The 230,686-nt window shown below is 57.5% G+C and carries 225 protein-coding genes, 2 tRNA genes, 1 other RNA gene, 2 pseudogenes and 1 riboswitch (1 of these 231 cut by a window edge); of the genes and pseudogenes, 25 read left to right on the forward strand and 205 right to left on the reverse strand.

The genetic code is table 11. The features are described from left to right. Positions 1-24: 24 nt before the first annotated feature. The 6 genes from Q8Q08_02690 to smpB all read right to left on the reverse strand — a co-directional run bounded on the left by Q8Q08_02690 (position 25) and on the right by smpB (position 4,551). Positions 25-786 (reverse strand): pseudouridine synthase, encoded by a 762-nt coding sequence (locus Q8Q08_02690; GenBank protein ID MDP2652920.1) that lies wholly within the window; start codon positions 784-786, stop codon positions 25-27. A 184-nt stretch (positions 787-970) separates the two neighbouring features. Beyond that, the gene (locus Q8Q08_02695) at positions 971-1,657 is read right to left on the reverse strand and encodes a PEP-CTERM sorting domain-containing protein (GenBank protein ID MDP2652921.1); all 687 of its coding nucleotides are present in this window, start codon (positions 1,655-1,657) and stop codon (positions 971-973) included. Between the two features lie 114 nt (positions 1,658-1,771). Further along, positions 1,772-1,960, reverse strand: coding sequence for an excisionase family DNA-binding protein (locus Q8Q08_02700; protein MDP2652922.1), 189 nt, complete (start codon positions 1,958-1,960; stop codon positions 1,772-1,774). A gap of 337 nt (positions 1,961-2,297) precedes the next feature. Next, a complete protein-coding gene (locus Q8Q08_02705) occupies positions 2,298-3,077 on the reverse strand; it encodes a hypothetical protein (protein ID MDP2652923.1) in 780 nt (259 codons plus the stop codon). Between the two features lie 524 nt (positions 3,078-3,601). After that, positions 3,602-3,987: a transfer-messenger RNA gene (gene ssrA / locus Q8Q08_02710) on the reverse strand. Between the two features lie 105 nt (positions 3,988-4,092). Further along, positions 4,093-4,551, reverse strand: a complete 459-nt coding sequence (gene smpB, locus Q8Q08_02715) for an SsrA-binding protein SmpB (protein MDP2652924.1) — start codon at positions 4,549-4,551, stop codon at positions 4,093-4,095. Positions 4,552-4,860: 309 nt separating this feature from the next. Here smpB and Q8Q08_02720 point away from each other — a divergent pair. The 5 genes from Q8Q08_02720 (at position 4,861) to lpdA (ending at position 11,540) form a co-directional block, all read left to right on the forward strand. Beyond that, positions 4,861-4,942: transfer RNA gene (locus tag Q8Q08_02720), tRNA-Leu, on the forward strand. 421 nt (positions 4,943-5,363) lie between these two features. Next, on the forward strand, positions 5,364-5,801 hold the full coding sequence (locus Q8Q08_02725; GenBank protein ID MDP2652925.1) for a hypothetical protein: 438 nt from the start codon (positions 5,364-5,366) through the stop codon (positions 5,799-5,801). 274 nt (positions 5,802-6,075) lie between these two features. Then, positions 6,076-8,754, forward strand: coding sequence for a pyruvate dehydrogenase (acetyl-transferring), homodimeric type (gene aceE / locus Q8Q08_02730; protein ID MDP2652926.1), 2,679 nt, complete (start codon positions 6,076-6,078; stop codon positions 8,752-8,754). Between the two features lie 90 nt (positions 8,755-8,844). Then, entirely contained in the window at positions 8,845-10,116 is a 1,272-nt protein-coding gene (locus Q8Q08_02735) for a 2-oxo acid dehydrogenase subunit E2 (protein MDP2652927.1), read from the forward strand. Continuing rightward, positions 10,116-11,540, forward strand: a complete 1,425-nt coding sequence (lpdA, locus tag Q8Q08_02740; GenBank protein MDP2652928.1) for a dihydrolipoyl dehydrogenase — start codon at positions 10,116-10,118, stop codon at positions 11,538-11,540. Before Q8Q08_02735 ends, lpdA begins: the two co-directional genes overlap by 1 nt. A gap of 150 nt (positions 11,541-11,690) precedes the next feature. On the opposite strand, the gene Q8Q08_02745 is transcribed toward lpdA, so the two are convergent. From Q8Q08_02745 to pyrE, 3 genes are read right to left on the reverse strand one after another with little or no spacing between them, the layout of a single operon-like run. Then, a complete protein-coding gene (locus tag Q8Q08_02745; protein MDP2652929.1) occupies positions 11,691-12,140 on the reverse strand; it encodes a DUF192 domain-containing protein in 450 nt (149 codons plus the stop codon). Beyond that, entirely contained in the window at positions 12,140-13,489 is a 1,350-nt protein-coding gene (locus Q8Q08_02750) for a Maf family nucleotide pyrophosphatase (protein ID MDP2652930.1), read from the reverse strand. The genes Q8Q08_02745 and Q8Q08_02750 overlap by 1 nt, the downstream gene beginning before the upstream one ends. A 6-nt stretch (positions 13,490-13,495) precedes the next feature. Continuing rightward, complete coding sequence (gene pyrE / locus Q8Q08_02755; protein MDP2652931.1) at positions 13,496-14,059, reverse strand: orotate phosphoribosyltransferase; 564 nt, start codon at positions 14,057-14,059, stop codon at positions 13,496-13,498. 163 nt (positions 14,060-14,222) lie between these two features. Here pyrE and Q8Q08_02760 point away from each other — a divergent pair, with 163 nt between their 5' ends. The 4 genes from Q8Q08_02760 to Q8Q08_02775 all read left to right on the forward strand — a co-directional run bounded on the left by Q8Q08_02760 (position 14,223) and on the right by Q8Q08_02775 (position 19,073). Further along, the gene (locus tag Q8Q08_02760; protein MDP2652932.1) at positions 14,223-14,984 is read left to right on the forward strand and encodes a ComF family protein; all 762 of its coding nucleotides are present in this window, start codon (positions 14,223-14,225) and stop codon (positions 14,982-14,984) included. Beyond that, on the forward strand, positions 14,981-16,072 hold the full coding sequence (locus Q8Q08_02765) for an LptF/LptG family permease (GenBank protein MDP2652933.1): 1,092 nt from the start codon (positions 14,981-14,983) through the stop codon (positions 16,070-16,072). Before Q8Q08_02760 ends, Q8Q08_02765 begins: the two co-directional genes overlap by 4 nt. A gap of 18 nt (positions 16,073-16,090) precedes the next feature. Further along, complete coding sequence (locus Q8Q08_02770) at positions 16,091-17,194, forward strand: LptF/LptG family permease (protein MDP2652934.1); 1,104 nt, start codon at positions 16,091-16,093, stop codon at positions 17,192-17,194. Between the two features lie 211 nt (positions 17,195-17,405). After that, positions 17,406-19,073, forward strand: coding sequence for a putative transporter (locus Q8Q08_02775; protein MDP2652935.1), 1,668 nt, complete (start codon positions 17,406-17,408; stop codon positions 19,071-19,073). A gap of 155 nt (positions 19,074-19,228) precedes the next feature. Here Q8Q08_02775 and Q8Q08_02780 read toward each other — a convergent pair whose 3' ends face one another. From Q8Q08_02780 to hisG, 46 genes are all read right to left on the reverse strand, one after another. After that, positions 19,229-19,657 carry an arsenate reductase ArsC gene (locus Q8Q08_02780; GenBank protein ID MDP2652936.1) on the reverse strand — a complete coding sequence of 143 codons (429 nt, stop codon included), beginning with the start codon at positions 19,655-19,657 and terminating at the stop codon, positions 19,229-19,231. Beyond that, positions 19,650-20,729, reverse strand: a complete 1,080-nt coding sequence (gene arsB / locus Q8Q08_02785; GenBank protein MDP2652937.1) for an ACR3 family arsenite efflux transporter — start codon at positions 20,727-20,729, stop codon at positions 19,650-19,652. The genes Q8Q08_02780 and arsB overlap by 8 nt, the downstream gene beginning before the upstream one ends. After that, entirely contained in the window at positions 20,696-21,001 is a 306-nt protein-coding gene (locus tag Q8Q08_02790) for a DUF134 domain-containing protein (protein ID MDP2652938.1), read from the reverse strand. The genes arsB and Q8Q08_02790 overlap by 34 nt, the downstream gene beginning before the upstream one ends. Before the next feature lie 91 nt (positions 21,002-21,092). Continuing rightward, positions 21,093-22,274 carry an alanine racemase gene (gene alr / locus Q8Q08_02795; GenBank protein ID MDP2652939.1) on the reverse strand — a complete coding sequence of 394 codons (1,182 nt, stop codon included), beginning with the start codon at positions 22,272-22,274 and terminating at the stop codon, positions 21,093-21,095. Continuing rightward, entirely contained in the window at positions 22,271-22,996 is a 726-nt protein-coding gene (gene tsaB, locus Q8Q08_02800) for a tRNA (adenosine(37)-N6)-threonylcarbamoyltransferase complex dimerization subunit type 1 TsaB (protein MDP2652940.1), read from the reverse strand. The genes alr and tsaB overlap by 4 nt, the downstream gene beginning before the upstream one ends. Beyond that, a complete protein-coding gene (tsaE, locus tag Q8Q08_02805) occupies positions 22,993-23,454 on the reverse strand; it encodes a tRNA (adenosine(37)-N6)-threonylcarbamoyltransferase complex ATPase subunit type 1 TsaE (protein MDP2652941.1) in 462 nt (153 codons plus the stop codon). Before tsaE ends, tsaB begins: the two co-directional genes overlap by 4 nt. Before the next feature lies 1 nt (position 23,455). Beyond that, positions 23,456-24,355: a thiamine-phosphate kinase gene (locus Q8Q08_02810; GenBank protein ID MDP2652942.1), complete on the reverse strand. Its 900-nt coding sequence runs from the start codon at positions 24,353-24,355 to the stop codon at positions 23,456-23,458. Between the two features lie 69 nt (positions 24,356-24,424). Then, a complete protein-coding gene (mtnA, locus tag Q8Q08_02815; protein MDP2652943.1) occupies positions 24,425-25,465 on the reverse strand; it encodes an S-methyl-5-thioribose-1-phosphate isomerase in 1,041 nt (346 codons plus the stop codon). Between the two features lie 88 nt (positions 25,466-25,553). After that, positions 25,554-27,086, reverse strand: a complete 1,533-nt coding sequence (gene metG, locus Q8Q08_02820) for a methionine--tRNA ligase (GenBank protein MDP2652944.1) — start codon at positions 27,084-27,086, stop codon at positions 25,554-25,556. Positions 27,087-27,113: 27 nt separating this feature from the next. After that, positions 27,114-27,923, reverse strand: coding sequence for a stage 0 sporulation family protein (locus Q8Q08_02825; GenBank protein ID MDP2652945.1), 810 nt, complete (start codon positions 27,921-27,923; stop codon positions 27,114-27,116). After that, the gene (locus Q8Q08_02830) at positions 27,908-28,891 is read right to left on the reverse strand and encodes a DNA polymerase III subunit (protein MDP2652946.1); all 984 of its coding nucleotides are present in this window, start codon (positions 28,889-28,891) and stop codon (positions 27,908-27,910) included. The genes Q8Q08_02825 and Q8Q08_02830 overlap by 16 nt, the downstream gene beginning before the upstream one ends. Before the next feature lie 6 nt (positions 28,892-28,897). Then, positions 28,898-29,524, reverse strand: a complete 627-nt coding sequence (gene tmk / locus Q8Q08_02835) for a dTMP kinase (GenBank protein MDP2652947.1) — start codon at positions 29,522-29,524, stop codon at positions 28,898-28,900. After that, a complete protein-coding gene (gene cysS / locus Q8Q08_02840) occupies positions 29,521-30,921 on the reverse strand; it encodes a cysteine--tRNA ligase (GenBank protein ID MDP2652948.1) in 1,401 nt (466 codons plus the stop codon). The genes tmk and cysS overlap by 4 nt, the downstream gene beginning before the upstream one ends. Positions 30,922-30,985: 64 nt before the next feature. Then, positions 30,986-31,684 carry a serine O-acetyltransferase EpsC gene (gene epsC, locus Q8Q08_02845; protein MDP2652949.1) on the reverse strand — a complete coding sequence of 233 codons (699 nt, stop codon included), beginning with the start codon at positions 31,682-31,684 and terminating at the stop codon, positions 30,986-30,988. 9 nt (positions 31,685-31,693) lie between these two features. Then, entirely contained in the window at positions 31,694-32,179 is a 486-nt protein-coding gene (gene ispF / locus Q8Q08_02850) for a 2-C-methyl-D-erythritol 2,4-cyclodiphosphate synthase (GenBank protein ID MDP2652950.1), read from the reverse strand. Then, positions 32,176-32,874, reverse strand: a complete 699-nt coding sequence (ispD, locus tag Q8Q08_02855; protein MDP2652951.1) for a 2-C-methyl-D-erythritol 4-phosphate cytidylyltransferase — start codon at positions 32,872-32,874, stop codon at positions 32,176-32,178. The genes ispF and ispD overlap by 4 nt, the downstream gene beginning before the upstream one ends. Before the next feature lie 3 nt (positions 32,875-32,877). Beyond that, positions 32,878-33,858 (reverse strand): hypothetical protein, encoded by a 981-nt coding sequence (locus Q8Q08_02860; GenBank protein ID MDP2652952.1) that lies wholly within the window; start codon positions 33,856-33,858, stop codon positions 32,878-32,880. Positions 33,859-34,124: 266 nt separating this feature from the next. After that, entirely contained in the window at positions 34,125-35,486 is a 1,362-nt protein-coding gene (gene radA / locus Q8Q08_02865) for a DNA repair protein RadA (GenBank protein ID MDP2652953.1), read from the reverse strand. After that, positions 35,483-36,457 carry a hypothetical protein gene (locus Q8Q08_02870; GenBank protein MDP2652954.1) on the reverse strand — a complete coding sequence of 325 codons (975 nt, stop codon included), beginning with the start codon at positions 36,455-36,457 and terminating at the stop codon, positions 35,483-35,485. Before Q8Q08_02870 ends, radA begins: the two co-directional genes overlap by 4 nt. Before the next feature lie 59 nt (positions 36,458-36,516). Continuing rightward, positions 36,517-38,955, reverse strand: a complete 2,439-nt coding sequence (locus tag Q8Q08_02875) for an ATP-dependent Clp protease ATP-binding subunit (GenBank protein ID MDP2652955.1) — start codon at positions 38,953-38,955, stop codon at positions 36,517-36,519. A 33-nt stretch (positions 38,956-38,988) separates the two neighbouring features. Further along, complete coding sequence (locus tag Q8Q08_02880) at positions 38,989-40,041, reverse strand: protein arginine kinase (protein MDP2652956.1); 1,053 nt, start codon at positions 40,039-40,041, stop codon at positions 38,989-38,991. Positions 40,042-40,057: 16 nt separating this feature from the next. Then, the gene (locus tag Q8Q08_02885; protein MDP2652957.1) at positions 40,058-40,564 is read right to left on the reverse strand and encodes a UvrB/UvrC motif-containing protein; all 507 of its coding nucleotides are present in this window, start codon (positions 40,562-40,564) and stop codon (positions 40,058-40,060) included. A gap of 16 nt (positions 40,565-40,580) precedes the next feature. Then, on the reverse strand, positions 40,581-41,444 hold the full coding sequence (ilvE, locus tag Q8Q08_02890; GenBank protein ID MDP2652958.1) for a branched-chain-amino-acid transaminase: 864 nt from the start codon (positions 41,442-41,444) through the stop codon (positions 40,581-40,583). 54 nt (positions 41,445-41,498) lie between these two features. Next, positions 41,499-42,188: an ABC transporter ATP-binding protein gene (locus Q8Q08_02895; protein ID MDP2652959.1), complete on the reverse strand. Its 690-nt coding sequence runs from the start codon at positions 42,186-42,188 to the stop codon at positions 41,499-41,501. Positions 42,189-42,282: 94 nt separating this feature from the next. Further along, positions 42,283-43,476, reverse strand: coding sequence for an ABC transporter permease (locus Q8Q08_02900; protein ID MDP2652960.1), 1,194 nt, complete (start codon positions 43,474-43,476; stop codon positions 42,283-42,285). Between the two features lie 94 nt (positions 43,477-43,570). Beyond that, entirely contained in the window at positions 43,571-45,037 is a 1,467-nt protein-coding gene (gene lysS / locus Q8Q08_02905) for a lysine--tRNA ligase (protein ID MDP2652961.1), read from the reverse strand. 135 nt (positions 45,038-45,172) lie between these two features. Then, on the reverse strand, positions 45,173-45,982 hold the full coding sequence (gene lpxI / locus Q8Q08_02910) for a UDP-2,3-diacylglucosamine diphosphatase LpxI (GenBank protein MDP2652962.1): 810 nt from the start codon (positions 45,980-45,982) through the stop codon (positions 45,173-45,175). 117 nt (positions 45,983-46,099) lie between these two features. After that, complete coding sequence (gene lpxA / locus Q8Q08_02915) at positions 46,100-46,885, reverse strand: acyl-ACP--UDP-N-acetylglucosamine O-acyltransferase (GenBank protein MDP2652963.1); 786 nt, start codon at positions 46,883-46,885, stop codon at positions 46,100-46,102. A gap of 103 nt (positions 46,886-46,988) precedes the next feature. After that, positions 46,989-48,356, reverse strand: coding sequence for a UDP-3-O-acyl-N-acetylglucosamine deacetylase (gene lpxC, locus Q8Q08_02920; protein ID MDP2652964.1), 1,368 nt, complete (start codon positions 48,354-48,356; stop codon positions 46,989-46,991). Continuing rightward, a complete protein-coding gene (lpxD, locus tag Q8Q08_02925) occupies positions 48,353-49,417 on the reverse strand; it encodes a UDP-3-O-(3-hydroxymyristoyl)glucosamine N-acyltransferase (GenBank protein MDP2652965.1) in 1,065 nt (354 codons plus the stop codon). The genes lpxC and lpxD overlap by 4 nt, the downstream gene beginning before the upstream one ends. A gap of 102 nt (positions 49,418-49,519) precedes the next feature. Beyond that, positions 49,520-50,038, reverse strand: coding sequence for an OmpH family outer membrane protein (locus tag Q8Q08_02930; protein ID MDP2652966.1), 519 nt, complete (start codon positions 50,036-50,038; stop codon positions 49,520-49,522). Positions 50,039-50,141: 103 nt separating this feature from the next. Then, entirely contained in the window at positions 50,142-52,451 is a 2,310-nt protein-coding gene (gene bamA / locus Q8Q08_02935; GenBank protein MDP2652967.1) for an outer membrane protein assembly factor BamA, read from the reverse strand. Between the two features lie 124 nt (positions 52,452-52,575). Continuing rightward, positions 52,576-53,907 (reverse strand): replicative DNA helicase, encoded by a 1,332-nt coding sequence (dnaB, locus tag Q8Q08_02940; protein MDP2652968.1) that lies wholly within the window; start codon positions 53,905-53,907, stop codon positions 52,576-52,578. Then, complete coding sequence (gene rplI / locus Q8Q08_02945; GenBank protein ID MDP2652969.1) at positions 53,889-54,332, reverse strand: 50S ribosomal protein L9; 444 nt, start codon at positions 54,330-54,332, stop codon at positions 53,889-53,891. The genes dnaB and rplI overlap by 19 nt, the downstream gene beginning before the upstream one ends. Before the next feature lie 122 nt (positions 54,333-54,454). Continuing rightward, a complete protein-coding gene (gene rpsR, locus Q8Q08_02950; GenBank protein MDP2652970.1) occupies positions 54,455-54,757 on the reverse strand; it encodes a 30S ribosomal protein S18 in 303 nt (100 codons plus the stop codon). 38 nt (positions 54,758-54,795) lie between these two features. Further along, complete coding sequence (ssb, locus tag Q8Q08_02955) at positions 54,796-55,257, reverse strand: single-stranded DNA-binding protein (GenBank protein MDP2652971.1); 462 nt, start codon at positions 55,255-55,257, stop codon at positions 54,796-54,798. Positions 55,258-55,337: 80 nt separating this feature from the next. Next, complete coding sequence (gene rpsF / locus Q8Q08_02960) at positions 55,338-55,625, reverse strand: 30S ribosomal protein S6 (protein ID MDP2652972.1); 288 nt, start codon at positions 55,623-55,625, stop codon at positions 55,338-55,340. Beyond that, complete coding sequence (gene pth, locus Q8Q08_02965) at positions 55,618-56,199, reverse strand: aminoacyl-tRNA hydrolase (protein ID MDP2652973.1); 582 nt, start codon at positions 56,197-56,199, stop codon at positions 55,618-55,620. Before pth ends, rpsF begins: the two co-directional genes overlap by 8 nt. 68 nt (positions 56,200-56,267) lie before the next feature. Then, entirely contained in the window at positions 56,268-56,993 is a 726-nt protein-coding gene (locus Q8Q08_02970) for a 50S ribosomal protein L25 (protein ID MDP2652974.1), read from the reverse strand. Positions 56,994-57,098: 105 nt separating this feature from the next. Continuing rightward, positions 57,099-58,058, reverse strand: a complete 960-nt coding sequence (locus tag Q8Q08_02975) for a ribose-phosphate pyrophosphokinase (GenBank protein ID MDP2652975.1) — start codon at positions 58,056-58,058, stop codon at positions 57,099-57,101. Positions 58,059-58,085: 27 nt separating this feature from the next. Further along, entirely contained in the window at positions 58,086-59,330 is a 1,245-nt protein-coding gene (locus tag Q8Q08_02980) for an NTP transferase domain-containing protein (protein ID MDP2652976.1), read from the reverse strand. Between the two features lie 205 nt (positions 59,331-59,535). After that, positions 59,536-59,607: transfer RNA gene (locus Q8Q08_02985), tRNA-Gln, on the reverse strand. A 102-nt stretch (positions 59,608-59,709) separates the two neighbouring features. Next, positions 59,710-60,129, reverse strand: coding sequence for a septation protein SpoVG family protein (locus tag Q8Q08_02990; protein MDP2652977.1), 420 nt, complete (start codon positions 60,127-60,129; stop codon positions 59,710-59,712). A 126-nt stretch (positions 60,130-60,255) separates the two neighbouring features. After that, the gene (ispE, locus tag Q8Q08_02995; GenBank protein MDP2652978.1) at positions 60,256-61,113 is read right to left on the reverse strand and encodes a 4-(cytidine 5'-diphospho)-2-C-methyl-D-erythritol kinase; all 858 of its coding nucleotides are present in this window, start codon (positions 61,111-61,113) and stop codon (positions 60,256-60,258) included. 40 nt (positions 61,114-61,153) lie between these two features. Beyond that, a complete protein-coding gene (locus Q8Q08_03000; GenBank protein ID MDP2652979.1) occupies positions 61,154-62,167 on the reverse strand; it encodes a tetratricopeptide repeat protein in 1,014 nt (337 codons plus the stop codon). Positions 62,168-62,599: 432 nt separating this feature from the next. After that, positions 62,600-63,475: an ATP phosphoribosyltransferase gene (gene hisG, locus Q8Q08_03005; protein MDP2652980.1), complete on the reverse strand. Its 876-nt coding sequence runs from the start codon at positions 63,473-63,475 to the stop codon at positions 62,600-62,602. Positions 63,476-63,621: 146 nt separating this feature from the next. Between hisG and Q8Q08_03010 the strand changes: the two genes are divergently transcribed. Beyond that, the gene (locus Q8Q08_03010) at positions 63,622-65,124 is read left to right on the forward strand and encodes a peptidyl-prolyl cis-trans isomerase (GenBank protein ID MDP2652981.1); all 1,503 of its coding nucleotides are present in this window, start codon (positions 63,622-63,624) and stop codon (positions 65,122-65,124) included. Between the two features lie 56 nt (positions 65,125-65,180). Here the strand turns inward: Q8Q08_03010 and Q8Q08_03015 are convergent, their stop codons facing one another. The 5 genes from Q8Q08_03015 to dinB all read right to left on the reverse strand — a co-directional run bounded on the left by Q8Q08_03015 (position 65,181) and on the right by dinB (position 69,387). Next, a complete protein-coding gene (locus tag Q8Q08_03015; GenBank protein MDP2652982.1) occupies positions 65,181-65,714 on the reverse strand; it encodes a TlpA disulfide reductase family protein in 534 nt (177 codons plus the stop codon). 18 nt (positions 65,715-65,732) lie between these two features. Then, positions 65,733-66,065 (reverse strand): divalent-cation tolerance protein CutA, encoded by a 333-nt coding sequence (gene cutA, locus Q8Q08_03020; protein ID MDP2652983.1) that lies wholly within the window; start codon positions 66,063-66,065, stop codon positions 65,733-65,735. An 87-nt stretch (positions 66,066-66,152) separates the two neighbouring features. Then, on the reverse strand, positions 66,153-66,878 hold the full coding sequence (gene pgeF, locus Q8Q08_03025) for a peptidoglycan editing factor PgeF (protein MDP2652984.1): 726 nt from the start codon (positions 66,876-66,878) through the stop codon (positions 66,153-66,155). Then, complete coding sequence (gene rmuC / locus Q8Q08_03030) at positions 66,847-68,121, reverse strand: DNA recombination protein RmuC (protein ID MDP2652985.1); 1,275 nt, start codon at positions 68,119-68,121, stop codon at positions 66,847-66,849. The genes pgeF and rmuC overlap by 32 nt, the downstream gene beginning before the upstream one ends. A gap of 84 nt (positions 68,122-68,205) precedes the next feature. Next, positions 68,206-69,387, reverse strand: a complete 1,182-nt coding sequence (gene dinB / locus Q8Q08_03035) for a DNA polymerase IV (GenBank protein MDP2652986.1) — start codon at positions 69,385-69,387, stop codon at positions 68,206-68,208. Positions 69,388-69,614: 227 nt separating this feature from the next. Here dinB and Q8Q08_03040 point away from each other — a divergent pair, with 227 nt between their 5' ends. Further along, positions 69,615-70,142: a hypothetical protein gene (locus tag Q8Q08_03040; protein MDP2652987.1), complete on the forward strand. Its 528-nt coding sequence runs from the start codon at positions 69,615-69,617 to the stop codon at positions 70,140-70,142. Between the two features lie 9 nt (positions 70,143-70,151). Here Q8Q08_03040 and Q8Q08_03045 read toward each other — a convergent pair whose 3' ends face one another. The 27 genes from Q8Q08_03045 to Q8Q08_03175 all read right to left on the reverse strand — a co-directional run bounded on the left by Q8Q08_03045 (position 70,152) and on the right by Q8Q08_03175 (position 93,606). Beyond that, on the reverse strand, positions 70,152-70,838 hold the full coding sequence (locus tag Q8Q08_03045; protein ID MDP2652988.1) for an endonuclease III domain-containing protein: 687 nt from the start codon (positions 70,836-70,838) through the stop codon (positions 70,152-70,154). Positions 70,839-70,875: 37 nt separating this feature from the next. Beyond that, positions 70,876-71,169 (reverse strand): cupin domain-containing protein, encoded by a 294-nt coding sequence (locus tag Q8Q08_03050; GenBank protein ID MDP2652989.1) that lies wholly within the window; start codon positions 71,167-71,169, stop codon positions 70,876-70,878. Next, positions 71,141-71,581: a lipoprotein gene (locus Q8Q08_03055; GenBank protein MDP2652990.1), complete on the reverse strand. Its 441-nt coding sequence runs from the start codon at positions 71,579-71,581 to the stop codon at positions 71,141-71,143. The genes Q8Q08_03050 and Q8Q08_03055 overlap by 29 nt, the downstream gene beginning before the upstream one ends. 62 nt (positions 71,582-71,643) lie before the next feature. Next, positions 71,644-72,153, reverse strand: a complete 510-nt coding sequence (locus Q8Q08_03060) for a peptidylprolyl isomerase (GenBank protein MDP2652991.1) — start codon at positions 72,151-72,153, stop codon at positions 71,644-71,646. Between the two features lie 61 nt (positions 72,154-72,214). Continuing rightward, the gene (locus Q8Q08_03065; protein MDP2652992.1) at positions 72,215-74,158 is read right to left on the reverse strand and encodes an ATP-binding cassette domain-containing protein; all 1,944 of its coding nucleotides are present in this window, start codon (positions 74,156-74,158) and stop codon (positions 72,215-72,217) included. Between the two features lie 159 nt (positions 74,159-74,317). After that, positions 74,318-75,046 (reverse strand): pseudouridine synthase, encoded by a 729-nt coding sequence (locus Q8Q08_03070; protein ID MDP2652993.1) that lies wholly within the window; start codon positions 75,044-75,046, stop codon positions 74,318-74,320. Next, positions 75,003-75,803, reverse strand: coding sequence for an alpha/beta hydrolase-fold protein (locus tag Q8Q08_03075; protein ID MDP2652994.1), 801 nt, complete (start codon positions 75,801-75,803; stop codon positions 75,003-75,005). Before Q8Q08_03075 ends, Q8Q08_03070 begins: the two co-directional genes overlap by 44 nt. 111 nt (positions 75,804-75,914) lie before the next feature. After that, positions 75,915-76,721, reverse strand: coding sequence for an RNA methyltransferase (locus Q8Q08_03080; protein MDP2652995.1), 807 nt, complete (start codon positions 76,719-76,721; stop codon positions 75,915-75,917). Continuing rightward, positions 76,712-77,923: a glycoside hydrolase family 5 protein gene (locus Q8Q08_03085; GenBank protein MDP2652996.1), complete on the reverse strand. Its 1,212-nt coding sequence runs from the start codon at positions 77,921-77,923 to the stop codon at positions 76,712-76,714. Before Q8Q08_03085 ends, Q8Q08_03080 begins: the two co-directional genes overlap by 10 nt. Beyond that, the gene (locus Q8Q08_03090; GenBank protein ID MDP2652997.1) at positions 77,920-78,729 is read right to left on the reverse strand and encodes an alpha/beta hydrolase; all 810 of its coding nucleotides are present in this window, start codon (positions 78,727-78,729) and stop codon (positions 77,920-77,922) included. The genes Q8Q08_03085 and Q8Q08_03090 overlap by 4 nt, the downstream gene beginning before the upstream one ends. A 10-nt stretch (positions 78,730-78,739) precedes the next feature. After that, complete coding sequence (locus Q8Q08_03095; GenBank protein MDP2652998.1) at positions 78,740-79,153, reverse strand: response regulator; 414 nt, start codon at positions 79,151-79,153, stop codon at positions 78,740-78,742. A gap of 131 nt (positions 79,154-79,284) precedes the next feature. Next, positions 79,285-79,764 (reverse strand): cytidine/deoxycytidylate deaminase family protein, encoded by a 480-nt coding sequence (locus Q8Q08_03100; GenBank protein MDP2652999.1) that lies wholly within the window; start codon positions 79,762-79,764, stop codon positions 79,285-79,287. Between the two features lie 72 nt (positions 79,765-79,836). Next, positions 79,837-81,039, reverse strand: coding sequence for a pyridoxal phosphate-dependent aminotransferase (locus Q8Q08_03105; GenBank protein ID MDP2653000.1), 1,203 nt, complete (start codon positions 81,037-81,039; stop codon positions 79,837-79,839). 3 nt (positions 81,040-81,042) lie between these two features. Next, entirely contained in the window at positions 81,043-81,726 is a 684-nt protein-coding gene (locus Q8Q08_03110) for a hypothetical protein (protein MDP2653001.1), read from the reverse strand. A 73-nt stretch (positions 81,727-81,799) separates the two neighbouring features. Beyond that, positions 81,800-83,614 carry a tetratricopeptide repeat protein gene (locus Q8Q08_03115; protein ID MDP2653002.1) on the reverse strand — a complete coding sequence of 605 codons (1,815 nt, stop codon included), beginning with the start codon at positions 83,612-83,614 and terminating at the stop codon, positions 81,800-81,802. A gap of 67 nt (positions 83,615-83,681) precedes the next feature. Next, positions 83,682-84,704 carry a hypothetical protein gene (locus Q8Q08_03120; GenBank protein ID MDP2653003.1) on the reverse strand — a complete coding sequence of 341 codons (1,023 nt, stop codon included), beginning with the start codon at positions 84,702-84,704 and terminating at the stop codon, positions 83,682-83,684. 34 nt (positions 84,705-84,738) lie between these two features. Continuing rightward, a complete protein-coding gene (locus Q8Q08_03125; GenBank protein ID MDP2653004.1) occupies positions 84,739-85,095 on the reverse strand; it encodes an Hpt domain-containing protein in 357 nt (118 codons plus the stop codon). A gap of 20 nt (positions 85,096-85,115) precedes the next feature. Beyond that, complete coding sequence (locus tag Q8Q08_03130; GenBank protein MDP2653005.1) at positions 85,116-87,422, reverse strand: PAS domain S-box protein; 2,307 nt, start codon at positions 87,420-87,422, stop codon at positions 85,116-85,118. An 18-nt stretch (positions 87,423-87,440) separates the two neighbouring features. Further along, positions 87,441-87,734, reverse strand: coding sequence for a hypothetical protein (locus Q8Q08_03135; protein ID MDP2653006.1), 294 nt, complete (start codon positions 87,732-87,734; stop codon positions 87,441-87,443). A 152-nt stretch (positions 87,735-87,886) separates the two neighbouring features. Continuing rightward, positions 87,887-88,666, reverse strand: coding sequence for a M48 family metallopeptidase (locus tag Q8Q08_03140; protein ID MDP2653007.1), 780 nt, complete (start codon positions 88,664-88,666; stop codon positions 87,887-87,889). A 33-nt stretch (positions 88,667-88,699) separates the two neighbouring features. Next, complete coding sequence (locus tag Q8Q08_03145) at positions 88,700-89,314, reverse strand: HD domain-containing protein (protein MDP2653008.1); 615 nt, start codon at positions 89,312-89,314, stop codon at positions 88,700-88,702. Further along, on the reverse strand, positions 89,311-90,081 hold the full coding sequence (locus Q8Q08_03150) for an RNA methyltransferase (GenBank protein ID MDP2653009.1): 771 nt from the start codon (positions 90,079-90,081) through the stop codon (positions 89,311-89,313). The genes Q8Q08_03145 and Q8Q08_03150 overlap by 4 nt, the downstream gene beginning before the upstream one ends. After that, positions 90,078-90,362, reverse strand: a complete 285-nt coding sequence (locus Q8Q08_03155; protein ID MDP2653010.1) for a hypothetical protein — start codon at positions 90,360-90,362, stop codon at positions 90,078-90,080. The genes Q8Q08_03150 and Q8Q08_03155 overlap by 4 nt, the downstream gene beginning before the upstream one ends. Before the next feature lie 48 nt (positions 90,363-90,410). Next, positions 90,411-91,193 (reverse strand): hypothetical protein, encoded by a 783-nt coding sequence (locus Q8Q08_03160; GenBank protein MDP2653011.1) that lies wholly within the window; start codon positions 91,191-91,193, stop codon positions 90,411-90,413. A gap of 23 nt (positions 91,194-91,216) precedes the next feature. Then, positions 91,217-91,948 carry a glycosyltransferase family 2 protein gene (locus Q8Q08_03165; GenBank protein ID MDP2653012.1) on the reverse strand — a complete coding sequence of 244 codons (732 nt, stop codon included), beginning with the start codon at positions 91,946-91,948 and terminating at the stop codon, positions 91,217-91,219. 53 nt (positions 91,949-92,001) lie between these two features. After that, the gene (locus tag Q8Q08_03170) at positions 92,002-92,562 is read right to left on the reverse strand and encodes an acyltransferase (GenBank protein MDP2653013.1); all 561 of its coding nucleotides are present in this window, start codon (positions 92,560-92,562) and stop codon (positions 92,002-92,004) included. Between the two features lie 27 nt (positions 92,563-92,589). Next, positions 92,590-93,606 carry a Gfo/Idh/MocA family oxidoreductase gene (locus Q8Q08_03175; GenBank protein ID MDP2653014.1) on the reverse strand — a complete coding sequence of 339 codons (1,017 nt, stop codon included), beginning with the start codon at positions 93,604-93,606 and terminating at the stop codon, positions 92,590-92,592. Positions 93,607-93,810: 204 nt separating this feature from the next. Here Q8Q08_03175 and Q8Q08_03180 point away from each other — a divergent pair, with 204 nt between their 5' ends. Further along, the gene (locus Q8Q08_03180) at positions 93,811-94,287 is read left to right on the forward strand and encodes a hypothetical protein (GenBank protein ID MDP2653015.1); all 477 of its coding nucleotides are present in this window, start codon (positions 93,811-93,813) and stop codon (positions 94,285-94,287) included. Between the two features lie 9 nt (positions 94,288-94,296). Next, positions 94,297-95,652 (forward strand): hypothetical protein, encoded by a 1,356-nt coding sequence (locus Q8Q08_03185; protein ID MDP2653016.1) that lies wholly within the window; start codon positions 94,297-94,299, stop codon positions 95,650-95,652. A 114-nt stretch (positions 95,653-95,766) separates the two neighbouring features. On the opposite strand, the gene greA is transcribed toward Q8Q08_03185, so the two are convergent. The 39 genes from greA to Q8Q08_03380 form a co-directional block, all read right to left on the reverse strand. Beyond that, on the reverse strand, positions 95,767-96,243 hold the full coding sequence (gene greA, locus Q8Q08_03190; protein MDP2653017.1) for a transcription elongation factor GreA: 477 nt from the start codon (positions 96,241-96,243) through the stop codon (positions 95,767-95,769). 263 nt (positions 96,244-96,506) lie between these two features. After that, positions 96,507-98,519, reverse strand: coding sequence for a tetratricopeptide repeat protein (locus tag Q8Q08_03195; GenBank protein ID MDP2653018.1), 2,013 nt, complete (start codon positions 98,517-98,519; stop codon positions 96,507-96,509). Positions 98,520-98,543: 24 nt separating this feature from the next. After that, entirely contained in the window at positions 98,544-100,568 is a 2,025-nt protein-coding gene (locus Q8Q08_03200; protein MDP2653019.1) for a tetratricopeptide repeat protein, read from the reverse strand. Positions 100,569-100,656: 88 nt separating this feature from the next. Next, entirely contained in the window at positions 100,657-100,890 is a 234-nt protein-coding gene (locus tag Q8Q08_03205) for a hypothetical protein (GenBank protein ID MDP2653020.1), read from the reverse strand. A gap of 148 nt (positions 100,891-101,038) precedes the next feature. Further along, a complete protein-coding gene (locus Q8Q08_03210; protein MDP2653021.1) occupies positions 101,039-101,320 on the reverse strand; it encodes a YbaB/EbfC family nucleoid-associated protein in 282 nt (93 codons plus the stop codon). Between the two features lie 125 nt (positions 101,321-101,445). Then, positions 101,446-101,739 (reverse strand): YggT family protein, encoded by a 294-nt coding sequence (locus Q8Q08_03215; protein MDP2653022.1) that lies wholly within the window; start codon positions 101,737-101,739, stop codon positions 101,446-101,448. Between the two features lie 24 nt (positions 101,740-101,763). Beyond that, positions 101,764-102,858: a mechanosensitive ion channel family protein gene (locus Q8Q08_03220; GenBank protein MDP2653023.1), complete on the reverse strand. Its 1,095-nt coding sequence runs from the start codon at positions 102,856-102,858 to the stop codon at positions 101,764-101,766. 99 nt (positions 102,859-102,957) lie between these two features. Next, entirely contained in the window at positions 102,958-103,554 is a 597-nt protein-coding gene (locus tag Q8Q08_03225; GenBank protein MDP2653024.1) for an MCE family protein, read from the reverse strand. Between the two features lie 27 nt (positions 103,555-103,581). Next, positions 103,582-104,310, reverse strand: a complete 729-nt coding sequence (locus Q8Q08_03230; protein MDP2653025.1) for an ABC transporter ATP-binding protein — start codon at positions 104,308-104,310, stop codon at positions 103,582-103,584. Positions 104,311-104,321: 11 nt separating this feature from the next. Then, positions 104,322-104,642 (reverse strand): hypothetical protein, encoded by a 321-nt coding sequence (locus tag Q8Q08_03235; protein ID MDP2653026.1) that lies wholly within the window; start codon positions 104,640-104,642, stop codon positions 104,322-104,324. 144 nt (positions 104,643-104,786) lie between these two features. Next, a complete protein-coding gene (locus tag Q8Q08_03240) occupies positions 104,787-105,569 on the reverse strand; it encodes an ABC transporter permease (protein ID MDP2653027.1) in 783 nt (260 codons plus the stop codon). Continuing rightward, positions 105,569-106,051, reverse strand: coding sequence for an NYN domain-containing protein (locus Q8Q08_03245; protein ID MDP2653028.1), 483 nt, complete (start codon positions 106,049-106,051; stop codon positions 105,569-105,571). The genes Q8Q08_03240 and Q8Q08_03245 overlap by 1 nt, the downstream gene beginning before the upstream one ends. Before the next feature lie 4 nt (positions 106,052-106,055). Then, positions 106,056-107,045, reverse strand: a complete 990-nt coding sequence (locus tag Q8Q08_03250; GenBank protein MDP2653029.1) for a lysylphosphatidylglycerol synthase transmembrane domain-containing protein — start codon at positions 107,043-107,045, stop codon at positions 106,056-106,058. A 102-nt stretch (positions 107,046-107,147) separates the two neighbouring features. Beyond that, entirely contained in the window at positions 107,148-108,164 is a 1,017-nt protein-coding gene (gene lipA / locus Q8Q08_03255) for a lipoyl synthase (GenBank protein ID MDP2653030.1), read from the reverse strand. 2 nt (positions 108,165-108,166) lie between these two features. Further along, on the reverse strand, positions 108,167-108,664 hold the full coding sequence (gene def, locus Q8Q08_03260; GenBank protein ID MDP2653031.1) for a peptide deformylase: 498 nt from the start codon (positions 108,662-108,664) through the stop codon (positions 108,167-108,169). Between the two features lie 44 nt (positions 108,665-108,708). Then, on the reverse strand, positions 108,709-109,059 hold the full coding sequence (locus Q8Q08_03265) for an aspartate 1-decarboxylase (protein MDP2653032.1): 351 nt from the start codon (positions 109,057-109,059) through the stop codon (positions 108,709-108,711). Between the two features lie 26 nt (positions 109,060-109,085). Beyond that, complete coding sequence (gene trxA, locus Q8Q08_03270) at positions 109,086-109,406, reverse strand: thioredoxin (GenBank protein ID MDP2653033.1); 321 nt, start codon at positions 109,404-109,406, stop codon at positions 109,086-109,088. A gap of 139 nt (positions 109,407-109,545) precedes the next feature. Further along, entirely contained in the window at positions 109,546-110,319 is a 774-nt protein-coding gene (locus tag Q8Q08_03275) for an undecaprenyl-diphosphate phosphatase (GenBank protein MDP2653034.1), read from the reverse strand. 327 nt (positions 110,320-110,646) lie between these two features. Continuing rightward, complete coding sequence (locus Q8Q08_03280; protein ID MDP2653035.1) at positions 110,647-112,410, reverse strand: DUF2207 domain-containing protein; 1,764 nt, start codon at positions 112,408-112,410, stop codon at positions 110,647-110,649. Between the two features lie 148 nt (positions 112,411-112,558). After that, on the reverse strand, positions 112,559-113,104 hold the full coding sequence (locus tag Q8Q08_03285; protein ID MDP2653036.1) for a LemA family protein: 546 nt from the start codon (positions 113,102-113,104) through the stop codon (positions 112,559-112,561). Positions 113,105-113,245: 141 nt separating this feature from the next. Continuing rightward, complete coding sequence (locus tag Q8Q08_03290; protein ID MDP2653037.1) at positions 113,246-114,430, reverse strand: DUF819 family protein; 1,185 nt, start codon at positions 114,428-114,430, stop codon at positions 113,246-113,248. A 3-nt stretch (positions 114,431-114,433) separates the two neighbouring features. Further along, positions 114,434-115,504 (reverse strand): dipeptide epimerase, encoded by a 1,071-nt coding sequence (locus Q8Q08_03295; GenBank protein MDP2653038.1) that lies wholly within the window; start codon positions 115,502-115,504, stop codon positions 114,434-114,436. 222 nt (positions 115,505-115,726) lie between these two features. Next, positions 115,727-116,203 (reverse strand): hypothetical protein, encoded by a 477-nt coding sequence (locus Q8Q08_03300; protein MDP2653039.1) that lies wholly within the window; start codon positions 116,201-116,203, stop codon positions 115,727-115,729. Positions 116,204-116,218: 15 nt separating this feature from the next. Next, positions 116,219-117,598, reverse strand: coding sequence for an SH3 domain-containing protein (locus tag Q8Q08_03305; GenBank protein MDP2653040.1), 1,380 nt, complete (start codon positions 117,596-117,598; stop codon positions 116,219-116,221). A gap of 47 nt (positions 117,599-117,645) precedes the next feature. After that, a complete protein-coding gene (locus tag Q8Q08_03310) occupies positions 117,646-118,566 on the reverse strand; it encodes a magnesium transporter CorA family protein (GenBank protein ID MDP2653041.1) in 921 nt (306 codons plus the stop codon). Positions 118,567-118,760: 194 nt separating this feature from the next. Beyond that, a complete protein-coding gene (locus Q8Q08_03315) occupies positions 118,761-120,065 on the reverse strand; it encodes an O-acetylhomoserine aminocarboxypropyltransferase/cysteine synthase (protein MDP2653042.1) in 1,305 nt (434 codons plus the stop codon). A 28-nt stretch (positions 120,066-120,093) separates the two neighbouring features. Continuing rightward, entirely contained in the window at positions 120,094-121,458 is a 1,365-nt protein-coding gene (gene mgtE / locus Q8Q08_03320; protein MDP2653043.1) for a magnesium transporter, read from the reverse strand. Positions 121,459-121,572: 114 nt separating this feature from the next. Continuing rightward, on the reverse strand, positions 121,573-122,094 hold the full coding sequence (gene nuoB, locus Q8Q08_03325) for an NADH-quinone oxidoreductase subunit NuoB (protein MDP2653044.1): 522 nt from the start codon (positions 122,092-122,094) through the stop codon (positions 121,573-121,575). A gap of 3 nt (positions 122,095-122,097) precedes the next feature. Continuing rightward, positions 122,098-123,678 carry an NADH-quinone oxidoreductase subunit C gene (locus Q8Q08_03330; protein MDP2653045.1) on the reverse strand — a complete coding sequence of 527 codons (1,581 nt, stop codon included), beginning with the start codon at positions 123,676-123,678 and terminating at the stop codon, positions 122,098-122,100. Beyond that, complete coding sequence (locus Q8Q08_03335; GenBank protein ID MDP2653046.1) at positions 123,679-125,145, reverse strand: hydrogenase 4 subunit F; 1,467 nt, start codon at positions 125,143-125,145, stop codon at positions 123,679-123,681. 6 nt (positions 125,146-125,151) lie between these two features. Further along, positions 125,152-125,787 (reverse strand): hypothetical protein, encoded by a 636-nt coding sequence (locus Q8Q08_03340; GenBank protein MDP2653047.1) that lies wholly within the window; start codon positions 125,785-125,787, stop codon positions 125,152-125,154. A gap of 157 nt (positions 125,788-125,944) precedes the next feature. Further along, positions 125,945-126,865, reverse strand: coding sequence for an NADH-quinone oxidoreductase subunit H (locus Q8Q08_03345; protein ID MDP2653048.1), 921 nt, complete (start codon positions 126,863-126,865; stop codon positions 125,945-125,947). A gap of 1 nt (position 126,866) precedes the next feature. Then, positions 126,867-128,711: a proton-conducting transporter membrane subunit gene (locus tag Q8Q08_03350; protein MDP2653049.1), complete on the reverse strand. Its 1,845-nt coding sequence runs from the start codon at positions 128,709-128,711 to the stop codon at positions 126,867-126,869. 209 nt (positions 128,712-128,920) lie between these two features. After that, complete coding sequence (locus Q8Q08_03355) at positions 128,921-129,670, reverse strand: hypothetical protein (GenBank protein ID MDP2653050.1); 750 nt, start codon at positions 129,668-129,670, stop codon at positions 128,921-128,923. 25 nt (positions 129,671-129,695) lie between these two features. After that, on the reverse strand, positions 129,696-130,628 hold the full coding sequence (locus Q8Q08_03360) for a response regulator (protein MDP2653051.1): 933 nt from the start codon (positions 130,626-130,628) through the stop codon (positions 129,696-129,698). Positions 130,629-130,865: 237 nt separating this feature from the next. After that, on the reverse strand, positions 130,866-132,638 hold the full coding sequence (locus tag Q8Q08_03365) for a phosphoenolpyruvate carboxykinase (GTP) (protein ID MDP2653052.1): 1,773 nt from the start codon (positions 132,636-132,638) through the stop codon (positions 130,866-130,868). A gap of 193 nt (positions 132,639-132,831) precedes the next feature. Continuing rightward, the gene (locus Q8Q08_03370) at positions 132,832-133,236 is read right to left on the reverse strand and encodes a response regulator (GenBank protein ID MDP2653053.1); all 405 of its coding nucleotides are present in this window, start codon (positions 133,234-133,236) and stop codon (positions 132,832-132,834) included. A 17-nt stretch (positions 133,237-133,253) separates the two neighbouring features. Then, positions 133,254-135,785 carry a PAS domain S-box protein gene (locus Q8Q08_03375; GenBank protein ID MDP2653054.1) on the reverse strand — a complete coding sequence of 844 codons (2,532 nt, stop codon included), beginning with the start codon at positions 135,783-135,785 and terminating at the stop codon, positions 133,254-133,256. Positions 135,786-135,849: 64 nt separating this feature from the next. Beyond that, on the reverse strand, positions 135,850-137,751 hold the full coding sequence (locus tag Q8Q08_03380) for a PAS domain S-box protein (protein MDP2653055.1): 1,902 nt from the start codon (positions 137,749-137,751) through the stop codon (positions 135,850-135,852). A 329-nt stretch (positions 137,752-138,080) separates the two neighbouring features. Here Q8Q08_03380 and Q8Q08_03385 point away from each other — a divergent pair, with 329 nt between their 5' ends. From Q8Q08_03385 to Q8Q08_03405, 5 genes are all read left to right on the forward strand, one after another. Next, positions 138,081-139,616: an HD domain-containing protein gene (locus Q8Q08_03385; GenBank protein MDP2653056.1), complete on the forward strand. Its 1,536-nt coding sequence runs from the start codon at positions 138,081-138,083 to the stop codon at positions 139,614-139,616. A 10-nt stretch (positions 139,617-139,626) separates the two neighbouring features. After that, the gene (ppk1, locus tag Q8Q08_03390) at positions 139,627-141,669 is read left to right on the forward strand and encodes a polyphosphate kinase 1 (GenBank protein ID MDP2653057.1); all 2,043 of its coding nucleotides are present in this window, start codon (positions 139,627-139,629) and stop codon (positions 141,667-141,669) included. 78 nt (positions 141,670-141,747) lie between these two features. Continuing rightward, positions 141,748-142,587 carry a CHAD domain-containing protein gene (locus Q8Q08_03395; protein ID MDP2653058.1) on the forward strand — a complete coding sequence of 280 codons (840 nt, stop codon included), beginning with the start codon at positions 141,748-141,750 and terminating at the stop codon, positions 142,585-142,587. Then, the gene (locus Q8Q08_03400; GenBank protein MDP2653059.1) at positions 142,584-143,906 is read left to right on the forward strand and encodes a YfcE family phosphodiesterase; all 1,323 of its coding nucleotides are present in this window, start codon (positions 142,584-142,586) and stop codon (positions 143,904-143,906) included. Before Q8Q08_03395 ends, Q8Q08_03400 begins: the two co-directional genes overlap by 4 nt. Before the next feature lie 50 nt (positions 143,907-143,956). Then, entirely contained in the window at positions 143,957-145,309 is a 1,353-nt protein-coding gene (locus Q8Q08_03405; protein ID MDP2653060.1) for an ROK family protein, read from the forward strand. A gap of 199 nt (positions 145,310-145,508) precedes the next feature. On the opposite strand, the gene Q8Q08_03410 is transcribed toward Q8Q08_03405, so the two are convergent. From Q8Q08_03410 to Q8Q08_03710, 61 genes and pseudogenes are all read right to left on the reverse strand, one after another. Beyond that, positions 145,509-145,763, reverse strand: a complete 255-nt coding sequence (locus Q8Q08_03410; protein MDP2653061.1) for a hypothetical protein — start codon at positions 145,761-145,763, stop codon at positions 145,509-145,511. Positions 145,764-145,777: 14 nt separating this feature from the next. After that, positions 145,778-146,773, reverse strand: a complete 996-nt coding sequence (locus Q8Q08_03415; protein MDP2653062.1) for a hypothetical protein — start codon at positions 146,771-146,773, stop codon at positions 145,778-145,780. Between the two features lie 20 nt (positions 146,774-146,793). Further along, positions 146,794-147,621: a polyphosphate kinase 2 family protein gene (locus Q8Q08_03420; GenBank protein ID MDP2653063.1), complete on the reverse strand. Its 828-nt coding sequence runs from the start codon at positions 147,619-147,621 to the stop codon at positions 146,794-146,796. Further along, positions 147,618-148,589, reverse strand: a complete 972-nt coding sequence (locus Q8Q08_03425; protein ID MDP2653064.1) for a transglutaminase-like domain-containing protein — start codon at positions 148,587-148,589, stop codon at positions 147,618-147,620. The genes Q8Q08_03420 and Q8Q08_03425 overlap by 4 nt, the downstream gene beginning before the upstream one ends. Continuing rightward, positions 148,586-149,248 carry a hypothetical protein gene (locus Q8Q08_03430; protein MDP2653065.1) on the reverse strand — a complete coding sequence of 221 codons (663 nt, stop codon included), beginning with the start codon at positions 149,246-149,248 and terminating at the stop codon, positions 148,586-148,588. Before Q8Q08_03430 ends, Q8Q08_03425 begins: the two co-directional genes overlap by 4 nt. A gap of 422 nt (positions 149,249-149,670) precedes the next feature. Then, positions 149,671-150,342, reverse strand: coding sequence for an SGNH/GDSL hydrolase family protein (locus Q8Q08_03435; protein ID MDP2653066.1), 672 nt, complete (start codon positions 150,340-150,342; stop codon positions 149,671-149,673). Between the two features lie 433 nt (positions 150,343-150,775). Beyond that, entirely contained in the window at positions 150,776-151,057 is a 282-nt protein-coding gene (locus Q8Q08_03440) for a peptidylprolyl isomerase (protein MDP2653067.1), read from the reverse strand. Between the two features lie 19 nt (positions 151,058-151,076). Next, entirely contained in the window at positions 151,077-151,520 is a 444-nt protein-coding gene (locus tag Q8Q08_03445) for a GNAT family N-acetyltransferase (protein MDP2653068.1), read from the reverse strand. A 103-nt stretch (positions 151,521-151,623) separates the two neighbouring features. Further along, positions 151,624-152,700, reverse strand: a complete 1,077-nt coding sequence (locus Q8Q08_03450; protein ID MDP2653069.1) for a hypothetical protein — start codon at positions 152,698-152,700, stop codon at positions 151,624-151,626. 11 nt (positions 152,701-152,711) lie between these two features. Then, complete coding sequence (locus tag Q8Q08_03455) at positions 152,712-153,131, reverse strand: cupin domain-containing protein (GenBank protein MDP2653070.1); 420 nt, start codon at positions 153,129-153,131, stop codon at positions 152,712-152,714. A gap of 271 nt (positions 153,132-153,402) precedes the next feature. Then, complete coding sequence (locus Q8Q08_03460) at positions 153,403-154,446, reverse strand: fatty acid desaturase (protein ID MDP2653071.1); 1,044 nt, start codon at positions 154,444-154,446, stop codon at positions 153,403-153,405. Between the two features lie 194 nt (positions 154,447-154,640). After that, positions 154,641-155,126, reverse strand: coding sequence for a YaeQ family protein (locus Q8Q08_03465; protein ID MDP2653072.1), 486 nt, complete (start codon positions 155,124-155,126; stop codon positions 154,641-154,643). Positions 155,127-155,153: 27 nt separating this feature from the next. Next, the gene (locus tag Q8Q08_03470; GenBank protein ID MDP2653073.1) at positions 155,154-155,513 is read right to left on the reverse strand and encodes a hypothetical protein; all 360 of its coding nucleotides are present in this window, start codon (positions 155,511-155,513) and stop codon (positions 155,154-155,156) included. Between the two features lie 265 nt (positions 155,514-155,778). Next, complete coding sequence (locus Q8Q08_03475; GenBank protein ID MDP2653074.1) at positions 155,779-157,095, reverse strand: hypothetical protein; 1,317 nt, start codon at positions 157,093-157,095, stop codon at positions 155,779-155,781. After that, positions 157,088-159,019: a hypothetical protein gene (locus Q8Q08_03480; protein MDP2653075.1), complete on the reverse strand. Its 1,932-nt coding sequence runs from the start codon at positions 159,017-159,019 to the stop codon at positions 157,088-157,090. Before Q8Q08_03480 ends, Q8Q08_03475 begins: the two co-directional genes overlap by 8 nt. Before the next feature lie 32 nt (positions 159,020-159,051). Continuing rightward, the gene (locus tag Q8Q08_03485; GenBank protein ID MDP2653076.1) at positions 159,052-159,495 is read right to left on the reverse strand and encodes a prepilin-type N-terminal cleavage/methylation domain-containing protein; all 444 of its coding nucleotides are present in this window, start codon (positions 159,493-159,495) and stop codon (positions 159,052-159,054) included. Between the two features lie 46 nt (positions 159,496-159,541). Beyond that, the gene (locus Q8Q08_03490; protein MDP2653077.1) at positions 159,542-159,970 is read right to left on the reverse strand and encodes a single-stranded DNA-binding protein; all 429 of its coding nucleotides are present in this window, start codon (positions 159,968-159,970) and stop codon (positions 159,542-159,544) included. A 3-nt stretch (positions 159,971-159,973) separates the two neighbouring features. Continuing rightward, complete coding sequence (locus tag Q8Q08_03495; GenBank protein ID MDP2653078.1) at positions 159,974-160,315, reverse strand: hypothetical protein; 342 nt, start codon at positions 160,313-160,315, stop codon at positions 159,974-159,976. Between the two features lie 54 nt (positions 160,316-160,369). Then, complete coding sequence (locus Q8Q08_03500) at positions 160,370-161,935, reverse strand: SDR family oxidoreductase (protein ID MDP2653079.1); 1,566 nt, start codon at positions 161,933-161,935, stop codon at positions 160,370-160,372. A gap of 13 nt (positions 161,936-161,948) precedes the next feature. Further along, positions 161,949-162,212, reverse strand: coding sequence for a type II toxin-antitoxin system RelE/ParE family toxin (locus Q8Q08_03505; protein ID MDP2653080.1), 264 nt, complete (start codon positions 162,210-162,212; stop codon positions 161,949-161,951). Further along, a complete protein-coding gene (locus Q8Q08_03510) occupies positions 162,199-162,432 on the reverse strand; it encodes a CopG family transcriptional regulator (GenBank protein MDP2653081.1) in 234 nt (77 codons plus the stop codon). The genes Q8Q08_03505 and Q8Q08_03510 overlap by 14 nt, the downstream gene beginning before the upstream one ends. 88 nt (positions 162,433-162,520) lie before the next feature. Next, a complete protein-coding gene (locus tag Q8Q08_03515; GenBank protein ID MDP2653082.1) occupies positions 162,521-162,715 on the reverse strand; it encodes a hypothetical protein in 195 nt (64 codons plus the stop codon). 30 nt (positions 162,716-162,745) lie between these two features. Further along, complete coding sequence (locus Q8Q08_03520; protein ID MDP2653083.1) at positions 162,746-163,651, reverse strand: CsgG/HfaB family protein; 906 nt, start codon at positions 163,649-163,651, stop codon at positions 162,746-162,748. 22 nt (positions 163,652-163,673) lie between these two features. Then, a complete protein-coding gene (locus tag Q8Q08_03525) occupies positions 163,674-164,276 on the reverse strand; it encodes a hypothetical protein (protein MDP2653084.1) in 603 nt (200 codons plus the stop codon). Between the two features lie 97 nt (positions 164,277-164,373). Further along, positions 164,374-166,347, reverse strand: a complete 1,974-nt coding sequence (locus Q8Q08_03530) for a bifunctional aldolase/short-chain dehydrogenase (GenBank protein ID MDP2653085.1) — start codon at positions 166,345-166,347, stop codon at positions 164,374-164,376. Between the two features lie 64 nt (positions 166,348-166,411). Continuing rightward, positions 166,412-166,873 (reverse strand): phage holin family protein, encoded by a 462-nt coding sequence (locus Q8Q08_03535; protein MDP2653086.1) that lies wholly within the window; start codon positions 166,871-166,873, stop codon positions 166,412-166,414. 174 nt (positions 166,874-167,047) lie between these two features. Further along, positions 167,048-167,302, reverse strand: a complete 255-nt coding sequence (locus Q8Q08_03540; GenBank protein MDP2653087.1) for a Smr/MutS family protein — start codon at positions 167,300-167,302, stop codon at positions 167,048-167,050. A 36-nt stretch (positions 167,303-167,338) separates the two neighbouring features. Continuing rightward, positions 167,339-168,124 carry a YwiC-like family protein gene (locus Q8Q08_03545; protein ID MDP2653088.1) on the reverse strand — a complete coding sequence of 262 codons (786 nt, stop codon included), beginning with the start codon at positions 168,122-168,124 and terminating at the stop codon, positions 167,339-167,341. Next, positions 168,117-169,424, reverse strand: coding sequence for a glycosyltransferase family 87 protein (locus Q8Q08_03550; GenBank protein ID MDP2653089.1), 1,308 nt, complete (start codon positions 169,422-169,424; stop codon positions 168,117-168,119). The genes Q8Q08_03545 and Q8Q08_03550 overlap by 8 nt, the downstream gene beginning before the upstream one ends. A gap of 19 nt (positions 169,425-169,443) precedes the next feature. Then, positions 169,444-170,046 (reverse strand): MarC family protein, encoded by a 603-nt coding sequence (locus Q8Q08_03555; GenBank protein MDP2653090.1) that lies wholly within the window; start codon positions 170,044-170,046, stop codon positions 169,444-169,446. A 19-nt stretch (positions 170,047-170,065) separates the two neighbouring features. Then, positions 170,066-170,659, reverse strand: a complete 594-nt coding sequence (locus tag Q8Q08_03560; GenBank protein ID MDP2653091.1) for a mobile mystery protein B — start codon at positions 170,657-170,659, stop codon at positions 170,066-170,068. Then, positions 170,649-171,122, reverse strand: coding sequence for a mobile mystery protein A (locus tag Q8Q08_03565; protein MDP2653092.1), 474 nt, complete (start codon positions 171,120-171,122; stop codon positions 170,649-170,651). The genes Q8Q08_03560 and Q8Q08_03565 overlap by 11 nt, the downstream gene beginning before the upstream one ends. Before the next feature lie 161 nt (positions 171,123-171,283). Next, complete coding sequence (locus Q8Q08_03570) at positions 171,284-171,568, reverse strand: Fis family transcriptional regulator (protein ID MDP2653093.1); 285 nt, start codon at positions 171,566-171,568, stop codon at positions 171,284-171,286. Between the two features lie 4 nt (positions 171,569-171,572). After that, a complete protein-coding gene (locus Q8Q08_03575; GenBank protein MDP2653094.1) occupies positions 171,573-171,920 on the reverse strand; it encodes a type II toxin-antitoxin system RelE/ParE family toxin in 348 nt (115 codons plus the stop codon). A gap of 262 nt (positions 171,921-172,182) precedes the next feature. Continuing rightward, entirely contained in the window at positions 172,183-173,256 is a 1,074-nt protein-coding gene (locus Q8Q08_03580) for a DUF1016 N-terminal domain-containing protein (GenBank protein MDP2653095.1), read from the reverse strand. A gap of 47 nt (positions 173,257-173,303) precedes the next feature. Next, on the reverse strand, positions 173,304-174,443 hold the full coding sequence (locus Q8Q08_03585; protein ID MDP2653096.1) for a Fic family protein: 1,140 nt from the start codon (positions 174,441-174,443) through the stop codon (positions 173,304-173,306). A gap of 220 nt (positions 174,444-174,663) precedes the next feature. Beyond that, entirely contained in the window at positions 174,664-175,164 is a 501-nt protein-coding gene (locus tag Q8Q08_03590; GenBank protein MDP2653097.1) for a hypothetical protein, read from the reverse strand. 23 nt (positions 175,165-175,187) lie between these two features. Beyond that, positions 175,188-175,886 carry a hypothetical protein gene (locus Q8Q08_03595; protein ID MDP2653098.1) on the reverse strand — a complete coding sequence of 233 codons (699 nt, stop codon included), beginning with the start codon at positions 175,884-175,886 and terminating at the stop codon, positions 175,188-175,190. A gap of 12 nt (positions 175,887-175,898) precedes the next feature. After that, positions 175,899-176,432: a S24 family peptidase gene (locus Q8Q08_03600; GenBank protein ID MDP2653099.1), complete on the reverse strand. Its 534-nt coding sequence runs from the start codon at positions 176,430-176,432 to the stop codon at positions 175,899-175,901. Further along, positions 176,415-179,498, reverse strand: a pseudogene (locus Q8Q08_03605) (type I restriction endonuclease subunit R). Before Q8Q08_03605 ends, Q8Q08_03600 begins: the two are co-directional and overlap by 18 nt. A 232-nt stretch (positions 179,499-179,730) precedes the next feature. Next, positions 179,731-181,101, reverse strand: coding sequence for a hypothetical protein (locus tag Q8Q08_03610; GenBank protein MDP2653100.1), 1,371 nt, complete (start codon positions 181,099-181,101; stop codon positions 179,731-179,733). A gap of 172 nt (positions 181,102-181,273) precedes the next feature. Next, entirely contained in the window at positions 181,274-181,498 is a 225-nt protein-coding gene (locus Q8Q08_03615; protein ID MDP2653101.1) for a hypothetical protein, read from the reverse strand. Between the two features lie 77 nt (positions 181,499-181,575). Beyond that, positions 181,576-182,253 carry a hypothetical protein gene (locus Q8Q08_03620; protein MDP2653102.1) on the reverse strand — a complete coding sequence of 226 codons (678 nt, stop codon included), beginning with the start codon at positions 182,251-182,253 and terminating at the stop codon, positions 181,576-181,578. An 83-nt stretch (positions 182,254-182,336) separates the two neighbouring features. Further along, a pseudogene (locus Q8Q08_03625) lies at positions 182,337-182,731 on the reverse strand (four helix bundle protein). Positions 182,732-182,807: 76 nt separating this feature from the next. Beyond that, positions 182,808-183,584 (reverse strand): DUF2321 domain-containing protein, encoded by a 777-nt coding sequence (locus Q8Q08_03630; protein MDP2653103.1) that lies wholly within the window; start codon positions 183,582-183,584, stop codon positions 182,808-182,810. Position 183,585: 1 nt separating this feature from the next. Beyond that, complete coding sequence (locus Q8Q08_03635) at positions 183,586-184,743, reverse strand: restriction endonuclease subunit S (protein MDP2653104.1); 1,158 nt, start codon at positions 184,741-184,743, stop codon at positions 183,586-183,588. Further along, a complete protein-coding gene (locus Q8Q08_03640; GenBank protein MDP2653105.1) occupies positions 184,740-185,225 on the reverse strand; it encodes a hypothetical protein in 486 nt (161 codons plus the stop codon). The genes Q8Q08_03635 and Q8Q08_03640 overlap by 4 nt, the downstream gene beginning before the upstream one ends. 147 nt (positions 185,226-185,372) lie before the next feature. Then, a complete protein-coding gene (locus tag Q8Q08_03645) occupies positions 185,373-186,248 on the reverse strand; it encodes a TIR domain-containing protein (protein ID MDP2653106.1) in 876 nt (291 codons plus the stop codon). 179 nt (positions 186,249-186,427) lie between these two features. Next, the gene (locus Q8Q08_03650; protein MDP2653107.1) at positions 186,428-187,963 is read right to left on the reverse strand and encodes a class I SAM-dependent DNA methyltransferase; all 1,536 of its coding nucleotides are present in this window, start codon (positions 187,961-187,963) and stop codon (positions 186,428-186,430) included. Positions 187,964-188,378: 415 nt separating this feature from the next. Continuing rightward, the gene (locus tag Q8Q08_03655; GenBank protein MDP2653108.1) at positions 188,379-189,035 is read right to left on the reverse strand and encodes a hemolysin III family protein; all 657 of its coding nucleotides are present in this window, start codon (positions 189,033-189,035) and stop codon (positions 188,379-188,381) included. 271 nt (positions 189,036-189,306) lie between these two features. Then, the gene (locus tag Q8Q08_03660; GenBank protein ID MDP2653109.1) at positions 189,307-189,864 is read right to left on the reverse strand and encodes an ORF6N domain-containing protein; all 558 of its coding nucleotides are present in this window, start codon (positions 189,862-189,864) and stop codon (positions 189,307-189,309) included. Between the two features lie 212 nt (positions 189,865-190,076). After that, on the reverse strand, positions 190,077-191,048 hold the full coding sequence (locus tag Q8Q08_03665; GenBank protein MDP2653110.1) for a virulence protein RhuM/Fic/DOC family protein: 972 nt from the start codon (positions 191,046-191,048) through the stop codon (positions 190,077-190,079). Between the two features lie 120 nt (positions 191,049-191,168). Next, on the reverse strand, positions 191,169-191,642 hold the full coding sequence (locus Q8Q08_03670; protein ID MDP2653111.1) for a hypothetical protein: 474 nt from the start codon (positions 191,640-191,642) through the stop codon (positions 191,169-191,171). Continuing rightward, positions 191,632-192,198, reverse strand: coding sequence for a nucleotidyltransferase domain-containing protein (locus tag Q8Q08_03675; GenBank protein ID MDP2653112.1), 567 nt, complete (start codon positions 192,196-192,198; stop codon positions 191,632-191,634). The genes Q8Q08_03670 and Q8Q08_03675 overlap by 11 nt, the downstream gene beginning before the upstream one ends. A 294-nt stretch (positions 192,199-192,492) precedes the next feature. Continuing rightward, positions 192,493-192,945, reverse strand: a complete 453-nt coding sequence (locus tag Q8Q08_03680) for a hypothetical protein (protein ID MDP2653113.1) — start codon at positions 192,943-192,945, stop codon at positions 192,493-192,495. Positions 192,946-193,007: 62 nt separating this feature from the next. Then, positions 193,008-194,021 carry an NAD(P)-dependent alcohol dehydrogenase gene (locus tag Q8Q08_03685; GenBank protein MDP2653114.1) on the reverse strand — a complete coding sequence of 338 codons (1,014 nt, stop codon included), beginning with the start codon at positions 194,019-194,021 and terminating at the stop codon, positions 193,008-193,010. 269 nt (positions 194,022-194,290) lie between these two features. Continuing rightward, entirely contained in the window at positions 194,291-195,778 is a 1,488-nt protein-coding gene (locus Q8Q08_03690; protein MDP2653115.1) for a potassium/proton antiporter, read from the reverse strand. Positions 195,779-195,892: 114 nt separating this feature from the next. Next, entirely contained in the window at positions 195,893-196,996 is a 1,104-nt protein-coding gene (locus tag Q8Q08_03695) for a cation:proton antiporter (GenBank protein MDP2653116.1), read from the reverse strand. Positions 196,997-197,003: 7 nt separating this feature from the next. Further along, positions 197,004-197,612 (reverse strand): NADH:ubiquinone reductase (Na(+)-transporting) subunit E, encoded by a 609-nt coding sequence (gene nqrE, locus Q8Q08_03700; protein ID MDP2653117.1) that lies wholly within the window; start codon positions 197,610-197,612, stop codon positions 197,004-197,006. 258 nt (positions 197,613-197,870) lie between these two features. Continuing rightward, on the reverse strand, positions 197,871-200,033 hold the full coding sequence (locus Q8Q08_03705) for a cation:proton antiporter (protein ID MDP2653118.1): 2,163 nt from the start codon (positions 200,031-200,033) through the stop codon (positions 197,871-197,873). Positions 200,034-200,082: 49 nt separating this feature from the next. Further along, positions 200,083-200,267, reverse strand: a riboswitch (cyclic di-AMP (ydaO/yuaA leader). 90 nt (positions 200,268-200,357) lie between these two features. After that, positions 200,358-201,011 (reverse strand): hypothetical protein, encoded by a 654-nt coding sequence (locus Q8Q08_03710; protein MDP2653119.1) that lies wholly within the window; start codon positions 201,009-201,011, stop codon positions 200,358-200,360. A 184-nt stretch (positions 201,012-201,195) separates the two neighbouring features. Between Q8Q08_03710 and Q8Q08_03715 the strand changes: the two genes are divergently transcribed. The 5 genes from Q8Q08_03715 (at position 201,196) to Q8Q08_03735 (ending at position 206,525) form a co-directional block, all read left to right on the forward strand. Continuing rightward, positions 201,196-203,577, forward strand: coding sequence for a YfhO family protein (locus Q8Q08_03715; protein MDP2653120.1), 2,382 nt, complete (start codon positions 201,196-201,198; stop codon positions 203,575-203,577). Beyond that, on the forward strand, positions 203,555-204,511 hold the full coding sequence (locus Q8Q08_03720; GenBank protein ID MDP2653121.1) for a glycosyltransferase family 2 protein: 957 nt from the start codon (positions 203,555-203,557) through the stop codon (positions 204,509-204,511). The genes Q8Q08_03715 and Q8Q08_03720 overlap by 23 nt, the downstream gene beginning before the upstream one ends. Further along, positions 204,508-205,146 carry a class I SAM-dependent methyltransferase gene (locus Q8Q08_03725; protein MDP2653122.1) on the forward strand — a complete coding sequence of 213 codons (639 nt, stop codon included), beginning with the start codon at positions 204,508-204,510 and terminating at the stop codon, positions 205,144-205,146. The genes Q8Q08_03720 and Q8Q08_03725 overlap by 4 nt, the downstream gene beginning before the upstream one ends. Continuing rightward, complete coding sequence (locus Q8Q08_03730; protein MDP2653123.1) at positions 205,139-205,885, forward strand: methyltransferase domain-containing protein; 747 nt, start codon at positions 205,139-205,141, stop codon at positions 205,883-205,885. Before Q8Q08_03725 ends, Q8Q08_03730 begins: the two co-directional genes overlap by 8 nt. A gap of 97 nt (positions 205,886-205,982) precedes the next feature. Further along, positions 205,983-206,525, forward strand: coding sequence for a carbonic anhydrase (locus Q8Q08_03735; protein MDP2653124.1), 543 nt, complete (start codon positions 205,983-205,985; stop codon positions 206,523-206,525). Between the two features lie 15 nt (positions 206,526-206,540). Here Q8Q08_03735 and ppcA read toward each other — a convergent pair whose 3' ends face one another. The 5 genes from ppcA to Q8Q08_03760 all read right to left on the reverse strand — a co-directional run bounded on the left by ppcA (position 206,541) and on the right by Q8Q08_03760 (position 215,662). Further along, the gene (ppcA, locus tag Q8Q08_03740) at positions 206,541-208,025 is read right to left on the reverse strand and encodes a phosphoenolpyruvate carboxylase (GenBank protein ID MDP2653125.1); all 1,485 of its coding nucleotides are present in this window, start codon (positions 208,023-208,025) and stop codon (positions 206,541-206,543) included. Between the two features lie 224 nt (positions 208,026-208,249). Next, positions 208,250-212,767 (reverse strand): efflux RND transporter permease subunit, encoded by a 4,518-nt coding sequence (locus Q8Q08_03745; protein ID MDP2653126.1) that lies wholly within the window; start codon positions 212,765-212,767, stop codon positions 208,250-208,252. 247 nt (positions 212,768-213,014) lie between these two features. After that, entirely contained in the window at positions 213,015-214,079 is a 1,065-nt protein-coding gene (locus Q8Q08_03750; GenBank protein ID MDP2653127.1) for an efflux RND transporter periplasmic adaptor subunit, read from the reverse strand. 54 nt (positions 214,080-214,133) lie between these two features. Further along, positions 214,134-214,577 (reverse strand): MarR family transcriptional regulator, encoded by a 444-nt coding sequence (locus Q8Q08_03755; protein MDP2653128.1) that lies wholly within the window; start codon positions 214,575-214,577, stop codon positions 214,134-214,136. A 92-nt stretch (positions 214,578-214,669) separates the two neighbouring features. Then, positions 214,670-215,662, reverse strand: coding sequence for an alpha/beta fold hydrolase (locus Q8Q08_03760; GenBank protein ID MDP2653129.1), 993 nt, complete (start codon positions 215,660-215,662; stop codon positions 214,670-214,672). A gap of 164 nt (positions 215,663-215,826) precedes the next feature. On the opposite strand from Q8Q08_03760, the gene Q8Q08_03765 reads away from it, so the two are divergent. Beyond that, a complete protein-coding gene (locus tag Q8Q08_03765) occupies positions 215,827-217,344 on the forward strand; it encodes a radical SAM protein (GenBank protein MDP2653130.1) in 1,518 nt (505 codons plus the stop codon). Here the strand turns inward: Q8Q08_03765 and Q8Q08_03770 are convergent. Genes Q8Q08_03770 through Q8Q08_03780 form a run of 3 tightly spaced genes read right to left on the reverse strand, consistent with a single transcriptional unit; the run spans position 217,341 to position 220,268 of the window. Then, entirely contained in the window at positions 217,341-218,042 is a 702-nt protein-coding gene (locus Q8Q08_03770; protein MDP2653131.1) for a glycosyltransferase family 2 protein, read from the reverse strand. The two genes, Q8Q08_03765 and Q8Q08_03770, sit on opposite strands and share 4 nt — an antisense overlap. 1 nt (position 218,043) lies before the next feature. Then, positions 218,044-218,934 (reverse strand): methyltransferase domain-containing protein, encoded by an 891-nt coding sequence (locus Q8Q08_03775; GenBank protein MDP2653132.1) that lies wholly within the window; start codon positions 218,932-218,934, stop codon positions 218,044-218,046. Further along, positions 218,931-220,268: an FAD-dependent oxidoreductase gene (locus Q8Q08_03780; protein MDP2653133.1), complete on the reverse strand. Its 1,338-nt coding sequence runs from the start codon at positions 220,266-220,268 to the stop codon at positions 218,931-218,933. Before Q8Q08_03780 ends, Q8Q08_03775 begins: the two co-directional genes overlap by 4 nt. Before the next feature lie 52 nt (positions 220,269-220,320). Here Q8Q08_03780 and Q8Q08_03785 point away from each other — a divergent pair, with 52 nt between their 5' ends. Continuing rightward, the gene (locus Q8Q08_03785; protein ID MDP2653134.1) at positions 220,321-222,204 is read left to right on the forward strand and encodes a tetratricopeptide repeat protein; all 1,884 of its coding nucleotides are present in this window, start codon (positions 220,321-220,323) and stop codon (positions 222,202-222,204) included. Positions 222,205-222,293: 89 nt separating this feature from the next. On the opposite strand, the gene Q8Q08_03790 is transcribed toward Q8Q08_03785, so the two are convergent. The 10 genes in view from Q8Q08_03790 to Q8Q08_03835 are tightly spaced (at most 40 nt apart) and all read right to left on the reverse strand, a layout consistent with a single transcriptional unit that may run on beyond the window. Next, positions 222,294-223,103 (reverse strand): metallophosphoesterase family protein, encoded by an 810-nt coding sequence (locus Q8Q08_03790; protein ID MDP2653135.1) that lies wholly within the window; start codon positions 223,101-223,103, stop codon positions 222,294-222,296. A 24-nt stretch (positions 223,104-223,127) separates the two neighbouring features. After that, positions 223,128-223,697, reverse strand: a complete 570-nt coding sequence (locus Q8Q08_03795) for a response regulator (protein ID MDP2653136.1) — start codon at positions 223,695-223,697, stop codon at positions 223,128-223,130. Positions 223,698-223,737: 40 nt separating this feature from the next. Further along, positions 223,738-224,112 (reverse strand): response regulator, encoded by a 375-nt coding sequence (locus Q8Q08_03800; GenBank protein ID MDP2653137.1) that lies wholly within the window; start codon positions 224,110-224,112, stop codon positions 223,738-223,740. Between the two features lie 27 nt (positions 224,113-224,139). Next, positions 224,140-224,601, reverse strand: coding sequence for a hypothetical protein (locus Q8Q08_03805; protein ID MDP2653138.1), 462 nt, complete (start codon positions 224,599-224,601; stop codon positions 224,140-224,142). A gap of 31 nt (positions 224,602-224,632) precedes the next feature. After that, positions 224,633-225,199 carry a type 4a pilus biogenesis protein PilO gene (pilO, locus tag Q8Q08_03810; GenBank protein ID MDP2653139.1) on the reverse strand — a complete coding sequence of 189 codons (567 nt, stop codon included), beginning with the start codon at positions 225,197-225,199 and terminating at the stop codon, positions 224,633-224,635. Positions 225,200-225,235: 36 nt separating this feature from the next. Beyond that, entirely contained in the window at positions 225,236-225,775 is a 540-nt protein-coding gene (locus tag Q8Q08_03815) for a PilN domain-containing protein (GenBank protein MDP2653140.1), read from the reverse strand. A gap of 28 nt (positions 225,776-225,803) precedes the next feature. Further along, positions 225,804-226,952: a type IV pilus assembly protein PilM gene (gene pilM, locus Q8Q08_03820; GenBank protein MDP2653141.1), complete on the reverse strand. Its 1,149-nt coding sequence runs from the start codon at positions 226,950-226,952 to the stop codon at positions 225,804-225,806. An 18-nt stretch (positions 226,953-226,970) separates the two neighbouring features. After that, positions 226,971-228,653: an ATP-binding protein gene (locus Q8Q08_03825; protein ID MDP2653142.1), complete on the reverse strand. Its 1,683-nt coding sequence runs from the start codon at positions 228,651-228,653 to the stop codon at positions 226,971-226,973. Positions 228,654-228,671: 18 nt separating this feature from the next. Then, positions 228,672-230,000: a protein kinase gene (locus Q8Q08_03830; GenBank protein MDP2653143.1), complete on the reverse strand. Its 1,329-nt coding sequence runs from the start codon at positions 229,998-230,000 to the stop codon at positions 228,672-228,674. Beyond that, positions 230,000-230,686, reverse strand: partial view of a hypothetical protein gene (locus tag Q8Q08_03835; protein ID MDP2653144.1) — the 3' portion only. Its footprint extends 336 nt past the window's final position; 687 of the gene's 1,023 nt are visible here — the last part of the coding sequence; its start codon lies off the right edge, out of view — the gene reads right to left on this strand; it ends in the stop codon at positions 230,000-230,002. Before Q8Q08_03835 ends, Q8Q08_03830 begins: the two co-directional genes overlap by 1 nt.

Below are 230,686 nucleotides of genomic sequence, written 5' to 3' on the forward strand. Positions count from 1 at the left end.
TGTCCAACAACAAAACGATCAGGATCAATTTTTCCAGATATAGGCCGCTCCCGGAACGGCCAGGGAAATCTCCTCCTTCGAGACATCCCGAAACTGGCCGGGCGGCAAATCACCCAGCTCCAAACCGCCGAAGGCGACACGTTTCAGGTGCGTCACCTCATGCCCGAGAGATTCCAATAACCGCCGGATCTCCCGGTTCTTGCCTTCGGTCAATTCCACGATCAAATGGGATTCCTTGCGGCTGGACTTACGCAGCGTGATCTTGGACGGCTTCAACAATTCCCCTTGGTCCTGCACGCCGGCCTCCGCTCTGTGGATGTCTTCCGGCGTCACCTCCCCCTCGGCGGTCACGATATAAACGCGCGGAACGGCATGGGAGGGGTCCGTCAGGTATGCGGAAAGTTTGGTGTCATTGGTCAACAACAATAACCCGGTGCTGGCCATGTCCAGCCGGCCCACGGGGTGAAGATGCTTCAACTCCGCCGGTAGCAGATCGAAGACGGTCCGCCGGCCCTTTTCATCCGAAGCCGTTGTGACAACGGCTTTCGGTTTATACAGCAACAGCGTCCGCCACTCTTTTTTCTGCAGAGGCTCACCGTCTAAAACAAATTTGTCTTTTTCCGGAATCACCCGGGACAAAGGGTCCGTGACCGTTTTTCCATTGACCTGAAGGCGCCCGGCCAGCACCCACTCCCGCGTCTGGCTGCGGGAGGCCAGCCCCAGCTTGGATAACGCGCGCTCCAAAGGGACCTTGCCCGGGAATTTGTTCACAATATTTGACGGCATACTCACGACCCTTTTCAGAAAAGACAATGATCCGGCCGTCATAAAAAATCCGCCGGTTATCCATGAAGGCAACTCCCTGTGATATCACACCGGCATTCCCCTGTCAACGAAAAGCCCGCATGGCCAAAAAAAGGGCAGCCTGAAAATCAAGGCTACCCTTGGTAAAAAAACAATGTCAATCGGTTTAAAGGCTCTTCTTTTTCCGCATCACGGCCCCGCCAACCATCCCAGCCCCAAAAAGGATCATGGTTGCCGGCTCGGGAGCAACAGGATTCTCTCCAGGACCACCGGGGACTTTGTCACTTCCGTCATCTTCAAAACCGCGGAAGCGGGCCACAAAACTTTTGCGGCCTTGTCCGGCCCCAGGCCGTCTGGATAAAGTATTAAGGAAAGTTTCTTCCGTTAAGATGTCTAAGTGATGACCAGTTAAATCAAAAGTGAAACTTTCGGTATCCCCGACAGCAATCCCTTTAGATGGCTTCCCGCCTCCCTGAAAAGCCGATCCTGTGCTGGCGCCGATATCGAATTGGCCATACGGACGGCCGTTAACGCCATTCTGAAACGAAGAATCTTCACCTAACAAATTGAAATCCGGATCACTTGAACTGAAGGAAATATCGGTAATCCGGTTACGGGGATTGTTAAAAACAAAAGCGGTCAAATACCCCCCATTATCAGCCGGAGACGTATTCGTTAAAAAAATCTCAAGCTGGGCCGTCGTCGAATTTGTGAAGCTGTAATTCAACGACCCGCTATAGGACCCCAATAGCCCATCGCCCCCGATCAGCATTAATGCATGACTAACCGTCGGGTTAAAGACAACCATGCCCACGATGCTCAGCGCCAAGACCTGCAATTTTCCCATTTTCATATCCTCTCCTTGTTTTTCTTAGCCAAAACTATACGTTTTTTGTTTAAAAAATGCCATTTTCACGCTAAGACGTTTTTTATAAGAACCACCCGGTCTACAATCCCGCAACGCGGACTAATCATAGAGTTTTTCCAGCAGATCCTGCCTCTTGATCCGGTAATGCCCGCCCGGCGTCCGAATGGCCCGGATCTTCCCGATAACAATATACTTTTTTAACGTGGCTAAGCTGACATTCAAGAACTCAGCCGCCTGGGCTGAGGTCAGAAAGATCTTTTCGCGGTAAATCTGGCCCTCTGTGGACATCTGGCGCCCTTTCCAAGATCGCACAAAATCGTCTAAAACGCACAAATCCCCATCAATATCATGGGAATATTTATATAACAGCAAGAAACGTTCCAAATTACCGCAAATTCCCATAATGGGTTGGAGGATATAGAGTTATTGTTCAAGAGAAAATTCCCGGAAAAGCGACGGCAACGTTATTGTGTGGCATTCCTGCAACATGTTGATATTTTTCAACTGCAAGGTGATTAAGCAACCATCAACAAAAAAGGCAATCCTTTTGGGATTGCCTTTTTTGTTTCCTGCTTTCCGGAAGATCAAATCAACTATTGTGGAGTTCCCGTTGCCCTGCTGAAAATCACTTTTTCTGAACGATGAGAACGATCAACGGCCGGATCCCGCTGTCCAAATAAGCGAATGCGTCTTCGCAGCTCGGTTCCCGCTCCAAGTTTTGGTTTAATAATCTTCCTCTCTTAAATTGGCGTTCGCCGACAATCTTACCATCCTCGCAAAAACTGACAAAGGACCCGTCGGGCAAACCTTTCCGGAATTGTCCCATTCCTCTGACCTGGCCGCCCGGATAAAATTCCTTATAATCTCCATTTTTCAGCCGGCCGTTTTCGTCAAATTCCCGGAATTTCACTGTCCGCCCGTCCTTGCTCTTGACCAGATGATAGCGCAGCTGACCTTTTTCATAAAAACCTTCCGTGACGACCTGAACGCCCTTCCTGAAGGTAGCGACTGTCTTTGGCCTGCCATTCGGATAATAGATCTTAATGCTGTTATTCAGCAGGTTGCCCTGGGCATCAAATGTTTTGATAGCCACGGGCTTATGTCCTTTATAGATGATCTGAGATATCAGGCGGTCATTGTTGAGAAGCTGCCACTCAACAATCCTGCCCTTACGATACCGTTCCTTGATCTTTAAGGCGACAGGAACGGGCGCCTTGATGGGCGCACTCTGCGGTCCGGTTACTTTTTCCTGCGGCTGGCGCTCATCGTTCTTTGAATGTCGATCCCCGCCGTTGAGACCGGCAGGCTCCCCGTTCTTTCCCTCCGCTGTCTCCCTGATCGATTCCAGTAAAACATTCGCCTGGACAGGGCTTCCTGGATCACCGGGCGCACCGGGGTGTCCCATCGTGGAATCCGGGAGCTCGTTCCCAGGGAGACTGCCGGCCGTTTTCAAGGTTTCCTCTTGCGGGTCAGCATCGGCAGCTTGATCAATCGCCTCTTGGGCAATACAAAAAGGACAGAAAGATAGACTGACAATACACATAGAAAAAAATAATCTTTTAACCATTGCATTAACCTCCGGTTTCAAGGGCCCGATATTGTGCTGCCATCCTATTGATTAAAAAATAGCAAAATACAAATGAACGTGAGATGAAAATAAGATTAATTTTCCTCATCATGTCCCATGAATGACGGCTGAAAAACAAAAGACCTCCGCCCTTTCGGGTTCGGAGGTCTTTTTCGCTGCGGGAGATGGGGGACCCAGCAGGATCCCTCGGATCAAACTGCGGGGTACATAGCAAATGCTTCTAGATAAAAACCTTGGTGTCCTGCCTCGGACGGAGCCTCGCCAGGACACCATTCTTTCATCTCAATAGCACAAAACCTGCTCCCAAAGGGAAAGCAGGTTTTGTGCGCTGCGGTAAAGAATGGTGGAGGTGCCGGGGATCGAACCCGGGTCCTTGGGTGTTGCCCCATAAGCCTCTACATGCGTAGTTTGTCTTTTATATCTCATCCCGCCTTCCCTGGCAAACAAAGTATGGCGGGACCAGCTTCCAAAAGGTTCGCCCCGCGCCCGGAAGCGCTGCGCGGGACTATCCTGCTCATGACCTCGAAAAGGACCGCAGGAGTTTCCTCCCCGAGGGCCTCACTTAATTAATTAAGCGAGGACAGGCGCCTCGGCAAGAATCGCCTCGGCTTCAGCTACAGGGTTGTAGTCTGCTTTTATTGGTTGCTTGGATTGATAACGGGGCCGACCAAGCTTCCCCGGCATGCCACCTATAGACCAGCATCTCAAGTCGAGACCAATCACCCCCATATTTTAAAAGAACGGAAAAAATCCGGCAAGATCTTCGGATGCGCCCTTAAGTATAGCGGAAATCGGCGGGGAACGCAAATTCCAGCCGACGGAAAGCCGGGGGTCAACGCCGGCGGGTATTGACCGCGCGCTTGAGGTCGCGCTCGATGTCACGTTTCTTGATGTCTTCCCGTTTGTCGTACTGCTTCTTGCCCGTGGCCAGGGCGATCTCGACCTTGACAAAGCCGCGCTTGTTAAAATAAAGCCGCGTGGGAACGATGGCGAGTTTTTTCTGCTGGGCCAGGCCGATGATCTTCAGGAGCTCTTTCTTGTGCAAAAGGAGCTTGCGCTGCCGCAAAGGCTCTTCGTTCAGGTAACTGGCCTGGGCGTAGGGCACGATGTGGAGGTTGTGCAAAAACAGCTCCTCTCCCTTGATCCGAGCGAAACTGTCCGTGAAATTCACCCCGCCGGCGCGGATGGACTTGACCTCCCCGCCGGTCAGGACCAGGCCGCATTCCCACGTCTGCCCGAGGTGAAAATTATGGAAAGCCTTTTTATTGGTCGCGATATTCGGGTTGCTCATCGTAGCGAGATTATAGCAAGCCGGGAGATGGCCAGCAATCGAATTCTCCCCATTGACAGCTATTTCCTTTATCGCTATACTGACGGGTGCTTAAAAGGAATTTTTTGTCAGTGTTCTGCGTTAGAGGTAAATTGCCGATCCTGCGCCGGGCTCCACGTTCCGCTGCGCAGGATTCGGCTCGAACAGTTCTTTGCCTTATGAAAACTCTACCGATCCTGCTTCAAAACGTCCGACTTCACCTACGGTGAAGTCGGAACTTCAGCAGGATTCGGCTCGAGTTCTTCTAAATATAAAACCATGGAAACTCTCGCCGAAGTGGTGAAATTGGCATACACGCTACGTTCAGGGCGTAGTCCCGCAAGGGTTGGGGGTTCGACTCCCCCCTTCGGCATTTTAATTTAGAAAAGGGAGTCGAAGCCGACCCGAGCGCCACCGGTTCAAGCGAGGGCGGCCGGCTTCGGATGAGACCCGACGAATGTCGGGTCGAAGGAGAAGGACTCCCCCCTTCGGCATTTTAATTTAGAAAAGGGAGTCCCCCTGCTTTTCCCTGATGTTTTAAGGTAAGCTGGGTCCCACTTTCCTCTAATTTTTTGAAAAAATGGGAGAAGCCGACTAAGCGACCGAAGGGAGTCCCGAGTGAAATCGAGGGACGTCACCGGTTCGAGCGAAGGCGGCCGGCTTCGGATGAGACCCGACGAATGTCGGGTCGAAGGAGAAGGCCCCCCCTTCGGCATTTTTTTACCTTTGAACTACTCACTTTCTCTCCAGAAAGAAAAAATGCCTGTCCTCATTTCCTCAAATTTCTTAGAAAAATGAGGACGGCATTCATCGAGGTCAAAACCATGCCCCTAAATCTACCCCAAAAACTGATCCTCCCCCTGCTCCTATCAGCCGCTGTTCTTCTCTCGGCCACTCCCATCCTGGCCAAGAAAATGCCCAGCGAACGCAAGACCATCACCTCCAAACCCGAATGTCTGGCCAATGGCGGCAAGTGGGGCCTCCATGGAGAGCATGAAAAAGAATTTTGCATCCTTCCTGCCGGCGATGCCGGAAAGACCTGCCGCGACTCCGCGGAATGTGAAGGGTATTGCATCGCCAAACTGACCCCGGAAGAGGAAAAACTGCTCACCGGGGAACACGGGAAACATTCCCTCAAAAAAACCGGCGCCTGCAGCGAATGGCAGACCGAATTCGGCTGTTTTGCCATGGTAAACCGGGGCAAAGTCACCGGCATCATCTGCCACGACTGAACCGCAGGGCGATTTTCCGCTTGCGCGTCCCTTCGTTCCGTAATACAATAGTCAAACTCATTTCACAGTATTTCGATCAAGAAACCATGGCTTCAGAGGATCCATACCCTACTTCGCAACCGTTTGCTCGCAAGCTCGCTCACGCTCCGTAGGGTTAATGGTTTGGCCCTTCTAGGCCAAACCACCCTGGACAAAGTGAACGGGTTCGCGATGTGAGTTATGTCGCCCGGCAAACCATGGCTCCATAACTCACGCATTCATTAAGGAGCAATCTATGCCTGAAGGCGTACACCACTGGAACACCGAAATCGACGACATTGAGATCCAGGAATGGTTAAGTTCCCTGGACTATGTCCTTAAGCACGGCACCGAAGAAAAAGCTCGGAAGATCCTCCAGCAGTTACAGATCCGCGCCCAGGAAGCCGGCGTAACCCTCCCTTTTATCGCCAACACCCCCTACGTCAACACCCTTCCCGTTGAAAAACAACCGCCCTATCCAGGCAATCGCGAGATCGAGCGCCGGATCAAAAGCATCATCCGCTGGAACGCCATGGCCATGGTCATCCGCGCCAACAAGAACGAATCCGGCGTCGGCGGGCATATTTCTACTTACGCCTCCTCCGCCACCCTGCTGGAGGTCGGATTTAACCATTTCTTCCGCGCCCGGAACGAAAATTTTTGCGGGGATTTCGTCTATTTCCAGGGCCACGGCTCCCCCGGCGTTTACGCCCGGGCCTTTGTGGAAGGCCGTTTGACCGAAAAGAACCTCGAAAACTTCCGCCGCGAACTCAACCCGGGCGGAGGGCTCTCGTCCTATCCTCACCCCTGGCTGATGCCAACTTTCTGGCAGTTCCCGACCGTGTCTATGGGGCTGGGGCCCATCATGGGGATCTACCACGCGCGGTTCAACCGCTACCTGGAAGACCGTGGGCTGAAACCCAAGGATGACGCCAAGGTCTGGGTCTTCATGGGCGACGGCGAATGCGACGAGCCGGAATCCCTCGGCGCGATCCAGCTGGCCTCCCGCGAAAAACTGGATAATCTCATTTTCGTCATCAACTGCAACCTCCAGCGTCTGGACGGCCCGGTCCGGGGCAACGGCAAGATCATCCAGGAACTGGAAGCCCTGTTCCGCGGCGCGCGCTGGAACGTGGTCAAGGTCATCTGGGGCAACGACTGGGACCCCATCCTGGCCAAAGACACGGAGGGCCTGCTCGCCAAACGCATGGACGAGGTCGTCGACGGCCAATACCAGAAATATTCCGTCGAATCCGGAGAATACATCCGCAAAGACTTCTTCGGCGCCAACCCCAAACTGCTCGACATGGTCAAACATCTCTCCGATGACAACCTGCGCAAAATGAAACGCGGCGGGCATGACCCGGAAAAAGTTTACACCGCCTACAAAATGGCCGCGGGATTCAAGGGCGCGCCGAGCGTCATCCTCGCCAAGACCATCAAGGGCTACGGGCTGGGCGAAAGCGGCGAGGGCAAGAACATCACGCACCAGCAGAAAAAGATGAATGAAGACGAACTCAAGCAATTCCGCACGCGGTTCAACATCCCTCTTTCGGATGAGGAGGTCGTCAAGGCGCCCTTTTACCGTCCGCCGGAAGAGTCGGAAGAAATGAAATACCTGCGCGAACGCCGGACACAGCTGGGCGGCTACCTGCCCCAGCGGCATGAAAAAAGCACGCCGCTCACGACACCGTCCGAGGAACTTTTCGAAGAATTTTACAAAGGGACCGAAGGCCGAGAGGTGTCCTCGACCATGGTGTATGTCCGCATCCTGGCCAAACTCCTCAAAGACCCGGAACTGGGCAAATTGATCGTCCCGATCATCCCGGACGAGGCCCGGACCTTCGGCATGGAGGCCCTGTTCCGCCAGTGCGGGATCTATTCTCACGTGGGCCAGCTGTATGAACCTGTGGACAAGGACAGTCTCCTCTATTACAAGGAAGCGACCGACGGCCAGATCCTCGAAGAAGGCATCAACGAAGCGGGGTCCATGGCCTCCTTCATCGCCGCCGGAACGTCCTATTCGACCCAGGGCATCAACACCATCCCCTTCTACACCTATTATTCGATGTTCGGGCCGCAGCGCGTCGGTGACCTCATCTGGGCCGCCGCCGACCTGCGCTGCCGGGGCTTCCTGGCCGGGGCCACGTCCGGGCGCACCACGCTCAACGGCGAAGGGCTCCAGCACCAGGACGGGCACAGCCACCTCCTGTTGTCATCGGTGCCGACCTGTGTGGCCTACGACCCCGCGTTCGCCTATGAACTGGCGGTCATCATCCGCGACGGCATCCACCGGATGTATGAAAAACAGGAAAGCGTATTTTATTACCTGAGCATCGGCAATGAAAATTATGCCATGCCCCCCATGCCGGAAGGCGTCAAGGACGGCATCATCAAAGGCCTGTACCGGTTCAAGTCCTCCGAAATGAAGGACCGCTCCCTGCGCGCGCACCTGTTCGGCAGCGGGGCCATCATGAACCAGGTCATCGAGGCGCAGAAGATCCTTGAAGAAAAATATCACGTCGCGACCGATGTCTGGAGCGTCACCAGCTATAACGAGATCCGCCGGGACGCGCTGACCGCCGAGCGATGGAATGTGCTCAACCCGACGCAAACACCCAAAGTCCCTTACGTCACCCAGTGCCTGACCAAAGAAGACGGCGTGTTCGTGGCCGCCTCGGACTACATGAAGGCCCTGCCGGACGGGATCAGCAAATGGGTCCCCCGCCGGCTGGTGTCCCTGGGCACCGACGGGTTCGGCCGCAGCGAGATCCGCTCGGCCCTGAGGGATTTCTTTGAGGTGGACGCCCGCCATATCGCGTTCGCGGCCCTGGGCGCGCTCCTGCGCGAAGGCAAGATCAAGCAGGACGTCATTGACCGGGCCGCCAAGGAATTGCGGATCAACCCGCACAAAGCGAACCCGATGATATCTTAGCGAATAGCGGTTAGCGGCCAGCGTTCAGGACACAATCTTTTCTATCCGCCATACGCTCCACGCTAAACGCTATACGGAAAGGAATTAATCGTGCTGACCGAATTCAAACTTCCAGGATTAGGCGAAAATATCAAGGGCGGAACTGTGGTCAAGATCATCGTGAGCGTCGGCTCCGCGGTGAAAAAAGACCAGCCCGTTCTGGAACTTGAAACCGACAAGGCCACCATCGAAGTCCCCTCTCCCCTCGACGGGATTGTCAAGGAGATCCTGGTCAAGGAGGGGGCCGTGGCCAACGTCGGCCAGCTCGTGATGAAATTCGAGGCCGGAGCCGCGGCCGCCGAGCAACCGAAAGCCCCGGCCAAGGAAGAGAAGAAAGAAGCCCCCAAACCGGCAGAAAAATCTCACGCCCCGGCAGCCGGCCAGGCGGCTCGCGCCGCAACAGCTCCGGCCGCGGCAGCATCCCAACCGGGCAAAGAAGTCTCCGCCGCTCCGTCTGTACGCCGGTTCGCCCGCGAGATCGGCATTGACGTTACCCAGGTCCCCGGCTCAGGCCCGGGCGGACGGATCTCCGTTGATGACGTCAAGGCCTATTCCAAAGCCCTCAATACCGGGGCCGCCCGGACCGGATCAGGCCCGGCCGTTCAGCCCCTCCCCGATTTTACGCGCTGGGGACAGGTCGAGCGCAAGCCGATGAACAACATCCGGCGCAAAACCGCCGAACATTTGAGCCACGCCTGGCTCTCGATCCCGCACGTCACCCAGTTCGACAAAGCGGACATCACCAACCTGGAAAAACTGCGCAAACAGCTTTCGACCCCGGCCCGCAAACTGACCATCACGCCGTTCATCATGAAAGTCATGGCCGCGGCGCTCAAGCAGTTCCCCCAGTTCAATTCCAGCATCGACATGGCCCGCAGCGAGCTGGTCTACAAAAACTATTTTCACATCGGCGTGGCCGTGGACACGGACCGGGGACTGATCGTCCCGGTCATCCGCGACGTGGACCAGAAAAGCATTTACCAGCTGGCCGACGAACTCACCGGGGCGGCCGAACGCGCCCGCACCAAGAAAACCACCATCGAAGAGATGCAGGGCGGCTGCATGACCATCACCAACCTCGGCGGGATCGGGGGCGTCTTTTTCACGCCCATCGTGAACTGGCCGGAGGTGGCGATCCTGGGTGTTTCCCGCGCCCAGATGGAGCCGGGTTATGAGAACAATATCTGCTCTCCCCGGCTGATGCTTCCCCTCTCCCTTTCATACGACCACCGCGTCATTGACGGCGCCGACGGAGCGCGTTTCCTGCGCTGGGTCTGCAACGCCATCGAACAGCCGTTTCTGCTGAAATTGGAGGACAAATAATGTCCTCCGCGCATACACAGCTTGTCGTCATCGGCGGCGGTCCCGGCGGATATGCCGCGGCGTTCCTGGCCGCCGATCTGGGGATTGAAACCACGCTCGTGGATATGGACGTCAATCCCGGCGGGGTCTGCCTCTTTCGCGGCTGCATCCCGTCCAAAGCGCTTTTGCACGTGGCCCGCATCCTGTCGGAATCGAAAGACGCTGAAGAGCTCGGCATCAAGTTTGCCGAACCCGTCGTTGATATCGACAAGGTCCGCGCCTGGAAAGACAGCGTGGTATCACGATTGACCGGCGGCCTGGGACAGATGTGCAAACTGCGCAAGATCCGATTTGTCCAGGGCCGGGCCACGTTCCTCTCATCGGACAGCATCAAGGTCGCCAAGACAGACGGGGCCGAAGAAACCATCACCTTTGACCATGCCATCCTGGCCACCGGGTCTGTGCCGGTCAACCTCCCTTTTGCTCCCGCTTCTTCCCGGATCATGGATTCGACAGCGGCGCTGAATTTGGAAGATGTGCCGAAACGGCTTCTCGTGGTCGGCGGCGGATACATCGGGCTGGAGCTGGGGACGTTTTACTGCGAACTGGGCAGCAAGGTCACGGTGGTCGAGATGCTTCCCAATTTATTGATCAACACGGACCGCGACCTGGCCACGATCCTGGAGAAAAGGATTTCCACCCGCTTCGAGTCCATCAAGGTCAGCACCAAGGTGACCCAGATGGCTGATGCCGGGGACGGGGTCACCGTCACGTTCGAAGATAAAGACGGAAAAAGCTCTTCAGAAAAGTTTGACAAGGTGCTGGTGGCCATCGGCCGCAAGCCGGTCACCAAGAACCTGGGGCTTGAAAATACCAAGGTCGAGCTCACGGACCGCGGCTTTGTCAAGGTGGACGGGCAGCGGCGCACCACGGACCAGAAAATTTACGCGATCGGCGACATCGCCGGCGACCCGATGCTGGCGCACAAGGCCTCGCACGAGGGCCGCGTGGCGGTGGAGGCCATTGCCGGCCACAAGGTCGCGTTTGAGCCGCAGGCTATTCCCGCCGTTGTTTTCACCGACCCGGAGATCGCCTGGTGCGGGATCACGGAACTGGAAGCCAAGCAACAGAACCGTCCCGTGCAGGTCGTCAAATTTCCCTGGGGCGCGTCAGGCCGGGCCATCACCCTGAACCGCCCGGACGGGTTGACCAAGCTCATCGTGGACCCGGAATCCCAACGCATCCTGGGCGTGGCCATCGTCGGAGTCGGCGCCGGGGAACTCATCGCCGAAGGCGTTCTGGCCGTCGAGATGGGCTCGCTCGTCACCGACCTCAAGCTGAGCATCCATCCCCACCCGACCTTGAGCGAGACCTTCATGGAAACCGCCGAAAACTTCTTCGGCCAAAGCACGCACGTTTATAGGCCCAAACCTCGCCAAAATTAAGAATTTCTGTCAGATAAGTTTTGGCCTTATACTCGTTTCCATCCCTTTTCTTCCAGAAAACGAGTGCCGCCCCCCAAAAAGCTGAGCTTCGCCCCTTCTCAACCTCGGAGGTTGAATTTTTCAATCTCCGAGGTTTTTTCTTTTTTAAGCTTAATTTTTTAGATGGAATTGAAGATACTCGCCGATGTGCAGGCCGATGTCCTCGGCCTTATTGGCGTTGAGCTCCAGGACGTAGACCGCTGGCATCGGGGGGGAATAAACATCGCAGGGGTCTTCCTGGCAGGGCGGAATGTTGGACCCGATATGGACCACGCGCCGGGCCTGGTCCATCCAGATGATATCGAGCGGGATCAGAGTATCTTTCATCCAGAACGTATACGGGCGGGCCTCCGGAAAAATGAACAGCATTCCTTGGTTTTCCCCCAGAGAAGGGCGGCCTTGCAGTCCCCGGGTCCGGGTCTCATCATCCGCAGCGACTTCCACGTCAAAACAATAATCCCGGAAACACACCTGATCCAGGCCCATCGTTTTCCGGCAGCTGTAAAGCGACAATATCGCAAAAAAAACTAAACCGAGACAGGCGAACGTCCGGAGATTCATCAATACCCCCGCTCTTCGGTGCCGGTCAGGTTCAGATAGTCCCGGAATTCGATCTGGCCGTTGATCGCCTTGTTGGCGTTGGCGATACGCTCCGGCAGGTACGGGTGGGTCCGCCAGTAATTGACCTCAGACGGCGGGGCCTTGCGCTGTTCCTCCTCCAGCACCCGCAGAACTTCCGTCACCCCCCGGGGATCAAAACCCGCTTTTTTCATGTATTTCACGCCGAGGACGTCCGACTGAAACTCGTCCTGGCGGGCAAAGGACAAAAATACCGATGTGTAGACCGCGTTGACCCCTCGGGCCGCCGCTCCGCTCCCGGACTGGACGGCCAGGATCTGGGCCAGGATGTATCCGTAGGAAGCCTGCATGCGCTTGATCGCGTGCTTGGCCGTGATGTGTCCCAGTTCGTGGCCGATGACGCCGGCGAGCTGTTCGTCGGTCTTCAGCTTGTCCGTCAGGCCGCGGAACAGGTAAATATACCCGCCGGGAAGGCTGACCGCGTTGACCATATCGTCATCCAGAACCTTGATGGTGTAAACCAATTCCCTGCGGTCGCAAACCGCCACCAGCCGGTCGAAAATTCTCTGAACGCGCTCGTTGAGCTCCACGTCTGTGACGATTTTGTAATGGCTTTCGATCTGCTGGGCCACGGCATCCCCGATCTTGACCTCTTTCTCCGTGCCGTACATCAGGGTTTCCTGCTGGCCTGTGGCGAGGTTGTATTCGGTCGCGCACCCGCTGAACAGCGCCGCCGCAACCAGCGTCAAACCGAGAATATGGACCCCGAGTTTCTTGAGCATGATCCGAAGTTTGGCCATGGGAAGCCCGATCACGTTGGAATAACATCCCTCGATCCGGTTGATGAACAGCCCGCCCCGGCCTTCGATGTCGAAGCCTCCAGCCTTGTCCAGGGGGCTGGTCAGGCGGTGGTAGCGGTCGATTTCCTCATCCGAAAGATGATGCATGTAGACCTTCGTGCGCTCGTAGTCCACGACGGTCTTTCCTGTGGCGGCGTCGATAACCGCGACCCCGGTATAAACCCACTGCGGGCAGGAAAACAAAATCTTCAAAATCCGCTTGGCGTCCTTGAGGTCTTTGGGCTTCCCGATGATCCGGCCCTGGCCGGCGTAAACGATCGTGTCCGCGCCGACCACGATGCCGGCCTTGGCCCGGCGGGCGACCTCCTGCGCTTTGAGCAGGGCGTTGTGTTTGACCAAAGCGCTGCAGGAACCCTTGACGCTCGCGGCCTCCTCAACATGGCTGGGACGGACCGTGAACCGCAGGCCGGCCATTTGAAGCAATTTTTTCCTCTGGGCCGAAGCTGAGGCAAGGATGATATTTTTGATCATAGGGAATCAACTTTTCAGAAAATCGTCCGCGATGAAAATGGACACGAGCGGCAGGCCCTGTTTGGCCAGGGCGTCTTTGGCGCCTTCGCCCCGGTCCACGATGCACACCGCCTTGACCGGACGGATGTTGCTTTTTTTCAGGACCTCCAGGGATTCGAGAAAGGCCTTGCCCGTCGTGGCCACGTCGTCGATCAGGACCACGCGCGACCCTTCGGGCAAAAGCGGGCCTTCAATCTGCTGCTGTTTGCCATGGGCCTTGGGGGCCTTGCGGATGATAAACGTCTTGACCGGCCGGCCGTCCTGGTAACTCAGGACCGCCAGGGCGCCGACCAGGGGATCGGCGCCGAGCGTCGGGCCGCCGATGGCGTCATAGGTTTCGTTCTTGACGGTGTCCAGGATGATCTTGGCGCAAAAATACGCACCCTCGGCGGACAACGTCACCCGGCGGGCGTCGATGTAATAATCGCTTTCCTTGCCGGAAGACAGGGTGATCTTCTCCCTGAAGAACGCGTTCTTTTTCAAAATTTCAAACAAACGGGCCTTGTCGGATGCTGCGGTTGATGTCGGCATAAAAGAACCTTTCAGTGAAATGTTCCCTGGCAGGGCAATCCCCCCGCCAGAATCGAAGGTATTATACGTTCCTTGCCCCAAGGATTCAAGCGGTAAGGCGATCTCCTCCGCCCGCCCCAGGACAAGGTTGACACCGCCTGGCGGCTGGTGATATCATGTCCCCGTGCTCAAAAGTTTCCGGCAAGGTCTTCTGGACCTGATTTTTCCCCGCATCTGTCTCCTCTGCCGATTCCATGACCCCCTGATGTCCCCGAGGGACGCCGTCTGCCCGCGGTGCCTGCAATCGCTGTCCCGAAACCGCCCGCCGTTCTGCTTCCGGTGTTCCCGGCCCCTGGAATCACCTCGGAGGACCCACTGCAAAACATGCCGCAGGCACCCGCCGGTGTTTGACGAGGCCTGGACCGTCTTTCTTTACAGAGACTCTGTCCGGGAATTGATCCATTTCTTCAAATACCACCATAAAACAGGACTGCGATTTTTATTCAGCCGCCTTTTGAGTGAGTTTCTGGAATACTACCGGGTTTCTTTGGAAGGATATGATGCCGTTGTAGCGGTCCCCCTGCATCCATCCCGCAAACGTGAACGGGGTTACAACCAGGCCGGACTGCTGGCGGAGCTGGTCGCGGAGCACCTGGGCCTGCCGGTGCTGAAAAAAGAGTTGCGCAGAGTCCGGCCGACCCGCAGTCAGACGGAATTGAGCCGAAAAGAACGCTGGACAAACATATCCGGTGCTTTTAGAATAAAACATTCACAGACATTCAAAAGCAAGAAAGTCCTTCTGGTAGACGATCTTCTGACCACGGGAGCCACGGCCTCCGAAGCCGCCTGGGTCCTGAAAAATGCCGGGGCCCAGAGGGTGACCGTCCTCGCCCTGGCCGTCGCACCCGGGGACAATAAGCCCCGCACAAAGGACCGCGCAACATGAAGATCATCCGGACTTACATCCTGAAGGAATGCATCCTGCCGTTTTTTCTCGCGCTGACGGTCCTGACCTGCATCTTTCTGCTGGGCAACCTCATCCAGCTCACCCACCTCGTCATCAACAAGGGCGTAAGCATCGCCACCATCGGCAAGGTGTTCCTGCTGACCATCCCGGTCCTGCTGGGCTACACGATCCCGATCGCGTGCCTGGTCAGCGTGATCCTGGCGTTCAGCCGGCTTTCGGCGGACAACGAGATCCTGGCCATGCGCGTCAACGGAATTTACCTGAAAAGCCTGCTCATTCCCCTTTTTGTGGTCGGTGTCGTGTTAAGCCTCTTCTGTCTGATCCTGAACAGCAACATCGTCCCTTACGCCCACCACGAGCAGCGCAAGATGCTCAAGACCCTGGGCGCAAAAAACCCGACGGCGCTCCTGGAGCCAGGGGTCTTCATCCACGCCTTTGAAAAGCAGACCCTCTTCATCCACCGCATCGATGACAACCGGCTTTACAACGTCACGATCTGGCAGCCCCAGCCCGACGGCCGGCCGACCCGCACCATCATCGCCAAGCGGGGGGAGTTCACGCCCGTCCCGGGAGGCAGCCAGATCATCCTCAAGCTCATGAACGGAACTTCCGACGAGCCGGACCTGAAGAATCCGAACAATTTCTACAAGCTCAATTTCGACCAGTTCTTCATGACCCTGGACATCGCCAAGAACAACGCGAAGATCGACAAGAAGCCCAAAAGCATGACGCTCCGGGAACTGCGGGAGGAACGGAGCAAGAAGGAAATGCTGCTCGTGGAAACCGCGCGCCTGGACACGGAATTCTACCGCAAGGTCACCTGGTCGTTCGCGGTCCTGTTTTTCATCCTCCTGGGGTTCCCCCTGGCGGTCATCACCAACAAACGCGAAAAGACCGCCAACGTCGTCCTGGCAATTTTTTGCGCGGCCGTGTATTACCTGCTGTCGCTCGGCTGCGAGGCCCTGAGCATCGAGAGCGTTGTCCCGGCGGCCCTGATCATGTGGGTCCCCAACCTGCTCGCGGGGGCCGTGACGCTGTTCCTCAATGTCCGATTGTGTTCCTCTTAAGTCCAAAGGAGATCCATTTTGTGCATCCTTGACCGCTACATCAGCAAATCCGTCGTATCCATTTTCCTCGCGACGGTCTTTATCTTCTGTCTCCTTTACGTCCTGATCGATTCGGCGGCCAACCTCGACGAGTTCATCAGCCAGAAGATCACCCTGCAGATACTGGCGCAGTATTACGCGTCGTTCCTGCCCATCATGCTGGCCCAGACCGTGCCCATGGCCTTCCTCATCGCGGTCCTGCTGACCTACAGCCAGCTCAACCACCACAACGAGGTCATTGTCCTGCGCACCAGCGGACTCAATTTCTGGAACATCACGCGGCCGGCGATCGCCCTGGCCCTGATCGTCTCGGCGTTCATCTTTTATATGAACGAAAAGTTCGTTCCCCGGGCCGAGAACGAATCCCGGCGGATCAAGAACGAAAACTTCATCCTCGAAGTGGATAAAAAGAAAAAGAAAAGCGCCAAGATCAAGAACCTGACCTTTTACGGGCTCAAAAACCGGCTTTATTATATCGACAATTTCGACCCCAACTCCTTCGACATTGAGGGGCTGACCGTCATCGGGTTCGACGACCAGCAGAACATCAAGGAAAAGATCGTCGCCCTCAACGGCAAGTGGACCGGCATCGCCTGGAAGGCGTTCCAGTGCCACATCACGACCTTTTCCCAATCGGACGACATCCCCACCAAGGTGCGCGTCTATCCTGAAAAACTGCTCGACATCAAGGAGACCCCGGAGGATTTCCTGCGCCAGGGCGTGAACGTCAAGGCCATGAACATCCGCCAGCTCAAGGAATACATCGCCCGCTTCTCCAACAGCGGGGCCCAGAAAGCGATCAACAACCTTCTGGTCGACCTCCATTGGAAGATCGCGTACCCGGCGAGCAACCTGATCATCGTCCTCACCGCCATGCCCCTGGCCCTGCTGACCGGCCGGCGCAAGGCCTTCACCTTCACCTCGCTCGGCATCGCCATCGGCATCGGCTTTCTTTATCAGGTCTTCAATTCCGTGGGACTGGCCCTGGGCAAGGCCGAGATCCTCACCCCCCTCCTGTCCGCCTGGATGACGCCGATGATCTTCCTGGGCCTGGCGTTCTATCTTATTAAGACGAAATTTTAATGAGGGCTTGACTTACGGAACGTAGTGAACGTAAGTCAGTGCCCGAATTAACCCCGCAGCCTTGATTTGCGCCAGCAAATCATGCGGGGTACATGATTGTAACTGAACTTCGCGCAAACAATCCATTGACAATTTTTCGCGTTATGGTAAATCTATTGGAATAACTCAAGCGGCAAAGTAATGATTTTTCACAAAAACCGGTTCCTTCCCCATGACTTTCTTCACTGATCTCCTCACAGGCCATTCCGTTGCCCAAGCCGTCTTTGTCTACAGCCTGGTGATTGCCCTGGGGCTCGCCGTTGGCAGCGTCCCGGTCTTCGGTGTCCGCCTGGGTGTCGCCGGGGTCTTGTTTTCAGGGATCCTCTTCGGGCATTTCCAGATCAGCATCAACCCCGAAGTATTGGAATTCACCCGCGAACTGGGGCTGATCCTCTTTGTCTATTCCATCGGCCTGCAGGTCGGCCCGGGGTTCTTCCGGTCGTTCCGCCATCAGGGCGTCACTCTGAATCTCGTGGCCGCTTTTGTTGTCATCTTCGGCGCCGTGATCGCCCTGGGCCTGAGCTTTTTTGCCGGGATCCCTTTACCCGCGGCCCTGGGGCTGTTCTCCGGCGCCACGACCAACACCCCAAGTCTGGGCGCCACCCAGCAGGCCCTGAAAGAAATCCCGAATATTTCGCCGGACCTTCTCAATATGCCCGGCCTGGGATACGCGGTGGCCTACCCGTTCGGCATCATGGGCATTATCCTGGTCATGCTCATCACCCGGTTCGCCTTCCGTCTTAATCCCCACAAGGAAGCGGAATTCTTTGCCCAGTTGCACAGCAAAGGCGGCAAGCTGGAAACCTTGGAAGTCAGGGTGGATAACCCCAACCTCAACGGGCTGACAGTGGAGCAACTCCCTACGCTGAAAGATTCCGGGGTCGTTGTCTCACGCGTCATGCGCGACGGCAAGGTCCAGGTGGCGCTGGATGACACGAAAATTTTTACAGGGGACATCCTGCGGCTGGTGGGGGCCAAGAAGAACCTTCAGGACGCGCAGATCATCGTCGGATCAAAAGCCAAGATCGATATGAACGCCGCGTCCGGCGGCATCGAGGCGCGCCGGCTGGTGGTGACCAAGCACGACGTGGACGGGAAGACCATCGAGGATCTGGATACCCAAAACAAGTACGGAATCACCATCACCCGCGTCATGCGCGCGGAATTCGAGCTGGCCGCCACGGAAGACACGGAATTGCACCTGGCCGACGTGATCGTTGTGGTCGGTGACAAAGAAAATCTTAACCGCTTCGCCAAGGACGTCGGCAACGCGCCCAAACAACTCGACCACCCCCTGGTCATGCCGATCTTTGTCGGGATCGCCCTGGGCGTTTTGCTGGGCAGCTGGCCGCTCCATATCCCGGGTGTGCCCGTGCCGGTCAAGCTGGGACTGGCCGGAGGGCCGCTCCTGGTGGCGATCTTCCTAAGCTACGTCGGGCGCATCGGTAAACTGATATGGTATATGCCCAGCAGCGCCAATTTCATGCTGAGGGAAATCGGGATCGTGCTTTTTTTGGCCTGTGTCGGGATCAAATCCGGCGGGCAGTTCGTCCATACCCTGTTGCAGGGCGACGGGTTCTACTGGATGGGCTGCGCGACGATCATCACGGTCCTCCCGATCCTGGTCGCGGCGCTCTATCTGAAGCTCAGGCTGAAACTCAATTACCTGACCATCTGCGGGATCCTGGCCGGCAGCATGACCGATCCGCCGGCGCTGGCTTTTGCCAACAGCATGACGCAGTCCAACGCACCCTCCATCGCCTACGCCACAGTCTATCCTCTGGTCATGCTCCTGCGCGTGGTGAGCGCGCAGATCATCGTCATCTTCTTCATGCGGTAATTCCCGTCTAATCCGTGTCCTAACACAAAAGGGCTGGGCTGTAACCCCATGCTCAGACAGTCCTCACTCCTCGGCTTTCTCTAGAATCGCAAATGAAAGCCTCGGGCTGCGGAACTCGCCTGGGATACAGCCCAGCCGTCTCTTGAACCAAATAACTAAGAGATCTCTTTCAGCCAGTCCAGCAACTTCCTCTTGATCTCGTCTTTCACCGCGCACGTTTGCCGTAATTTTTCCTCAAATGTTCCTGCAAAACGGGACGGGTCCGGAAAACCCCAATGGATCCGTGTGTGCCGGCCCGGGAACGTGGGACACCGCTCCGCGCTGGTCTCGTCGCAAACCGTCACCACATAATCATACCTTGCCCCCCGCTGGATGAGATCGGCCACGGCGCGCGTCGCCTTGCCGGCGATGTCGATCCCTTCTTCTTTCAACACCTCGACGACAACCGGATTGAGCGCCCCCGGCTCGATCCCGGCGCTTTCGCATTCAAATCGTTCCGGCGCCATTTTGCGTAAAAGCTCCTCGGCCATCTGGCTCCGGGCGGAATTGTGGATGCAGACAAAAAGGATTTTCTTCCTATTCACGACGCCATCTCCTTTTCAGGTAAAGGGCCGCATTGACAAGCGCAATGAGAACAGGGACCTCCACAAGAGGCCCCACCACCGTGGCAAAGGCTTGAGGAGAATTGATCCCAAAGATCGCCACAGCCACGGCGATCGCGAGCTCAAAATCATTGCTCGCGGCGGTAAAAGACACAGCCACGGTCTGCGCGTAATTCGCCTTGAGCCGGACCGCCACAAAAAATGAAATTCCCCACATCAGCAGGAAATAGATCGCGAGCGGCACGGCGATCCGGACCACATCCAAGGGCAACTTCACGATGTATTCCCCCTTCAGAGAGAACATGACAAAAATCGTAAACAAAAGGGCGATCAATGTCAGGGGGCTGATCCTGGGAACAAAATATTTTTCATACCACTCCGGCCCTTTGACCCTCAGGAGAACGGTCCGGCTTAAGAAACCCGCGGCAAAGGGTATCCCCAAATAAAAGAAAACTGTCCTTGCCGATTCCGCCATGGAAACGTGGCAGTCCAACCCCTCGACCAATCCCAGAGCGTTCAGGCCGAACGTGATGAACACATAAATATAAACCGCATAAAAAAGGACCTGGAACACGGCATTGAACGCAACCAAACCCGCCGCCAACTCCCGGTCCCCCTCGGCCAGCTCGTTCCAGACAATCACCATGGCAATGCAACGCGCCAGCCCCACCAGAATCACCCCGATCATGTATTCCGGATAATGGCGCAAGAACAGGGCCGCCAAAACAAACATCAGCAGGGGTCCCGCCACCCAATTCTGAAACAAAGAAAAGGCGAGAATTTTTTTGTTAGAAAAAATCCGGCCGATTTCTTCATATTTGACTTTTGCCAGGGGCGGGTACATCATCAAAATGAGACCGATGGCGATCGGCCAATTGGTGGATCCTGTCTGAAAACGGTTCCAGAAGCCGGCCAAGGAGGGCCATAGAAAGCCCGCAGACACCCCTAAAGCCATGGCAAGAAAAATCCAAAAAGTTAAAAAGCGGTCCCAAAAGGACAACTTTCGAAATGCGGAATCCTTCAATGCCTCTTCTCCTTCCGTGTTACACAACATCCCCCCTCAATCCTGATCGCCTTGAGATTCACCAACGCGTCAGCGATTTTTCGGTGAGCTGAAGTCAAAATGCGGGAGACCGTAGAACGGTGGATCCGCATCAGCCGGGCAATCTCAGTTTGCTCCAGTTTTTCCAAATGGGCGAGCCGCAAAGCCTCAAATTCGTCCAAAGTGACATGAACGCCTATCGGGGAATGCCCTGCTTTGCATTTGGGCTGAAAGCATCTCTCCCCGGGTTCACAGGCGATCCAGCGCGTCTTTTTAGGCCTCATGCCAAACCCCCATTATGCACATATGTGCATTATAAACCCAAACGATATTTTGTCAATTCTTTAGGTGTTTGAGAATATTACAGGAAAGTTGCTATCGCAAATAGACTCGCGGAAGACGGTTGCCGAGATTGCAGACGATTTCGTAGCTGATCGTGCCGGCGTGGTCAGCCAGTTCATCGGCGGAAACCTGGCGACGGCCCTGGGCGCCGAGCATCACGACTTCTTCCCCCAGACGCACATTCTTCAAGCCGGTCACGTCCACGACGATCTGGTCCATGGTGACCCGGCCGATGAGCGGGCAACGTTGTCCGCGCACCAGGGCGCAAGATTTGTTGGAAAGGCACCGGAAATACCCGTCCTGGTAACCGATCGGGAGCGTGGCGACCGTCATTCTCCTTTTGGCCACAAAGGTGTGGCCGTAACTGACGCCCGCGCCCTTGGGGATATGTTTGACGAAGATGGCCCGCGTCTTGACGCTCATCACGGGCTTCAGCCGGATCGTGGGCCGCAAATTTTCCGCCGGGTAAAGCCCATAGAGCATCAACCCCGGGCGGGCCACGTTAAAAACCGGCATGCGATAGCGGCCCAGCCCCATGCTGTTGGCCGCGTGGATATAAGGAATGACCAGGGCCTGGTGGTCGAGCCGGCGGACAAGGTCCGTCAAATCATTGATCTGCCTGCGGGTGAACCGGGTGTCGGTATCCGCCACCGGAAAATGCGTGTACAGTCCCCTGACCCGCAGGGATGGGAACGCCGCGAGGCATTTGATGAAATTTTCCGCCTCCTCATACCGCACCCCCATCCGCCCCATGCCGGTGTCCACCTTGACATGGACATCCACTTTCTTGTTCACGGACGAGGCATAGCGCTGGATCGCGGAGGCCAGGGGAAAATGACAGACCGTCGGCGTCAGCCCGTAATCCACGATCTGTTTGGCAAGAAACGGGAGCGAAGATTCCAAAAGGACGACCGGCTTTTTGATCCCGTGCTTGCGCAGCTGCACGCCTTCCGCAACGTCCGAAACCGCGAGGAAATCCGCGCCCAATTTATCAAGTTCCGACGCGATCCGCAGCATCCCGTGTCCGTAAGCGTCGGCCTTGATGACGGCCAAAATGGCGACGGCGCGCGGCCTCCGGTGCGCGAGCCCCGGCGGAGGGTCCTGCCCGATCTGCTTCCGGGCGAGCCTCCGGATCTGAAGATAATTGTGGCGAAGGGCCTTCAGGTCAATTTCAGCCCAGGTGAGAAAATTTTTGTCAGTCAGGTCGTATTTCATTTAATGGCGGATGGGGTTGTTGTAATTTGGCAATCCGCCGAGTACAAATACAGCGGGACCAAACGAGCGGGGTCATCAAACCGCTGATGAACAAACCGCTGATACGCTATTTTAGCCAATTCCCTGGCTTGGGGATACCAAAATTTCTCGTCCGCGAAAAGAGCCTGGCATCCGTGTCCCGTCCCCTGGCCGGCTTCGGCATAGGCCTTGAGGATTTCTTCCCGGTGCAGGCCGACGCCGTCTCCGATAAAAATCGTCCGGCCTTTGACGTGATCAAGCCATCGGGACAATTCTGTCAACTGATAGTCGCTGATCCGCACAAACGCCCGTCCGGCGCGCTCAAACAGGCACGCATACACCAAATTCCGGCGGGCATCGGAGATCGTGCAAACCTGGTCGCAGTCTTGGCCCGCAACGTTCCTGGCCAGGACATCCGGGCTGGGAACGCCGATGACCGGCTTTCCGGAAGCGAACGCCAGGGCCTTGACCGTGGACAGCCCCACGCGCAGGCTCGTGAAGGACCCCGGCCCCAGCGCGATGGCAAAGGCGTCGAGGTCCCGGAGTTCCATCCTGAGCCCCTTGAGAATCTTTTCAATGACCGGGATGATGGAAGACGACAGAACCTTTTTCAGCCGGATATTGCGATACGCCAGAATCTTCTCCTGGGAAGAAACCGCGATGCTGAACGTCTTTGTAGACGTCTCCAAAGACAAAATTTTCATAAACGGGCCGCCTCCCACCGCCGGGACATCTGTTCGCCGTGCGCCGTGATTTCGATCATCCGCTCGTCCGGGGACTGATGGGCCAGGCGGACGGAAAGGTACTCGGCCGGCATCTCGTTCCCCAGCCGGTCCGCCCACTCCACGACCGAGATCCCGTCGCCGTAAAAAAATTCTTCATATCCGATCCGCGGCAAATCCTGCCCTTCGATCCGGTAAAGGTCAAAATGATAAACCGGAAGCTTGCCTTCATAAACGTTCATCAGCACAAAGGTCGGGCTGTTGACTCCCGACGGCTTAATTTTGAAACCCTCGGCCAAGCCCTTCACAAAGGTGGTCTTCCCGGACCCCAGGTCCCCGAACAGGCAGACGATATCGCCCTTTTTCAGGAACGAAGCCAGGCTGCGGCCGAGATCCCGGGTTTCTTTTTCACTGCGGGAGTGGATATTCTGGACGTCCATTTTAAAAATGCGTGAAGCCTTTGGTAGAAATCCTGGTTTTGCGATGCATCCTCCCCATCAACGCCAACCCTCTGCCATCCACAATTTCGCCGATCAGATAAAAATGGAATTTCTTTGATTTAAGCCCGGCCAACGCGCGGCCCGTTTGCGGCGGCACGGTGAATAACAGTTCGAAATCTTCCCCATCCTCCAGGGCCTGCTTGACCGTGGCCCCCCGGGACAAAGGGATGTCGGCTTCCCGGACGACAGCTCCCACGCGGCTGGCCTCCAGGATATGCCCCAGGTCGGCGGCCAGCCCGTCGGAAACGTCGATCATGGCGCTCGGCCGGAACCGCTTGACCAAAAACCGTGACTCCGCCAGCCGCGGGTTAAATGTCAAATGTTTGCCGGAGGGAAAGGAACGCCCCAGCGGGCCGCTCACAAAGATCCAGTGCCCTTTTTTAGCCCCGGCGCGCGTGACAAGTTCGGACTTTCGCGCTTCGCCCAAAAGGGAGACGTTGATCACAAGCTTTTCCGACCGGATGGTGTCCCCTCCCACAATGCTGACCCCGCACCGGCGCGCCAGCCTCTCCATGCCCCGGTAAAGAGCCCGGACAGCCTCGACGGTGGTCCCGGGGGCTATCCCCAGAGACACGGTCGCATAGGTCGGCCTGCCGCCCATCGCGGCGATGTCGCTGATGTTGCAAGCCAGGGCTTTGTGTCCGATGGCCAAAGCATCGTCCGAGCGGCGGAAATGCGTGCCTTCGGCCATCATGTCGGTCGTGAACAGCAGATACCCGCCCCGGCCATGGGCCATGACCGCGGTGTCATCGCCGATGCCCTTGACCACCGACGGAACGCAGCGCACCCTTTTCTTGATAAGATCGATCAGTCCGAATTCGCCGATATTTTTAAGTAACATAGAATCCCTGGCGGGTAAAACGGATCGTGTTCAGCATATCGGGTGATATCAAAAATTATTCTCTGACCGCTATCCGCTAAACGTTTTCTTAATATTTCTCTGATACGGCGGCCGGATCACTCCGCGCTCCGTCACAATGCCGTGGATCAATTCATGGTCCGTGACGTCAAAAGCCGGGTTATAGGCCTTCACCCCTCGGGGGGCCGTGGGAACGCCGGCGAAGCGGGTGACCTCGGCAGGGTCTCTCTCCTCGATCGGGACGTGTTCCCCGCTGGAAATCTTGAGGTCGAATGTCGAATACGGCGCCACGATGTAAAAAGGAATCTTGTGATGCCGGGCCAGGACGGCCAGGGAGTATGTCCCGATCTTGTTGGCCGCGTCTCCGTTGGCGGCGATCCGGTCCGCGCCGGTGAAGACGACATCGATTTCCCCCTGTTTCATCAGCGTCCCGGCCATGCTGTCGCAGATCAGCGTGACATCGATCTTTTCCCGCATCAGCTCCCAGGTTGTCAGCCGCGCGCCCTGCAACAGCGGACGGGTTTCGCAGGCATACACCTTAAATTTTTTCCCGGCCCCCTTGGCGGCGGACATGACCCCCTCGGCAGTGCCATAATCCACGGTGGCCAGCGCGCCGGCGTTGCAAATCGTGAGCAGGTTCATGCCGCTTTTGATCAGTTTGGCGCCATGCCGCCCCATCATCCGGCAGGCCCGGCGGTCTTCTTCATAAATGGACATCGCCTTTTTATGGAGCAATTTCTTCAGCTCCGGCACCGGGGCCTCCGGATGCGCGTGGACAACGGCCTTCATGTCATTTAGGACGTTGAACAGGTTGACGGCCGTCGGGCGGGAACTGCCGATATAATGGCAGAGGTCGTCCAGGTCCTCGAGAAACCTCCGCCGCTCGTTGCCCCGGAACGACCGCAGACCGAGAAGGACCCCAAAGCCGGCCGCGACACCGATGGCCGGCGCGCCGCGGACCTGGAGCCGCCGGATGGCGTGCCACAGAGTCTTGACATCGCGGCAATAAAGGTATCGAAATTTTCTGGGCAGGAGCGTCTGGTCGATGATGCGGACCGCGCCGTTGATCCATGTGATGGTTTGGATGGACATGTTATAAAGGGAATGATGGTTGAAAATGGAGGATGGAAAATCGAAAAAACCGCTTACCGGTTATCCTCGTTCTTCCATTTTCCATTTTCTATTTTCGATTCTCTATCCGCGGGAAAAGCGCGTCATGGGGCTTCAATTTCGTCCCCGGTTTAAGTTCACCCCACGTCAAGCGGCTCCCCTCAGCGCCGAGGATCTCCAGGACCTTTTGGGCTTTCTGGGGCATCACGGGCTGAAGTAAAACAGCGCTCAGGCGCAGGGCCTCGGTTGCGGTGTACAGCACACAGCCGGCGCGGGACAGGTCCGTCTTGGCCAACTTCCACGGTGCCTGCTGTTCAATGTATTTATTGGTCATGCGCACCAGACTCATGGTCTTGTCCAGCGCCTCATCGACCTTCAATTCCTCGATATTTTGCTGGACCAGCTTGATGAGAGACCCCTGTCCCAAAGCCAGGATCATCTGGTCATCCGGCGTGTGTTTGTCCGGTTCCGGGACGGTCCCGTCGAAATATTTCCCGAGCAGTCCGCTCACCCGGTTGAGCAGGTTGCCGAAATCGTTGGCCAGGTCCCTGTTGTAGACCTCAATGAATTTCGCCTCGGCAAAATCGCTGTCCATGGTCCCCCACGGCCCGCCGACGGCGAGAAACCAGCGCAGGGCGTCCAGGCCGTAAGCGGCCACGTAAGAATCGATCTTCTGCAGGTCGACGAAATTCCCCATCGACTTGCTCATCTTCTGGCCTTCGCTGATCCAGAAACTGTGCGCGTAAACCACCCGGGGCAGAGGGCGCTTCAAGGCCAGCAGCATGGCCGGCCAGATCACGGCATGGAACCACAGGATGTCCTTGGCGATCAGGTGCGCGTCCGCCGGCCAGTATTTGCGCCGGTCATCCGTGTCCACGGTGGACAGATAATTGATCAGCGCGTCGATCCAGACATACACCGCGTGTTCCGGGTCGCCGGGGATGGGTATCCCCCAGCCGCCCGCGCCGGTGCGCGAAATCGGGACGTCGTTCAGCCCCTCATTGAGCCGCCCCAGCACCTCGTTGGAGCGGGCCGCGGGCAGGACGGAGAATTTCCGGCCGTCGACCTGTCCGCCTTCCAAAAGGGTCTTCAGGCGGTCCTGGTAGGCGCTCAAACGAAAAAAATAATTTTTTTCCTTTTTGCGGACAAGCGGTTTTTTATTGAACGGCGAGATGTAATCGTAATCTTTGGCCTTGGTGTCGGGGATGTATTCTTCCTGCCCGGCGTCATACCAGCCTTCATATTCCCCGAGATAAACGTCGCCCGACTTCTGGAGCTCGGCGATATACTGCTGGACCTTGTCCTTGTGGCGGGATTCCGTGGTGCGGATGAAATCGTCGTTGGTGATGCCGAGCTTCCGAAACGTGTCCTTGAAGGCCTGGGCGTTGCGGTCCGCCCATTGCATCGGCGTCTTGCCGTTCTGCTGGGCGGATTCCACGACCTTGGCCGCGTGTTCATCGGTCCCGGTCAGAAAAAAAACGTCCTCCCCCTGCAACCGGTGATACCGCGCCAGGATGTCCGCCATGGTGGTCGAATAGACATGCCCGATGTGCGGAGCGTCGTTGACGTAATAAATAGGCGTTGTAACGTAAAATTTAGGCATGGATTGCACCGGAGGCGGATGCGTCCCTTAAGCAGACACGCTCGCCGGCTGGGGTGAAGAATAGGACAGTTTGACCGTCTTTCCCTCGCCCAGGTCGACAATGACGTACTGTTTGAGGATATTGATGTCCTTCACGCGGCCCTTGCCTTCCGGCGTGGTGACCTTGTCCCCGGGCCGGGGCATTTCCCTGGCGAGCTCCCGGTAAACGGAAAACTCGTAGGCCATGCAGCACTTGATCCGGCCGCACACCCCCGAGATCCGCGACGGGTTGAGCGGAAGTTCCTGTTCCTTGGCCATTTTGATGGACAAGGCGTGAAAATTTTTCATGTAGGACGAACAGCACAATTCCCGGCCGCAGACGCCGAAGCCTCCGACGATCTTGGCCTTGTCCCGGACGCCGACCTGCTTGAGCTCGATGCGCACCCGGAAGATCTTGGCGAGGTCTTTCACGAGGTTGCGGAAGTCCACCCGCCCTTCGGACAGGAAGAAAAAAATGATCTTGCTGCAGTCGAAGGTGTATTCGGCCTTGATGATGTTCATGTCGAGCTTGCGCTCGTTGATTTTGCGCAGGCAGATGTTGATGGCGTCCTGGGCCTTGATGCGGTTATTGGCGACCTGGTTCATGTCGCCTTCGGTGGCCTTGCGCAGGACCTTGCCGACAGAGGCTTCCGTCTTGCCTTCGCACGCCGCCTTCTCATGGGACACCACGCGGCCGAACTCCGTGCCCCGGTCCACCTCGACGACGACATGGTCGTCCCGGTCGCAGGGGATGTCGTTCAGATCAAAAACCTGGACGGGCCGGTATTCCCCCACCTTCACTTCTATGATCTTGCCCATATCTTCTCCTTCAAAATATAAGCGGGGATCTTCACGTTCAAATTGTCCCCGAGCATCTGTTCGGTTTCCACGATTTGGCCGATGATCCCGCTGATCTGCGCGAGCGAATAGCGCCGGGCGAGATCCGCGATCTCCGGACTCCGGTCGGCGTGCATCAGCCCCTCGGCCGGAGCGCCGCTCTTGACGAGCAACACGTCCCGGAAGAAACTCAGGAGCACGTCCAGCACTTCCTTGGTCTTGTCCTTGTCCGGCAGGACGGTCTTGATGAACGATTCCGCGTCCCGGTCGCCCAGGAAGCGGTCCAGGATCTCGTTTTTCCGCTCAAAAAGCCGGCTCTCCTGGAGGGCCTTTGCCCGGCCCCAGCACCCCTCGGAAAAAAGGGTCAAAAAACGGACGGCATCGTCGTTAATAGCATAATCATTTTTTAACCGCGACGCAAGCTTCTCCTTGGGCCAGGACGGAAAATGCACCGCGTGGCAGCGGGAGCGGATCGTGCCCAGATTGCGCTCGGGAACGGCGGTGGTCAGCAAAAAGAGACTGTGCAACGTCGGCTCTTCCAGGGTCTTCAAAAGCGCGTTGCCCGCTTCCGCGGAAAGTCTCTCGACCTCCCTGATGACGCAGACTTTGCGGGCGGCCTCGAACGGCCTCAGCTGCATCTGGGCCACAGCGTCCTTGATCTGGTCGATGCCGATGACCTGGCCTTCCCCAAGCTCAACGACGCGGACGTCCGGATGATTGCCGGAACGGATTCGGACCGCGGCGGAGCAGGAGCTTTCCGCCTCCTCCCCGGCCGTTTCCAGACAATGCGGGCAGACCGCCATGGCCGCGATCCGAAGGGCTGTTTCGCTCTTGCCGGAATGCAACGGCCCTATCAACAGATACGCGTGCGCCAACTTCCCGCTTTTCAGTAGCGCGACGAAACGGTTGACCACGGAGATGTCCACATATCCTGCAGAAACGGTTCCCATCAGCCCTCAGCTGTCTAAAAGCCTGTCGATGTACGCCTTCACCTTTTTAAAAATCTCTTCACGGCTGCCTTCGGCGCAGATCACCTTGACGCGCCCGGGTTCATGCCGGGCCAGCGCCAGGTACCCCCTCCGCACGCGGGTGTGATAGGGCACGGATCTCAATTCGATCCGGTCCTTGACCTTGCCCTTGCGTCTGAGACCTTTGCGGGTCTCAATATCGAACAACAACGTCAAATCCGGCGCGATCCCGCCGGTGGCGAACTTGCCGATCCTCTTGATCTCCGCGATGTCCACCCCGTTGCCGTATCCCTGATACACGACCGTCGAATCCAGAAAACGGTCGCACAGGATGATCTTCCCCTGCTTCAAGGCCGGACGGATCACTTCCTTGACCAGCTGCGCCCGCGCGGCCATGTAGAGCAACGTTTCACATTCATCCGCCATGTCCGTGTTCTTCACGCTCAGCAAAATACGCCGGACTTCTTCGCTGATCCTGACCCCGCCGGGTTCCCGCAAGAAAAGGACCGGCTTCTTCCGGCCTTTCAGATAATCGCAGACCAGGGCGGCCTGGGTGCTCTTGCCAGACCCTTCCGAGCCTTCAAAGGTGATGAATTTGCCCACGGGCCGGCTCACAGCCACCTCCAGGTCTGGCCGTCCTTGGTGTCTTCGACGGCAACGCCTTTTTGCTTGAGCAGCTCCCGCAGCTCGTCAGAACGCTGAAAATCCTTGCACGCGCGGGCCTGCTTGCGGTCGTCCAGAAGCCCCTGCATCTCGGCACTCAATGGCTTGTCCTGTTCTTTAAGGAAAAGCCCGAAAATTTCCCGTCCCAGATGCTCGAGGGTGTCCACGGCCTGAAAGATCACGTCGGTGTAGGCGTCATCCCTCTGACCGCGGTCGATGTATTTGTTGGTGTCGTTGACCAGGTCAAACAGCGTGGCCAGGGCCTGCGGGGTGTTGAAATCGTCGTCCATCGCCGCGAGAAAATCGGCCTTGCGGTTCTCGATGAACTCCACCGGCCGGGAGTCATAGACCTTCCGGTGCTTGATCATTTCAAAAGCCTTCCAGAACAGGACGTCGAAACGCTGGATGGCCTTGTGCATCTCGGACATTTTCTCTTCCGTGAAATCGATCGGGCTGGCGTAATGCGACGACAAAAACAACAGCTTCAATTCGTCCACCGGATATTTCTTGACGGCGTCCTGGATCGTGATGAAATTGCCGAGGGACTTGGCCATCTTCTGCCCGTTGATGGTGACCAGGCCGTGATGGATCCAGTATTTGGCGAACGGCTGGCCCGTGTAGGCCTCGGACTGGGCAATCTCGTTCTCATGGTGCGGGAAGATCAGGTCGCGGCCGCCGGCGTGGATGTCCAGGGTATCGGTGTTGAGGTATTTCATGCTCATGCAGGAGCATTCAATGTGCCAGCCCGGGCGTCCCCGGCCCCAGGGGCTGTCCCACCAGGGTTCGCCTTCCTTGGATCTTTTCCACAGGGCGAAATCGAGAGGGTCTCGCTTCTTCTCGTCCTTCTCGATGCGGACCGCCTCCATCATTTTGTCGATGCTCTGGCCAGAGAGTTTTCCGTAGTCGGAGAACTTGCGCACTTCAAAGTACACGTCCCCGTCCTTGGCGTAGGCGAACCCCTTGTCGATCAAGGCCTGGATGTGCTTGACCATGTCGCCGACGTTTTCCGTGGCCCGCGGCTCGAGGTCGGCCTTGCCGATCCCCAGGCTCGCCAGATCGCGATAATAGGCGTCGATGTTGGCTTCGGCCACCGCGTCGCTGGTCTTGCCGGTTTCGTTGGCGCGGGCGATGATCTTGTCGTCCACATCCGTGATGTTGCGGACAAACTTGACGTCATACCCGCGGAACTTCAGATACCGGCACATCATGTCAAAGACATACAGGCTGCGGGCATGGCCGATGTGACAAAGGTCATAGACCGTGGCCCCGCAGGTGTAAATGCGCACAGACTTGCCCTTAAGGGGGACAAAGTCCTCTTTTTTCTTGGTCAGAGAGTTATAAATCTTCATCAGGAGATCCTAAAAGAACCACAGCGTCCCGCCGGGGCGCGGCGCTGCGGAAAAACCTCACAATTTATTCGCGCCCTTCCGGGGACGGGCGTTTCCGGGAATGGTCTTCCAGCGTCTTGATCCGGCGCAAAAGATCGGTCATGTTCTGCATGACCGGATCCGAAGCGTGGACATGGTCCATCATGGTGTCAAGCCGCTGCCCGTCCTGCTTGGTGATATGGCCGGGGACGCCCACCACCGTGGCATTGGGCGGGACACTCTTCAGGACAACCGCGTTCGCCCCGACGTACGAATTCGATCCGATCGTGATGTTCCCCAAGACCTTGGCCCCGGTCCCCACAACCACGTTGTCGCCCAAGGTCGGATGGCGTTTGCCGGTTTCCTTGCCGGTCCCACCGAGCGTCACCCCCTGGAACAACGTGACGTTGCTGCCGATGATCGCGGTCTCCCCGATCACGACCCCCATGCCGTGGTCGATGAACAGCCCCTTGCCGATGGCGGCGCCGGGATGGATTTCAACGCCGGTCAAAAACCGCGCCAGCTGGGAAATCGCACGCGGGAAAAACGGCACGCCCTTTCTCCAAAGCCAGTTGGAGATCCGGTAAAAGATCATGGCGTGCAGGCCCGGATACAGCAGCAGGATCTCGACGACATTCTTCGCCGCCGGGTCGCGGTCCTTGGTGGCCTTGAGCTCGTCCGAGAAAACGATCGAGACCAGCAGTAAAAAAACGGCGATGGTCAGCAAAACCGTTAAAACAATCATGGCTCGCTCCTAAGATCTGGTTTTTTTCAATAACACCGTCGCGTAGGCCGACACGCCTTCTTTCCGGCCCGCGAACCCCATGCCTTCGTTGGTGGTGGCCTTGATGTTGACGGCCGTTTCCTTGATCGACAATTCCCGGGCGATCCGGGAACACATGATTTTCTTAAAGGCCTTGAGGTTGGGTTCCTCGGCCACGACGACCGCGTCCACGTTGTTAATGTTGTATCTCTCTTTCTTCATGACGTCGAAAACGGACTTGAGCAGCTTCAAACTTGAAATGTTCTTAAACCGGAAATCCGTGTTGGGAAAATGCTCGCCGATGTCCCCCTTGCCCATGGCGCCGAGGATGGCGTCGCAGATGGCGTGGATCAGGACGTCCGCGTCCGAATGGCCCGCCAGCCCCATACCGTAAGGGATCTCCACACCTCCCAGAAACAACTTGCGGCCTTTGACAAAACGGTGGGCGTCATACCCGATACCGACTCGCTGGCTCATCTCAATTTCCCTTTCAGTTTTAACAAGACTTCGGCGACCGCCAGGTCCGTCCGGGTGGTCACTTTGATGTTGCGGTCGTCGCCTTTCAAAATCTTGACCCTCACGCCCATCTTCTCGACCAGGACCGCGTCATCGGTCGGTTCACAGCACAGCCTGGCCTGGTGGGCGCGAAACAGAATATCTTTCCGAAAAATCTGCGGCGTCTGGGCCTCCCACAGGACGTCCCGCGGCAAGGTTTCCAGGACATGCAGGTTCTTGGGATCGGCCTTTTTTACCGTGGATTTGACCGGGACTGCCACGATCACCGCCGGTTCCTTCCGGCACAGCTGCAGGGCCCGGGACAAAACCTCCGCGCTCAAAAGGGGCCGGGCCGCGTCATGGACAGCCACAACATCCGTGTCCGCGTCAACAGCCTTCAACCCTTCATAAACCGAATCCGAGCGGGTGGCGCCTCCTGCAAGGATCTTCACGACCTTCGAGATCCGGAACCTCTTCGCCAGCGCCTGAAAACGGCCGATCAATCCCCGCCGGGTAACCACAATTATACTATGGATCACCGGGCTTTTTTGAAAAACTTCAAGACTGTGGACGACGAGCGGCTTGCCGGCCAGGAGCACCAACGGCTTGGCCACGGAGGCCTTCAGTCTCGTCCCCGAACCCGCCGCCGGAATAATGACTTGGATTTTTATGCCCATAACTCATGCCTTGAGCTTCGCAAAAATCATCCGCCCGGACTGGGTCTGGAGCACGGACGTCACCAGCACCCCGACCTTCTGCCCGATCATCCGCCGGCCGTCCGCCACAACGATCATCGTGCCGTCATCCAGATATCCGACGGCCTGGTTCGGCTCCTTGCCCTCTTTGACCAGACGGGTCTCGATCTCTTCTCCCGTCAGCACGACCGGCTTGACGGAATCGGCCAATTCATTGATGTTCAGGACCTCCACGCCCTGCAGGGACGCGACATGTCCCAGATTGGCGTCCATGGTGCAGATGCTCCCATCCATCATCTTGGCCAGTTGGACCAGCTTGGCGTCGACTCCCAAAGACCCGGGGACGTCGTCTTCCCGGACGATGAGGTTCATTTTTGTGTCCTTCTGCATGGTCTTGAGGATCTCCATACCCCGGCGGCCGCGCTGGCGTTTGATCTCCTCGTGAGCGTCCGAAATTTTCTGAAGTTCCTGGAGAACGAAACGCGGCACCAGCAGACGCCCGGGGACAAAACCTGTTTTATAAATGTCCGCGATCCGCCCGTCGATGATCGCGCTGGTGTCCAGCAGGATCACCCGCTCTCCCATCTCCTGGCGCTTGAACCGGACATACGGGATGATGACATGAAACTCGTCTTTCCCCCGCAGGGCCATGACCGCGCCGAGATAGGAAAAGATCAGCGTCAGGATGACCCGCAGAACGGAATGCCAGAATTCCCCGAGGGGAAGGAGAGACAAAATATCCGTCAGGAGCTTTGCCATGAAGAACCCGAGCAACAGGCCGAAGACCATGCTCGAGAGCCCGCGCACCGAAACGCGGCGGAGGCTCATCTCCGCGAAAATCAGCACGAACCCGCTGGCGACACCCGCCATCATCCCGTTGGTCGACTGGTCCTGGATCGACCCGAGATAGGACCCGACAAACCCGCAGATGATCAGAAAAAACGCCCGGACGAATAATAATGTCATGGACAACTCCTCCCCTGTGACCTTCGCCTAACGATAAGTCGTCACCAAAAACAACCGGCAACGGGCGAAGGGAATGTTATTTCTCCAAAATGCAGTTCCCGAAATGATACATCCGGAAAAACCGCACCAACGTTTTTTCAGAGTATTGCCCCAGTTGCGAACCCCTCCCAGCCCCGCCTCCGGCGGTCGAATCGGCGGGGCCCTGAACGAAGCGAATGGGTTCGCCCAGCAAACTTACGCCGCCTACGGCTCCGCAAGTTTGGGGCTCATAAACTCTCCAGCGCTTCCTTGACCGTGTGCACGGCCGTCATGACCAATTTCGTGTCCTTGAACCCGCCGCGGGCGTTGAGGTTATTGGCCGGGATGATACAGCGCTTAAATCCAAGTTTCTCGGCCTCGTTCAAACGCACGGCAAGCTGGGAAACGCTCCGCACCTCTGCGGAAAGGCCGACTTCTCCAAGGACGACGGTATCGAACGGGACAGGCCTGTCCAGGAGGGCCGAGGCCACGGCCAGCGCCACGCCCAGGTCCCCCGCAGGGTCCATCACCTTGACTCCGCCGACAACGTTCAAGAAAATGTCCTTGTCTCCCAAATTCAGCCCGAGCCGTTTCTCCAAAACCGCCACGAGCAGGGCCAGGCGGTTAGGGTCAAACCCCTGGGCCTTCTGCCGGACGATCCCGAAATTCGACCGGCTCACAAGGCCCTGGACCTCGACCAGAAACGGCCGCGTGCCTTCCAGGACCGGCACCACGACCGAACCGGTGGCGTTCTGCGGCCGCTCGCACAAAAAGATTTCCGACGGATTCAGGACCTCGGACAATCCGGAAGAAGTCATTTCAAAGACGCCGATCTCGTTGGTCGAGCCGAAGCGATTTTTGGTTGTCCGCAGGACGCGGTACGCGGTGTAACGTTCCCCCTCAAAATACAGGACCGTGTCCACCAGATGCTCCAGTACCCGCGGGCCGGCCAGCATGCCTTCCTTGGTCACGTGGCCGATGATAAAAAGCGCGATCCCCGCGGTCTTGGCCAATTGCGTGAGGATCGCCGCGCTCTCCCGGACCTGCGTGACGCTGCCGGGGCTCGAAGCGACTTCCGGGTGATGGACCACTTGGATCGAATCGATCACCACAATCTGGGGCATCATCTTTTTGATGTCGTTGAGGATCACGCTCAGGTCGATCTGGTTGACGATATAAAGGTGCTTCGGGTCCTTGGCGATCCGGTCCGCCCGCATCTTGGTCTGCTGGACGGATTCCTCACCGCTGACATAAAGGACGTTCTGCCCCTGGGCGCTCAGGGCGCACATGATCTGGAGCATGAGGGTGGACTTGCCGATGCCGGGGTCCCCGCCGATGAGCGTCACCGATCCCGGGACGACCCCGCCACCCATCACACGGTCAAATTCCGCGATGCCGGTGGTCATCCGCTTTTCCCCGCCGGCCACAACATCCTTCAGCAGGACCGGTTTGTCCTTGAAAACGACACCGCCCCGTTTTTCCTGGGGGACAGGCGCGGTGTTTTCCTCGACATAGCTGTTCCAGCTCTCGCACTCAGGGCACCGGCCGATCCACCGGGGGGCCTGGGCTCCGCAGCTCTGGCAGACGTAGATGGTTTTAGTCTTCATCAGAAAGAGACTTTCCTTTCAACGCCGATCATGTCGTCCTCGTCCTGAGTATAGTTGCCGGGACTGCCGTCGTTAGTTTTCAGATACTTCAATTCCGTCGCGGACCCCTTCTCACCCTTGATCCTCTTGAGGGTCCATTCCAGATTGTCCCCTTCCTGGCTCACGATGGCCTCTTTTTTCAAACCCTTGATCTGCCGGTCGAGGTTCGCAAGGTCCCTGATGTCGATCTGGCCGGTCACATTGGAAGTGAAACCATTGGCATTGGTGATGCTGGAATTGGTCAACTGCACGAACGGGAAGACGCCTTCAAAGTTCAGGACAAAATTCTGGTACGTCGACGTCTTGATCGTCCCGTACTCGCTCAAAAAACTGCCTTTCACCTGGACCCGGCTCAATGGCCCTGAAAAAAGAAGTTCCCCGGCCAGGGGACCGGAGGCCTTCCCGGCCCCCTCCTTCAGCCAAAAGGCCAGAAAATCCCCGATGTCGATCCCCAGGGTTTGGACGGTCATATTCACCGGATACGGATCGGCCAGAGAGAAAGACCCCTTGCAGGTCAGGCTGCCGACGAGCAAATAATGGATGAAGATGGTGTTGTTTCTGAATTCAAACTGCCCGGAAAGTTCCCTCACCGGCTGAAAATTGACCAACGTATAGTTGCTCCAAATTTTCCCGCTGATCTTGGGGACCTTCTGTTTCTCGTCACGGCCGATCTCCAGGGGAATCTCCAGGACCGACGAGATCTCAAAAACCGGGGTTTTCAGATGATCGATATTGACCGTGATCTGGTACTGCCGGTCCGCGGTCTGCTCGGCTTTCAGGGCGATGGCCCGGTTGTCGTCCGCGCCGATGATGAATTCAAACGTTTTTTGCCCGGGATCGATGCGGCCGCTGAAAGGGACAAGGACCTTCGCCTCGGAGACCGATGGGGAAACCGACCCTAACAAAAAAGCGAGGCCAATGAGAAGTCGCTTCATGGAGAATCCCGTCCGGTGCCGCACGGGGGAACTGCCCGCCGCGGCGGGACAGTCCGGGATTAAGGTTCCGGCTTTTCGAAGACCAGGTTGTCGTTTCTTCGGTTGACCTTGATCCTGGTCCCGTCCTTGTACTGGCCGGAGATGATCTCTTCCGCCAAAGGATCTTCCAACAGGCGCTGGATGGTCCTCTTGAGAGGCCTGGCCCCGAAGACGGGGTCAAACCCTTTCTCGATCAACAGTTCCAGCGCTTCGGGGCTCAATTCCACAAGGATATCCTTGTCCTTGAGCCGTGCCGTGACGTGCTTGACCTCCAGATCAACGATCTGCTGGAGGTTCTCCTTGGTCAGGGACTGGAACACGATGATGTCGTCGATACGGTTGAGGAATTCCGGCTTAAAAACCTTTTTCACTTCGTCCAGAAGGCGCGTCTTCATGTCGGAGTAGGTGGCGTCGCCCGCCGGAGAGACGAACCCCAGCGACCCCTTGCTGCGCAGCATCTCCGCGCCGACGTTGGAGGTCATGATAATGATCGTGTTGCGGAAATCCACCTTGCGCCCCAGGCTGTCGGTGAGGCGGCCTTCTTCAAAAACCTGCAGGAGGATATTGAATACGTCCGGATGGGCCTTCTCGATCTCATCGAGGAGGACAACGGAATACGGTTTGCGCCGGACCTTTTCGGTCAGCTGGCCGCCTTCTTCATACCCGACATATCCCGGCGGCGCGCCGATCAGGCGCGAGACGTTGAACTTGTCCATGTATTCCGACATGTCGATCTGGATCAGGGCGTCGGCGTCGCCGAACATGAATTCGGTCAGAACACGGGCGAGCAGGGTTTTTCCCACGCCGGTCGGCCCCAGAAAGATGAACGATCCGATCGGACGTTTCGGGTCCTTGATCCCGGCCCGCGAACGGCGGACGGCGCGGGCGATCGCGCTGATGGCCTCGGTCTGCCCGACGACGTTTTTGCGCATCTGCTCCTCCATCTTGAGGAGCTTCTCGCTTTCGTTCTGTCCAAGCCGCACCAGGGGGATCTGCGTCCACTGGGAAATGACCCGGGCGATGTCCTCTTCTCCGACGGTGACCGTCACGGTGTCCCGGCGCTCGCTCCACTCGGCGCGCAACTTTTCCAGCTTCTCGCGCGTGATACGTTCCTGGTCGCGCATGCTGGCGGCCTTTTCAAAATCCTGGCTCTTGATGAAGGCCTCTTTTTCCTTGCGCAACTGCTCGATCTGTAATTCCAGGTCCTTGATGTCCGGCGGGACCTCCATGGCCTTGATCCTCGCACGGGAGCCGGCCTCATCCAGGATGTCCACGGCCTTGTCCGGCAGGGCACGGCCGGAAATATAACGGTCCGACAATTTGACGGCAGCTTCCAGGGCCTCGTCGGAATATCTCACGCGGTGATGCGCCTCATATTTGTCGCGCAGCCCCTGGAGGATCTGGATCGCCTGCTCGACGGACGGCGGGTCCACCATGATGGTCTGGAAACGCCGCTCCAAGGCCGCGTCTTTTTCGATATGTTTCCGGTATTCGTCCAGCGTGGTGGCGCCGATGCACTGGATCTCGCCGCGGGCCAGGGCCGGCTTGAGGATGTTGGCCGCGTCGATCGCGCCTTCGGCGGCCCCGGCGCCGACAAGGGTATGAAGCTCGTCAATGAACAGGACGATCTTGCCGGACCGCTTGATTTCGTCCATGATCGCCTTGATGCGCTCTTCAAACTGGCCGCGGTATTTGGTGCCCGCGATCATGAGCGCCAGGTCCAGGACCACGATATTCTTCTCGCGCAGAAGCTCAGGGACGTCGCCCTTGATGATCAGCTGGGCCAGGCCTTCGACGATGGCGGTCTTGCCCACGCCGGCCTCGCCGAGAAGGACCGGATTATTCTTGGTCCTCCGGCTCAATATCTGGACGATACGCTCGATCTCGTTCTGCCGCCCGATGACGGGATCCAGCTTGTTTTCCTTGGCCAGCTTGTTGAGGTTGCGGCCGTAGGCGTCGATCGCCGGGGTCTTGCCGGACCGCCCTCCGCCGGTCTGCTCCTGGGCGTTAAACCCGGGAATTCCCGAACCGAGGAGCTCCATGACCTCGTTGCGCAGTTTGCCGAGGTCCAGGCCGAGATTCAGGAGCACGCGATAGGCCATGCCTTCGCCTTCCTTGACAAGACCGAGGAGAAGATGCTCTGTCCCGATATAATTATGCCCGAGGGCGCGCGCCTCTTCGGCGGAAAGTTCGAGGGCTTTTTTCGAGCGTGGGGTGAACGGAATGTCGCCCAGGACCTGGGTCTGAGGACCGGGCTGGACCAGCTTTTCCACCTCAATGCGGATCGTCTCAAGATCAAGGCCGAGCTTCTGCAGGACCGCGGCGGCCACGCCCTCGCCTTCGCGGATCAGCCCCAGCAGAAGATGTTCGGTCCCGATGTAATCGTGGTTAAAACGCCTCGCCTCTTCCTTAGCGTAGACGATGACTTTCCTGGCCCGTTCGGTGAATCTATTGAACATTCCTTGAGTCCTCCTCGTTGATGCCGGATTGGATTAAACCGAGCCGAACTTCTGACGAATCAAGCTGGCCCGCCGGGAATCCCGGGATGTCGTTGTGAGTTTTTTGCCTTCAAGCTTTTGCAGGTGCGCCGGCTGGATCATGATGAACAACTCGTTCATGGTCTTGCGGTCCACGTCCTTGACGATGCCCAGGTCGATCCCCAGCCGCACCATGGACAGCAGCTCCACGGTTTCCTGGCTGGAGATGATGTGCGCATTCTTGAGGATACCGAGCGAACGGAAAATTTTGTCCTCCAGCATCGGCTTGTTCTGCATCAGCAGGGCCTGACGGGCCTGCTCTTCCTGCTCGATGACCTGGCGGATCAACCCGTTGATGTTCTGAATGATGTCCTCCTCGCTATGGCCGAGGGACACCTGGTTGGAGATCTGGTAAAAGTTCCCGCTGGCCTGGGTCCCCTCGCCGTAAAAACCTCTCGAGGCGAAACTCAATTTGGCGATGGCGGCCAGGACCTTGTTGATCTGCTTGGTCATGACCAGGGCCGGAAGGTGCAGCATCACCGAGCCGCGCATGGCGGTCCCGGTGTTGGTCGGACAGGCGGTCAGGTACCCCCACTCCGGCAAGAAGGCGAAATCCAGGGACTGGGACAAATGGTCGTCGAGCGAATTGATCAAATCCCAGGTTTCGCTCAGATTAAACCCCGAACCGATGCCCTGGATGCGCAGATGATCTTCCTCGTTGATCATGATGGAGACCGTTTCGTCCTCGGCCACGACCAGCGCTTTGGACTCGGTGTTGGTCGCATGCTCGTGGCTCATGAGATGACGCTCGACCAGGAATTGACGGTCGATATTGTCCAGGTCGTTGATCTTGAAGGTCGTGCTGCTTTTCATCCTCTCGACCCCGGACAAGGCCTTCTGAACGAGCTCGATGGTCTCGATCAGACCCTTCTTGCTCGCCCGGTTGGGAAACGGCACCTGACTGAGGTTACGGGCGAGACGGATGCGCGAGGACATCACGATGTTCGAATGCGGCCCCGTGCCTTTGAGCCATTCGCCGGTCCGGTTGATCAGTTCATTAAGGTCCATCTGTTCTCCCTGAAGTCTATGCCTGTTCGCGGCTTTCCGCCTGGCGGATCTTGTCGCGCAACTCCGCCGCTTTTTCAAAATCTTCCGATTCGATCGCCCTCTGCAGTTGATGACGCAAATCCTGGAGGGTGTCCACGGCTTTCTTGCCGGCCTGCGCCTGGATCAATTTCGTCGGCGACTTGCCGACATGGCGGCCGGACCCATGGATCTTTTTCAACAGCGATGAAAGGTGCTGTTTGAAGGCCGGGTAACAATTCCCGCAGCCCAGACGGCCGAATTTTCGGAAATCCTCGTAGCTCATGCCGCAGGCCGGGCATTCCAGTTTGACCTTCTCGAATTCCTTGACCTGCTTGCCGAAATCCGCCAGCCCGGCCAAAAGGTCCGCCAGGCCGAACTGCTGCTCCATCTGCACGCTCTTCTCCCGCGCGCATTCTTCGCAGAGGTGCATCTCGGTCATCTGGTCGTCGACGATCTCGGTCAGATGGACAGTCGCTTTTTTCTTGCTGCAAATGTCGCAAAGCATAATCGCGTCCTCGGCCTTAGTACCGGATTCCGTCCTGCCGGGTGATGGTGTGGAACCACTGCAAAAGTTTCAACGTCAAAGCTCCGGGCTTGCCGTTGCCGACAAGCCGGCCGTCGATCTTCACCACCGGGATGATCTCGGCCGCCGTGCCGGTCAGAAAACATTCGTCGGCGTTATACAGCTCGTGGCGCGTGATATGGGTCTCCAGCGTTTTGATCTTGTGCTCCGCGGCCAGCGACAGCACGGCGTCGCGGGTGATCCCGCTCAGGCGGCCCTGGGACGGCGTTGACAGGACGCCGTTCTTGGCCATAAAAATATTGTCGCCCGTGCACTCGGCCACAAACCCGTGGTTGTCCAGCATGATCGCTTCCAGGTACCCCGAATTATTCGCCTCGATCTTCGCCAGGATATTGTTGAGGTAGTTGAGCGATTTCAGCCGCGGGTTGAGCGCCTCGGGATGGTTGCGCACCGTTGGCACGGTGATGATCTCAAGCCCTTTTTTGTAAAGTTCCGCGGGATAGAGCGTAATTTTGTCGGCGATGATGATGGTGTTCGGCTTGCCGAAACATTTGCGGGGGTCCAGCCCCAGGTCCCCTTCCCCCCGGCTCACCACCACCCGGATATAGGCGTCGTCGAGCTTGTTTTCCTTGAGCGTGTCCACGATGGCCTTGGCCATCTGAACGCGGGTCAGCGGGATCTCGATCATCAGGGTATGGGCTGTTTCATAAAGCCGGTCCACGTGCTCCTTGAGCTTGAACACAAGCCGGCCATAGGAGCGGATGCCCTCAAAGGCCCCGTCGCCGTAAAGGAACCCGTGATCGTACACGGACACCTTGGCGTCTTCTTTGTCCACAAATCGGCCGTTGATATAAATTTTCATGATGTCTTCTCCTGCTTGCTAAAGTTTCACGTTTGAAAGTCCCGCGAAGCGGGATTAAAGATGCGCCGGGTTCAACGGCACCAACATGCCGTCCTTCATATGAATGGTCTTGTGCGACCGCCGCGCGATCCCTTCGTCGTGCGTGACGATCAGGAGGGTCTGCTGGTTGCGGGCGTTGAGTTCCATGAGAAGATCGATGATCGCCTCACCGGTCTCGGAGTCCAGGTTGCCGGTCGGCTCATCGCAGAAAATGATGGCAGGCTCGTTCACCAGGGCCCGCGCTATGGCGACCCGCTGCTGTTCTCCGCCGGAAAGCTGATTGGGCTTGTGCGACATGCGGGCCTGCAGCCCCACCCGCTCCAGCAGCCGCTCGCCTTTGCCCTTCAATTCGTCCGAGTTCCTCAGATCGGCCTTGACCAGCGCAGGCAGGATGACATTTTCCAGGGCGGTGAATTCCGGCAAAAGGTGATAAAACTGAAAAATGAACCCGATCTTCAGGTTGCGGATCTTGGCCCTTTCACCGTCGTTGAGCTTGTAAATGTTCCGGTCATCCAGAAGGACCTCGCCCTGTGTGGGCTTGTCCAGCCCTCCCAGGATGTGCAACAGGGTCGATTTGCCGGCCCCGGACGGTCCCACAACCGCGTGAACGCCGCCCTTTTCGATCTTGAGATCGATTCCTTTCAAAACGCGCAACTCGCTGCCGTTCTGACGGTAAACCTTTTGGATGTTACGCGCTTCCAGCACCGGATCCCATCCTTCATTTTACATAAGTTTATACAAAAGGAAACACCAAACTGAACCAACTTGCCGTTCCGTCCGCAGGACCGGGCCGCAGTCTCTATTCGTACCTCAACGCCTCCACCGGCTGGAGCTGGGCGGCCTTGGCCGCCGGATAAATGCTGGCCACGTAACTGATCACCAGGGCCGCGGTCACGATCGCCAGAAGGTCCGACAATTGCAGTTCCACCGGCACATGGTCGATCGAATAAATTTCCGCCGGGACCTTGATGTAAGTCCTCAAAAGATAACTCAGCCCCACGCCGCTGACAACTCCCCAGAATGTCCCGAGGACGCCGATCAGGATCCCCTGCTTGGTGAAGATGCTCCGGATGGATTTCTGCGGCACGCCGAAGGACTGCAGGATGCCGATGTCGTGGATCTTGCTCGTCACGGTCACGACCAGGGTGCTCACGATATTGAACGACGCCACCAAGACCATCAGGGTGAGGACGATGAATAGCCCCCACTTCTCCAGGAACAGCGCTTCGAAAAGGTTGCGGTTCACGTCGATCCAGGTCTTCACCAGAAAGCTGTAACCCAAGGCGTCATAAACGGCCTGCTTCACCTCCCTGGCGTCGTACGGGTTATCGATCTTGACGCCGATGCCGGACACCTTGTCGGACGGGATGTTAAGAATCTCCTGGGCCTTTTTGAGATCCACCACGACCAGCTTCATGTCGTAGTCCACCATGCCGGTGTTAAAAATCCCGGTGATCGGCAGCTCAAACCGCCAGCCCCGCCCGGCCATGCCTGATCCCGGGGCGATCAGAGTCACCTTATCGCCCAAAGAATACCCGAAATAACGCGCCAGCTCGTTGCCGATGACGATCCCGCCTTTGGACAACCCCGCCAGGTCTCCCTCCACCACGTATTCCTGAACCTGGGTGACCTGGGGTTCGGTCGAGGGATTGATGCCCCGGATCACAAGCCCGAGGGCCTGGCCCTCTTCTTCGATAAAAATATTCCCCTGGATATACCCTGAAACGCCTTTCACTCCGGCCAGGCCGCGGACCTGCCTCATGACAGCCTCATAATCGCGGATCCCGGTCTCTTTCTCGATGGCCACGTGCGGGGTGGTGCCGATGATCTTATTGCGCAGATTGTTGCCGAACCCGGTCATAATGCCGGTCACCACAATGAGAGCGGCGACGCCGACGGCAACCCCGGCGATCGAAATGAAATTCAAAAACGTCAGGAACCGCCCCTTGCTGGCGATCAAATACCGATAGCTGATCCAGTTCTCGTAATTCATAAGAAAAATCCTTCTGAGCGCACGGACACAGGGACACGCGTAATCAAAAACACGAATGTTTTATCCTGCCTTTTGCGCCCGTGTGTCCTTGTGCTCATGTGCTCCTATTTTCTTTCTCCTCATGCGGCTTCAAGAGCGGGAACAGGATCACGTCCCGGATCGACGGAGCGTCGGTCAGAAGCATGACCAGGCGGTCGATGCCGATCCCCAGCCCGCCGGCCGGCGGCATGCCGTATTCCAAAGCATTGACGAAATCCTCATCGAATGTCCGCAGCCCGGTTTCCGTGTCGTCCTTCAAATCTTCGATCAGCCGCTGGCGCTGTTCCTGGGGGTCGTTCAACTCGGTGTAGGCGTTGCCGACCTCCATCCCGGCGACGAAACATTCAAAACGCTGGGCAATCGCCGGACGGTCCGGGAACGTCTTGGCCAGCGGGGACAGGAAAGCGAAATAATCCACGATGAACAACGGGTCCATGGTCGCGCCCTCCTCCAGGGCCTCTTCCACGATCTTCATGATCCCCGACCGGGTCAGGGCCTCGACCTTCACCCGCTCGCCTTTGACGGCCTTGACCTTCTTAAGCATGGCCGCCGCGTCGTCCTCGGGATCGATGCCGAACTTTTCCTTGACCAGGCCGGCGAACGACTTGCGCTTCCAGGGCGGGGTGAAATCAATGGTCTGCCCCTGATAAGGGACCTGGTAAGAGCCGGTGACCTCCTTGGCCAGGGTGCTGATAAGATCTTCGGTGAGTTTCATCATGTCCTCGAAATCGGCGTAGGCCTGGTAAACCTCGAGCATGGTGAATTCCGGATTATGGCGCGTGGAGATGCCTTCATTGCGGAAATTCCGGTTCATTTCATAAACCCTCTCAAGCCCGCCGACGAGAAGCCGCTTCAGGTACAATTCCGGGGCGATGCGCATGTACACGTCCATGTCGTAAGCGTTGTGCTTGCTTTTGAAGGGACGGCCCCTGGCCCCGCCCGGCAGGGGCTGGAGCATGGGCGTTTCCACTTCCAGAAACCCGCGCTGATCCAGGAACGAACGGATCCGGGTGACGATTTTGCTGCGCTTGATAAAAAGGTCGCGGACAGGATCGTTGGCGATCAGGTCCACGTATCTCTGGCGGTAGCGGATCTCCACGTCCTTGAGGCCGTGCCATTTCTCCGGCAGGCACATCAGGGACTTGGACAAGACCGTCACCTCGGAAACGCGGACGCTCTGTTGGCCGGTCTTGGTCGTAAAGAGGGTGCCTTTAACGCCGATGATATCGCCGAGGTCGAGCTCTTCGAAAATGGCAAACTGGTCTGCCGGCAGGTGGTCGGCTTTGACATAGAGCTGCATTTTCCCGGTCTGGTCCTTGAGATCCATGAAGAGGACTTTGCCGTGCTTGCGGTTGGCCATGATCCGGCCGGCCACAACCACTTCTTTTTCCTCCTCGAACCCCTTGAGGGCCTCTGCCACGGAATGGGTGCAGACAAATTTCCGGCCGTAAGGCACAACGCCCTTGGCCTGAAGGTTCTTCAGCTTGCCGATCCGTATCCCTTTGATATCATCGATTTCCATAAAATGTCCTTTGAGGAACGTGAATATATACTAATACTATTTATTAAAACGCTTCATTATATAGAAAAAGCCGGAGGGTGTCAACGGAAGCCAAACGCTTGCGGTTCGGACAGATTCTTCAGGAAACGGCTGACGCTAGGACGCGACCACGCAGATTCCGGCCCGGTTGGCCATCTGAATGCAGACCGGCCGGTCGATGATGAGGGTTTTCTGGGCCTCGATGGCGATACAACCGGCCTTGGCCCGGATCATGTGCTTGATCGTCCGCGGACCGATCACCGGGACGTCGAAACGCTCGTCCTGCTTGGGCTTGCTCATTTTCACCACGACCGCCCCCTGACGGGCGATGGCCCCCCCCCTCAGGATACAGCGGTCGGTGCCCTCCATGGCCTCGATGGCCACGATGGCTTTTTCCTTGATCACAACGGTCTGGCCCACGTCCAGCCCGCCCATGGCCTTGGCAATGGTGCGGCCGAACTCCATGTCCGCCAGTTCGCTCTCCGTGGGGCCGCGCTTGGTCAGGGTCCCTTGCGGGGCCATATAATCTTTCAAAAGCAGAGTGGAATCCAGAAGCTCAAGGTCGTGCTCCCGCAATTTGTCGGCGATGGCCTTGAAAATCGTGTCGGCCTTTCTGTCCCGGAGGGCCTGGAGAAGCACCTGGAATTCCTGGTCCAGCTCAACGGTCTCATCGAAAAGGTTCCCGGGGTTGACCTGGCCAGCCATGATCACCTGCTTCACCCCTTCGTCCCGGAAATATTGAAAAAGTTTCTTGAGCTCGCCGACCTTGAACCAGGCCAGGCGGTCGGTAAACGGCTTGATGAGCCACGAGGTGTCCCCGCGAATGGCGGCCGCCACAACTCTCATGTTCTGGGCTTTGGCCGCACGGGCGAAAAGGATGGGAAATTTGCCGTTGCCGGCGATCAGGCCGATGGGTTGGATGGGCATAATCGTGATGGAAAGAACTGCACCGCGGAGATTAAAATTTTAATGAGGAAGGGACTCAATCCCTCGGCTCCCTCGCTGGCGCTCGGTCGCTCGGGACTTCACCCCAGAAAACGGGGTTCAGCTGCACAACCCGCGTTTGGTCATCTTGGCGAAGAAGATGAGGTGCTCGACCTCCGGGCACGGCTCCAGATCTTTCTCAAGCTGGGCGATGGCGTGTGTCTTGGAAAGCCCGGAAAAAAACAAAATCTTAAACGCCTTTTTCAGGACGTTGACGGTCTTCAGGGACACGTTCGCGCGCTTCAATCCGACGAGATTCAGGTTGTAAACTTTGGCCGGATGTCCGTCGCACATGGAAAACGGCGGGATGTCCTGGACGACCTTGGAACAGCCTCCCACGATCGACAGGCGGCCCAGCCGGACAAACTGATGGACAGCGGTCAACCCGCCGACGATCGCGTTGTCTTCAAGCGTCACATGGCCGGCCAGCGTCCCCACGTTGGCCATGACGCAATTGTTGCCGATCACGCAGTCATGGGCCACATGGGAATACGCCATCAGCAGGTTGTTCTTGCCGATGACGGTCTTGCCTCCGCCCTCGACGGTCCCGGTGTTGATGGTCACATATTCGCGGATGATGTTGTTTTCGCCGATGGTGAGATAGACGTTGTCCTGGCCGGAGTATTTCTTGTCCTGGGGGGCGCTGCCGATGATGGCGCCGGTGAAGACCTGGCTGTTCTTGCCGACCGTGGTCTGGCCGTCGATCACGCAATGGTCCCCGATCTTGACGTTGTCACCGATGGTGACGTCCGACCCGACGATGGAATAGGCCCCCACCGTCACGCCGGGAGAAAGCTTGGCGTCCGGATTAACGACCGCGGTCTTGTGAATGTTCAGTCCTTCCATGGATCCCTTTCCTGCTCGAAATTTTTTAGACGTGAGGCCCCGAGAGTCCCGGCGGGCCTCCCCACGACATTGAAACCCATTATACACAAAGAGGATGGAAAGCTCAATTAAGAAAAGTATTATCTGTGAAGGACACGAGGATGTCGGCTTCGGTGACGATTTCGCCGTTGACGCGGGCTTCTCCGTGGATCACGGCGGTTCGGGACCGGTCTCGGACCACGGACACGTCCAGGACAAGCTGGTCGCCGGGAACGACAAGCTTGCGGAATTTCACGCTGTCGGCGCCCATGAACAGGGCCAGCTGTCCGCGATGTTTTTCATCGGTCAGGACCACGATGCCGCCCAGCTGGGCCAGGGCCTCGACCATGAGAACACCGGGCATGATCGGGCGGGAGGGGAAATGGCCTTCGAAAAAGTTGTCGTTGATCGTGACGTTCTTGATCCCGACGGCCCTTTTCCCCTTCTCCATCTCCGTGACCCGGTCCACCAGCAAGAACGGATAACGGTGAGGGAGGATCTGCATGATCTGCTCGATCGTGAGGGCTCGGACGCTGTCCCCGGGGATCTGCGGGACAAAGGGCGCCGCCGGTTCCGTCGGGACGGACGGCTGTCCGCTGGAAAGTTTCTTCAACAGGGCGATATTGAGCGTGTGCCCGCTCTTGACCGCGAACACCTGGCCGCGGATGGGCTTTCCCAAAAGATACAAATCGCCGATGAAATCCAGGACCTTGTGCCGGGCAAATTCATCGGGGAACCGCACCTGATTATTGATGACGCCTTTTTCCCCGACGACAAGCGTGTTCTGATAATTCGCCCCCAGCCCCAGCTGGCTGGACTGCAGGCGCTTGGCTTCCTCTTCCAGGCAAAACGTTCGGCAGGGCGCGATCTCGCGCTCGAAAATCTCGCCCGTCACCGTTGTGGAAAAAAACTGTGACCTCAAGAACGGGTTCGGGTAATCCAAAACATAAGAAATCTTGAATTCCGGGTCCGGGACGACAAAGATCGACGCCCCGTCCCGGCAAACGCCGACGGGCTCTTTGACGTCAAAATATTGCCGGGCGGCCTTCTGCTCCAGGACGCCGACGGCCTTCAACGCCTTCAAATATTCCAAACCGCTCCCGTCCAGGCCCGGCAGTTCGTTGTTGTTGATTTCAACGATCAGATTGTCGATCCCCAGGCCGCAGAGGACGCTCATCATGTGCTCGACGGTGTGAATGAGGGCCGGCTGGCGGCCGATGGTCGTACAGCGGGGCAGAGGGGCCTCCCCCAGGATACTGTCCGGCCCCACCTTGACAACAGGGCGGCCCGGAAGGTCGGTGCGGACAAAAGAGATCCCGTGGTCCTGCGGCGCCGGTTTGAAGCGGGCTTCGGCGGCATTGCCCGTGTGCAATCCCACCCCCTTCAGGGAAAATTCGCTTCTGATGGTTTTCTGAGGATCTGTCATGGCCTTGGCGATTGCCGGAGGAATCAACCCCGGCGTTCCGATTCCTTGAGCCTGTTCTCCAGCTCTTCGATTTTCTTTTTTAATTCGCTGAGGATCTTCACATACTGCGGCAGACGCTGAACGCAGGCGTTGACCCGTTTCGCCAGCCCCATCTCCTTGGCCGGGATGCCCCAGACCGTGGTGTTGGCCGGGATATCGCCCGCAACGCCGGATTTGGAAGCGACAACGGCGTTATCGCCAACGGTCAGGTGCCCCGCCAGGCCGACCTGGCCGGCGATGGTGACATTGTTCCCGATCGTCGTGCTGCCGGAGATGCCGACCTGGGACACGATGAGGCAATTCTCGCCGATGCGCACGTTGTGCGCGATCTGGACAAGGTTGTCGATCTTCGTCCCCCGCCCGATGACGGTTTTGTCAAACCGCGCGCGGTCGATCGTGACATTGGCGCCGATCTCCACGTCGTCCCCGATGACCACGGTCCCGACTTGGGGGACCTTCTCATGTTTTCCATCGACCGAAATAAATCCGAATCCGTCAGCCCCGATCACGGCGCCGCTGTGGATGATGACCCGGTCGCCGATAGAAAGCCCCTCCCGGATCGTGACGTTCGGATAAATCAGGCCGCCCTGGCCGATGACGGTCCTGGACCCGATGTAACAGCCGCTGAAAACAACGGTCTTATCGCCGACCTCCGCCCCGCTTTCGATGACGACGTGCGGCCCGACAGCGACGTCTTTGCCGAGAACGGCGTCCTTGGCGATCACCGCGGTGGGATGGATCCCGGAAAGCCGCGGCGCCGGGATCTCCGACAAAAGGGATATAACCTTGGAGAACGCCAGGGACGGATTGTCCGTGAGGATCAAAGGTTTTTGCGCCGCAGAGGTGCCGCGGGGCGCGATCACGGCCGCGGCCCGTGTCTTTCCGATCAAGTGAAAATATTTGGCATGGGCGACGAACGCGAGGTCACCGTCCCGGGCCTCTTTGATGCCGGAAATCCCGGTGATGGAGACAGAGGGGTCCCCGACCACGTCCCCCCCGATCAAGAGGGCGATATCCCCCAACGTTTTATGAAGACCCGTTTTTTCCATGTCCCATTCCTGCCGTCCAGCTCCGGGGTTTAATAAATTTGCGTCGCAGGTGCCCGGGAAGGCCCTTGCGACGCAAAAAAATTCCGACCCGCCCCGGAGAAACTACTTGGCGGCCTTGTTGTAACTCTCGTTGAGTTTATTCAGGATCGTTTCGGAAATGTCCAAGATCTCATTGCCGTAAATCAAGACCCGGTCATTGAGGACGATATCGATCTTCTCGGCCTTGGAATACTCGCTGACCACTTTCTCAACTTCCAGGAGTATCTCGCGGACCTTGTCGTTGCGCTCTTTCTGAAAATCGATCTCCTTCTGGCGGTCGTAATCGCGCAGTTCGCTGGTCATCTGGTCGATCTCTTTCTGCAGTTTCATCTTCTCGTCTTCCTTGACCAGGGCCAGCTTGTTATTGGCCTCCCTCAGCTTCTCGATCTTCTGGTTGCGATCCTGCTCGACGGCCTTGTATTTGGCCTCGAACTCGGTGTCATAGGCCTTGGTCTTCTCATAATTGTCGAACACCTTGCTCAGGTCCATGGTCGCGATCTTCATCGGGGTCTGGGCCATCGCCACACCCGTCAGGAACACCGAAAACACGGCGGCTGTCATCAAAAGTCTTAACGTCTTCACTTGAACTCCTCCTTGTGTTGATTTTGCTGAACTGTTAAGGCAAGATTTGCTGGGCAACGGGCACTGTCCCTCCGCTTTGGCTCCCCAGGCAAAGGGACGGGGATCAGAATCCGCGGCTCACGCTAAAATAAAATTTCCCCGACTTGTCTTCCTCACCGGGTTCGTCGCTCAATGGATAACCGTAGTCCAGGTTGATCGGCCCGATGGGGGTCTTGACCCTCAGGCCCAGGCCGAAGCCGGACTTGAAATCCCCGGTGCCGAAGTCATCCACTTTCGACCAGACGTTCCCGGTGTCGAAAAACGTCGCCAATTTCAGGAAGTCGATGATAGGGATCGTGTATTCGATGTTGCCGACCAGCATGCTCTCGCCGCCCAGAGGGTCCTCGGTCACCGGGTCCAGCGGGCCGACCTTGCGCTCGTTGTAACCGCGGATGGTCCGGGCGCCGCCGGCAAAGTACCGCTCGAAAATCGGGACCTTGCTGTTGTCGCCATAGGCGTCGGCAAAGCCGGCCAGGACGCGGAACTCCAGGACGGAATCAAATTTGAACGGAATATTATAACTCGCCCGCGGGGTGAAACGCATAAAATCTTTGTCCCCGCCGAAAGGCCCGCCGGCCACGTCCGCCGTCCCGCTGAGGTACAGCCCCTTGGTCGGGTTGAACACGCTGTCGCGGCTGTCCCGCGAGAGGTTGAAGCTCACCCGGCTGATGGTGTTTTTGCCCTGCTCGGCCAGAAGGTCTGCCGAAACATTGGCCTCAAAATTGTCGATGGTGACGTTCTCACGGCCGTACATCACGCTGCCGGAGAAATATTCCGTGAATTGTTTGCCGAAGCGGATGTCCCCGCCGGTGCGCTTTTCGTCATAGGCATAACCGACGTCCCGTTCCCGGCTGCGCTCGGACCGGTAGGCATCAAAGCCGCCGGAGATCGGGTAATCGAACAGCCACGGCTCGGTGAAACTCAGGCGCATGTTGTTCCGGGTGGACCCGGATTCCGCGCGCAAGAGGAGGTTCTGGCCGCCGCCGGTGAACGTCGGGAAATTCGTGAAGTCGAAATTTTTCTGTTCCACCTCGACAAAGCCCACCAACTGATCGATCGTGCTGTAACCGCCGCCGAAACTGAAGGTCCCGGTCTTGGCCTCTTTCACCTGGACAACAAGGTCCTTCTTGCTGGGCGAGTCCGTGTCTTCAATGTCGTAACTGATGTCTTCGAAATACCCGAGGTTCTGCAGGCGCTGCTTGCTGCGGCGCAGCTTCTCGCCGTCGAACTGGTCCCCCGGGTAAAGCCTCATCTCCCGGCGGATGACAATGTCGCGGGTCCGGTCGTTGCCCTGGATCTTGATCCGGTTGACATACGCCAGATTTCCCTCTTCGACATCCAGCTTGACCTCGACCTTGCCGGTGTCAGGATTCAGGGACGTGGATTCGCGGACATTGGCGAAGATGTAACCCTTATCGAAATACAGCGTGCGGATGCTGGACAGGTCAACGGTCAGCTTGTCGCGGCTGAAGATCCCTCCGACCTTGACTTCATTCATCACGGCGATGACCTCATCGTCGTCCGCGACCTTGTTGCCGGACAGGGTGATCTTTTCGACATAATAACGCTTGCCTTCTTCAATATTGATCCGGACGATCAGCCGGGACGGGGTCATCTCCTCCAATTCATGGCTCACGGTCGCGTCGATGAACCCTTCCCTCTCATAGAAGGCCTTGATACGGTCCATGTCCTCGGCCAGGATGTCCTTCTTCAGATAGCCGGAGGTAAACAGCGAGTCGGGACGGGTCTTGATGACCTTCATGATCCGTTTGTCCTTAAAAGCGGTGTTGCCTTTGATCCGGATCCGTTTGACCTTGATCCGCACGCCTTCCTTAATGACGAAATGGATCGCGGTCTTGTTGTTCAGTTCGTCGCGCTCGGTCTCCACCGTCACGGAGACGCTGGTCAGCCCTTTCTTGGTATACATGTCCTCGATCGTGCGGACGTCGTCATTGAGCTCTTTGTTGTCGAGGAACTTTCCTTTTTTGGACTTCAGTTTTTTGACGATCCCCTTAGGGTTGAAATAGCGAAGCTTGGAAAACGTGATCTTGTCCACGATGGATTTTTCCGTCACGTAAAAAAGGACCTTGAAGCCGCCCTCAAAATCCTCGCGGTCCACCCGCACGTCCGAAAAGAACCCGGTGTTGTAAAGACGCTTGATATCGTCGCTGATAACGCTCTGGAGATATTCCTGGCCGGCCCTGGTCTTGATCTTGGCAAGGATCGTCGGCAGGCTGATGGACTTGTTCCCCTTGATCTCAATGGATTTGACCACTTTTTTCTTTTCCGGGGAAACGGCAGGGGGCGGTTCCTGGGCGTCAGGGGCCTTGGGGACGGCAGGAGCGGCGGCCGGGGCCTTTTCAGGAGGCTCCACCGCTTCCTGATTGACCGCCGGTTGGGCTGAAACGGTTGGAACAGAAGCGAAAACGCAAGCTACGAAAAAAGTTAGCGAGAAAAATTTCGACATGACCTGATTATAGGGATTCTGCCGCGGGCTGTCAATCCACATGTGCAAGATTTTCGAACCTCATATATTCTTTAATGAACGTGAGTTTGATCGTGCCCACCGGGCCGTTGCGCTGTTTGGCGATGATGATCTCGGCGATCCCCTTGTTCTCCTCTGTGGGGCGGTAATACTCCTCCCGCACCATCAGGATGACCAGGTCCGCGTCCTGTTCGATGGCGCCGGATTCCCGAAGGTCGGAAAGCTGCGGCCTGTTGCCTTCGCGGCTTTCCACGGCCCGGGACAACTGGCTCAAGGCGATGATGGGGATATGGAGTTCGCGGGCCAGGGCCTTGGTCGAACGGGAAATCTCGGAGATCTCCTGCTGGCGGCTGTCGGTTTTGGTGGACCCGCGCATCAGCTGCAGGTAATCCAGGACGATCAGCTGGATATCGTGGCGGGATTTCAGTCGCCTGGCCTTGGCGCGCAGTTCCATGGCCGAAATCGCCGGGGTATCATCGATAAAAATGGCCGAATTGGACAGCTTGCCGGCCGCGGCCGTCAGCTTCGGCCAATCGGACGGGGACAGAAATCCGGAACGCACCTTGTGGGCGTCAACCCTGGCCTGGGAACAAAGCATCCTCTGAACAAGCTGCTCCTTGGACATTTCCAGGCTGAAAAAGGCCACGGGGATCTTCTTCTCGATCCCGATATACTCGGCGATGGAAGCGGCGAAGGCGCTCTTGCCCATGGACGGCCGGCCGGCCACGATGATCAGGTCCGACGGCTGGAGCCCCGAGGTCATCCGGTTGAACTCCGTGAACGTCGTGGGCAGGCCCGTGATGTACTCTTTGCGCTGATAAAGGGTGTCGATCGTCTCGATGGTCTTCTTGACGAGTTCCTTGATATGGATGGAAGGCTGGCGGTGTTTCAGGTCGGCAATTTCGAAGATCAGCCGTTCGGCGGTGTCCAGGGTGCCGTGGATGTCCTGCCGGGGCTCGTAACAGCTGTTGACGATCTCGGTCGAGTTGTGGATGAGCCGGCGCAGGATCCCCTTTTCCTTGACGATATTCGCGTAATGCTCGACATTGGCCGCGGTGGGCACCATGTCGATGATCGAGGTGAGGTACGTCTCTCCCCCGACCTCGCCCAGATGCCCATCGTCCCGGAGCTTGCTGGTGAGCGTGATCAGGTCGACGTTCTTGCGGTTGTTGTAGAGGTCGACGACGGCGGCGTAGATCTTCCGGTGGGCGTCATCATAGAACCACGATTCGTCAAGGATCTCGATCGCGGTCCCGATGGCTTCCTCATCGATGAGCATGGCCCCCAGGACGGACTTCTCGGCTTCCGCGTTCTGCGGGGGGATTCTTACTTCTTGGTGACCCATAACCGTATCTTGGCTGTCACTTCCGGATGAAGCTTGATGGGGATTTCAAAAATTCCCAATTCCTCGATCGGCTTTTCAAGAACAATGGATTTTTTGTCAACGGGGAACCCTTCGACGTCCAGGGCCCTGGCGATGTCGATTTCCGTCACGGACCCGTACATCTTCTCGAGGTCGTTGACCTCGACGGCCACGGTGCAGGAGACCTTGTTGAGTTTGTCCGCCACGGCCTGGGCCTCGTCCACCTTCTTCTTATTCTCGGCCTCGATCTTGGCTTTCCGGTGCTCAACGACCTTCAAATTGGCCGGCGTGGCCGCGCAGGCCAGCTTCCGGGGCAGCAGATAATTCCGGGCATAGCCGTCCTTCACTTTCACGAGCTTTCCGACCTTGCCCAATTTGGGCACATCCTGACACAAAATCACTTCCATGATGTCTCTCCTCAATGAGCGCATGAGTTATGGAGCCCTGCTTGACGGGCGACATAACTCATCCACGCGAATTGACCCCCGCGTTTCGCTTTGCAAAGCAAAGCGGCGGGGGCCATGATTGCTTATTGCCGGCGCTTGGCGCCGACGGGTAAAAGCCCGAGATACCTGGCCCATTTAATGGCCAGCCCCATCTCGCGCTGCTTATGCGCGTTCAGGCCCGACAGCCGGCGGGAAACGATCTTCCCCCGTTCGGTGGTAAAACGCTGCAGAAGGGCCAGATTCTTGTACTCAATTTTCACGTCCGGCGGAAGCGTATATTTGGACGGCCTGGCCGACCTCGGCCGGGCCGAACCACGGTCCCTGCGCTGTTTACCGCCGGTCCTGCTGTTGCTGCTGCTACTGCGACTATTGCGTCTATTTTCCACCCTGCAACCTCCTCTGGTTTGATTGAACTCTCAAAACTTCATTGGTCCCAGGCGACATCCTCAGGATTGATCGTATCGCCGAAAGGGACCGCTGTCGCGGCCGCGGTGTTGTCCGACGGCTGTTCCACATCGGCGGCCAAGGCGTCCTCCGGCTTGCCCGCGCCCGGCGTGAATTTTCCCAAGAACTGGACCCGTTCAGCGCGGACATCGATGGTGCTGCGCTTTTGCCCGTCCTGGGTTTCCCAGGAACGCGACTGCAAAACGCCTTCGACAAAGACCGGGCTTCCCTTCTTCAAATACTGGCAACAGGCCTCGGCCTGCTTGTCCCACACCGTCATCGTCAAAAAACACACGTCTTCCTTCAACTCGCCGCTCTTATCGCGGAACCTGCGATTCACGGCCAAACCCAAATTCGCCACCGCCACGCCCGCCGGTGTATAGCGAAGCTCCGGATCGCGCGTCAGGTTCCCGATCAAAAAAACCTTGTTCAAATTCGCCATGTGTCGACCCCTCCCATCCTGATATCACACTATCCCGAAAAAGTCTCAAAACCTGTTGGATCTCATCCCGGGGAGCCAGCTCAATGCGTCGCGAGCAGCAGGGTCCGCAGGATCCTCTCATTAAGACGGAGATTCTGCCTGAGTTTGACGATAAAAGACGGGGCCGATTCAAAATTGATGACGTAATAGGTCCCCTCGGATTTCTTCTGGATGCGGAAACTCATCCGCTGTTTGTCCAGCCAGACCTGGCTGTTGATGATCTTGCCTTCCCCCTTGGCGATGGCATCCGTGGTTTCCTTGATCACGGCATCCTTTTCTTCCTGCGGGGCGTTCGCATCCAAAATAACCACCAATTCGTACTTATTCATGTTCTTTTCCTTTTTTATTGAATTGACTCATCACTTGACTAATATCGTTTTTCAGCCACTCCCCACAACACCGGGCCGCGTCCTCGATCAAACCGTTCAAACCCTTGCGCTCGCCGGCATCGAAGGCGCCCAGCACAAACTCGGTGACCTCTTCCCGCCGGGGCGGGGTCCCGATCCCGACCCTTAGCCGGGGGAATTCATTGCTGCCCACAAGATCGATGATGGAACTCAAACCGTTATGGCCTCCGCCGCTGCCGCTCTTGCGGATCCGCATCTGGCCGAAATCCAGATGAAAATCGTCGCAAACCACCAGCATGTCCGAAAGAACGACATTCTTTTTGCGGACCACATCACGGACCGCCTGGCCCGAATGGTTCATGTACGTCAGAGGCAGGAGAAGACAGCACCGCTGGCCCTCTATTTCCCCTTCGGCCATCAACCCGCGGCATGCCCGACTCTCGGCAAACTTCAAACCGGCGCCGCACGCCAGATGATCCACAACGCGAAAACCGATATTATGGCGGGTGTTCTGATATTCCCGCCCGGGATTGCCCAACCCAACGATCAGTTTCAAACCATCCAAGGCTTTCTTCCTATGGGATACGCACACGGTCTGACCTTACGGTCATCCCCCCGCCATGCTTACTTTGCGTCCTTCTTCGCTTCCTTCTTGGGATCGGCCTTGGCCTCGCCGCCCTCTTCCGCCTTCTTCTCGCCGGCTTCCGGCTTCTTCTCCTTGATGACTTCCGGTTCGGCCTTGGCCTCTGCGCCTGCTTCCGCGGACGGGGCCTCTTCTTTCATCGGAGGAACCACGGTCAGAACGATGGTTTCGGGGTCGTTCTTGGCGGCAACTCCTTCGGGGAGAACGATGTCCTTCACATGGATCGAGTCGCTGATCTCCAGCTTGCTCACCTCGACCTCGATGTGGTGCGGAATTTGCGTCGGGAGGCAAACGATGTCCAGTTCCCACAGCATGTGGCTCAAAGACCCGCCGTCGCGCTTGACGCCGACCGGCTCGCCTTTGGCGACCAGGGCCACCTTGACCGTGATCTTCTTTTTCAGGGAGATCTGGTTGAAATCGATGTGCAAAACCTCGTCGGTGACGGGGTTGAGCTGTTCCTCTTTGACGATCGCGGGATAGTCCTTGAGCTTTTTCTCACCCTCCAGGACATTGATGTGAAAAATGATGTTCTCGCCGTGGTGCTGGCGGCGGATACGCTCATAGATCTTGCGGTCGACCTTGATGGCGGTGGCCTTCTGCCCTTCGCCGTACAGGACGGCCGGGACGAAATTCTCCCGGCGGATGCCCTTGATGCGGCGGCTTCCGATTTCACTTCTCACAAGAACGTCCAATTTGATCTCTTCCATGTCTCTCTCCTTCGACTTCGCTTAGGACTTCCTCGCAGCGCTCGGTCGCCCGTCATTGAACATCCGGGCCTCTCGCCGCGTTCGGTCGCTTTCGATTCCGATCATTTAACCTTTTGTCTCTTCAAACAACGAGCTGATCGATTCCTCGTTATGGATCCTTTGGACGGCCTCGGCCAGCAAGGGCGCCACGGAAGCGATCCGGACTTTCGGATTCTCCTTGAGCGCCTGGCAGGGGATGCTGTCCGTAATGATGATGTTCTTTAAAATTTCACATTTGCGGATCTTCTCCAGCGCGCTGCCGGAAAAAATCCCGTGGCTGATGGCGGCGTAGACGGTCGTGACCCCGCGCTCCTTGAGCGCCGAAGCGGCCTCGACCAGGGAACCGGCGGTGGCGACCATGTCGTCGACCAGAAGCGTGACCTTGCCCTTCACGTCGCCCAGGATGTTCAGGGCCTCGACCTGCTCCGGTCCCGAGCGCCGCTTGTCGATGACCGCGAAGTCCGCTTCCAGGCGCTTGGAATACGCCCGCGCCATCTTGATGCTGCCGATGTCCGGGGACACCACGACCAGATTCTTGCGGTCGACCTTCATGTGTTTTTCAAAATAATCGCACAGCACATTGATCCCGTAAAGGTGGTCCACCGGGATATCAAAAAATCCCTGGATCTGGCTGGCGTGCAAATCCATCGTGAGGACACGGTCCGCGCCGGCCGCGTTGATCAGGTTCGCCACCAGCTTGGCTGTGATGGGAACGCGAGGCTGATCCTTGCGGTCCTGGCGGGCGTACCCGTAAAACGGCAGCACGGCTGTGATCCTTTTCGCTGAAGCCCGGCGGGCGGCGTCGATGAGGATCAGCAGTTCCATCAAGCTTTCATTCGGCGGAGGGCACGTCGGCTGGACAATGAAGACATCCTTGCCCCGGATGTTCTCCTTGATCTGAATGCGGATTTCGCCCTCGCTGAAACGCCCGACAAACACCTCGGCCAAAGGGACGTTCAGGCACTTGCCGATGTCCTGGGCCAGCTGGATGTTGGCATTTCCGGTTAAAATCGCCAAACCGTTCATGAAGAATCTCCCTCTGTTGTTGCAAAATTAAATTTTTTTGATGATCCGCCCCGGCACGCCGACAATCACGCCGCCATCCGGAACAACCTGGCCCTTCTTAACCACGCAACCGGCCCCGGTCATCGCCCCTCGGCCGACCTTGACCGGCGCGACCAGGATCGAATCCGATCCGATGAAGGCGTTGTCTTTGATCACCGTCTTGTTCTTATTTTTTCCGTCATAATTCGCCGTGACCGTGCCCGCCCCGATGTTCACATGGCGGCCGATCTCGGCGTCCCCGGCAAAACTGAAATGTTTCATGAGCGTCTTCGTCCCCAGGCGGCTCCGGGAGACTTCCGCGAAATTCCCGATCTGGACCTCGTCGGCCAGCCGCGTCCCGGGGCGGAGATGCGTAAACGGCCCGATCACGCAGCGGCTCCCGATCCGGACGTTGCCCTCGATCACCGTGAACGGCCGGATCACCGTGTCGCGTCCGATCCGTACGTCCGCTTCAACAAATGTCGTCTGGGGATCTTCGATCGTGACCCCTTCGGCCATCCAGTATCTCAAAAATCTCTGCCGCAAAACCTGTTGGGCGGCGGCCAGGTCTTCGCGCGAGTTGACGCCCCAGCCCTCCTGCGGCTCGCCCGTGAGATAGGTCTCGATCTTCGCTCCCCGGCGGGACAAAACCCCGATGACGTCGGTCAGATAATATTCTTTTTTGACGGGGTTGAGTTTGACCTTTTTCAGCGCGGCGGACAACGCCCTGGCCTTGAAACAGTACACGCCGACATTGATCTCCCGGATCCTGCGCTCTTCCTCGGTGGCGTCCTTTTCCTCGCGGATGGCCGTCATCCGGCCCTGCCAGTCGCGGACGATCCGGCCATAACCGGAAGGATCGCCCACCTCGGCCGTCAGCACAATGCCGTCGGCTTTTGTCCGGCGGAATTTCCTGACCAGCGACCGGACCGTTTCTTTTTTCAACAAAGGAGTATCCCCGCAGAGGATCAACACGTCCCCGGAACTGCTCCTGAGGATTTTCTGGGCGCAACGCACGGCGTCCGCGGTTCCGAGCAGCCGGCGCTGGACCACCGTCAAAATACCCTTTCCCAGGAACCGGCGCACATGTTCGCCCTGATGGCCGATGACAACGCAGATTTTCAAAGAGCCGACGCTTTGGACGACATCAAGGACATAGCGGAGCAGAGGCCTGCCGCACACCGGATGAAGAACCTTCGGCGTGCCGGATTTCATCCGGGTGCCCTTGCCTGCCGCGAGAATGATCGTGTTCATGTTCGCTCTTTCGAATTCAAGATCTTCTAAGCAATAATAAATTTCTTCGAATCAACGCTATCATCGAACCACTGCCCAGCCATGGCTCGTCGCTGTTACCCCGAAAACCCGGGGGAAAGGACTCTCCCGAACCCCCTTCAGGTTCGAGCCTTCGTGTTTCCAAAATGATCCTTCAAAAAATCACTTCTCTGCGCACCCAGTTCAGCTGCCCAGCCAGGGCTCGAACCTGGATAGCGAGATCCAAAGTCTCGTGTGTTACCAGTTACACCACCGGGCAAGAGTTCTTTCAATTCGGATCGCGGGATAAAAAGGTCAGCTTTCAAGCGAGGAATCGTGCGTGGCGAAACCGGTTCTTTCCGTTCCCTCAAACGCCAACCTGTCAGTCGTCTCCTTCATGGAAACCTCCCGACTGGGAAGTCCCGTGCGGATGATGTTCCAGTTCTTTCTTATAAGCCCCAAGAATTTCTGTCTGGATGTACTCCCGAAACCGCTGGGTGATGGGATGGGCGATGTCACGGTGCTCCGCTTTCGCGTCTTTCTGGAGACTGTCTTCCGTGTGAACGGGGAGGGAAGCGCCACACTGGCTGCAAAATTTGCCGCCGAGCTCGTTTTTGAAACGGCACTTCGGGCAGGGGACCTTGAGCTTGCGGGAGGGCATGGCGATGAACATGCCCGTCGAGCCCTGGATGACTTTGATGTTACGGACGACAAACTCGTTATCAAATGTCACGGTCGTATAGGCCTTGAGTTTCTTGTCCTGCCCCTCTTTCAGGAACACGCGGATCTCGGTGATCTGCATACGCGCCCTCCTCTGTCTTCAAAGTCTCCAGCCATGCCACGGGGAATCGTCTTAAAATCTCCGGTCTTCCCTCTGAAGGGAAATATCCGGCGCCCTATTTGCCTTTCCCCTCGCATCCGATACGGCTCAAGCTGTCTGCGCGACAAAAACCCGGCTATACTTTCGACGGAGGATCGCCTGGATTGCCCTGGCGTCTTTTTCACAATTCGTTATGCCAAATACCGATGGCCCGCTCCCCGAAAAACTCACGTCCAGCGTGTTCAGGGCCGCCAGCCTGCGCTTGAGCACAGCCAGCTGAGGGCGGATGGCCAGGATACTGCTCTCCAAATCGTTGGACAACAGCCCTTTCATCCTCTGATAATCTTTATTTATTAAAGATTGAGTAAGAATATTAACATTATCGATTGTCTTTGTCAACTCTAAATTCAGGCGGACAAAGACCTCTTTGGTGTAAATTTTGACCCGGGGAACGACGAGAACATGCCATAACCTTGTGGGGATATTGAGCTTTGTGAGCTGCTCTCCCCGCCCCTCTCCCAGGGCCCACCGGCAGTCCATCAGGAAAAACGGGACGTCGCTGCCGATCCGCAGGGCGTAATCCAGGAGCTTCGGCCGGGACAGCCGCAGGCCCCAGATTTGATTAAGCCCCAAAAGGGTTGTCGCCGCGTTACTTGAACCTCCGGCCAACCCGGCTGCCACCGGTATCCGCTTCCGGATGCGGACCGTCACCCCGTAACGGCAGCCACAATCCATCTGCAGCGTCCGGGCCGCACGGTAAACCAGATTTTTGGGTCCTTTGGGCACCTGCGGGTCGGGGCAAAGGATCCGGATCTTTCCGCTGGAATTGCGCTCCAGGACAATGTCATCGCAGAGATCGATGCGCTCAAAAACGGTCTTCAAATTATGATAACCGTCCGGCCTTTTGTTAAGGACTTTCAGGATGAGGTTCAGCTTGGCGGGAGATCGAAGGACGATGCGGTTCATGGTCAGAAAGGCGCCGGCCGGGCGCCGGCGTCGGGAAGACCTATTTCGATGAGACCTGGTTCGGGACAGCGGCCTGCGGCTTGTCCAGCTCGCGGATCTTTTCCTTAAGGTGGCTCTGGTCGGGATCAAGCTCCAGGGACCGGCCCCAGTACTTTTTGGCGTTATCCTGCTGATTGAGCTTGTAGTAAACGTCGCCGATATGCTCGTTGATCACCGGGTCCTCAAGACGGCTGTCGGCCTCTTTGAGAAATTTCAAGGCCTCCTCGTAATTCCCCTTCTTGAAATGAACCCACCCAAGGCTGTCGAGGTAGGCGCCGTTGTCAGGGTCGATGCTCACGGCCCGCTCCACCATCTCCAGGGCCTTGTCCAGTTGAATGCCGTCCTCGGCGTAAAGATACGCCAGGGAATTCAGGCAGCCGTCGTTGTCGGGATTCACCTCGACGGCCTTGGAGAACATTTCCAGCGCCTTCGGACGGTCATTGGCCTCCAGATACAGGGCCCCGAGGAGAAACATCACCTCGTCGTTCTTGGGATCGATCTGGAGGATGGTCTCAAACTGCTGGATCGCTTTGTCGTACTGTTTCTGGGAATAATACAGCTGGCCGAGATAACCGTAGATCTCGATGTTCTCGGGCTCGACCGTGGTGAACGATTTCAGGATGAGTTCGTATTCCTGGGCGGCCTTGTCGAATTCTTTTTGGGTGGAATAAATGAGGGCGAGCAGATACCGGGCCTGGACGTTGACGGGATCCTGCTTCAGGGCCAGCTGCAGTTCGCTGATGGCCCCGTCCAATTTTCCGATACGGGCATAATCGGCGCCGAGGCGCAGGTGGACCGCGTAATTGGCGTTGTCGTATTCCGCGGCCTTCTCGAATTCCGCGATGGCATCCTCGGTGGCGCCTTCAAAATCGCGGATCACCCCCATGGTGTAATGGGCGATGCTCCGGGCCTTGTTGTCGTCCGGCTGGAAAGCCAGGACCGACGACGAAAAAAAGCACGCACCGAGCACACCCATTATATAGAGGTACGGCCTTGATGGCATAGGGAGTCGCATGTCGGCTGAAAAATCCTTCGCAGCAGGACTACGCCCAGTCTCTCTTCTTCAGATGGCGGAGAGATTTTCTGAGCTTCTTCCTCTTGTGCGTCCGGATTTTTCTTAACTTTCTTTTTCTTCCGCAAGGCATAAGATCAACCCCTGTTATTTTAACCCTGGCTGACCCGCCATAAGGCAGGACCGCCGGGACACTCATGACCCCTCATGATTTGCTGTCGCAAATCAAGGCTGCGGGGCCTTCGGCTCGCCCAGCGACTTACGTTCGCTGACGCTCCGTGAAACTCATTACCCCCGCATGATTTGCTATCGCAAATCAGGACTGCGGGGTTAATGGTTTGGCCCCTCTGGGCCAAACCACCCTGAGCGAAGTCGAATGGGTTCGCCCTAAAAATTTACGTTCGTCCCTGCGGGACTCCGTCAATGATGCGCTCATTAATAAATAATCTTATTCAGCGAATACTCGATGATACCCTGGGCGCCGGCGGCCTTGAGCTGCGGGATCAGGGCGCGCACCTTGGCCTCATGGATGACGGTCTCGACCGCAAGCCACCCCTTCTGGCTCAAACCCGAGATGGTCGGATTTTTCAGGGACTCCAATTGTTTCAGGACCTTGTCCAGATTCTTTTCCTCGACGTTCAGCTTCAACCCCACCATGCCGTTCGCGTCGATCGCGCCCTTGAGCAGCATCACGACCTGGTCCATCTTTTCTTTTTTCCAGGGATCCTGGACGGCTTTTTTGTTGGCGATGAATTGCGTGGTGGACTCGCACAGCGTCGTGACAATACGCAGATTGTGGGCCCGCAGGCTGCTGCCTGTTTCCGTGAGCTCAACGATGGCGTCCACCAGCCCCGTGGCAACCTTGACCTCGGTCGCGCCCCAGCTGAACTCCACGTCGGCGGTAACGTTCTGCTTCTTCAGATAATTGCGCGTAAAGTTGACAAGCTCCGTGGCGATCCGTTTGCCGTTGAGGTCCTGGACCGATTTGATGGCGGATTCCTCCGGGACGGCCAGCACCCAGCGGACCTTGGTGGCCGTCTGTTTGGCATACACGAGCTCCGCCAGAGACACCACGTCCGATTCATTTTCCTGGATCCAGTCGGCGCCGGTGATGCCGCAGTCGAGGACTCCGTCCTCGACGTAGCGGGACATCTCCTGCGCCCGCAGGAGAACGGGGTCGATGTCCGCGTCGTCAATATGCGGAAAATACGAGCGGCTGGAAACAAATACCTTGAATCCCGCCCGTTCAAACACCTTGAATGTGGCTTCCTGCAGGCTTCCTTTGGGAAGACCCAATTTAAGCTTTTTCATGGCGGTTATTATAACCGTGCCCTTCCGGCTTGTAAAGGAAAAATCCGCCCAAACGGCACTTCTGAGAAATTCTTGTCAAAGGGATTTTTCCCCGTTATAATGAAAACTTCCTTCAACCCGGTTTTCAATCCTCGCAGGAGATTTCCATGCTTAAGTTCATCCGCAAAAAGGGGGTCATGAAAAAGATCCTCTGGTGTCTGGCCATCGTCATCATCCTCGTGTTCGGGTTCCTGGGGCAGGCCTACCTGCTCAACGCCCCCGGTGAGATCCGCAACGCGGGCCAGATCTTCGGCCGCACCGTCTCGCTGGAGGAGTTCGAAAAACAGCGCCAGCAGACCGTTGTCCAGGCCATCCTGCGTTACGGCAAAAACTTCAATAAGATCCGCGACTTCCTGAACATTGAAGCCGAGACCTGGGACCGGCTGATCCTTCTGCAGGAAGCCCGCAAGCGGCGGATCACGGTCTCGGACGCGGACGTGATCGCCGCCGTCCAGAAATACCCCTTTTTCCAGGGGGAGGACGGCGCTTTTGACAGCCTCCGCTACAACGACGTCCTGAAATACGCGCTCAAGATCCGGCCCAGGGATTTTGAGGAGACCGTCCGGGACTCGCTCAAATTTGAAAAACTCTATCTCCTGGAAACCTCTTCGACCGACGTCACCGAGGAAGAAGCCTTCAACGCCTACCGGCAGGAAAATGAAAAAGTCCAGGTGAGCTATGCCTTTATCCCGGCGGAAGAGTTCAAGGGCCAGGTCAGCGTTGATGAAGCGGAAGTTGAAAAATACTACCAGGACCACAAACAGGAATTTTTCATGCCTCCGGCGGTCAACGCCGAATATGTCCGCGCCGAATATCCGGCCGATCTCAAGGACGAAGCCCTGGCCAAGGCCAAAGATGAAACCCTGGCAAAGATCCGGGCCGTGATCCAGGAGGCCGCCGAGGGGAAGACCCTGGCAGAGACCGCCAAAGGCCAGGGACTGACCGTCCAGGAGAGCGGGTTCTTCAGCATGGAACAGCCGAATCTCCAAATGGGACAGTCGTTCGAGACCCTGCAGAATATCTTCCGCATGGACCCCGGACAAATTTCCGACCCCATCGAGACGCCCCGGGGATTTCAGGTCATCCGCCTCAAGGAGAAAAAAGAGGCCTACGTTCCGGAGTTCGCGGATATCAAAGATACGGTCGCCGAGGCCTGGAAAGTCCAGGAAGCCAAGCAGTTCGCGAAACAGAAAGCCGAAGAAAGCTTAACGGCCCTCACCGGCGCTTTGGCCTCCACCCAGTTTCCCGATTTTGCCAAAACGGCGAGGGACATGAAACTCGATGTCCAGCAAACGCCCTTCTTTTCCCTCGGCCAGTATCTGCCGACGATCGGGATCGAAAAGGGATTTCAGGAGACCGCCTTTTCGCTGAACGACACAAAAAAGATAAGCGGGATCGTGGAAGTGCTGAAAGGATACTGCATCCTCTACCTGGACTCGCGGCAACCGGCGGACATGAAGGGATTTGAAGAGAAGAAACAAGAAATCGCCGACGCCCTGCTCACGGAAAAACGGAACCAGGTCTTCAGCGATTTTCTCACCAAGCTGCGGCTGCAGGCGAACCTCAAAGACAATATCTCGGAATATCTGGCCAGCCGGCAGAGCCGCTGAAGCTCCGCGGCTTGATGTCCCGGTTTTCGCGGGGACGAAAATCCCGCGAGGCGGGATCAAAGCTGCTGGGGCTGGTCGGGCTGGGGCGGGACGGACAGGATCGAAAGATAATTCTCCGGCAGATCGTGCTCCACGGCCTGCACGACCCCCGCCGCGTCCACAAAGATCAGCGTCGGGACCCCGAAGATGTTGTATGTTTCCGCGACCGACGATTTCTCGTCAATCACCACATCGATCGCGACCTTGTTGTTATCCAGATACGACCGGACTTCCTTGGGCGTCTCTTCCAGGTCCACCAGCAGGACCTTAACGCCTTTCTGTTCCAGTTCCTCGCGCTTGGCGCTCAACTCCTTGAGCTTCTCCTCGCACACCGGACACCACGTTGCCCAAAAGAAGATGATCGAACTTTTGCCCTCCCGGAAGGAGGCAAAGTTCACGTCTTTGCCTCCGAGGTCTTTCAGGGTGAAGTCCGGGGCCGGTTCGCCCACCAAAGGACTTTCCAGAAAATAAAACTGGCCCATCGCATGGGACGTTCCGAAGGGAACAGCCAGCGCGAGCATCATCAACGTGATCCGTGCGAACACCTTCATGGTCCTTCCTCCCTTATGTTATCCGCGGGGCGCCGGCGAAACGGACTCATCCAGCCAGCGGAGATAGTCCTGATGCCCGGCCGCGACCGGCAGGGCGATCACCTCGGGGACCTCGTAGCTGTGCAGCGCCTTCACGGTTGCCACGATCTTCTCAAACAAATCTTTCCGCGACTTGATCACCAGCATCACTTCGGCGGCCTGGTCCAGCTTGCCCTGCCACCAGAACAGGGACTCTACGCCCGGCACGATGTTCACGCAGGCCGCGAGTTTCTGCTCCAGCAGGGCGGTCCCGATCTTCCGGGCCTCCTGCGCGTCCTTGGCTGTTACGAGGACAACGATGTGGTCCTTCATCAAACATACCTCACGCGTGCGGGGATGCCAAATTCTTACCCATTATACCCGCTCCGCGTTTTTTTTCAAATCTTATACAGGAAAGCCCTAAAAGCGGGAAGGCGTCAGCATGATCAGCGAAAGATGCCGGCCGGCCTTCTGTCCCTCCCGGCGGAAGGAAAAATATCCCGGAGAACAGCACGTGCAGATCTCCGAATCGGCGATCCGGCTTTTGTCCATCCCGGACGCCAGCAACTGTTTTCTGTTCACGGCCGCCAGGTCCATGTACAAAGACCCGTGCCGGACCACGAGATCATCGGGAAAAGACTCCCGGAATTCCGGCCCGACTTCGTAGCAGCACGGACGGATGCACGGTCCGAACGCCGCGCGCAGGTCCGACGGGCGGCACCCCCACTGCCGGATCATCACATCAAGCGTCTTGGCCGCGACCCCCGACCGGCTGCCTTTCCAGCCGGCGTGGGCGATGCCGATGCATCGCCGGACAGGGTCAAAAAGGAACACCGGCAGGCAGTCCGCGGTCCGGACCGCGATCGGGACGCCGGGCGACCGGGTCACAACGGCATCGGCCTCGGGCACACTGTCCTCGGACAAACTCCTGACGTCCGCCGTGATGATCCTGTCGCCGTGGACCTGGCGGATGTTGACGACCGCCGTCCCGCAGCCGCCGAGCTTCACCGATAAATCTGTTCTCTGCGCGTCGGTCAGCGCCCCTCCGGGAGGAAGGGCGAAATCCACGGCGCGGTCGCTGACGAACGCCACGAGGCTTTCCGCGGCAAAAAGGTCAGCGGGAGACTGGGTTCCCGTCGGGCTCATGAGAAATCTCCAATGCGTTGACGGCGCCGGGCAGCTGCGCAGGGCTTCCGGGGAGTTCCTGCACGTCCTTGAGCTTCTTCTCGATCTGCCGGGTCCGCGTCTGGGCGGATTCGATGGAGTTGCTCGCCTCTTCCAGCTTCTTTTTGGTCTTGTCCAGGATATCGCCGAATTGCGAGAACTCGGTCTTGACCTTGCCGAGCAGCACCCAGACTTCGCTGGCGCGTTTCTCGACGGCAAGCGTACGAAAGCCCATCTGCAGGCTGTTCAGGATCGCCGCGATGGTCGTAGGCCCGGCCACCACCACGCGGAACTCCCTTTGCAAAAGTTCGCTGAAACCGGGGCGGCGCAGGATTTCGGCATAAAGCCCTTCGGTCGGCAGGAACATGATGGCGAAATCGGTCGTGCTCGGAGGATCGAGGTACTTGTCCCGGATATTTTTCGCTTCGCCCTTGATGCGCGCCTCCAGGGCCTTCCCGATTTCCTCCATCAAAGCCGGGTTGGACTGTTCCTGGGCCTCCAGCAGCCGCTGGTAATCCTCGACGGGAAATTTCGCGTCAATCGGAAGATAGACCGGCCGGCTGTCGCGGCCCGGGAGCTTGATGGCGAATTCCACGGGATCGCGGCTGCCCCGCTTGGTGACCACATTTTTATCGAATTGATCGGGCGTCAGGATCTGGTCCAGGAGATTCCCCAACTGGACCTCCCCCCATATCCCGCGGGTCTTGACGTTGGCCAGAACTTTCTTGATGTCGCCGACCTGCGACGCCAGATTCTGCATCTCCCCCAGCCCCTGATGGACTTTCTCCAAACGCTCGCTCACCAGGCGGAACGATTCGCCGAGGCGCTTCTCCAGCGTCGAATGGAGTTTCTCGTCCACGGTCTCGCGCATCTTCTCAAGCTTCTGGCTGTTTTCCTCCTGGAGCTTTTGAAGACGGTCTTCGACCACGGAGCGGACCTGCTCCAGCTTCTGGTCATTCATCTGGGTCAGTTGAAGAAGGGACCGGTTAAAGGTATCGAGGCTCTGAGCCATCTCCTGGCGGGCCTGCTGGCCGGCCCGGGTCTGCTCATCGCGATTGCGGGAGATCTCCTCGCGGACCAGCCGCTCCAGGCGTTCCTGGCTGGCGGTCAACGCGCCTTCAAAATTCTTGAACGCGCCGGCCGGGTCCGACGAACGCTGGCGCCACAGCAGAACAGCGATCCCCGACAGGGATAAAAGGGCAAGTCCGAAAATCACATAGGTCATCAACGTCGCGCTCCTCTCACGGATTATGAAAGACGCCTCATTATATCCTCCGGGCCCAGGGGCTTCAACAAAATTTCCCTGGCGTCAAACCCCCCGGTGGATCGCGCCCTCGCCGAATTTGTCCTTGATCTTGTCCACGACCTTGTGCAGGCCTTCCATTTTCTCCTGCCGGGGGTCGCGAAAAAGGCTTTCCTTAATATACGCGTCCTCGAACTGCGACACCCGCACGCCGATCAGCCGGATCTTCATGCCGGGCCGGTAAAACCCTTCGAAAATCTTCCGGGCCGTCCCAAGGATCACGTCCGTGAAATTCGTCCGCTCCGGAAGGGTGGCCGCCCGGGCGTATGTCTTGAACCCCTCCAGCCGGATCTTGACCGTGACCGTCCGCCCCTGCAATCCGTTTTTGCGCAGACGCCGGGACAATTTTTCGCTGATCACCAGGATCGTCTTGCGGACAAGCCCGGCGTCGGCGGTGTCTTCATCAAAGGTGTGTTCGTGGCTGACGGATTTGATCTCCTCCGTGGTCTCCACGGGCCTGGGATCGATGCCGTTGGCCAGGGCGTGCAGGTGCAAACCGCTTTCACCGAACTTTTTTCCCAGGACCTCGGCGGAAGCCGCGGCCAGCTCGCCGACCGTCCGGATCCCCATGCGGTTGAGGCCCTGCTGGGTCTTGGGTCCCACGCCCCACAGCTTGTCGATCGTCAACGGCCAGAGAAAATTCAGGATCTCCCCTTCTTTGATCTCGCGTAGCCCGTCGGGTTTGCAGATCGAGGACGCGATCTTGGCCACCATTTTCACCGGTGCGATCCCGGCCGAAACGGTCAGCCCGACCTCCTTCCTGACCCGCTGCTTCAGCGCGAGGCAGGCCTTCACCGGCGTCTGATAAAAATGAAAACTGCCGGTCATGTCCAGGAACGCCTCGTCAATGCTCAGAGGCTCGATGTCCGGCGTGAAATCATAAAAAATGGAAAACACCTTGTCCGAAGCCTCGCGGTACTTGTCCATGTCCACGGGAAGAAACGCGGCGCCGGGGCAAAGCCGGTAAGCCTGGGAGATCGGCATGGCGGAGTGGATGCCGTAGCGCCTGGCCTCGTAAGAGCAGGTCGAAACAACGCCCCGGCCGCGGCCGCCCTTCGGGTTCGCGCCGATGACCACGGGCCTCCCCCGCAGGGACGGGCGGTCTCTTTGCTCAACGGACGCGAAAAAGGCGTCCAGGTCAACATGGACGATCACCGGGGAAGGCATGGACAGGGCTCTCAGGGACATCCGCTCTTCCAGAGCGGCCAAGGCCCATTATAGTGACATGGGGAATGGATGTAAAGGCGGGCCAACGGGTCTCTGCAGTAATTTTTTAACGCACTCTCGAAAAAACACATTTACCGTCGAGAAAATTGTTTCAAATGTCCTTGAAGCTCGAATGCGGTTTGCTATAATAAAATCGCTTTTGATTAATATTTGACTATTTTTATGGACATTCCACAAAGGAAAAAAACGTGAGAGAAAATTATTCTTTTCTGAAAGATGAATTGGCTCTCCTGGAAATCCGCAAACACAAATGGCTTGAAAGCGAAAAAGCCGGCCGCGAAATCGGCTTTGCCACGGCCGCGGTGGATTGGGTCAAAAAATACGGCGCCCAGTGGAAGTCCCACCGGGCCGGACAAGACAACCCGCAGCACCTCTTCCAGGAAAAACGCCAGCACCGCCGGTTTTATTCCCGGATCCCCATCCGCCTGCAGATCAACAACAACAAAATCCAGGCCCAGACCGACAGCATCAATCTCGTGGGACTCTCCTGCACCATCCCGCAATACGTCCCGCCGGAGAATGCCGCGACCGTGACGTTGTCCATGCCGCGCGCGGGGTCTGAGATCCCCAGGTTCGTCCTCAAATTCCAGAGCCGCATCAAACAGGTCCGCCAGAAAACCCAAAACACCACCGAGGCCGCGTATCAGCTGTTCATCCCGTTCGGAGAGGACGTGCGGGACTACCTGCGGACCCATCCCGGATTTCTCGCCGACTAAAACCTCGCGTCAATCTTTCGCGCCGCGGTAAGCGTAGCGGCGGTCCTTGTTCAATCCGTTGAGGGGACATTCCGCGCACCGCGGCCGTGTCCGGCAGTGATCTTTCCCGAGCCGGACGATCAGGGCGTGGTATTCGTTGAAAAGCGCGGCGTCCTCGGGCAAACCTTCCCTGAAAATTTTCTGCACGCCATGATACTCCGTCCCGGCGCCGATGATGCGATGCCGGAAAAAAACCCTCTTGGTATAAGCGTCCACCACAAAGACCGGTTTGCCGAAGGCGTACAGCAGGATCGAATCCGCAGTCTCGGGACCGATGCCCTTCACCTCCAGCAGTTTTTTCCGAAGGGCATCCAGCGGTTCCCGCCCCATCTCGTCCAGCCGTCCGTCATATTCCGAAAACAGAAGCCGGATGAAATTCTTCAGCCGCCCGGCCTTGATGTTGAAGTACCCCGACGGGCGGATCAGGCGGGATAGCCGGGCCGAAGAAACGGACCTCAGCCCCGCGGGGCTCATCAGCCGGGCCTCTTTCAAATTCGCGATGGCCTTCTCGACATTGCGCCAGTTGGTGTTCTGGGTGAGGATGGCGCCGACGATCACCTCGAAAGGCGTCTCTCCCGGCCACCAGTGCTGGGGACCGAAGGCCTTGGACAGCGAACGGTAAATGCGAAGAAGGATATTTCGGCGGGATGGCGGCATCGGGATCAGCAGGGGCCGTCTCTGTGAAGGGAATTCCCTAAGATTCGAATTTGTAAACTTTGCGGATGGTTTCGGTGATGTCCCACGTGCAGCTTAGGCCTTTCGGAAACGTCACAAAATCCCCGGCTTTCAGCTCAACCTGCTCGCCGCCTGCGGAAACCTTGACCTTCCCTTCATACAGAAAGGCCCTCTCCGTGCGGTCATAGTGCCAGTCGAACGTTGAGGGTTTGCATTCCCAGACCGACCACGGCCCCTGGGGCCGGGGGGCGTCGGGGATCGCCAGGTCTTTTTTTTGCCGATCGTCAAGGCGCTCGATCTTGATTTTGCTCATCGCTTCCCTCCATTGTTCGGGAAATCTCCGCCGGCGCGGGAACAAACTCCCACTCCGTCAAACGGTCCGATGAATCAAAATAGAGATAAACCTTATCCGAGTTGAGATACCCCCGGGCGTAGCGATAGAGACACTCGTCTTGCTGTTGTCCCGCCCGCTCGACGGAACGGGCGAGGACCGGGACCCCGAAGGCCTTCACGGCCGTTTTCCGGTCGGGATAATCCCCCATGCGCCCGGATTTCACCACGGCCAGCAGCTGTTCGAATTTCTTGTCCTGGCTCTCGATGAATTTGGTCTGGGCGTCCTTCTCCTCGGAATAACTTTTGAGGGTCAGGAGCTCCTGCAGGTGCGCCAGTTTGGCGCAGCCGGACAGGACAAAGACCGTGGTCAACAGCGGCAGGATTTTTTTCACAGGTAGCCATCCCTCACAGGGTGGTGCGGCAAATACGGAAATTCATTATAACACACCCGCCGTCACTTGACATACGCCTTGAGGATCTTCTGCTCCTCAAACGGCCGGCCTGCCGCGTCCACGGCAGTCCTCTCGATCTTCTGCACGACATCGTAACCTTCGACCACCTCGCCGAAGATCGTGTGCTTCATATTCAGCCACGGCGTAGCGGCGGCCGTGATGAAAAACTGGCTCCCGTTGGTGCCGGGGCCGGCGTTGGCCATGGCCAGCAGGCCCTCCCGGTTGAACCCCAGGTCCGGTGAAACCTCATCCTCGAACGTGCCGCCATAGATGCTTTCGCCGCCGGTCCCGGTCCCGGTCGGGTCCCCGCCCTGGATCATGAACCCGCGGATGACGCGGTGAAAAATGATCCCGTCATAATACCCCTTCTTCACCAGCCCCAGGAAATTCTCACAGGCCCTGGGGGCGGCTTCGGGAAACAGCTGCAGTTCAATGGTCCCCTGGGTGGTTTCCAAAACCACAACGGGATCGGGCTGCGCCAGCACGGCGCGCGGCCACAAACCGGCCGACATCGCCGTGACGACCGCGAGCGCAAAGATCTTAAGAAAATTTTTCATTACCCCCTCCTTGTCTTTATTTATTGATCTCATTTCTTTCCTCGGTCAACTGCCGGATCCGGGCCTCGATCTCGCGCAACCGCCCGGTGATCCATTTGAGCCGCTGGCCGTACTCCTTCAAGATCTCTTTGTCCTTGCCGTAGGAATTGGTCATAAAACGCGCCTTGACGTAACTCTCCGTTTCCAGGTCCTTCTTCTCCTGCTCCATGGCCTTGATCTCTTTTTTGATCATGTCCACGCGCTTGATGGCCTGGCGGTGCTGGGCTTCAAGTTCCTTATACTTGGCGTTTTCGTTTTCATGACGCCGCTGGCGATCTTCTTTTTCCTTCAATTTCTCTTCCCGCGCCTTTTTTTCCCTCTGGTCTCCCAGGGTCCCGCCTTCCCGCTTCTTCTCTAAATAATAGTCCAGCCCGCCGGGGTAAGACTTCAGGGTCCCCTGGTCGACTTCGACAATGGCGTTGGCGATCTCTTTGACGAAAAACAGGTCGTGGCTGATGAAACACAGCGTCCCTTCATACTGGCGGAAGGCCTTGCACAGGGCCCCCACGCCGTCGATGTCCAGGTGGGTCGTGGGCTCGTCCAGAAGCATGAAGTTGGGCGGATTGATAAGCAGTTTGGCCAGGATCAGGCGGCTCTTCTCCCCGCCGGAGAGAACCTTCACCAGCTTGAACACGTCGTCGCCGTGAAAGTTGAAAAGCCCCAGCAATGTCCTCATCTGCAGGGCCGGGTAGGTGCCGTTGGTGGCCGCGGACGCGAGCTCGTCAAGGACCGTGCGGTCGGGGTTGAGGACATCCAGCCGCGTCTGCGAAAAATATCCCCGGTCCACCTGGTGGCCGAGCTTGACCTGGCCGCTGTCGGGTTCCAGGACGCCGGCGATCATTTTCAACAATGTGGACTTGCCCGCGCCGTTGGGCCCGACCAAGCAGACCTTCTGGCCGCGGGTGATCTCAAAATCCAGGTCCTGATAGATGCGTTTTTCACTGTAGGATTTGCCGATCTTATTGGCCGACAAGACGAGATACCCGCTCTGGCGCGTCAGGGGGAAATCGAAATCCTTGATGCTCCTTCTCTCCGTTGGGAGATCAATCTCCTCAAGCCGCTCCAGCATCTTGCGTTTGTTGCGCACGGCCGCGGCGCGGTTGGGCTGGGCGTGAAACCGCTGGGTGAATCGCTCCAGCTGTTCGCGCTTCTGCTCGACCACCTTCTGCCGCTTTTCCAGCGTCTTCAGGCCAACCTCTTTCTGTTCCTCATACGTCAGATAATTCCCCTTGACCTTGTTCAGCTGCCCGTTCTCCAGCACGATCGTGTAATTCGTGACGTCGCCCAGAAAGATCTTGTCGTGCGAAATGATGATGAACGTCCCCGGATAACTCGCAAGAAAATCCTTCAGCCACAGGGTCGCGGACAGGTCAAGATAGTTGGTGGGCTCGTCCAGCAGGAGGATATCGTATTGGTAAATCAGCAGTTTCGCCAGCAGGGTGCGCATCTGCCAGCCGCCGCTCAGGTTGTTGATCGGGCGGTGGAAATCCGCTTCCTTGAATCCCAGCCCGGACAAGACCTTCTCGGCCTTGTGTTCCAGGTCGTAGATGCCCAGCTGCTCAAGTTCGTGCAGGATGTCCCCGTAACGCATGCTGTCCGCCTTATTGGCGTCTTCCAGCCCGGATTTTTCCTTCAGAAGGGTCTGGATCCGCTCGTCTCCGGAGGTGACCTCTTCCAGCACGGTGCGCTGGGAATCAAAGTGGGCTTCCTGCGGGAGATAGCCGATCTTGAGGTTCTTCTGCATCTGCACCTGGCCGCCTGAGGTCTCCAGCTCGCCGAGGATGATGTTGAACAGCGTGGACTTCCCCGCGCCGTTGGGACCGGTCAACCCGATCTTCTCGTTGGGAAAAATGCTCAGCGACACGTCCTTGAACAGCATGCGCTGAGTGAAATTTTTGGAGAGATTAGAAATCGTTATCATAAATGAGCGCATGAGTTATGGAGCCCCGGTTTACCGGGCGACATAACTCCTCCTTGCGAACCCGTTCACTTCGTTCAGGGTGGTTTGGCCCTTCTGGGCCAAACCACCGAAGGCCCCGCATCCCGCCATTGGCGGGATGCGGGGTTCATATTATTAAATTTACACTTCCGCCGTTTTCTTCAATTGGGAAACTTCGTCCTCGGTCAGCCGCCGGTAAGCCCCTGGTTTGAGATAGCCCAGATCAATCGGCCCCTGGGACAAGCGTTTCAGGATCACAACTTGGTGCCCGCAGGCCGCCAGCATGAGCCGGATCTGCCGTTTGCGGCCTTCCTGGATGGTGATCAAGAATTCCGTTTGCCCGGCTGCGTCTTTCACGTCGCGGATTTTGGCCGGGAGGGTCTTTTGGCCTTCGAGCTCAATGCCCTTTTCCAGCCGGTCCTTGTCCCCGGGCTTGAGGACGCCGCGGATCCGCACGCTGTAGGTCTTGTCCAGATGAAACCGCGGATGGGTCAGCCGGTGCGTCAATTGCCCGTCGTTGGTCAGAAGCAATAACCCTTCGCTCTCCTTGTCCAGCCGCCCGACCGGATGCAGGTGCTTCAGGGACGCGGGTAACAGATCCAGAACGGTCTTCTCCGCGTGGCGGTCTTCCTTGGTGGTCACGTACCCGGCCGGCTTGTTGAGGATCACATAATCATAATCTCTCCGGCCGACGGGATCGCCGTCCACGGTCACCTGGTCCTGCCCCGGAGAGATCGGAGTGGAAGGTTCTTTCTGCAAACGGCCGTTGACGCAGACGCGGCCGGCCTTGATCACATCCATCGCGTCACGGCGCGAACAAACGCCGTTATGGGAAAGAAAGACCTGTAAGCGCATTTTCACGGTGCTCATAATCAAAAAGGGATTGAACGGCATTTTTGAACCATCCGCTGTCCCAGCGATGGTCGCGTTTCTCGGAATTATCATAGACATGGGGGATATTCAATGACGCCATCAACGCGTGTATCATTTCAATTTGCTCTTTCGCGTAAGAATACCCCATGAGAACAAATCGGGGCCGGCCGGATCGCAATTCCGGTGCCCGCTCCGACAGCAGCGCCGGGATGTCATATTTCCGTAAATTCTGCTTATCGCCGAAAACGTCCCGGAGCCCGGAACCCCACACATTGAGATCATCAATGATCATCGGCGCGTCCCACGCCGCCGCCATCCCAAAGATATCGGGATGCCTCAACAATAAATGATACGCGCCAAACCCCGACTTGCTGAATCCAATCAAATACCGCCCCTCAGGCCCGGGCGACACCGGGAAATTCCGGTCTATGAACGGAATAACATCATTTAAAATAAAACTTTCCTGGCGGATTTTAGGGTTGCCGGGATTATCACCGTACCACGGCATACGCTCAAACTGGGGATAAACACAAATCACACCATACTGATCCGCAATATCCTGCTGAGCCGCTTCAATAATGCCATTATGCCACCATTGGTCCCAAAAAGCCGCAGACACAGGAAGGATATAAAGAACGGGGTATCTCTTCCCGGGTTGAATTTTTTGAGGCAACAATAGCTTGATGCCCTTCCCGCCCCTGCCATTTGCGATGTCATACGAAACAATACCCAGTTGGCGCTCGGAAGGCCCCATGATAAGCCGCGCAACATCCCTGGGCGTCAAGACAAGGAAGAGGATCGAGACATATATTCCGACGATAATAACGGCGTAAACGGCCGCCTTCTTTTTCCGTGTCATCAAATTTCAACCGGGTCCGTGCCTCTGCCGGAGGGCCTCATACACCAGAACCGCCGTGGACGCCGAGACGTTCAGGGAATCGGCGCGGCCTTTCATCGGGATCTTCACCTTCAAGTCCGCCCTCTCCATCCAGAACGGGCTCAAACCTTTTTCCTCGCTGCCCACCACGATGGCCGTCGGTGCCTTGAAATCACAGCCGGAATAAACCGTTTCCGCGGACGGAGTGGCCGCGCAGACGCGGACGCCTTTTTGCCGCAGGGCCTCGGCCGCTTCCCCGTTGCCGGCGACAAAGACCGGGACGGTGAACACCGTGCCGAGACTGGACCGGATCACGTTGGGGTTAAAAATGTCCGTCTGGGGATTGGCCACGATCAGGGCGTCCACCCCGGCCGCGTCGCAGGTCCGCAGGATCGCGCCCAGGTTGCCGGGTTTCTCGACGTGTTCCGCCACCACGATCAGCGGACAAGCCGTCCAGCGGATATCTTTCAACCCTTTCGGCTGAAGAAAACACACGCCCAGGACCCCGTCCTGGCGGTCGCCGTATCCGATCTTGGCAAAGACCTCTTTCGAAGTCTCATTGAGGACGGCTTCGTGGGCTTTACAAAATCTGGCCAGCGCCCGGTCCGACGCGCTGTCCAGGATGTCGCGGCAAAGATAAACCTCCTGGAAGCGCACCCCGGCCTCAAAAGCGCGCAGGATCTCCCTCGCGCCCTCGACCACGGTGAGACCGCTCTCCTCACGGGTCTTGCGGTCCCGCAGCTTCACGATCTGCTTGATCTTCGGATTGGTCAGGCTCGTAATGATCATCGGCATGCCCGCTTCAGAATTTTCACGATCTCCTCGTTCTCCCGGAAATTCTCCGTCCGCCACGAACGGATGATCTCCTCTTTTTTCTCAGGCCACAATTCGGCGTAAGTGTCCCACCCGCTCAACGGCCCCTGACGGTTCACCCACGCCGGATTATCATAATAACTGAAGAGGCCGTCAGGGAAAACATGATTCTTCACGGCTTTGTAGGTCCAGTACGTCCAGTGAAAACCAAATTCCTCAAACGCCTTGAGGGCGTCCGCCACCCAGAGACCCTCTCCGTAACGGCCTTCCCTGTTATTAACGCCGAATTCGCCGACAAAAACCGGCACGCCCCGCTCCCGGGAAAGGCCTTGGTACTCCTCGAGTTTTCCTCGGATCGAACCCGCGTCATGCCGGCCATGCAGTGTTTCCCATGGGTACGCCAGGTGCGGGACCCAGTTAAAAGTGAACTCCAGCGCTCCATAATAGTGGACGCTGACCGCCAGGTTGTCGTCGTCAAACCGCTCCAGGCACGCCGCGTCCTGCGCCCAGCGGTTGCCTTCCAGAAAAATGATATGGTTCTTGTCCACGCTCCGGATCGTCCGGATCAACTGCCGGTAAAGATCGTTAAGCGGCCCCGCGTCCGGCAGGACAGGCTCGTTCAGAAGATCATACCCGGCCACGGCCGGCTCATCTCGGTAACGGTCCGCCAGAAATTTCCACAGCGCCAGTGTCCGGTCCCGGCAGGATTTCTTCGTCCACAGGTCCGCGGTTCCCAGGCTGTCGGAATGCCAGTCATGGTTCTGTGCGCCGCAGGCGCCGTGCAAATCCAGGACCACCCACAGTCCGCACTCTTTGGCCCAGCCGACCGTCCGGTCCAGGAGTTTCACGCCGTCATGGTCATAAACATCCGGCGCGGTTTCCACCAGCCGGTGATTGAACGGCAGACGGACGCAATTGAACCCAATATCCGCGATGCGGCGAAAATCGTCCGCGCGGATGAAATTGGCGCGGAATTCCGATTCAAACTCTTTGAGCGCCCTCTCCCCTGCAGCAGAAAGAAATTTTTTCTTAAATGCCTGTTCGGCGGCGTTGGGGGCGTGGAGGATATACCCCTCCATCATCAGCCACCCGCCAAGGTTCACGCCCTTGAGGATGACGGGATCGTTCCCGGCGACAATGTTCTGCCCTTGGACACGGAGGAAACGGGACACGGCAGGCCTCAAATGAATCCATGCTTTTTCAAAAAAAGTCTCAATCCCTCCACATATTCCGGGCGGGAGGTGATGAATCCTTCATTGTGCGAGCCGCGGATGACAACGAGCTCTTTCGGGTCCCGGGCCGCGTCAAACATCTTTTTCCCCTGGCGGAAAGGAACGATCTCGTCATCCCGGCTGTGCAGGACCAGCGTCGGGGCAGACACCTTGGCGGCCATGCCGACGGCATCCAGCTTCGCGCTCAACAGCCAGGAAGGGACTCCCGGCACAATCAGTTTGGCCATGTCCGCCGCGGATGTGAACGCGGAATCCAGGACCAGGGCGCCGGCCGGTTTGCGCGACGCCACATACGTCGCGGCCACCCCGCCCAGGGATTCGCCGTAAACGATGATCCGGGACGGCGGGACCTTTTTATCACCGGCCAGCCACGCGTACGCCGCGCCGGCGTCTTTGTAAAGGCCGGCCTCGCTGGGCTTTCCTTCGCTTTTGCCGTAACCGCGGTAATCCACGATAAAAACGTTCAGGCCGAGATCATGGAAGATCAGAACCTTTTCCAGGCGGTCGCCGATGTTGCCGGCGTTGCCGTGAAAAACCAGCAGGGTCGCCGTGGCGCCGGCCCGGGGCACAAACCATCCGTTCAACCGGACATGGTCCGAGGTGATGAACGTGACATCCTCATACGCCAGGCCGATCTGCGAAGGATGGTAAGAAATCGTCCGGGAAGGATAAAAAATCGAGACCGATTCCAGGTAACGGACAAACAAACCGAACAGACCGATCGCGGCGACCGCGAAAATGAGGAATTTGATCATCATGCCGGAAACGTTATGCCTTTTCGCGTTCAAGGTCCTGACGGGTCTTTCTCTGGGGGAGCAGATTGATCATCAAACGGACGGCCTTGAGCACGTCTGCCATGGAGCAGGGTTTCGTCAGGTAGTGGTCCGCCTCCAGCGAAAACCCCTGCTTCATGTCGTCCAGCTCGACGCGGCCGGAGATGATGATGACCGGCTGCCACTTGTCCGACGGAGGATGCTCCCGCAGATTTCTCAGGACGGTGAAACCGTCCATCTTGGGCATGTTGAGGTCCAAAAGGACGATGTCCGGATTTTCGCTCCCGATCTTGGCCCAGGCCTCTTCCCCGTCCGCGGCCGAGACCGTCTCAAAGCCTTCCAGGGACAGTTTCTTGACCATGGCGGCCAGCACGTCCGGTTCATCGTCGGCAACAAGAATTTTTAACACAGCGTTCCTCTCCTGTTTCTCTAAAAAGGGAAATCCTGTCTCCTTCAAATATTACAAGGATACTCCGTCGAATGCAATCAATTTCAACTCGAAACGGGGCGGCGCAACACCGGAAGGCGGCAGGCAGGGCTCTAAAGACGGGCGGAGGTGTAGCTCTTGATGTCGTAATCGATTTCCTTGGCCGGCATCTCGATCTTGTCGATCAAAACACCGCCCTTTTTGCAGAAATCCGTGGCCAGGGTGTCGTGGAAATCCGAAAAAACGACGATCCGCTTGATGCCGGCGGTGATCAGCGCCTTGGCGCAAGTCGTGCAGGGCATGTTGGTCACATAGGCCGTGGCCCCCTCGACCGCGTGTCCGCGCCGGGCGGCCTGGACCAGGGCGTTCATCTCCGCGTGCACGGTGCGGACGCAGTGGTTGTCCACCACCAGACACCCGACATCTTCGCAATGCTCGTCGCCGGGGATGGACCCGTTGTACCCCGTGGCGATGACGTTCTTGTTCTTGACCAGAACGCAGCCGCAGTGCATCCGAGGGCAGGTGGCCCGCTCGGACGCCAGCATGGCGAGCTTCAGAAAGTACTCGTCCCAATTCGGCCGTTTCTTTTTCATAAAAGATCCCTCAAATTCAAAATCAATAATTATTCATATTAACAGAATATGGCCGGATTGCAAGCCCGCGGATCAAGCCGCCAGCTGGAGGCCCAGCCGCCGGAAGCCTTCCTGAAAGATCTGCGGCTCCGGCAAAAGGCTGATCACCAGATGGGCCCCGTCCTCAAAATCAAAAAAATACCCGGGGTGGACATAGACCCGGTGTTTTTCCAGCAGATTCAAGGCCAGTTCTTCCTCGGAAATGTCCGGAGACAAACGCAGGACCGCATACCAGCCGGCCTGGGCCGAGAGGCATTCCGTTCCCGGGGGCAGGTGCTGTTCTACAAATTCACGGTTCTGCCTGACCCGCGCCCGGGCCTGGGTCTGGATCTCCTCCTGGCAGGCGGACCACGCCGGCAGGGCGTTCTGGACCGGCGTGTTCACCGACAGATACGTGTCGGCGATCACCTCCAGCCGCCGGGCCGCCTCCCGGGTTTCCTCAGCCGGGCCGCTCACAACGATCCAGGACAATTTCATCTGCGGCAGGGCCAGGGCCTTGGACACGCCGCCCAGCACAAATGTCAGCGCTTCCTGCTGGCCGGCCAGGGAAAACCTCCCGGGGTTCGGGTCTTTCCAGGAATAATCCAGAAAAACTTCATCGCTAATCAGGGCCAGGCCCTTCTCCCGGCAGATCCGGTTCAACCGGCCGCGCTCGTCAGGAGAAACATACGACCCCGTCGGATTGTTGGGATTGACCAGGGCGATGGCCCTGGTCCGGTCCCGGATCTCCGATGCCAGGGATTCAAAATCGACGGTCCACCCGCCGGCATAAGCCAGGGAATAAAAATCCATCACGATATCGCTGAGGTCCACCAAAAATTGAAAAAGAGGATAGCTGGGGCGGGGAAACAGGACCCGATCGTCCGGGTCGGCCAGAAGCCGGAACAGAAAACTGTAGGCCTCGGAGGTGCTGGACGTTAAAAAAACCTGCGACGGATCCACGGGAAGCCTGAACCGCCGGTAATAACGGCACACCTCCTCCCGCGCCGCCGCCAAACCCTGGGGATGCGGGAGGTACGAAAGATTATCCGGGCTGGACAGGGCCGGCAGGATCCGGTCTGAAGGGTAGGCAAACCCGCAACGCGTGGGGTTGGACTCGGTCAGGTCATAGACCTGGCCGCCGCGCCGCAGATCCTCCCAGAGGGACGTCAGACGGTTAGCCGACAATTCCCAGTCTGTGCGGCGGGAGAACCGGATTTTTTCTTCCCTGTTCTGCTGGGTTTTACGCCGATCCATGCCTCACGCCGCTCCCGTCGGCCGTTTCAGGCGGGTAATCTCCTTCTCCCGGTCCTTCAACAAAATTTCCAGCTTGTCATATTCGGACTTGGCGATGAACGTGGTGTCTTCGGCCTTTTTCTGCATCCGGGAATTGATCTCGCGCAGTTCCAGGAGGTCCTTCCGGTCAACCTCCCCCTGGGCCTTCAATTTCAGGATCTCGGATTCCAGCGCCTTCCGGGCCGCGGATTCATTCGTGAAATTCTGCCGCAGCTCCTTGGCCTCGCGCTCAAGCATCAGCCGCTGGGTGTGCTCCTCCTCGAGCTTGGCCTCGCTCCGTTGAAGATTTTCCTTCAGGGCCTGGAACTCGCGCGCACGTTTTTCCACGTCGGCCTCTTCCTTCTTCTGCCATCCGCGCTCCTGGGACATCTTCTCCTGGAGTTTTTTGTACTTCTCGCGCTCAACGGCCAGCTCTTTTTCGGCCAACTTGGCCTTTTTCTCGAAGGCCACGACTTCGGCGCGCAGCTCCAGGATGTGCTTCTCCATCTTCAGGCAGGCCGCCTTCCAGTCTTTCTGCGCGTCCGGGTCTTCGATCTTGGGCGCGTCCGGCCTGCGGCGGCGGCTTTTCTCGGTCGGCAAAAGCCACAGCACCAGAAGAAACAGGATGATCCCGACGATCACGATGAGGGCCATCATTTCCAAGGACATGATTCAAAACCTCCCTGCAAAAAAGAATATTTTCTCAACATGAAAACAACGATACCGCAAAACCCCCCATTAATCAAGTCTTTCCGGGCGCCCGTTTCTGTCCCCGCAGGCTCTCCCAGTTGGAACGCGCCGGGGCAAACTGGGGATCGATCTCCAGGGCCTTGCGCAAAAAAACCTCGGCCCGGTCCGGGTGCCCCTGCAAAATCAGGCACACGGCGAGGTTGGTCAGGGCCTTCGGGTCGCGGGGGTCCAGCTCGACGGCCTTCTCGAAATGCTGCCGGGCAAGATTCACCCAGCCCATGCGCGCGTAGACCGTGCCCAGATTGTTTTCCACCACGGCATCCGCGGGGTCAATGACCAGGGCCTTTTCATACTGCGCGACCGCGGCCTTCAAGTCCCCCCGGGCTTCATGACTGTGCGCCCAGTCAGAATGGACCCCTTTGAGCAGAGACAAATAAAATGATCTGGCCCGAGGGTCTCCGGCCCTGGCGGCGTAGCCGTTAAAAATCTCCGCCGCCCGGTGGAATTCCTCCGCGGCTTGCTCCTGCCGGCCTTCAAAATAATACGCGCGTCCCAGCAGGGCGCGCAGGCGCCCTATCCCCGGCTCATAGCGCACGGCCCGTTCAAAAAGCGGGACCTCCCCGCGCCAAAACGTGTTCTGCCGGATCGTCAATCCGGCGCAGGCAAGCAGGATCACACCGAAACAGATCACCCCCGCGTCTGCGGCCCGGGACTTAAAAATCCGATTAAACATGTCCCTGCCCACGCCAAGGGCCACAACCGCAAACCCCGCCGCCGGAAGATACAAAAAATGCTCAAAGGCCGCGACAAAAGAATATTCGTGGATGAGCGGAAGGACGTTGAGCGTCGGGGCCAGCGTGATGAAAAACCAGCCCAACCCGAAGACCAAATCCTGCCGGGCGGTCCCGCGGGACCGCCGGACCGCCGCGGACATCATCACCAGAACAGCCCCCAGCCCGAGCCATCCTCCCGCCGACGGGGAGAGGACATCGATGCTCCGGTAATAATGCAGGCCCGCGGGCCAGGACAGAAGCTGCAGGTCCGTCAGGATCATCCGGGGCACGGCGAGCAGCCTTAAAAACAATTCCTCCCGGTGATCCAGCAAGGGCACCAGCCATTGGCCCAGAAAAATCTTGCGAAAGAGAAAATAGGAAAGTAGTATCCCGGCCAGGACCCAAATCGTGACCCGCCCTCCGGCCGCCGGTTTCCGGTTTCCGCCGCCCCGGTATGCCGCCTCATACCATAACAGCAAGACCGGCAGGACCGCCGCCTGCTCTTTGGACAGCAGGGCGACGGCAAACAACACCGCGGCCGCTGTCACCGTCAGGAAACGCCGGCCGCCCTCTTGTTCCTGAACGTTCAGGTACAGATGAAAAATCCCAAGAAACAGCCCCGCGAAAAAAAGGTTGGAAACCCCGGCGATACAGGCCACGGGTTCCGTCTGCACCGGGTGGAGCAGGAACAGCGCCGCTACGCCGAACGCGAAGGCCGGCCGGCGCAGGATCCGGCTCATCAGCAAATAGAGCAGACCGCCGTTGAAAATATGCAGGGCCGCGTTAAAAGCGTGAAATCCATGCGGGTTGCCGCCGGACACGGCATACAAAAGCCGGTAAAGGATATCCAGGACTGGGCGGTAATACGGATTGATCAACTCTCCGGCGGGACGGGCGGCGGCCGGGGCAAATATCCGGGCCAGGTCCCAGTCCCTGATCAGAGGATTATTCTGGATAAAAACAACATCGTCATGGACAAACGGATGCGGGATGGCGTTGACATAGGCCGCGGCCCCCAAACCGGCGAGCAGGACAAGAGCGGTCCGAGGGTTGGCGATTTTTTCCAGCAACAGCGCCGGGCGGGAAGACAGCATGGAAGTTTTTTTCAATGGGCCCCGACCTGGAGGAGCGTCGGCGGCGCAATTTCGCAGGGAGAAGGGTTCACCGGGCCGGCAGGTCCTGCTTGGCGGTGTTCATCAGAAACTGCGAGGCCCCCTGGGGCAGCCGGATCTCATGCATGGTTTTGACCTCAAAGTCGGATTGCGAACTCGAAAGCTCAACGGTGGCCATCCCCTGCGTGGGCTGTCCGCTCTGAAAATTGAACACGCCTTTGTCCAGCACGATCGGGGCCGTTTGCCCTTCGAGGAACCCGGCCTCGGCCTTGCCGAGGCTATCTCCCATCCGGACGATGTTGCGGATCAATTCCGGCTGAACGGTCCCGCCGGCCGCAAGCTGGGCGGTGATGGTCAAGAATTCCATCCGGCTGGGCCGCCCTTTCAGGCGGACGGACCCGTCAATCGCGCCCTGCAGCAAGGAAAACACGCCGCGGTTGACCGCTGTGAGCGATTCCGGCCTCAGTCGGCTGAATTCAAACCAAAAAATATACGCGGGGTCCGGCGTACGCTCCACAAGGACCTGCCCTTTTCCCTCCCCGCCATAGGCCTCCACCACGGCTTCCAGGATCTGGATCTTCGTATAATCGGCATCGATCCTGCCCTGGAGGCGGTCGAACCGGTAACCTTCCCAAGTGAACGGCCCCCCGTAAACAACCCCCTCGGCCCGGGCGATGTCCCCCTGCTTGGCGGTCAGCAGGATCTTGACCGTCAAGCCCTCGCCAGATCTCCCGGGGCCTTCCATCCGGATCCCCCGGATGTCCGCGCGGAATTTGTGCGGCAGTTTGGGAATGGCAAAAAAATCGTAGATCGTCACCTCTTCGGCAAGGAATTCGTCCCAAAGCCCGTTCTTATACTTCACCAGGGCCTTGACGTTTTTCAGCACGATCGTGTCCGGGGCCTTGTATTCCTGGTCGCCGATGGTAAAAGTCTGAAGGGGAAACGCCGGCAGATATTTCGCGGCCATGGACGGGATGATCTTGGACAGCAGCCAGGGGGAATTGAGGAGAAAATACAGCACACCGGCGACAATCGCCAGCAGGATCAAAAACGGTAGGACATGCTTTCTCATGACAGCGCCGCCTCCTCAGCGGCCCGGCAAGGGGTCAGGACGTTCCAAACTCGCGCCGGACCTCGTCCATGCAGATGACCAGCTTGGCGAACTCTTCGTCCATCTTGCGCAGGGCGTCCCCGAGGTCCTTTTGTTCCTTGTGCTCCGCCATCTTCTCTATCCTCTCCGCGACAGCGTGAACCGACTTGGCGGAAATGTTGCCGGCCGCCCCCTTGATGGAGTGGGCGACGTTCCGAATCTCCTCAAAGTTGACGTCCTCCAGGAGATCCAGAAGGATATCCTTTTTCTCCGCGTAATCCTCAGAAAAAATGTCCATCAGCTCCAGGAGAAGGTCCTTGTCCCCCTGCACGCGTTCGAGAACGTCCTCGAGATCAAAGATGCTTTTATCCATGGTGTCTCCATTTCCGGTTTTCAAAAAAGTTGTTCAATGGCCTCGTACAATTTCTGCCTGTCGATGGGCTTGGACACGTAGCCGTCCATGCCGCTCTGAAGGCACTGGGTCCTGTCCGCCGTCATGGCGCGGGCGGTCAGCGCGATGATGGGGATGTGCTTCTTCGTCGCCTTCTCCTGCTCGCGGATCAGGCGCGTGGCCTCAAAGCCGTCCATGATCGGCATCTGCGCGTCCATGAGGATCAAATCAAATTTTTCCTTCGCCATCAGGTCCAGGACCGCCTGCCCGTTCTCGACGGCCTTGACCTTCCAGCCGCGCTTTTCCAGCATGCGCGCGGCGATCTTCTGGTTGACAATGTTGTCCTCCGCGAGGAGGATCGCCAGGTCCTTGATCTCCCTGAGCGGCTTGTCTCCCGACGGCTCGGCAAAGTCCGGCGCCGGGGCGGGGACCTCCCTCTTTTCCGGAACGGTCTTCAGCCGCGCCGTGAAGGAAAACGTGCTCCCTTTGAATTCCTCGCTCTCCACCCAAATCCGGCCGTTCATCATCTCCACCAGCCTTTTGGAGATCGACAGCCCAAGCCCGGTGCCGCCGAAACGGCGCGTGGTCGACGGGTCCGCCTGGGTGAAGACGTCAAAAATAGCGTTCTGTTTGTCTTTGGGAATGCCGATGCCTTCATCCGCGACCGCGAACCGCAGCTCGAGTTCGTCTCCTTCGGCGCCCTCCACCCTCACGCTGGTGACGATCTTGCCCTGAAACGTGAATTTGATCGCGTTGTTGATGAGGTTGACCAGGACCTGCCGGACGCGGACCGGGTCTCCGACCAGGGTCTCCGGCACGGCCGGGTCCACGTCCCACGCCAGCTCAAGCTTCTTGTTCTGCGCCAGGACGGAAAGCCCCTTGCACACGCTTTTGACGATATTGTGGATGTTCATCTCGATCTGCTCAAGCTGGATCTTACCGGCCTCCACGCGGGACAGGTCGATGATATCGTTCAGCAGGCTCAGCAGGATGTCGGCGGCGTCCTTGGCCGTAGAGAGATTGTCGCGCTGTTCGAGAGACATCTCCGTGTCCAGGGTCAAATCGATCATCCCCAAAATGGTGTTCATCGGGGTCCGAACCTCGTGCGACATATTGGCCAGGAACAGGCTCTTGGCGCTGTTGGCCTCCTCGGCGATGGTCTTGGCCTGCAGGAGCATCTGCTGGAACCGTTTCTGTTCCGTGATGTCCTGCATGATCCCCACCGACCCGATAACCTGGTCGTTCGATCCCTTGAGGACGTTGACCGAAAGGTCCACGTCGATGAGGGTCCCGTCCTTTTTCAAGACCCGGGTCTCCAAGTGATGGCGCGAGCCGTATTTGCGGATCTCCGCGCTCCGGATTTTGTCATGCTCTTCGGCCGGATACAGCGATTTCACGGGCTTCAGATAAAGCTCTTCCCGCGAGAATCCCAGGAGCTGTTCGGCGTAACGGTTCCAGGAGACCAGGCGGTCCTGCTCATCGGTGAGCGTGATGGCCACCGCGGAGTTGTCCAGGATGATGCGGATCTTGTTCTCGGACTCCTTGATCCGGCGCTCGGCGGTCTTCTGCCGGGTGATGTCGTTCATGATCCCGATCGTGCCGATGACGACGCCTCCCGAGTCCTTGATGACCGACACCGACAGATTGACGTCCAGGACGCTGCCGTCCTTGCGCCGGACCTGGGTCTCGATGTCGGAAAGCATCCCTCTCTGCCGGATGCCGAGCGTCTGCAGCCGCTGCCACTCGGCCGACGGATAAAGTTCCTTGACGAACGTGTTGAACAGATCTTTTTTGTCCATGCCGAGAAATTTTTCGGCGTAAGGGTTCCAGGCGATGATCCTGTGCTCCTTGTCCGTCACGGTGATGGCGGCCGCCGAGTTGTTGAACACCAGGCGGAAGAGTTCCCTTGACTCCAGGAGGTCCTTTTCGAACTTTTTGTGGATCGCCGCTTCCTCAACGATCCCGTCGATCCAGAGGACCCGGCCCCGCCCGTCCTTCACCGCCCGGCAGCTCATCAGGCAGGTCACCGCGGTCTTGTCCTTGGCCTTCAGCCGGACCTCTTCATAGACGCAGAACCCCGCCTCCGAGATCCGGAGGTCGAGTTCCCGCGGTTTCGCCGGGTCAACGAACAGCTGGCCCCACGCCATTTCCAGGATCTCGTCCGACGAGTATCCCAGGATCCCCCCCAGGACGGGATTCGCAAAAACAAACTTGCTCCGGGCCCCGGGAAGACGGCGGAAGGCGCCCAGTCCCAGCCGGGACACGAGATTGCCGAACGCGAATGGTTCCTGTTTATTTTTTTGCGGCATACGTGAAAGGACGCTACCTTACTTCATCTTGATCCTGGCATTTTTCAGGATCGCCAAGAAATTAAAAGTGACGACAACGGCCGTCAGAGACGCCATGCACACCTTGATGATCGCCCTCCACTCCTGGCTGATATCCGTGGTGGTCACCCCGTTGGCCACATACCCGATGATGGCCAGCGCCAGGATGATCGAAGACCCGGCGACCAGATACAGCAGAAGCGAAAACATGAACGACAGCGCAACAACGATAAAATTATAAACAAAAATATTGCCTTGCGCGATCTTGCTGGCAGCCCTGCCGATTCTTTCCATTGTGCACCTCAATGAGTCCCGCTGCTTTCTTGCGAAAGCAAGAAGCGGGACGGACCCACTCCATTCCGTTCAGGGTGGTTTGGGCCAGAGGGACCAAACCATTGATCCCGGCCGTCTTTCCCTGCAAAGCGGTCGGGGCAGCCGGGACGGAATCACAGGCCTTCTGTCCTGATCCGTTCCTGCTCTTTTTTCACGGCCGCGATGCGGTCCTCCAGATACGGGTGGGACCGCAGCAACAGCGGGACCTCGGGGCCCTTCGACTCCTGATTGAGGATCTCGAAGGTTTTCACCATCCCGTCCATGTCGTATCCGGCCAGAGACATATACTTCAACCCGAGCCGGTCGGCCTCGTATTCGTCCTTGCGGCTGTACGAAGAAAAAACCAGATTCATGACGGCCCCGGTTCCCAGGGCGGCGATCTGCCGGGTCTGCTCCTGTTTGGTCACCTGGTTCAGGATGATGCCGCTGATCAGGTCGTACCCGACCGCGGCCTGGAACTTCTTGACCGTGTGCCGGGCCGCGCAGTGGCCGATCTCATGCGCCAGGACCGCGGCCACCTCATCGTCGGATTTCATGCGGTCCATCAGCCCCGTGTGCATGTAGATGTTGCCCCCGGGGGTGGTGAAGGCGTTGAGGTCCTTGGAGTCGACGAGAAAAAAATGGTATTCGTAATCCTGGCGGTCCGACACCTGGGCGAGCTTCTGCCCGATCCGCTCCAGCCGCGCCGCCTGGGCCTTATTGTCCGACGGCTTGTACTGCTCCATGATCTGGCGGTGGACGTCCTGCCCCATGGACACTTCGTAGTCCGTCGGGATGAAAATGAACTCCCGGCGCTGGGTGGCCGCGTTATACGACCCTAAGCTCGCGCACCCCGTTACGGACACCGCCAAGATCAGCGCGCTCAAAAAACGCGCCGCGAATTCCCGATGCATACGGAACATCATCCTTGCTGACACCCCGGCCGGTCACCGCTGAAAACTCACCACGTTCTGCCACCAGCCGTGGCTTTTCCACCGCCGGATCTGGCCCCAGAGTTTCCGGGCCCCGGCGCTCTTGAGAAACTTCGGGGCCCGCGCGAAGAACAGGCGCGCGCCCAGATACCCTTCGTCGTAATATTCCTTGGCCTGCAAAAGGCACTCCAGGATGTCGGCGTCCCGCGCGACAAGGCTTTCCGGCGACTGCTGGTCGTCGTAATGGCGGCGGAACTCCTCGAGCTTTTTTCTCACCGACGGGGCCAGGGCCTTCATCTGGTCGGCGAAGACCTTCTTTTCCGCTTCCTTGAAATTGATATAAAAATGGCCCATCTTGTGCAGGTCGTTGATCCGCGCCTCATGGATGTCGTTGAACAGACACATGGTCATCACCTGGAACGGGTCCACCCCTTCCAGGTAGGCCAGATAAAAACCGATCACGGCGGTGCGGAAGCTGTGCTCGGCGACGCTCTCCGGGTCCTTGATCCCCGCCACCCACCATCCGCTGCGCTTCACCTTTTTCAGCAGGCCGGCTTCGGCGAAGAAATTCAGCGCGGCGGTGAGGTCGCCGCGGGATGGTCCCCGCGATGTCTTTTTCCCGGTTCTCATGAATGCTTCTCCCCGCCGGAGGACGCCCCGGCCCGGGACGGCGCGGCCGATGTTCTCTTCTGCCGAAAAATCTCATAGGCCATGACCAGCGTGGCCTGCGCCACGTTGAGCGACAGGCGAGGATGAGCCATGGGGATCGTCACTTCCACATCCAAATGTTTTTTGACGACGTCGCGGATGCCCTTCTGCTCCGAGCCGACCACCAGCGCCAGCGGAAACGGCAGGGGAACGGCGCGGACATCCTGTCCTCCCTCGACCACCGCACCGGCCGCCCAGAACCCGGCCTCCTTGACCGTGTCGATGGCCTGGGTCAGGTTGGACACGCGGGAGACGGAAATGAAATTGTCGGCGCCGGACGCCACGCGCAGGACCGACTCCGTGACATCCACGGAATCATGCTTCGGGATCACGATCCCGAACCCTCCCAGGCAGGACAGGCCGCGGATGATCGAACCCAGATTCTGGGGATCGTTAAGCCCGTCGAGAAAAACCAGGGTCTGTCCCTTGCTCAGGGCCGTTTCGGCCATTTCGCCGAACGGCACATAGGCGAAATCCGACGTCTCGGCCAGGATCCCCTGCGTGTTGACGTTCCGGGCCAGCTTCAAAATCTTGGAATACGGCACCGACACCATGGGGATGCCGTGTTTTCTCGCTTTTTTCTGGACGTAACCGGTCTCCGGATGGCCTTCCTGGACGAAAAGCTTTTTGATGCTCTGCGGGTTCGTCTTGAGCCGTTCCAGGACCGGGTTTCTGCCGTAAATTCTCATGGTTGAGACCGGACGTCCGGATTCTCGACGGTCTCCCTCTGCTTCTGAACGTGACCGGCGTATTGTTCATCGAGTTGTTTTTTCCGCTCAAGATACTCGGCGTACGTGATGTCCTTGCGCAGGTACCGGCTTTCGAGCGCATCCGACTGCTCCTGGTACTGGGCAAAGTCCGGATCCGCCAGGATCGCCGACGGGTCGTCCATGATCGTCTGCAGGCGCTCGGTCCCGGAAGCGCACCCGGCCGCGGCCAACAGGACCACGGTCAACATAAGGTATCTCATTCTGTCCTCTCTTGTTTGCGCTTCTTGATATCGCAGATATTATATCTCTTAATCGGCTGAAGGAGAATCATTTATCTGAGAACTTTCCCGCCTTTCCTGCTCAGATTGTTCCAGGGACTCGAGATGCTGGATGGCCCGGATCGTCCAGGGCAGGGTTATCCACACCAGCGCGGTTAAGATCACGCACACCGAGAACCAGATGCTCAGGATGTCCCAGAACGCCTCTTTCCCCTCTTTGTTTTTGCACAGGTCCAGATAGGCGCTGCGCCTCCCCTGCCAGAATTTCTCCGCCCCTTCCTTGTAATACCGCTCCTCGGTCTGGGTGATCCGGCCGTTGAGGATGTCGGTGACAATGGCAAAGTATTCCCGGTTGTATTCGCATTCGTTCGTTTCATGGCCGATCAGCCCGGGCTTGGGCACGTATTTGCATTTGCACTTTTCGCAGTAGCCGGAATGGCGGAACCAAAAGATGACCGAATCCGCGATGTTGTAGAGCACCCACGGCAGGGACAGGAACGACACGGCGGACAACGGCTGGATCAGTATCCGGGGATACCCTTTGCCGAGCTTGAATTCATTGCGGCTGAAGAAATACATGAAACGGAACGTCCGGGTGCGGAAATAACTGCCGATGATATATTCACTGCGGCTGCGCCATGTCCGGCCCTTGTCCTTGACCAATTTGCTGATGAGCTCGGCGCCGGAGCTGATCGCCCCAAGGGCAGCGCCGGCCGTGGCCTCTGACACCGTGATCAGCAGGGCGTCGCAATAAATGCAGTGGGTCCTGTCGTTGAATTGGAAGACGACATCGCAACGGATGCATTTCTTCACGGCTTGGCCTCTTGCGGCTGATGTTACTTCTTGATCCCCAGGCCGAGATACACCAGGGGCCTGAGGATGCTCCACCATCCCAGGATGGGACGCATTTTCGTGTAGCCGAGCTTGCGTGGGGGATAGATCTTGGTGACAGGCACTTCGCGGAAACGGTACCCGAGCGTGATGGCCTTGAAAAGGATATACGGCTCAAGCTCATAGGCGTCCAGCCAGTCCTGGTCGATGTTGACCCGCGCGTCGCGAAAGACCGCCGTGCGCATGGCCCGGAACCCGTTGGTGCTGTCCGTGACCCGGCGGCGCGCGACCAGCGACATCAGAAACGGATGCAGCCGGGTGGCCAGTTTCCGGTAATACGGCATGTCCCCGCCGACCCGGTTCCCGCCGATGTACCTCGACCCCTGGACGATGTCACAGTTCTCGTCGAGGATCGGGGCGAGCAGGGCCGGGATCTCATCGGGATTGTCTTTGTCGTTGCCCGCCATGATCACGAGCACGTCGTACCCCGACGACAGGGCGTGCTTGACCGCCGTGCGGATGGCGGCCCCCACCCCGCTTCGCCGGCCGTGTCGGATCGTGCCCACCCCGCGGTCCGCGAACGAGCGGATCATCTCGGTCGTCCCGTCGGTCGAGCAGTCGTCCACGATCAGGTAATCCGCCCGGCCGCGGGCCGGGCTTTTCAGGAAACGCTCGATGGCGCTCCTCAACTTGACGTTTTCGTTATAGGCCACGGGACAAACAAGGACTTTAGGCATGGGGGATACCGAAGAGATCTCGATTTTTCATCTTTGAAACGGCAACCGTCACACTACGTTTTTAAAACAACGGCTTCACCCTGGCGGACATAACGGTTGTGGCAGTGGGGGCATTCCAGGGTTTCGCTCAGCTTGCGTCCGCAATGGCACGCGTATCCCTTCAGCCGCGCGGGGTTCCCCACCACGATCGCGTGCGAAGGAACGTCCCGGGTGACCACGCTGCCGGCTCCGACAAAGGCGTATTCCCCGATCGTGATCCCGCAGAGGATGGTCGCGTTGCTGCCGATGCTGGCGCCCTTTTTTACGAGCGTCGTTTCCAGGACCCATTTGTCCTTGCGGTTGCTGCGGGGGTAACGGTCATTGATGAAGGCGGTGTTGGCCCCGCAGAACACGTCATCTTCGAGGGTGATCCCTTCGAAGACGTGCACGCGGTTCTTGAGCGTGACATTATCGCCGATCACAGACCCTTTCTCGATGAAGCACCCGTCGCAGATGTTGCATCCCCGGCCGATGACCGCCCCGTCCTGGACGTTCACGAACGCCCAGACGCGGGTCTCGTCCCCGATCTTGGCTTTCGGGCTGACCAGGGCTTTTTCGTGCTGGAAAAATTTCATGGAGCAGGTCCTCGGTTTTAAAAACCTTCAGCGGATATCCACCGGCGCGCCGTTCTGCTCGATGGATTTCTGGGCCGCGCACAGTGTCATGACCACGTCGTGGCCTTTCTGGGCGTCCGAGAGCAGGGGCGGCTGGTTCTTTTCGATGCACTGGATAAAATACTGGGCCTGGGCCTTCAACGGCTCGCCGAGCTCGATGTTCGGAATCGTGATGCTCCCCACGCGGGACAACAGCTGGAACTCCCCGTAGGTTTCGTAAAACGTCGCCGTTTTTTCGACGTGCTTGTCGAAAAGCTTGATCGGCCCGGCGTTGTCCAGGTCGTCCCACACCACCATTTTCTTGTTGCCGACGATCGTGATCTGCCGGACCTTCTTGGGGTCCAGCCAGCTCACGTGGATATTGGCCAGGATCTTGGGGGGGTATTCCATGGACACAAAGGCCAGGTCCTCCTGGGACGTGCCCAGGCATTTTTGCCCGCGGGCCGAGACGTTCACGGGCGCGGCGTCGAACAGATAATTGAAAATGGAAATGTCGTGCGGGGCCAGGTCCCACAGGGCGTTGACGTCATAGCGGAAAGGCCCGAGGTTGGTGCGCTCGGAATGGGCGTACTGGATCTCTCCGAGCTCCCCGGACTGGATATATTCTTTCAGCCATTTGATCCCGGGGTTGAACAAAAAGATGTGCCCCACCATCAGCCACCGGTTCCGGCGCTCCGCCACGGCCTTGAGCTCGCGGCATTCCTCCGGCGTGAGGGCCAGCGGTTTTTCGCAAAGCACGTGCTTGTCGTGCTCGAGAGCCTCTTTGGTGATCTTGAAATGCGTGTTGGTCGGGGTCGCGACACAGACCGCCTGGATATCCGGGTTCGTGAGGATCTCCCGGTAGTCCGGGGTGGCCGCGATCTGGGGGTAAAGCGCCTTGATCGACTTCAGCCGGCCGGCGTCCAGATCGGCGCAGGCGGCGACCCGGGAGTTGGCGGTCTGATTGAAGATGCGGATATGATTGGGGCCCCAATGCCCGGCCCCGATGACACCGATGGTAACCAAGAGACGGCGCTCCTTTCTTCGCTGATGGGCTAAACGACAATCATTATACTTGTGAAAAAGTGAATAAAAAAGCATTTATTGCGTTTCGGTTTCCGCTGTCCCCGGGGTCCGGTCCCCGCGGGGCCCGGGAAAATTCCGCGATGGGATTGGCATTGCCATTTTCCTTGGTGTAAAATGCTTATCATTCCGGGCATTCCGAAAAACATGACAAAACGCCAACTCCCCCCATTCCGTTTCCCGCAGGCCGCGCAGGCCGTGTTCATCCTGGCGGCCCTGGCTGCGACCCTGGTCAATGCCGCGCAGCTCATCGCGGAGACGGTCCGGACACACCGCCAGCGGGCCATCGCCCCTTATCCCCTGCCGGGGAACAAATTCCTCGGCCTGAACGACTTCATCCCCGGGGCCTCCCGCATCGGCTATTACACGGACAAAAACCTGGACATCAATGAACACGCCATGCAGTTTTCCCAGGCCCAGTATGTCTTGGCGCCGATCATCCTGGATTTGAACAACACCGGCCACAAATTCGTCATCTTCGACTGTTCGTCGGAAGATGTGGCCATGGTGCGGATCAGGGAATTCCAGCTCGTTCCCTTCAAGCGCAACCCGTTCGGGATCATCCTGGCCGTGAATCCCGCGGCGTCCGGCGGGCGGCAAAAGGTAAAAATCCCGTTATTTTAGAGAAGCCCCATGACTGACCTTTTGATCATTTTTCCTGTTTTTTTGTCCTTCCTCACAGGTTATGGACTGATCGGGGTTTTCTTCCGGTCAGAAAATCTTTCTGTCGGCCTGCGCGCGGTCCTGGGCCTGGGCCTCGGCCTGGGCGTCAGCGGGCATCTTGTTTTTTACACCCTGGTCTTCGGCGGGAAATTTTCCGCGGCAGTCGTCATCGCCGCTCACATCCTGCTTCTATCGGCGCTGGCGAAAAAACATCTGTCCGGGACCAAAGCCCGGGGACAACCCATGGTCCCGCTGTTCCGCGTGGACACATCGCAGGCCCTGGCCGGCCTGATGTTGTTGCTCCTGCTGATCACGGCCTGCGTTTATGCCTCGCATTTTCCCTGGGGCGGGTGGGACGCCTGGTCCATATGGAACTTCAAGGCCCGGTTCATTTTTCTGGGCGGCGACCGCTGGCAGAACATGCTGGATCCGGTGCTGTGGCGGTCCAGTCCGCACTATCCTCTCCTGCTCCCGCTGATCAACGCCTGGGCCTGGAGTTGTCTTCCGGCGCCGTCCGCAACCGGACCTCTGGCCGTGTCCCTGATCTTCCTCGGGCTGACCGCGGGGCTGTTATCCGCGGGCCTGCTTCGGCTGACCGGCGATTCCAGGACCGCGCTGGCCCCGGGACTGATCATCTCTCTGCCGTTTTTCGTCAAACTGACCATCGGGCAGTACAGCGACATCACGCTGGGATTTTACCTGCTGGCCGGGGTGATCGTTTTTCTGGCATCGGAAAAAACCCGTGACGACCGGCTGTTGTTCCTGGCGGGAGTCTTCTGGGGATTCCTTAGCTTCACCAAACCGGAAGGCACGGTCGCGGCGTTCCTGCTGGTCCTGTGCGGCCTGGCCTCGCTGATGAGCTCGGGCGCGGGGAAAGGAAGACGGGCCCGGGCCCTGCTGGCCGGCGCGGGGCTGGCCTTCCTGCCGACTGTCCTCTTTCAATTTTTCTACTCGCCCGGCAATCAGACCTACGTCAACGGATTGCTCGACGGACACGGCGGCCTGGCCACCGGCCGTCTGCGTTGGGCCGCGGCCTTCCTCTGGGTGGAATTGACCAGCGGAAAATGGAACGGGCTGTGGATCATTCTGCTGGCGGGGTTGGTCTTGAGCGGCGGACGCTGCCTGCGCAAAGACGTGTTGTTCATCCCTGTTTTTCTCGTCCTTTACCTAACCGTCGTCCTGGCCTATTATCAGGTCAACGCCTACTTCGAGATCAAATGGTGGCTGCAAGTCACCCTGCACCGCGTGCTGTATTCGCTCCTGCCGCTGATCATTTTCTGGGTTTTTTATTCGCTGTGGGGGGAGAGGATAGAGGATAGAGGATAGAGGATAGAAGATGGAGGATGGAGGATGGAGGATGGAGGATGGAGGATGGAGGATGGAGGATGGATTTCAGCAATAAAGTCCATCCTTCATTTCCTATCTTCTATCTTCACTTCATTACGGTCTTTCGATCTTGAGGACTTTGTACTTCAATTCTCCGGCGGGAACGTTGACAACGACATCGTCACCCGCCTGGCGGCCCATCAGGGCCTTGCCGATCGGGGAGAAAACGGAGATCTTGTTTTCTTCGTAGTTGGCTTCTTCGGACGACACCATGGTGTATTTCACGTCTTCACCCGTGCCGGCGTCCTTGATGGTGACGATCGCGCCGATGTAGACCTTGTCGGTGGGGATCTTTTCGTTTTCGATGAGCCGGACATTGGCGAGCTTCAATTCCAGATCCGCGATCCTGGCCTCGTTGTGCGCCTGGGCGTCCTTGGCGGCGTCGTATTCCGCGTTCTCGGAAATATCCCCCTGGGCCCGGGCCTCGCCAATCGCCTTGGCGATGCGGCGCCGTTCCGTCGTCTTCAGATTCTCCAGGTCGGCCCGCAATTTCTCAAAACCGGCCCTCGTCAAATAAACTTCCTGTCCCATACATCCTCCTCAATGAGCGCATGAGTTCTGGAGTCCGGAGGTGCCGGACGACATAACTCATCTGCGCGAATCCATTCAACTCCGCTCTGGATGGTTTGTCCCAGAGAGGACAAACCACCGTAGGCCCCGCCGGTTGCTTCGTCCGAAATCGAGAATCGATTTCGGCGCCTGAAGCAGGCGGGGCCGTTCCGCAAAATTCAAATCAATTCTAACATATCCCCCCGCCCCCTGACAAAGGGCTTCCTGAAAATTTTCATCAGGCCCTATTCCGGGGACATCCCGCCCAGTTTTCCCTCCAAGGACCGGATCATGGACAGATTGTTTTCCTTTTGCGCGCATTCCAGCGCCTTCCGGTAGCTCTGTTCCGCGCCGGATAGGTCCCCCTGCTTGAGCAGGAGATTGGCCAGGTTGAAATGGGCTCCGGCCCAGCACGGACTGAACGTGACCGCCGCCTGATACTCCTGCAGAGCCAGATCGTCCAGGCCCTCCATCGCGTAGATGTTCCCCAGATTGTTGCGCGCGACGGCCAACGAGGGCCGACGCCGGATCGCCTGCAAATACGCGTTCTTCGCGTCGTCATAAAGGCCGGCGCTCATGTAAAGACTTCCCAGGTTCTCATAACTGTGCGGGTAGCTGGGGTCAACGCGGATCGCGTGCTCAAAATAGAACTTAGCCAGGTCCAGGTCCCGGCGGGCGAGACAGATCCGCCCCAGCCCGTTGATCGCCGGGGCGAAACGGGGATTGACGGCCAGGGCTTTATGAAAAGAGTCCCACGCGGCCCTGGGGTCCTCCTGCCCCTGCTCCCAGAGGAGGAATCCCAGGTTGTAATGCGCCTCATAAAATCGGGGATCGGCGGCCACGGCGCGTTCCAGCAGGGCTTTCCCCTCTTCGCGCCTTCCGGTTTCAGCGTAAATGTTCCCCAGATTGTTCAGCGCCTCGGGAAACGCGGGGTCCAGATCAAGGGCCTTTTCATATTCCTTCACGGCCGCGGCCAGATTGCCCTTCGCGACATAGTAATTCCCCAGATTGTTCCTGATCCGCGCCTTGTTGGGAGACCGCCGCGCCATGTCCAGATAAAAATTCAATTCGTCGTGCCAGAAAAAATTCCTCTGATAGGTCAACGTCCCCAGCACGGCGGCCAGGAGATAAATGACCAGCAGGAACCGGGCCGGCGTCCGGACCGCAAGCCATATCCCGTAGGCCGCCATCACGGCAAATCCGGCCATCGGGAGATACAGCCGGTGTTCGAAGATCACATCGCTGATCGGGAACACGCTCGACTCCAAGCTGAGCGTGACCAGGCACCAAAAAATGCCGAACGAGAAAAGCCGGTGCCGCGGGAAAACGCGGACAGCCCAGACAACGAGGAGCGCCAGGGCGGCGAAAGACAGCCAGGTCGGGAAATCCCAGAAGCCCCGGCTGATGGGAAAATCATAATCCAGCTGCTGGCCGGAGGGAAAAAACAACAGCCGGATATACAGGATCAGGACGTTGAATTGCGTGAATAAATATTCGGCCCGCGAGTAGTCTTCCGTTTCCCGCGTCACCTGGGACAGGTAGGCCACGTCCAGGATCCTGTATTTCCAAAGCATCAGGAGCAACGGGACCCCGCAGGCCAGGATCAAAAATGGCACCAGCCGCGCCGCGAGGACCCGTCCTCCTTTCCACCGGAGGAAAAAGATCTCCCACAGGAGAAGCGCGAAGGGCAGGCTGATGATGATCGGTTTCGTGAACAACCCGGCGAAGAAAACCAGGATCGCGGCCGCGTAATAACGCCAGCGCCGGAGATCGCTCCCCAGAAAATACAAGAGGATCGTCAAAAGATAACAAAAACTGGCCATGAGCGTCGAGCGCTGGGAAATATACGTCACGGCCTGGGTCTGGATCGGATGGCAAAGGAACAAAACAGCGGCCCCGAAGGCCAGCCACCGGCCCGGGAGGGCCCCCAGGGACTGCCGCAGGGAAGCGCGCCCCCAGGTGACGACCAGCAAGGCATACAGGAGCATCGCGTTGAGCGCGTGCAGGACAATATTGACGGCATGGTAGCCCCGGACATTCAGTTCCCCAAAATGAAAATTCAGCGCGAAACTCAAGTGCGTGAGGAACCGGGACGGGTCATAAACCCAGAGCCCACGGAGGGAGGAAAGGTCCCGGATGGCGGGATTGTTGACGACCGTGTAAATGTCGTCGAAAATGAACGGGACGCCGAAGGCGTTGCGGTAGATCAACGCCCCCAAAAGGGCCAGGTGCAGAATGACCAGCCAGTGAAAGGCCATGGAATGTCCTTTGCTTCCGGGAGACTACAGGGGAAGAGCGTCCAGCTTCTGCTGAATGGCTCCGGCTTTTTCCGCGTCGCCCCGGTCCCGGTACAATTGGATCGCGGACCGGATGACCCGCCGGGACTCTTCCACCTCGCCCATCTCAACCAGGACGTTCGCCAGATGCAGAAAGCTCTTGGGCTCGGCAGGGTTGGTGCGGACAGCCCTCGCGTAAAATTCTTTGGCCTTGTGAAAATCCTGGAAGTAATAATAAATATGCCCAAGGTTATTCATGGCATCGACAAACCCGGGCTGCAGCCGCAGGGCCTCGTTGTAATTGTTCAGGGCGTCATAAAAATTGCCGAGAGCGTAATTGATGTTGCCGAGGTTATAGTACCCCCGGGCGTTCTCGGGGTTCAGCCAGACAGCCGCCTCCATTTCCACTTTGGCAAGCTCCAGTCTCCCGGTGTCCGCATAAATGTTGCCCAGCCCCATGCGGACATTGGGATCATTGGAATTCAGCGCTTTCGCTTTTTCATAGAATTGCTGGGCCGGCCCCCATTGCCCCTGCTCCCGGAAGAGCCGCGCCATGTTCAGGTAGGGGATATACGCGTCCGGTTTGAGCCGGATGATCCGGTCCAGGACCACCCGGGCTTCCGGAAATTTCCTCATGTCCAGATAGATCAGGGCCAGGTTGTTGTAAGCGGAATAATACTCGGGATCCATGGACACGGCCTTCAAAAATGACCGCTCCGCTTCCGGATACATGCCCCGCTTCAGATACGCCAGCCCCAGATTATTATGGGTCCGGACCTTTTCCGGAGATTTGTCCGTGACATCCGTCAGAAGGGCGATCGGATCGCTCCAGAGAGCGCTCCGCTGGACCGTCAGGACGCCGAAACAAGCGACCCAGGCCGTCAGGACGGCAACGGCCCATGTCCGGCTGCGGATCGTCTTGACCACGGCACAGGAAACGGCCAGTCCGAACCCGAAACAGGACAGATAAAGCCAGTGTTCAAAAAAGAAATCCTCGATCGGCGCGAAGCCTGGGTACCCGCCCAGCGAAACAAAAAACCACAACACGGCAAACGTCAGCCACCGGTGGGAAGTCCGGACCCGGAACGCCAGGAACAGGGCCGCCCCGATCGCGGCAAAGGACAAAGGCGTGGGAAAATCCCAGAAATGCCGCGCCGCCGGGATATCATGGTCCAGGTTCAATCCCGCCGGCCAAAGCAGAAGCCGCCAGCCCAGGAGAAAAACATTTCCCTGTGTCCAGAAACGGCTTTGAAAATCCGTGTGGACCAGGCCGGCGACAAAGTCGATCGCCCAGGCCGAGCGGCCCAGGAACGGGACGGCGAGCATCAGGACGCACAACGCCGAGAACGTCACCCGGATCTTCCAGTCCCCCCTCTTTTGCAGCCCCCAAAAACACAAATGATAAACAAGGACAGCCAACGGAAGCGTTATGAACGACGGCCTTGTGATGATCCCCAGCACAGCCGCCAGGAACGATTTGAAATAATCCTGGCTGTTGTCCGTCAGCCGGCCGCGGGTGAACAAATAAAGGCTCAAGAGAGTCCATGTCCCGCTCAGCAGGGTCGAACGCTGGACAAGATAGATCACGGACTGAGTCTGCAAGGGATGCAGAAGAAAGATCAGGGAGGTGAACAGGGCGACACGGGAACCGTCGGCCGGGCTGAACCGTTCTTTCAGCAGGGGCGCGCGCATGGTCAAGGCCGTCAGCCGGTAAACCAGGACGGCGTTCACGATGTGTACCAGAAGACTGACGACATGCCAGGAAAACAGCCGGAACTGGGCGGCCGCGAAATTCAGCGCGAATGTCAGGTTTGACAGGAAACGGGCGGGGTCATAGTCCCACAGGTAGCCGAGATTGAGATGCTTGATGACAGGATTGTCCGCGATGCGGACGTAATCGTCGAACTGAAAATCGGCAGACATCCCGCCGCGGTAGGCCAGCCAGCCCAGAAGAGCGATCAGGCACGCGGCCAATGGCCCTTCCCACGCCTTGAGCCGCGGGTTTTTCAGGATAGAGGATAATTTTTTCAACGTCATCTTTCGGGAACGATGCGACAGGCCCCATCCCCGGGGGGATGAGGCCTGGAATGCACGCGAACGGGACATCGATGTAACGTTGTTACATGTTCTCGACGGCCTTCATCATGAGGGGGATGATCTCTTTGGCTTCGCGCTGGGTCATGCGGCCGAGCTTGGCGAAGCGCCACTGATCGTCCGGCCCCAGGTTCTCGCGGGTCAGCTGGATCTTTTTTTCTCCGCCGTTGTAGGAATAAATCCCGACGGTTATGCGCGACTCGTCAAATTCCCTGACTTCCTTGAATGTCTCCGTGTCCAACGACTTGTCGTAAGGCATACTTCCTCCTGGTGATTAGTGATTAACTAAACCGAAAATCGCAGATTGAAGGGAGAAAATGGAAAACCATTTCCCAGTCACCAACGTCAATCCCCCATCCCCGACTTTCCATCCTCCATGTTCCATCCTCTATCTTCGATTCTTCCTTTCACATCCCCGGCATGACCGAGGCCATCTTCTGGGCGGCCGCCTGCTGGGACTTTTTGACAGCGGCGTTGAGGCTCCGCAAAAGATCCGCCTCAAAACGCTGTTTGTTCTGCGGATCCAGCAGCCCCTCGTCAACCGAGACGGAACGGAAATCCTGGGCCCCGCTGATCACGATGCGGATCCCCCGGACCTCGTTCACGTCCACGGTCACGGCCTCAAGCTCTTTCTTGATCTTCTCGGCCTGCTGTTTCATTTCCATAAGTTGTTTGATTTTATCAAGCATGAAAGCCCTTTCCTTTCAAGGATTGCACTCTGACCTCTTATACCCCAAATCCCCCGCCATTTCAAGCGCGGGCTGAGAATTCTAATCCCGCTTCACGGGATTTTCGCATATCATACTGCATAGCTTCAAAACCGGACGGAAAGATCCAGCAGGGTCTGCACCAGAAACCGGTCCAGGAACATGATCAACAGGAACGCCAGCAAGGGGGAAAAATCGATCCCGCCCAGGTACGGCATCCTCCGGCGGATGGGTTCCAGTACCGGGTCCGTGGCCCGGTACAAAAATTGCACGATTGGATTGAACGGGTCCGGGCTGACCCAGCTGATCAGGGCCCGGATCAGGATGAGCCAGGAAAACGCCGTCAGCACCAGATGGACGAGCTGGGCCAGGGCGCCGAAAAGATTACCGATGATGAACACAACAAACCTCCCTTGCGCAAACGGTTATCGACGCTGTGGGACCTGCGCCTGCGGCGCCGGTTCAAAGGCCTTTTCTTGATCATAATTCAAGGCCCGGATGGGATACGGGATCACGATGCCCTCCTCCGCATACCTCTTGTGGAGCCGCTTAATGAACTCATGTTTGATCAGGTAATTATCGACAAACTCCTTGCCCCGGAGGATCACGGAAAAATTGATGCTGTAAGCGTCAAACGTATGGAAACGGATGAACGGCTCGAAATCCGGGACCCCGCCCTGCACTTCTTTCATGGTCTGCCGCCCCACCTCGATGGTGACTTTCTCAACATGCTCGAGGTTGGACTGATAATGGACTCCCACCTGCACCAGGACCGCAAGATCGATCGAAGGGTAATAATAATTCAGAATGCGGGTATTCACCAGCAGCTTGTTCGGCAGCACGATCATGTTATTCGGCAAAAGCCTGATCCACGAAGACCACCAGCCGATCTTGTGGACATACCCTTCTTCTCCTGAGTCGAGCTTGATGAAATGGCCGACCTGGACGGGCTTGTCAATGATCAGCTGGAGACCGGCGAAGAAATTCTCCAAAGTCGGCTGAAGGGCCAAGGCCACGGCCAACGACCCGATCCCCAGGGAGGCGAGCACAGGGGTGATGGAGACGCCGAAACTGTCCAGCAGCACCAGCCCTCCCAGCCCCAGGACAATGATCCGGATGACGCCCTGGGTCACCTCGGGCGACATCTTGATGACCTCAATCTTGTTGGAATATTCCTTAACAAGACCGTTGATGAACCGGTCCACGAACATGATGACGGAAATAATGATGACCAGCTTATAAGTGATAATGAAATAGCCGGTCAGATCCTTTTGCTCCATGGCCGGCAGCATGCGTTCGACCACAAAGCCGCCGCTCGCCAGAATCCAGAGGGTCAGGGGAAAGTCCGCGGCATGGATGAACAAATCATCCAAATGGGTTTTGGTCCTGGCCGTAACGCGTTTCAAGAACACAAACACGACGCGTTTCGCAAACGTCAGGACACTGACCCACAGGAAATAGGCCAACGGGATGGCCAGCCATATCGTCACAGGAAGCCCGAAAAATCCGAAATGATCCATTGCCTTCCTCCTCTCTCACGAACACATGGACTCACGCGCGCACGGGCACATGAAAAACCGGTTCTTGTGCTCTTGTGTCCTTGCGTACGTGCGCTCCTTTTAAAAAACTTTAAAAAGTGTTCCGTCGATGATCTTCTGTTCAAGCCGGTTCAGGATGCGCTTGGTGGTCCAGGAAATATTGCGCATGTCCACGGTGATGGTCTCAACGGTTTGGGACGTCTGCTGCAGGGCCTCGGCGGCCTTGGCGAACGTCACGGCCATGTTTTCCATGTCGATGGGGTCCTCGCCGATGACCGGAACGGACAGGTCTTCACGCATCGACCCGGGAGACACCGAGATCTCGATGATCTTTTCGCCCAGCACGCCTTCGGTCACGATGGCCACGCGCGCGCTCTGGCGCAAAGGTCTTTCAAATTTTTTGAAAAGGCTCATGCCGACCCGGACCGTCCTCCCCTCCACGGGAGGTTCAAGAAAATCGATGGACGAGACCGTCCCGACCGTGACCCCGGATAACCGGACCGGAGCGCCGGTCCCCAGCCCGCCGACATGATGAAACAAGGCCGTCATCGGGAACTTGGGTTCGGTGAAGCCCCTCTCCAGCCCGATCACAAAAACCACGGCGACAACGGAAGAGACGCAGGCCATAAAAAAAATCCCGGCGGCCAGTTTCTTGAAAAAATCCTTGTTCCCCATCATGCCCTCCTTGCCTGCCGTCAGGCAGGCTCAAGCCGAACTGCAGCTCAAAAATTCTCCGATAAACGGGTCCCGCGAAGCCATCAGGTCCCGCGGCTGGCCCTGCGCCACGACCTCCCCGTCCCTGATCAGGACCACGCGGTCCGCGATGCGGAAGGCGTTGGGGATGTCGTGGGACGTGACCACCGTCGTGCAACACAATTTCCGGGCGATGTCCCGGATCAGGTCGGTGATGTCCCGGCTCATGATCGGGTCCAGGCCGGACGTCGGCTCATCGCAGAGAAGGATCCTGGAATCCAGGACGATCGACCGCGCCAGGGCCGCCCGCTTCTTCATCCCTCCGCTCAATTCCTCCGGGTATTTCGCCGCCGCCTCTTCCAGCCCGACCATCTCCAGGGTCTTGGCCACTTTGGCGCCGATATCGCCTTTCGAAAGCGCGGTGTGCTCTTCCAGGGGGAACGCGACGTTCTCCGCCACCGTCATAAAATCGTACAAGGCCCCTTCCTGAAAAAGGTATCCGATGTTCCTGCGGACGGCCAAAAGGTCTTTCTCCGCCAGGCGGGTGATGTCGCGGCCCCCCACCTCGACCGTGCCGCGGTCGGGCCTGAAAATCCCGATCAAATGCTGAAGCAGGACGCTCTTGCTGGACCCGCTCTGTCCGACGATCACCACGATCTCGCCCTCTTGGACGTCCAGGCCGATGTCCTTGAGAACGTCCTGTTCGCCGAAGGATTTGCACAACCCTCTGACTTTGATCATCGCGCCGGACCTCACGGTTTTCTCAAAAAGATCCTGAACTTGTTCCGGTCGAGTTTCGTGTACAACCGGTCGAACGGGCGGACATCGATCTTCGCCGCGAAGAACTGGGCCCCCTGGTACTCGCCCAGCAGCTGGACCTCCGAGTCCAGCAGGACATCCGCTTCATCCTGGGGATGCCACAGCTCGTCCTCGAACGGCAGTGGGTTGCCGTTCCTGACCCACGCCGCTTCCTGGACGGGGACATTGTACGTCGACAAATTCCCGACGTTCCCGCTGGACGCGCAGCCGGCGAGGAATAGCCCCAAGAACATCATGAGCACTGTTGTCTTCAAATCATCCTCCTTGAGATGGCAGAAATGAAAGGGGAAGATTGAGGATAGAAAATGGAAAAACCCTTCGCCACGATGCCCTCTCGTCTGCACTTTCGATTCTCTATTTTCCATCTTCTCCCCTCCATCTTCCATCCCCCCATACCATCAGCCCCAGAACGTCAAAATCAATTTTGTCAGCACGGTGTTGAAAATCACGACGAGCATGTACGATAACGCCACGGCCTTGGTCGTGAACCGGCCCACGCCCAGGGACCCGCCTTTCGTGCGGAACCCCTGGTAACAGCAGACCCAGCCCACCAGCAGGGCGAAAAAACACGTCTTGATATACCCGCTGAAAAAATCCACGTAGGCGATGCACTTCAGCGTCTGGCGGATGTAATACGCGCTGGGAATGTCGGCCTGGGTCACGCCCACAAAATATCCGCCCAGGATCCCGACGAATTCTGACAGCACCACCAGCCCCGGCAACACCAGGAGGCACGCGACCATGCGCGGGACGACGAGGAATTCCATCGGGTCGACCCCCATGATCCGGGTCGCGGTGATCTGGTCCTTGACGTTCATCGTGCCCAGTTCGGCCGCCATCCGGGCGCCGGCCTTGCCGGAAAAGATGAACGCGCTGAACACCGGGCTCAACTCCCGGACCAGGGACAGGGCCACCAGCTGGGCCACGTACTCCTTGGCGCCGAACCGGTTGAGCATCACATATCCCTGCAGGGCGAGGACCGCGCCGGAGGCGAACGACGCCATGGCCACGATTATCACCGACTGGATCCCCTGCTCGTAGATCTGCCTTAAAACCTCGCCCCACCGGACGCGGCCGCGGAGGACGAGCGCGGTCACCTCACCGAGAAAGAACAACGCCTCGCCCAAACTCGCGAGATAGCCGGCCGTCCGGTCCCAGGCCCAACGCAGGGTCCTTGTCATCACGCGCCCTTCCTCTTCTTCAGCCAAATATCTTTCATCTCGGACGTGATCCGGGATTCCTCGGTCTTGGAGATCGGCTGGCCGCCCTGCGGGGCCGCGCCCGCCGGCTTCATCCTCGACAAAAATTCCGCGACCCCGACCACCCTGGCCCCCAGACTGCGGACGTAATATTGCACGTCCCTGTCGTCCGTCACCACGACACAGGACCGCTTGTTGCCGCTCTCGTCCACGATCCGCTTGATCCGGTCGTCCGCCGATTCCCCGGAGGAAAAGACTACGGCCACTTCGCCGCCGCGAACGTTTCCGACGATCCCCGGCTGACCGTCAAAAACGACCGTGACCCGGTTGTTCACGCTGCCCTGCGGCCGGTGCGTCTCGACCAGACGGACCAGCCCTTCCCTCGCGTCTTCCAGCTTGGCCGAGACCAGGGCCGGAACCTTGTGGATCACGTTGTAACCGTCCAGCAAATAATGCAGGGCCATGCGGTCAACCCGCCGCCGGGACAGGCGGCTTCAAATCCTTCTCCTGCGGGGCCTTGGTCAGCAGGAACACCAGCCCGCCGGCAAGCCCCACCACGACCATGAAAAACATGCTGCTGATCAAAGAAATGCTCACGGCGACTCCTGCCTCCACGCCGACCTTTCCCAGCAAAAAAACCGCCGCCGCCTCGCGCGTCCCCAGTCCTGCGACGGACGGGATCGAGGCCGAAACGCAGATGATCGGAACAAAGATCAGGTAATACACGAACCCCACATCCTGTCCCAGGGCCCGGCCCGTCAGAAACCAGATCACCGCGAGGATGACCTGGACCACACATGACATCCCCACGGCCTTATAGATGGCGTCTTTCCGGTCCTTGAGGAGAACCACATCATAGTGCAGGGCCATCACCTTCTTACGGATGTTCGGAAAGGGAGAAAAAACGCTGCAGCACAGGGAATACAACCTCTCATTGAACAGCACGGACAGCATGACCAGCGAGATCCCGGCCAATACGACCAACGGCATGGCCAGGGAAAGATTTTTCAGGAGCTTGTACCCGAGGACAAAGGAAACGGAAGAAACAACGACGATCCCCCCGAACCCGCTCATCCGGTCCAGGAGGACCGAGGCCACGACCTTGGCCTTCTGGTCGGTGTAGCGGCACAGCCCGAAGATCTTGATCACGTCCCCGCCGATGGCGCTGGGCAGGAAGAGATTGCCGAACAGCCCGATGAGGAAATACCGCGCCACCGCCGAAAACGGCACGGCGAGCCGAAAGGCGCGGACAAAAATGTTCCACCGCACCAGGATCAGATAATTCACAAAAAGAAAGATCAGCCCGGCCCAGGCGATGTCCGCCAGGTCCGAAGAGCGCAGGATCTGGGTGGTTTTATCAACGTCGATCTGGCGGGAAAGCCAGTACAGGAGAGCTCCGCTGACGCCGAACCGGAGCAATGCCGAAACGATATCTTTGCGCTTTGTGCTGGAATCCATCCGTGGATCCTTTCTCAAACCCGAGTGACCTTACCTTTCCAACCTCGTATGACCTTCTCAACCTCGCAGGTTGAAGAGGGCTTCAACCTGCGAGGTTGAATTTCAAACCCGGCTCAGGGCTTCCAGGCAACCCTTGTATCCCTCTTCCGCGATGTAGGAACTGCGCACCAATGGCCCGCTCATCACGTGCTTGAATCCCAGATCCATCCCGGCGCGGCGCAGATCCTCGAATTCTTCAGGGGCCACAAACCGCTCGACCTTCAGGTGGCGCTTCATCTGTGTGGGCGCGAGATACTGGCCGATCGTCAGGATGTCGCATCCGGTGGCCCGCAGATCGTGCATGGTCTCCACCACTTCTTCGCGGCTTTCCCCCAGGCCGAGCATGATGCTGGATTTCGTGAAGATATCGGATGACAAAACTTTGAGATGCTTAAGGACGGACAGCGAGCTGTCGTAACCGGCCTGCGGCCGGATCAGCGGTGAGAGCCGGCGCACGGTCTCGATGTTGTGACTGATGACTTCGGGACGAGTGTCCGCGACTTTTTGCAAAAGTTCCGTCCTGCCGGAAAAATCCGGGATGAGGACCTCGATCTTGGTCTGCGGCATCAGGGCGCGGATCTCACGGATGGTCTCGGCAAAATGCCCGGCGCCTTCGTCCTTCAGGTCGTCCCGCGCCACCGATGTGACAACGACATACCGCAGGCCCAGCTCCTTGACGGCCAGCGCGACGTTGCGGGGCTCTTCGCCGTCCGCCGGTTCCGGGCGCCCGGCCCGCACGGCGCAAAAACGGCAGGCGCGGGTGCAGACGTCCCCGAGGATCATGAACGTCGCGACACCCGATCCCCAGCACTTGCCCATGTTCGGGCAATGCGCGCTCTCACAGACCGTGTGCAGACGTCCGCCGCGGAACAAATTCTTCATGTCCCCGATCTTGACAACGTCCGGGATCTGCTGGCGGAACCACGGAGGAAGGCGTTGAGGCCCGCGGGCTGAAGCCCGCGGGGCGAAATCCCGAGTGCCCACGCCGACTTCGTCCTGCCTCCTGCCTGCCGCGGCAGGACGAGCGGAGGCATCGAGGGAAGGGACAGGGGTCACCTGGGACGGAGCGGTCGTTTCCATACTTAAGACTTTCTTAAAATTTCCCGGAGCTGCCGGCGGATCTTGAGCTTGTCCTTGAGCCCGGCGTAATCAATGATGAGCTTGCCGTGCAGATGGTCCGTTTCATGCTGAAGGACCCGGGCCAACATCTCGTTGAACTCGCGTTCGACCGTGCGGTTGTTCTCATCCACATACTGCAGGACAATTTTGACGGGACGGCGGACATTGACGACCACGCCGGGGATGCTCAGGCACCCTTCCTCCAAAACGGAGGAACCGGATTTCTTGACGATCCTGGGGTTGATGACGGCGACGGGGCCGTCGCCGGCGTCCGCGACCAGGATCTGCTGGTTGATCCCGATCTGCGGCGCGGCCAGGCCGATGCCTTTGTGCTCGTACATGGTGGCGAGCATCGAGCGGATGAGCAGGCGCTCGCTCGGGCCGACCTCGTCGACGGGCCTGCACTTCTCCCTCAAGCAAGGGTCACCGTAAATGCGGATTTTCAGAGTGGCGACGGTCATCGGTTTGGGGGTATGGACGGACAACTATCAACGGGCCGCGGGGCTCAGGTCCGGACCCGGTTCTTTTCATCCAGGTAAACGACCTTGGTCTTGCAGGTCTTGGCTTCTTTCGGATCAACAAGGGCGTAACTCAAAATGATGACCTTGTCGCCGATCACGCCGCAGCGCGCGGCCGGGCCGTTCAGGCAGATCTGGCCCGAGCCGGCCTTGCCGGCGATGGCATAGGTCTCGATCCGCGAGCCGTTGTTGAGGTTGAGCACCTCCACCTTTTCGCCCGGGACGATGTCCACGGCTTTCAGGATGGCCTCATCGACCGTGATGCTGCCTTCGTAATAGAGCTCGGCCTCGGTGATGTGCGCGTGGCCGATCTTGGATTTGCAAAAATGGATCAACATCGGGTTGCCGCCTTGTCGTTACGGGATTACAGGTTCGGCTTCAGTTTCGACACCAGCATCTCTTTGGGCATCGCGCCGACCATCTGGTCGACGACCTCGCCGTTCTTGAACACCAGCAGGGTCGGGATAGACATGACCTGGTACTTGGCGGCGAGCTCCTGGGCCTCGTCCACGTTCACCTTGCCGACCTTGAGCTGGCCGTCCAGGTCTTTGGCGATCTCTTCCACGATCGGGGCGACCATCCGGCAGGGGCCACACCATTCGGCCCAGAAGTCCACCAGCACCGGTGTAGACGATTTTAGCACTTCCTGGTCAAAATTTTTCTCCGTCAAGTGAAGAACAGACATGATAATCCTCCTTTAAAAATTAAAGTTTATTATATCTTTGATTTATTGATTGGGCAAATACTATTCTCTGCGCGGTTCCCCGGGGATAGAAAGTTCGTTAAACCCTGCGGCGCAGGGGGATAAAAGCCCAGAAGGGCGGTCAGGGCCTGATGATCCACCAGAACACGAGGGCCGCAAAGATGCGGTACACGCCAAACAGAATAAAATTGTTACGCTGGATATAATACAACAGGAATTTGATACTGAAAATCGCCACGGCAAAGGACGCGGCGAACCCGGTCGCCAGGAAGGCCGCCTGGTCGGCGGAAAACGCTGAGGCGTTCTTCAAGAGATCCAGCGCGGTCGCCGCCAGCATGGTGGGAACCGCCAGAAGGAATGAAAATTCAACAATGGTCTTCCGCCTCACCCCCAGCAGGAGGCCGCCGATGATCGTGGCCGCGGACCGGGACACGCCGGGGACCATGGCCAGGGCCTGGAACAGCCCGATCAGCGCGGCGGTGCCGTAGGGGATCTTGCGGATGTCGCCTTCAGCCCCGGGCGGCTCCTTGTGAAATTTCTCAAAAACGATCAAAAATATCCCGCCCAGGAACAAAGACCACAGGACGACGGGAGCGCTGTCCATGAGGACGTTTTTGATGAGCTTGTAAAAAATAAGCCCCGCCACCGCTGTGGGAATAAACGCCGCGGCCACCCGCATCAGCACTTTTCTGTCCACCAGAAGGGACCGTCCGTAAAGGACCACCACCGCCAGGATCGCGCCCAGCTGGATGGTAATATCGAAACTTTTCAGAAAGTCCGTCGGCTCATGACCCAGAAGCCGGTTGGCCAGAAGCAGGTGCCCGGTGGAGGACACAGGAAGAAACTCCGTGATCCCTTCCACAATCCCCAAAATGACCGCGTCCCAAAGATTCATCCCAATCCCTTTTGCATCCTTCCCGTTTGACTTGCGTCTTGTCTCTTGCGTCTTGCGTCTTCATCCGTCTTCGCCGGAGACCCCGGGCTTTGCCCGGAGAGGAAGGCGAAAAATGGGGTCTCTGGCTACGCCGGATTCCGCCGGAAGCTCTGCGAAGACGGATGAACCCGGCGCCAGTCTTCGTCAAAGTGCTTACGCCTTTGACTTCGCCCGGTCCGGCGAAGCTAAACACGAAAGTATTTAGCGAAGACGGAAAGCCAAAGACGAAAGTACTTTGGCGGAGACGGGTCATACAAAGGTACCACGGGCTATGCCCGTGGGGCTCCATTACCAGCCGCCGCCACCGCCGCCGCCACCGCCGCCACCGGAGAACCCTCCGCCCCCGCCGCCGGAGCTGAAACCCGACGACGATCCGGGAGGGGTTGACGACGAAGCGATGACCCCGGGCAGGGAATGGCTGACGTGAGACACAAACCCCGCGGGCGAAAAACGGTCCCAGGACCGGCCCGTGTACCAGACCGGCGAGTAAGAGTCCGGCGCCAGCGACGCCGCGGCCAGCGCGGCGGTGAATTTCTCCGCCCACTTCTGCTCCACGTCCAGGGCCAGGGCGTACGGCAGATATTTTTCAAACAGCTGGGGCGTGATCTCCGGAGGGTTGAGCAAATTGAGCCGGTCCTTTTCCGTGACCGACAAAAACATCTTGAACCCCTCGACCCGGTCCATGAGCTGGCGGCCGGAGATCGTGGGCGCCTTCATGATATTGAAAAAAATCCCGTTGATGATCAGGACCAGCACGACCGTCACCGTGACGCACAGCGGCCCTTCAGTCGCGGAATACGCGAACGCGATCATCGACATCAGCCCCCAGCCGAACAACAGCGATATCAGAATGCCAAGGAAGAAATACTTCCTGTTCAGGAAAAAGTAAACATGCTGCATGTTCGCGGCCAGGGCGGAACGCAGGGAACTCATCGCGGCGCCGACCTCGGCGTAATTGTCGTTGTCCAGCTCCAGGGCCGGCTGAAGGCCGCGGAACAGGCCCCGGGCCACCGCGTCTTCTTCCGTGGTCAGCTTCGAATAATCCGCCGAGTCCAGCCGGAGGGTGTATTTCTTCCCTTTTTCCTCGATCTTCAAGAATCCCTTCACCGCCATGGCGATGAGCGCTGCGGAAAACGTCTTGTTGTCGCATTCCATCTTCATTAAATACCGGACCGCGGCCGGGGACAGTTTGGCCGGCGGCTCAAACAGCGGGATGATCGTGCCCCTGGCCGGGTCTTTGCCGTAACGCGACCAGACGGACAGATAATAACCGAGAAGGACCACGAGCCCGAGGACACACACCAAAACAATGCCCGGCGCCCTCTGGTACCACGGCGGCGGGACCGTGTACGATGAAGCGGATCCGGAACGGGGCGGCGGGGCCCGGACATAGCCCTTGGGCCAGGCCACGACGATGGTGAAGCCTTCCTGGGGATTGAGCGGCCGCGTGGCCGTCAGGGTCAGCCGGCCCAGCGCGTCGCGGGAGGTTTCAAAATCCTTGCCCTTGGCCCCCTGGTATCCGGTGAAGGCGTCCCACTTTATGATGTTGGCCGACGCGTCTCCGGGCAGGTCAAGAACAGCGGACGCCTGCCCGATCGGGAACGACCAGCCGTTGCCGGTCACGTTCCAGTAAAGCTCATCGTGGTCCTCAAAGAATCCCAGCTGGCGGTCGGTGCGGTAGGTGATGGTGTAGGTGTATTCCCCCGGAGAGAGAAAGACCTTGCTCTGGCCGATATACACGCGCTCGCCGTTGGACACACGCTCGGTGTGATACGGCTCCTTCCGTCCGTCGCGCAGGACGCCCGTCACCCGGAAACCCACGGTGTAAAGATTGCCGCGGTCGTCCCGGTAATCCGTCGGGAAATCGCGGTAGATCCCCCGCTTGATCTGGTTGCCTTCGGCGGCGACCCGGATCGTTTCCGTGACGGTCATGGAGGCGTCTTCACGGACACGGATGTCGCTGTGGAAGGAAAGGATTTTTTCAGCGGCGAGAGCGGGGGAAGAAAAAATGGCCAGCAATAGCAGCGGAAGGAGCAGAAGGTTCTTCTTCATGGCAGGAGATCCCATTGATGGTACGCTCATAGACTCCGCATGTTTTGCTGACGCAAGTCAGACCTGCGGGGTTAATTCCTGCCGGCAGGCAGGCGCGCAGATGAGTTATGCCTCCCGGGAACCCGGGGCTCCATAACTCATGCGCTCATTAAAATTTGACTTCCGGGTTCTTGCGCTCTTCGGCGGATTCCAGCTGGAAAAATTCCTCCTGGCGGAAATTGAACAGGCCGGCCACGATGTTGCTGGGGAACGAGTCGATGAGGATATTGAAATCGCGCGTGGCCCCGTTGTAATACCGGCGGGCCAGTTGGAGCTGGTCCTCGATCTCGGCGAGCTGTTTCTGGAGCTGAATGAAATTCTCGTTGGCCTTCAGGTTCGGATACGCCTCGGCCACGGCGAACAGGGACTTCAGCGCCTGGCCCAGGTTGTTCTCGAGCTCGCCCTTTTCCTTGATATTCACCGCGCCCATGACGCGGGTGCGCAGGTTCGTCACCTCTTCCAGGACCTTGCGCTCATGGCCCATGTACCCCCTGACGGTCTCGACGAGATTGGGGACAAGGTCATGGCGGCGCTTGAGCTGGACGTCGATCCCGCTCCACGCCTCCTTGACCATGAAACGTTTCTGCACCAGTTGATTGTAGATCGAAATGGCGACAACGGCGATAACGACGATGACAACCAAAAGACCGATCAGAAAAGGCATTGCGTCCCCCCTCCCGTTTTAAAAACAGCTGCGGAAAAATTTTTACGAATTTTCATCAATTTACTACAAATGATATTCAATGTATACAAGAATCTTTGATCAAAAATCCAAACCCCGGGGGTTGAGCAGACTTCAACCCCCGGGGTTAAAAAAAGCGACGGCGCGGCAAAGCTGCGCGGTCAAAATGCCCACATACGTCCCCATGATGTTACCGAGGATGGCCAACAGGAGCCCCACCGAGGCCAGGCCCGGCTGGTAGATCTCCGCCACCACCGGGGCCGACGCCACCCCGCCGAGGTTGGCCTGACTCGCCACCGCGGCCAGGAAAAGCGGCGCGCGGACCAGCCGTCCGGCGAATATCAGCACCGCCGCGTGCACGGCCACGATGCAGAACCCCGCGGCGATCAGCACAACGGCCTGGCCCATGTCCGCCAGGCTGGCCTTGGCGCCGATGGCCGTCAGCACAAAATACAGCAAAGCATACCCGATCCGGGACGCCCCCGCGCTTTCCAGCCGGGACACCGGCGTGAAGGACAGGGCGATCCCGATCGTGGACGCAAAGATCACGGTCCAGGCATAGGCGGTGACAACGCCTTTGATCTCGGGAAAGATCTGGGCCGCGGATTTCGCGGCCAATGCGGCGACAGCCGAGATCGCGAAGATCAGGACCGTTTTCTTGAGCGTCAACTTTTGAGACGGGCTCCCAACGGCCGGCTCAACGCGCCGGCTCAAATAATCCAGGACCCGGCGGTCGGAGTTGTTCCAGCGGTCGTACAGCGGCTGCATGCCGGCGAACGCGACCAGGATCCCCATCCAGCAGTACGGGACCACCGTGTCCACCACGACCATGGGCGCGAACACCGCGTCGGGCGTGCCGATGGCCTCTTTGACCGCGACCATGTTCGCGCTCCCGCCGGTCCAGGAACCGGACAGCGCTCCGAACCCCGCCCAGAATTCCGCCCCCACCCATCCTTTGAAGATAAAAAAGGAAACGACCGTCCCCAGCATCATGCCGAAACTCCCGGCGAAGAACATGAAGAGGGCCGTCCTGCCGAGCTTGAGGATGGCCTTGATGTCCACGACCATCAGCAGGATCACCAGACTCGCGGGCAGGAGATTGTTGATGAGCTTCTGGTAAACCGGATGCTCGGGGTCAAGCAGCCCGACGGTGGAGGCCAGCATGGGGAGAAAATAGATCCAGAACACCGGCGGGATGTATTTAAAGAACCCCTGGAACCGGGCCTGGCGAGAGGACCACAGCACAACGGCCTCGATCCCAAGCAGAACCATGACGGTGGCTAAAGTATTTTGAATCATATTTTATCCGGGGATAATCCCGATGCCGGATTTGATTTTGCGCACGTCATAGACGCCCCGGGAGTTCAGGCAGGGATTTTTTTCGCGGCCTTTCAGGAAAAACGGCGTGTCCAGGTCCACGAACTCAACCCCCCCGAGCCCGGCGGCCAGGTGCGCGGCCGCGGTCATGGCGAGCGATGTCTCCATCATGCCGCCTATCATGAGCTTGATCCCGGACACCCGCGCGCGGAACGCGATCTCGCAGCTGTGCAGCAGGCCCGTCTTCATCAGCTTGATGTTGATCACGTGCGCGGCCTTGTCCCGGATGATCCTCGCCGCGTCCGGCAGGGACGACGCGCTCTCGTCAGCGCAGACCGGAACACCGGCCAGCCGCGTGACGCGTTTCAGCCCTTCATAATCCGCTTTGGGGACCGGCTGTTCCAACAGCGCCGGACGGATACCGGCGCGTTTCAACTTTCTGACAAATCTCAAGGTCTGGTCCGCCGAATACCCCTGGTTGGCGTCGAGATAGATCGGACAGCCCGGGGCCAGCCGCTTCACCGCCCGCACGCGCTCGAGGTCCAATTCCTCATTACGGCCGATCTTGACCTTGAACGCTCGGAACCCCTGCTTGTAAAACCGGCGGACCGATTCTTCCGTTTCCGCCAGGTCCGCGATCACGATCGTGATGTCCGTCTGCAGCCGATGGGGGACCTTGCCGAAGATCTTCCACAGAGGGATCCGGCGCTGGCGCGTCAGGACATCCAGAAGAGCTGTCTCCGCCGCCGCCACCGCGGCCTTGTTGTTCGGAAGCCGCCGGTGCAGGGCCAGCGAATGCAAAAGATAATTCGACGCCTCTTTCCCCTCCAGCCTTCGCCCCGCGTCCTGCAGATTCTTCCGGGTCGCCGCCACCGTCTCCCCGGTGATGTGCGTCGCCACCGCCGCCTCGCCGTAACCTTTGGTCCCGTCGGTCAATTCAACGGTGAACAGCAGATTTTCCAAATTCTTGTGCTCCCCGAGGGCGGTGCGGAACGGCTGGATGAGCGGCGCGGTCAGCAAAGAGGTGCGGCAGGATTTGATGATGGTCGGAGGCATTAGAGAGGTCACATCGTCACTTGCCACTTATATACAGAAACGACAACTTGGCTTGGAGCATACGGCCACTCCGACCGGGCGGGGTATGCCGCGCGCAGTTCGAGACCGCTTTTCCTTGAATTTGAATCAGCGAAAAGCGGGATCGCTGTTTGAGCACGGCATACCCCGCACGGACGGACAACATTTGCTTCAACATGCATACTTGCGTACATGTGCCCGTGCCTACGGCCGGGACTCGGAAATTTCCTCGAAGATCAGCCATGTCCCGTCGGGTCCCGGGCCGACAAGGAGCTCGTAGGAGCTGTCATACTTTTTCAATTCCGAAAAACGGCTGCAGACGATCCGGACGCGCTCCCCTTCGGCCTTGTACGAAAAGTTCGAATACCGGCTGGCGTCGCCCCGCAGTTTCGCCAGCCCCATCGTGCCGCGGATCATGTCCTTATATTCGGGGGCGCCCAGGATCATCTCGCGCACCTGGCCGTTGGGGTAACGGCGGTAATTTTTGATGACGGCGTCGTCCGCGTACATATCCGCGATCGCGGGGTCAAAGCTTCTTTCCATGGCAACGTATCTGTCCCAGAACACCCTGGCCTTCGCCGTCATCTCATCCACGGGCGCGGCGGCCACGCTCAACACCGCCGCCGACATCAGGACAAACGCCCAAACGGACGGAAACGCCGCCCAGATATATTTTCGCATCAAAACCTCTCCCTGTTATTTCGTGTCCACCACCGTCACCGCGTTCAACCGCCTGAGCAAAGACCCTTTTTTCGATCCCTCGCCGAGAAACAGGTCGGTCACAGCCACGCGGTTGATGACGCGGACAATGTCCCCGGCGCCCTTCGACTCCCGGTAGGCCCAGACGGAATGGATCGCGTAAGGCCGGCCGTCCACCATGCCCAGATACAGCATGATGTGGCCTTTCATCGGCAAAAGCGTGATGCCCCCGGCCGCGTCGCGGGACAGGACGGCCAGTTTCTCGGCGTCGGCCGCTGTTTCGTCGAACTTGGCCGCCAGACTGCCCGTGCGGGCCTGGTCTTTGGAATTACGCGGCAAGGTCACGCCGACGGTAGCAAAAACCATCTGCAAAAACCGCGAGCAGTCCTGCTCCCCGTACATCCCTCCCCACCCGTAAGGCTCGTTCAGCAGTTCAAAGGCCTGGACGAGGATGTTCCGGGACGTGTACGTCAGAAATCCCTGATGGACATCGGAGGCCGGGATGTAACCGCTCCGGAATTCCACGGACCCGTCCTCCCGGCGCCACGGGACCTCGATCTCCACCTTGTCGTCCGAAATTTTCTTGACGGGATACCTCCGCCCCATGCGGGTGTATTCATAATAATCGGCCATCTGGGGATTCAAAAAAATATCGGCCTTGGCGTGGATGACGACAACAAATTCTTCGGCCTTGCTGTACCGGCGCAACTGGTCGCGGGAACACAGCGCGACCAGGGACTTTTCCACCCAGCCCGACGTCAGGGACGTCTCGACGTAGAACCACCGGCCGTCGGCGCTCTCCAGCAGGATGGCCACGGGCGTTCCCACGTCCAGCCCGCTGTTCTGCAATTCGTCAAAATCGATGTCGTCGGATTTTTCATAAAGGCCTTCCGGGGTGGGCAAAAGCCGGTGGTCGGCAAAACGGGAGACAAAACCGAAGCGGACCGGAATCTGCGGCGGCAGACGACCGACCATCCTTCCCCGCAACTCCTCAAAAAATTTCGTGCCCGCCCTGACCCCGTCCCTGCGGTAAAGGCCCCTCGCCCGGAACTCCTCCAGCGTTCTCTCCACGTCCTGGACGACCTCGGCGGCCGTCACCGTGTCCGGGAACAGGGAGACGTCCCGCGTCAGGCGCAGGTCCTCGCGGACGTGGCGGTTGAAATGCGAGATCTCCTCGTCGTTCATGATCACGCGTTCGGGGAACGGGTGGCGGCTGATCCAGAATCCCGGGGTTTTCATCTGCCGGGTCGTGGAAGGAAGTTCGGTCGGGGCTGGGAGATAGGGCGAAGCCGCCTTGCCGGCGCAGGAGCTCAGGGCCAGGGAGGCCGAGAGGACGCCGGAGAGGAACGCCATCCGCGCGGCAGCCGGTCGGGACATTACAGGGGATCCTCGTGAAGAACAACGGCGCATATTTTCGGGAAAATTTACCAGTGGTAACGACGCCACAGCAGGCCGATCAGGATGATCGCGACCGTGACCAGCCCCATGATCGACCAGAACGGCCACAGGGACCCGTCCTGCGGCATGGGCATCTTGACGTTCATGGAAAAGATGCTCACGATCAGGGTCGGCACCATCACGCAAAACGAAAGGATCGTCAGCATCTTGATGCGGATGTTGAGATTGTTGCTCACCACCGACACCCACGCGTCCATCATGTTGGAAAGGACCTGGGAGTAGGTGTTCGCGGCCTCGTAACACTGGCCGTTCTCGATGATAACGTCCTCGATGAACTCGCTCTCCTCGGTCGTGAAACCGATCTTGGCCGCGTTGGCCTTGAGCTTCTCGATCACCCGGCTGTTGGAGTTGATGGCCTTGAGGTAATACACGAGACTTTTCTCGAGGTTGAACATGTACACAAGGTCCTTGTTGGTGAGGGCCTTGTTGATCTCGCTTTCCAGCTCGTCGGAGATCTTCTGGATGACCTTGAGGTGGTCCTCGAAATGCTGGATGCAGCGGAACACGACCTTGAGCAGGACGTCCTGCAGGGAGCGCAGGCGCTGGAACGGCCGGCCGTCAAAGATCACGGCCTCCTCCGGCATGACGATTACCATCTTGTCGGCGAACAGGAACACGCCGACCGAGGAGATCTTCAAAAGGAAATTGTCGGCGGAACTGTACCGTTTGGGGCGCTTGATGATGAGGGCGATGTGGTTGGCCTCGAATTCCAGTCGGGAGAGCTCGTCCGGGTCCAGGGAGGAATTGAGGGTGTGCTCGTCGATCTGCATCTGGTTGATGAGAAAGGCCCTCTCCGCGTCGTCCGGCGTGATGTACACGCTGACCTGGCAGTTGTCCGCGCCGTTCTCAACAAGTTTTCCGTCAATGATATGGTAACGTTTCAGCATAGGGTCCTTGGCCCGCGGCCGCCGGTTCGACGGGGCGGTTTTCTGTTTCGCAAGCAGTCATTGTACACCCGGCATTCCGCGGGAACAAGCGCAAACTCCGCGATTTGCTCTTCCGGGCGACGCAAGCGGAGCAGGCCTCAATAAAATCCCGGGCATGAGATTGCGGTTAGCAGGGAAAGCCCCCAAGAGCGATCTCAGGCCTGGGCCCCGGCTTTTTTCAGGGCCTGGGCGACGTCCGCGATGATGTCGTCCGCGTGCTCGATCCCCACCGACAACCGGACGAAATCCTGCGTCACGCCGGTGGAAAGCTGGTCTTCCTCGGACAACTGGGAATGCGTCGTGGTCGCCGGATGGATCGCCAGGGTCTTGGCGTCGCCGATGTTGGCGAGGTGGGAGACGAGCTCCAGCGATTCGATGAATTTCTTTCCCGCTTTCGCGCCGCCCTTGATCCCGAAACCGATGATGGCGCCGGCGCCTTGGGGCAGATATTTGCCGGCCAGGGCCTTGTACGGGCTGTCCGGCAGGCCGGGGTAATTCACCCAGGTCACGCCCTCGCTCTTTTTTAAAAACTTCGCGACCTCCAGGGCGTTGGCGCAGTGCCGGGGCATGCGCAGATGGAGCGTCTCCAGCCCCAGCAGGAACATGAACGCGTTGAACGGCGACATCGCCGGGCCCATGGGCCGCAGCAGCGAGACCCGGCACTTGATGATATACGCGATGTTGCCCAGGCCCTTGAAATGCTCGACGAAGTTCATCCCGTGATAGGCCGGATCGTCCGCGGCGATCAGGGGGAACTTGCCGCTGGTCCAGTCGAATTTTCCGGAGTCCACGATGACGCCCCCGATGGAGGTCCCGTGCCCGCCGATGAACTTGGTCGCGGAATACACGGCGATGTCCACGCCCCAGTCGAACGGCCGGACCAGATAGGGCGTCGCCGTGTTGTCCACCACCAGAGGGACCCCGTTTTTGTGCGCGATGGCCGCGACCTTTTCGATGTCCAGCACGTTCAGCTTCGGGTTCCCGACCATCTCGGCGAACACCGCCTTGGTCTTCGGCGTGATGGCCTTTTCCAGGGCCTTGAGATCTTCCGAATCCACGAACGCGACCTTGATGCCCATCCGGGGAAAAACGTTGCGCAACAGGGAATACGTCCCGCCGTAAAGGTTGTTCATGGACACGATCTCGTCCCCGCACTGGGTGATGTTCATCAGCGCGATCATGGTCGCGGACTGGCCGCTGGCCACCGCCAGGGCCCCCACCCCGCCCTCGAGCAGGGCCATGCGTTTTTCAAACACGTCGGTCGTGGGGTTCATCAGCCGCGTGTAGACATTGCCGAATTCCTTCAGGGCGAACAGATTGGCCGCGTGGTCGCTGGATTTGAAATTATAGGACGTGGTCTGATAAATAGGGACGGCCCGCGACCCGGTCGCCGGGTCCGGCTCCTGTCCGCCGTGCAGAAGAAGGGATTCAATCTTGAGTTTGGAATCGATTTGGGACATCTCGGCCTCTTTCCTTATATACGGTTGACTATGATAACAGCGGCAGCATCGCCGTCGCGAAATAGAGCGCGAAGAAAAACCCGCACATATCGGTGATGGTCGTCAGGATCAGCCCCGAGGCCAGCGCGGGGTCCATCCGGAACATCTTTAAGATCAGCGGCAGGGCCCCGCCCACGCAGACCGCGACGACCGTGTTGATGGCCAGCGCGCCCCCGACAACGATGCCGAGATAAAAATTCCCTTTCCAGAACAAAGCCACAAGGCCCAGGAGCCCCCCGAGGATCACGCCGTTGACAAGACCGATGCCGATCTCCTTCAAAACCACCTGGGCGATCTCAAACGGACGGACCAGGCCCAGCGTCAGTTCCCGGATACTCACCGCCAAGGCCTGGCTCCCGGAACTGCCGCTCATGTCCGAGATGATCGGGAGAAAAACCGCCAGCGCGATCACCGCGGCCAGGGTTTCCTGATAAAACGCGATGACGCTGGCGGAGACAAGGTTCAAAAAAATATTGATGACCAGCCAGGACAGACGGCGGCCGGAACGGAGGCGCAACGGCATCGAACGCAGTTCCTCCCCGCCGATGATCCCGCTCATTTTCAAAAAAGAATTTTTGTCCCGGTCCCCGGCCGCGGCCATGACATCGTCCCGGCGGATGACCCCCGCCAGGACCCCTCCCTCCCCCACGACCGGAATGCCCAGGAAACTGTATTCCTCGAAAATCTGCAAGAGCTCCGACAGGGAACTGTCCGCTTTCACATGGACGGGCTTCACGTTCATGATGGACTTGACAGGCGTTTCCGGAGGGTTCAAGGGAAGGTCGCGGATCCGCAGAACGCCCAGAAGGACGCCGGATTGGGCCGTGACGTAAGCATACTGGACATGATAATCCGTGTACCGCCGGCTGTTATTTTGCAGATCCTCAATGACCTGACGAACCGTGTATTCTTCCGGGTAGGACAGAAATTCCGTGTTCATCAGCCCGCCGGCCGTGTCCGCCGGATAGGTCATCAGCTGGCGGGTGACGGCGGCGTCTTCCGTCGGCATGGCCTCGAGGATCGCCTCGGCGGTGGAATCCCCCACGTCCGCCAGGATGTCGGCCTGCTCGGAACCAGAGATCTGGTCCATGATGGCGGCGGCGTCTTCCGGCTCCATCTTCCCGATCATGTCGGCCGCCTGTTCCTCGGGAAGGTCCTGGAGGAGATCCGCGGCGTCCGGGGGGTTCAAGAGCTCAAGAAGTTTCTGCCGGGACATTTCATCCAGCTTCGAGACCGCCCGGGCCGTTTCCACGGGAGAGATGCCTTTGAGAAAAGAATGGAGATCGTCCGCGTCTTCCTGTCTGATCAGCGACTTGAGTTCCAGCCAGTATTCCAGGGGCTTTCCGGATTTCATGGTCCTGTTTCCGCGGGTTGACGTTTCCAGTGGCAGCTATGCAGGAGACAAGGACAATTATAGCCCGGGAGGAGGCAAAGAAAAATATTATTCTGCAAAAATTCAGGACGGGATTCAGCCCCGGGCCTTCAGGAAAGAGAGCAGGGCTCTGATGATCGTGGCGGGATCGGGCGGGCATCCCGGGATGTGCAGGACCACCGGCAGGACGCCGGGGACTCCGTTCGCGACGCCATACGCCCCTTTAAAAGGGCCGCCGTCAAGCGCGCAGTCACCGACAGAGATCACGAATTTCGGCCCGGGCATGGCGTCATACGTGCGCCGCAGGGCCGTGACCATGTTCCTGGACACGGGGCCCGTCACCAGAAGGCAGTCGGCGTGGCGTGGCGAGGCCACGAAACTGATGCCGAACCGCTGGATGTCATAGATGGGATTGGTCGTCGCTATGATCTCCGACTCGCATCCGCCGCAGGACCCGGTGTCCACCTCGCGGATGTGCAGCGAGCGGCCGAATTTTTTCCGGATGATCTCCTGCAGCTCGCGGCCGGCCGCCTCTGTTTCAGCGGAGCGCAGGCCGGCGGCGACGCCGGGATCCGTGACAATGCCTTTGAGGCATCTTGTTTTCAGGATGTGATACATGGCTTAAAGGTCGTTCCCCGCGTAAGAAAGGTCAAAACTCTTGTTGCACAGCGGAAAATCCGGAATGATGTCCCCTAACACGCAATAGGCCAGCCCCTGCCAGTTCTGCACCGAAGGGTCGACAATATGGCAGCGGTCCACCGCGCCGTCTTCGGAAATCCGGACCCAGTACAGGACGGGCCCCCTCCAGCTCTCGGCGCAGCCCAGGGCAAACCCCGGTTTCGACCGGCCGGACCCGGCCCTCACGTCTCCGGCGGGCAGTTGGGCCAACGCCGCCCGGATCAGCCGCGCCGACTCCTCGAATTCCGACAACCGCACCCGGAGGCGCGCCAGGACGTCGCCCGGCTCCTCGAGGCAGATCCGGAACCCCAGGGACTCGTACACTCCGGGAAAATCTTTGCGCAGATCCTGCGGGATCCCCGACGCGCGGCCGGCCAGCCCCTTCACCCCCAGGTCCCGCGCCGTCCTTTTCTTCAAGACCCCGGTGCTGTCCACCCGGTCCATGAAGGACACGCTGGCGAACAGCATCGCGCGCAGGTCACGGAAATCTTTTTCGGCGTCCGCCAGGGCCTCCCTGATCTCCAGCGCCTGCTCCGGCGTGATATCCCTCAGCAGCCCGCCGACCGCGTTGACGCCTTTCAAATACCGGTGCCCGGTCAGCCGCTGGTTCAAACGCAGGATTTTTTCCTTGATGAGGGACGCCAGGGCCGAGGGAAAACTGAACCCGACGTCCACGGCCATCCCCCCGATGTCCGACGCGTGATTATACAGCCGCTCCAGTTCCAGAAAAACCGCCCGCAGAAGCTGCGCGCGGACCGGGACAGGGACGCCGTTGATCTTCTCAACGGCATGGCAGAACGCCAGGCCGTGGGCGAAGGCCGCGTCGCCGGCGACGCATTCCGCCAGGGCCGCGGCCCCGCCGGCGTCTTTCCCCTCGAAATGTTTTTCCGCGCCGCGGTGGGTGAACCCCAGGCGGAGCTCCAGGTTGATGATCGGCTCGCCGGCCGCGGTGAAACGGAAATGGCCCGGGCCGATGATGCCGGCGTGCACCGGGCCGACCGGCACCTCAAAAATCCCCTCGCCCTCCCCTTTGATGAACGGATATTTTTTCCCCGTTCCGTCGAAAGCCGCCGGCGGGACAAAATCCTTGCGCAGGGGACAAGACCCCTCCGGCCACACCTCGTCGTGAAGATTGAGCCGGCGCAGATCGGGGTTGCCTTCGGGCACGATGCCGAACATCTCGTGCAGGGACCGCTCGAACAGGTGCGCGGAAAACATGTCCTTGGCCACCGACGGATAACGGGGCCGCCCGGCCTCCAGCGCCATGGCCACAAAGACCCATTTTTTCAGTTTGGGCGCCGGAAAAACGGCCAGGACCTGGAACCCGCCCTGCCTGCGGCGCTCATCGGCCGCCGAAAGCATCCAGACCGGCTGCTGAAGAATTTTATGAAGCCCCAGGCAGGCATCGTGAAAGTCTTCCGGCCGGACATGCAGATAGACCTCGTCGGCGGAGGTCTCCTCCGCCCGCACCGGGACAACATTGTGCCGGGCCCGCAGATCGGATATCAATTCTTGGAAATCCATCTATCCCCCCTGGACCAGTTTGATGACGGCCTTGATCCCCTCCTGCAAAGGCGGCGGCACCACAAGGCCGAGCACGCACGCCGGAAAGAGCAAAAACGCCATGGCCCATTTGATGCTGGCCGGTTCCCGGGCCGCGTCCACGCCCTTGGGCCTGTGGCCGAACAGCATCCCGCTCAAATGGTACAGGATCCCGCCGAAGATCACAGCCAGAAAAAACAAGAACAGGATGACAACACCGTAAGCGCCCCGGCCGAACCCGGCCAGCGCGACCAGAAGTTCACTCATGAACATGGAAAACGGCGGGAACCCCGTCAGGACAAACGCGCCCAGGAGAAACACCATCCCCGTGAACGGCATGGCCTGGATGACGCCGTGGATGCTGTTCATGTCGTGCCGGCGGTAATGGCGGACGATGGCCCCAGCCCCGAAAAACATCAGGGACTTACTCACGGCATGGTTGAAGATGTGCAGGAGCGCTCCCGTGATCCCGACGGGACCGCCGAGCCCGAAGCCCAGCGTGATGATCCCGATGTGCTCGATGCTCGAATAGGCCAAAAGCCGCTTGAGGTCTTTCTGGACGACGATGAAAACGCTGGCCACGGCCAGCGACGCCAGCCCGAAAATGATCAGCAGATGCGACGTGAAGTCGGCCGACCCCAGCGCGGTGTTCACGATCATGATGTACCGCAAAATGGCGTAAAGGGCCGTCTTGAGCAGGACGCCGGACAACAGCGCGCTGATCGGCGCGATCGCCTGGCTGTGGGCGTCGGGAAGCCAGGTGTGCATGGGCGCCAGCCCCGCCTTGGTCCCGTATCCGACCAGGATGAAGATGAACGCGATCCGCACGATGTTCTTGTCGAAATGCCTCGCGGTGGCCGCGAGATCCGTCCAGTTCAGGCTCTTGATCCCCCCCGCGACCGACATGGCGTACGCAAACAGGATCGTTCCCAGCAGGGCCAGGATGATCCCGGCGGAACAGATGATGATGTATTTCCAGGCCGCCTCCACCGATTCCTTGGTCCGGTAAAAACCCACCAGAAAGGCCGAGACCAGGGTGGTCATCTCGATGCAGACCCACAGCATGCCGAGGTTGTTGACCACCGTGACCAGATACATGGTCAGGGAGAACACGTTGAACAGCAGGTAGTACATCCTGGCTTTATTCTCGGAGATCTTCTCATCATCCACGTCCATCGCCACATAGCCGACGGAATACAGCGAGGAGGCGAAATTCACAAAGGCGATCGTGAACAGGAAAAACGCGCTCAGGGCGTCCACATGCACGGCCCCGCCCAGCAGGACCATCTTCCCCTGCCAGTTGACCACCTGCAAAAGCACGGCGGTCAGGGCCAGCACGAATCCGTGGCCGACCACGCCGCAGACCGCGAGGACCTTAATCCGCCGGACAAGAAACGAAACGGCGGCCAGGCCCGCGGGGATTCCCAGAACAAAAACCAAAAGACTCATGACCCCTTATCCTCTCAGATGCGTCAGCTTGTGAACGTCGATGTGCGTGAACATCCTGTTGATCCTCTGCATGAAAACGTTCAGGATGATCACGCTGACAAACACGTCGAAAAAGATGGCGATCTCGACGAAGAACGGCATGCCGCCCGTGATCGAGGCCGCCAGCAGAAAGATCCCGTTCTCCATCACCAGAAGGCCGATGACCTGCGTCAGGGCCTTCATGCGGAACATCATCAAAAACGCGCCGCACAGCGTTCCCGTGAACGCCGCCGTCAGGCTGACGGTCTGCAAGGGCTCCTGCAGCGGCACAATGGACAGCGAAAAAATCCAGGCGGCGTACGTGAAGACCAGGCCGAACACGATGGACAGCTGTGGATTGACGAACATCCCCAGGTTGTCGTTGACCTTGACCCGCTGGACGATATTGAACAGAAATCTGGGGATGAGGATCACCTTGAGCCCCACGATGAGCAGGGCCACGGCGTACAGATCCGGATGGCCTTCGCGCGGGGCGCTCAACAGCGTCCCGATCCCCAAAAACAGCGACTGGAGCCGGAATGTCCGGATCAGGGCCGTCATCCGCTTGGCGATCAGCATCAGATAGTTCATGATCAAAAACGCGAAGAGAACGATGATTTCCATAATGGAACCTCAATTAGAAACTTATGGCCCCGCATGATTTGCTGACGCTAATCAGAGAATATCCCGGCTGCCCCATTCGCTGACGCGGGGCAAGGCGGCCGGGATTAATTCGCGCAATTGGTTTACGTCGCCTGCGGCTCCGTAAACCAAGCGCTCATTAAACTCCCAATACGGCACAGATCAAAGCCAGAACCGCCAGAACAAAACCGAACGCGAAGAAATCCGTGACCCGGAACAGCCGCATCTTGGCCACCGAGATCTCCAGGACCGCCACAATGATCCCCAGGGCGAAAACCTTGGCCATGGTCAGGAGCGCCGCCAGAGCGATCGCGGATGCCCCGCTGCCGGCCGCGGCCAGCGTCGGGTAGATCAAATGTCCGATCAGCAGGAACCACACCATCTGCTTGACATGCGCGGCCAGTTCCACCAGGGCCAGCGAGCGGCCCGAATATTCCAGGACCATGGCCTCGTGCACCATGGTCAACTCCAGGTGCGTTTCCTGGTTGTCAATCGGGATGCGCGTCGTTTCCGCCAGGGTCACCATAAAGATGGCCATCACGCTGAACAGCGTCGAAAAATGCAGGACGTTGAGGCTGCCCATCTGCGCCGGGCTGGTGGTGCCGAACTGCATGAAGAGGCTGAAGATCGCCAGGCACGCCACAGGCTCGGCCACGCCCGCGATGAACATCTCCCGCGACGAGCCCATGCCGCCGAAGGCGCTTCCGGTGTCCAGCCCGGCCAGGGCCAGGAAGAACCGGCCGAGAGCCAGGACAAACAACATCGCCAAAAGATCGCCCGCCCAGGTGCCGGACGCGTTTTGAACGACCATCGGCATCAGGGCCAGGGCCGTCCCGGAGGACGCCAGCACGATCAACGGCGCCCGGCGGAAGATCCAGGAGGCGTGCTCCGAGACCACTTCCTGTTTGGAAAAAAATTTCGCGAGGTTGTGATACGGCTGAAACACGCCCGGCCCCCGCCTCATCCGGAGGTCGTTCTTCACCTTGGCAATGACGCCGCTGACCAGCGGGGCGAAAGCCGCCAAAAGCACCACCTGACATATGACGATCGCGATATCCATGTTAAAAGGCGTTCCTCATCACCAGCAAAATCATGACGGTCAGAAAAACATACCCCAGGTACAGATGGATGCTGCCGGTCTGCATCCGCCGCATGATCCTGGCCGACCTCAGCCCCAGGGCCAGCACCGGCTTGTAAAAATACCGCAGAAAAATCCACGTTGTCCGCGTTTCATACACAAAGGACTTCACGTGATAGAACGACTCGCGGATCTTCTGGGTCCTGCGGTAAGGCAAAAGCAAAAAACTGAACGCGATACGGAACGGCTTGGAGAAGGCCGTGGCCGTGTACTGGTTGCGGGCGTCCAGGGCGTAATACCCGCAATCCCAGGTCTTGAAAAGCGTTTCCCGGCGCCGCCCCCCCAGCGCGTAAAGCCCGGCCGCTCCGGCGGCAAAAAACGCCAGAAGGACCGCCAGCAGGGGCGCCGACACATAAACGTCCCGGGTCTCGGCGGGCTGAATGACAAAAGCGTTCAAGGCGAATGAAGAAACGGGGACAGGGGTTCCCAGCGCATGCCCCGCGACCCCGGCCATGATGTTCAGGACCGGAGCGGAAAAAATCCCGAACGCCACGCACAGGGCCGCCAGGAAGATCATCGCCAGCCGCATGGTCAGGGGCGATTCGCAGGCGTTCACCGCGTAATTGCTCCTCGGCTGGGCCAGGAACGTGATCCCGAAGGCCTTCACAAAACAGCTCGCCGCCAGGCCGCCGGTCAGAGCCAGCGCGCAGGCGCACGCGCCGAGAAAAAATTTGATCTCCGCTCCGGGCAGGACCCTCGCGCCCAGGAAAAACGTCTGCAAAGTCAGCCATTCGCTCACAAACCCGTTCAACGGCGGAATGGCCGAGATCGCCATGGCGCCGACCAGAAAACACGCCGCGGTCTGGGGCATCTTGTGGATCAGCCCGCCGAGTTTTTCCATGTCGCGGGTCTTGGTCCCCTTGACGATGCTGCCCGCGCACAAGAACAACAGCGATTTGAAGATCCCGTGATTGACCGCGTGATACAACCCGGCGGCCAGGGCCAGAACGGCCAGGTCTCTGTTGTTCAACCCCAGGCACAACACGGCCGCGCCCACGCCCATGAGCACGATGCCGATGTTCTCGACGCTCGAATACGCCAAAAGCCGCTTGATGTCGTGCTCCATGAGCGCGTAGACAATGCCGATCAGCGCGGAAGCCGCCGCGAAGGAAAGGATCACGATCCCCCACCACGCGTCATACACACCGAGGATGCCGACGACAAAACGGATCAGGCCGTAGACCGCCGTCTTGATCATGACCCCCGACATCAGGCTCGAGATGTGCGACGGCGCCTGCGGATGCGCGTACGGCAGCCAGACATGGACCGGGACGATCCCGGCCTTGGTCCCGAACCCGATGAGCAAAAGGATGAACACCGTGTGCCGCAGATACGCCGGCATATGGCCGCAGGCCGCCTTGACGGCCTCGAATTCAAAAGACCCCGCGTACCGGTGAAGCAGTAAAAAAGCGACAAGCAGGAACGCCGTGCCGACATGCGTCATCACGGCGTAAATCAGGCCGGCCTTCACCGATTTCTGATGCTCGTGCTCAAAGACCACCAGGAAATAAGAGATCAGCGACATGCATTCCCAGGCAAACAGGAACAGCAGGATGTTGCCGGCGGTGACCACCAGGGCCATGGAGGCCAAAAACAGCGCGGTCAGGATGTGCAGCAGGACCGTCCGCCCGAGGGAGAACTGTCCCCGCAGGTAGCCGACGGAATATAACAGAGCAGGCAGGGCCACGACGCCGATGCAGGCCAAAAACAACAGCGACAGCGGGTCGAGGACCAGGGAAAAATAATTGGAGACAAAGTAATCCATCATCTCATCTCTTCTGTAAGGCTGAGGGGATATCGGGCGGGGTTAAACAGCAGGTCCGAAAAAAGACAAAAGCCACGGATTTACCGGCGTGGCTTTCAATGCACTGGATCATCATCACAAGTGCCCCAATACCTCAAGACTCAAGCTTGTGATTTTCAGTATATACCTCCGGGCCTAAAAATCAAATTCTTTCACAAAAAAGCGCCAAGGCATCAAAGCCGGAAATACCGCCCGAGCGGGATCCGCTCCTGTTCGTAGGCGCGGTTCTTCAGCCACTGGAAGGAAAAAATAACGGCGAAGAGGATGGCCCCCATACTGTAGATCACAAATACCGTGGATGTGCGGAGCGGCCTGCTCCGGGCGGACGGGGAGACCGACAGCAAAATGTACGTCAGGATGGGAATGTAAGCCACGGCCGCGGCCCCGATGAGGACCATGGACAAGGAGGACAGGACGTCGGACATCCCCAGAAAAATTTCCCTGTGCCTGGCCCAGATATAGATGAAGCGGACGGAAAAAACCAGGATCAAGCCGCCGTATCCCCAGTAAACAGCCCCGAGGGAGATCCCCTCTCTCCTGTTGCGCCAGGGGTCCCTCCAGAGAAGATACAGCGCCACGGGCAGATAGGTCACGAGGGAAAACCCGAAAACGGCCGCGGAGAACGTCGAAAGGATGTCGAACGGCTGGATGTCGGCCGCGCCCGACCGGAGAAAATTGGCCACGGCCGCGGCGAGAAGGGCCGACAAACACACCGCGTAGATGAGCCCGACCATCTTCAGCCGGGACCGTCTCTTGCGCCTGAGATCGGCGTCCTCACCGATAATAAAGATCTTCTGCTGTCTCCGGTATTCGGCTTCCAGGAGCGGAGGGTTCTTGACAAGGAGATAATACGTGACCGGGACGAACGCCAGGACAGCGGCCCAAAACGCCGCCAGGGGAACGATTTTCAGTATCTCTATCACCGCGTCTCCCGCCGCCCCAGAACCCTCAGGCGAGCAGTTCGTCGATCTTCGTCAGGAGGGCCCGGCCTTCGGGGTTAAGGACAAAGACCTTTTTTTTGATGCCCGCGTTCAGCTCGTGCTCGATCCATTCGCCGATCTGCCCGTAGATGATGATCGGCACGTCCCGGAGCGCCTGGACACTCCGCATCCGCCCGGCCATTTCCTCGGCGTTGACCTTCAAAAAGGCGTTCTTGAGGATGATCAGGTCCGGCTTGGCCCGCACGGCTTCCTGCACGAACTCTTCCACATGATAGACCGGGTGAGTGGCGTAGCCCCGGACCGAAAAAAGGACGTCGAGCTCGTGGCAAACGTCCGTTTCGTTCTCGATGATCACGATCCGTTTCCTCACCGGCACGGGCTTGGCCAGGGAACTTCGGGCCGGGGCCGACCCGATGCCGGAGTATCCGGCCGACGCGTCCTTATCACCCATCTGTATGTTCCGTTGCCGGGTCGCCTGCTCGTCGAACATCATTTCGGCCTTGTCCGAAAGCCCGTCTTCGGGCTTCCAGGGGCGGCGCGCCGCTTTCGACGAAGGCGGCAGTCCGTCCGGCGGGATGCCCAGGGCGCGTTCGATCGTCCCCAAAAGCTCGCCGATCTTGAAAGGCTTGTCGACAAAATCATAGACCTTGATGGCTTCAAAATAATCCCGCATCCTGGCCCGGGCGGTCAATACGATCACCGGGACCCTGTCCGAGCCGCGGACGGATTTTCGGAACTCCTGGATGAACTGGTTCCCGTTCTTGCGCGGCATCACCACGTCCGTGATGATCAGGTCGGGGATGGAACGGCGGGCCAGATCCAGGCCCTCCTCCCCGTCGCGCGCGGAGGCCACCTCGTATCCGGCCGCCCGCAGATTCTCAACGAGGAGATCCCTCAGGTCGTCTTCATCCTCCAGGACCAGCAATTTTTTCTTAGCCACCGGTTACGCCTTTCAAAAACGAACCCCGCGCGTCTCGCGACACGCGGGGTTCATGGATCACATCATTTTTTCCAATCCCAGCATGGTCTTTCTCCGGCCTCGGGTCGAACCAACCTGTGTTGATTCTAATACGCCCCGGGAAGGAAGTCAACGCCGCACCGTGGTTTTCCTGAAGCTCTGCGGCTTGATGGCTCAACTTATGCTCTCCGCCCAGAGCGAAAATCCCGCGAAGCGGGATTACCGGACCCGGGCCGCCATCCGGTCCAATTCCTGCCGGATGCCTTCGGGGACATGTCCGCCGAACGGGTCGAGGAAGGCCTTCACCCCCTGGATCTCGCCGGCCCAGTCTTCCATGTTGATCTCAAAAAGCTTTTCGACCTGCGCGGGGGACATTGACAAGCCGTCCAGATTCAGGTCCTTCAGATGCGGGAGAAGGCCGATCGGCGTTTCGCGGGCGCCCACGCGGGCGTTGACCCTGTCCAGGACCCACTTGAGCACGCGGATGTTCTCCCCGAATCCCGGCCAGGCGAACTTGCCGTTCTCGTCCACGCGGAACCAGTTCACCGAAAAGATCTTCGGAGGGTGCTTGAGTTTTTTGCCGACGTCGAGCCAGTGGCCGAAATAATCGCCCATGTTGTAGCCGCAGAACGGCAGCATCGCCATGGGGTCCCGGCGGACCACGCCGACCTGGCCGATGGCCGCGGCGGTCGTCTCGGACCCGATCCTGGCGCCCATGAAAACCCCCTCCTGCCAGTTCTCGGCCTCGGCGACGAGCGGGACCAGGTGCGCCCGGCGCCCGCCGAAGATGATGGCGGAAATCGGGACACCCTGGGGATTGTCATACTCCCGGGAAAGCACGGGGCAATTGTAGATCGACGCCGTGAAACGCGAGTTGGGATGCGCGGCCTTGTTCTTTCCGTCGGCCGGATCGAACTTTTTCCCCTGCCAGTCGATGAGGTTGGCCGGCCTCTCCCCGTCCAGCCCCTCCCACCAGGGTTCGTTGGCGTCGGCATTAAGCGCCGTGTTGGTGTAAAGCGTCGGATAAAATTTATCGTTCTTGAGGGTCTGGATCATGTTGGGATTGGTCTTCAGGGACGTCCCCGGCGCCACGCCGAAAAATCCGGCTTCCGGGTTGATCGCCCACAACCGTCCGTCGGGACCGGCGCTCAGCCAGGCAATGTCGTCGCCCAGGGTCCAGATCTTGTAACCCGGCAGGGCGGACTGCATCATGGCAAGGTTGGTCTTGCCGCAGGCCGACGGGAACGCGGCGGCGACATAGGTCACGCTGCCCTGAGGGTCCTCAATCCCCATGATGACCATGTGCTCGGCCAGCCATCCCTCGCGGAACCCCTGGCAGGACGCGATGCGCAGAGAAAAACATTTCTTGCCCAAGAGCGCGTTGCCGCCGTACCCGGAGCCGATGCTCCAGACGAGGTTCTCCTGCGGAAAATGCATAATGAAACGCTTGTTCGGGTCCAGGTCCCCGATCGAATGCAGGCCCTTCAAAAAATTGTCGCTGTTGCCGATCTTCTCGACGATCTTCCTGCTCAGGCGGGTCATGATCCCCATGCTGACGGCCACGTAGGTAATGTCCGTGACCTGCACGCAGGCCTTGGCGTAGGGGGAGTCCGGATGGCCCATCATATAGGGAAGCACGTACATGGTCCGCCCCTTCATGCACCCGTCAAAAAGCGGGCGCACCTTGTCCTTGGCGTCTTTCGGGTCCATCCAGTTATTGTTGGGGCCGGCCTGTTCCTTGGCGGGGTGGCAGACAAACGTGAGATGCTCGGTGCGGGCGACGTCCGTCGGGTGGCTGCGGTGGTAATAGGCGTTGGGCCATTTCCCGTGATCAAGGGCGGAAAACACGGGGGCGCCGTTGATCTTTTCTTCTTTGATCCCGATCTCGATCAGGCGCCGCGCGTCGGCATCGGACCCGTCGCACCAGTGAATTTTATCCGGCTTGGTGAGCCGGGCCTGTTCGTCAACCCATTGTTCGAGCGGTGTGGCCATGGGAACTCTCCTTCAGATAGTCAACCATAAAATCTACGATACGCCCCGCAGCAAGCCGCGGGACATCCAGAGGGGATCCATTTCGCGAGCATGCGGTCCGGAAAACATTTTTCAAAATCCAGTTTATTATAGGGGAAAAGCCGGTTCGGTCAACGTTTTTCCTAAGCGGCCGGGGGATAGGGCCGCCGGCCTCTCACGGATGGACGTTCAGGACATCGTTGATGGCCGACAGGAGAGACTGTTTGTTGAACGGTTTGGCCATGAACGACACCCGGCCCGCGCCGCCGGGCTCGCGGCCTTCGGGGATCTTGTCCCGCAGGACGCCGGCCTCGTGCAGGCCGCTCATCAAAATGACGGGGACCCCGCGGGTGGCCGGATGGCCGCGCAATTCCCGGATCACCTCATCGCCTTTCATCACCGGCATCACGTAATCCAGGAGCACCACATCGGGCTTTTCGGAAACGCAGAGCTCACAGCCTGCCCGCCCGTCGTGGGCGACGGAGACGCTGAAACGCCCCGTGTCGCGCAGGAGTTCCGAGACCAGAGACGCCAGGTCCCGGTCGTCATCGATGACTACGGCTTTCAGGGGTGAGGCCATGGACCGCGTTCTCCTTGTCAGGCGAGATCTTTGAGGGGCAGCGTCAGCGTGAAGGTCGTGCCTTCCCCGACCTTGCTGGCCGCCGAGATCTTGCCGTCATGCTTCTCGACGATCATGTAGACCGTGCTCAACCCGAGCCCGGTCCCCTGGCCCTGTTCTTTGGTCGTGAAAAACGGCTCGAAGGCCCGGGCCAGGACCTCCTCCGGCATCCCGCTGCCCGTGTCAGACACCTCGACCACGACACGGCGCGGGTCTCCCGCAATTTTGGGGGCGGGCTCATATGTCTTCACGGTGATCGTTCCTTTTTCGCCGATCGCGTCGATCGCGTTGGAGAACAGGTTGAAGAAAATCTGTTCCAGCAGGATATGGTCACCGATGACGACGGGCTGGCCCGGATATAATTCGGTCTTGATCGCCACGTCGCCGAACCTCATCTTGTTGGAAACCAGGTCGGCGGCGCGGGCGATCGTCTGGTGGAGGTCCACGGGGACCTGGTCGACCTTGGAGTATCTGGAAAAATTGAGCAGTTCGATGATGACCTTGTTGGCGCGCTCGGCGGCGTTTTTGATCATCCGCAGGTGATTCTGTTCTTTCTCGTTCAAGCCCGGTTTCGCCGCCATGGCCTCGGCGCTCAGCAGGATGATGGCCAGGGGGTTCTTGATCTCGTGGGCCACCCCGGAGGCCAGCTGGCCGACAGAGGCCATCTTTTCCGACTGCAGAAGCTGTTCCTGGGTGTTTTTCAATTTGTCGTACGTCGTCTTCATATCGTACAGGAGATTTTTCAGGGCCCTCTCGTTGCGGACCAGGTCCCGGTTCGCCTTCATCAATTCGTCCTCCGACCGGCGCTGGCGCGTGACGTCGTGATAAATGCCCAGGATCATTTTCCTGCCTTCCGACTGGATCTCCTTGGCGATGACCTGAACGGTCCTCTCTTCGCCGCTCTTGGCGCGGAAAACCGTCTCAAACGGCTCGGGCACGGCCAGCCGGGCCTGCTCCAGAATCTTTTCCGTCTCCTGTTTGCGCCGGACCGGGTCCGGATACAACCGCTCGATCAACTGCGCCGCCGTCGCGATCTCCCCGGGCGCGTAGCCCGTGATGTCCGCCATCTTTTTATTATAGATAAAGAACTTCCCTCCGGGTTCGCTGAGGGTGATCCCGTCGACAACGGAATTGATGATGGAGGTCAGCTGGGAGGAATACTCGAGGACCCGGGTCTCTTTCCGGAACCGGTCCGTGATATCGCGGTCAACCCCGCGGTAACCCAAAAGGTTCCCGTCAGCGTCCAGGATGGGGCTTCCCGAGGATTCATGGACCTGAACGCGGCCGTCCTTGCGCACATTCCTGTTGAGGAACCCCCGGATCGATTCCTTCCGCCGGTAAATGTTCCTCGTCGCCTTTTTCAGGGTCTCTTTTTCCTGGGGGACAAAAAAATCGCTGAAATGCCGGCCCACGACCTCCTCCGCCCGGTAGCCCATGATCTGGAACACTTCTTCGTTGGCATACGTGTAATAACCGTCCGCGTCCGTTTCCCAGACCCAGTCCCCAGAGCTGGCCGCGATCTGGCGGAACCGCTCCTCGGATAATAACAGCTGCCGGCGCTGGTCCATAAATTTGGCGATCAGGCGGGAGATATCGCCGAACTCTCCCTTTTCTTCCTGTTGGGCCGCGATGGGGGCAAGGTCATCCAGTTGCAACGACCTTGAAATGGCCCGCAAGGGCCTGTTGACCCACCGCTGCATCAGCCCGAGCACGACGATGATGCTGAACACCAAAATCACCGACTGGACAGCGACCCTCTCCAAAAAGGCCTTGTTCAAATAATCCAGGATCGGCAGATAGACGTGGACTTGCAGTCCGCTCACAATATCGCCCCCCATGCCGCGGAGACTCTTCGTAAACTGAATGACGCTTTGACCATCCTCCAGCCCGTAATGGGCCTCCCGGGAAGGGCCGTCCGCGGGGATAAAGGAAAGCCTCCCGCCGATCAGCCGGGAGAATGCATCCAGGGCATCCAGGTCCCATAATCGCCCCACAAAGAAATAACCCGCCGGCGTTTTTCGCTCGATATCATAGGTGGAATTGATGGTCGATCCCCTGATCTCCAACACGCCCTGTTCCGTCGGAAAAAAGAAATGGCAGAAGGGGGTTTTCTCAAACAGCTGCGCCGCGGCCTGCTCCGTCAACCCGGGGAACGCCTCTTTCATCCGGCCAGCCGCATACACCATCGAACGGTCAAGCCGGAAAACCCAGGCCGCGTCAGCCGAATACGTGGTCAGCCCCTCATCGATGTTCGCTTTGGCCCAAGCCTCATCCCCCGAAGAAACGTAAGCCACCATCTCATCCCAGATCGTGTAATCATACGCCAGGGTGGCCAGGGATTCGCCCCGCAGGCTAAAAATCTTCTCAAAAGCCGTTTGTTTCCCCTCGATCTCGCTCCGGATGAGATTCAAAACAACCGTGTTCCTCATCCGGATCTGAATGGCCATCATCAGGATGTAAGTCAGCGCGATCGCGAACAGCAGCAGGACCAGTCTTTTTTGTATCGTCATCGAAAGTTCTCAAATCGTGGTTGGGGGATTTTCCGAAACCGGGGGCAGGCCGTCCGGCGGCGCGTCACGGGTTGAGCGTCGGATTGACCTCGTCCAGGTCGGACAAATTATACAGGCTGGGCTTGCCCAATTGGGCGTAAAGCTGGTTGATCTCCCTCTTCAGTTCGATCATCTTGTTCTCGCGGTCGATCGTCAATTCCTTGAAACGCCGCAGGTCCTCAAAGCTGGCCTGCAATTCGTCCTCCATCCGCTTGCGCTCCGAGATGTCCTCTTTGATCCCCAGAAAATGGGTGATCCTCCCCTTCTCGTCACGGATCGGCGAGAGGGCCGCGGATTCCCAGAAGAGCTCCCCGTTTTTTCTCTTATTGTGAAAGACCCCCCGCCACTCTTGCCCGGAGGTGAGCGCCATCCACATCTGGCGGTAATGTCCCGGCGAGGTCTCGCCCGATTTCAAAAAACGCGGGTTCTTTCCCAGGACCTCCGAGGAGGAATACCCCGTGACCTGGCAGAACCGGGGGTTGACATATTCAAGCTTCCCTTGGACATCGGTGATCATGATCGACGACGGGCTCTGCTCGATGGCCTGGGACAGCTTGCGCAGTTCATCCTCGATGCGTTTGCGCTCCGTGACGTCGCGGGCGATGCCGGCCGTGCCCACGACCCGGCCGCTGTCGTCGAAAATCGGCGTCTTGATGGTCTCGATCCATTTGCGCTTGCCGCCCGCTTCCTCAAAAAGCTCCTCGACAAATTTGCTCTTGCCCGAGGCGATGACCTCCCGGTCGTCCGCCCGGTAATGTTCGGCGAGGTCCTGCGGGTAAAAATCCAGGTCCGTCTTGCCCGCCATCTTCTCCGCCGGGGCGCCGCTGGCCCGGGCGATCGCCTCGTTGACCATGATAAAACGGCTCTCCGCGTCTTTCAGCCACGCCATGTCCGGAATATTGTCGAGGATGGCTTTTTGCTGGCGCTGGAACTGGCGCAATCTCTCCTCGACCGCCTTCAGCTCGGTGACGTCCGTCCCGAAAAAATTGACGTAATTGAACTCCGGCACGGGCACGATCGTGAACGAATACTGTTGCCCTCCCCCCACGAACTCGACGCCCTTCGTCGTCTTCCCGCTGGCCAGCCCGTCCTTCACGTAGTGCCGCCAGGGATCGGGCAATTGGCCCCCCGCGTTCAGGATCCATTCCTTAAGAAGCGGCTGGCAGGACTGGTTCGCGAACAGGACCGTGCCGTCGGCGCCGATCCGCATGGTGGGATTGGGGCTCTGGGTCGGGAACTTGGCGATGTCCCGGAGGTTTTCGGTCAGTTTCGCGTGGACCTCCAGGGACTTCAGCCAGTGGTGGACCACGACCTCGTCGTTGTCCAGGTGCTCGGCACTGTCCGCGGGGACGTAAAAAAAGTTCTCATAAACCTTTGCGCCGATGATGATGACCGGGTGGGTCGTGAGGATCTTGGCTATGACCGAGGCGGGAAACCGGTTGCGGTCATACTGGCAGAGGGCCACGATCCGGTTGTGGTGAAAAAGCTCCTGGACCTTGACCTCATATTCAATGAGCTTCTCGCTGCCGGGGCCGCCTTTCAGGATCAGGCCGGCTTCCCCGGCGACCCTCAGCCCCTTGAAGCCCTGCTCCTGGGACAGCCGGACCAGCGCTTTCAGGGACGCGACGATGGCCTCCGGGTCGAACTTCCCATCCTTTTGGTAGAGCTCCTGCGCATTCAGGATATGCAACTGCCCCGAAGCCCGGCAGCCGTCCACGTCCACTCCGGCCTTTTGCAAAAGCCCGTAGATTTTTTCAGGCGGATACGCGTCCAGGGAATAAACGACCTTTTCCTTATTACGAAGCCCCTGCAACAAAAAGACCTCGAGCACGGCGAAGAACTCCTCTTCCGTGCTGAAAATCTGGCAGATATGATCGCCGAATTTTAAATCCGCGACCGTTTGCAGGCCGTTGGAATAGGGGATCACCGTTGACCTCGCAGGTTAGCCCCGGGTCGCCCCGGGGGACAAAAAAGGGCAACCCCCAGGAGGGGCTGCCCAAGAATGATCGATTCTATCGTAAATGCATCTTGATCATCATGTTTATTCTATTTCACCCATGAAAATTGTCAAGACTATCTTCCCCGTTTGGGGCCCTCCTGCCCGCCAAAAGGTTTTTTCCCCAAAACAGAGGACTTTGCTATAATACATCTCCTGTCCGCTTGACACCCCGAAATGAGTTCACAGTTGCTTAAATAAAGCTTTATCATAATTTAAGATATATCAATATCATAGGGAATATGCCCCGGGAGACTTCCATGCGTTCCGCCGTCATTGACATCGGGTCCAGCTCCATCAAGCTCGTCATCGGAGAAAGAGAAGGCGACGACATCCGGGTGATCGAGACCCTCAAGAACGTCATCCCCATCGGCCGCCAGTCTCTCTTCAAGGGCCGGATCTCCCAGGAGATCATCAACCAGACCACGGGCCTGCTGGAAAAATACAAGCAGACCATCAAGGAATACGAGGTCGCGGACGTCCGCGTCATCGCCACCACCGCGGTCCGCGAGGCGCGCAACCGCAGCGTTTTTCTGGACACGGTCCTGCGCAAGACCGGGCTCAGGATCGAGGTCCTCAACGTCGGGGACGTGGTGTATTACATCGACGCCTTCCTCACGCACAAGCTGAAAAAGAAATACCCGATCCACGAGAAAAACCTCCTCATCGCCGAATTGGGCGCCGGCAGCGTGGACATCTCGGTCATGGAAAAGGGCTACACCCTGTTCAACGTGGGCTTCCCCATCGGGACCCTGCGGCTGAAGGAATTCATGGGCAAGCTGGACGGCAGCCAGGAAGAGATCCATGAGGCCGTCAAGGAATACCTGCAGAACGAAATCTCCTATTTCAAGAAGACCAACCCGGGCCTGCAGATCGATGACGTGATCCTGATCGACGAAAACTATTCGGTGTTCCTGCCCAACATCCTGCCCAGCAAGAAACGGGAATCCGATTTCTTCCCGTTCAAGCAGGAGGAGTGCGAGGAGTTCCTCGCGAAGATGACCGAAACGAACGCGGACGGGCTCGCCAAGGCTTATAAAGTGCCCCTCGAGACGGCGGAGACCATCGGCGGCTACGCCCTGATCGTCAACGCGATCTTCCAGCTCACCCCCAACAAATACATCTACATCCTGGAGACCTCGCTGTCCGAGGCCATCCTGGCGAACATGTTCCTGAACCTGGAGCTCGGCCAGGACAGCAACCGCAAGGACCACCTGATCTCGGTGGCCAATTATCTCTGCCGGAAATACCACACGGACCAGAAGCACGCCCGGCACGTGGCCGTCCTGTCGGAGACCCTGTTCGAGAACCTCAAGGAGGTCCTCGGCCTGCAGGACAAGGGGTTGATCTATCTTCTGCTCGCGGCCTACCTGCACGACATCGGGATGTTCATCAACAACCGGGCGCACCACAAGCACACGGAATACATCATCAGTTCGCTGAACCTGTTCCGGCTCACGGACGAGGAGATCAAGATGATCGCCTGCATCGGCCGCTACCACCGCAAGGGATTCCCGGACCCGACGCACATCCTGTACAACTCCCTGCCGTCGGAACAGCAGATCCTGGTCCAGAAGCTGAGCGCGATCCTGCGCATCGCCAATTCCCTGGACCGCTCGCACCAGCAAAAAGTGAAAAAACTCGAGGTCAAACTCAACCGGCGCCAGGATGTCACCCTGATCGCCTACAGCACCGACAACCTGATCCTGGAAAAATCCTATTTCCAGGACAAAAAAGAACTCTTTGAAGAGATCGCCGGCAGCCGCATCACCCTGGCCGTCCGGCTTCAAAACTGAGGACACCCCCATGGACGAAAACCAGCTCCCCGACATCAAAGACCGCCTCATCCACCGCGACCTGAGCTGGCTCAGCTTCAACGAGCGCGTCCTGGAAGAGGCCTCGGCCGGGGCCAACCCGTTCCTGGAGCGGCTCCGCTTCCTCGCCATCTTCGCCAACAACCTCGACGAGTTCACCATGGTCCGCGTGGCCGGGCTCAAGCGGCTGATCGACTCGCAGTACAACGACAAAGACAGTTTCGGCTATTACCCCCAGGACCTGCTCGCCGAAATCAAGACCCGCACCGACGCCCTGACCAAACGGGCCTACGAGATCTACAACAAATTCCGCAAAGACCTGGAGAAGAACACCATCTTCATCCGCGACCACGAGGAGCTCAACGCCGAACAGAAAAAATTCGTCAAGCGCTTCTTCGACACGACCCTCTTTCCCATCATCACCCCCATGGCCGTGGACCAGGGGCGCCCGTTCCCGGTCCTGCCCTCGAAGACCCTGGCCTGGGCCGTGAGCCTGAGCCGCAAGGACCAGCTGCACATGGCCATCATCCCGATCCCGAAGAACATCCCCCGCCTCCTGCGCGTCCCGGCGGAAAAAGATGAGACCTGCTTCATCTTCATCGACGAAATCATCCTTCAGAACATCAAGAACTTTTTCCGGGGATACAACGTCGAAGGCACCACCCTGTTCCGGCTCATCCGCGACAGCGAGCTGTCCGTTGAGGAAGAGGGAACGCCGGACCTCCTGAAGGCGATCGAAGGCGAGGTCAGAAAGCGCACCCGGGCCAAGATCGTCCTGCTGGAGATCGAGAAAGCCTGCTCGGCCCAGCTGCTGGAATCCCTGTGCCTGGCCCTGGACTATCCCAAAGACGACGTGGTCAGCATCCCCGGCAACCTGGACCTCACCTTCTTCTACGAGCTGGTCCGCCAGACGGAGCGGCCGGACCTGTGCTACCGCGCCTTTGCCCGCGCCAAAATCGACTACGAAAACATTTTCGACAAGATCAACGACGGCGACTTCATCACGCACCTGCCCTTCCAGTCGTTTTACCCGACGGTGGACCTGATCCAGTCCGCGGCCAGGGACGAGAACGTGCTCGCCATCAAGATGACGCTGTACCGCACCAACGAGGACTCGGCCATCATCAAGGGGCTGAAAGACGCGGCCAAGAACAAAAAACAGGTCACCGTGCTGGTCGAGATCAAGGCGAGGTTCGACGAAGAAAAGAACATCAACTGGGCGAAGGAACTGGAAGAGGCCGGCTGCCACGTGATCTACGGCATCGCGGGGCTCAAGATCCACTCCAAAATGACCCTGATCGTGCGCAAGCACGAGGGCCGCATCCGCCGTTACGTGCACCTGTCTTCGGGGAATTACAATGAAAACACGGCTAAGGCCTACACCGACATCGGCTATTTCACCGTCAACGACGACTTTGCCCGCGACATCTCGGACGTCTTCAACGTCATCACCGGGTATTCCATCCCGTCGCCGTGGAAGAGGATCGTGTCCTCGCCCAGCGACCTGCGGCAGTATTTCTTCGAGCTCATCAACAAGGAGATCGACAACCAGAAAAAATACAAGAACGGCCTGGTCTTCGCCAAGATGAATTCGCTGGAGGACCCGGGCATGATCGAAAAACTCTACGAGGCCTCGGCCGCGGGCGTCCGGGTGAAGCTCATCGTGCGCGGGATCTGCTGCCTGATCCCCGGCGTCGCGGGCCTGAGCGAGAACATCGAGGTCAAGAGCATCGTGGGGCGCTTCCTTGAGCACTCCCGGATCTTTCTCTTCAACAACAATTCCGCCCCGCGCATCTTCCTCGCGTCGGCGGACTGGATGAGCCGCAACCTCGACCGCCGCATCGAGATCCTTTTCGAGATATCCAAGGACGAGATCAAGGAGCACCTCCAGATCCTTCTGGACACATACTGGAAAGACACCGTCAAGGCCCGGGTCCTCCTCTCCGGCAAAAATTACGTGCGCCCGGCGGACACGGAAGAAAAATTCAACGCCCAGGAATTCCTGATCAACCATTACGGCGGGCAAAAAGTCTGATCCTCCCCCGCTTCAACCTACGAGGTTGAAACGGGGGGAATAGCGACCGCGGACATGAAATCGTTTATCCCCCAAACGATGGCAACCCTCCTCCGCCGGCTGGACGCGGCCCTGGCCGGGGCCCTGACCGGCCGCGGCCCGGAGCACGTCCACCGGATGCGCGTCACCTGCCGCCGCCTGCGCAACGCCGTCAAGGTCTTCCGCCCCTTCCTGCCCCCGGCCCGGTCCCTCGCCTGGGACCAGAGCCTTCGCCGGCTCGCGAAACTGTCCGGGCAGGCGCGCGACCTGGACGTCCATATCCTGTTTTTGCAAGATTATCTCCTCCGCCTGACCTCCGGCAAAGAAAGACCCGCCGCCGAAGGCCTTCTCAAACACATCCAAAAACAGCGCCGCGGCCTTCAGCCCCGGCTGGCGCTGGCCATCACGCGTTTCCGCAAAGACAGAACCGCGGCCGCCATCCGGCGCCATCTTAAAACACTCCCGTCCCTGCCCCAGGCCAAAGACAAACGTTTCCTGTCCGGGCTGGCCGGACGGAAAATTTCCAAACGTCTCAAGAAACTGCTGTCGTTCGAGCCGCACGTCGGCAACCCGCGGCTGTCGAAACAGCTCCACCGCACACGGATCGCGGCCAAACACCTACGCTACACGCTCGAGGCCTTCCGGCCGCTCTACGGCAGACGCGCCGATCCCTTCATCGGCTCCGCGCTGAAGATCCAGCGCGTGCTCGGCGGACTGCACGACCTCGACGTCTGGGACGCCGAACTGTCGAGATTTTCCGGACGCCGGGCGCTGGGAGACCTGCGGCGGCACTGCCGCCAAGCCCGCGCCGGGAGATACGGCACATTTATCCGTTTCTGGAAACGCTGCCGCAGGGACAAGACCTGGTCCCGGCTCGCGCGGCTCGCGGAGGCCTCATGAAAATCGCGGTCATCTCCGATATCCACGCCAACCTCCCGGCCCTGGACGCCGTGCTCCGGGACATCGTCCGTCAAAAACCGGACGACGTCTGGCACCTGGGCGACTTCACCGGTTACGGGCCGTTCCCGGACCAGACCGTCCGGAGAATAAAAGCCGCCGGCATCAAGAGCATCATCGGCAATTACGATCTGAAGGTCCTGGATTTCTCCAAGAGAAAATCCCTCTGGAAAAAGATCAAGGACCCGTCAAAGTTCTTTTCATTCCAGTGGACCGCGTCGCGGCTCTCGCCGGACAGCAAGGCCTTTCTGCGGGGGCTGAGAGTCACGCGGCCCCTCACCGCCGGCGGAAAAACGTTCCTGCTGACCCACGGCAGTCCGGCCGGGATCGATGACCCCCTGACCGCCGAAACGCCACGGGCGAGATTCCGGGAACTGGCCCTGCAGACCGGCGCCGACGTCGTGCTCTGCGGCCACACGCACCGTTTTTTCCGGGTCAAGTCCGAAGACGTCCTCTTTATCAATCCCGGCAGCGTGGGCCGGCCCTTTGACGGAGACCCGCGCGCCTCCTACGCGATCGTCGAGGTCCGCGGGCAGCGGCTGACCGTTGTCCACCGCCGGGTCCGTTACCCTGTCCGCGAAACGCTGAAGGCCATGAAAAAGGCCGGTTTTCCCGAAGACGTGATCCGCTCCATCGCCAGCGGAAAGAGCCTGGACCAGGTCCACGCCGAAGACGCGGCAAGGCAGGAACGGGCCGTTGTCTCCCACGCCCTGGCGTTCGCCCGCCGCTGCCGTTATGATAAGGACCATTCACATCAGGTCACGCGGCTGGCCCTCCGGCTGTTCGATGAATTGAAAGAACTGCACGGCTTCGGCAACCAGGAAAAAAAATTGCTGCACGCCGCCGGGCTCCTGCACGACATCGGCTGGGCCCAAGGCCGGGCCGGACACCACAAAGCGGCCATGGAAATGATCATCCGCTCCAGCCGGCTTCCTCTGCCGAAAAATGAACTGCTCATCACCGCCCTGACCGCGCGCTACCACCGGCGGTCGCTGCCGGAAAAAAACCACCCGTATTTTTCCTCCCTGTCCCCGGAGGACCAAAACACGGTCCGCAAGCTGGCCGCCCTGCTGCGCGTGGCCGACGGACTGGACCGCCAGCACGTCAACTCTGTCAAGGACCTGTCCTGCTCGTTCCTCCCGGGGCGGATCGTGATCCGGGTCGCGTCAAAGACGTTTTCCCCGTTCGAGGAGGAAGCGGCGCTGAAAAAAGGCGACCTGTTCCGGCAGGTTTTCCGAAAGGACCTCGTCATCGCGGCCTGATGCCCGAAAAAACGCCCGGGACCCAGGCGCGGCGATGTTATAATATGCCCATGACAGACAACGTTTTCATCGGTATCGATGTCGGCGGGACCAAGATCGCCGCGGCCCTCGTGAACGAGAACGGGAAGGTCCTCGCGCGCGGCAAAAAGCCGACGCCGAAAAACGCCGCGGGGAAGGGCGTCCTCTCCGTCATCAAAAAGATGCTCAACGCACTCGCCCGGGACGCGGGCGTCCCTTTGAGCGACGCCCGAGGCATCGGGATCGGCATCCCCGGGCTCGTCGGGCCGAACAACCAGGACATCCTCGCCACCCCCAACATCCGGCTGGCCGGGTTTCCCCTCTGGAAGAACCTCCGGAAGATCTTCAACGGCCCCATCGCCATCAACAACGACGTCAACGTCGGGCTTCTGGGAGAGCAATGGCTCGGGGCGGCGCGGGACGCCAAGGACGTGCTCGGGCTTTTTCCCGGGACGGGCGTGGGCGGCGGGATCATCATCAACGGCAAACTGGTGACGGGAACGCGGGGCGCGGCGTCCGAGTTCGGGCATATGATCATGGCGCTGAACGGCCCTCCCTGCAGCTGCGGCAACCGCGGCTGCCTGGAGGCCCTGGCCAGCCGGTGGTCCATCGAACGCGACATCCGCGCGGCGGTCCGAAAAGGGCGCAAGACCGTGATCACGGACCTGACCGGCGGCGACCTGTCGGCCATCAAAAGCAGGGTCCTCAAACAGGCGCTCAAGGCCAAAGACCCGCTGGCCAGGGACGTCGTCAGCAAAGCGGCCGACGCGCTCGGCGCGGCCTGCGTCTCGCTCAATCACATCTTTAACCCGGAGATGATCGTGCTCGGCGGCGGGGTCATTGAAGCGTGCGGGAACTTCATCCTCCCCCGCGTGCGCAAGGCCGTGGACGCGGACCCGTTCTTCTCCAAGGACATCAACCGCTGCCGCGTCGTGGAGTCACAGCTCGGAGACGACGCCGTGATCCTCGGAGCCGTGGCCCTGATCCGGCAGGAGCTGAAGCTGGCCCCGTCGAAGAAAGGCAACAACACGCCCGCGGTCGTGTTCATCTCCCCCCGGGCCGTCAGCGTCAACGGAACGAAACACGCGGCCGATTTTTACATCCGGACCGACGGCAAGGCCAAATTCCGGGAGCGCAAATTCCTCAAATCCCCGTCCGCCGCGGCCAAACTGGACGCCGGCGAACTCAAAAAGATCTGCAAGAAAAAACCGTCGCTGTTGATCATCGGCACCCGCCCCCGCAGCAAGTTCCAGATCACCATCCAGGGCCGGGCGTTCCTGAAAAAAGACGGCGTGGACCACCGCATCCTCCCCACCGACCAGGCCATCCGGCTCTACAACGAAGCCGACTGCAAAAAAGCCCTCGTCCTGAGATTGAAGGATTGACCCTCTCCCCAGAGAGCCGGGGCTGTATCCCTGGCTCTCTTAAAATATTCTCGGTATTACAAAAAGGGCCTGGGGTATGCCCCGCGCGCAGTTCGAGACCGCTTTTCCCCGAATTTAAATCCAGAGAAAAGCGGGATCGCTGTCTGAGCACGGGGCATACCCCAGGCCCTTCGTCCATGCCGAAAAATCCACCCTAAATTTATTTCCTGAGATTTTCGTTCCGCTGAATGCGGGCGAGGAGAAACGCGAACAGGCAAGAGCCGGGCAGGATCATCAAAAGATCATAATGCCCGGTTTCCGCAAAAGACCAGAGACACAGGACCAGAAACCAGATCCCCCAGAAAATCTTGCGCGCGACATCGAGGCCGAACCCGTCGCAGAAGGAATACATCACGTACAGCACGAACATCCCCAGGGCCGCCCACTCCCATAACAATGCCGATGCCTCCATCATACCCTCCCCTGAAATCATTCGTTCCCGGTTTGCTGCGCCCCGCCCTCGCTGATCACCCTCAGGCCGGTGATCGATTGCAATTCAACCGCGGCCTTGTCCTTGCGGGTCCTCATCTCCTGCAGGCAGTATTCCATGACCTTGGGATGCTGGCGGGCGTTCGATCCCAGCGACCAGTTGGCCGCGCCTTTGGTCGCCATCACGCGCACCTCGTCGTCGGAAAAACCGAGAATTTGACTCAACTCCGACAAGGCCTGATTCTGCGCGGGCGGCCGGCGGGGGTCGTTGAGCAAGGACGCAAAGAGGATGTCCATGTCCCCGCTGAACGGGATCCTGGCCTGGTCCACATCCACATCCAGCCCCAGCCCCCGGGCCAAAAGATCTTTTAACCGGACCTTGTCCTCCGGACTTTGTTCGGCGGTCAGCCGCGCGAGCAGGCGGGCCGCGAACACGTCCTTCCAGGCGAGGACGTCCACGATCTTCACAACCGGCTCTTTGTCCCCGGTCAGCAGAAACTCGACCCACAGCAGATCCATGTGCTGGGGGCTCTCGACGTCCCTGATAATCCCGGCGCGGCCCGTGTACGGTTTCGCCAGGACCCCGGCGATCCTGGGATCGTTTGTCTTGGCCAATTTGGCCTTCAGGAATTCCTCCGCCCTAACGTCGCGGAATACCCCGAACGTCATGACGAGAAACGCCTGCCCTTCCCTGCCCGCTTTTCCGTAAAGTTTCTCATACGTACGCAGCAGTTTGGGGTCGTTCTCCGCGAGCCGGCCGAAGAAACAGGCCAGCATCTCCAGCGTATGCGTGTCCCGGGCGAACTGCTTCTTTAGAAAATCGCTTTTCAAAAGGTATTCGAGGGCTTCGATCGCGTCCTGCGGCCTGGGATTCTGGTAATAATACGAGACCACCCGGTCGAATTCTTCCTCCGTCCTGACCTTGACGGACGCGGAAACGGGCGGGCAAAGCAAGACAGCGGCGGAAACCGCGGACGCAACAAGGATCCTTTTCAAAGCAAACCTCCTGACAGGGGTCACGGGATCACGATCTTTTTAAGGCCCGGTTTAAGGGCGGGAAATCTCATCTTAAGCCCTTCCAGCCGGGACACAAGGAGCCGGGCGATCAAAAGGTCACGATACCATTTTCGGTTGGCCGGGATCACGAACCACGGCGCGCATTCCGCGCTGGTCCTGGACAGGACCTCGCCGTAGGCGCGCATGTAGATATTCCACCGTTTTCGTTTCTCCAAGTCCTCGACTTCGAATTTCCAGTGCTTGCGCGGGTCTTCGAGCCGTTCCTTCAACCGCTTCTTTTGTTCCGCGCGCGAGATGTGCAGAAAAATTTTGAGGACAAGCACCCCTTCATCAGCGAGCATCCGCTCAAACTGAACAAGATGGCGGTAACGCTTTTGCCAAACGTCCGGGGGCGCGAGTTTCTGCACGCCGACGGCCACGATGTCCTCGTAGTGGCTGCGGTTAAAGACGACGATCTCGCCCCTGGCCGGGACCTGCCGGTGGACCCTCCAGAGATAGTCGCGGCTCAGCTCATCGGCCGACGGCGCCTTGAAACACGCCACCCGGACGCCCTGCGGGTTGACGCCCTCGAAGATGTGCCGCACGGTGCTGTCCTTGCCGGCCGTGTCCATCCCCTGCAAGACGATCAGGACCTTGTGCTTGCGCTCGGCGTATAAAAGCTCCTGCAGGCCGTCCAGCTGTTCCCGCAGATCTTTCAGGACGCCGGCCGCCTTGTCTTTGCCCGCGGGAAAAAGGGCGTCGTCGTCTGCGTCCCAGTCCTCCGGCGATACACGCCGGCCGGGGTTAACAAGATAACGCTGGTTGATTTTCCGGATATTGACGTTCATGGGGATCGGGTTGGCGCGTTTTTCAGATACCGCGCGGTCACGTCCGCCGCGTGGATATAACTGATCTTTTTGTTCCAGACCGCCGGGAACCGCAGGCCCGTGCGCCGGAAACTCACCGCGTAAATCCTGTGCAACGGGTCCGACGGGTCGGTCGCGGAGGCCTTGGCCGTGAACCAGGCCTGGTCATAGGGCCCGGGCTCGGCCGCGCCGAGGTGGTGCCACGTGCCGCCGTCCCAGACCTCGACCCAGGTGTGATTGCCGCTTTTGTCCCTCCACATCGGAATGCCGGCGATCCTCGCCGGGATACCGACCGCGCGCAGGACATCCACCAGCAGGACCGAGAGCCCGGTGCAGGACGCGTACTTCGCGGCCATGGATTCGTAAGGGCTCTGGTCGGGCTTGGGCCGCTTGGCCGCGTCGTACGCGACACCCAATTCCTCAATGGCCGCGGGGTTGAGCCGGGCCACCGCGTCCTTGATCGTGCCGCTGTTCTTCGCCGCCGCCATGAACCGTTCGTAAAAATCCCCGCGCCAGCTGTCCCGGCGCTCATTCAGGCTAACATACGGCAAAACGTCGTTTAAAAAAATCTCCTCCGGGATCGCCGGGCCCCAGGGCGTTTCCTCCCTCGCCCGGTACGCCAGCCGCACGTTCTCGTTCAAAAATTCCGCCGGCAACGAACGCAGGTCCCGTCGCGGCATGTTGGCGATCAGGAACGCCAGCCCGCGGCTCTCGTCCGCGGACCGCGCCGCGTTGACGGCGCGGATCAGCTCCCGGCCGTTGACCCCGGCCGCGCGCAAAGCCCTGCGGACCTGCGAACGGTATTCACCCGGCAATTGCTCCAGGGCAACCTGGATCTCATTGTGCGCGGGACGGCGGGGGCGGTCTTGCGGCAGGGCGGGTTCCGCCGCGGCAAGAGCGGAACAACAGAGGAACTCAAAGATCAGAACAGTCCTCAGGGCCGCCTTCATGACGGTTCTTCGATGGTCACATACGGCCCGAGGAATTCCTGCGGATCAAAATCCCTGACCCGTTTTTCCATCAGCGGCGAGGACGGTTCCATGGCGTCCACCTTCCAGACGCCATCCTCCCGCACGAACCGGATCAGGTACCGCTCGCTGGACGCCCACAACTGCGCGTCGGCGATACGGTCGTCCGGCATGTCCATCATCGACACCTGCATTGCGATGGTCTCCTTCAAATACTGGTCGATGGCCGGGACGTCGCGGCGGATGTCGGCCATGGTCTCCTCCGCCGGCTGCAGGTCCGCGAATTTGGCGTCGATCTCTTCCTTCTCGGACTCCAGGACAAGGCCGGGAAGAAAACGCGTGGTCCCGACCTCCACCAGCGCCTCCTGGTCCGCGGCCGTCTCTTCCAGGATCTCGACTTTGTGCAAAAAGGCGAATTTGACATACCCCAGTCCCGTCAACGTCCCGCCGACCGATAATTCATTCCTGAATTTTTCGCTGGTCAGCGCGTTGAGCCGTTCGACGTCGCTGGACAGGGCCGCCAGACGGAACTGCTCGAACGTCTGCCGGGGCGAAAGGTCCGCGGCGAAAGAAAAAGCCGTCCATCCGGAGGACAGGATGACGGCCAAACCAAAAATGGACAAGGATGATCGGATATTCATAGAGACTCGGGTTGGGGACAGCGGGCTCTCCGCCCGGGATGCTTAAGACATTTCCGCCGGCACACGTTAAAACATCGTGCCGACGTCAAACCGGGGCCGCGGGCCCCGTTGACAGCCGCCCTGAAAGCACGAGGAATCCATCCGGTAACATTTGACCATCCGCCACTTCACCCCGCGTGCCTGCGGGCCGGCGCAGGGTTCGGATTCCTCGACCACGGCCACATCGATATGCTTGAGCGGGCAGTCCTTGAGGATCTAACGGGTCTCGTTCATCTCCCGCCTCCTCGATAGAACAACCCTCAACAACGCCTCGCAACGGCGATCTCTGTATCGTGCCTGTCAATGACGCAGCGTAATATCGAATTGTATTTTAACAGCCCTCAAGGGTTTTCACAAGAGGGTCATCGCGGCCCCGCTCAAGATCAAGGGAAGACCAGGCTGGCTTTCGCGTAAATGACCTCTTGAAAAACGTAATGGCCCTTGATCGACGGGTGGAGCCCGTCCGGCGCCGTGTAGGAATAATCCTTGCACATGCGCCGTGACACCGGGTAGATGTCCGCCACAGGCAGGCCACGGAGGCCGGCTTCCTCCCGGATGATCCGGTTGAACCATCCCAGGACCCGGCCGACGTCGCGGCCGCCGGTAAACCGTGAACCGCTCAACGTGCAGGTGAAATCCGGGATCGTAATGACAACCAGCCGTTTCTTGCCGGGCATGGCCGCGAGCATGGCATCCAGCAGGCGGCTGAAATTCTTCCGGAACGTTTTGGTGTCCGCGCCCTGAACCAGATCGTTCGCTCCGACCATCAGGGTGGCGAAGCCGGGCTGGGCGGCCCGGAACAGCGGCATCTCTTTTTCCAGGGCGTCGACCGTGGTCCAGCCGTTCTGCGCAGGGTTGCCGATCATCTCAATATCGATCCCCGCCGCCCTCAGGCGCTGCGTGAGAAGCACCGGCCAGGCCTGCTCCGGGGAAACCCCCGTGCCCGCCGTGTAGGAGTCCCCGATGGGGACGTACCGGACCGGGTCCTGCGCCGTGCAGGGTTGGCCGGAGAAAACCATCATCAACGCAATTCCCAATAAACGCCGCAGTGTCATGTCGAACCTTGGGATACAGGCAACAAGGTCTTTGGTTTTTCCAGTAAGATCGCCAAAGAGATCCCCCCCTGAGAGACGGCCCACACATAATACCCGGGATAAATATGTTCACCGACCGTGAGAAGAAAAAAAGCCAAGCCAACAGAGGTGAAACATTGCAATCCCGCGGCGCACGCCAATATCTTTCTCGCCTTCCCCCGCGCAAAAGGCGCCAAAAACGTCGCGAAATTCAATACAGCAAGAATTTCATAAACCAGGAAGCTCACGGAGACGCCGTCCGAGAGAAGCAAGAAAGAAAAAACGAAACACAGCCAGCCTTCCATTCTTTCTCCGCCGTAAGATGTCCCAAAAGCCGGCAAAAAGAAAGAAATGAGGAAAGTCCCAAAAAAGAACACCACCGGGATATTCAACCGCAAAGGCCCTCTCCCCCTGGTCACTCCGTCCGTTTTGTGATTTCCAGCAGATGAAAACCGAACTGCGTTTTCACCGGGCCGTGGACCTTGTTGAGCTCGCCGGTGAAAACGACCTTGTCGAATTCCGGGACCATCTGGCCGCGGAAGAATTCCCCCAGTTCCCCGCCGTTCCTTCCGGACGGGCACTTGGAATGCTGCCGGGCGATCGAGGCGAAATCTTTTCCGCCTTCGATCTCCGTCTTTAACTTCAGGCACTCCGCTTCGGTGGCCACCAGGATGTGCCTCGCGCTTGCCTTTGCCATGATGTGACTCCTTTGTCTTTTAGGGACGGCGGGACCATTCCCACACGGTCCCGTCCTCCGGGTCTTGGACAGGGCCCTGATTGACAAAGCCCAGTTTTTTCATAATAGCCGTCGATGCGTTCTCTTCCGGCAGGGTGCGGGCCGTGACCCGCAGCACCTTGTCCTGCCGTCCGGCAATGGCGATCAGCCCCTCCGCCATTTTCGTGGCGAACCCCTTGCCCTCGTGCGGGGGAAAGGTGAAATATGCGATCTCCACGCACCCGTCTCGCGGCCCGGACTTGAAACTGCAACACCCGACCGCCTCTCCCCCGGCGACCGCCAGATAACTGACCCAGGGGGGATGAAATCCGGCCCGCCGATAAAAACTCGCGGTCGCGGCCAGGACCTGTTCCGGGAGCTTGCCGGCCCGCGCCAGCGGCACGGCCACGGCGCCGGACTCCGAGATCTCATGCAGCTGAAACATTTTTTGCGTCAAGGGACCTCGCTTCGCTCGGCCACTTGGCCGTGGCATGACCACGGCCAAGTACTGCATCAAGCCACGGGTAAGGCCCGCGGCATCTGATTTGTCAGGAAACAACCATTTTCAGGATCGCGTTCTTGAGCCACGCGATGGACTTGGCGTTCGAGGTGTAATAAAACACGCTGTGGCTTCCCCGGTCCGTGGCGATCACCACCCGGAAGCCGCTTCGTGTGTTGTCCGCCCCGTGCTTAAGATTGACGCCTTCGATCCGCTGTTTGGGGATCCGCGCCCCTTGAAAGACCCCGAACGGCAGGATGTAATCGATCTGAAGGTCTTCCGCGCCGACGGCGATCCGGGTCTTGGTCGCAAACACCCGGAACCCGTAAAATCCGAAACCGGCCGCGGCCAGCACCGCGCCGAAATGAAACCCGACCATCCAGAACACCCCGATGAAAACCGCCGGGACCGCGGCCAGGACCCACAGGCCCTGCGCCGGCATCGGCGGGACCCCCACGAGCAGGACATACCGGCCGTCCTGGTAAGAGGCGCTGATCCCCGCCGGAGGATGGTCCAAAGACACATCCTCGACCTTGATCTCTTTCTCGCGAACCAGCTCCTGCACGGATTTGTCCAGGTCGTCCACCGCGCGCGTGACCAGATGGCCGTCGGCGTATTCCAGGGCCGGGACGTTCAGCGCCTTGGCCGCGGCCTCCCAGAGTTCGCGGACACCCTGCTGTGAGCGCGAACTGTGGAACGGGACTCTTTTCTCGCGGTCCTCATGCCAGAGCTCAACGATATAAAGCGTGTACGACGAACGCTTGCGTCCTCCCCGGTGGTATTCGCTGCGGGACAACACGCCGCGGTAATTCGCCAGGGGCTCCGTCCAGCTTGTCTGCTTCGCCAGCGTTTTTTTCTCGCAATAAACCGCATCGGACGCGATCCGGTACCTGGCGGAAGAGAACGCCAGATGGACGCCCAGATACAGCAGGGCGGCTCCGGCAACCGTGAACACCAGGGACAGGAGGATCGTGGGGTCATAAGAGCCCTTGCTCATCTCGGCGATCATCATCGCCGTCGGCATCCCGCCGAAAAACAGGGCGAAAATGATGATAAAGACACCTCCGCCCCGTTCTCCCGGAGGGCTGAATTCCACGGGCAATCTGGTGAAATCAGCGGCATTCATCCATTATTCTTTCAGGGCTGTTCCTGCGGGGCCGGAGCAGGCAGCGGCGCCGGTTCCTTGAGCTCGATCACCATGCCCACCACTTCATGGTCGTCCATGTTATCCGCCGCGTGCGCCTCCGCCGGGACCCAGATCATCTCCCCGGCCTGGGCCTCCATCTCCTTGGTCGAGCCGTCGGGATATTTCAGCAGAAGCTTCCCCCCGCTGGTGACGTAAATGAGGTGGTCCGGATGGGAATGCAGGGCGATGCTCGCGCCCGGCTTGAAGGTCACCTGCAGGACTCGCACGCGTTCATTCTCCAAAACCAGTTTATAGATGTCCGGCCCGACTTGAAGGGGATCATCCGCCATGGCCCGGGACGCGGGCACGGCGGCGGCCATCCCCAGAAAGAGCGTAACAATCAGCATTTTTTGAAACAGCGTTTTTGACATACCGTCTTCCCTCCTTTATTTTAAACGATGCCACCCTCGGGCTTTAGCCCGGGTATCATCCGCATTCAAAACCTGACCGGCGGATGAGTTTTTCGCCTCTCATTATTCCCTTATCATCCTTTTCTTGCAAGGATTCTTTCCAATCGTTTGGTCCGCTGAAAAAACTCCGTCTCGCCAAACACAAAAACTCCCCCGCCTCTCAATCGAGACAGGGGAGTTTTTATGATCACCGGGAATCCGGCGCCCGTCAAAGGCCGGGGGGCACGAAGGGTTAACAAGCCCCCTGCTGTTTCAGCGTCTTGAGGTAACCAAAACCGACCAGCCGGTTGCATTGTTCATCCCAAAGCCGGAAGGTCAGCGACTTGAAGCTCGAAAAAAACGTGATCGGCTTGATCTCCTGGAACAGCGGGTTCTCGTTATAACATTTCTCCAGAAAATAATTGGGGATCTTGGGGCACAGGTGGTGGATGTGATGGAACCCGATGCTTCCGGTGAACCATTGCAGGACGCGGGGCAGTTTGTAAAAGGAACTCCCTTTCAAGGCCTCGGTCACATAATCCCAGTCCTTCTGGCGTTCCCAGTAAACGCCTTCAAACTGGTGCTGGACGTAAAAAAGCCACACGCCCGCGGACGCGGCCATGACGAGCGTCGGGATCTGGATCAGGAGATAGGCCTCCCAGCCGATCCACAGACTCATCGCCATCCCGACGGCCAGGATCCCGAGGTTGGTCAGGTGGGTCCCCCGGCGGCCCCTCTCTCCGCCGTAAGTCCAGGGGATGCGGTGAATGACCAAAAACAAGATCGCCGGGCCGATGAGGAACAGGCACACCGGGTTGCGGACGAAGCGGTACTTGATCCGCGTCCAGCGCGACGCCTTGAGATATTCTTTCACCGTCATGGTCCAGACATCGCCGAACCCGCGCTTGTCCAGGTTTCCGGCCGCGGCATGGTGCTGGGCGTGCTCATGGCGCCAAAAATCGTACGGGGTGAACGTCAGCACGCCCGTGATAAAACCCCAAAGATTGTTCGCCCGGAGAGAATTGAAAAAGGCCCCGTGCCCGCAGTCGTGAAAAATGATAAAGATGCGGACCATCAATCCCGCCGCAAACACCGCGAGCGCCAGCGTGATCCAATACGACACAGACAGGCTGTGGTACATCAAGACCCACAATACCGCGTAAGGCACCAGCGTGTTCACCAGCTGCCAGACGCTCCTGGCCAATCGCGGCTTCTGATACCTGGCCACGATCTTCTGCCAGGGCAGAGGACCGGGGACCGGCATCGTCTTGCCGATATTTGCAATCTGATCGCTCATCGCGTACGTCCTCCCATTCAGAAAAGCACCTTGTTCGACGGAAAATCTACGAATGAAACGTGTTGAAGGCAACGGATTAAACAGCTGTGAAACGGAGCGGGAAAGATACGGCAGAAACTTCCCTGATGACGAACTCTCTTGAACCGCTTTAAGTCTACCACACAATCGCCGCGGGAGACAGGCCTTTCGCCTGCTTACGAACTCCAGCGGATGATGTCCACATCCTCCCGCCGGATGTAGACGTCGCCTTCCTCGCTCACGTTCCATTCGTGGAAATGCTCCGGGTAGATCACGATGTCCACCACCGGCAGGGTGTGCATCTCCTTGGCGACCTTCTCCATGTGTTTTTCGAACGTGGGCACGTCCCGCTGTTCTTTCACGAACACATAATGCGCCTTGCGGTATTTTTTGAACAGCTTTTCGACCTTGTTCATGGACACGTTGCCGCACTCGGCCCAGAACACCATGGTCCCGTCGTAGGCGTTGGCGCTCAAGTCCGGCTGAAACCGCTCGTCCACCTTGGCTTCGACGCGCAAGGTCGGGTATTCCTTGTGATACAGCGCAAAGACCAGCGCCTTGGCAAAGACCTGAAACTCCGTCTCGTGCGAAGTCTTGCCGATGACGATCTTCGTGTTCTTGAACCGGAAGGTGTATTTTTTATTGTGTTCCTGGATGTCCATGACTTTTGTAAAATTGTGTCACACGTTTCACCGCGAAACAATTCTTCTAACGATCTTGGAGGCCAAGAGCGCCAACACATAATAAAACACGGCGTTGACCAGAGTAATGAGCCCCCACCCCGCGGCATTAGGCATAAAAACAATCAAATCCGAATATCCGCATTTGCCGACATTCAGCCCCAGGAAATCCCACAGGATGAAAAACGGCCCCAGAAACGTCACCTGCAGCATCATGGTCCCGATGAATCCCCAAACAGCCAAAATACCCGAGAAAGAACCCGCCGGCGTGAAAGCGCAAGTGATCCACCCCGCCCAGACGAGAACATAACCGGCAAAGATGATCCAGGTTGTTCTTGTAGGGATAAAAAATTGAATGACGTTCTTCATTTGATCACCACCAGGATTGACACACAGATCGGTAAGAATTCAATGTGATCATAGCCAGCAGAATATTGCCAATGACAAAAAATCCCACGGAGACCAGAACACCAGCAAAAATTTTAAAGGTTTTCTTCATCGGCTTTCCGTCCCATTGTCTTGATAATTGATGCCCTGAGGGAGAGCCTGGGGCAGGCATTCCCGAGCGAGCCATTCGATTTTGGGTCTGAGGACACACACCTGTCCCCGATGCTTCGGAACTGGTGCGTGTCCCCTAAATCAAATGCCGGTACTTCTTCCCCTCCCCCGACGGGTTGAGGGTGTCAATGATCGTGAGCCCATGGTCCTTGAGCTTCAGGTCCACAACCTTCTTGTCCTCCTCGGGGAAGACCACTTCGACCCGCGGAGAGAAAAGATCTTCCTCATGCTGTTCCCGGACGACCGCGACAGAGCCGTCACTCAACCGGACCAGGCTCCCCGCCGGCCAGATCCCCATGATCCCAAAAAATTTCGCCAGCAGATGCGGATGGTACCGCCCCGGGGATTTCCTGGTCATCAGCTCGTAGGCCAGGTCCGGCGGATACGATTCCCCGGGGTCCTTCCCCAGGTTAATGGCGTCATAACCGCTGCAGATGGCCACGATCGTCGAGGCCGTGTGCGGTTTTTGCGGCACAGCCAGCCCCGCCCCCTCCCCGGGCTCGCAAGGCAAAAGCCGCTCAAAGGCCACGGTCGCGGGCAAATGTCCTAAGTTGTGCGCCTGCTGTGCCAGGATTTTCGCGCCCAGCACCGACAGGGCCCTTTCGTCATCCGCCGGGACCTCGGCAAACCGGCTGTTCTGCCGGCGGGCGGCACGTCCGATATCGAACAGCAACGACGAGATCCCGATGTCCAGAACGTTCTCGTGCCCCAGCGCGATCTTGGAGGCGAAATGCACGGACAACAGCGCGGTGTTCAGCGAGTGGACCGCCTCCCGGGGGACCTGGTCCGGGTCAGGGCCGGGCAGAAACTCCTGGTACCGTCCCATCAGCCGCTCCATGATGTTAAAAACGACCATCTTCAGCTCCACATAAGCGTTGGTCTGGATTTTTTGCTCACCCAGGATCCTGGCGTGGGCCTGCAGGACCTGTTTCAGAAGCTCCTCGTAGGATTCCTGCGGCCCCACCTTCTCTTTTTTCTGCTGTTCCATGGGTGTTGTGAGCCGGCTGACCTTGATGTTCTGGATGCCGAGCGCCACAAAATGGTCCTGGACGTTGCCGGGCGCCTCTTCCTTGGACAGGAGAAAGGAGATGAACCGGACCAGTTCGTCCCGCCCGGTCTCGGGCTGGAAATAAATCTTCTCGATGCCCTTTTTCTTGGCCGTGGCAATAAAAAGCTGCATCATGGTGCTCAGGTCGAAGGAAATCTGGTTGTCGAACACCAGTTCGTCCTCCACGATCCCGATGACGAGCTGGTCGCGGTCCTTGAGGATCTCCGTCAGGGTGGCGTAGGCCGCGTCCGTCACGCTGCGCACCTGGGGATGCTCCAGCGGGAACATCCGCGCCGCCGCCATGGACGCGCACAGCGATCTTAAAAATTCATTGATTTTATCCATGCCCCCAATCCCGCAGGATCTGCAGGACCTCCGTCTCGATATTCTTGTTCGCGAATTTTTTCCTGCTCAGCGCCGCCAGCAGGTCCGCGGCTTCTTTGATCTGCAGTTTTCCGATCAGCCGGAGGTTTTCTTCCGCGGCCGCGTCCGGCCTTCCCTTCATGAGCGGCTCCAGCAGAAAGGCCGCCGCCTTTTTCCGGGAGTCCCCGTCTTTGGCCATCGCCCGCAGGGCCAGCTCCCTCATCTCCGCGTTGGCCGTCCTCGCCGTTAGGACAGAAAGCAAAAATTCGGGATCGCACGCCGGCAGATCCTGCATCATCCGCAATGTTTCCATCTTGACGTAAATATTGGGAGACTGGAACGCCTTCTTCAAGATCTCCTGCAGAATGGGCGGCGGCAGTCCCTTGGCTTCCCGGATCAGGTTCAGCACAAATTTCATGTCCGGCAATTTCGACCCGAGATTCTCATAAAACCGGTGCGCCTCGCCGGGAAAAAACCCGAAATAGGCCTTCAAGAGCTGCGCGCCGGGCCTTCCCTTCCGGAAGATCGTTTCCACATAGGGGCGGCTGTCTGTCACCGTGCCCGCCAGGGCCCCGAGAAAAAACTCGAAATCCGGCGGGAGTTTTTCTTCCAACAGGAGATTCTCGACCGACCCCGCGACAAACCGCGCGGCCGGTTCCAGGGACGGTTTTAAAGACGGATCTTCGGCCCTCTTCTGCCCAATGATCTCCCACAGGGCCTTGAGGCAGGCTAGCCGCCTGTCCTCCGGCGCCTTTCCGCATTCCTCGATCAGGAGATCGCCTATCATCCTGGCGTCCTCCCCCTGTTTCTCGACGGCCAGGATGTTGAGCAGGGCCAGCCGGTAATGCTCCCCGTAAAGCTCGCGGTCATAATGGAAGGCGTGCCCGGTGAAAATCTCCGGCAGGCGCGAGAGGACCGGGGCATAGACCTCACGGACGAACGGATGCCCGGACTTTTCCAGCAGGCCGGTGATCTTCCGGATCCATTCCAGGGTGACCTGGGCGGAGGCCCGGCTTGCCACCTTGCCGAGCACGGATTCCGCGATCCGGCTGTGCAGGTCCTTGTCCCCGAACCGCGCGAACACCTCCAGGATGAAGAGGTCCGACGTCGTCGGCTCCAGCAGGTCGTCCAGCAGGATCTCGGCAAAATCCCCGGCGCTCAAAGACGCGATGCGCTCCGTGAAATCCTCCGGCAGGGCCGCGTCCTTCAAGGCCTCCTTGTTCCTCAATATCCCCTTGAACAACTGCTTGACGCAGCGCAAGTATTCATAGTTCTTCTTGATCTTCACGTAATCCAGAAAATCGCCCATGCCCTTGCGCACGTCCTCATGCTCCGTGAAACCCTTGACGCCGATGTCCCGGACCACGTGGTCGAAATAATCCAGGATCGAATCGACCTCCTCGATGTTTTCCGTGTCCACCGCCTTGCGCAGAAGGAACGCCCAGATGTCCAGGTCCTCCTTGACGCTCTTGAGGATCTGGGAATAATCCAGCATCTCGACGACAAGCCGGACAAGGTTCTCGTTCTTCAAAATGGAATCCAGCCCGCCCTGGCGGATGATCTCGGCCGGACGCTGGGCGGACCTGAGGATGAAGCGGTTGAGCTCTTCGGGGGACGTGCCCTGCTTGAACTGGATGCTCTTGATGCTGCGGCGGTGGAAGAATTTGGCCAGATCCTCGTAGAGAGAATCGTTCTCCAGTTTCTTCTCGTTGATCAGGAGAAAACGCGGGGCGAGGAAGATCTCCAGGCTCTTGTAGAGGGACAGGACGTCGTTCAGTTTCCGGTGCAGTTCTTCGATGGACTTATTGAAAACGGAATGGCCTTCGGAGTAAATGGCGGCGTTGCCGACGCATATCCGCAGGCTCTTGAGGAATTCCCTGATCGTCTTTTCGGCGTCGGCATCCATGAATTTTGAGAGGATTTCCAGGAGGTCAGGAACTATTCGCAGGCATTGACCGGCCACGGGCATTCGTGGTCAAGCCCCCGGTATTTCCCGGCCCCGCACCAGATGATCCGGTCGCCGTCTTGGCACAACCGCACTTCCTCGGTGAAACTGCCTCCGTCGCGGGTGTTACGGATGGCCTGGACCACCAAATAATCCGGAGACCCGTATGACAACGCATAAATGAAATGCGCGTTGGGGGATGCTCCCGGGTCGTCGATACCGAGTCCCTGAAAATCCAAAGGACAGTTAAAAAAGTCCCCCCTCATCATGTAGCACCGCTCGGCGGCCTGGCGTATGGCCCCGATCGCGGTCCGCGCCTCGACGGTCCGCGAAAATTCCACCGTTTGGAAAAACCGGGGCAAAGCCAGGGACGCCAGTACCCCGACGATGATGATGACGATGACGAGTTCCAGAAGGGTAAAACCGCGTCTTCCCATAATTGGAGGCATCTTCACCGGCCTGCGCTGATGCTGGTACGAAAGATTAACCGTCCCAGGCCGCGGTATCGGCGGAAGGGGCTTCGGCGACATGGGCTTCAGGCGCGCTTTCAGCCGGCTGGTCATAGGAGCCGCCGCCCGTTCCCTCGCGCTGTTTCTTGGGCAGGAAATGGACGTTGCCGGCCACGATCCGCACGCGGCTCTGCGTTTTCCCGTCCTTTTCCCAGCGGTCCTGCTTGAGGCGGCCTTCCACGATGATGCCGTGGCCCTTGGCGAGGTATTTGGCGCAATTCTCCGCCACCACGCCCCAGACCTCGACGTCAAAATAGGACACCTCGTTCACTTTCTCGTTGTTCTTGGTATAGACCCGGTTGTTCGCGATCGACAGAACGCAGACCGCCTTTCCCGACGGGGTGTATTTCAGTTCCGGATCCCGCGTCAAATTCCCCATGACGTTCACGCTGTTCAGACTCATCGCTCAGTCCTTTCGTTTTTGTCCGCTTAGTATTTTTCGAAAAAGGCCGTTCACGCCGCAGGCCAGCGCGTAATTCAGAGGAAAAGACGCGGCCAGGGTGATCAGGTAATTATGAAAGAAATTGTCGGTGACGATCCGTTGATACGCCCGGTGAAACCACATCTCGGGGAAAACAAAAATCAGCGGCACCGGAGTAAACCGCCAGGCCAAATAATGGATGTCCGGCTTCCCGTGCCACCCGGGGCTGGTCTCGTAAACCATCCCGTACCAGAACATCGCCGGGACCAGGAAGGCCAGGATGATCCGGGGCCACGTTGGGCGGAAAATATCGAGAAGTCTTTTCATACAGGCCCGCTTTCAGAAACAATCCCATTCTAACACAAACTCCGGGCCGGGACATCACCAGCTGATGGGAAAATAATCCTTCAGGAACCGGCCGGACCAGTGCTCGCCCGTCAGGATCCCGCTGAAGAACGGGTCGCACACGCGTGCGGCGCCGTCCACGATGTCCAGCGGCGGCTGAAAGTCATGCACTTCCTGTTTGCGCGCGGACAGGGCGGCCGGATCTTCGTCCGTCACCCAGCCCGTGTCCACCGAGTTCATAAAGATCCCGTAATCCGCCAGGTCGCTCGCCGAGGTGTGTGTCAGCATGTTCAGCGCGGCCTTGGCCATGTTCGTGTGCGGGTGCCGGTCGGTTTTGATGTAGCGCTGAAACTTCCCCTCCATCGCCGACACGTTCACGATGTGCTTCTGCCCGGTGTTATCGCGTTTCATGACCGTGGACAATTTGTTGCACATCACAAACGGGGCGATGGCGTTGACCAGCTGGATCTCGAACAGCTCGGCTGTCGGGACTTCACCCAGCCGCAGGCGCCAGCTGTTGGTCGCGCGCAGATCCACCTGCTGAAGGTCCGCGTCCAGCTTTCCGACAGGAAAGACCTTTTCCGGCGCCAGGGTGTGGTCGTAAGAATACGGGACCTGCGACAACTGCGCGGAGGCCCGCAGCCCGATCCCCGGCGATTTCCCGTCCCAGGACACCGCCGGGAGGATGGCCTCCCCCGCGATCTGTGGCCGCACGTGGGACATCAGCCGCTTTTTACATTCCTCAAAAGGCCGCAGTAATTTCTGAACGTCTTCCGGCAGGTCTTCATAGGAACGGTTCTCGCTCGCCATCAAATGCGCGTAAAATCCCGGCGGACGACGGACGGTCTGGGCCGCGTTGTTGATCAGGATGTCCAGCCGGTCGTAAGTCTGCTCAAAATAATTGCAAAACAGCTCGACACTGGGCGTGTGCCGCAGGTCCAGGCCGTAAATGTGCAGACGGCCGCCCCACTCCCCGAAATCTTTTTCCTTGGCGTAACGCAGGGCCGAATCCACCGGGAACCGCGTGGTCGCGATCACCCGCGCCCCGGCGCGCAACATCATCAGTGTCGCCTGGTATCCGATCTTCAAGCGCGACCCTGTGATCAGCGCGACCCGGCCGTGCAAAGGCGCGGTCTGAAACCGTTTCTGGTAATTGAAATCCGCGCACTTCGGGCACATCGCGTCGTAGAAGAAATGCAGTTTGGTGAATTCGTCCTTGCAGACGTAGCAATTGCGGGGGGTCTGGAGCTCGGCCGGCTCGTGCCTGAAATCCGGGCTGTCCGTCGAGATACGGAGGGGCGCGGTGAAGACCGCGGCCTGGCGCGCGCTGCGAATGCCGGTCGAGGCGCGGGCCTTCCGCTCCAGGTTCTCGACCCGGCTGTGCTTGACCCGGCGCATATCCCTCCGGCGTTTGCGCAGTTCAATGCGGTCCGGGCGGGACAGTTTTCCGGAGGCGGCGAGGAGAGCGATCTTCATCTCCTGGGGAAGATAGGCCAGCTGTTCGCTGTTCTTCACCAGGCTTTCCAGCATCTCAACGCACGCCTGGACCTCTTCCTCGGAATACTTCAGCTCGACGACCCCGTCTGTTTTATTGATTGTCATGCGATCCGCGACTTTACTTTTGCCTGTAAACATCCCTGCGGTGGCCGACTTTCACGACATAGACCACGAGGATATCATTCTCAATGGAATATAAAATCCGATAATCCCCACAGCGGATGCGATACATCTCATCACCGGACAACTTCACGCAGTCAACGGGATGGGGATCATCCGAGAGAGAGCCGATCTTAGCCAAAATTTTGGGGATAACCTGCGACGGGAGACTTGCGATTTCTTTGGCCGCTGATTTCTTGACCTCAATTTTATATTTTGCCATCCCGCTTCAAATCCTTGAGCAATTGCTCGTAAGAGACTGTCGGTTCATTGACGCGGTCGGCAAAAGCCTGCAAATCTTCCTGATCTTCGCTCAATTCGTGGCGAACAGCTTCATTGACCAGGTCGGAAACGGATCGGGACGTTTCCGCGGCTTTGAGCTTCAATACTCTGTGCAAATCCGAATCCAGATACACTGTGGCGCGTTTGGCTGGTTTGATCATTTTGGACCTCCCATATATCTTTTGCTGAATATGTCCAGCTCAAGCATAGCACCACAACGTTATAACGTCAAGACGTTATAATGCTAATTTACCGTCCGTACGGGTTGTTCGCGGTGACGTCCTTGCCTTTGTAACCTTCGGCGGCGCCTTCGGTCACGCCTCCGACGGCGTCCGCGCCTTTGCCGACGGCAGTGCCGGCCGCGGTCGTCCCCTCTTTCACGGTTTCACAGCCCATCACGCCCATCGTTGCCACCAGACTCAAAACGATCAAAAGAGATTTCATCGGGATACCCTCTCTCTATGTTAAAGGTCATTATTTCTCGACAATGTCGCCCTTGCCGATCTCTTCGGCCTTGCCGCTGACGATCTGGGCCTTGGAGAATTTATCCTGGACGTCGCTGATCTTGATGTCCGCGACCTTCGTCCTTTCACTGCCCAGGTTCATGCCCGTGTCCGGGTCCACCAGGGCCTCGCCTTCCTTGTAAACGGAAAACGTGTCGCCGGACTGGATCCCGGCGGTCTTGCCGGAATTGACGAACACCAGCCCGTCCTTCACGGTCACGACCTTGCCCTTCCACGCCAGGGACGACAATTTCGTGGCGATGTAATCCACCGCCTGGTCGATCGTGATCTGCACGGCCTTGCCTAACGGCGTTTTCTTGAAACTGGACGAATTGACGTCGATCGTCCCGCTGAAGCCCACGCTCAGCCCGCCGCCCGAGGCCTCGCCCTCGACGCGCTTGGATTCGAGGATCTCTCCCGTAGTGGAGTCGATCAACTGAATGATGACCGCCATGTGCGCGGACGATTTCTTCATCCCCAGGGAAACCCCCTTGACCGACAAACCCTGCCCGCCGCCGGATGTGTTCTCTTCAAATTCCGTGATCTGCCCCTTGATCAGAATCTGGGCCGGGACGATCTTGCCCGTCTGCGCGGCGCTGGACTTGGCCATGCGGTCGCTTGCGGCCAGGTCCTGCTCCGCCATCACCACATCCAGGTCCTTGCGGGTCAAAACGATGAACTTCCCGCTCTGCACCAGGGAATCCGACAACTGCGTCGAGAAATCCTGCCCCAGATTTCCGATGCTTGAATAGCCGGAATCATTCTTGAATTCAAAGACCGCGACCGTTTTCTTGAGCGCGTCCGCGCAAGAATCCGTCGCCGCTCCCCCCAGCCCCAACACCAGGGCCGCCAAAACCGCAAACACGTTCTTATTCATGGTCATCTCCTGTGGTTGTTTATTATCGACAAAGGCTCTTTTCCAGATCCACCGGGCTTTTAATATCTAACGGCTCCTTGACTTCCTGACCTGAAGCCGTGTAGACATGATGCGTCGTGACCTTCCCGTAATTCTCCAGCACGACAAATGTCCTTTTGTCCGGACAATTGACCGTGCTGAAATGGTCGGCATCCCCCAGCGTAAACTTCTCGGAAGATAAAAGGTTAACCCCATAAACATAATTGTACCCGCGGTTGTCCACCCCCAGATAATACATAAAATCCTCGTCCGGGGAGAACACAACATTCCCGCCCGCGGCCCCGGCGGTGAATTCCACGAGGACCTTCTTGGTCCCGTCCGCCTTATTGGTGATCCAGACGCGCCGGTTATACCGCGTCTCGGATTTTTTTTTGTAAACACCCAGCGCGCGCTGGACAGGGTCGGCGCTCTCTTCCACAGTCCAGCGTTTGAGATTGTAAACCGCGGGCCTGGCGGATTCCCCGCCGGCGTCCCTCCTCATGATGACCGGACCCCGCGTTCTTTCAGGCAAAAGGTCATCCCCGCAAAAACCGTTTGTCCCGGCCGCCAGCAAGACCGCCGCTGCCATCACAAAAATTTTCCTCATATCTCCTCCTCTGTCGCTCACGCTCCCCAAAGGGGCTCCGCCCTGTGGCCCCCGCAGGACTGTTGCGGGGTGTTCCCCCGGCAACCCGGGCCTTTTCTTATATCACCCGGTCGTTCCCGCCGTCAATCGGAATCTGGGCTCCGGTGGTTTTGGCGAATACCGGGCCGGCCATCACGCAAACCAGCCGCGCCACATCGAACGACGTGATCTCGGTCTTCAGCAAATTGCTTTTCTTGTATTCTTCAACGGTTGTCCCGTAATGTTTGGCGCGCTTCTCTAATACTTCCGGGGTCCAGATCGCGGTGTCGAACACCTGGTTCGGATGGACAATGTTCACCCGGATGCCCGAAGCCGCCAATTCCAGCGCCGCCACCCGCGCCAACTGCGTCAACCCCGCCTTGGCCACCGAATACGCGGACACGCCGGGGCCGGGAGCGGGCACGTTCTTCGATCCCACCACAATCACCGCCGGCTCGAGCCCTTCCTTCAAATACGGCACCGCTTCCGTCAACAGGTACTGGTGGCTGGTCAGGTTCACCCGCAGACTTTTCTCCCAAGTCTCCGGCTTCATCCCGGCAATGGTCTCGCTCGGCGGAAAAATCCCGGCGTTGCTCACCACGATGTCCAGCCCGCCGAAATTCCGCACGGTCTCTTCAACCGCCGCCTTGACCTGGGCCGGGTCCGTCAAATCCGCCGCGATCCCGAGGACCGTGTCCTTCTTGAACAGCGAGGAAATCTTCGGGTCCATGTCCACCGCGGACACAGCCGCGCATAGCCGCGCGAATTCTTCCACGCACGCCTTGCCGATGCCGCTGGCCGCGCCCGTCACCATCACGACCTTGCCCTGGAACAACGGCGGGGACTGCGCCTTTTTCAGCTTGGCCTGCTCCAGCTCCCAGTATTCCATTTCAAACAGATCTTTTTCCGGCAGGGCCTTCCATTCGCCCAGCATTTCCGCCTGCTGAACGGCGCGGATGGTGTGGTCCGTGATGTCGCTGATGACCCGCAGTTCTTTCACATCGGCGCCGAAGATGAACGAGCCGCGTTCCGGGGCCACCGCCCAGCGCGGGGCCGGGTCCAGGCACACCTGTCCGGGCTTGTGGTTCCTGTCGAAATATTTTTGGTATTCCCCGGCAAAGGATTCAACGGCTTTCAACGGATCGTCTTTAATGATCATGGGAACGCGCTTGGTGCGGATGATGTGGTCGGGGGTCAGACAGCCGCGGGCCGCGATCTTTTCCATATGCGGCAAATTGGAAAACTGAACATGGTCCGGACGCGCGATCTGACTTGCCAGCACAGCCGTGCCCCGTTTCCTCGCAACCGCGCGGCGCAATCGGGCGAGTTCCGGCAGATCCTCTTTCGCCCGCGCGTTGGCGGAAACGGCAACAACCGCGCTGTGCGTCTTCAAATAATCCTCGGCCTTGCTCACCAGCCGGATCATTTTCTCGTAGCTGGCCTTCGCGTCGTTATCAAAAGTGAAAATCCCGTGATGAAGAAGCACCATCCCCTCGGCCCTGGCCCAGTCCAGGTCCCGCGTCATCTCAAAAACTTTCCGGGCCAGAATGAAACCCGGCATCACGTAGGGCACCACCAGGACATTCGGGCCGTAGATCTCGCGGATCCGCTTCTCGCCGTCAGGGGTGTTGGACACCGCGACAACGGCGTCCGCGTGGGTGTGGTCCACAAATTGAAACGGAATGATCGCGTGCAGGATCGCCTCCACCGACGGGTTGGGCGCCGAAGGATCGGTCATGGCCGCCCTCTGCAGGCTCACCATTTTCGCGTCGGACAATTCCTTGAGCCGCGCCATTTTCAACAGCGCGTCCATCTTCACCGGCGCGAATCCCCCGGCCTCGATCGAGGCCAGGTCCCAGCCGCTGCCCTTCACGTAGAGAAGCTCTTCCTCCTCGCCGAAGGCGTTGGTCTCCCTCACCTTGACCGAGGTGTTCCCTCCGCCGTGCAGCACCAGATCGGGCTCACGCCCCAGCAACCGCGAGGTGTACACGCGCAGTTTCAGCGGGTCGCTCTTGAATCCGGCAGCTTCCTGGTCATTCCAAAGGTTGTTCATAGGATTTAACGGCGGTTGTCCGCGCGGGGGCAGGGGCTGTCCCCGAAAGTCTTATTATACCCGGTCAGGGAGTTTTGTCTAATCTGGGATTGTCATTCTCTTTGGGGGTGGCTTCGATGTCGATGACGCCGTCATCCTTCGGGGCAGGGCCCTGTTGCCGGCGGGAATAAAAGCGGAATTCGCCTGCCGGCTGAACAAAAAGATTTGTCACAGAGCTGATGATGCTGAACAACAGCGCCCCCCAGAACGCGCTGCCGAACCCGGCCACGAAAAAGCCCATCACCAACTCCGCGGCCAGCAGGAACAAAAGGGCGTTGAGCGCCAGCGTCGCCAGCCCCAGACTGAAGACCTGCAACGGCAGTGTGAGGGCCAGGATCACGGGGCGGATAAACGTGTTCAGCAGGCCCAGGACCAGTGAGGCCATGATGAGACTGTCCCATCCCGCGGCGCTGATCCCCGGGACGATCCAGACCACCAATAGCAGCGCCGCCGTGTGCACCGCCCATTTTGTGAAAAATGCCTTCATGCGCCCCCCATAAAAGGACACACGCCGTAACCCGCGTTGACGGGGTTACAGCGTGCGTCCCATGTCCTTCAAGTGCGAACTATCTTCTCTTGCTCTTTGACTTCTTTTTGGCTGTCTTTCTTTTTGCGGCTTTCTTTTTGACCATTGTGCTCTCCTTTCCGTGTTTGTCCTGCGTTAAAATCGGAAATGTACGAACACTCTGCCAAAATTTTTGTCGTCCTTCTCAACCCGGTGGTACAGCTTTTTGATCTCCGGCCTCTGCAGGAACCGCAGAACGTGTTTCTTCAACTGCCCGCTTCCCTTGCCGGGGATGATCTCCACAAGGGCGATCCGCTTGCGCACCGCGTCCTGGATCACGCGGCCCAATTCCTCTTCAATGGAATTGCCTTTGTTGAAAATATCGTGCAAATCTAATTTGAGCTTGGCCATAAGGGGGACTGCATTGCGGGCGCCCCGGGAATTTCGCTATCGGAAACTCAAAACGATCATCACGCTGTTGAACAGCCCGAAGATAATTTCCTGAATGCCGACAACCTGAGGACGATGAAAGCTGGAGCATACTTCTAAATAATACACCGCGCGGGCGAACAATACAAGAAACGATAGAATAATTATTATTGGCAGTCCGTACATCGCCTGCAGTCCGACCAGCGCCAGCAGGCCGCCCGCGTGCGCCAGCGTGACATTGCGCAAAGAATATTTTTCGTCCCGGGACTTGCGCAGGCGGTGGCGGACATAAACGATGCTCGTCGCGCCGCGCACCATGAGCGCGGCCCAGACTGCGAACGCCGCCGGAAGAGAAAACCCGCCCGCGATCGTGATCGCGGCCGCCACCGAGCCGGTGGCAAGCCCGCCCATGATCTCGGCGGCCAAAGTCTTTTCATTCCGCCCGACCGCGAAATAAATTTGCAGCGAATAAAAAATCCCGGCGAAAACCAGCGGCATCCAGAACGGATACGGATTGTTCATCAGCACGGCCGCGAACCCGACGATCATGAGCGCGGCGTAAACGGCCGCCACCTTCATCGCCAGCATCGTGCGCGGGAACGACCGGTTGTCCAGCAGGTCCCGCACAAAAATTTTCAACGGATGCGTCAGAAAAAACGCCAGCACTGCCACGGCCCCCAGCACAATCCCTTCCCAGGACAGGGCCAGCCCCAGCCCAACCAGCACCGCCTCCGCGATCATCACCCACGCCCCGTGCTCCTTTGGGACGGCGACGGCTTTCCATTGTCCGGGCATTTCAGGCATTGGGCTTTTCCCCCTCAGACGCCGGGCGAACATCCTCCGGCCGCTGTTCGTTGACCAGGATGGCATACAGTAAAAAGAAATACCCCATCACCGGCCAAAAATCGTTTTCCAGAAAATAAAACCGCAGTTCCTTCCCGTTATGAGCGCCGTTGAGCAGCGCGGCAATATCCAGGACAGGGGCCGTATAAAGCAAAGCCGTCGAAACGATAAAAACAACGATGCCGGGAACGTCTTTCCACGACCACGGCCGCCGGCGCCATAACTCCTGGTAATGATACATCAATGCCATGGTCGCGAACATCAACAGGACCAGGTTGTAATCGTGCGACGTGGGGCTGGTGACCGTGGCCAGCGACAACAACAGGGAAAATTCCAAGGCGATCACGCGGGTTGTCCGGACCCGGGCCCTTAACAGGGCCTTGATCGCCCACCAGTATAAAACCGTCAGGATCAGCGCACAGACTAAAGCCAAAAAACTTTTTTCCTCGAAAGATTTCGGAATGATGCCCTGCATGACCCCTGCCCCGACGGTCAGGTTAAGGCAACTGACCAAAGAATGGTTCCCTGTCCAGATCTGCGTGCCATGGGTCACCACCCCCGTCATTTTCTGAATGAACGTACCGTAAGTGCCGCCCCATCCCGTCAGGAGCACAAGCCCCGCGAATGAAACCAACGACCACGTCAGGACCTTCCATTCCCGTTTGACAGCGAAATAAAGGATGAATATCCCGGGGTAAAGTTTCATCAGCGTCGCCGCGCTCAACAGCACCCCCGTCACCCACGCGCGCCGTTTCACCGCGTAAGAAAAGAACATCAGGACCACCAAAAGATAGATCAGGTGGTCCACGGTCCCCCGCTCCTGGGCGAATTTCAAAGGGTAAGAGAACGCCGTGATCACCAGCGTGACCGCCCAGAACAGGGGCTTATTTTCAAAGAACCGGGAAAAAAGCCAATAGCTGAACACCGTGACAGCCAACAAGAGGGTGATCCACAGCATATACGCGGGGATCTCCGGGAGCAGACTGAAAGGCGCAAAGGCGTAAGCCAGAAAGGGGCTGTTGTACCACTCCCGGTTGGGGCAATCCTTCTCCTTGTGGACAAAGTAGATGTCCCCGCCGGACATGAGGGCGCGGGAGGCGTGGTAATTGATATGAAAATCCTTGCGGGACGGAGGGAAACGAAACGTCTGATATTCACGCTTGTACTGCGGCATGAGATCCGCGCCTTTCATCAGCAGGAACTGCGCGGCAACCATGCTGATGATCACGAGAAGACAGAATTTCCGGTAAGAGTCGTTCATGAGAGTCCGACGGTTTCTCTCATTGCAGATACGGCTGAAGCCCGGTCATCAACAGATGAATGCCGATGGCGGCGAGGAACAGGCACATGATCTTGGACAGCACCAGGCACACCACCTTGCCCAGCGTCCGGTAGATCGTGTCGATGAAAGACAACACCAGCGCGGTCAGCGCCATCACGATCACGATGGACAGCGCCGCCACCGCGAAGCCGTGATTCATGTAATTCATGAACGCCGTCATCATCGCCCCGGGCCCGGCCAGGATCGGGCAGGCGATCGGCACCGCGCCTATCTGATGCGCCCCGGCCCCGTCCTCGGACATCACGCTTTTCGCCAGCGCCCCGAATACCAGGTGGTCGATCGCGATGATCAACAACAATAACCCGCCCGCCGCCTGCAGATCATTGGCCGTGATGCGGAACAGATACGTCAACATCCCCTGCCCCGCCAGGATAAACACGAACAAGATCACCAGTGCCGTCCACACCGCCGTGCCGAACGCCTTCTTCCGGTCCTCCGGCGGCATCTTGTGCGTCAACTGAAGGAACAACGGCACACTCCCCACCGGATTCACGATGGCAAAGAGGATCAGGGTGGATTCAATCAATGCGGTCCAGTTCATGATTTAACTCCCTTCTTAGCTATCCATGCCGTTTGCGAACGTATTCCAACAGCATCGAATAATCATGGTCATCCGCCTTCCTCAACGCTCGCACATAAAGATCCCTGTCCTCCGCGTCAATATCGCCGACATTCCAGGTAAACGGCTCCTGCTTGAGCACATCTTCCAAAAGCAGGTCCGTCATCAAGCGCGCGTGGCGGCCGTTGCCGTTGGCGAACAGATGGATCCAAACCAGCTTATGATGAAACCGCGCGGCGATCTCATCCGGAGAATATGTTCCGTGCTCGATCCAATAGCGGACATCCTGCAACAACGTGTGCAACTGCGCGGGGATTTGCGGCCAATCGACACCGACGTTCTTACCGGAACGCCTGAACGATCCCGCCCAGCGCCAGACCTTGCCGAACATCTTTTGATGCAATGTCTTGATAAACTTTTCCGTCAAAATATCGCTCTTGCGCCGATTGGCCAGCCACTGCAGGGCTGCACCGATATTGTCCTGTTCAAAACGGTTCAGCTCTTCACGGGTGGCGATATGCCCCAGCTTCAACCCCTCCATTTCATCCGGGTCAAGCGGGGTGGCGCCTTCGGGATATTGAATATTATTCACCATCCTGGTCCCAAAAATCCTTCGGCGGGTCGATCACGATCTTCTCGATCATATCGTCCAGGGCCTTTTTCTGGTCCTCCCCGGACAGGGATTGTTTTTCCAGCCGCATGGTATTGTCCAGCAGCTTCAGCCGCTTTAGCGCGATGCGCCTGGCCTGGGCCCTGACCATCGCATCCAGCGTATCCTCCGGCACAAAACCATAGACAAACTTCATGTTCAAACCTTTGGCGATCTTCTGCAGCGAGGACAGTTTCAGATCACCGTTCTTTTCCGCATTTTCCAAACGGGAAATGCGCGATTGATCGATCCCCACCCGTTGCCCTAACTGCGCTGTGGATAATCCCAGGGCCTCGCGGATGGACTTGACCCATCCTTGCGACGGCATGACCGGATCAAGAAAATTCCGGAAAACAGCCAATCTTTTGTCCAACTGCTCACGAACAACTTTTCTTTCCCAGGACGTCATATTTCGCCTCTTAATTAAATGCTATATATGGCATTAATCAACAATAATATATGCTAAATATAGCATAATAATACCATTTGTCAATGCTATTTATAGCATCTATAAGCGCAGCACGTTTTCTCCATCCGGGAATAAGGGGCCGTATGTGCGTGTCCGTGAAATTATGCCAATTGTATTTTTAACTTTTTCCCAAGGGCGTTTGCGGCTTTTTCCAGTGTCAGGAGGGTGACCGACACGTTTTCGGGGTCCAAAAGCCGGTCCAACTGCGTCCTGCTTTTGATCTGCATCCTCGCCGTCATTTCACTTTTCGTGATGTGCTGTTGCTCCATGATCTTCTGGATTTGAAAGGCGATGACGCGCTTGATAGCTGCGGCCTGCGCTTCTTCCAAGAGATTCTCTTCCTTCAAAAAATCATCAAACTTACTGCCGATATGTTTATTTTTCATGGTCCTATCCTCCCCTGACGTCTCTCGCGCGCTTCCGGGCCAGATCCAGATCTTCCCCGGGGGTTTTCTGGCTTTTTTTAATAAACCCGTGCAACAGCACTATATTTTCCTCATAAACCGTGAATAATATGCGTGAAATCTTATTATTCAATTCAGTCCTTACTTCCCAAATCCCTTTTTCCAGCTTCTTAACAACAGGCATGCCAATCGGCCACCCAAATTGCACAGTTTTAATGTCCTCACCTATCGCTTTCTTCTCTTCCTTCAACAAAGATTTCAGCCATTCCCTGACTGGTTCATGACCTGTCTCCGTTGCGTAAAAGACCACCTGTAATGGGCTGCTTCTGTCCATCATGCATTCACCATTACGTTATAAGTGTACCATAATTGGTACATATGGCAAGTCCTAATAAATGGTGTCTCCGAAAGGACGGAAAACAAAAGACCCGTCCTCACGATGGGACTACAAACACACTTGGGGTATTGACCTGATTGGGGGGGGGATAAGAAGGGGTAACTGATTAATACTTTACAACAGCTTCACGATATTTTCAAGCGGATGGGTGAGCCCCGAGTTCTCCACATGCGGGGAGGAGTCCTGAACCCAGAGGGGTTCAGGGCATAACAACAGCATGCCCCTGTTCCAGCAAGTGGTTATTCAAAAACACCTCTTCCCCGCCGTCCTCGGCCGGGATGAAGATGTCCGCTAAATAACGGTCGTATTTATCCGACCGGCTGCTGCGAATGATGATCTGCGAGGCCTCTTTGATCAGTGACTGCACAAACGCCTTAGCTCGTAGCCCCGCATTTTCCCTCACGCGGGGCGGAGTACTTAGCCCAGAGGGGCTAAGTGTTGGCGGCGTCCCCACTTCCGGACAATCGATCCCCCGCAAGCGCAGCACCTGCCGGGTCCAGGTCTCAAACCCCAGGTCGATCCGCACCTTCAGCGTGTCGCCGTCCACCACCTTCTCGACAAAGGCCTGGTAGGTGTAAAGGTCCCTGGCTGTGCGCTCCGTGCTGTAGAGGGAATAAGAATCCTCTTTAGGCCGGGACTCCACGATCTGTTCCGCCTCAAACCGCCCTGCTGTGCGAGAATCCACATCCCGAAAAATCCCGAACCCCAAATCCAGCAACAACGGCTTTTCCAAACTCCCCGCGCCCAGCGTGGGCCGCTGGATCAGCTTGTAGGTGTAGATCTGCCCCCGGATGGGTGTCAGGAGGGTTTGCTTAGCAGGGTGCTCCTCTTCTTTCGGCTCTTCATTCCCCCGCGAGGCCTTGATGCGGGAGCCCAATTCTCTATACGACCAATCATGCTTGATACTCCTTCCTTCCAGGAGCTCGCGTTCCCTTTCATCCCGGACAGTCAATAACTTCGTATAATGCGACCAGGTCAATTTCCGGTGCGCACCGGAAATCTTGGCCTTCGGGTAGATCCTCGCAAACTGGATGCATCGCTGCAAACTCGAATCTTCAATCTCCAAGTCCTTTGAAAGCTGCTTCACCACCTCCGTCCCATACTCCGCCCGGTCCTTGTTCTGGAGGATATGCTCACGGATCAGCCGTCCCGTTTCCCAGTAAATACGCACCTTCTCCGCCTCAATGCGCCGCTGGCCTTGAATGAGCGTTTGCCGGACTTGGTTTAGGAGGGTGGTGTAGGTGGAAGGGAGTTTTGTTTTCGAGGGGGGCATGAAAAAGAATTAAGTCCTGTGTCCCAGATTCAATATTCAATCGCTCATTATTTCCTGAACAAATCCAGATACTCATGAAGGGCAAAAAATTGGTTCCTGGAATATCCAGTGATTTCTCGCAGGATTCCAGCCTTGACAAATTGCCCAATCAAGCTGTTTGCTGTGTTGTAGGTAACCTTTAAAATGCCGGCGGCCTGACTGATATTAATGACCGGTTTGGAAAAAAGGTGAATCAATAACGGCTGGCCAATTTTCGCTCTACGCCCGAATCTTATGACCTTCTGCTCATACTCATGACGGAGCGCAATGATACTTTCAAACGTTTTCTTCCCCTTACCAGCCGTCTGGATGACACCGTTAAGAAAAAATCTAATCCATTGCTCAATATCACCTGAAGTACGCACCAGCATCAAGGCGTCAAAATACTCTCCACGATGCTTTTCCAGGAAATCCGATAAATACAACGTGGGTTTTTGCAAAATTTTATAATCAACTAACTGTAAGGTGATCAAAAGCCGTCCAATACGACCGTTACCATCTAAGAATGGATGGATCGTTTCAAACTGATAATGGCTCATGGCAATTTTGATGAGCTGCGGAAGCTGGAGAGCGTCGTTATGCCAAAATTTCTCCAAATCTGAAAGAAATTCTGGCAGCTCATCATGATGAGGCGGGATAAAAACAGCGTCCTTCAAATTGGGGCCGCCGATCCAATTCTGACTCTTCCGGATCGCCCCAGGCTGCTTTTCTTTCCCCCGCACACCGGCCAAAAGCTTTCCATGCGTCTCCTGCAAAAGCCGCATACACAAAGGCAATGCCCCAAGGCGTTGGATGGCGGAATCCATGGCTTTGATGTAATTCTGGACTTCCTGCCAATCGTCCTTCTTCTCCGGAGAAATCTCCTCAATGGGCAAGACCGCCTCATCTACCTCGGTCCGGGTTCCCTCTATGCGGGATGATGTCGTGGCCTCTTTAACAACGTGCATTTTGACAAAGAAGCCAACATCCGGGACCAAATGGGAATACGCATTAAGCTCTCCCAATTCACGGACAGCCTGCTCTAAGAGCAGAATAATCCTGCGGTCATCCCAATTGAAGTCCTGGTTAATTAAGGAAGGCGAAAAACTCTGATATTCATACTCCGAAAGATAAAAGTGCTTCTTATATTTACCGGCGATGTATTTCATAGAGTTTTCCTGAATTTGAGTTATGGATAACCATATCTCAAGTTTATAGCCAAACTTGAGACAAGTCAAATCTTATCTCAAATACCTTCTCCGCCTCAATGCGCTGCTGGCCTTGAATGAGCGTTTGCCGGACTTGGTTTAGGAGGGTGGTGTAGGTGGAAGGGAGTTTGGGTTTGGAGGGAGATACAGGCATGGGTTATCAATTCAATTACGGATTAGGTCATGCATCCCCGGGATTTACCTGCTTGAATTGGCCTTCCTTAAAATATTTGATAGCACGGTTTAGGAGTTCATCAGTCTCTTGGTCACTCAAACCAGCATATTGAGCAACATGATTCAGGGCAGGCACCCACCGATTAATCAGCAATTTCCCAAGCTCTTCTGGATGGGTGCTGGTCTGTGCTTCCTCAGTTAAATATGGAGACAAAAAACAATGCGCTATGCACTGCAAACCTAGCATATATTTAGACAAAAAGAACAGCCAAAAGGGGAACTGCTCATCTAACATATGCACATAGTTTCTTACTTCGGGAATTTCATGCAACTCTTCCTTAAAATTATTATACCCGTCAAATGCAATATCCACTTTCTCCATATAAAATCTAGCAACTTCTGGAGACTCAAGGAAGCGTTTTAGAATCGGGAGGATAGGCCCGATATCTTTCGCTTCGACATCCTGCCTGGAGACAACGATTATCGTTTGATCACAAAGTGGCCCCATAATCAACCACGTTCCTCAAGAAATTACTTTCTTAGTTCATGCAAGGGCACCCAATCCCCTGGCGCGCGCTCAAACTTCCAACAAAACCACCCATCCGCAGCGTGTTTTGTTATAAACTTAGCCGCTGAAGAGGGCGACGTGAAGATTTTATTCCGAAATCGGATAGCTCCGCTCTTTTTAATATAAGCACGATATACCTTGCCTTTATATGACCATTTAATTCGTTGCCCTTTAGTAAAATATCCCGATAGAACGGGTTTCCTGCCCTCAGCAATATCGCTTAAAGCGCCTGAATCAATGGTATCCACATTCTCATCACCAAAAAGCTCTGCCATTTCCGCTCTTTGCTTTTGTTGATACATCTTACGGAATAATTTCTTTAAATTTTGCGACTTCTTTAATTTACCAATCTGACGATTTTCTTTCGGAGAGGCAATTCGGATGGCCAACGCTTCAAGCTCTCTGATATGATCTGACTCAATCGTTAAATAAACACTAAAACGATCCCAATTGTTAGCGTGACGATCTCTAAGATGGCCATGGAGTCGCCCTCTTAAGTTTTTGGCAAGCCCAACATAATGCAAATGATTCTTTTTATATAAGGCATAAATACCATGCCGCCCTTTAAGAAACTTTCTTAAAATTTCCTGTGAATTTACCAAGGCACTCCGGGAAATTTTTTCTAAGTGTTGGCAAACCAAGTGTGTCTTTTTCGAACGCATAGATCCCCCTATCTAGGCCTGCACCACTTCAACAAACTCCGCCACAACGTGAAATTCGTCTTCACGAACATTCTCCAGAACAATATCCTTAAACGCCTTATTGTCTGGGGAAAGAACAATCCGCTTATGCCGCCACCGGCCTTCGCCCAAATCTTCCTTATCGCTGTGATACCGTTTGATAGTGTAATTCCCCTGCGTTTCTGGATCGGATATCCTTCGCGATTCAACCAAGACAACCTTTCCATTTCGTGATCCGCCTTGATCAGGCCTGAACAAACACCAGCTGCCCTCTTTAATCGTAGGTTCCATTGATTTTCCAACAACTTTGGCGATAAACATATCCGCGTTTAACTTGAAGACTCCATCCAACGGCTTCCAACCGATCACCTCCGGCTTACGCTGTTCAACAAACGATGTTGCTACTGCCTGCAGATCATAAATGGGCAAATAGCCCTTCTCAACCGTTGCCTCCGGAACCACATCGCTGAAGAATAGATCCAATTTCTCTGCCACTTCCTCAGATTCCGGCCAATCTTTGCAAAGCATCTTGGCTTGCTCAAGAACAGTCTCGGTAGCTCTCTTTTCCATATCCGGCGGATAACCATATTTGCGCAGTACCCGCTTGACCATAACCCGCAGCTTGGCCTGAATACTTTCCTTGATCGTCCAGTCAATGGAACGATTGCGCCGGATGGTTTCCACCAGTTCATGCGCGATGGTCCGCAGGATCTCATCTCCCAACACCTTAACAGCACTGTCATTCACCTCCAGCGCGTCATAAAAAGCCACCTCATCTTCTGTTAAACCCATCTTCTCGCCACGCTGATTGGCCTCGCGCATCTTCCTGGCCAACTCGATCAACTCCTCGATGACCTGCACTGCTTCGATCGCCTTATTCTGATATTGCTTGATCGATTTATCCAACATCTCCGCAAACGAACGACCCTGGATCAGATTCTTCCGGGCCCGAACTTTGATCTCATCGTTCAACAACTTCTTAAGTAGCTCAACCGCCAAATTCTTATACGGCATATTCTTAACATCCGCCAGGAATTCATCGGAAAGAATCGAGATGTCCGGCTTATCCAACCCGGCTGTCTTGAAAATATCGATCACCTGATCTGAGCTGATCGCCTGCGACACCAACTGTTTCACCGCCGAATCAAGCTCTTCTTCGGTGCGCTTGCTATCATCCCCATCAAATTTAGCCAGACACGCCCGCACTGCCTGAAAGAACCCTACATCATCCCGAATTTCCAACGCCTTTTTATGCGGCACCGCCAGCGCAAACGCTTGAGACAACTCCGTCACATATTTGAGACACCTCTCTTTACCATCCTCCTGCTCTAAAATATGTTCCTGGGCCAAAGCCAGCATCGACATTTTATCTTTCGTTCCGCTAACAAAAAACGGCTTAAAATCAAACCCGTGAAACAACCCTGATACGATCTCATACTTCTCCCGCATCACCGCGACCGCATCTTCCTGATTCAAGGTCGGCTTACCCTTGCCGCCGCTTTGTGTATATTCTCTTAACGCTTCCCTGAGTTCAGCAGCGATCCCCAGATAATCGACAACAAGCCCGCCCGGTTTATTCTTAAAGACCCGGTTCACCCGCGCGATCGCCTGCATCAGCCCATGCCCGCGCATGGGCTTGTCCAGATACATCGTATGCATGCACGGCACATCAAATCCGGTCAGCCACATATCCCGCACAATAACCAGCCTCAAAGGATCGACCGCGTCCCTCATCCGGGTGCCGATCTCTCTGCGCCTTTCTTTATTACGGATATGCTCCTGCCACTCGGGGCCATCATCGGCTGAACCGGTCATAATAACTTTGATAATGCCCTTATCATCGTCTTTGTCATACCATTGGGGCTTAAGCTTGACAATGGCATCATGCAACTCAACCGCGATCCGCCGGCTCATGCACACAACCATCGCCTTGCCGTCCATCACCTCAAGGCGTTTCTCAAAATGCTCCACAATATCCCGGGCCACCTGGTTGATCCGCTTTTCTGCGCCGACAATGGCCTCCATCCGCGCCCATTTGCTCTTGAGCAATTCCTTTTTAGAGATCTCCTCACCTTCGGTAACATCCTCAAAGTCAGGATCAAGTCTCACCTTGTCCTGTTCTTTAAGCTCAAGTTTGGCCAGGCGGCTCTCATAATAAATGCGCACCGTGGCGCCGTCCTTGACCGCCTGCTCAATATCATAAATATCGATCTCATCTCCGAAGACCGCGCGCGTATCCCGGTCCTGCTTGGAAATGGGTGTACCGGTAAATCCGATGTAAGACGCGTTAGGCAACGCATCGCGCATATGCCGGGCAAAACCGTCAATAAAATCGTACTGACTGCGATGGGCTTCATCAGCGATCACAATAATGTTGTGACGGTCCGAGAGAAGCGGAAACTTATCGCCCTTTTCTTCGGGGAGAAACTTCTGGATTGTCGTAAACACAACGCCGCCGGAGGCCACCTGGAGCATCTCTTTAAGTTTCTTTCGCGCCTCTACCTTGACTGGCTCCTGCCTGATGAGTTCCTGACAACGGCTGAAGGTGCCGAAAAGCTGATCGTCCAGATCATTGCGGTCGGTGATCACAACTACAGTCGGATTCTCCAACTCTTTGGAAAGCACCAGCTTTCCCGCGTAGAAAACCATGCTTAAACTCTTTCCCGATCCTTGTGTGTGCCACACTACGCCGCAGCGATGGTCTCCCTTAACATCCGCCGCTTCAATCGTCGATTCTACGGCCTTATTAACAGCATGATATTGATGGTAGGCCGCCGCTTTCTTTAATAAGGCATGCTGTTCCTGTTCAAAAACAATGAAGTTTCTGATTAAATCCAGGAGGACATTGGGATTGAGCATCCCCCGGATGAGCACTTCGATTTGAGGAACAGCCGTGGGCGCCTGCTCAATGCCATCGATGGTCTTCCAGGGCAGGAATCTTTCCCAATCCGAAGTGATTGTTCCGGCCTTAGCTTCGATGCCGTCACTGGCGACTAAAATCTCATTAAAGTGGAAAAGGGAAGGGATTTCGGCTTTGTAGGTTTGAAACTGCTTATACGCGCCTAAGGTTGTGGCATTCTCATCGGCGATATTCTTTAATTCAAGGATAACCAAAGGCAGGCCGTTAATAAAGAGGACAATATCGGGGCGGCGGTTATGCCCGCCTGCCGGCGAGGCAGGGTTATTTTCAATCACCGTAAACTGATTAACCGCCAGAAATTCGTTATTCGAAGGATCCGCAAAGTCAACCAACCAAACCTTGTCACCGACAATCCGATCATCTTTCCTGAATTCAACATCAACCCCATCCACCAGAAACTTATGAAACCGCCGGTTATTGGCCACCAAATCCGGACTCTCATTACGCAGAATTTGCTTAATGGCTTCTTCTTTGGTTTCGGCAGGGATCTTCGGATTAAACTTATCAATCGCGCTTCGCAGGCGATTCACCAAAACAACATCCGCGTAACTGGAGCGTTCAGGGTGCTCACCGTCAGGCGCAATCTCGGGGCCAAAGACCGCTTCGTATCCCAGATCGGTGAGGAGGTCGAGAGCGACCTGCTCTATTTCAGATTCTGTCAATGCTTTGCTCAATGTTGTTTTCCTTCTTTACTGTCTTTTACTTTCCTCTTTCGGGCCGCGACTTTCTTTGCGTCTTCGGTCTGAACTTGTAAGCATTCCTTATAAGTTGCCGACTCCTTGAGTTCTCCTTACGCATATACTTTTCAAGTGCATCCTGATATTCTGAGGGCTCTCAACCGCAGAATGCACCGGGCCGGGGAACTTGCCCTGAGCTGTCTCCTTTATTGCCGTCTATTCCTTCTCGTCAATTTTCTGGCCAGTTTACTTTATCTTCTGAGAGTAACGGATGAAAAATAGTCCAGAATTTTGCATGTGTGACTGTATAGCCAGGGGCTTTCTCTAAAGCTTCATTCAGTAACTGTATTGCATCTTCCCTTCTGTGTTCTTTTAGAGCTAATGCAGACTCCCAAAATTTTAGGCAATAGTAGTCCTTATTGATTTCTTTGACGTGCTCAAATTCGATTTTAGCATCCTCAACCCTCCCCATTTGTGCGAGTAAACCTCCCTTTAAACACCGAGCATGAAGTGCTTTTGGGTCCGATTGAATCGTCGATTCTAAGCCCTCCATAATCTGTTGTGCATCGCTATGAAGCCTTCCACTTTCAATCAAGTTTCTCGCTTGTATATAACCATTGTAAGAAGCGGAATATCCCGGGTTGTTTTTGTTCTGAGCGCACCATATTTTTGCGTTTTCAACCTCCAATGGTTTAATCTTTACATCAGCCAGCTTGCTAATGGTGCGAGTAATTCTTGCAAAAACCCTTAAATCCTTTTCTTCGCTTAACACATCGCAAATATCCCTTATTACTGTTTTCGTCTCTATCCGAGAAAGAGTATTTACTGCAGCCTCTTTGAACCTGCCCAAGTGCATCTCGTATAATATTTCCTCAACGGAGTATCCTGGGTCTTTTAACGATAAACTGTCTCCTAATACTGAATAGGCTATTTGACTTCTATCTTGGTCATAATAAAGTTCCAAATCCTTAATTGCCACTTCTGCGTATTCTTTCCATTCGCCCTCATTTGATACAATTTCTAAAAGCGCCTCATACGATTCAATATCCCCTGTTTTGGCTTTTAAATTTAATTGCTGGATATTAAGAGATCGTTCCAGCTTTTCTTGGGACAGGATCAAAGAATCTTGCTTTTCTGTAATATTTTTATTCATTATAGAAATTAAACCATCCATATCGTCAATTCTTCTCCCCATTGGCTTGAACTTATTCTCAACGTATTCATCCATTTTGCTTTTAATTGCTCTATCTGCCGCCTCTTTCAATGACGGTTCATTCATTCGCTCAACAACAAAATCCTCAGTCCATTGCTTAATAAGTGACGGCGCCACTAGCCAAGTAAATATTGCTACTAAAAATGCAAGTATCCCTCCAACATTTGCCCAAAATCGTAGTGGGGCTGTTTTCTCTGACAATTCTCGCTTTATTTCCTGACTCAACGTAGACCGCACATTGTCCATAACAAAATTTACTTTCCCATTAATATAAGACTCCATTTCCATCGATAGCGTTTTATCTTTTCGGCTGGACTTTCCTCGTCGGGCATGGCTTTTCGAAGAAAGATCACTGGGGTGGTCTGTATTTTCTTTCTCATTTTCCATTAATTGTCTCCAGACAATGATGACAACAACACTCGAAAAGGTGCTGTTTTTTCTTCTTTCTGTATCCAGAATCCGAGGGAGCAATCTTCTAATTAAAAGTTAATCCCCATCGCCCCCCGACATCAGTTTTGGCAAAAGAATCTCGTGGATTACCAATACAACATTGCCAGCATTAATTATCCCGAATGCTAATATAAGCTTCGTCTACTTTTTGATCGTAAGGAACATTAATAGTTACTGTCTTATTGTCTTTAGTTTTTGCCTCGATACACAAAAAACGCGGCGGAGCCGCAAAATCATCTCCACATATTTGTTCAATCAACTCCTTGCCATTATTAAAATCTAACGGCAATTCCCCGCCATCAACTAACGGGAGCTTAATGATTAAATTCTTCACACTAACGCCTCCTCAATATTTGCTAAATAGTTCTTATCTTCTCACCCATCAGCCTCGGCAAAAGGGAATCGCGAATTTTATGCCGGAAAAGTCTCTACAGGGACCCTTTCATTGGTAATTGCTTGCAGAAAGCCTCTACCAGCTGGTGTAATCTCGACGTTCCCATTACCCTGATGAATTGTAATAAGAAAGTTATCTTTTAAATAAGCCAGATACCGTTCATAAGGATATTGCTTTAAAGATTGATTTCGAGCAATACCAGCCTCATAAAATACCTTCAATTGGTCCTTATGAATCGGCGCGGCTGAATTAGCCAGAAATTGGAGCATCTCAACTTGGCTGCGGTAGACCGTCAAGTAAAGGAATTTGTGAAAATAGAAAGTGAGCCCTTGAAGTATAGTATCTTTCTCTTGTTGAATCTTGCCAAATTCAATTCGCATTTGTTCCGCCTGCTCTTTGGTAAGATGGAGCCCCTCCGTATCCTGTTGAGTGTCAATTGTAGAAGATCCAATGCCGACCTTTTTTGTTCGCTTAATAAAATCACCAAAATTCGTAATAACCCACTTTAGTTCTGTATTGAATATAAGAATAAGAAACATTATTACCATCCAAGGAATAATGACCTTGGAAACTTCTGCAACATCAGCACCGCTATCGGGGAAATAAATTACTAATAAATAGGGTGCTGCTAATACAACAATTAAAATAAGCAATACAAAGAATCCTAAAAGATTTACCAACCACTGTTGTTTCATTGTTTAGCCTCCAACTCTTATCTTCCCCGACATTAGTTTTGGCAAAAGGGGATCGTTTGCAAGGCAGAACGAAAAAGGATGAATTAAGAACCTTCCTGCCCCTTCGCTTTCGCCGTCTTTATAGATGATACAAAGATTGCCGATAGCTCATCGGCTTCTTTCTAATGCCGCTCAATTTCTCTGCAGGCACCAATCTCCCCTCCTCCAACAACTCAATCCAGTAAATTGTTTCCTCCAGTTCCTGCAGGCAGATGCCGAGTTTTGAAATAAACTCTTGCGGGGATCTGGCGCGGTGGCCTTCCCGATAATTTGCGCCGACCGATGTCCCTGATCATAAAAGCTGCCTGCCAATAACCTTAACCAATGAATGTTTAGGCAATTCAAGTGTTATCTTGATGACCTGCAAAGCAAATTCTTTTGTCCGCTTTCGCAAATCAAATGTTTTTTCAGCCGATTCCAATTTTTCCTTTTCCATCATTTCGCCTTCTTCATTCATACTTCTTAATTTACTCTTATCTTCCCTGACATTAGCTTTGGCAAAAGGGAATCTCAGATCACCCTTTAGGCCGCACGAACACTACAACTTTTAAACCATTGGCTTCCCTTGAAAGGTCTTTCTCCAGAGTCGCAGGATTTCCAATTCGCCCCTCAGGATCATACACGAAACAAATCAATGACTTACAATTTGGATGCTCCTTATACCGATCAATATCAATAATTAATTGATCTCCTATCTCTTTTACACCTAACCCTTGCCTTGTCTTTTTTAATTCGATTACAATATCTTCACCTTTTAACAAAAAGTCCATCTTTGAACATTTGCCTGCATAACTTGGCGTCCATTCTTCTGCTCGAATATCGTCAAAGAACATGGTCAATAAAACATGCACCAAGTCTTGAACATCATACTCATCGTTAATTTCAAGAGTCCCTCGCTGCTCATGTCTATTTCTCAGTTGTCGTGCAATCTTATGGAATTTGTCGCAAATAAGATTGATCAAATCTAAAGGATTAGCTTGCTTCTCCTTGGTTTCCTTTACTGCCTTTTTCCCTTTCCAAGGATAAGGGCTACCACATTTGTGACAAAAATCTTGTACGGAAGCAGATCCCAAACCAATTACCCCTGGGATATGATAGTACCCTCTTATATTTTCGTTACAAGATGGACATTCACTTAGAGTCTTAGCCCCACATTTAGAGCACCGCTCTACATAGTTTTCCGGACTTGATTCTAATGATTCTGTTATCTTATGCCCATTTTCACAAACAAGCATCACATCATACCAAGATCCACTTCCTCCAGAGCCTCTGGCATCTCTATAAGACCCCATATTATTCCTTTACCCTTATCTTTCCGCTCATCAACCTTGGCAAAAGGGAATCGCGGATTTGGGTCAGCGCGCGGCTCTCTTCTTCCCTAGATTGAATCATTGCCTGAATTGGAGTGATAATCTCATCGAACAGGGCCATAACCTTATCCGAAGGAATGATTACTTGCATTTTATGAAATTCTGCTTTATTGAGGCAGCCAAACACGGTCCCTTCTGAATTGTAACGATCCCACAAATTATTTTGAGTCAGTAAAAAATAATATAAAAATCCATTAGAATAATGCTTCATTCTCAATGCCGCAACACCTCGCCCGATGGCACATTGTCCCAATGTAATATTAAGAGCCCCGACAGGAGCACGGACGCTAATGAGTACATCTCCTGCCTCGGCAATTCTTGTAGGCGCCGTACAATAAACTCTTGTGGAAGGATACCGGAATCCAAAATCACGATTGCCTTGGTAGAAAGCGATGCCGTCTCCGGATTCATTATAAGTCTCTCCCGGTGGTGATTGGCCCATAATGATCTCACAAGTATCAACTAAATTTCCCTCACGCCACCCCTCCGGCAAGCCGTTCACGAATTTGGTCTTTTCATGCCCCGGGAACTTAAAATCCACAAACCACTGCTTAAAAATCGCCTGGGCGATGGATTCGAGGGTTTTGTTCATTTGATGATTAAGCTCGATCTTGGCATCCAGATCGGAAAGGACTTTGGCAATGACGCGCTGCTCTGACAAGGGGGGCAATAGAACCTGTAAACTATAAAATGATTCCCTTGTGGTTGACGGAATTGCTGAACCCGTATCAAGACTATTTATGTCTTGTTTTAAAAGCTCATAATAAGCAAACCTTAAATCCAAATTATCCTGTTTTGGCTTAAGATAAAATGCAGTGTCAATTACAAAAAATGGTCCTTTTGAATAGTGGACGCCTCGGTATGCGCCTTTTCGTCCAATAATGACTCCCGGACTACCCGATAGACATTGATCACAATAGCCGATTTGACCATTGGTGCCATACACCGGATACTTCCCGACTTGCGAATAATTTCTCAATCCCTTCCCATATTCTAAAGTGGCAAGATCACCCCACTGGAGGCTTCTCCACCCCTCAGGAATTTCGCCATTTCTTACTTTTTTAGCACCAGTTGCTGTCATTCTAAGTTCTCTTTTTCCTCAATTATTAACCTCAAATTTGAAACCCGCCCTATATAACGCCTTAATTCCTCACAAAAAGAGTTATCCGCAACTTCCTTTAACCTCCGGCGCGCCTCTTGATTGAACCTATAGCAAACTAACGCGAAAGATTCGATGTCTTTAACTTCCTGCCATACCAGATTGCCCATCTGAATAAAGGCCTTATCGCCAATCTGTGCATAAAGCCAACTCCCGTAATGCGCTTTGGCTAACAGGATTTCCTCCTCTAATAATTTTGCCAAATCCAATGCCGGATCCTTGGGTAAACCCCTTAAATCACTGCTTATCCTTGTCCTTAAAATCACTTCTGCAGCTTCCTTAGGGCCGACAACCAGAATAAACCTCTCCAAGTCAATATTCTGATCCTGCCATTGGCTAGCCGTCACAATCAAATAGGGGGCGCCTTTTTCGACAATCCCGCAACCCCGGATAATTTTATACATCTTATGCCCTCTCTACCGGCCCACCACAATCGGGGCATCGAACAGGCCTACTGGATAATTTTCTCGCCTCCGCTTCGCCTGGCTCGAGAATCTCAATCGCAAATTTACAGCCACACCGCCTGCACTTAAATTGCGCTTTTTTCATGCTCATCTCCCCTCGATGGCATCGCAAACTTTTTCCCACATATATTCAATAAATTCCTGTTGGTTAAGACCCTGGGTATCGTTGGTTGGCCGAGAGAATGAGCTGAAATCATTCATTTTCAATACGACACATTCCTTATCCTTATCCCATTCAAAGTCTGCGAATGCGTTATATCCTGAAGTCATGTGCATTTCGCCGTGGGCATAACTAAAACTCAAGCCGTGATCTCGATGAAAACCACCCACTTGCACATTTATTGCGTAAACCGGCTTGCCATTAACCACAAATCTTAAGCATTGCTTGCCTTCTCTTTGAAAAGAACTGAAGGATATGTCTGAACTTGCACAACGCTTTTCTATTTCTTGAGCTAAATAATCGACCCAAGCGTGAGATGCTTTATAGGGATCAAACGATTTTGACACCTTGGGACGGCGGTATGGGGGAGACTGCTCCTTTGCCTGAGGGCTGGCGCTTTGCCCAAGCTTCTTAACAATCAAGTCGCTCAACTGTTCTGGCGTGTTTTTACGAAGATCTATATAACCAACCGTAGGCAGTAATCCGGGAATATCTGTGTCATCGAACCGTACAGGGAGAATATAACCCTGATCGCCCAATGCCCTGGCCAATGCGCTTTGTTTTTCATGCCTGGGCCAAGCCTTCTCGGCATAATGCCTTGAAATGAACATGACACAATACTTAGCTTCCTTGCTGTAGATCCCAGCAAAGTGCTCGACCAAATCTTTGCCCCATATGTTGACTTCCTCAAACTCATCATAAAAAACCCTGATGCTCTTGGATCGAAGATATTCGGCAACCCGATCAACATAAGACCGATCTTCACCGGCAAAGCTTAACGCGACATCATATTGATAACTCATGCTTCCCTTCCTTCGTCGGATGGGTGTGTCGCTTTATAACACTCTTCGCAAACATCCAAAATAATCAGCGTGTCGCCTGCTGAAAAACCTTTGGGCGGTTTTCCGGTCCTCCCACCGACCATCTTCTTAATCTTCTCAACTTCTTTCTGGCATAATGCGCATTTGTACATCGGGGACCCCTAAAACGGAAACCCTATCTTCTTAAGGTTAACTTTAATCTCGGACTCTATCTGTGTGGACCGGTCAAACTGGCCCTTCAGCTCCGAGGTTAATCTTTTCATCTTCTGTTCAAACACTTCGCCATCCTCCTCCACATCTTCAGTCCCAACGTATCGTCCAGGGGTTAAGATATGCCCATGCTTGCGAATGTCCTCTATCGCGGCTTCTTTGCAGAATCCTTTCACGTCCTTGTACTTGCCGGCGTCTTTTTCTCCGCGCCAGGCGTGGTATGTTTTTGCGATTTTCTGGATTTCTTCTTTGGTCAGCTCGCGGTGGCGACGATCGACCATCTCCCCCATATTGCGGGCATCGATAAACAGAGTTTTCCCCCGCCTATCTCGGAATTTATGGTTTTTCTTGTCCCGCGCGATAAACCAAAGGCAAACGGGGATCATTGTGTTATAAAAAAGCTGGGACGGCAGTGCCACCATGCAATCGACAAGGTCGGCTTCGATGATATTCTTGCGTATCTCCCCCTCTCCCGAGGTGTTCGATGACATGGAGCCGTTGGCTAAAACAAATCCCGCGACACCTGCGGGGGCCAAATGATAAATAAAGTGCTGAACCCAGGCAAAGTTGGCATTGCCGACCGGGGGCGTTCCATATTTCCAGCGGGGGTCATTGCGCAGGAGCTCCCCCCGCCAATCGCTGTCGTTAAACGGGGGGTTGGCCATAACAAAACCCGCTTTCAAATCCTTGTGGGCGTCTTTTAGGAAACTCCCTTCATTGTTCCACTGAATATTGGCGTCAATGGCACGGATAGCGAGATTCATTTTGGCTAAACGCCAGGTGGTCTGGTTGGATTCCTGGCCATAAATGGAGATATCACCTTTCCGGCCGTCATGCGCTTCCACAAACTTCTCACTCTGCACAAACATCCCGCCCGACCCGCAGCAGGGATCAAATACGCGCCCTTTATAGGGCTCGAGCATTTCAACAAGAAGCCTGACAATACACCCCGCCGTATAAAACTGCCCGCCGCTTTTTCCTTCGGCATCGGCGAATTGTCCAAGAAAATATTCGTACACCCGGCCCAAGAGATCTTTGCTCCGGTTTTCTTTGTCCCCGAGGCCGATGGTGCCGACCAAATCAATCAACTCCCCGAGGCGCTGCTTATCTAAAGCCGGGCGTGCGTAATTCTTGGAGAGAACGCCTTTGAGCGAGGGATTGTCCCGTTCAATGGCATCCATTGCGTCATCGATCAATTTGCCGATGGTGGGTTGTTTGGCGTTCTTTTGGAGATACGCCCATCGCGCTTCGGGCGGGACCCAAAACACATTCCGCGACCGATATTCATCAATATCTTCGGGATCGGCAAGCTTGTCATCTTGGAGTTCATCAAAAACTTCCGTAAACACATCAGAAATATACTTTAAGAATATAAGTCCCAAAACAACATGCTTATACTCAGCGGCGTCCATGTTATTGCGCATCTTGTCTGCCGCTTTCCAAAGCTTTGAGGCAAAACTTAAATCACCGTTACCGTTACCTGCCATAAGAGCTCCTTTTACTAAAAAACTCAATAAGTTAAGCCAATTCAAGCATTTTTATACGGACCATAAACACCAAACCCCCAGACAGTCCTTCCGGACGACCTGGGGGTTATGGGGGTTAATTCGGAGAAAGCATAGCCGTTATTTTAACTCGTTCCCCGATCTTGCGCAACTGTTGATTTCCTGCCTTTGTGGTAATCGGGAAGCTTGCCGTAGGTATTTTACCCCACTTCGCAACGCCAACTTGAGAACCATTTGGCGCTCGTGGGGCAAGGCCCCCTTTTCGCACCGCCAATTTCATGGGACCATTGGCACTCGTGGGGCAAGGCCCTTCTCCCGCCGGATGTAAATATAAAATTTCAGCCCTGTTCCCCTGATTCGTACCACAAATTTGAGCGGCAATTGACGCTTGTGGGGTCTACGGCTTGAGCTCCATAACATACCTCACCATCAACCAATAATGGCAAAAACTTCCGGCGGCGACGAAGAGGTGCCAGATGTCGTGGGAGCCGAAGGATGGGGAGAAATCCAGGAACTTCATGTTGAGTACGGCGGCGCCGAAGGTGTAGAAGATACCTCCCCACACTAACCAGGCCACGCCTTCGGCAGGGAGCGCGCGGGTCAGGGGGCCCCAGGCGATGGCAACAAGCCAGCCCATCAGGATGTAGAAGACAAACAAAAGGACCGTGATGGCTCGCGCGGGGCGGCGGATGGCGAGCTTAAGCGTGATGCCGGCCGCGGCCAGGCCCCAGTTGACCCCGAAGAGACTCCACCCCCAGCCCCCTTTCAGGACGACTAAGCAGATGGGCGTGTAGGTGCCGGCGATCAGGAAATAGATCATGGCGTGGTCCCATTGTTCGAGGGTGCGGTTTGTGGCGCCGAGGGTGTGGTAGGCCGCGCTCACCGACCAGAGCGCGGTCAGACTGGTGCCGTAGATGGCAAAGGACACGATGTGATAGACAGACGCATGAGCGGACGCGAGGCAGACCAGGACAATGAGCCCGGCCAGGGACAGCGCGGCGCAAAGGATGTTGAGGGCACTGCGGAACGGGTAACGCAAGATGGGCCGGGGCATGGGGGTATTTTAACAGAAGAAGGGCTTGGGAATGGCAATGATATTAGGGCCACGCCGGGCTTGACAGGATTACGAAGGGAATGTTATGCTCTTTGTGAGCGGTAAGTCCGGTTTGGGTTGTTTGAGGTGTTCCCTTCCATCTGGTTGGCCATAGCCTCAACACAAAAAACTCAAAAGGCACGCTAAAATTTGGCACTGATTCAAAGGTTCCGCCTCGATGACAAGGGCCCATGGGGCCCTCCCGAACAGGGTAGTCGAGGCGGTCGCTTTTTTAAGACAAATACCCAATCCCCTTCTTCGGCTTTTCCTCCACCGCCATCAGTTGGCGGATGGCTTCAAAGATCGCGGCGATCTGCTCGTTATGCACCCCGACTTTACGCTCCAATTCCTTAAATTGGGCGGCCAACTCTTTGTGGGTGGACAGAACCTCGCGTAATTTCACAAACGCCCGCATGATGGCGATGTTGACCTGAACAGCCCGCTCGCTATTGAGCACGCTGGAAAGCATCGCTATGCCTTGTTCGGTGAAAGCGTACGGTAGATATTTAATATTGGCCCCCGATTCCAAGATCACATTTTGTGATCTTGGAATTTGGCTTTTACCAAGATTACCAATACCCCTTTCCCCCACAATTCTTATTTCTTCCCATGTCAATTGAAACATAAAGTCCTCGGGGAATCGTTTTATGTTACGCTTAACAGCTTGAATAAGCACCCGTACTTCTACCCCATAAAGCTCTGCTAAATGCGGGCTTAGCATTACCTTCTGCCCACGGATTATGAATATTCTTTGTTCAATACCTACCACTGCAACAACTTTCCCCTTCATACCGCCTCCCTTGGAAACAGATTGGTTTTTGCCTTGGGGTGTGAAAACAGGGGCGCTGCTAAGGGGAACTGCATATCAGACTTTTAGGGGGAATTCAGAGGGGATACTGCTTCAGGGGGATAACTAATAATTAGTTTAGCTTGGCAACAGCGCTTGCGCAACTGTTGATTGACTGCCTGTTCAAGGTCACAATCTGTGACCTTAAAGCCTGCCTACCCCAGCAGGTTCAATATCACCTTGATCATCGAGTCCTTTTCCGATGGCTTGCTGGCCGCGACCATGAGGGTCAGGGCGACCAGAGCGATGTCTTCCATTCTGCGCCTGCCCTGCCGGTCTGTCAGGATGCCGTTTTTCTGCAGAAAACAGATGAACAGGGCCGCCGCAATGCGTTTGTTGCCGTCAACAAAGCTGTGGTTCTTGGTCACAAAATACAGCAGATGGGCCGCCTTTTCTTCAACAGTGGGATAAACATCCCTGCGGTTGAAAGTCTGATAGATCGCCATCAGGGAACTTTTAAAACCCTGATCTTTCTCCCGGCCGAACAACGCGGAGCTTGGGAACTTGCGCCGCATCGCTTCGATGATATTCTGGGCTTCCTCATACGTGAGCGCGAACTTGAGTTTCTTGGTTCCGGCCGGGACAACCAGCCGTTCACGGTCATAATTGTCCAGAATATCAAGTGCCCGGCTGTACTCCGCGATGACCTGAATAAGGCCCTTGGTCTCATCGGGAACGGCATCCAGGGCCATCACGTTCCCCAACAGACGGATCGAGTCCTGAAGTTCCCGGTATTTGTATTCGGCGAGTTTCAGGCGCTTCTCATTGAGGGTATAGCCGTCAACCAGATGTTTGCGCAGAACCCGTGTCGCCCAGATGCGGAATTGGGTCGCTTGAGAAGAATTAACCCTGTATCCAACTGATATAATCGCATCAAGGTTGTAAAATCTGGTCTTGTACGTCTTCCCGTCAGCAGCAGTATGTTCCAAAATGGAACATACTGAAAGTTTCTTTAATTCCTTCTCTCTGAATATGTTAGATAAATGTTTCGTAATCGCTGGCCGCCTTGTTCCAAACAGCTCCGCAATCTGTTCTTGCGTCAGCCACACGGTCTCCTTTTCCAGCCGCACTTCGACTTTGTTATTGTAAACAACGACTTGCCCCTGGGATGGATTTTGTGGTCTCATACCGCCTCCTCTGGATAGATATTGATCGAGAATTGGGGTATGAAAACAGGGGCGCTGCTAAGGGGAACTGCTGTTGGGGATCAAGGGGCCAAGCTTTGCAGGCGGGACAATTTGTTTATTCTATCGCTCGATGTCGAATTTCAATTCCATTTGCGGGTTCCGGGCCTTCACTTGTTTATGGATTTGTTTAACCAGGACGATCGCATCGGAAAACGCTCTCTGCGATTCCGACAAAGACAGAAGAGCTCCGGCTTCATAGGTCATCTCGTTGCGTTTCCGGCGCATGGTCTCGAATTGATCGGTGATCTCCCGGAATTTCTCCCCCAGGATGGCCGCCGTCACCTCGACAACCGTCTTGTGCTGGGCGCCGTCGATCGGGGCATACCCCTTCAGGAGCAACAGCGCTCGGCCGGCTTTCAGCATCGCCATATACGCCAGGACATACGTCGCTCGCTGAGCCACATGAGCGATTTTCTCGGCCTCGGCCAAATCAGCAATGGCCTCTTTCAACAAGGCCTCGATCTGGACAACTCCAACTTTCTGCGGCCGCAACCGGCCTTCTTTGACCAAACGCAGGATGAGCTTATCTGCCATTGAGATGTCCCTTGAGAAGGATGATTTTATCCTTCAATACGAGGCTTAGGAAGCCGCCTTGTTTCCGGCCCTCCTGAGCAAACTCTTCGGGGGTATACGCCGTGAAGTTGATCTCCCTGTTCAATTTCGATTCCAGGGCGCGGATGGCGCGGGTGAAATCGTTCCGGGGAAATTTGCCGACAACGATCAGGTCGATATCGGATGACCCCTTTTCCGTGCCCTTGGCATAGGACCCGTAAAGGAGCGCCAGATCAACTCCCGGAACATCACGGACCAGCTCTCTCAGGCTCCCTTCGACCCCTTCTGTCTTAAAAACAATTTCCTTAAGCTCTTTGAATAAAGGATAGGCCTTGTTGAGGGTGTAGATCCTCAACGGCCCTTTCGGGATGGATTGGTAGAGACCTTCTGCTTCCATCCTCTTCAGCTCGCGGGAAAGATTGCCGGCATCCTCACCGATCAGAGAGGCCAGCTCCCGGACATAAAATCCTTCATCAGGATGGGTGAACGAGTAAGCCAAAAGTTTTCGCCTCAACTTGGAACTGCCCAATAAGACCATAGGAAAGCCCTCCTGTTGTAATAATTACATCATCTGATGTAGATTATACAACACGTGGGGCCAAAGTCAAATCAGAGAGATTCAAAGGGGTAAACACGATTTACTGAAGGGGAATCGGGGCGGGGTTATTTCGGTCGCACAGTTGTTATTTTAACTTAACCCCCGAGCTTGCGCAACTGTTGATTGACTGCCTGTTCAAGGTCGCATTTTGCGGCCTTTAAAAAACAACCCCGGGGGCTGAGACCTTCACAACCCCCGGGGTTGGTAACGGTTTGATATCAGGCCGGTGAAAAACTATTGGCCGAGACCTTTCCTCATTTTCTTTTTCATCTCGCCGGATTTTTTCTCGGCGTTCTTCTTGGCCTCTTCAGCTTCTTCTTGCTTCTCCATTTTAGCTTTCTCGGCTTCTTTTTGCTCGCGGATCCTGTTTCTTTCCGTTTCACGATTGGCCTTTTCCGCGTCTCTTTCGGCCTTCCTCTTGGCTTTCTCAGCTTCCTTCTGCTTCTTCTTGGCTTCATGCTCAGTCTTCTTCTTAGCTTTTTCGGCGTCCTTCTCGGCCTTGTTCAGTTCATCCTCGGCCTTTTTGCCTTTGTCATCGAACCACTTCGGGTCTTTCTTGAACTTGGCGTTCTCGTTGGCCTTTTCAAAGGCCTTGTCGCTGGCGCCCGGCCTGTCCTTGGCGGCCCAAACAGCCGGCGTGGACACGGCGAAAATGGCCATGACGATCAGAATAAGAATCTTTTTCACGCGCTCCTCCTTGTTGTTAAAAATCCCCCGCCTCAACCTCGTAGGTTGAAGTGCGCCTCAACCTACGAGGTTGAAGTGGCCAGGACCATACGGTAGCGGGCTTTGTTCTCTTTGACTTTTTTGACGGCTTCATTGACCTTGACGATGGGCATGACCTCGGTCTTGGCCTGGACTTTGTGCCTGGCGGCGAAGGCCAGCATCTCGGAGATTGCGGGCCTGCCCCCGATACAACTGCCGATCACGGCCTTCTGCCCGACGATCAGCGACATGGCGGAAACCGAAACAGGTTCGGGAACAGCGCCGAGCATCAACAGCTTGCCGTTGGGCCGAAGGAGTTTCATGTATTTATCCCAATCCGCCGGCGCGTTGATGGTGGACACCAGCAGGTCGAGCGTGCCGGCGGCCTGGGTCATGGACTTGGTGTCCTTGGTGAAGACGAATTTCCGCGCGCCGAAGCCGGTGGCTTCCTGCATCTTGGACGGGGTGCTGGAGAACGCGGTGACTTCGCACCCGAAGGCGCGCGCGAACTGCAGGGCCAGATGCCCCAGCCCGCCGATGCCGATCACGCCGACCTTCACGCCCTTGCCCGCGCCCCAGCGCTTGAGCGGGGAATACACGGTGGCGCCTCCGCACAATAAAGGCGCCGCGTTCTCCGAGGCCAGGCCGTCGGGAATGGGGAACGCGAAACGGCTGTCCGTGGCTAAATATTCACCGAACCCGCCGTTGTGCCCGACGCAGGTGGCCTGGTTTTTGGAGCACAAATTCTCTTCGCCGCTTTTGCACCACTCGCATTTCATACAACTGCCGGATTGCCAGCCCACGCCGACCCGCTGGCCTTCTTTCAAATGCTTGACGTTCCGGCCCACGGATTCCACCAGGCCGACGGCTTCATGCCCCGGCACAAGCGGGTAGATGTCCGTGCCCCAGTCGCCGTTGATCAGATGCACGTCGCTGTGGCAGATGCCGCAATGGGTGACCTTGATGAGGACTTCCCAATCTCCCAGGGGCTTGGTCTCGTAGGTGTACGGCTTGAGCATGCCGCCCGGGGTGAATGCCGCGTAGCAATTGATTTGCATAATGGCCTCCTCAATGAGTCCCGCTGCCCCTTGCGCCATGGCGGGGCAAGAAGCGGGGCGAATCAATTCAACTCCTTCAAGATGGTTTGGCCCAGAGGGGCCAAACCATTAATCCCGTGAGGTCGCGGCCCAGCGACCGAATCGGGATACCCTCACCTGAGCGCCCGGTTGCTTCGGCCGATATCGGGAACCGATTCCGGCGTCTGAAGCAGGCGGGGTTATTCTACCTCCAACCGGAAAATCGGGCAAGAATGACTTACCTGCGGGCTTTACTCATCATCGGACGGCAGGCGCGCCAGGGCTTTCTGCAGGGCGGAGATGTCCTCTTTGTTGCCGAGGGTCAACAGGACGTCGCCTCCCTGCAATTCGGTCTTTCCGTTGGGGATCAGAAACTTTTCGTCGCGGCAGATCAGGACGACAAGGCAGTTCTCCGGGACGCCCACCTGGAACAGCCGCTTGCCGATGACATCGGACTCAAACGGGACAATGACATCTTCCAGGTTCGCGTCGATCCCGCTGGTGGAGGAATCGATTTCGATGGGGTAGATCCGTTTATTCACAAAAGGCGCGTCCACTTTCAGCCAGCGGGACACCGCCGGGATGGACGTGCCCTGCAGGAGAATGGACGTGAGGACGGTGAAGAAAACGATGTTGAAGATCGTGTCGGCCTGGGGGATCTTCTCGATCAAAGGGAACGTGGCCAGGATGATGGGCACCGCTCCCCTCAACCCGACCCAGGACAGCATGGCTTTTTCATTGATCTGCAGGCGGCTGAAGGCGAGGCAGAGGAAAACGCTCAAAGGCCGGGCCACGGCCATCAGGAACACGGAGATGAGTAGGCCCACCCCGATCACCGGGATGATTCTCGACGGAAACACCAGCAGGCCCAGGGCCAGGAACATGACGATCTGCATCATCCAGGCCAGTCCTTCGTGGAACTGGATGATGGCTTTTTTATGGAGAAATTCCGAGTTGCTCAAAATCAGGGCGCTCACATAAACCGCGAGAAAGCCGTTGCCCTTGAGCACGGTGGTCAGGGCATAGGTCAGGACGACCAGCGCGATGGTCAGGACAGGATACAGGCCTTCGTAGTCCAATTGCAGGCGGTTGATGACGAACAGGATCACCCGGCTCATGGCAAACCCCATCAGCAGGCCGACGCTCATGTCCAGGACAAAGGCCAGGGCCAGGTCCGCGAAAGAGACGTTTTCAATCGTCAGGAAACGGATGGCGGCCAGGGTGAGGAAAACCGCCATGGGATCGTTGCTGCCGGATTCCAGCTCCAGCAGGGGCCTCAGTTTCCCGCGCAGACTGACGTTTTTGGAACGCAGGATGGTCAGCACGGTGGCGGCGTCCGTCGAGGAAATGATCGCGCCCAGGAGGAAGCCCTCCCAGAGCGAGAATTTCAGGACCGCCATCGCGAAGGCGCTCACGAGGACCGCCGTCACCAGAACGCCGGCGGTGGACAGGACCACGCCTTCCCAGAGGATGGGCCGGATGTCGCGGAATTTTGTCTCGATGCCGCCCGCGAACAGGATGAAGATCAGCGCGACCACGCCCAGGGACTTGGCCAGCCAGGGGTCATTGAAGTGGATCCCGCCGATCCCCTCTGAGCCCGCGAGCATGCCGACGAGCAGGAACAACAGCAGAGACGGGATCCCGAACCGGTCGGACACCTTGCTGGAGGCCACGCTCAGCAAAAGCAGGACCGACGCGATCAAAAGGAAGATTTCTATGGCAGGGAACTGGAATGGCATCTCATGTCATCCGGTTATGATGATAAGTTTCGCAACTTCTTTATAAAGGAAATCCCGTGGGGACGCAAGCTGAGAAAACGGACCGAAACGGAAAGAAACCTTACGACACGGCTGTCAGGTTTTGGCAGGGGCGATCAGACGGATGACAATATAAATGAACACGCCGGTCAACAGCAAATTCAGGGCCAGACTCAGCGCCGCCAGACTCGCGGCCCAGCCGCCGAACCCGTAGGAAAGCGCGATCAGCAGGACTCCGGCGCCGACCTCCCCCCGGGGGAACATGGCGATGCTCAAGGCCAGGCGCTGGCGCAGGGGGACTTCGTTGCGGTAACAGAATATCGGGAAGCATTTTCCCAGATTGGACAAGACCGTCAGCAAAAGGACATGGACCGCCACCACGCCCCAACTCATCTCTCCCAGCTCGATTTTGGGAAGAGAACAACCGACCAGAAGCATGAACGCGCCTTTGATCCCGCGGTCGAGCACCCGGGCTCCTCCGCGGTCCGGCTCCAGATGAGTTTCCTCGTGCAGGGGGTATAATTTCGCCATGTGCGGGCTTTGCAGGAGACAGCCCAGGGCGAAAGACGGGATGAGGATCTCCAGATGGATGTGCGTGGTGTGCTCCAGCCAAATCAGCATCGTCACCAGGATGCCGCTGTACACGAGCATCCACGGCTGGCTCGTCGGCCCCGGCACGCAGTTCAGCCAGCGGTACGCGGCGGCGAGCAGGCCGACCGACAGGATCACGACGACGACCAACTCGGGTTTGAAACCGACCAGCAGGATCTGAAGCGGGATGATCAGGAGGATCGTGCCCAGGTCGTCGAAGATCGCGAGGATGCGCGCCTTCTGGAACAGCCACGTCGCGCCCAGGCCGACGGCCGAGAGCATCGCGAACAGAACGCCGGCGGAGGTCGGGGCCGCGGCAAGGCCGACGAGGACCGCTTCTTTGGCGCTCAACTGCAGAACCCCGAGCAGATAGACCGCGCAGAGGACCCACGGAAAGACAGCCGCGGTCATGGCAATGCCGAAATCGCTGATGTAGGATTTCCAGCGGCTTTTATTGATCGTGAACTCCAGCCCGACCTCCAGCATGATGTAGGCCAGGCAGAACGTCGTCGCTATTTCCAGCAGGACATGGACGGCTGAAAGGTCCGCGGTCTGCGAGATCACGATCCCTGCGAGCAAAAGCGCGCTATAAGCGAAAATCAAGAACATTTTTTCCTCACAAGCGGATCCCGGCAAAGGCCATGAAGCCCATGGCCATGAGGCCGGTCAAAAGCATGGTGATGCCCAGGCCGCGCAGGGGCGCCGGAATGTTGGAATAATACAACTTCTTGCGGATGGCGGCCATGGACACGATCGCCAGCGCCCAGCCCACGCCGGAGCCGAACCCGAACACGAGCGCTTCCCCGAACTTGTAATTCCGCTGGTCCATGAACAGGGCCGAGCCGAGGATGGCGCAGTTGACGGCGATGAGCGGCAGGAAGATCCCCAGGGAGCCGTACAAGGACGGGCTCACGCGCCCGATGACCATTTCCACGATCTGGACCATCGCCGCGATCACCGCGATGTAGCAGATGAAACTCAGAAAGCTCAGGTCCACGCCGGTGATTCCGGCCCAGGCCAGCGCGTCTTTTTTCAAAAGGTAGGTCTTCACCGCCCAGCTCGCCGGGGTGGTGATGGTGAGGACGAAGATAACGGCGACCCCCAGGCCCATGGCGGTGTCGACTTTTTTGGAACAGGCCAGGAAGGAACACATCCCGAGAAAATAGGCCAGCAGGATGTTCTCGACAAAGATGCTCTTGATGGCAAGATTGAGGTAGTGCTCCACGCCTCTCTCCTTTCGCTTTTGTCCGCCGACAAAAAAACCGCCAGCGAAGAAATGTTTCAGCTGGCGGCATCAGCGCGGCCTTCAAATGAAGAGAATCCGCCGCCAGAATATTTCTCAGATGGCGGCCCGACCATCAACGGAACCTCCGGGAGATCACCACGTCCTCCCGGACCCTCGAATTGTCGTCAATGACGTTGCTAAATTACCATACCTCGCCGGAGTTTGCAACACGATTTTCGAAACGCGTCAAACAGGCCTTTAACGGCTGATGATCAGCACGGACGGCGTGTTTTTAAGCCAGGCGTCCTGCTTTTTTCGCAGGCCCTTCCAATACGCGTAGCTGATCACGACAAGGTCATGCCGGCCGAAAAACTGTTTGGGGTCGGCGGCGGTCTCGACGCGCAGGACCCTCTCTTTGAACTTCTCGTCGTTGAGCAGGGTCTGGTATGCGGCCTGGGGCGGAAGGACCTTGCGCTCGTCAAGGCAGGTCAGGAGAACGTCTTTCGCGCCGGACAGAAACCGCGGGCCGTATTTCAACAGAAAGGCGTCTTTCTCCGGACCGAAGACCATCAGAAGGTTCTGGAATTTTTTGGCCCCCTTGTCGATAAAGACCCCGACGCTCGCGTCAACGGACTCGATCAGCCCTCTCACGCGGCCTCCGGTCTTGTCGTCCATGAACAGCGGCCGCGAACTGCCGACCAGCACCATGTCAAAACGGCCCTGCTCCACGCTGTTGGCGATCTCCTCTTCCACTTTATCGGAAAGCCGGAACTGGACCCGCAGGGGCATGCCGAGCTCGGCGGCGGCTTCACGGATGGGCGCGAACACCTCCTGCTCCGCCTGCTCGGCTTCAATGACGGAAAGGTCTGTATTGGAAGAAATATGGATGGCCGTGATGCCCGAGTCTTTTTCGTTCTTGAGGCCCAGGCCGTGCGCGAGATCCAGCAGGCGGCCGCCGGTGCGCGGCGAGCCGAACGAGATCAGGGCGTGGAATCCCGGCATGGACTGTTCAGGGGCCTGTTCCTTGGTCTTGAAAAGGAAATCGATCAGGGAGATCGCCGGCGAGGTCAGGCACCCGGTCACCAGCGCCATCAGGACCATCATGGTGAAAATTTCCGGGGACAGGATCCCGAGATCGTAGCCGATGTTGAGCGTGATCAATTCCATCAGCCCCCGGGTGTTCAGCAGGGCGCCGAGGATCAGGCTGTCCCGCCATTTGAGCCCCAGGAACCTGGCGGCCAAAGCGCTTCCCAGGAATTTCCCGGTGACGGCCGTCGCGATGATGAGCAGGCACAGGCCCCAGAGATGCGGCGAATTCAAGAGGCCGACCTGCGTGCGCAATCCGGTGAAGACAAAAAAGATCGGCAGCAGCAGGACCAGGCTGACGTCCTCGATCTTCTCGGCGAGGATCTGGCGGAAGGCCTTCTGGGGCGGGATGATGACGCCCGCGATGAAGGACCCGAACAGCGCGTAGATGCCGATGGTCTCGGTCAAAAGCGCGGACAACAGCAGGATGCCGAAGATCACGGCCACGACCATTTTGCTGACGCTCTCCTCCGTGTCGTGGATCGCGGAGAAGCGGTTCAGGAAAGGCCGGACAACAAAAAGCATGAACGCCACATAGACCGCGGCCAGCGCGATGGTGGCCAGGGCTCCGGCCACGCCTCCGGCGCTGACAATGGCGATCACAAGGGCCAGCAGACACCACCCGGTGATGTCGTCGGAAGCGGCGCAGGTGATGGCGACCGGCCCCAAAGCGGTTTGATTCAAATTCTTCTCGCGCACGATCCTCGCCAGCACCGCGAAGGCCGCGATGCTCATCCCGATGCCCATGAACAAAGCGAAATGCAGGAACGGGACCTGGGGCGGCGCGTGATCAGGGTACAAAACATAGGCCAGCCCCGCCCCGAACAAGAACGCCGTGACAATGCTGGTGTGGCTGATGACAACGGCGGACGGGGCCTTTTCCTTGAGCACGGTGACGTTCAGCTCCATGCCGACGATGAACATGAACAGGACCAGCCCGATCTGGCTGAGGGCCTGCAGGCGGGGCAGTGACTCCGAAGCGAAAAGGAACGCGGAAAATCCGGGAAACAAGGAACCCAGCAAAGACGGGCCCAGGATGATCCCGGCCAGGATCTCTCCGATCACGGTCGGCTGGCCGATCTTGACCATGAGAAAGCCGAATATTTTGGCCATCGCCATGATGCACAGCACCTGCAGGATCAGCATGGCAAACGGATGGTGAAGATTCCGGGACAGGTGAGAGAGAAGATGGGCGGGCGAGGATGCCTCTGACGCAGCGGACAGGACCCGCCCTGTCTCCAGCGCCCTGCCCTGCTGGAGCGTGAACCAGAGCAGGACCGTGAAGGCGCTGATGACGATCACATAAAAAATGATGTTTCGTCCGATATTTTTCATAAGTGCGGGATTCAGGAAAACAGCAACGCCAGAGAATATCCTCTGGCGTATATTCTCTCGAGAAGCGGCCTGTGGAGTTAGCTGTCGGGCTCAGGTCGAGTTACCTTAACCCCCGCGATGGTCCGCGGGGACTATTAGCCCCAAGTTGAGCGCCCGTTCATTGCGCGGGCGAACATGTCCTCGGGTCCCCCACTCCCTTTCATGACGTCAAAAGGGATTCGGCATTTGCTAAATTTTAACAAAGAAAAAATATTAGGCAAGCATTAAAACAACACTATCTTGACTTCATAACGTCAAAAAGGCCGGGGACTGTGTCCCGGCCCGTTATTCTTCTCCTTGAACCGGTTCGCACCACTGGAAGCTGTCGACGCACTTGAGCATGTTGCGCTGGAATCCGTCGGGACAGCCGTTTTTGTATTTGATAAGGTCGGCCATCTGGTATCCTCCGTCCGCCATGTCCCTGACAGAGGACATACAGCAGTTGAAACTGCCTTTTTGCAGGCAGGCCCGGCCCATGGCCTGGTATTCCGGCGGCAATCGGGCGATCTCATCTTGAGGGGAAGACACCAGAGATTTGGCGTCCTGCGTTTCCGGTTCCGGGTACGGCATGATGTCCGGGAACGGAATGATGTCGGCCTGGTCAGTGCCGGGAGGATCCTTGCGGTTCTCCTGGCCTTCCGACAACTTTTCCATCAAGTCCTCCATGCCGGATTCGGGGTCCGGAGATCGCTGAAGACCGGGCGGATCAAGGCGCTCGGCATTGACCTGGGGGGCCAGCATAGGGTTTTCCGAAGGGCCGGTTTCGCTGTCTTTTCCGATATCCAGAAATTCCTGCGGAGGGGCAAGGTATTTCTCCGGGGCCGGGACCCCGTTGAAGAGGACCGGTTCTCCGCCGGACTGGACAGGTTGGGCGGACGTGAGAACGGCGCCGGTAAAAATCAACAAACACAAAATCACAACATAAGATAACGGCCTCATGGCATCTCCTCCTAACTGAAGTTTTTCTCATTCTACCTTAAAGACGCGCCTCCTGCAACCGGGGGAATCATTCTCCGCGGCGCCGCCGTGTTTCCCTTGTTATTAGACTTGAAATAAGGATTCTCCTATAAGATAATAAACCGGCATCGGCGGACCGCCTGGACATGCCTTCCCTATATCCTATATGACACCACAGAAAAATCCTACGTTCAAATTCGACCTTTGGCTCATCACGGCCATGAGTTTCCTGCTGGGGGCGGCGCTCTGGATCTATTCGGACCTCCCTCCGTACGGCAGCGTGGCCAATGAATTGAGCAATCACGCCTGGGGGCTGATCGCCGACATCGCCCACAAGTGGAGGACCGGCGACTTCAGTTTCTGGGACAGGGGCATCGGCGGCGGCACCAGCCTGTACACGTCCGGCTATTATCCCCTCTTTCACCCGACGAACATCCTGGCCTGGGTCCTGGACAACGACCGCTTCTTTCTTCTCAAGATCATCGAGCCCTACGTCATCGGCTTTTTCTTCACCGCCCTGGTCCTGCGCGATGTCTTCCGGCTGGGGTGGCCGTATGTGATCTTCGGCGGACTGTATTACCTGGGGTTCGGGATTTCCCGGTTTTCCACCATCACCGATTCCCCGTGCTTTTTGTGGGGCTGCGGCCTGTTCCCGGCCATGGTCTACGCGTTCATCAAACTGGAAAAACGCGGGCCGTATGTCCAGTCCGCCGTGACCGCGGCGCTGGTCGCCCTGCAATTTTTCGGTGAAGGCGCGACACAGCTCCTGCAGATGATTCTGTGGTGGCTGGTGTTTTTCACCGTGAAGGCCTGGGTCTCCCCGGACGAACGGCCGTTGTCGTCCCGGGTCAAGACATGGCTCGGGTCCTGCGCTGTCTTTGTTCTGCTGACCTTCGGGCTCACCATGGTCCAGTTTTTGCCGACGTATTTGTTCGTGGTCACAGAGTCCGCCCGCAGGCCCGGGCAGTATCCGGTCAACAATTTCCCCCTGTGGGGGGAAGGCGACAAGGGCTCCCTCGGGGGATACTTCGCTTCGGCGGTGATGAGTCCGGGCGGGGCGAGTATGCGTGGGATACTGGCGCTGGTGATCGTCTCCATCGGCATGTTTTTTCTGCGGGACCCCAAACGCCGCGCCGAGACGTCCCTTTCCCGCTTTCCCGCCCACGCCGCCATCGCGTGCGCCGCGTTTTTCACTCTGCCGACCATCGCCGGGGTCTTGGTCCGGGCGGTCCCGGCCCTGGCCATCCTGTTCAAGCCGCTGACCATGTTCACCTTCGCCTACGTCTCGCATACGATTGATTTCGCGATCATGCTGGGGATCTGCCTCATGATCGGCAACGAGAAGACCCTGCTGTTCAATCCGCGGGACCCCCTTCCCCGGCGGATCGCGGCCGGGCTTGTCATCGCGCTTGCGGTAACGGTTGTCATGGCGCCCTTTGTCCTCAGCGCCGCGGGGATGACCCTTCCGGGGATATTAAAAGATTACTCGCCGGGCAAGGCGAAATCGGCTTTTGTGGTTTTCATGCTCACCGTTCTCGCGGTCTCGCAGATCACCCTGCGCACACAGCATCCCATTTTGCGGCCGGCGGCAGCGGCGTGCCTGGTCTTCCTGGGCTTCATGACCACGGTCACCGCTTACCACTGGAACAACAAAGGCAAACAGACGCATCCGCAGGAATACCACATGGCCACGCCGGAATACGCCTACTACCGGTCGGCGGCGGGCCGGTATTATCTGCCGTATGAAAACATGTTCGGCGTCGCCCACAATTTCAACCTTTTATACGGCGTGCACGGGACCGACGGCTTTCTCCAGCTTCCCAAAAAACGGCTCAACCAGTTCATCGCCGGCTACCATAACGGCCTTTTGAGATCGCAGACATTCTGGTGGATCCCGAAATATTACGTCCTCACACCGTCGTCGGGGCTCGCCGCGCGCCTTTCCGCGGATTTCACGACCGTTGAAAAAGGGAAACCTCTGGACTGGGAAGGGTTCTCGAAAAAAATCGACGGCGAACGGTTCGACGTCTGGGCCAGGGACGCGGCCCTGCCGCCGGTGCGATTCTCCGACCGTGTCCGCGTGGCGGATTTTTCCGAGATCATCGAGAACTTCGACAAGTCCCCTGGCGGCGAGATCCTGGTGGACATCAACGACGCCGGGCCGTTCTCCGCCGCGGAGAGCCGGTTCGCCCCCTTGTCAGAATCCATGCCTTCGGTCAGCGGCTTCTCGCGCGAAAGCGGAGACCGCCTGAACTTCCGCGCCTCGGCGAAAAGCGCTGTCGCGGTCGTGGTTCCGGAAATGTTCCAAAGCGGCTGGCAGGCCAGGATCAATGGTAAAGCCGCCGATCTCTTCCCGGCCGACTATCTGTTTATCGGCTTCCGCCTGCCGGCGGGAGAATTCGATGTGACCCTGCGCTACGTGCCGCCCGGCTTGCGGTGGGGAACGGTCCTCACGCTGATCAGCCTGGGCGCCTGTCTGCTGGTCCTGCTCCGCCACCGGTTTTCGTTACAGAAAGGAACGATCCATGCCTCCCGAAAGAACCGTTGACCCCGCAAGGGTTGACATCTCCGTCATCATCCCGGTCTTTAACGAAGAGCCCAACATCCCGGAGCTCTTCAAACGGCTCGCCGGGGCGCTCAAGCCCACGGGCTGTTCCTTTGAGATCATTTTTGTGGACGACGGCAGCACGGACCGCTCCTTTGAGATCCTGAGCGGCCTCTGCAGGGACAATCCCGGCCAGTTGCGGATCATCCGGTTTTCCCGCAATTTCGGCCACCAGATCGCCATCACCGCCGGGTTCAAGTACGCGCGCGGCCGCGCCGCGGTCGTCACCGACGCGGACCTGCAGGACCCGCCGGAGGTCATCCGGGATTTCATCGCCAAATGGAAAGAGGGCTACGAGCTCGTCTACGGCGTGCGCACGGAGCGGGAAGGCGAAACATTCTTTAAAAAATTCACGGCCGGCCTTTTTTACCGTCTGATCCGCAAAATGACCAGCATCGACATCCCGGCCAACGCCGGGGATTTCTACCTGATGGACCGGAAGGTCCTGAACGCCTTCAATTCCCTCAACGAGCGCCACCGCTTCAACAGAGGGCTCCTGGCCTGGCTCGGGTTCAAACGCGCCGCCGTGGAATATGAACGCAAGGCCCGGTTCTCCGGCACGACGAAATACCCGTTCTGGAAGATGGTCAAGTTCGCCATGGACGCCGTTGTCTCTTTCTCGTTCTCTCCCCTACGATTTGTGTTCGGGCTGGGGGTGTTCTTTTCGCTGTTCGCCTTCGCGATGATCCTGTTCATCATCTATCTGAAGCTGTTCACCCAGACCACCATCCAGGGCTGGTCGTCTTTGATGGCCATGATCCTCCTGATCGGAGGGATCCAGCTTTTGGCTGTCGGGCTCATCGGAGAGTATCTGGCCCGGATCGGCGACGACACCAAGTCGCGTCCTTTGTACGTGGTCAGCGAGGTCCTGGAATGACCCTCACGGCCGGCGCCCTTTCGACATCGGCGGACGTCAAGGAACGCTGGGGCGGGATCCTGGAACAGCCCTGGATCTCGCGGGCCCACCGGCATTTTCTGGACGGGTTCGAGATCCCGTGGGTCAAAAAAAACCTGCGGCCGTTCCATTTTGAAAGCCTTCTGGACGTTTGCTGCGGCCTGGGCGAATACCACGCCCTCGACCCCAAGGTTTACGTCGGGCTGGACAACAGCGGCAAACACATCGCCTTCGGCGCGGGCCATTACCGCGGGGCCCAGTTCATCCACGGGGACGCGGGCCGCCTGCCGTTCAGAGACCGGGCGTTCGACGCCGTGCTGCTGGCCTGCGCGACGCACCATTTTACCGAGGACATGCTGGTCCTCCTGCTGAACGAGATCCAGCGGGTCAGCCGCCGCTACATCATCATCGATGACGCTGTTCTGTTCGAGGGACAGAGCCGGGCCAGCCGCCTGTTCTACAGTTTGGACCGCGGCACGATGTTCCGGACCGTTGCCGAACTGGAGAGGATCCTTTCGAGGATCGGCGGAAACCGCAAGGTCCTGCAGACACAGCACATGACCTTCCCGGGGATATACCGCCACGCGCTGTTCGTCCTGGAGAGAACCGATGGATAAAGATTACGCCGCCAAATACCGCCGGCTCGAAGACCGCAACTGGTGGTTCGTGGCGCGCCGGGACATGGTGGGCCGCCTGCTGAAAGGCACGGACACGGGCGCGCGCATCCTGGATGTGGGCTGTTCGGGCGGGACGATGATCCGTTTCCTGTTGGACAAGGGGTTCCGGGACATCACCGGCATCGACGTCAGCGAGGAGGCGGTTGAAGGCTGCCGGCGGAAAGGGCTCACGCAGGTGCACTGCATGGACGGAGAGAATCCGGATTTCCCGGACGGGACGTTCGACGAGGTGATCGCCTCGGACGTCCTGGAACACCTGCCCCGCGACAGGAATGCCCTGGAATCCTGGCGGCGGCTGCTCAAACCCGGAGGACGGTTGATCCTTTTTGTGCCGGCCTTCCGTTTCCTCTGGAGCAAGCACGACGAGGTCAACCACCATTTCCGGAGATATCATCGGAAAGAACTGCTGGGCCTTCTGAAGGAAGCCGGGTTCACGGTCCGCCGTTGCTCTTACTGGAACGTGCTCCTCTTCCCTCCCATCGCCGCCGTTCGGCTCCTTCAGCGGCTGATGCGCAAGGACAGCGCCGAGATGGACCAGCTGCACGACATCAGCCCCGCCATCAACGCCGCGCTCATCGGATTGTTCAAGATCGAGAACATCCTGCTGGAACGGCTCAGCATGCCCTTCGGCGTCAGCATCTTCGTCCTGGCCGAGAAGCCCGCCCCGCCCCCAGGATGACCGCTGCGCGGCGCGGGTTTTCCGGTTTTCTTTTCTTGACAGCGCCCTCCCCTTGCGATATACATATTCAGCTTCTTAACCCAAGGGAGACCGCCTGATGAATCGATTACTGCCCATCGTCAGACACCAGGACATCCCGGCCGCCTATCAAGGCACGCCGATCGGACTGCTGCTGGAATACCACAACCTGGACCGCCCTTTTGAAACCTATTCCCAGGCGCAGGTCCTCGTCGGCATGTGCATGGACAACCGCAAGCACCTGCATATCCCGGACAATTTCGCCTATATCATCCGGTCCGGGGGCGCGAATCTGCGGCACAGCGAGTTCAAGGTCTCTTACGCGATCGCGGTGGGCGGGGTGAAAAGCATCGCCCTGATCGGGCACAACAACTGCGGGATGGTGAACCTGGCGCAGCGGAAGGACATTTTCATCAGTCAATTGACGGAGAACGCGGGGTGGGACAAGGGCGCGGCCGAGGAACATTTCAACCAATTCGCCCCGATGTTCGAGATCGGCAACGAGATCGATTTCACGCTGAGCGAGACCCAGCGGATGCGCAAACGTTACCCCAAGATCCTCATCGCGCCCATGATCTACCGGATCGAGGACGGCGTCCTGTCCCTGATCCGCGAAGACTGAAACAGCCGCAGCAATCTACCCGAGGAAGCCCCGCACCGCTCCGGCCCGCGTGATCAGGTCCGTCAGATGCGCGCTGAACCGTCTCGTCTTTAAACTCTCGATGATCTCCGAAGAGATCTCCCTGTGCTCCGGCTGGGGCTGAAAAGAATATTTCTGCACCACGGACTTGATGTCGTTGCGGATGCTCGACGGAACCAGCTTCAGCACGTCCTCGTTCCACAACTCCAGCGAATCCCTCAATCCCTCCTCAAACCGGGAATAGATCCCGCGGATGATCCGGAATTCCTCTTTGGTCAGGACGTTCAAGCCGAGCAGGTCCGGCGGCAGCCCGAGCGAATACAGGACCGCGCAGAACGAGATGACCCGGGGAAGGGTGACCCCCTTTTTCAACTCGCGGGAATATCCGAACAGGCCGGTGTGCAGCTTCCTCATGCGCCGGCTCGGGACGAACTTGGCCACCTCGTTGATGAGCGGGGCCAGGATCTGGATCTGCCGCTGATACTCACGGGAGACCTTGCGAAGGATCTTGAGCGCCCGCTCCGGGTCCTCGACGCCGATGGGCGGCTTGACCGGCGTTTTATTGATCAGGTCGATCGCCCTCTGGACCTCCTGGACCGGGAAATCGTATTTGAACGCCGACTGGATCGTGAACGTGGAGACGCTGGGATATTTGCTCAGGATATAATCCGCGTTCCTCGGCGTCAGGTGCCCGCGGAACGGGGCGCTGCCCGAGCCCAGGATCGGATGGATCGGAATGCCGACCTCTTTCTGCAGATCGTAGAGCCGTTCCAGCGCGATGTGCAAAGCCAGGATCACCGCCACGGAGGAATAGTTCATGGCCGGGTCGGACCGCGCGAGAAAGACGCGCTGGTAGGACACGTCCTTCCCTTTCAAGAATGTCCGCAGGGTCTTGTCCGCGGTGAGGATCGAATCGATGTCCTCGAAAAGAGGGATCACGTTGATCCGCTTGGGGTTGAATTCGCCGATCCAGTCCCCGACGGTGAGCGGGGAATGGTCCACGAACTTCATCTTCTCCTTGCCGATCACGACGTTCTTGTAATAATCGTAGATCTTCCGGATGATCTTCTCGTCCGCCATGGGCACGACCACGTCGAAGATCGGAGGATATTTCCCGTCCCCGTAGAACAGGGACGCGGTGTCGTAGGAACGCGGGATGCTCTCCAGCGTTTCCAGCAGGATCTTGGCCTCGGCTTTTTCGTAATCGGGGTTGGGGATGCGGATGTTGATAAAAATGTCTTTCCCGATGCGGCGGGTCTTGAAGAAACTCTTGTAATCCGTGATGAGCTTGCGGATCACGAAGTCGTCGGCTTCCTTGCCTTCCGCGTCCCACATGATCTCTTCGACGCCGAGGTTGGAGAACGCGTAGAAGGCCTCCTTGATCTCGTCATCCCCCCTCAAAACGGAGTGGTTGGCGAAAAACGGAATGGTCACGTTGTCGGGATGCTGGGTGGACAGCGTCCGCGGGATTTTAACAGCCATATGTTTCCTCTGAAGGGTCATGGAACCCCGCGGCTTGCCAGCCGCGGTCCTTGGGACAGCCTCCGCAGTCGGCGGAGACTGGGCGAAATCCCGTCCAGAAGACCATTCATCCACGTTATCACGAATTTGGTCTTCTGCTGACGGGATAATGTCCAAGCAATATTACAACATGACAGGGAATTGTCAAGATGCGAAAAGAGGATTCGCCGCCCGGGGCCGGGGGCTTATTCGGCGCTGCCGGAGGCCCATTTCCCGCCGATGGCCTTGATGAGCTGGACGGCGGCGATGAGTTCTTCGGAGCGGATCTGGATGGCGTCGCGCTCCGCCTGCAGACGGGAGCGTTCGGAATCGATGACCTCGAGGAACGTGACCAGGCCCTCCTTGTAGCGGTGCAGCGAGATCTCCGCCGCCTGGCGCGCGGCGCCCAGGAGACTCTGCTGGGCGACGGACTGCTCCTTGCGCAGGCGGATGTCGGAGAGCGCGTTCTCCACCTCGCTGAACGCCGTCAGGACGCGCTGGCGGTAATCGGCCAGGGTCTTGCGGTACTCGGCCTCTTCGGCGCGCAGTTCCGCGGTGAGCCGGCCGCCGTTGAAAAGAGGGATATTGACCGACGGGCCCAGCGACCACTCTCGGCTTTCCCATTTCCAGAGGTCCTCCGCTTCGGCGCTGGCAAAGCCGCCGTTGCCGGTGAGCTTCACCGACGGAAAAAACGAGGCCTTGGCCATGCCCACCCGCTCGTTGGCCGCGGCCATGAGCCGCTCGGCCTCGATGATGTCGGGCCGGTTCTTCAAAACGTCCGACGGGATCCCGGCCGGGATGTCCGGTACCGAAATCTTGAGCGGCGCGTGGGGCGTGGTGAAACTGCTGGCCGGCTGTCCGCACAGGGCCGCCAGCGCGTTGACCAGGTTCTCCCGCCGCCGGCGGGCGTCCACCAGGTCGGCCTGGGCCTGGGCCAGCTGGGTCTGCGCCTGGAAAAATGTCAATTCGCTGTTGATCCCCTGCTGAAAACGCAGGTTCAACATGTCCACGGCCTTTTGCCGGAGATTCACGGCCCCGGCCAGGGCGTCGATCTCCGCGTCCACCGCGCCGATGGAAAAATGCGTCTTCGCCACGTCCGCGGTCAGGGTCAAAAGCACGGTCCGGAAAGCCGCGGCCTCTGCCTCGGCCTCGGCCACGCCGGCTTCGAAAGCGCGGCGGACCTTGCCCCAGATGTCGACCTCATAACTGAAATCCAGCGGGGCCTTGAACGTGTTGCTGGTCCGGCTTTTCGTCAGCCCCACCGTCGAAGAGTTTTTGGAAGACCGCGAACGCTCGGCCGACGGGTTGGCCTCGATCTCCGGCCACAGGTCTGCTCCGTCGACGCGGGCCAGGGCGCGGGCCTTCTCCACCCGGGCGACGGCCGCGGACAGGTCCTGGTTCTGCGACACAGCCAATTCCTCCAGCCAGCTCAACTCTTTATCGCGAAAGATCTGCCACCATTTTTCCCTGAGCTCCACTCCGGCGGAAGGACCGGCCTGGTTTTTCCAGGCCTGCGCGGTTGTGACATCGGGCTTGCGGTACTGCGGGCCCAGGGCGCACCCGCTCAGAAAGGTCCCGGCCAACAAAATCAAGGCGGCATGTCCCGCGGCTTTGGGAGGAAGAATTTTCACCGGAATCCGGCGGTGGACAAAATTGTTAAAAAACACGTAAACCACCGGAATCAGGAACAGTGTCAAAAATGTGCTGGTGACCATGCCGGAGACCGCGGCCACCCCCAGGGGACGGCGGGCCTCGCCGCTGGCCCCGAACCCGATGGCGATGGGCAGGATACCGACGATCGTGGCGGCCGCCGTCATCAGGATGGGACGCAGGCGGATCAGCCCGGCCTGGTGCATGGCCTCTTTGGCCGGCTTTCCCTTGGCCAGCTGCTGATTGGCAAAATCCACGAGCAGGATCCCGTTCTTGGTGACGAGCCCGAATAACAGGATCATGCCGATCTGGCTGTAAAGATTGACGCTCATGCCCTGGATCACCCCGAACCAGCCGGCATTGCTGATCAGGCCCAGGAGCCACAAGCCGCCGGTCGCGCCGAACGCCGCCAGCGGAATGGTGAACATGACGGTGAGCGGATGGATCAAACTCTCGAACTGCGCGGCCAGGACCATGTAGATCACGATCGCGGCGAGGACCATGACGAAATCGAACTGCCCGCGGGATTCGATCAGGTCCCGCGCTTCCCCGGTCCACTCATAGCGGAACCCGTCGGGAAGGTCCTCCTTCAGGATGGCCCGCGCCTTTTCCATGGCATTGCCCAGGGGGATGCCGGCCGGAGATCCCTCGATGTTCGCGGAACGCCAGCGGTTGTAATGGTTGATCGCGCTGGGGCCGGCACCAGTCTCATAATTGATGACGTTGTTGAGCTGTATCAGGTCTCCCCGGATACTGCGGACATATACTTTTTCCAGGTCCGTGGGCGTGAGCCGCGACGCGCGCCCGAGCTGAACAATGACGTCGTATTCCTTGCCCTTGATGTTCACCTTGGTCAGGTCCGAGCCGCCGAATAGGATCTGCATCGTCCGGGAAATGTCCTCGACGTTCACGCCGACCGCGGCCGCGCGGTCGCGGTCGATGCTGACCCGCAGTTCCGGCTTGTTCATCTCGAAGGTCGTGCGCACGTTCATCAGGAAGCCCGCGCTGCGCAGCTTGTTGGTCAGTGCTTCCGCGTAATTGCTCAGGGCGGTCAGGTCCTGGCTCTGCACAACCAGTTGGAAGGGCTGGGAAAAACTGCCGCCGATGGACTTGGGGACGATCGGGATCACAAACGCGCCTTCGACCTCGTTGAAAAACCTTGCCGCCAGCCCGGTGGGGCCGCCGACAATGTCCCGCAGGTGGCGCTTGCGGTGGTCCTTGAGCCGGATGAACGCGAACCCCTGGGAGCTCTTCCCCGGGCCGCCGCGGGCCAGCGCCACCGCCGAGAAATACCCTTCGACCTCGGGGACCTCGGCGACGATCGACTCGAGCTTGCGCACCATCCGGTCGGTGTATTCGCTGGTGGCCCCTTCCGGGGCCAGGGCGATACAGAGCAGCCGGCCCTTGTCCTCGTCCGGCATGAATTCCTTGGGCAGCTGGGTGAGAAAAAACGCCGTCAGGCCGAAGGTCACGAGCGACGCGGCCACGATGGGGGCCGGATGGTCCAGGGTCCACTGAAGGGCGCGGCCGTAACGCGCGGTGGTGTTCTCCAGGAACCGTTCGAACATCCCCAGCAGACTGCCCTTGGGCGCGTGCCCGATCGGTTTCAGAATGCGGGAACAGATCATGGGGCTCAGCGTCAGGGCCACGAACGAGGAGACCATGACCGACATGGAGATCGCGATGGCGAACTCGATGAACAACCGGCCGGTCACGCTGGTCTGGAACGCCATCGGCAGGAACACCGACACCAGGGCCACGGTGGTCGCGATGACCGCGAAGCCGATCTCCCTCATCCCCTGCACCGCGGCGTCCATCGGTTTCATCCCCTCTTCGATGTGCCGGTAGATGTTCTCCAGGACGATGATGGAATCGTCGACGACCAGCCCGATCGCCAGAACGAACGCCAGCATGCTCACGATGTTGATGGAGAATCCCAGCGCGTAGAGAACGCCGAACGTGGAAATGACGGACACCGGGACCGTGAGCGTGGGGACCAGAGTGGAGCGGGAATCGTGCAAAAAAATGTAGATGGCGAGGACCACCAGTCCGAAAGCGATGAACAGCGTGCGCCAGACGTCCTCGATGGCGTGTTCGACGTAAACTGACTCGTCGTAAGGAAAGGCGATCTCGATGCCCTTGGGCAAGAGGTTCCGCAGGCGTTCGATCTCTTCCTTGACCGCCTTGGTGACCTCGATGGTGTTGGCCTTGGACTGCCGGACGATCCCCAGCCCGACGGCCGGTTTGGAATTGAAGCGCGCCGACGACTGCTCGTCCTCGACCCCGACCACCGCCATGCCGATGTCGGACAACCGGGTGAACGTAGAGCCGTCCTGCTTGATGACGAGGCTGTTGTATTCCTCGGGCGTCTTGAGCTCGCCGCGGGTCTCAATGGTCATGGACCGTTCCCGGTTTTCCACGACGCCGCTGGGCAGTTCGACGCTCTGCGTGCGCAGGGCCCGTTCCACGTCCAGCACCGTCACCCCGCGGGCCGCCATTTTCTGCGCGTCCAGCCAGATGCGGATGGCGAAACGCTTGGCCCCGCCGATGATGATCGAGCTGACGCCGGAGATCGTCTGCAGGCGATCCTTGATATTGTTCTCGGCGATCGTGGTCAGCTCCAGGGTGGAATAACGGTCGCTGAACAGCGCGACCCACATGACCGGCTGGGCGTTGGCGTCCTGCTTGGCCACGATCGGCTCGTCGATGTCCTCCGGGAGGCGGCCCCGGACGCGGGACACGCGGTCGCGCACGTCCTGGGCGGACACGTCGATATCGCGGGACAAATTGAATTCAATGGTGATCGTGCTGACCTGCTGGCGGGTTTCGCTGGTGAGCGTCCGGATCCCCTCGATGGCGGTCAGGGACTCCTCGAGGATCTCCGTGACCTGGGCCTCCACGACCGCGGCGCTCGCCCCGGGGTAGACCGTCATGACGTTGACGATCGGCGGGTCCACGTCCGGCAGCTCGCGCACAGGCAGGCGGGTCAGGCCGATGACGCCGAACAGGATGAGCCCAAGGCTCATCATCGTGGCCAGAACCGGACGCTGGATGCTGATTTCGGATAGTTTCATTACCTTAGCCCATGTTGACCTGTCGCAAAGGTTGTCCTCTCCCTCTCGACAGGCTGGCTCAAAATAAACGCCATTCCAGAGAAATGCAGTTTCCTCTGAACATCAGAAAAACTGCATGACATTAACTCACGCGTATTCACCGCAAAGGCCAGGAGCTTCCCCTCAACGGGTTGGACCAACCAACGGCTATTCCAGAAAAATGCAGCTTCCTCTAAAATTTCAGAGAAGCTGCATCGCAAAAATATCTTCAAGAAGCCGGGGCGGGTTCTCCCTGCCCTGGCGCTTCTTCCTTGATCTTCACCGGCGATCCGGGGCCGACCTTCTGGTGGCCCTCCACGATCACGTTCTCGCCCGCGGACAGGCCCTCGAGGATCTCCGCTTTTCCGGCGAGCCGTACGCCCACCTTCACCGGCTTCATCTGGGCCTTGCCCTCGGCATCGACGATGAACGTGAAGACTTCCTCCCCCCTGGGGATCAGGGCGGATTCCGGCACCACCAGCGCCCGGGGACGGATGCTGACGATCAGGTCCAGGTTCGCGAACATCCCCCGGCGGAGCTGGCCTTCGGGATTGGGGACCCTGGCCTTCACCAGGGCCGTCCGGGTCGTCTCCTCCACCTGCGGATCAATGAAATAGACCGCGCCGCTGAACCGATCTTCGGGATAGGCGGCCACGGACACCTGGATCTTCTGCCCGTCTTTGAGCTGGCCCAAAAAACGCTCCGGCACGCGGAATTCCGCTTTCATCGGGTCCTGGCTGATCAAATAGGTGAGCGTCGAGCCCTGGTTGACGAACTGGCCCAAGCTGACCTTGCGCTCGCCCATCACGCCGTCGAAAGACGCGGTGATCACCGTTTCCTTGAGCTGCGCCTTGATCAGATTCGCCTCGGCCTGCTTCGCTTCCAGGTCGGATTTGGCCTGGTCATATTCCTGCTGGGACACCGCCCCGGACTTAATTAGGGAAGACAGCCGCTCAAAGGTGGTCCCGGCCAGCCCCAGGTTGGCTTCGGCCTGGGACAGAGAGGCGTTGAGCTTGGCGGCGTCGATCATAAAAAGCATCTGTCCCTGTTGGACCGCCTGCCCCTCCTCAAACCCGATCTGCTCGATGACGCCCGGCACCTGGTTCTTGATCTCCACCGCCTCATCCGCGGCCAGGGTCCCGACCAGGGAGATCTTGTCCTCGATCTTTTCCTGTTTGACCGGCTCGGCGATGACGCTGACGGCAAATCCGCCGCCGTGCCCGCCCTTGTCCGCCTCGCCGCATCCGGCCAGGGCCAGCGCCGCCAGGCCGATCAGAAGAGAGTTCCGAAACATCACCACACCTCGCGATCATCGGTTGTATCAACAACCATTTTGTTTTTAAGGGAATTAATCTTTGACGTTCTCATAGATCCGGCAAAGGATTTTCTTGCACTGCCCGATCTCCCGGGGGCTGATCTTTTTCTGCGCCTCATTGAGGGTTTGCCGGACAACGGCGGCCAGCCGTTCCTGCAGGTCCCGGCCTTTCCGGGTCAGATAGATCAGTTTCTGGCGCCTGTCATCCTTGCTCGGGATGCGGACCACAAGATTGTGCCGCTCCATATTGTCGATGAGGCGCGTCACGCTGGCCTTGCCCTTGCACGTGGTGCCGGCCAGGTCCTGCTGGCTCTGCCCGTTCCGGGACCAGAGGTTGGTCAGGACCGACCATTGCTCGCAGGTGACGTCGTGCCCGGCGTCGGCGAAATTGCGGTTCAGCCGCGTGCCGAGGGCCCGCGCCGCCCGCGCCATGACATAGCCCAGGGATTCTTCCAGATTGTAAGGAGAAGGGGACATACGCGATATGGTTGCATATGCAACCTTCACAAGTATAGCCAAAAGCGCGGATTTGTCAAACGGGTTTTTGAGGAGGCGCGGCCGGCGACGGATCAGGGCGCGACGATCAGGCTGATGAGGCGGGGATAGACCTTTTCGGTCTTCTGGTAGGGCTGTTCGGGGTCGATCAGGTCGTGGTAGACCCCGTAGCTTTTGTCAAAGGTGAACAGCGTCAGATTGACGTTCGAATGTTTCTGCCACTGCCGGACAACGGCCTTGATGTTCGCCTGGTTCACAGCTTCGTCCAGGGCGTTGGTGATCACGACGATGGACCGGGTGCCCGGGGCGGAACCCTTTGCCTGCTTCAGGACGCACCATCCGAGCCGCATGATCTGGCCCAGCCCCCGCGTGGAAAAACGGCAATACGTGGACTGGGGGCCCTTGAACGCCATTTTTTCGTTCTTGTCCCACCAGAGAAACATGTTCGGCAGGGTCGCGGCGAGGTTGACCGAGGGCTTCCAGAAAATGAACGGTATCTCCTTCCAGCCCCAGAAGGGCGAGATGATCACCGCCTTGTCGACATCGAGCCGGTTCTGCGCCACCCAGCTTGTCATGTTCGCGCCCAGGGACAGCCCGACCACCGTGACATGCTCGCCGAGCCCCCGGGCGATGTCCACGGATTCGTCGCACAGCTTGACCATTTCCTCGGCGGTGAGGTTGGCGTGGTCTCCCGTCATCCTGTCCTTCAGGCCGTGGTGCGGGATACGGGGGATGAAAACATTATATCCCTTCTGAAAGAAGATCTTCCCGAGATCGGCGAACTGGCGGGGGCTGTTGGTGCTGCCGTGAAAAAACACGATGGCATTCGGCGTCTTTTTGCCGTGGCTCAGCAGGATCAGGTGCCCGTTGTCGGCGATGTCCGCCCCATCCTGGGCGTACATGGCCTTGACCCGCTCGACGCTTTCCTCGTAAGTCATGAACCAGGACGGGCTGGAGACAAGCGTTTCGGTCGGGATGGGCTTGACGCAAAGCCAGGCGATCCCCGCGATCGTCCCGAAAAAAAACAGGAGAAAGAGAACGGACACAATATTGAGTTTCTTTTTCATGAGAGTACCTTAGTTTTTATTGTACCCCCAACGCCCCTTTCCTCAACGGATTTATTGAGAAAAAACATTCCAGTTCACGCCCGGGACACCCCCTGTTATAATGAAACCCTGTCACTATTTTTCCCGGTCCCTCACGCAGAAACGTTCCCAAAGGCAGAACGGCAATGATCCGCAATCCGCATACCGCCAAGAGCATTCTCCTTATCCAGAGCAAGGTCGGGCGCATGGATTACGCGGGGCTGCGCCTGCCCGACGCCCTGCTGTCCATCGCGGCGCTTCCCCTGCAGAACGGCTATTCCGTCCGGCTCATCGACCAGCGCGTGGAAAAGGACTGGAAAGCGGCTGTCCGGGAGCACATCAACGCGACGGACGTCCTCTGCGCCGGGATCACCTGCATGACGGGCCCGCAGATCCGCTACGCCCTGGAGATCAACCGGTTCATCAAATCCCTGCGCCGGGACCTGCCGGTGGTCTGGGGCGGCGTGCATCCGAGCCTGTTCCCGGAACAGACCCTGCAAAACGAAAATATCGATTACGTGATCAAGGGCGAAGGAGAACGGACGTTCTTTGAATTCGTGGAGCGCCTGCGCAGTGAGGAAGGCATGGCCGGACTGCCGGGGCTCTATTACAAAGAGAACGGCGCCGTCGTCAAGAATCCTCCCCGCGGATACATCGAGGACCTCGATCAATTGCCGAACCTGCCCTACGAACTGGTGGACATCGAAAAATACCGGGCGTCGGGATTGTTCAAGGGACCGTCGCTGACGTTCTTCACCAGCCGCGGCTGCCCCTTCCCCTGCGCCTTCTGCTACAACCGCGTGTTCAACGAGGGGCAATGGCGGGCCCTGTCGCCCCAAGGTGCTGTCGACCGGCTGGAATACATCGTCAAAACATTCGGCATCCGAAAGTTCTTCATCCAGGACGACAATTTCATCATCCATATCAAGCGTTTCTGGGAACTGATGGGCGAAATGATCCGGCGGGACCTGGGCATCGAATGGGCCTGCATGGGCGTGCGGGCCGACACGCTCCACCAGATCGGGGAAAAAGGGCTGGAGATGATGGTGCGGGCCGGGTGCCGGGACATCGACATCGGCATCGAGAGCGGCTCTCCCCGCATCCTGAAACTGATCAAGAAAGACATCGACCTGGGCCTGGTCACGGACGTGAACCGCATGATGGCCAAATTCCCCATCAAGTCCAAATGCACCTTCATGATCGGCTTTCCGGGAGAAACGGACGAGGAAGTGCGGCAGACGGTCAACTTCGCCGTCCGCATGGGGCGGGAGAACCCGAACGTGTTCACGCTGATCTTTGTGTATTGCCCGTATCCGGGGACGGAATTATTTCAAGCGGCCGTCGAGGCCGGGTTCAAGATCCCGGAACGGCTGGAGGACTGGGCCGATTTCACGCCGGACGAATGGTATCTGAACAGGCCGAACTGGCTGACCCCCCAGCAGCGCGAGCGCTACAACAACATCTGCTTCGCCTCACTGTTCTCCTGCAAATCCGGCATGAGCAAGATCTCAAGCCCCCTGCTGCGCTCGCTGTTCGCACTCTACCACCCCGTGGCCAAATTCCGCCTCAGGAACAACTTCTTCCGGTTCCCGCTGGAAACGTCCCTGCAGAAAAATTTCATGAGCGCCGGCCGCAAACAGCTCGACGACGCGGACGCCGTTTAAACGGACTGCCGGAATTTCCAAACCAAGAGCTGACAGAGCCCTTTGAGGGCGAACGCGATCAACGGCCCAATTCCGACGGAATCAAACCCGGATCCTCGCCGGATATGCGCGACCTCGACCTCCGCCATTCTCATCCCCCTCTTTTTGCAAAGGACCGCCAGCATCAGGTTCGGCGCCAGGGCGTTTCCGGGAACGGACAACAGCAATTCCTGCAGCGCGTCCCTGCGGATCAAACGGAACGGGCAATTGGCGTCCTCGATCCAGGCCCCGAACAGCGCGAAATTCACGGCCCTGATCACCCGCATCAAAAGCAGACGAAAAAAGGGATCCTGCCTACGCTTCCTCACGCCGAGAACAAAATCATGGCTGTCCTTCAGGGCATATAACTTCCAGAAATCCCGGGGATCAAAATGGCCGTCGCTGTCGACCTGAAAAACAAATTCCTTCCCGGCGGCGTCGAACCCCTGCCGCACCGCGGACCCGTGCCCCCGGTTTACGCCTGAGAGGATGATCCGCAGGCGCGGCAGTTCCGCGGCCAGCTTCTTGAGAAGGGCCGGCGTCCCGTCCGTGCTCCCGTCATCCACCACGACCAGCTCGGAGTCCGGGACCTTCTCAACGATCTCCCGATAAAAGGCCCGGATCTCCCTTTCGATCAGGGACTCTTCGTTATAACACGGTATGACCACAGACACCGGCATCTCAAACCCTTTCGGCGATCACAAGCATCTGTCCGGCATAAAACCGGACGTCGGCCTCTCCCCCTATCGCCCGGGGAAGACCGGAAGGCAGAAACCGGAAAAACGGGACCGCCCCTTTCAGTCGAGCCAGGGCATAATTCAACTTTAAAACTTTATCATGCCGCTGAACCCGGAGGACGCGAAACCCGCCTTTTTCCAGAAGGGCCTTCAGAGTAGGACGCGTGAAGTAATGCAGATGCATGGCCTCAATGAACCAGTAATGCCGCCGGAACAGCCGGCGGTATAAACTCCCGAAATCCGGCGTGGTGATGAGCAGCAGGCCTCCCGGCTTTAAAATCTCGCGCGCCTTGCGCAAAAAAATCCGGGGGAACGGGACATGCTCCAGAACGTCGAACATCGTCACGGCATCGTATTCCCCTGCGGGAAGAGGGACATCTTCAAAGCAACCCTGGGTCACGGACAAACCCTTGTCCCGGCACACCCCGGCCGCCCAGCCCGACGGCTCAACGCCTTCAGCCGAGATCTCCCGGCCCGGGCAGGACCGCAGGAATTCCAGAAGAATCCCTGTCATGCATCCGACGTCCAGGATCTTTTTCCGTCCGCCCCGCGCGCGCCCGCATTGTTCCAGCCGTTCGAACGCCGGCTGGAATTCCTTAAGCCGGCTCGCACGATCTTTCTCGTATTGTTCGTCCGTGACCTGCTCGTAAAATCTCCGGTGGTCCTGCATCTCCCCGGCGCGGGCAAGACCGCAGCCCAAGCATTTCACCACCGGCCCCTTCTTCAGGACGGATTTCGTAATTTTAAAATCCGCGGCGGTCAGCCCCTCCCCGGCGCCTTTGTATAAAATCCGGTATTCCCCGGAGCCGCACAGTTCGCAAGCCGTCCCCGTCATAACAGACTCTCCCCGCCGACCCCCAGGATCCGGTCCACGGCCTCTTTGCCCTGGATGATCGAATGATCGACGTTGCCGACCTCATATTTCCAGGCCCCGAAGCGTCCGCGGCTGAAGATGTCCAGTTTTTCCAGCGCCGGGAGGATTTGCTCCAAGGCGGCGTCACGCGTCAACGTGGGAATGGGGTAGGCGTGGCCGATGTCAAACAAAAACCGGGACACGATCAGCCGGACATCATCTTTCTCCAGCAATCCGGCGCGGACCAATCCCTGGATCGTCCGCTCGACCACGTCCTCCTTGTTCTCCCGCTTGTGCTCGGAATAGGAAACCTCGCACAACAGCGAATGGTGCTGTTCATCCGGGACATTGTTCGGAGAGTAATTGGCGAGATACGTAACGCGGTAAAACGGGCAGTCGCCGCCGGGAAAATACATCCAGCACTTTTTATCGGGACACGGCTTCCGGACCCCGATCCCCACGACCAGAACGCTGTTGTGCTTGAGCTCCCGGCTGGCTGTCAGCCACTCCTCTCGGACATCGTCCAGGGTCGCGACAAAATGGTCCAGCGGCGAGGTATTGATCAGCGCTTCATACGCCAGGACCCTGCCGCCCGACAGAAAAACTTTTTTCTCCCAGGGATCGACGCGGACCGCCTCCGCGTTGGTCAGGATTTTTTCCGGAAAAAGCTCCCCGATTTTGTTGAATATCTCCCTCACTCCGCCGGCCACAGGATAACGGAACCGGCCATTCGGCCCCCAGCCGGTTCTCCCCGGCCGCGGCTTCCCGCCCGCGGAAGCGGCGGCGTCCTGGGCGCTGCTGACCCTGTCGGTCAGCCAGGACGTGCTCATCTGATCCAGAGGATGCGCCCACACCTTGGCGTTGTAAGGAAACATAAAATGCCTGGCAATCCCGTTTCCCATGTGGGTCAGGATCCAATGTTCAAAATTATCGTTTTTTTTCTCCAAGGCCTCGGAGGCCTTAAGCCCGTCCAGGCATTCCCTGCGGATGGCCTCAGGCAAATGATCCAAATTTTTTTGGAACGGATACGGGACCCAGCACCCCTCGACCCGGACCCAGGCCTCGCGCCGGATGTCCCGAAAACCGTTTTTCAGGACTTTATTCATGAGCCGGTCGAAATACGGGAAGCGCGAAAAAATGACGTGCCCGCCCAGGTCCCAGGTGAACCCGTTCTGGTCCCGGAAACTCGCGCAGAGGCCACCCAGATACGGGCGGCGCTCCAGGACGGCAAAATCCGCGTGCCCGAGCTCATGCAGCCGGTAAGCCGCGCCCAGCCCCGTCGGGCCGGCGCCGATAATGACGATTTTCTTTTTCATAAAGGAACTCACACCTGCCCCCATTCTACCTTTAAAGGGGCTTTTACGAAAAATGATTTTCAGCAAAAACGCCTCCGGAGCGCCCCGGCCCCGCCGAGGCATCATCGCCAGAGATCCTGAAAATTCCTTGGATGGCCCCGGGGCCGGCGCGTATAATGGAGAAAACCGTCCCGAGCCGTTCCCTATGCCCGTCTTTAAAAAAACCGCCGTCTTTCCCGTCCTGCTGGCCGGTCTCTGCCTCTGGGGCGCGCTCATTTATTCCAACACCCTGCGGGCCCCGTTCGTGTTCGACGATTACGAATTCATCGTCAGGAACCCCTCGATCCGCGGCGCCGACGGCGTCGGGCACCTCTGGGAACAGCCGCTTTACCGCAAACGTTTTGTCGCGTTCGCTTCCTTCGCCATGAATTACCGCCTGCATGGGTATGATGTCACCGGGTACCACCTGGTCAACCTGGCCGCGCATGGATTGACCGCGCTGTCCGTTGTCTGGTTCCTGCTTTTATTGTTCCGAACGCCCCGGTTGCAAAGGGACCCCATTTTTGAAAATCGCCACGCCATTGCCTTGCTGGGCGGCTGGCTGTTTGTCTCACACCCTGTCCAGACAGAAACGGTCACTTATATCAGCCAGCGCTTCACCGGCCTGGCCGCCCTGCTGTATTTATTATCGGCGTGCTGCTACCTGAAAGGCCGGCTTTCCGCCCATCATCCCCCGGGAAGCCGGGGATGGTTTTTGTTGTCCGCCGCGTCAGCGGCCCTGGGCATGCTGACCAAAGAGGAGGCCTTCACCCTCCCGGCCGCCCTTGTCCTGATAGAATCGTTATTTTTCAGGCCTCCCGCCGGTGAGAAAACGTCCGGCCTGAAACGGGGACTGCCGCCCCGGATCTATCTCGGGGGAATGTTCCTGCTGGGGTTCCTGCTCATGGCGGTCCTGTCCTTCAACATCCCGGCCATGCTGCTGGAAGACCGGCATCTCGGGATCACCAGCGGCAAATACCTGCTGACCCAGTTCCGGGTGGTCATGGTGTACCTGGGGCTGTTGTTCTTCCCGGCCGGACAGAACCTCGATTATGATTTTCCCCTGTCAACCACCCTGTGGGACGCGCCGACGCTGTTCAGTCTCGCCGGACTGCTCGCCCTGCTTGCGGCAGGCCTCGCGCTGGCCCGCAGGCATCCGCTGGCCGGATTCGGCATCCTCTGGTTTTTCCTGACCCTTTCGGTGACATCCAGTTTCGTCCCGATCCGGGACGTGATTTTCGAACACCGGCTGTATCTGCCTTCTGTTGGATTTGTGACAGCCCTCTGCGCGTCGGTTCTTTCACTCCCCGGGAACCGGCGCGCCGGCGTCATGGCGCTGATCGCTGTGATCGCGGTTTTTTCGACCTTGACATACCGGCGGAACGCGGTGTGGGCCGATGATGTGATGTTGTGGGAAGACACGGTCCAAAAATCTCCCGCAAAGTCGAGGCCGCACGCCAACTTGGGCATGGCCTACGCAAACCGGGGACAATACGACAAAGCGGTCGCCGAATACCACCGGGCTCTGGAGTTGGACAGCGGCAGGGACAAACGCGTGACCGCGCAAATCCACGTGAATCTGGCAGGCGTTTATGGGGCGCTCGGACGTTATCAGGACATGATTTCCATCTGCCGGAAATCCGTCGAATTCCTTCCGAAAAACGCCCAGGCTTACAGCCATCTGGCGTATGCCCATCTCATGACAGGGGACCATCCCAACGCGCTCCGGGCCGGCGAGGAAGCGGTCAAGATCGCTCCGAAGTTCGATGAGGCGTTAAACACCCTGGGCGCGGCGCACGCCGCCGAAGGGCGATATGACATGGCCATGGAATTCTTCGAGCGGGCCTTGCGGGCGAATCCCTCGTATGCCCCGGCCTTGGAAAACCTGAACAAGGCGCGCGCCCTGACAGGGAATTGATTCCTGCCCGTCCATCTTGCCGGATAAGACAAGCAGATCCTAACGGGTTTCCCCTGCATCGCCGGAGAACCGAAGTATTTCAGACCCGGCTATTTGCCGATGCTCAGCCGGTCCGCCAACATCCGGGGAAGGCCCGCCTTGATGATCTTCTGCTGCGCCCGGGGAATGTCATATTCCACCCGCCGGATATCCACGGTCAACGCGGAGTCGTCAAAAATCGCATACGAGGCCCTGGGATTCCCGTCGCGCGGCTGCCCCACGCTTCCGGCATTGATGATATACCTGACCCCCGGCTCGAGCCTGAACGAATCCTCCTGAAACCAGTCGATAAAATCCCCTTCCAAAAAAATCAGCGGTTTATGGGAATGCCCGATAAAACACACCTGTTCTTCCAGCAAAAGAAAATTGGGATGAGCATCGTCAATGTCCAGAATATATCCCCATTCGCCGGGCGCCACAAGGTTCGCGTGAACGGCCCGGAACCCGCCTGTATCAGGCGCCGGTCGACCGCCACTCGCCGTCCCGCGACCCGGCGAACCGGACGGACGCCCCTGCGCAAGGGGGATCCGCTCCGTCAGCGGCAATCGGTCTAAAAAACCGCATTCCTCAGAGGTCAACTGCTTTTTCGTCCATTCCACCGATTCCCGCGCATAGGTGTTGTACTGGTCACGGGGGCTCTTTCCCGACACGGCATAATCATGATTGCCGGCCACGCAAATACACCCCGGCGACCGTATCAGCTCCCGCAGCCTGGCGATACAGGCCCCCGGCTCAGCGCCATACCCCACAATATCACCGAGAAAAACAAAATGCTCGGCCCCCTGCCGTCTCGCATCTTCCAGGACGGCATCAAAGGCCTCCTGATTGCCGTGAATGTCGGAAATAATGGAATATTTCACAAAGGCCCTCCCCGAGGCGGCTATTTATTTCTGAGCGATCCTCTGCTCCAGATCTTTAACGTATTTTTTCAGTTTTTCGACCTCTGACTGAAAATGTTCGGCGTCCCGCCCGAACTGTTCCAGCTGCTCCACCCGTTCCAGGAGGGCCTGGTTGGTGGTCTCCAACCGCTTCATCAGCCGTTTGTTCTCGATGGACAGCCTGGCCTTCTCGATGGCTTTCCGGACCGTCAGGATCATTTCCTTGGAGTCGAACGGTTTAATAATATATTCCGTGACGATGCCCGCGCTGATGGCCTCAATGGACGACTCCAGGGACGGGTTGGCAGTGACGATGATCACGGGGATCCACTCCAGTTCCCGCTTCAACTTCTCGACGAGATCGATCCCGTTGATGTCCGGGAGTTTCAGGTCCAGACAGATCAAGTCGAATTTTTCCCTGGCAATGGCCTGGTAGGCCGCTTCCCCCGTGGACACAATCTGGTGCTGATACCCCATGTTCGCGAAGATCTTCTCATACACCTTCTGGACCGTCCGGTCATCTTCAACGATGAGGACCCTGAACCCTTTTTGCATCGCGCCGCTGGACATGTTCATTTCGTTCTCCTTCAGGCTTTGCCCTCCCGCCGGCGGAAAATCATTTCCCCTTGAGGGCTTTTTTGATGGCCTCATCGAGTTTATTCAAATCATAAGGCTTCGTGATGACTCCGTTAACGCCTAAATCCGGCTCCCGTTCCGCGACTTCCTCAAGCCCCGTGCCCGAAACGATCACAATGGGGATATGCTTCGTGTCTTCCCTTTTGCGGAGCTCTTTACAAACTTCAAACCCGTGCATCTTGGGGAGAATGATATCCAGCAGGATAACATCCGGCCTCTCCTTGACCGCCATATCAATCCCCGACTGACCGTCCATCGCCGTGATCACGTCATAGTCCCCGGCCTTCAGCAAGGCCTCATTCAACCGGACGACAAGCGGATTGTCTTCCACCACCAAAACCTTGATTCTTGCCATAACCGATCTCTCCCTTTCGCTGTTGCCTCACAGTTCCAAAAAAAGCTTAAGAACGTACTTGGCGTCCCCCTTGATCAGGATCACTTCATTGCGGCGGATCTCTTTGATCTCAAACTCCCCGATCCTCTCCCCGGCCCTCAGGATATGTCCGTTGATCAGCGCCACCGGTTCGGGCTCCATCATGATCCCCGTCAAGGCCAGGTCGGAATAATCCATGTCGCCCTTGTCGACGACGGCCTTCAAATCGAATTTCCTGAACGGGTCCTGGATGTTACTGAAATCCGACGGCTGGGTCTCCGCGCCGAACATCTCGATCATCAGGAGGGCGTCCTTCTCCAGGATGGGAGGGACGGCCTGTGGCTGCAAAGCCCCCCCGGTCTGCACCCCCCGCCCCCGGTCATCCCTCGGGGCAAGGACCCCGGAACTGACGATGCCATACAGGGTGACCGCCCCCAAAATAACCGCGATGATTTTCTCTCTTTGACTCATGGCGCCCGCCTTCTGCAAGATGTTCCCGGCGTCAACCCTCCGCGAACAGAACGAATATCGTCAATTTCATGTCCAGCTGCGGATAACTCAAAAGATTCTCGTGGATCGACAGCGACTGGACGCTGACCGGAACTTCCAGGGTCTCGAACTGCGACAAAAACCTGACCAGCCGGGCATAATCGCACCTGAACTCAAGGGCAATGGGGATCATTTGATACTTCCCCTGGACCTGCGGCTGCAACGGCTTGATCAAGCGCAGCTCGATCTCCTGGGACGACGCCAGATCCTCGATCATCAACGTGACCACCGGAACGCTGACCTCGCGCGTCATCTTCGACTGCGCTTCCGTCTTGGCGGCCTGCATCTTCTGGAATCCCGCCTCCAGGCCCGCCAGTTCCGTCTCGAGTTTTTTCTGAAGAACGGCTTTATCCTCTTTCGTCAACGTCCGGACCGCCGCCCGGGCCATGCGGATCCTGCCGTAACAATCCGAGATCCCTTTGATCAGCGGAAAAAGATCAAACAAAAAAAACACAAGGGCCAGGACAAGGACCGTCAATTTGACTAACTTCAGAATATTTCCTTGAGCCAAAGGGATCATTTCACGACACTCCGTCCGAAAAGGGCCGACAAAGCCTCATCGTTTCATATAGCACACGATCGAAAAACCAACCTTCCCGTCCTGCCCCCGCTCCATGGAGCTCAGTTCGACATTTTTGAAAAACGGGACCTTTTTCAATTCCAGCATAAATTCGCTGACCAGCCTGGTATTAAATGATTGCCCGGCGATCCTGCAGGTCTTGCTTTCATGGTCCAGATTAAAATCGTTCAGCCACACCCGGGACTGGGCCATCTCCCCGAGATTGACGAGGATGACGGGAGTCGAGGCCCGCTGCGCGATGCTTTCCAGGAGGATTTCGTGCCCGGCATGAAAGTCCCGCATTTTCGAGAGGACCTCGTCGATCCTGACCTTCACCTCGCCGACTTCCCTGGTCTGGATATAGTCCATCGGCCGCTCGGCGAGCCTCTTCATGTTTTGCAGATGCATGGCCAGCAGGACGTGAACGACGGCCATCACCAGCAGGATCGGCGCCAGGACCAGAACGAAGGCGTTCCGGATCGTCTTGATCTGTTCGACCTTTTGCATCTGTTCGGGGAGCAGGTTGATCTGCCTCATATTTTCACACTTTCCATCGCGGGCCTTTTCATAGGGCGGCTCCAAGCGCAGAGACCAAGAGCGCGGCCGGTTCCGGGGACGGCCGGCCGCCGGTTCCGGCCAGGGACAAAATCCGGGCGGCCCCTTCCATGCCGGAAACGGAAAGTTTCAGATGGTTCGCAAGGTATGCGTCAAGGCCGCGCGTCAGTGCCCCGCCTCCGCACAATAAAACTTTCGCGATCCCTTCTGTCATTTCTTCGCGCTCCGAGTAAGCCAGTCCGCGTTCGATCTGCTTGACCAGTTCCGACAGGACCGGGTGAATGGCCGCCGCATATTTGTCCGGGACGGTCTGGCCCGCGGCGAAGGGCTCGACCCCCAGCTCTCTTTTCATGCTTTCGGCCTCTGCCCGGTCCAGGCCCATTCCCTCCACGATCGATTGGGTCATGTGGTGCCCGCCGATCTCAAAGCTCCTGGCCAGCCGCAAGGAATTCCTTTTCAGGATGGTGACCGATGTCGTCCTGTGACCGATGTCAATGACGGCGACCCCGGAGGTCTCTTTGGGAGACAGGTCCTGCAGGACGGCCTTGGCCACGGCAAAAGGCGGAATATCAATGACCGTCGGCGTCAACCGCGCGGCTTTGAGGACCCTCAGGTATTTATCAATGGTCTTCTTCTCCACCGCCACAATGGCGACTTCCATCTGGCCGGGATCCTGCGGGGAACGTTCATCGATGATCTGATAATCGACGCTGGCGTCTTCAATGGAAAACGGAATATATTTCTCGGCCTGCCAGCGGGCGGCCTTCGCCAGCTCATTCGGGGCGAGCCTCGGGATGTGGATATGCCTGATATAGATCCCGGGGTCAGAGACCACCACCCTGACCTTCTTATCTTTGATCTTCTCCTGCTGCCAGATGTCGGCCAGACACTGGGCGGTCAAGGTCTCTTCCGGGATGGAGCCTTTCGGGTCAGGAGAACGCAAGATCTCCCTGTAAACCCGCGTTTCCAAAGAAAGGTCCTTGACCGATCTCCTCAACCGGACCACCTTGACCGCGTAGGTCCCGATGTCCAAGCCGGTCGCCACCCCTTCTTCAAACACATTTCCCAGGAACACTTCCGACTGGAAAGCCTTGAAGGGCTCCAGCCGGCTCATGATGTTCCTGAGCAATCCCCGGCCCATGTCAAAATTCATTCTCATATCGCTTGTCGCTTTCCTCTACCGGACGGGCAGGCGGATCGTGAACATCGTCCCCTTCCCGACCTCGCTTTCCACATCGATCGCCCCCTGGTGCGCTTCAATGATGTCCTGCGTGACCGACAACCCGAGTCCCGTGCCCTTGCCTTCGCCTTTGGTGGTATACAAAGGCTTAAAAATCTCGTCAATTTTGTCCGGGGGGATCCCGCAGCCCGTATCAGCGAACTTGACCGAGATCCATCCTTCCTGCGCGCGGGTGGAGATCCTCAGAATTCCGCCGCTGTTTTCCATGGCGTCCCTGGCGTTGATGATCATGTTCAGAAAAACCTGCTGGAGCTGGTGCTGGTCCGCGGTCGTTTTCGGCAGGCCCCCGGCCAGGTCCTTCTGGATCTCAATGCTGGACCTCTTGATGTGAAACTTGGCGATCACCAGGGACGCCTCAACGACCTGATTGATGTCCACCAAAGACATCTTCTGCTCTTTTTTCCTGCCGAACTGCAGCAACGTCTGGACGATGGATTGGCAGCGGATCGCCTCGCTTTCCACGATCTTGATGAACTCAAAACATTCCCGGATGCTGGCGGGGTCCATCGATTCCTTGGACAGCATCTTCTCCGACAGCTGCGAATATCCGAGGATGCTTGTCATGGGATTATTGATCTCGTGAGCGACCCCCGCGGCAAGGCGCCCCAGCGCCGACAATTTTTCCGATTCGATCAGCTGTTCCTGACGGTCCCTGATCTCCTGGTTGGCCTTCTTGAGGCTGTCGAAAAGCATGGCATTCTCGATGGCCATGGCCGCCTGGCTGGCGATCGCGCTCGTCAGTTCGAGATCGTCCTGGTTGAACCTGACCTTCGTTGCGTTCGTGTCGACGTGCAGGATCCCCAGGATCTTGTCCTTGGATCTTAACGGGACGCACATGGCGCTTCGGATCCCCTGAATGATGATGCTCTCGGCGCCGGAAAATCTGGAATCATGCTGGGCGTCCGAAGTCAGCACGGACTCCCCCGTCTTTAAGACATGAAAAACGATCGAACGGGAAACCGCCATCTCAGGGGAGGCATCGCTGCCGCGCCGCCGCGCCGCGCGGGGAGTCAACTCCGTCGCGTCCTCATTGGAAAGCATGATAAATCCGCGGTCGGCGCCCATGATGTCCAGGACCAGGTCCAAGATCTTGAGCAGCAGGAGATCGATATCCGTCACGACACCCAGCTTGCTGCTGACGTCGTACAGCGTCAGAAGCCGCTGATAGATTTTGGGGACCGCGGCCCCGTCCGTCTTGGAGAAGTCCCGGAACGTCTCCGCCTTGTCTTTGACCGGCAGCCGGCATTCCACGACGGCCCCGGTCGAGCCCTGTCCTTCCGGCAGCAGTTCCACATGCGAATCGGAAAGGGCCCCATCTTCCTTGTCCGAAGCCTCCTGGGACAAAAAATCCAAAACGGTCGAGCCGAGCGAGATCTTGTCCCCCGGTTTCAATTCGCATTTCTGGATTTCGTTCCCGTTGACTTGCGTCCCGTTCACCGATTGGAGGTCCTCCAGACAGTAGCCGTGACCGGACGGCGCGATGCTGCAATGGACGCGGGAAATCCTTCGGTCCGCCAGCGCGATCGTATTGGAAGGATCGCGGCCGATGGTCACGCGCTCCTTGCCCAAGAGACAGACACTCCCTTTTTTCGGTCCCGTTTTGACGACGATCTTAAACATTCCGCCCTCTCATCAACATTACGGTTGTTTTAAGGCCTCGATCCTTTGCCTGGCTTCGCTGACGTATACACCGTTCTTATCATATTTTATGAGTTCATTCCAGGCTTTGGCAGCCTTTTTCAATTGTTGTTTCCTTTCATACGCCAGGGCCAGGCTGCGGTAATACAGCGGATAATCGTGCCGCAACTGGACGGCCTTCTGAAATTCACCGATCGCGGCATCCACCGCCCCCTCTCCAAGATGCCCCATCCCGGCCGTATGATGCTGTTCCGCTTCCTCAAAAGTTTTCAAAGAGGCCTGGGCCTCCGCCATGAGGTTTTTCCCTCCCCGGGGAAACACCTGCGCGATCGCGCGATCCGCGCGGACAACCCCTGCCGACAAAAGTTCCCGGAACCAGAAGGCGGCGCCGGCAAGGCAGAGCGCGGCGATGATCCAGAAAACCCATGGAGCGTCAGCGCCATTTCCCGGCGGCGCGGCAAGGCGCTCGGTGGAAGACGCCTTGGCGCGGGTCCCCTTTTCCGTCCCTTCCTGGAGAATGGCCCGTCCTGTCATGGGGGACAAAGCGTCCAGCAGTTCTTCGGCGCTGGCATACCTCTGGGACATCTCTTTGCTCATGGCTTTGCTGACAAGGGCCTCGACCTCCGGCGGGACCTCGGGCCGCAGACTGCGGATGGGGACAGGCTGTTCATTTTTATGTTTATACAAAATCACCTGAACATTTTCTCCTTTGTAAGGCGGGCGCCCTGTCAGCATCTCATACATGGTGACCCCCAAAGAATAAATATCCGTCCGGCAGTCCACCTCCTCGCCGCTGATCTGCTCGGGAGACATATACTCCGCGGTCCCAAGCGACGCGCCGGCGATCGTGATGTTGGTGACCCCCGCAATCTTGACGAGGCCGAAATCCATCAACTTGACCTGTTCATCCACGGCGACCATGATGTTCGACGGCTTGATGTCCCTGTGGATCATCTGTTTACGGTGGATGTAAACCAGGGCCGTGGCGATCTCTTTCGTGACCCGGAGCGCTTCCTGCGCGGGAAGGACCCCCCACCGGCTGATCTTTGACTTCAGAGTTTCCCCCTCGATGTATTCCATGACGAAATAATGCTTCCCTTTTTCCATGCCGTAGTCATAAACCTCCACGACATTGGGATACCTCAACTTTGTCAGGGCGTGGGCCTCGCGGCTGAACCTCTCCACAGTCGATCTGTCCACAAACGACGGCGGCAAGACCTTGATCGCGACGGTCTTCTGGGTCTGAGGATCAAACGCCTTGTAGATGATCCCCATCCCGCCCTGGCCCACCTGTCGCTGGATTTTATATTTTCCGATGGTGTTTTCCATTAATGCCCCTGCCAGGATGAAATGACGATGGGACCGCCGCTGGCCGCGGAAAAATGCGGCGGGTCCAGGTCCGGGTTATAGTTCACCGTAAAATTGTTGACAAATTGCATCGTCAAGTCTCCCGTGCGGGCCACCAGCGATCCGTTGAAAAACGAAGGCCCGGTGATGCTGGACAAGCTCATTGATGTCCCGGCATACACAAGCCCGCTGATGAGCGGCTTCCACGTCGCGGTCATCGTCAGGCTCGACCCCGCCACGATGGCCGGGTTGTTGCCCGTGGGCGTTATCGTCATGCTCCCGCTTATCGAAGATATCTGGATGACCCCCGTGACGATGATCGAACCGTCGAGATTGAAATTATTGATCCCCGAGATGGTCAGGTTCCCGGCCACATAATGAATCCCCGGCAACGGATTGGTGTTCCAGGTCGGCCAACCGCTGTACGCATAATCGGCGATGGCCTGGTATGCCGGGAAGGACACCGTGGGGATGGAGACCCCGCCAGGCTTGGGCGCGAGAACGCTTCCGTTGACAGTGACCTGCGGCTGAATGGCTGCCGTGCTGTTGCCTTCCACATTCCCGTTGATGACACCGCTGTTGCCGATATTCATCGTCGGCGAGGTCCCGGACTCCACGGCCCCTGTCCACTTGACCTGCTTGACCTTGGCGTTGATGGTCCTGGCCCC

This window comes from Candidatus Omnitrophota bacterium, from assembly GCA_030688425.1.
Taxonomy (GTDB): Bacteria; Omnitrophota; Gorgyraeia; order Zapsychrales; family JANLHA01; genus JAUYIB01.

Bases quoted from the DNA above. Each gene is read 5' to 3' on its own strand.
- Q8Q08_02690 (MDP2652920.1), bottom strand. From the start codon at position 786: ATGCCGTCAAATATTGTGAACAAATTCCCGGGCAAGGTCCCTTTGGAG.
- Q8Q08_02695 (MDP2652921.1), bottom strand. From the start codon at position 1,657: ATGAAAATGGGAAAATTGCAGGTCTTGGCGCTGAGCATCGTGGGCATG.
- Q8Q08_02700 (MDP2652922.1), bottom strand. From the start codon at position 1,960: ATGTCCACAGAGGGCCAGATTTACCGCGAAAAGATCTTTCTGACCTCA.
- Q8Q08_02705 (MDP2652923.1), bottom strand. From the start codon at position 3,077: ATGGGACACCCCGGTGCGCCCGGTGATCCAGGAAGCCCTGTCCAGGCG.
- smpB (MDP2652924.1), bottom strand. From the start codon at position 4,551: ATGAGCAACCCGAATATCGCGACCAATAAAAAGGCTTTCCATAATTTT.
- Q8Q08_02725 (MDP2652925.1), top strand. From the start codon at position 5,364: ATGAGGACGGCATTCATCGAGGTCAAAACCATGCCCCTAAATCTACCC.
- aceE (MDP2652926.1), top strand. From the start codon at position 6,076: ATGCCTGAAGGCGTACACCACTGGAACACCGAAATCGACGACATTGAG.
- lpdA (MDP2652928.1), top strand. From the start codon at position 10,116: ATGTCCTCCGCGCATACACAGCTTGTCGTCATCGGCGGCGGTCCCGGC.
- Q8Q08_02745 (MDP2652929.1), bottom strand. From the start codon at position 12,140: ATGAATCTCCGGACGTTCGCCTGTCTCGGTTTAGTTTTTTTTGCGATA.
- Q8Q08_02750 (MDP2652930.1), bottom strand. From the start codon at position 13,489: ATGATCAAAAATATCATCCTTGCCTCAGCTTCGGCCCAGAGGAAAAAA.
- pyrE (MDP2652931.1), bottom strand. From the start codon at position 14,059: ATGCCGACATCAACCGCAGCATCCGACAAGGCCCGTTTGTTTGAAATT.
- Q8Q08_02765 (MDP2652933.1), top strand. From the start codon at position 14,981: ATGAAGATCATCCGGACTTACATCCTGAAGGAATGCATCCTGCCGTTT.
- Q8Q08_02775 (MDP2652935.1), top strand. From the start codon at position 17,406: ATGACTTTCTTCACTGATCTCCTCACAGGCCATTCCGTTGCCCAAGCC.
- arsB (MDP2652937.1), bottom strand. From the start codon at position 20,729: ATGTTGTGTAACACGGAAGGAGAAGAGGCATTGAAGGATTCCGCATTT.
- Q8Q08_02790 (MDP2652938.1), bottom strand. From the start codon at position 21,001: ATGAGGCCTAAAAAGACGCGCTGGATCGCCTGTGAACCCGGGGAGAGA.
- alr (MDP2652939.1), bottom strand. From the start codon at position 22,274: ATGAAATACGACCTGACTGACAAAAATTTTCTCACCTGGGCTGAAATT.
- tsaB (MDP2652940.1), bottom strand. From the start codon at position 22,996: ATGAAAATTTTGTCTTTGGAGACGTCTACAAAGACGTTCAGCATCGCG.
- tsaE (MDP2652941.1), bottom strand. From the start codon at position 23,454: ATGGACGTCCAGAATATCCACTCCCGCAGTGAAAAAGAAACCCGGGAT.
- Q8Q08_02810 (MDP2652942.1), bottom strand. From the start codon at position 24,355: ATGTTACTTAAAAATATCGGCGAATTCGGACTGATCGATCTTATCAAG.
- mtnA (MDP2652943.1), bottom strand. From the start codon at position 25,465: ATGTCCATCCAAACCATCACATGGATCAACGGCGCGGTCCGCATCATC.
- metG (MDP2652944.1), bottom strand. From the start codon at position 27,086: ATGCCTAAATTTTACGTTACAACGCCTATTTATTACGTCAACGACGCT.
- Q8Q08_02825 (MDP2652945.1), bottom strand. From the start codon at position 27,923: ATGGGCAAGATCATAGAAGTGAAGGTGGGGGAATACCGGCCCGTCCAG.
- Q8Q08_02830 (MDP2652946.1), bottom strand. From the start codon at position 28,891: ATGGGAACCGTTTCTGCAGGATATGTGGACATCTCCGTGGTCAACCGT.
- cysS (MDP2652948.1), bottom strand. From the start codon at position 30,921: ATGAAGATTTATAACTCTCTGACCAAGAAAAAAGAGGACTTTGTCCCC.
- epsC (MDP2652949.1), bottom strand. From the start codon at position 31,684: ATGATTGTTTTAACGGTTTTGCTGACCATCGCCGTTTTTTTACTGCTG.
- ispF (MDP2652950.1), bottom strand. From the start codon at position 32,179: ATGAGCCAGCGAGTCGGTATCGGGTATGACGCCCACCGTTTTGTCAAA.
- ispD (MDP2652951.1), bottom strand. From the start codon at position 32,874: ATGGGCATAAAAATCCAAGTCATTATTCCGGCGGCGGGTTCGGGGACG.
- Q8Q08_02860 (MDP2652952.1), bottom strand. From the start codon at position 33,858: ATGACATTATTATTCGTCCGGGCGTTTTTTCTGATCATCTGCGGGTTT.
- Q8Q08_02870 (MDP2652954.1), bottom strand. From the start codon at position 36,457: ATGAAGCGACTTCTCATTGGCCTCGCTTTTTTGTTAGGGTCGGTTTCC.
- Q8Q08_02875 (MDP2652955.1), bottom strand. From the start codon at position 38,955: ATGTTCAATAGATTCACCGAACGGGCCAGGAAAGTCATCGTCTACGCT.
- Q8Q08_02880 (MDP2652956.1), bottom strand. From the start codon at position 40,041: ATGGACCTTAATGAACTGATCAACCGGACCGGCGAATGGCTCAAAGGC.
- Q8Q08_02885 (MDP2652957.1), bottom strand. From the start codon at position 40,564: ATGCTTTGCGACATTTGCAGCAAGAAAAAAGCGACTGTCCATCTGACC.
- ilvE (MDP2652958.1), bottom strand. From the start codon at position 41,444: ATGAAAATTTATATCAACGGCCGATTTGTGGACAAAGAAGACGCCAAG.
- Q8Q08_02900 (MDP2652960.1), bottom strand. From the start codon at position 43,476: ATGAATTACGAGAACTGGATCAGCTATCGGTATTTGATCGCCAGCAAG.
- lysS (MDP2652961.1), bottom strand. From the start codon at position 45,037: ATGGAAATCGATGATATCAAAGGGATACGGATCGGCAAGCTGAAGAAC.
- lpxI (MDP2652962.1), bottom strand. From the start codon at position 45,982: ATGCCCATCCAACCCATCGGCCTGATCGCCGGCAACGGCAAATTTCCC.
- lpxA (MDP2652963.1), bottom strand. From the start codon at position 46,885: ATGGAAGGACTGAACATTCACAAGACCGCGGTCGTTAATCCGGACGCC.
- lpxD (MDP2652965.1), bottom strand. From the start codon at position 49,417: ATGGAAAAAACGGGTCTTCATAAAACGTTGGGGGATATCGCCCTCTTG.
- dnaB (MDP2652968.1), bottom strand. From the start codon at position 53,907: ATGGGTCACCAAGAAGTAAGAATCCCCCCGCAGAACGCGGAAGCCGAG.
- rplI (MDP2652969.1), bottom strand. From the start codon at position 54,332: ATGGAAGTGATTTTGTGTCAGGATGTGCCCAAATTGGGCAAGGTCGGA.
- ssb (MDP2652971.1), bottom strand. From the start codon at position 55,257: ATGGCGAATTTGAACAAGGTTTTTTTGATCGGGAACCTGACGCGCGAT.
- rpsF (MDP2652972.1), bottom strand. From the start codon at position 55,625: ATGAATAAGTACGAATTGGTGGTTATTTTGGATGCGAACGCCCCGCAG.
- Q8Q08_02970 (MDP2652974.1), bottom strand. From the start codon at position 56,993: ATGGAAGAGATCAAATTGGACGTTCTTGTGAGAAGTGAAATCGGAAGC.
- Q8Q08_02975 (MDP2652975.1), bottom strand. From the start codon at position 58,058: ATGAACGGTTTGGCGATTTTAACCGGAAATGCCAACATCCAGCTGGCC.
- Q8Q08_02980 (MDP2652976.1), bottom strand. From the start codon at position 59,330: ATGAACACGATCATTCTCGCGGCAGGCAAGGGCACCCGGATGAAATCC.
- Q8Q08_02990 (MDP2652977.1), bottom strand. From the start codon at position 60,129: ATGCAGATCACCGAGATCCGCGTGTTCCTGAAAGAGGGGCAGGACAAG.
- ispE (MDP2652978.1), bottom strand. From the start codon at position 61,113: ATGAACCGCATCGTCCTTCGATCTCCCGCCAAGCTGAACCTCATCCTG.
- Q8Q08_03000 (MDP2652979.1), bottom strand. From the start codon at position 62,167: ATGCGACTCCCTATGCCATCAAGGCCGTACCTCTATATAATGGGTGTG.
- hisG (MDP2652980.1), bottom strand. From the start codon at position 63,475: ATGAAAAAGCTTAAATTGGGTCTTCCCAAAGGAAGCCTGCAGGAAGCC.
- Q8Q08_03010 (MDP2652981.1), top strand. From the start codon at position 63,622: ATGCTTAAGTTCATCCGCAAAAAGGGGGTCATGAAAAAGATCCTCTGG.
- Q8Q08_03015 (MDP2652982.1), bottom strand. From the start codon at position 65,714: ATGAAGGTGTTCGCACGGATCACGTTGATGATGCTCGCGCTGGCTGTT.
- cutA (MDP2652983.1), bottom strand. From the start codon at position 66,065: ATGAAGGACCACATCGTTGTCCTCGTAACAGCCAAGGACGCGCAGGAG.
- pgeF (MDP2652984.1), bottom strand. From the start codon at position 66,878: ATGAGCCCGACGGGAACCCAGTCTCCCGCTGACCTTTTTGCCGCGGAA.
- rmuC (MDP2652985.1), bottom strand. From the start codon at position 68,121: ATGACCTATGTGATTTTCGGACTTGCCCTTTTATCCCTGTCGGGGATC.
- dinB (MDP2652986.1), bottom strand. From the start codon at position 69,387: ATGTCCCTGAGAGCCCTGTCCATGCCTTCCCCGGTGATCGTCCATGTT.
- Q8Q08_03045 (MDP2652988.1), bottom strand. From the start codon at position 70,838: ATGCCGCCATCCCGCCGAAATATCCTTCTTCGCATTTACCGTTCGCTG.
- Q8Q08_03050 (MDP2652989.1), bottom strand. From the start codon at position 71,169: ATGAGCAAAATCAAGATCGAGCGCCTTGACGATCGGCAAAAAAAAGAC.
- Q8Q08_03060 (MDP2652991.1), bottom strand. From the start codon at position 72,153: ATGTCGGCCGGTTTGTGGCCGCGCGCCGTGCTGGCGCAGCCCGATCCC.
- Q8Q08_03065 (MDP2652992.1), bottom strand. From the start codon at position 74,158: ATGATAACGATTTCTAATCTCTCCAAAAATTTCACTCAGCGCATGCTG.
- Q8Q08_03070 (MDP2652993.1), bottom strand. From the start codon at position 75,046: ATGAGCACCGTGAAAATGCGCTTACAGGTCTTTCTTTCCCATAACGGC.
- Q8Q08_03075 (MDP2652994.1), bottom strand. From the start codon at position 75,803: ATGGGGCCTTCCGAGCGCCAACTGGGTATTGTTTCGTATGACATCGCA.
- Q8Q08_03080 (MDP2652995.1), bottom strand. From the start codon at position 76,721: ATGCCGATGATCATTACGAGCCTGACCAATCCGAAGATCAAGCAGATC.
- Q8Q08_03090 (MDP2652997.1), bottom strand. From the start codon at position 78,729: ATGATGATCAAATTCCTCATTTTCGCGGTCGCCGCGATCGGTCTGTTC.
- Q8Q08_03100 (MDP2652999.1), bottom strand. From the start codon at position 79,764: ATGAAAAAGAAACGGCCGAATTGGGACGAGTACTTTCTGAAGCTCGCC.
- Q8Q08_03105 (MDP2653000.1), bottom strand. From the start codon at position 81,039: ATGGATCGGCGTAAAACCCAGCAGAACAGGGAAGAAAAAATCCGGTTC.
- Q8Q08_03110 (MDP2653001.1), bottom strand. From the start codon at position 81,726: ATGTCCTTGGAAATGATGGCCCTCATCGTGATCGTCGGGATCATCCTG.
- Q8Q08_03115 (MDP2653002.1), bottom strand. From the start codon at position 83,614: ATGCTGTCTTCCCGCCCGGCGCTGTTGCTGGAAAAAATCGCCAACCCT.
- Q8Q08_03120 (MDP2653003.1), bottom strand. From the start codon at position 84,704: ATGAGAAAGCATGTCCTACCGTTTTTGATCCTGCTGGCGATTGTCGCC.
- Q8Q08_03125 (MDP2653004.1), bottom strand. From the start codon at position 85,095: ATGGATAAAAGCATCTTTGATCTCGAGGACGTTCTCGAACGCGTGCAG.
- Q8Q08_03130 (MDP2653005.1), bottom strand. From the start codon at position 87,422: ATGCCGCAAAAAAATAAACAGGAACCATTCGCGTTCGGCAATCTCGTG.
- Q8Q08_03135 (MDP2653006.1), bottom strand. From the start codon at position 87,734: ATGGAAAGAATCGGCAGGGCTGCCAGCAAGATCGCGCAAGGCAATATT.
- Q8Q08_03140 (MDP2653007.1), bottom strand. From the start codon at position 88,666: ATGCATCGGGAATTCGCGGCGCGTTTTTTGAGCGCGCTGATCTTGGCG.
- Q8Q08_03145 (MDP2653008.1), bottom strand. From the start codon at position 89,314: ATGAGAACCGGGAAAAAGACATCGCGGGGACCATCCCGCGGCGACCTC.
- Q8Q08_03150 (MDP2653009.1), bottom strand. From the start codon at position 90,081: ATGAGAATTTACGGCAGAAACCCGGTCCTGGAACGGCTCAAGACGAAC.
- Q8Q08_03155 (MDP2653010.1), bottom strand. From the start codon at position 90,362: ATGAGATACCTTATGTTGACCGTGGTCCTGTTGGCCGCGGCCGGGTGC.
- Q8Q08_03165 (MDP2653012.1), bottom strand. From the start codon at position 91,948: ATGCCTAAAGTCCTTGTTTGTCCCGTGGCCTATAACGAAAACGTCAAG.
- Q8Q08_03170 (MDP2653013.1), bottom strand. From the start codon at position 92,562: ATGAAATTTTTCCAGCACGAAAAAGCCCTGGTCAGCCCGAAAGCCAAG.
- Q8Q08_03180 (MDP2653015.1), top strand. From the start codon at position 93,811: ATGACAAAACGCCAACTCCCCCCATTCCGTTTCCCGCAGGCCGCGCAG.
- Q8Q08_03185 (MDP2653016.1), top strand. From the start codon at position 94,297: ATGACTGACCTTTTGATCATTTTTCCTGTTTTTTTGTCCTTCCTCACA.
- greA (MDP2653017.1), bottom strand. From the start codon at position 96,243: ATGGGACAGGAAGTTTATTTGACGAGGGCCGGTTTTGAGAAATTGCGG.
- Q8Q08_03195 (MDP2653018.1), bottom strand. From the start codon at position 98,519: ATGGCCTTTCACTGGCTGGTCATTCTGCACCTGGCCCTTTTGGGGGCG.
- Q8Q08_03205 (MDP2653020.1), bottom strand. From the start codon at position 100,890: ATGCCTTACGACAAGTCGTTGGACACGGAGACATTCAAGGAAGTCAGG.
- Q8Q08_03210 (MDP2653021.1), bottom strand. From the start codon at position 101,320: ATGCTTGATAAAATCAAACAACTTATGGAAATGAAACAGCAGGCCGAG.
- Q8Q08_03220 (MDP2653023.1), bottom strand. From the start codon at position 102,858: ATGGATCATTTCGGATTTTTCGGGCTTCCTGTGACGATATGGCTGGCC.
- Q8Q08_03225 (MDP2653024.1), bottom strand. From the start codon at position 103,554: ATGATGGGGAACAAGGATTTTTTCAAGAAACTGGCCGCCGGGATTTTT.
- Q8Q08_03230 (MDP2653025.1), bottom strand. From the start codon at position 104,310: ATGATCAAAGTCAGAGGGTTGTGCAAATCCTTCGGCGAACAGGACGTT.
- Q8Q08_03240 (MDP2653027.1), bottom strand. From the start codon at position 105,569: ATGACAAGGACCCTGCGTTGGGCCTGGGACCGGACGGCCGGCTATCTC.
- Q8Q08_03245 (MDP2653028.1), bottom strand. From the start codon at position 106,051: ATGGCCCTGCATTATTTGCTGGACGGTTACAACGTGATCCACAAGGTT.
- Q8Q08_03250 (MDP2653029.1), bottom strand. From the start codon at position 107,045: ATGGATTCCAGCACAAAGCGCAAAGATATCGTTTCGGCATTGCTCCGG.
- lipA (MDP2653030.1), bottom strand. From the start codon at position 108,164: ATGGAAACGACCGCTCCGTCCCAGGTGACCCCTGTCCCTTCCCTCGAT.
- def (MDP2653031.1), bottom strand. From the start codon at position 108,664: ATGACCGTCGCCACTCTGAAAATCCGCATTTACGGTGACCCTTGCTTG.
- Q8Q08_03265 (MDP2653032.1), bottom strand. From the start codon at position 109,059: ATGTTGATCCATTTTTGCAAATCCAAGATCGGCCACGCGCACATCACC.
- trxA (MDP2653033.1), bottom strand. From the start codon at position 109,406: ATGTCTGTTCTTCACTTGACGGAGAAAAATTTTGACCAGGAAGTGCTA.
- Q8Q08_03275 (MDP2653034.1), bottom strand. From the start codon at position 110,319: ATGAATCTTTGGGACGCGGTCATTTTGGGGATTGTGGAAGGGATCACG.
- Q8Q08_03280 (MDP2653035.1), bottom strand. From the start codon at position 112,410: ATGAAGAAGAACCTTCTGCTCCTTCCGCTGCTATTGCTGGCCATTTTT.
- Q8Q08_03290 (MDP2653037.1), bottom strand. From the start codon at position 114,430: ATGATTCAAAATACTTTAGCCACCGTCATGGTTCTGCTTGGGATCGAG.
- Q8Q08_03295 (MDP2653038.1), bottom strand. From the start codon at position 115,504: ATGCCTCCGACCATCATCAAATCCTGCCGCACCTCTTTGCTGACCGCG.
- Q8Q08_03300 (MDP2653039.1), bottom strand. From the start codon at position 116,203: ATGCGAAAATATATCTGGGCGGCGTTTCCGTCCGTTTGGGCGTTTGTC.
- Q8Q08_03305 (MDP2653040.1), bottom strand. From the start codon at position 117,598: ATGTCCCGACCGGCTGCCGCGCGGATGGCGTTCCTCTCCGGCGTCCTC.
- Q8Q08_03310 (MDP2653041.1), bottom strand. From the start codon at position 118,566: ATGCTGAAACGTTACCATATCATTGACGGAAAACTTGTTGAGAACGGC.
- Q8Q08_03315 (MDP2653042.1), bottom strand. From the start codon at position 120,065: ATGTCCCAAATCGATTCCAAACTCAAGATTGAATCCCTTCTTCTGCAC.
- mgtE (MDP2653043.1), bottom strand. From the start codon at position 121,458: ATGAAATCCGGAAAGCCCCTGGAATACTGGCTGGAACTCAAGTCGCTG.
- nuoB (MDP2653044.1), bottom strand. From the start codon at position 122,094: ATGTATCACATCCTGAAAACAAGATGCCTCAAAGGCATTGTCACGGAT.
- Q8Q08_03330 (MDP2653045.1), bottom strand. From the start codon at position 123,678: ATGGATTTCCAAGAATTGATATCCGATCTGCGGGCCCGGCACAATGTT.
- Q8Q08_03335 (MDP2653046.1), bottom strand. From the start codon at position 125,145: ATGAGTCTTTTGGTTTTTGTTCTGGGAATCCCCGCGGGCCTGGCCGCC.
- Q8Q08_03340 (MDP2653047.1), bottom strand. From the start codon at position 125,787: ATGGAAATCATCGTTCTCTTCGCGTTTTTGATCATGAACTATCTGATG.
- Q8Q08_03345 (MDP2653048.1), bottom strand. From the start codon at position 126,865: ATGGATATCGCGATCGTCATATGTCAGGTGGTGCTTTTGGCGGCTTTC.
- Q8Q08_03350 (MDP2653049.1), bottom strand. From the start codon at position 128,711: ATGATGGATTACTTTGTCTCCAATTATTTTTCCCTGGTCCTCGACCCG.
- Q8Q08_03365 (MDP2653052.1), bottom strand. From the start codon at position 132,638: ATGGCCACACCGCTCGAACAATGGGTTGACGAACAGGCCCGGCTCACC.
- Q8Q08_03370 (MDP2653053.1), bottom strand. From the start codon at position 133,236: ATGGCCTCACCCCTGAAAGCCGTAGTCATCGATGACGACCGGGACCTG.
- Q8Q08_03375 (MDP2653054.1), bottom strand. From the start codon at position 135,785: ATGACGATACAAAAAAGACTGGTCCTGCTGCTGTTCGCGATCGCGCTG.
- Q8Q08_03385 (MDP2653056.1), top strand. From the start codon at position 138,081: ATGCGTTCCGCCGTCATTGACATCGGGTCCAGCTCCATCAAGCTCGTC.
- ppk1 (MDP2653057.1), top strand. From the start codon at position 139,627: ATGGACGAAAACCAGCTCCCCGACATCAAAGACCGCCTCATCCACCGC.
- Q8Q08_03395 (MDP2653058.1), top strand. From the start codon at position 141,748: ATGGCAACCCTCCTCCGCCGGCTGGACGCGGCCCTGGCCGGGGCCCTG.
- Q8Q08_03400 (MDP2653059.1), top strand. From the start codon at position 142,584: ATGAAAATCGCGGTCATCTCCGATATCCACGCCAACCTCCCGGCCCTG.
- Q8Q08_03405 (MDP2653060.1), top strand. From the start codon at position 143,957: ATGACAGACAACGTTTTCATCGGTATCGATGTCGGCGGGACCAAGATC.
- Q8Q08_03410 (MDP2653061.1), bottom strand. From the start codon at position 145,763: ATGATGGAGGCATCGGCATTGTTATGGGAGTGGGCGGCCCTGGGGATG.
- Q8Q08_03420 (MDP2653063.1), bottom strand. From the start codon at position 147,621: ATGAACGTCAATATCCGGAAAATCAACCAGCGTTATCTTGTTAACCCC.
- Q8Q08_03425 (MDP2653064.1), bottom strand. From the start codon at position 148,589: ATGAAGGCGGCCCTGAGGACTGTTCTGATCTTTGAGTTCCTCTGTTGT.
- Q8Q08_03430 (MDP2653065.1), bottom strand. From the start codon at position 149,248: ATGAATATCCGATCATCCTTGTCCATTTTTGGTTTGGCCGTCATCCTG.
- Q8Q08_03435 (MDP2653066.1), bottom strand. From the start codon at position 150,342: ATGACACTGCGGCGTTTATTGGGAATTGCGTTGATGATGGTTTTCTCC.
- Q8Q08_03440 (MDP2653067.1), bottom strand. From the start codon at position 151,057: ATGGCAAAGGCAAGCGCGAGGCACATCCTGGTGGCCACCGAAGCGGAG.
- Q8Q08_03445 (MDP2653068.1), bottom strand. From the start codon at position 151,520: ATGTTTCAGCTGCATGAGATCTCGGAGTCCGGCGCCGTGGCCGTGCCG.
- Q8Q08_03450 (MDP2653069.1), bottom strand. From the start codon at position 152,700: ATGAATGCCGCTGATTTCACCAGATTGCCCGTGGAATTCAGCCCTCCG.
- Q8Q08_03455 (MDP2653070.1), bottom strand. From the start codon at position 153,131: ATGTCAAAAACGCTGTTTCAAAAAATGCTGATTGTTACGCTCTTTCTG.
- Q8Q08_03460 (MDP2653071.1), bottom strand. From the start codon at position 154,446: ATGAGCGATCAGATTGCAAATATCGGCAAGACGATGCCGGTCCCCGGT.
- Q8Q08_03465 (MDP2653072.1), bottom strand. From the start codon at position 155,126: ATGGACATCCAGGAACACAATAAAAAATACACCTTCCGGTTCAAGAAC.
- Q8Q08_03470 (MDP2653073.1), bottom strand. From the start codon at position 155,513: ATGAAGAACGTCATTCAATTTTTTATCCCTACAAGAACAACCTGGATC.
- Q8Q08_03475 (MDP2653074.1), bottom strand. From the start codon at position 157,095: ATGGATAAAATCAATGAATTTTTAAGATCGCTGTGCGCGTCCATGGCG.
- Q8Q08_03480 (MDP2653075.1), bottom strand. From the start codon at position 159,019: ATGGATGCCGACGCCGAAAAGACGATCAGGGAATTCCTCAAGAGCCTG.
- Q8Q08_03485 (MDP2653076.1), bottom strand. From the start codon at position 159,495: ATGGGAAGACGCGGTTTTACCCTTCTGGAACTCGTCATCGTCATCATC.
- Q8Q08_03490 (MDP2653077.1), bottom strand. From the start codon at position 159,970: ATGAGTCTGAACAGCGTGAACGTCATGGGGAATTTGACGCGGGATCCG.
- Q8Q08_03495 (MDP2653078.1), bottom strand. From the start codon at position 160,315: ATGAAAAGACTTCTCGATATTTTCCGCCCAACGTGGCCCCGGATCATC.
- Q8Q08_03500 (MDP2653079.1), bottom strand. From the start codon at position 161,935: ATGACAATCAATAAAACAGACGGGGTCGTCGAGCTGAAGTATTCCGAG.
- Q8Q08_03505 (MDP2653080.1), bottom strand. From the start codon at position 162,212: ATGGCAAAATATAAAATTGAGGTCAAGAAATCAGCGGCCAAAGAAATC.
- Q8Q08_03510 (MDP2653081.1), bottom strand. From the start codon at position 162,432: ATGATCAAACCAGCCAAACGCGCCACAGTGTATCTGGATTCGGATTTG.
- Q8Q08_03515 (MDP2653082.1), bottom strand. From the start codon at position 162,715: ATGAAATCTCTTTTGATCGTTTTGAGTCTGGTGGCAACGATGGGCGTG.
- Q8Q08_03520 (MDP2653083.1), bottom strand. From the start codon at position 163,651: ATGAATAAGAACGTGTTTGCGGTTTTGGCGGCCCTGGTGTTGGGGCTG.
- Q8Q08_03525 (MDP2653084.1), bottom strand. From the start codon at position 164,276: ATGAGGAAAATTTTTGTGATGGCAGCGGCGGTCTTGCTGGCGGCCGGG.
- Q8Q08_03530 (MDP2653085.1), bottom strand. From the start codon at position 166,347: ATGAACAACCTTTGGAATGACCAGGAAGCTGCCGGATTCAAGAGCGAC.
- Q8Q08_03535 (MDP2653086.1), bottom strand. From the start codon at position 166,873: ATGAAGGCATTTTTCACAAAATGGGCGGTGCACACGGCGGCGCTGCTA.
- Q8Q08_03540 (MDP2653087.1), bottom strand. From the start codon at position 167,302: ATGGCCAAGCTCAAATTAGATTTGCACGATATTTTCAACAAAGGCAAT.
- Q8Q08_03545 (MDP2653088.1), bottom strand. From the start codon at position 168,124: ATGCCTGAAATGCCCGGACAATGGAAAGCCGTCGCCGTCCCAAAGGAG.
- Q8Q08_03550 (MDP2653089.1), bottom strand. From the start codon at position 169,424: ATGAACGACTCTTACCGGAAATTCTGTCTTCTCGTGATCATCAGCATG.
- Q8Q08_03555 (MDP2653090.1), bottom strand. From the start codon at position 170,046: ATGAACTGGACCGCATTGATTGAATCCACCCTGATCCTCTTTGCCATC.
- Q8Q08_03560 (MDP2653091.1), bottom strand. From the start codon at position 170,659: ATGGTGAATAATATTCAATATCCCGAAGGCGCCACCCCGCTTGACCCG.
- Q8Q08_03565 (MDP2653092.1), bottom strand. From the start codon at position 171,122: ATGACGTCCTGGGAAAGAAAAGTTGTTCGTGAGCAGTTGGACAAAAGA.
- Q8Q08_03570 (MDP2653093.1), bottom strand. From the start codon at position 171,568: ATGAAAAATAAACATATCGGCAGTAAGTTTGATGATTTTTTGAAGGAA.
- Q8Q08_03575 (MDP2653094.1), bottom strand. From the start codon at position 171,920: ATGGACAGAAGCAGCCCATTACAGGTGGTCTTTTACGCAACGGAGACA.
- Q8Q08_03580 (MDP2653095.1), bottom strand. From the start codon at position 173,256: ATGCCCCCCTCGAAAACAAAACTCCCTTCCACCTACACCACCCTCCTA.
- Q8Q08_03585 (MDP2653096.1), bottom strand. From the start codon at position 174,443: ATGAAATACATCGCCGGTAAATATAAGAAGCACTTTTATCTTTCGGAG.
- Q8Q08_03590 (MDP2653097.1), bottom strand. From the start codon at position 175,164: ATGGGGCCACTTTGTGATCAAACGATAATCGTTGTCTCCAGGCAGGAT.
- Q8Q08_03595 (MDP2653098.1), bottom strand. From the start codon at position 175,886: ATGCGTTCGAAAAAGACACACTTGGTTTGCCAACACTTAGAAAAAATT.
- Q8Q08_03600 (MDP2653099.1), bottom strand. From the start codon at position 176,432: ATGCTTTGCAAAGATTGGCCGGAATCTGAGGAAGTGGCAGAGAAATTG.
- Q8Q08_03610 (MDP2653100.1), bottom strand. From the start codon at position 181,101: ATGGAAAATGAGAAAGAAAATACAGACCACCCCAGTGATCTTTCTTCG.
- Q8Q08_03620 (MDP2653102.1), bottom strand. From the start codon at position 182,253: ATGAAACAACAGTGGTTGGTAAATCTTTTAGGATTCTTTGTATTGCTT.
- Q8Q08_03630 (MDP2653103.1), bottom strand. From the start codon at position 183,584: ATGGGGTCTTATAGAGATGCCAGAGGCTCTGGAGGAAGTGGATCTTGG.
- Q8Q08_03635 (MDP2653104.1), bottom strand. From the start codon at position 184,743: ATGACAGCAACTGGTGCTAAAAAAGTAAGAAATGGCGAAATTCCTGAG.
- Q8Q08_03640 (MDP2653105.1), bottom strand. From the start codon at position 185,225: ATGTATAAAATTATCCGGGGTTGCGGGATTGTCGAAAAAGGCGCCCCC.
- Q8Q08_03645 (MDP2653106.1), bottom strand. From the start codon at position 186,248: ATGAGTTATCAATATGATGTCGCGTTAAGCTTTGCCGGTGAAGATCGG.
- Q8Q08_03650 (MDP2653107.1), bottom strand. From the start codon at position 187,963: ATGGCAGGTAACGGTAACGGTGATTTAAGTTTTGCCTCAAAGCTTTGG.
- Q8Q08_03655 (MDP2653108.1), bottom strand. From the start codon at position 189,035: ATGCCCCGGCCCATCTTGCGTTACCCGTTCCGCAGTGCCCTCAACATC.
- Q8Q08_03660 (MDP2653109.1), bottom strand. From the start codon at position 189,864: ATGAAGGGGAAAGTTGTTGCAGTGGTAGGTATTGAACAAAGAATATTC.
- Q8Q08_03665 (MDP2653110.1), bottom strand. From the start codon at position 191,048: ATGAGACCACAAAATCCATCCCAGGGGCAAGTCGTTGTTTACAATAAC.
- Q8Q08_03670 (MDP2653111.1), bottom strand. From the start codon at position 191,642: ATGGCAGATAAGCTCATCCTGCGTTTGGTCAAAGAAGGCCGGTTGCGG.
- Q8Q08_03675 (MDP2653112.1), bottom strand. From the start codon at position 192,198: ATGGTCTTATTGGGCAGTTCCAAGTTGAGGCGAAAACTTTTGGCTTAC.
- Q8Q08_03685 (MDP2653114.1), bottom strand. From the start codon at position 194,021: ATGCAAATCAATTGCTACGCGGCATTCACCCCGGGCGGCATGCTCAAG.
- Q8Q08_03690 (MDP2653115.1), bottom strand. From the start codon at position 195,778: ATGCCATTCCAGTTCCCTGCCATAGAAATCTTCCTTTTGATCGCGTCG.
- Q8Q08_03695 (MDP2653116.1), bottom strand. From the start codon at position 196,996: ATGTTCTTGATTTTCGCTTATAGCGCGCTTTTGCTCGCAGGGATCGTG.
- Q8Q08_03705 (MDP2653118.1), bottom strand. From the start codon at position 200,033: ATGAAAAATATCGGACGAAACATCATTTTTTATGTGATCGTCATCAGC.
- Q8Q08_03710 (MDP2653119.1), bottom strand. From the start codon at position 201,011: ATGAGGCCGTTATCTTATGTTGTGATTTTGTGTTTGTTGATTTTTACC.
- Q8Q08_03715 (MDP2653120.1), top strand. From the start codon at position 201,196: ATGACACCACAGAAAAATCCTACGTTCAAATTCGACCTTTGGCTCATC.
- Q8Q08_03720 (MDP2653121.1), top strand. From the start codon at position 203,555: ATGCCTCCCGAAAGAACCGTTGACCCCGCAAGGGTTGACATCTCCGTC.
- Q8Q08_03725 (MDP2653122.1), top strand. From the start codon at position 204,508: ATGACCCTCACGGCCGGCGCCCTTTCGACATCGGCGGACGTCAAGGAA.
- Q8Q08_03730 (MDP2653123.1), top strand. From the start codon at position 205,139: ATGGATAAAGATTACGCCGCCAAATACCGCCGGCTCGAAGACCGCAAC.
- Q8Q08_03735 (MDP2653124.1), top strand. From the start codon at position 205,983: ATGAATCGATTACTGCCCATCGTCAGACACCAGGACATCCCGGCCGCC.
- ppcA (MDP2653125.1), bottom strand. From the start codon at position 208,025: ATGGCTGTTAAAATCCCGCGGACGCTGTCCACCCAGCATCCCGACAAC.
- Q8Q08_03745 (MDP2653126.1), bottom strand. From the start codon at position 212,767: ATGAAACTATCCGAAATCAGCATCCAGCGTCCGGTTCTGGCCACGATG.
- Q8Q08_03750 (MDP2653127.1), bottom strand. From the start codon at position 214,079: ATGTTTCGGAACTCTCTTCTGATCGGCCTGGCGGCGCTGGCCCTGGCC.
- Q8Q08_03755 (MDP2653128.1), bottom strand. From the start codon at position 214,577: ATGTCCCCTTCTCCTTACAATCTGGAAGAATCCCTGGGCTATGTCATG.
- Q8Q08_03760 (MDP2653129.1), bottom strand. From the start codon at position 215,662: ATGAAAAAGAAACTCAATATTGTGTCCGTTCTCTTTCTCCTGTTTTTT.
- Q8Q08_03765 (MDP2653130.1), top strand. From the start codon at position 215,827: ATGATCCGCAATCCGCATACCGCCAAGAGCATTCTCCTTATCCAGAGC.
- Q8Q08_03770 (MDP2653131.1), bottom strand. From the start codon at position 218,042: ATGCCGGTGTCTGTGGTCATACCGTGTTATAACGAAGAGTCCCTGATC.
- Q8Q08_03775 (MDP2653132.1), bottom strand. From the start codon at position 218,934: ATGACGGGGACGGCTTGCGAACTGTGCGGCTCCGGGGAATACCGGATT.
- Q8Q08_03780 (MDP2653133.1), bottom strand. From the start codon at position 220,268: ATGAAAAAGAAAATCGTCATTATCGGCGCCGGCCCGACGGGGCTGGGC.
- Q8Q08_03785 (MDP2653134.1), top strand. From the start codon at position 220,321: ATGATTTTCAGCAAAAACGCCTCCGGAGCGCCCCGGCCCCGCCGAGGC.
- Q8Q08_03795 (MDP2653136.1), bottom strand. From the start codon at position 223,697: ATGAACATGTCCAGCGGCGCGATGCAAAAAGGGTTCAGGGTCCTCATC.
- Q8Q08_03800 (MDP2653137.1), bottom strand. From the start codon at position 224,112: ATGGCAAGAATCAAGGTTTTGGTGGTGGAAGACAATCCGCTTGTCGTC.
- Q8Q08_03805 (MDP2653138.1), bottom strand. From the start codon at position 224,601: ATGAGTCAAAGAGAGAAAATCATCGCGGTTATTTTGGGGGCGGTCACC.
- pilO (MDP2653139.1), bottom strand. From the start codon at position 225,199: ATGATCCCTTTGGCTCAAGGAAATATTCTGAAGTTAGTCAAATTGACG.
- Q8Q08_03815 (MDP2653140.1), bottom strand. From the start codon at position 225,775: ATGAGGCAGATCAACCTGCTCCCCGAACAGATGCAAAAGGTCGAACAG.
- pilM (MDP2653141.1), bottom strand. From the start codon at position 226,952: ATGAGAATGAATTTTGACATGGGCCGGGGATTGCTCAGGAACATCATG.
- Q8Q08_03825 (MDP2653142.1), bottom strand. From the start codon at position 228,653: ATGTTTAAGATCGTCGTCAAAACGGGACCGAAAAAAGGGAGTGTCTGT.
- Q8Q08_03830 (MDP2653143.1), bottom strand. From the start codon at position 230,000: ATGGAAAACACCATCGGAAAATATAAAATCCAGCGACAGGTGGGCCAG.